Annotated in this window: 226 protein-coding genes, 3 tRNA genes, 2 pseudogenes and 1 riboswitch (2 of these 232 cut by a window edge); of the genes and pseudogenes, 109 read left to right on the top strand and 122 right to left on the bottom strand. The window is 62.8% G+C overall.

Features of this window, described 5'->3' with window-relative positions; all coding sequences use genetic code 11:
• On the bottom strand, positions 1-721 hold the beginning of the coding sequence (locus ACP2YP_RS26180) for a PAS domain S-box protein (RefSeq protein ID WP_426419156.1). It extends 2,084 nt beyond the left edge of the window; only the first 721 of its 2,805 coding nucleotides appear in the window; its start codon is at positions 719-721; its stop codon lies beyond the left edge, outside the window.
• A gap of 263 nt (positions 722-984) precedes the next feature.
• On the opposite strand from ACP2YP_RS26180, the gene ACP2YP_RS26175 reads away from it, so the two are divergent.
• Positions 985-1,371, top strand: a complete 387-nt coding sequence (locus ACP2YP_RS26175) for a response regulator (RefSeq protein ID WP_426419155.1) — start codon at positions 985-987, stop codon at positions 1,369-1,371.
• Positions 1,372-1,446: 75 nt separating this feature from the next.
• Here ACP2YP_RS26175 and ACP2YP_RS26170 read toward each other — a convergent pair whose 3' ends face one another.
• The 5 genes from ACP2YP_RS26170 to ACP2YP_RS26150 all read right to left on the bottom strand — a co-directional run bounded on the left by ACP2YP_RS26170 (position 1,447) and on the right by ACP2YP_RS26150 (position 6,543).
• On the bottom strand, positions 1,447-2,565 hold the full coding sequence (locus ACP2YP_RS26170; protein ID WP_426419154.1) for a branched-chain amino acid ABC transporter substrate-binding protein: 1,119 nt from the start codon (positions 2,563-2,565) through the stop codon (positions 1,447-1,449).
• Between the two features lie 148 nt (positions 2,566-2,713).
• Complete coding sequence (locus ACP2YP_RS26165; RefSeq protein WP_426419153.1) at positions 2,714-3,454, bottom strand: ABC transporter ATP-binding protein; 741 nt, start codon at positions 3,452-3,454, stop codon at positions 2,714-2,716.
• Positions 3,451-4,284 (bottom strand): ABC transporter ATP-binding protein, encoded by an 834-nt coding sequence (locus ACP2YP_RS26160; RefSeq protein WP_200473361.1) that lies wholly within the window; start codon positions 4,282-4,284, stop codon positions 3,451-3,453. The genes ACP2YP_RS26165 and ACP2YP_RS26160 overlap by 4 nt, the downstream gene beginning before the upstream one ends.
• On the bottom strand, positions 4,281-5,606 hold the full coding sequence (gene livM, locus ACP2YP_RS26155) for a high-affinity branched-chain amino acid ABC transporter permease LivM (protein ID WP_426419152.1): 1,326 nt from the start codon (positions 5,604-5,606) through the stop codon (positions 4,281-4,283). Before livM ends, ACP2YP_RS26160 begins: the two co-directional genes overlap by 4 nt.
• Positions 5,607-5,616: 10 nt before the next feature.
• Positions 5,617-6,543, bottom strand: a complete 927-nt coding sequence (locus ACP2YP_RS26150) for an ABC transporter permease subunit (protein WP_426419151.1) — start codon at positions 6,541-6,543, stop codon at positions 5,617-5,619.
• Between the two features lie 287 nt (positions 6,544-6,830).
• On the opposite strand from ACP2YP_RS26150, the gene ACP2YP_RS26145 reads away from it, so the two are divergent.
• Positions 6,831-7,007, top strand: coding sequence for a hypothetical protein (locus ACP2YP_RS26145; RefSeq protein WP_426419150.1), 177 nt, complete (start codon positions 6,831-6,833; stop codon positions 7,005-7,007).
• Between the two features lie 244 nt (positions 7,008-7,251).
• Positions 7,252-7,782, top strand: a complete 531-nt coding sequence (locus tag ACP2YP_RS26140) for a hypothetical protein (protein WP_426419149.1) — start codon at positions 7,252-7,254, stop codon at positions 7,780-7,782.
• Here ACP2YP_RS26140 and ACP2YP_RS26135 read toward each other — a convergent pair.
• The 3 genes from ACP2YP_RS26135 to ACP2YP_RS26125 are packed head-to-tail and all read right to left on the bottom strand — an operon-like array spanning position 7,744 to position 10,310.
• Positions 7,744-8,136: a carboxymuconolactone decarboxylase family protein gene (locus ACP2YP_RS26135; protein WP_426419148.1), complete on the bottom strand. Its 393-nt coding sequence runs from the start codon at positions 8,134-8,136 to the stop codon at positions 7,744-7,746. The genes ACP2YP_RS26140 and ACP2YP_RS26135 overlap by 39 nt on opposite strands.
• A gap of 20 nt (positions 8,137-8,156) precedes the next feature.
• A complete protein-coding gene (gene pcaD, locus ACP2YP_RS26130; protein ID WP_426419147.1) occupies positions 8,157-8,939 on the bottom strand; it encodes a 3-oxoadipate enol-lactonase in 783 nt (260 codons plus the stop codon).
• 15 nt (positions 8,940-8,954) lie between these two features.
• Positions 8,955-10,310: a 3-carboxy-cis,cis-muconate cycloisomerase gene (locus ACP2YP_RS26125; RefSeq protein WP_426419146.1), complete on the bottom strand. Its 1,356-nt coding sequence runs from the start codon at positions 10,308-10,310 to the stop codon at positions 8,955-8,957.
• Positions 10,311-10,483: 173 nt separating this feature from the next.
• Between ACP2YP_RS26125 and ACP2YP_RS26120 the strand changes: the two genes are divergently transcribed.
• The 9 genes from ACP2YP_RS26120 to ACP2YP_RS26080 all read left to right on the top strand — a co-directional run bounded on the left by ACP2YP_RS26120 (position 10,484) and on the right by ACP2YP_RS26080 (position 17,895).
• Positions 10,484-10,930 carry an SRPBCC family protein gene (locus ACP2YP_RS26120; RefSeq protein ID WP_426419145.1) on the top strand — a complete coding sequence of 149 codons (447 nt, stop codon included), beginning with the start codon at positions 10,484-10,486 and terminating at the stop codon, positions 10,928-10,930.
• A gap of 139 nt (positions 10,931-11,069) precedes the next feature.
• Positions 11,070-11,555 carry a (2Fe-2S)-binding protein gene (locus ACP2YP_RS26115; RefSeq protein WP_057748873.1) on the top strand — a complete coding sequence of 162 codons (486 nt, stop codon included), beginning with the start codon at positions 11,070-11,072 and terminating at the stop codon, positions 11,553-11,555.
• Between the two features lie 33 nt (positions 11,556-11,588).
• A complete protein-coding gene (locus ACP2YP_RS26110) occupies positions 11,589-12,395 on the top strand; it encodes an FAD binding domain-containing protein (RefSeq protein WP_426419144.1) in 807 nt (268 codons plus the stop codon).
• A 64-nt stretch (positions 12,396-12,459) separates the two neighbouring features.
• A complete protein-coding gene (locus ACP2YP_RS26105; protein ID WP_426419143.1) occupies positions 12,460-13,368 on the top strand; it encodes an AAA family ATPase in 909 nt (302 codons plus the stop codon).
• Between the two features lie 147 nt (positions 13,369-13,515).
• Positions 13,516-14,718, top strand: coding sequence for a vWA domain-containing protein (locus ACP2YP_RS26100; RefSeq protein ID WP_426419142.1), 1,203 nt, complete (start codon positions 13,516-13,518; stop codon positions 14,716-14,718).
• Between the two features lie 11 nt (positions 14,719-14,729).
• On the top strand, positions 14,730-15,053 hold the full coding sequence (locus tag ACP2YP_RS26095) for an XdhC family protein (protein ID WP_008564652.1): 324 nt from the start codon (positions 14,730-14,732) through the stop codon (positions 15,051-15,053).
• Positions 15,054-15,055: 2 nt separating this feature from the next.
• Positions 15,056-15,757, top strand: a complete 702-nt coding sequence (locus tag ACP2YP_RS26090; RefSeq protein ID WP_426419141.1) for an XdhC family protein — start codon at positions 15,056-15,058, stop codon at positions 15,755-15,757.
• Positions 15,754-17,358: an NTP transferase domain-containing protein gene (locus ACP2YP_RS26085; RefSeq protein ID WP_426419140.1), complete on the top strand. Its 1,605-nt coding sequence runs from the start codon at positions 15,754-15,756 to the stop codon at positions 17,356-17,358. Before ACP2YP_RS26090 ends, ACP2YP_RS26085 begins: the two co-directional genes overlap by 4 nt.
• Positions 17,359-17,505: 147 nt before the next feature.
• On the top strand, positions 17,506-17,895 hold the full coding sequence (locus ACP2YP_RS26080; RefSeq protein WP_426419139.1) for a DUF4189 domain-containing protein: 390 nt from the start codon (positions 17,506-17,508) through the stop codon (positions 17,893-17,895).
• 7 nt (positions 17,896-17,902) lie between these two features.
• Here ACP2YP_RS26080 and ACP2YP_RS26075 read toward each other — a convergent pair whose 3' ends face one another.
• Positions 17,903-19,738, bottom strand: coding sequence for a CHAD domain-containing protein (locus ACP2YP_RS26075; RefSeq protein WP_426419138.1), 1,836 nt, complete (start codon positions 19,736-19,738; stop codon positions 17,903-17,905).
• A 200-nt stretch (positions 19,739-19,938) separates the two neighbouring features.
• Between ACP2YP_RS26075 and ACP2YP_RS26070 the strand changes: the two genes are divergently transcribed.
• Positions 19,939-20,349 carry a DUF2000 family protein gene (locus tag ACP2YP_RS26070; RefSeq protein WP_426419137.1) on the top strand — a complete coding sequence of 137 codons (411 nt, stop codon included), beginning with the start codon at positions 19,939-19,941 and terminating at the stop codon, positions 20,347-20,349.
• Between the two features lie 154 nt (positions 20,350-20,503).
• Here ACP2YP_RS26070 and ACP2YP_RS26065 read toward each other — a convergent pair whose 3' ends face one another.
• Genes ACP2YP_RS26065 through ACP2YP_RS26055 form a run of 3 tightly spaced genes read right to left on the bottom strand, consistent with a single transcriptional unit; the run spans position 20,504 to position 21,738 of the window.
• The gene (locus tag ACP2YP_RS26065) at positions 20,504-20,917 is read right to left on the bottom strand and encodes a GFA family protein (protein WP_426419136.1); all 414 of its coding nucleotides are present in this window, start codon (positions 20,915-20,917) and stop codon (positions 20,504-20,506) included.
• A gap of 12 nt (positions 20,918-20,929) precedes the next feature.
• The gene (locus tag ACP2YP_RS26060) at positions 20,930-21,406 is read right to left on the bottom strand and encodes an SRPBCC family protein (RefSeq protein ID WP_426419135.1); all 477 of its coding nucleotides are present in this window, start codon (positions 21,404-21,406) and stop codon (positions 20,930-20,932) included.
• A complete protein-coding gene (locus ACP2YP_RS26055) occupies positions 21,403-21,738 on the bottom strand; it encodes an ArsR/SmtB family transcription factor (RefSeq protein WP_426419134.1) in 336 nt (111 codons plus the stop codon). The genes ACP2YP_RS26060 and ACP2YP_RS26055 overlap by 4 nt, the downstream gene beginning before the upstream one ends.
• A gap of 89 nt (positions 21,739-21,827) precedes the next feature.
• Here ACP2YP_RS26055 and ACP2YP_RS26050 point away from each other — a divergent pair, with 89 nt between their 5' ends.
• The 10 genes from ACP2YP_RS26050 (at position 21,828) to ACP2YP_RS26005 (ending at position 31,198) form a co-directional block, all read left to right on the top strand.
• The gene (locus tag ACP2YP_RS26050) at positions 21,828-22,511 is read left to right on the top strand and encodes a TetR/AcrR family transcriptional regulator (RefSeq protein WP_426419133.1); all 684 of its coding nucleotides are present in this window, start codon (positions 21,828-21,830) and stop codon (positions 22,509-22,511) included.
• A complete protein-coding gene (locus ACP2YP_RS26045; RefSeq protein ID WP_426419132.1) occupies positions 22,508-23,296 on the top strand; it encodes an HlyD family secretion protein in 789 nt (262 codons plus the stop codon). The genes ACP2YP_RS26050 and ACP2YP_RS26045 overlap by 4 nt, the downstream gene beginning before the upstream one ends.
• Positions 23,293-24,228: an ABC transporter ATP-binding protein gene (locus tag ACP2YP_RS26040; RefSeq protein ID WP_426419131.1), complete on the top strand. Its 936-nt coding sequence runs from the start codon at positions 23,293-23,295 to the stop codon at positions 24,226-24,228. Before ACP2YP_RS26045 ends, ACP2YP_RS26040 begins: the two co-directional genes overlap by 4 nt.
• 6 nt (positions 24,229-24,234) lie before the next feature.
• Positions 24,235-25,398 carry an ABC transporter permease gene (locus tag ACP2YP_RS26035; protein ID WP_426419130.1) on the top strand — a complete coding sequence of 388 codons (1,164 nt, stop codon included), beginning with the start codon at positions 24,235-24,237 and terminating at the stop codon, positions 25,396-25,398.
• A 30-nt stretch (positions 25,399-25,428) separates the two neighbouring features.
• Complete coding sequence (locus tag ACP2YP_RS26030) at positions 25,429-26,736, top strand: adenylate/guanylate cyclase domain-containing protein (protein ID WP_426419129.1); 1,308 nt, start codon at positions 25,429-25,431, stop codon at positions 26,734-26,736.
• A gap of 144 nt (positions 26,737-26,880) precedes the next feature.
• Positions 26,881-27,090: a hypothetical protein gene (locus ACP2YP_RS26025; RefSeq protein ID WP_426419128.1), complete on the top strand. Its 210-nt coding sequence runs from the start codon at positions 26,881-26,883 to the stop codon at positions 27,088-27,090.
• Between the two features lie 132 nt (positions 27,091-27,222).
• Positions 27,223-27,954 carry a GntR family transcriptional regulator gene (locus ACP2YP_RS26020; protein WP_426419127.1) on the top strand — a complete coding sequence of 244 codons (732 nt, stop codon included), beginning with the start codon at positions 27,223-27,225 and terminating at the stop codon, positions 27,952-27,954.
• 49 nt (positions 27,955-28,003) lie between these two features.
• Positions 28,004-29,248 (top strand): MFS transporter, encoded by a 1,245-nt coding sequence (locus ACP2YP_RS26015; RefSeq protein ID WP_426419126.1) that lies wholly within the window; start codon positions 28,004-28,006, stop codon positions 29,246-29,248.
• 21 nt (positions 29,249-29,269) lie between these two features.
• Positions 29,270-30,163: an amidohydrolase family protein gene (locus ACP2YP_RS26010; protein WP_426419125.1), complete on the top strand. Its 894-nt coding sequence runs from the start codon at positions 29,270-29,272 to the stop codon at positions 30,161-30,163.
• Positions 30,164-30,283: 120 nt separating this feature from the next.
• Positions 30,284-31,198 carry a PhzF family phenazine biosynthesis protein gene (locus ACP2YP_RS26005; RefSeq protein ID WP_426419124.1) on the top strand — a complete coding sequence of 305 codons (915 nt, stop codon included), beginning with the start codon at positions 30,284-30,286 and terminating at the stop codon, positions 31,196-31,198.
• Positions 31,199-31,248: 50 nt separating this feature from the next.
• Here the strand turns inward: ACP2YP_RS26005 and ACP2YP_RS26000 are convergent, their stop codons facing one another.
• A complete protein-coding gene (locus ACP2YP_RS26000) occupies positions 31,249-31,710 on the bottom strand; it encodes a DUF488 family protein (RefSeq protein ID WP_426419123.1) in 462 nt (153 codons plus the stop codon).
• Between the two features lie 9 nt (positions 31,711-31,719).
• Positions 31,720-32,541, bottom strand: a complete 822-nt coding sequence (locus ACP2YP_RS25995) for a DUF72 domain-containing protein (RefSeq protein WP_426419122.1) — start codon at positions 32,539-32,541, stop codon at positions 31,720-31,722.
• Positions 32,542-32,659: 118 nt separating this feature from the next.
• Here ACP2YP_RS25995 and ACP2YP_RS25990 point away from each other — a divergent pair, with 118 nt between their 5' ends.
• The 4 genes from ACP2YP_RS25990 (at position 32,660) to ACP2YP_RS25975 (ending at position 36,231) form a co-directional block, all read left to right on the top strand.
• A complete protein-coding gene (locus tag ACP2YP_RS25990; RefSeq protein WP_426419121.1) occupies positions 32,660-33,040 on the top strand; it encodes a hypothetical protein in 381 nt (126 codons plus the stop codon).
• An 89-nt stretch (positions 33,041-33,129) separates the two neighbouring features.
• Positions 33,130-33,327, top strand: coding sequence for a hypothetical protein (locus ACP2YP_RS25985; RefSeq protein ID WP_426419120.1), 198 nt, complete (start codon positions 33,130-33,132; stop codon positions 33,325-33,327).
• 243 nt (positions 33,328-33,570) lie between these two features.
• Complete coding sequence (locus tag ACP2YP_RS25980) at positions 33,571-34,698, top strand: glycosyltransferase (protein WP_426419119.1); 1,128 nt, start codon at positions 33,571-33,573, stop codon at positions 34,696-34,698.
• Positions 34,699-34,725: 27 nt separating this feature from the next.
• Entirely contained in the window at positions 34,726-36,231 is a 1,506-nt protein-coding gene (locus ACP2YP_RS25975; protein ID WP_426419118.1) for a glycosyltransferase family 39 protein, read from the top strand.
• 14 nt (positions 36,232-36,245) lie between these two features.
• Here ACP2YP_RS25975 and ACP2YP_RS25970 read toward each other — a convergent pair whose 3' ends face one another.
• Complete coding sequence (locus ACP2YP_RS25970; RefSeq protein WP_426419117.1) at positions 36,246-37,346, bottom strand: DegT/DnrJ/EryC1/StrS family aminotransferase; 1,101 nt, start codon at positions 37,344-37,346, stop codon at positions 36,246-36,248.
• Between the two features lie 287 nt (positions 37,347-37,633).
• A complete protein-coding gene (locus ACP2YP_RS25965; protein ID WP_426419116.1) occupies positions 37,634-38,668 on the bottom strand; it encodes a dTDP-glucose 4,6-dehydratase in 1,035 nt (344 codons plus the stop codon).
• Positions 38,669-38,904: 236 nt separating this feature from the next.
• Here ACP2YP_RS25965 and ACP2YP_RS25960 point away from each other — a divergent pair, with 236 nt between their 5' ends.
• Positions 38,905-39,702: a glycosyltransferase family 25 protein gene (locus ACP2YP_RS25960; protein ID WP_426419115.1), complete on the top strand. Its 798-nt coding sequence runs from the start codon at positions 38,905-38,907 to the stop codon at positions 39,700-39,702.
• Positions 39,703-39,895: 193 nt separating this feature from the next.
• Entirely contained in the window at positions 39,896-40,636 is a 741-nt protein-coding gene (locus ACP2YP_RS25955; protein WP_426419114.1) for a WbqC family protein, read from the top strand.
• 203 nt (positions 40,637-40,839) lie between these two features.
• Here ACP2YP_RS25955 and ACP2YP_RS25950 read toward each other — a convergent pair whose 3' ends face one another.
• The 7 genes from ACP2YP_RS25950 to ACP2YP_RS25920 are packed head-to-tail and all read right to left on the bottom strand — an operon-like array spanning position 40,840 to position 46,753.
• On the bottom strand, positions 40,840-41,592 hold the full coding sequence (locus tag ACP2YP_RS25950; RefSeq protein ID WP_426419113.1) for a class I SAM-dependent methyltransferase: 753 nt from the start codon (positions 41,590-41,592) through the stop codon (positions 40,840-40,842).
• 33 nt (positions 41,593-41,625) lie between these two features.
• Entirely contained in the window at positions 41,626-42,576 is a 951-nt protein-coding gene (locus tag ACP2YP_RS25945) for a hypothetical protein (RefSeq protein WP_426419112.1), read from the bottom strand.
• Positions 42,573-43,547 (bottom strand): glycosylase, encoded by a 975-nt coding sequence (locus tag ACP2YP_RS25940; protein WP_426419111.1) that lies wholly within the window; start codon positions 43,545-43,547, stop codon positions 42,573-42,575. The genes ACP2YP_RS25945 and ACP2YP_RS25940 overlap by 4 nt, the downstream gene beginning before the upstream one ends.
• Positions 43,548-43,556: 9 nt before the next feature.
• A complete protein-coding gene (locus tag ACP2YP_RS25935; RefSeq protein ID WP_426419110.1) occupies positions 43,557-44,276 on the bottom strand; it encodes a metallophosphoesterase family protein in 720 nt (239 codons plus the stop codon).
• A complete protein-coding gene (locus tag ACP2YP_RS25930; RefSeq protein WP_426419109.1) occupies positions 44,215-45,192 on the bottom strand; it encodes an ATP-grasp domain-containing protein in 978 nt (325 codons plus the stop codon). Before ACP2YP_RS25930 ends, ACP2YP_RS25935 begins: the two co-directional genes overlap by 62 nt.
• Positions 45,189-46,031, bottom strand: coding sequence for an NAD-dependent epimerase/dehydratase family protein (locus tag ACP2YP_RS25925; RefSeq protein WP_426419108.1), 843 nt, complete (start codon positions 46,029-46,031; stop codon positions 45,189-45,191). Before ACP2YP_RS25925 ends, ACP2YP_RS25930 begins: the two co-directional genes overlap by 4 nt.
• Positions 46,028-46,753, bottom strand: a complete 726-nt coding sequence (locus tag ACP2YP_RS25920) for a class I SAM-dependent methyltransferase (protein ID WP_426419107.1) — start codon at positions 46,751-46,753, stop codon at positions 46,028-46,030. The genes ACP2YP_RS25925 and ACP2YP_RS25920 overlap by 4 nt, the downstream gene beginning before the upstream one ends.
• Before the next feature lie 219 nt (positions 46,754-46,972).
• Between ACP2YP_RS25920 and ACP2YP_RS25915 the strand changes: the two genes are divergently transcribed.
• On the top strand, positions 46,973-48,970 hold the full coding sequence (locus ACP2YP_RS25915; RefSeq protein ID WP_426419106.1) for a glycosyltransferase: 1,998 nt from the start codon (positions 46,973-46,975) through the stop codon (positions 48,968-48,970).
• Positions 48,971-49,159: 189 nt separating this feature from the next.
• On the opposite strand, the gene ACP2YP_RS25910 is transcribed toward ACP2YP_RS25915, so the two are convergent.
• Together ACP2YP_RS25910 and ACP2YP_RS25905 are read right to left on the bottom strand one after the other, a co-directional pair.
• Positions 49,160-51,046 (bottom strand): CHASE2 domain-containing protein, encoded by a 1,887-nt coding sequence (locus tag ACP2YP_RS25910; RefSeq protein ID WP_426419105.1) that lies wholly within the window; start codon positions 51,044-51,046, stop codon positions 49,160-49,162.
• A 77-nt stretch (positions 51,047-51,123) separates the two neighbouring features.
• The gene (locus ACP2YP_RS25905; RefSeq protein WP_426419104.1) at positions 51,124-51,651 is read right to left on the bottom strand and encodes a FecR domain-containing protein; all 528 of its coding nucleotides are present in this window, start codon (positions 51,649-51,651) and stop codon (positions 51,124-51,126) included.
• Between the two features lie 657 nt (positions 51,652-52,308).
• On the opposite strand from ACP2YP_RS25905, the gene ACP2YP_RS25900 reads away from it, so the two are divergent.
• The gene (locus ACP2YP_RS25900) at positions 52,309-53,379 is read left to right on the top strand and encodes a DUF2778 domain-containing protein (protein ID WP_426419103.1); all 1,071 of its coding nucleotides are present in this window, start codon (positions 52,309-52,311) and stop codon (positions 53,377-53,379) included.
• Positions 53,380-53,386: 7 nt separating this feature from the next.
• On the opposite strand, the gene ACP2YP_RS25895 is transcribed toward ACP2YP_RS25900, so the two are convergent.
• A complete protein-coding gene (locus ACP2YP_RS25895; protein ID WP_426419102.1) occupies positions 53,387-54,016 on the bottom strand; it encodes a glutathione binding-like protein in 630 nt (209 codons plus the stop codon).
• A gap of 12 nt (positions 54,017-54,028) precedes the next feature.
• Entirely contained in the window at positions 54,029-54,622 is a 594-nt protein-coding gene (locus ACP2YP_RS25890; RefSeq protein WP_426419101.1) for a cysteine hydrolase family protein, read from the bottom strand.
• 127 nt (positions 54,623-54,749) lie between these two features.
• On the opposite strand from ACP2YP_RS25890, the gene ACP2YP_RS25885 reads away from it, so the two are divergent.
• The 6 genes from ACP2YP_RS25885 (at position 54,750) to lepB (ending at position 58,765) form a co-directional block, all read left to right on the top strand.
• Positions 54,750-55,583: a LysR family transcriptional regulator gene (locus tag ACP2YP_RS25885; RefSeq protein ID WP_426419100.1), complete on the top strand. Its 834-nt coding sequence runs from the start codon at positions 54,750-54,752 to the stop codon at positions 55,581-55,583.
• Positions 55,584-55,724: 141 nt separating this feature from the next.
• Positions 55,725-56,012 (top strand): GIY-YIG nuclease family protein, encoded by a 288-nt coding sequence (locus ACP2YP_RS25880; protein WP_426419099.1) that lies wholly within the window; start codon positions 55,725-55,727, stop codon positions 56,010-56,012.
• Positions 56,013-56,216: 204 nt separating this feature from the next.
• Positions 56,217-56,286, top strand: a tRNA-Phe gene (locus ACP2YP_RS25875).
• A gap of 4 nt (positions 56,287-56,290) precedes the next feature.
• Positions 56,291-56,356, top strand: a tRNA-Asn gene (locus ACP2YP_RS25870).
• Between the two features lie 334 nt (positions 56,357-56,690).
• Positions 56,691-57,854, top strand: coding sequence for an SPFH domain-containing protein (locus ACP2YP_RS25865; protein ID WP_426419098.1), 1,164 nt, complete (start codon positions 56,691-56,693; stop codon positions 57,852-57,854).
• Between the two features lie 164 nt (positions 57,855-58,018).
• Positions 58,019-58,765, top strand: coding sequence for a signal peptidase I (lepB, locus tag ACP2YP_RS25860; protein ID WP_426419097.1), 747 nt, complete (start codon positions 58,019-58,021; stop codon positions 58,763-58,765).
• Between the two features lie 126 nt (positions 58,766-58,891).
• On the opposite strand, the gene groL is transcribed toward lepB, so the two are convergent.
• Both groL and ACP2YP_RS25850 read right to left on the bottom strand, forming a co-directional pair.
• Positions 58,892-60,532, bottom strand: coding sequence for a chaperonin GroEL (gene groL, locus ACP2YP_RS25855; protein ID WP_426419096.1), 1,641 nt, complete (start codon positions 60,530-60,532; stop codon positions 58,892-58,894).
• Positions 60,533-60,578: 46 nt separating this feature from the next.
• Positions 60,579-60,893 (bottom strand): co-chaperone GroES, encoded by a 315-nt coding sequence (locus tag ACP2YP_RS25850; RefSeq protein WP_008139213.1) that lies wholly within the window; start codon positions 60,891-60,893, stop codon positions 60,579-60,581.
• Positions 60,894-61,270: 377 nt separating this feature from the next.
• Between ACP2YP_RS25850 and ACP2YP_RS25845 the strand changes: the two genes are divergently transcribed.
• Together ACP2YP_RS25845 and ACP2YP_RS25840 are read left to right on the top strand one after the other, a co-directional pair.
• Positions 61,271-61,558, top strand: coding sequence for an usg protein (locus ACP2YP_RS25845; protein WP_426419095.1), 288 nt, complete (start codon positions 61,271-61,273; stop codon positions 61,556-61,558).
• A gap of 164 nt (positions 61,559-61,722) precedes the next feature.
• Positions 61,723-62,268 carry a cupin domain-containing protein gene (locus tag ACP2YP_RS25840; protein ID WP_426419094.1) on the top strand — a complete coding sequence of 182 codons (546 nt, stop codon included), beginning with the start codon at positions 61,723-61,725 and terminating at the stop codon, positions 62,266-62,268.
• Positions 62,269-62,378: 110 nt separating this feature from the next.
• On the opposite strand, the gene ACP2YP_RS25835 is transcribed toward ACP2YP_RS25840, so the two are convergent.
• Entirely contained in the window at positions 62,379-63,629 is a 1,251-nt protein-coding gene (locus ACP2YP_RS25835; protein WP_426419093.1) for a NupC/NupG family nucleoside CNT transporter, read from the bottom strand.
• 50 nt (positions 63,630-63,679) lie between these two features.
• Positions 63,680-64,576, bottom strand: coding sequence for a LysR family transcriptional regulator (locus ACP2YP_RS25830; RefSeq protein ID WP_426419092.1), 897 nt, complete (start codon positions 64,574-64,576; stop codon positions 63,680-63,682).
• 274 nt (positions 64,577-64,850) lie between these two features.
• Here ACP2YP_RS25830 and ACP2YP_RS25825 point away from each other — a divergent pair, with 274 nt between their 5' ends.
• From ACP2YP_RS25825 to ACP2YP_RS25815, 3 genes are read left to right on the top strand one after another with little or no spacing between them, the layout of a single operon-like run.
• Positions 64,851-65,585 carry an SDR family NAD(P)-dependent oxidoreductase gene (locus ACP2YP_RS25825; RefSeq protein ID WP_426419091.1) on the top strand — a complete coding sequence of 245 codons (735 nt, stop codon included), beginning with the start codon at positions 64,851-64,853 and terminating at the stop codon, positions 65,583-65,585.
• 41 nt (positions 65,586-65,626) lie between these two features.
• A complete protein-coding gene (locus tag ACP2YP_RS25820) occupies positions 65,627-66,226 on the top strand; it encodes an NADPH-dependent F420 reductase (RefSeq protein WP_426419090.1) in 600 nt (199 codons plus the stop codon).
• A 12-nt stretch (positions 66,227-66,238) separates the two neighbouring features.
• Positions 66,239-66,412 carry a hypothetical protein gene (locus ACP2YP_RS25815; RefSeq protein ID WP_426426475.1) on the top strand — a complete coding sequence of 58 codons (174 nt, stop codon included), beginning with the start codon at positions 66,239-66,241 and terminating at the stop codon, positions 66,410-66,412.
• Positions 66,413-66,566: 154 nt separating this feature from the next.
• Here the strand turns inward: ACP2YP_RS25815 and ACP2YP_RS25810 are convergent, their stop codons facing one another.
• The 5 genes from ACP2YP_RS25810 to ACP2YP_RS25790 all read right to left on the bottom strand — a co-directional run bounded on the left by ACP2YP_RS25810 (position 66,567) and on the right by ACP2YP_RS25790 (position 71,539).
• Positions 66,567-67,325, bottom strand: coding sequence for an SDR family oxidoreductase (locus ACP2YP_RS25810; protein WP_200473413.1), 759 nt, complete (start codon positions 67,323-67,325; stop codon positions 66,567-66,569).
• Between the two features lie 25 nt (positions 67,326-67,350).
• Positions 67,351-68,109, bottom strand: a complete 759-nt coding sequence (locus ACP2YP_RS25805; protein WP_426419089.1) for a peptidase — start codon at positions 68,107-68,109, stop codon at positions 67,351-67,353.
• Between the two features lie 105 nt (positions 68,110-68,214).
• Positions 68,215-69,063, bottom strand: coding sequence for a transglutaminase family protein (locus tag ACP2YP_RS25800; RefSeq protein WP_426419088.1), 849 nt, complete (start codon positions 69,061-69,063; stop codon positions 68,215-68,217).
• 108 nt (positions 69,064-69,171) lie between these two features.
• A complete protein-coding gene (locus ACP2YP_RS25795; RefSeq protein WP_027535663.1) occupies positions 69,172-70,116 on the bottom strand; it encodes an alpha-E domain-containing protein in 945 nt (314 codons plus the stop codon).
• Between the two features lie 4 nt (positions 70,117-70,120).
• Positions 70,121-71,539: a circularly permuted type 2 ATP-grasp protein gene (locus ACP2YP_RS25790; RefSeq protein WP_426419087.1), complete on the bottom strand. Its 1,419-nt coding sequence runs from the start codon at positions 71,537-71,539 to the stop codon at positions 70,121-70,123.
• Positions 71,540-71,815: 276 nt separating this feature from the next.
• On the opposite strand from ACP2YP_RS25790, the gene ACP2YP_RS25785 reads away from it, so the two are divergent.
• The 3 genes from ACP2YP_RS25785 to ACP2YP_RS25775 all read left to right on the top strand — a co-directional run bounded on the left by ACP2YP_RS25785 (position 71,816) and on the right by ACP2YP_RS25775 (position 74,194).
• On the top strand, positions 71,816-72,553 hold the full coding sequence (locus tag ACP2YP_RS25785) for a competence/damage-inducible protein A (RefSeq protein ID WP_426419086.1): 738 nt from the start codon (positions 71,816-71,818) through the stop codon (positions 72,551-72,553).
• Between the two features lie 335 nt (positions 72,554-72,888).
• Complete coding sequence (gpt, locus tag ACP2YP_RS25780) at positions 72,889-73,416, top strand: xanthine phosphoribosyltransferase (protein ID WP_426419085.1); 528 nt, start codon at positions 72,889-72,891, stop codon at positions 73,414-73,416.
• 160 nt (positions 73,417-73,576) lie between these two features.
• Positions 73,577-74,194: a hypothetical protein gene (locus tag ACP2YP_RS25775; protein WP_426419084.1), complete on the top strand. Its 618-nt coding sequence runs from the start codon at positions 73,577-73,579 to the stop codon at positions 74,192-74,194.
• On the opposite strand, the gene ACP2YP_RS25770 is transcribed toward ACP2YP_RS25775, so the two are convergent.
• Both ACP2YP_RS25770 and ACP2YP_RS25765 read right to left on the bottom strand, forming a co-directional pair.
• Positions 74,191-74,424, bottom strand: a complete 234-nt coding sequence (locus ACP2YP_RS25770) for a hypothetical protein (protein WP_426426273.1) — start codon at positions 74,422-74,424, stop codon at positions 74,191-74,193. The genes ACP2YP_RS25775 and ACP2YP_RS25770 overlap by 4 nt on opposite strands.
• The gene (locus ACP2YP_RS25765) at positions 74,424-75,446 is read right to left on the bottom strand and encodes a methionine synthase (protein WP_426419083.1); all 1,023 of its coding nucleotides are present in this window, start codon (positions 75,444-75,446) and stop codon (positions 74,424-74,426) included. The genes ACP2YP_RS25770 and ACP2YP_RS25765 overlap by 1 nt, the downstream gene beginning before the upstream one ends.
• A gap of 102 nt (positions 75,447-75,548) precedes the next feature.
• Between ACP2YP_RS25765 and ACP2YP_RS25760 the strand changes: the two genes are divergently transcribed.
• Positions 75,549-76,157, top strand: a complete 609-nt coding sequence (locus tag ACP2YP_RS25760; protein WP_426419082.1) for a 2-hydroxychromene-2-carboxylate isomerase — start codon at positions 75,549-75,551, stop codon at positions 76,155-76,157.
• Positions 76,157-77,134, top strand: a complete 978-nt coding sequence (locus ACP2YP_RS25755) for an NADPH:quinone oxidoreductase family protein (protein ID WP_426419081.1) — start codon at positions 76,157-76,159, stop codon at positions 77,132-77,134. The genes ACP2YP_RS25760 and ACP2YP_RS25755 overlap by 1 nt, the downstream gene beginning before the upstream one ends.
• Positions 77,135-77,247: 113 nt before the next feature.
• Here the strand turns inward: ACP2YP_RS25755 and ACP2YP_RS25750 are convergent, their stop codons facing one another.
• The 9 genes and pseudogenes from ACP2YP_RS25750 to ACP2YP_RS25710 form a co-directional block, all read right to left on the bottom strand.
• Positions 77,248-78,138 (bottom strand): crotonase/enoyl-CoA hydratase family protein, encoded by an 891-nt coding sequence (locus ACP2YP_RS25750; RefSeq protein ID WP_426419080.1) that lies wholly within the window; start codon positions 78,136-78,138, stop codon positions 77,248-77,250.
• A gap of 154 nt (positions 78,139-78,292) precedes the next feature.
• Entirely contained in the window at positions 78,293-79,714 is a 1,422-nt protein-coding gene (locus ACP2YP_RS25745) for an amidase (RefSeq protein WP_426419079.1), read from the bottom strand.
• A gap of 2 nt (positions 79,715-79,716) precedes the next feature.
• The gene (locus tag ACP2YP_RS25740) at positions 79,717-80,880 is read right to left on the bottom strand and encodes a M20 aminoacylase family protein (RefSeq protein ID WP_426419078.1); all 1,164 of its coding nucleotides are present in this window, start codon (positions 80,878-80,880) and stop codon (positions 79,717-79,719) included.
• Positions 80,881-80,893: 13 nt separating this feature from the next.
• Positions 80,894-82,399 (bottom strand): M81 family metallopeptidase, encoded by a 1,506-nt coding sequence (locus tag ACP2YP_RS25735; RefSeq protein WP_426419077.1) that lies wholly within the window; start codon positions 82,397-82,399, stop codon positions 80,894-80,896.
• A gap of 213 nt (positions 82,400-82,612) precedes the next feature.
• Entirely contained in the window at positions 82,613-84,262 is a 1,650-nt protein-coding gene (locus ACP2YP_RS25730; RefSeq protein WP_426426272.1) for an ABC transporter ATP-binding protein, read from the bottom strand.
• Between the two features lie 14 nt (positions 84,263-84,276).
• Positions 84,277-85,164, bottom strand: coding sequence for an ABC transporter permease (locus ACP2YP_RS25725; RefSeq protein WP_426419076.1), 888 nt, complete (start codon positions 85,162-85,164; stop codon positions 84,277-84,279).
• Between the two features lie 19 nt (positions 85,165-85,183).
• Positions 85,184-86,125 carry an ABC transporter permease gene (locus ACP2YP_RS25720; RefSeq protein ID WP_426419075.1) on the bottom strand — a complete coding sequence of 314 codons (942 nt, stop codon included), beginning with the start codon at positions 86,123-86,125 and terminating at the stop codon, positions 85,184-85,186.
• 298 nt (positions 86,126-86,423) lie between these two features.
• A pseudogene (locus ACP2YP_RS25715) lies at positions 86,424-86,603 on the bottom strand (FAD-dependent oxidoreductase); the annotation flags it as partial.
• 58 nt (positions 86,604-86,661) lie between these two features.
• A riboswitch (glycine riboswitch) is annotated at positions 86,662-86,789 on the bottom strand.
• Between the two features lie 94 nt (positions 86,790-86,883).
• Positions 86,884-88,014: a M20/M25/M40 family metallo-hydrolase gene (locus ACP2YP_RS25710; RefSeq protein WP_426419074.1), complete on the bottom strand. Its 1,131-nt coding sequence runs from the start codon at positions 88,012-88,014 to the stop codon at positions 86,884-86,886.
• Positions 88,015-88,282: 268 nt separating this feature from the next.
• Between ACP2YP_RS25710 and ACP2YP_RS25705 the strand changes: the two genes are divergently transcribed.
• The 3 genes from ACP2YP_RS25705 (at position 88,283) to ACP2YP_RS25695 (ending at position 93,444) form a co-directional block, all read left to right on the top strand.
• Entirely contained in the window at positions 88,283-89,893 is a 1,611-nt protein-coding gene (locus ACP2YP_RS25705) for an ABC transporter substrate-binding protein (protein ID WP_426419073.1), read from the top strand.
• A 99-nt stretch (positions 89,894-89,992) separates the two neighbouring features.
• Positions 89,993-91,600 carry an ABC transporter substrate-binding protein gene (locus tag ACP2YP_RS25700; protein WP_426419072.1) on the top strand — a complete coding sequence of 536 codons (1,608 nt, stop codon included), beginning with the start codon at positions 89,993-89,995 and terminating at the stop codon, positions 91,598-91,600.
• A gap of 245 nt (positions 91,601-91,845) precedes the next feature.
• A complete protein-coding gene (locus ACP2YP_RS25695) occupies positions 91,846-93,444 on the top strand; it encodes a glycosyltransferase family 39 protein (RefSeq protein ID WP_426419071.1) in 1,599 nt (532 codons plus the stop codon).
• Positions 93,445-93,450: 6 nt separating this feature from the next.
• On the opposite strand, the gene ACP2YP_RS25690 is transcribed toward ACP2YP_RS25695, so the two are convergent.
• The 3 genes from ACP2YP_RS25690 to ACP2YP_RS25680 form a co-directional block, all read right to left on the bottom strand.
• Positions 93,451-93,591, bottom strand: coding sequence for a hypothetical protein (locus tag ACP2YP_RS25690; RefSeq protein WP_426419070.1), 141 nt, complete (start codon positions 93,589-93,591; stop codon positions 93,451-93,453).
• Between the two features lie 54 nt (positions 93,592-93,645).
• A complete protein-coding gene (locus ACP2YP_RS25685; protein ID WP_426426270.1) occupies positions 93,646-94,896 on the bottom strand; it encodes a multidrug effflux MFS transporter in 1,251 nt (416 codons plus the stop codon).
• 136 nt (positions 94,897-95,032) lie between these two features.
• Positions 95,033-95,614 (bottom strand): TetR/AcrR family transcriptional regulator, encoded by a 582-nt coding sequence (locus ACP2YP_RS25680; RefSeq protein ID WP_426419069.1) that lies wholly within the window; start codon positions 95,612-95,614, stop codon positions 95,033-95,035.
• Between the two features lie 88 nt (positions 95,615-95,702).
• Between ACP2YP_RS25680 and ACP2YP_RS25675 the strand changes: the two genes are divergently transcribed.
• The 3 genes from ACP2YP_RS25675 to ACP2YP_RS25665 all read left to right on the top strand — a co-directional run bounded on the left by ACP2YP_RS25675 (position 95,703) and on the right by ACP2YP_RS25665 (position 99,258).
• Positions 95,703-96,482 carry a crotonase/enoyl-CoA hydratase family protein gene (locus tag ACP2YP_RS25675; protein WP_426419068.1) on the top strand — a complete coding sequence of 260 codons (780 nt, stop codon included), beginning with the start codon at positions 95,703-95,705 and terminating at the stop codon, positions 96,480-96,482.
• 143 nt (positions 96,483-96,625) lie between these two features.
• Positions 96,626-97,933, top strand: a complete 1,308-nt coding sequence (locus ACP2YP_RS25670; protein ID WP_426419067.1) for a hypothetical protein — start codon at positions 96,626-96,628, stop codon at positions 97,931-97,933.
• Positions 97,930-99,258 (top strand): hypothetical protein, encoded by a 1,329-nt coding sequence (locus ACP2YP_RS25665; RefSeq protein WP_426419066.1) that lies wholly within the window; start codon positions 97,930-97,932, stop codon positions 99,256-99,258. Before ACP2YP_RS25670 ends, ACP2YP_RS25665 begins: the two co-directional genes overlap by 4 nt.
• On the opposite strand, the gene ACP2YP_RS25660 is transcribed toward ACP2YP_RS25665, so the two are convergent.
• Both ACP2YP_RS25660 and ACP2YP_RS25655 read right to left on the bottom strand, forming a co-directional pair.
• A complete protein-coding gene (locus ACP2YP_RS25660) occupies positions 99,218-100,327 on the bottom strand; it encodes a phosphatase PAP2 family protein (protein ID WP_426419065.1) in 1,110 nt (369 codons plus the stop codon). The genes ACP2YP_RS25665 and ACP2YP_RS25660 overlap by 41 nt on opposite strands.
• Before the next feature lie 202 nt (positions 100,328-100,529).
• A tRNA-Leu gene (locus ACP2YP_RS25655) sits at positions 100,530-100,618 on the bottom strand.
• 173 nt (positions 100,619-100,791) lie between these two features.
• Here ACP2YP_RS25655 and ACP2YP_RS25650 point away from each other — a divergent pair.
• A complete protein-coding gene (locus tag ACP2YP_RS25650) occupies positions 100,792-101,202 on the top strand; it encodes a twin-arginine translocation pathway signal (RefSeq protein ID WP_426419064.1) in 411 nt (136 codons plus the stop codon).
• A gap of 18 nt (positions 101,203-101,220) precedes the next feature.
• Here the strand turns inward: ACP2YP_RS25650 and ACP2YP_RS25645 are convergent, their stop codons facing one another.
• The gene (locus ACP2YP_RS25645) at positions 101,221-102,423 is read right to left on the bottom strand and encodes an FAD-dependent monooxygenase (protein ID WP_426419063.1); all 1,203 of its coding nucleotides are present in this window, start codon (positions 102,421-102,423) and stop codon (positions 101,221-101,223) included.
• Positions 102,424-102,441: 18 nt separating this feature from the next.
• Positions 102,442-102,687, bottom strand: a complete 246-nt coding sequence (locus ACP2YP_RS25640; RefSeq protein WP_426419062.1) for a zinc-finger domain-containing protein — start codon at positions 102,685-102,687, stop codon at positions 102,442-102,444.
• Between the two features lie 306 nt (positions 102,688-102,993).
• On the opposite strand from ACP2YP_RS25640, the gene ACP2YP_RS25635 reads away from it, so the two are divergent.
• Together ACP2YP_RS25635 and ACP2YP_RS25630 are read left to right on the top strand one after the other, a co-directional pair.
• A complete protein-coding gene (locus tag ACP2YP_RS25635; protein WP_426419061.1) occupies positions 102,994-104,130 on the top strand; it encodes a hypothetical protein in 1,137 nt (378 codons plus the stop codon).
• A 35-nt stretch (positions 104,131-104,165) separates the two neighbouring features.
• A complete protein-coding gene (locus tag ACP2YP_RS25630; protein WP_426419060.1) occupies positions 104,166-104,921 on the top strand; it encodes an alpha/beta fold hydrolase in 756 nt (251 codons plus the stop codon).
• Here ACP2YP_RS25630 and ACP2YP_RS25625 read toward each other — a convergent pair.
• Positions 104,907-106,286, bottom strand: a complete 1,380-nt coding sequence (locus ACP2YP_RS25625) for a hypothetical protein (RefSeq protein WP_426419059.1) — start codon at positions 106,284-106,286, stop codon at positions 104,907-104,909. The genes ACP2YP_RS25630 and ACP2YP_RS25625 overlap by 15 nt on opposite strands.
• 275 nt (positions 106,287-106,561) lie before the next feature.
• Here ACP2YP_RS25625 and cysE point away from each other — a divergent pair, with 275 nt between their 5' ends.
• Positions 106,562-107,386: a serine O-acetyltransferase gene (gene cysE / locus ACP2YP_RS25620; protein WP_426419058.1), complete on the top strand. Its 825-nt coding sequence runs from the start codon at positions 106,562-106,564 to the stop codon at positions 107,384-107,386.
• Between the two features lie 124 nt (positions 107,387-107,510).
• Positions 107,511-107,729: a DUF3126 family protein gene (locus ACP2YP_RS25615; protein WP_007602550.1), complete on the top strand. Its 219-nt coding sequence runs from the start codon at positions 107,511-107,513 to the stop codon at positions 107,727-107,729.
• A gap of 473 nt (positions 107,730-108,202) precedes the next feature.
• Here ACP2YP_RS25615 and ACP2YP_RS25610 read toward each other — a convergent pair whose 3' ends face one another.
• Together ACP2YP_RS25610 and ACP2YP_RS25605 are read right to left on the bottom strand one after the other, a co-directional pair.
• Positions 108,203-108,607 carry a PaaI family thioesterase gene (locus tag ACP2YP_RS25610; protein ID WP_426419057.1) on the bottom strand — a complete coding sequence of 135 codons (405 nt, stop codon included), beginning with the start codon at positions 108,605-108,607 and terminating at the stop codon, positions 108,203-108,205.
• Positions 108,608-108,872: 265 nt separating this feature from the next.
• Positions 108,873-109,580: a hypothetical protein gene (locus ACP2YP_RS25605; RefSeq protein WP_426419056.1), complete on the bottom strand. Its 708-nt coding sequence runs from the start codon at positions 109,578-109,580 to the stop codon at positions 108,873-108,875.
• Between the two features lie 220 nt (positions 109,581-109,800).
• Between ACP2YP_RS25605 and ACP2YP_RS25600 the strand changes: the two genes are divergently transcribed.
• The 5 genes from ACP2YP_RS25600 (at position 109,801) to ACP2YP_RS25580 (ending at position 113,549) form a co-directional block, all read left to right on the top strand.
• Complete coding sequence (locus ACP2YP_RS25600; protein WP_254132361.1) at positions 109,801-110,130, top strand: DUF6949 family protein; 330 nt, start codon at positions 109,801-109,803, stop codon at positions 110,128-110,130.
• An 87-nt stretch (positions 110,131-110,217) separates the two neighbouring features.
• The gene (locus tag ACP2YP_RS25595) at positions 110,218-110,748 is read left to right on the top strand and encodes a gamma carbonic anhydrase family protein (RefSeq protein ID WP_426419055.1); all 531 of its coding nucleotides are present in this window, start codon (positions 110,218-110,220) and stop codon (positions 110,746-110,748) included.
• A gap of 138 nt (positions 110,749-110,886) precedes the next feature.
• On the top strand, positions 110,887-112,581 hold the full coding sequence (locus ACP2YP_RS25590) for a PAS-domain containing protein (RefSeq protein WP_426419054.1): 1,695 nt from the start codon (positions 110,887-110,889) through the stop codon (positions 112,579-112,581).
• A gap of 178 nt (positions 112,582-112,759) precedes the next feature.
• The gene (locus ACP2YP_RS25585) at positions 112,760-113,068 is read left to right on the top strand and encodes a hypothetical protein (RefSeq protein WP_426419053.1); all 309 of its coding nucleotides are present in this window, start codon (positions 112,760-112,762) and stop codon (positions 113,066-113,068) included.
• 103 nt (positions 113,069-113,171) lie between these two features.
• A complete protein-coding gene (locus ACP2YP_RS25580; protein WP_426419052.1) occupies positions 113,172-113,549 on the top strand; it encodes a hypothetical protein in 378 nt (125 codons plus the stop codon).
• 218 nt (positions 113,550-113,767) lie between these two features.
• Here ACP2YP_RS25580 and ACP2YP_RS25575 read toward each other — a convergent pair whose 3' ends face one another.
• The 6 genes from ACP2YP_RS25575 to ACP2YP_RS25550 all read right to left on the bottom strand — a co-directional run bounded on the left by ACP2YP_RS25575 (position 113,768) and on the right by ACP2YP_RS25550 (position 119,756).
• Positions 113,768-114,259 (bottom strand): hypothetical protein, encoded by a 492-nt coding sequence (locus ACP2YP_RS25575; RefSeq protein WP_426419051.1) that lies wholly within the window; start codon positions 114,257-114,259, stop codon positions 113,768-113,770.
• Positions 114,260-114,857: 598 nt separating this feature from the next.
• Complete coding sequence (locus ACP2YP_RS25570) at positions 114,858-115,589, bottom strand: aspartate/glutamate racemase family protein (RefSeq protein WP_426419050.1); 732 nt, start codon at positions 115,587-115,589, stop codon at positions 114,858-114,860.
• A 5-nt stretch (positions 115,590-115,594) separates the two neighbouring features.
• Positions 115,595-116,473: an ABC transporter permease gene (locus ACP2YP_RS25565; protein ID WP_426419049.1), complete on the bottom strand. Its 879-nt coding sequence runs from the start codon at positions 116,471-116,473 to the stop codon at positions 115,595-115,597.
• A 3-nt stretch (positions 116,474-116,476) separates the two neighbouring features.
• Positions 116,477-117,436, bottom strand: coding sequence for an ABC transporter permease (locus tag ACP2YP_RS25560; RefSeq protein ID WP_426426269.1), 960 nt, complete (start codon positions 117,434-117,436; stop codon positions 116,477-116,479).
• A complete protein-coding gene (locus ACP2YP_RS25555) occupies positions 117,436-118,725 on the bottom strand; it encodes an ABC transporter substrate-binding protein (protein ID WP_426419048.1) in 1,290 nt (429 codons plus the stop codon). The genes ACP2YP_RS25560 and ACP2YP_RS25555 overlap by 1 nt, the downstream gene beginning before the upstream one ends.
• A 44-nt stretch (positions 118,726-118,769) precedes the next feature.
• Complete coding sequence (locus ACP2YP_RS25550; RefSeq protein WP_426419047.1) at positions 118,770-119,756, bottom strand: ABC transporter ATP-binding protein; 987 nt, start codon at positions 119,754-119,756, stop codon at positions 118,770-118,772.
• 268 nt (positions 119,757-120,024) lie between these two features.
• Here ACP2YP_RS25550 and ACP2YP_RS25545 point away from each other — a divergent pair, with 268 nt between their 5' ends.
• The 3 genes from ACP2YP_RS25545 (at position 120,025) to ACP2YP_RS25535 (ending at position 122,259) form a co-directional block, all read left to right on the top strand.
• Positions 120,025-120,732, top strand: coding sequence for a GntR family transcriptional regulator (locus tag ACP2YP_RS25545; RefSeq protein ID WP_426419046.1), 708 nt, complete (start codon positions 120,025-120,027; stop codon positions 120,730-120,732).
• A 97-nt stretch (positions 120,733-120,829) separates the two neighbouring features.
• Positions 120,830-121,138, top strand: a complete 309-nt coding sequence (locus ACP2YP_RS25540; protein ID WP_426419045.1) for a hypothetical protein — start codon at positions 120,830-120,832, stop codon at positions 121,136-121,138.
• 32 nt (positions 121,139-121,170) lie between these two features.
• A complete protein-coding gene (locus ACP2YP_RS25535; RefSeq protein ID WP_426419044.1) occupies positions 121,171-122,259 on the top strand; it encodes a hypothetical protein in 1,089 nt (362 codons plus the stop codon).
• 309 nt (positions 122,260-122,568) lie between these two features.
• Here the strand turns inward: ACP2YP_RS25535 and ACP2YP_RS25530 are convergent, their stop codons facing one another.
• The 3 genes from ACP2YP_RS25530 to ACP2YP_RS25520 all read right to left on the bottom strand — a co-directional run bounded on the left by ACP2YP_RS25530 (position 122,569) and on the right by ACP2YP_RS25520 (position 125,372).
• Positions 122,569-123,195 (bottom strand): transglutaminase-like cysteine peptidase, encoded by a 627-nt coding sequence (locus ACP2YP_RS25530; RefSeq protein ID WP_426419043.1) that lies wholly within the window; start codon positions 123,193-123,195, stop codon positions 122,569-122,571.
• Positions 123,196-123,524: 329 nt separating this feature from the next.
• Positions 123,525-124,136 (bottom strand): PilZ domain-containing protein, encoded by a 612-nt coding sequence (locus tag ACP2YP_RS25525; RefSeq protein WP_212331855.1) that lies wholly within the window; start codon positions 124,134-124,136, stop codon positions 123,525-123,527.
• A 69-nt stretch (positions 124,137-124,205) separates the two neighbouring features.
• Positions 124,206-125,372, bottom strand: coding sequence for a CynX/NimT family MFS transporter (locus tag ACP2YP_RS25520; protein WP_426419042.1), 1,167 nt, complete (start codon positions 125,370-125,372; stop codon positions 124,206-124,208).
• 543 nt (positions 125,373-125,915) lie between these two features.
• Here ACP2YP_RS25520 and ACP2YP_RS25515 point away from each other — a divergent pair.
• The gene (locus tag ACP2YP_RS25515) at positions 125,916-127,067 is read left to right on the top strand and encodes a zinc-binding dehydrogenase (protein WP_426419041.1); all 1,152 of its coding nucleotides are present in this window, start codon (positions 125,916-125,918) and stop codon (positions 127,065-127,067) included.
• A 121-nt stretch (positions 127,068-127,188) separates the two neighbouring features.
• Positions 127,189-127,701: a hypothetical protein gene (locus ACP2YP_RS25510; protein WP_426419040.1), complete on the top strand. Its 513-nt coding sequence runs from the start codon at positions 127,189-127,191 to the stop codon at positions 127,699-127,701.
• Between the two features lie 11 nt (positions 127,702-127,712).
• Here ACP2YP_RS25510 and ACP2YP_RS25505 read toward each other — a convergent pair whose 3' ends face one another.
• Complete coding sequence (locus ACP2YP_RS25505) at positions 127,713-128,066, bottom strand: cupin domain-containing protein (protein ID WP_426419039.1); 354 nt, start codon at positions 128,064-128,066, stop codon at positions 127,713-127,715.
• A gap of 93 nt (positions 128,067-128,159) precedes the next feature.
• The gene (locus tag ACP2YP_RS25500) at positions 128,160-128,333 is read right to left on the bottom strand and encodes a hypothetical protein (RefSeq protein WP_426419038.1); all 174 of its coding nucleotides are present in this window, start codon (positions 128,331-128,333) and stop codon (positions 128,160-128,162) included.
• 309 nt (positions 128,334-128,642) lie between these two features.
• Between ACP2YP_RS25500 and ACP2YP_RS25495 the strand changes: the two genes are divergently transcribed.
• Positions 128,643-130,625 (top strand): DEAD/DEAH box helicase, encoded by a 1,983-nt coding sequence (locus ACP2YP_RS25495; RefSeq protein WP_426419037.1) that lies wholly within the window; start codon positions 128,643-128,645, stop codon positions 130,623-130,625.
• An 80-nt stretch (positions 130,626-130,705) separates the two neighbouring features.
• Here ACP2YP_RS25495 and ACP2YP_RS25490 read toward each other — a convergent pair whose 3' ends face one another.
• Both ACP2YP_RS25490 and ACP2YP_RS25485 read right to left on the bottom strand, forming a co-directional pair.
• Positions 130,706-131,002: a hypothetical protein gene (locus ACP2YP_RS25490; protein ID WP_426419036.1), complete on the bottom strand. Its 297-nt coding sequence runs from the start codon at positions 131,000-131,002 to the stop codon at positions 130,706-130,708.
• Between the two features lie 125 nt (positions 131,003-131,127).
• The gene (locus ACP2YP_RS25485) at positions 131,128-131,631 is read right to left on the bottom strand and encodes a GNAT family N-acetyltransferase (RefSeq protein ID WP_426419035.1); all 504 of its coding nucleotides are present in this window, start codon (positions 131,629-131,631) and stop codon (positions 131,128-131,130) included.
• A gap of 403 nt (positions 131,632-132,034) precedes the next feature.
• On the opposite strand from ACP2YP_RS25485, the gene ACP2YP_RS25480 reads away from it, so the two are divergent.
• The gene (locus ACP2YP_RS25480; RefSeq protein ID WP_426419034.1) at positions 132,035-132,451 is read left to right on the top strand and encodes a phasin; all 417 of its coding nucleotides are present in this window, start codon (positions 132,035-132,037) and stop codon (positions 132,449-132,451) included.
• Here the strand turns inward: ACP2YP_RS25480 and ACP2YP_RS25475 are convergent.
• From ACP2YP_RS25475 to ACP2YP_RS25465, 3 genes are all read right to left on the bottom strand, one after another.
• On the bottom strand, positions 132,448-132,594 hold the full coding sequence (locus tag ACP2YP_RS25475; RefSeq protein WP_426419033.1) for a hypothetical protein: 147 nt from the start codon (positions 132,592-132,594) through the stop codon (positions 132,448-132,450). The genes ACP2YP_RS25480 and ACP2YP_RS25475 overlap by 4 nt on opposite strands.
• Positions 132,595-132,794: 200 nt before the next feature.
• Positions 132,795-133,586 carry a Crp/Fnr family transcriptional regulator gene (locus tag ACP2YP_RS25470; RefSeq protein ID WP_426419032.1) on the bottom strand — a complete coding sequence of 264 codons (792 nt, stop codon included), beginning with the start codon at positions 133,584-133,586 and terminating at the stop codon, positions 132,795-132,797.
• 222 nt (positions 133,587-133,808) lie between these two features.
• On the bottom strand, positions 133,809-134,363 hold the full coding sequence (locus ACP2YP_RS25465; RefSeq protein WP_426419031.1) for a PAS domain-containing protein: 555 nt from the start codon (positions 134,361-134,363) through the stop codon (positions 133,809-133,811).
• A gap of 533 nt (positions 134,364-134,896) precedes the next feature.
• Here ACP2YP_RS25465 and ACP2YP_RS25460 point away from each other — a divergent pair.
• Complete coding sequence (locus ACP2YP_RS25460; protein ID WP_426419030.1) at positions 134,897-135,706, top strand: rhomboid family intramembrane serine protease; 810 nt, start codon at positions 134,897-134,899, stop codon at positions 135,704-135,706.
• Between the two features lie 187 nt (positions 135,707-135,893).
• A complete protein-coding gene (locus ACP2YP_RS25455; RefSeq protein WP_426419029.1) occupies positions 135,894-136,322 on the top strand; it encodes a CBS domain-containing protein in 429 nt (142 codons plus the stop codon).
• Positions 136,323-136,341: 19 nt separating this feature from the next.
• On the opposite strand, the gene ACP2YP_RS25450 is transcribed toward ACP2YP_RS25455, so the two are convergent.
• The gene (locus tag ACP2YP_RS25450) at positions 136,342-137,361 is read right to left on the bottom strand and encodes a patatin-like phospholipase family protein (RefSeq protein ID WP_426419028.1); all 1,020 of its coding nucleotides are present in this window, start codon (positions 137,359-137,361) and stop codon (positions 136,342-136,344) included.
• 246 nt (positions 137,362-137,607) lie between these two features.
• On the opposite strand from ACP2YP_RS25450, the gene ACP2YP_RS25445 reads away from it, so the two are divergent.
• From ACP2YP_RS25445 to ACP2YP_RS25435, 3 genes are all read left to right on the top strand, one after another.
• On the top strand, positions 137,608-138,681 hold the full coding sequence (locus tag ACP2YP_RS25445; RefSeq protein WP_426419027.1) for a hypothetical protein: 1,074 nt from the start codon (positions 137,608-137,610) through the stop codon (positions 138,679-138,681).
• A 307-nt stretch (positions 138,682-138,988) separates the two neighbouring features.
• Positions 138,989-139,183, top strand: a complete 195-nt coding sequence (locus ACP2YP_RS25440; RefSeq protein WP_426419026.1) for a hypothetical protein — start codon at positions 138,989-138,991, stop codon at positions 139,181-139,183.
• Positions 139,184-140,150: 967 nt separating this feature from the next.
• Entirely contained in the window at positions 140,151-142,613 is a 2,463-nt protein-coding gene (locus tag ACP2YP_RS25435; protein ID WP_426419025.1) for a putative bifunctional diguanylate cyclase/phosphodiesterase, read from the top strand.
• Here ACP2YP_RS25435 and ACP2YP_RS25430 read toward each other — a convergent pair.
• From ACP2YP_RS25430 to thrS, 3 genes are all read right to left on the bottom strand, one after another.
• Positions 142,599-143,867 carry a serine hydrolase domain-containing protein gene (locus tag ACP2YP_RS25430; protein WP_426419024.1) on the bottom strand — a complete coding sequence of 423 codons (1,269 nt, stop codon included), beginning with the start codon at positions 143,865-143,867 and terminating at the stop codon, positions 142,599-142,601. The two genes, ACP2YP_RS25435 and ACP2YP_RS25430, sit on opposite strands and share 15 nt — an antisense overlap.
• 66 nt (positions 143,868-143,933) lie before the next feature.
• Positions 143,934-144,497, bottom strand: coding sequence for a nitroreductase family protein (locus ACP2YP_RS25425; protein WP_426419023.1), 564 nt, complete (start codon positions 144,495-144,497; stop codon positions 143,934-143,936).
• A gap of 93 nt (positions 144,498-144,590) precedes the next feature.
• A complete protein-coding gene (gene thrS / locus ACP2YP_RS25420) occupies positions 144,591-146,633 on the bottom strand; it encodes a threonine--tRNA ligase (protein ID WP_426419022.1) in 2,043 nt (680 codons plus the stop codon).
• A 186-nt stretch (positions 146,634-146,819) separates the two neighbouring features.
• On the opposite strand from thrS, the gene ACP2YP_RS25415 reads away from it, so the two are divergent.
• Together ACP2YP_RS25415 and ACP2YP_RS25410 are read left to right on the top strand one after the other, a co-directional pair.
• Positions 146,820-147,992 carry an MFS transporter gene (locus ACP2YP_RS25415; RefSeq protein WP_426419021.1) on the top strand — a complete coding sequence of 391 codons (1,173 nt, stop codon included), beginning with the start codon at positions 146,820-146,822 and terminating at the stop codon, positions 147,990-147,992.
• A 91-nt stretch (positions 147,993-148,083) separates the two neighbouring features.
• Positions 148,084-148,473 (top strand): hypothetical protein, encoded by a 390-nt coding sequence (locus ACP2YP_RS25410; RefSeq protein ID WP_426419020.1) that lies wholly within the window; start codon positions 148,084-148,086, stop codon positions 148,471-148,473.
• A gap of 113 nt (positions 148,474-148,586) precedes the next feature.
• Here ACP2YP_RS25410 and ACP2YP_RS25405 read toward each other — a convergent pair whose 3' ends face one another.
• Positions 148,587-149,894 carry an alpha/beta hydrolase gene (locus ACP2YP_RS25405; RefSeq protein ID WP_426419019.1) on the bottom strand — a complete coding sequence of 436 codons (1,308 nt, stop codon included), beginning with the start codon at positions 149,892-149,894 and terminating at the stop codon, positions 148,587-148,589.
• A 362-nt stretch (positions 149,895-150,256) separates the two neighbouring features.
• Here ACP2YP_RS25405 and ACP2YP_RS25400 point away from each other — a divergent pair, with 362 nt between their 5' ends.
• Both ACP2YP_RS25400 and ACP2YP_RS25395 read left to right on the top strand, forming a co-directional pair.
• Positions 150,257-151,621, top strand: coding sequence for an APC family permease (locus ACP2YP_RS25400; protein WP_426419018.1), 1,365 nt, complete (start codon positions 150,257-150,259; stop codon positions 151,619-151,621).
• Positions 151,622-151,623: 2 nt separating this feature from the next.
• A complete protein-coding gene (locus ACP2YP_RS25395) occupies positions 151,624-152,835 on the top strand; it encodes a hypothetical protein (protein WP_426419017.1) in 1,212 nt (403 codons plus the stop codon).
• Here ACP2YP_RS25395 and ACP2YP_RS25390 read toward each other — a convergent pair whose 3' ends face one another.
• Complete coding sequence (locus tag ACP2YP_RS25390; RefSeq protein WP_426419016.1) at positions 152,836-153,048, bottom strand: hypothetical protein; 213 nt, start codon at positions 153,046-153,048, stop codon at positions 152,836-152,838.
• An 84-nt stretch (positions 153,049-153,132) separates the two neighbouring features.
• Complete coding sequence (yidD, locus tag ACP2YP_RS25385) at positions 153,133-153,471, bottom strand: membrane protein insertion efficiency factor YidD (protein ID WP_426419015.1); 339 nt, start codon at positions 153,469-153,471, stop codon at positions 153,133-153,135.
• A 241-nt stretch (positions 153,472-153,712) separates the two neighbouring features.
• On the opposite strand from yidD, the gene ACP2YP_RS25380 reads away from it, so the two are divergent.
• Positions 153,713-154,615 (top strand): hypothetical protein, encoded by a 903-nt coding sequence (locus tag ACP2YP_RS25380; protein ID WP_426419014.1) that lies wholly within the window; start codon positions 153,713-153,715, stop codon positions 154,613-154,615.
• A gap of 16 nt (positions 154,616-154,631) precedes the next feature.
• Here ACP2YP_RS25380 and ACP2YP_RS25375 read toward each other — a convergent pair whose 3' ends face one another.
• A complete protein-coding gene (locus ACP2YP_RS25375; protein WP_426419013.1) occupies positions 154,632-155,087 on the bottom strand; it encodes an iron-sulfur cluster assembly scaffold protein in 456 nt (151 codons plus the stop codon).
• Between the two features lie 243 nt (positions 155,088-155,330).
• On the opposite strand from ACP2YP_RS25375, the gene folE reads away from it, so the two are divergent.
• The 4 genes from folE to ACP2YP_RS25355 all read left to right on the top strand — a co-directional run bounded on the left by folE (position 155,331) and on the right by ACP2YP_RS25355 (position 159,072).
• Positions 155,331-156,023 carry a GTP cyclohydrolase I FolE gene (folE, locus tag ACP2YP_RS25370; protein ID WP_426419012.1) on the top strand — a complete coding sequence of 231 codons (693 nt, stop codon included), beginning with the start codon at positions 155,331-155,333 and terminating at the stop codon, positions 156,021-156,023.
• 27 nt (positions 156,024-156,050) lie between these two features.
• A complete protein-coding gene (gene hisI, locus ACP2YP_RS25365) occupies positions 156,051-156,473 on the top strand; it encodes a phosphoribosyl-AMP cyclohydrolase (RefSeq protein ID WP_426419011.1) in 423 nt (140 codons plus the stop codon).
• A 247-nt stretch (positions 156,474-156,720) separates the two neighbouring features.
• Positions 156,721-157,737, top strand: coding sequence for a transglycosylase SLT domain-containing protein (locus tag ACP2YP_RS25360; protein ID WP_426419010.1), 1,017 nt, complete (start codon positions 156,721-156,723; stop codon positions 157,735-157,737).
• A gap of 159 nt (positions 157,738-157,896) precedes the next feature.
• A complete protein-coding gene (locus tag ACP2YP_RS25355) occupies positions 157,897-159,072 on the top strand; it encodes a DUF2336 domain-containing protein (protein WP_426419009.1) in 1,176 nt (391 codons plus the stop codon).
• A 123-nt stretch (positions 159,073-159,195) separates the two neighbouring features.
• Here the strand turns inward: ACP2YP_RS25355 and ACP2YP_RS25350 are convergent, their stop codons facing one another.
• From ACP2YP_RS25350 to ACP2YP_RS25340, 3 genes are all read right to left on the bottom strand, one after another.
• Positions 159,196-159,774 carry an Hpt domain-containing protein gene (locus ACP2YP_RS25350; protein WP_426419008.1) on the bottom strand — a complete coding sequence of 193 codons (579 nt, stop codon included), beginning with the start codon at positions 159,772-159,774 and terminating at the stop codon, positions 159,196-159,198.
• 30 nt (positions 159,775-159,804) lie between these two features.
• Positions 159,805-160,350 carry a response regulator gene (locus tag ACP2YP_RS25345; RefSeq protein ID WP_148778380.1) on the bottom strand — a complete coding sequence of 182 codons (546 nt, stop codon included), beginning with the start codon at positions 160,348-160,350 and terminating at the stop codon, positions 159,805-159,807.
• A 98-nt stretch (positions 160,351-160,448) separates the two neighbouring features.
• Positions 160,449-161,228 carry an NAD kinase gene (locus tag ACP2YP_RS25340; protein ID WP_426419007.1) on the bottom strand — a complete coding sequence of 260 codons (780 nt, stop codon included), beginning with the start codon at positions 161,226-161,228 and terminating at the stop codon, positions 160,449-160,451.
• A gap of 234 nt (positions 161,229-161,462) precedes the next feature.
• On the opposite strand from ACP2YP_RS25340, the gene ACP2YP_RS25335 reads away from it, so the two are divergent.
• Entirely contained in the window at positions 161,463-163,037 is a 1,575-nt protein-coding gene (locus tag ACP2YP_RS25335; RefSeq protein WP_426419006.1) for a S10 family peptidase, read from the top strand.
• On the opposite strand, the gene ACP2YP_RS25330 is transcribed toward ACP2YP_RS25335, so the two are convergent.
• A complete protein-coding gene (locus ACP2YP_RS25330) occupies positions 163,027-164,412 on the bottom strand; it encodes a serine hydrolase domain-containing protein (protein ID WP_426419005.1) in 1,386 nt (461 codons plus the stop codon). The genes ACP2YP_RS25335 and ACP2YP_RS25330 overlap by 11 nt on opposite strands.
• Positions 164,413-164,519: 107 nt before the next feature.
• On the bottom strand, positions 164,520-165,062 hold the full coding sequence (locus ACP2YP_RS25325; protein WP_426419004.1) for a tetratricopeptide repeat protein: 543 nt from the start codon (positions 165,060-165,062) through the stop codon (positions 164,520-164,522).
• 248 nt (positions 165,063-165,310) lie between these two features.
• On the opposite strand from ACP2YP_RS25325, the gene ACP2YP_RS25320 reads away from it, so the two are divergent.
• From ACP2YP_RS25320 to ACP2YP_RS25305, 4 genes are all read left to right on the top strand, one after another.
• A complete protein-coding gene (locus ACP2YP_RS25320) occupies positions 165,311-165,676 on the top strand; it encodes a His-rich protein BRANT (protein WP_426419003.1) in 366 nt (121 codons plus the stop codon).
• A 199-nt stretch (positions 165,677-165,875) separates the two neighbouring features.
• Entirely contained in the window at positions 165,876-166,298 is a 423-nt protein-coding gene (locus ACP2YP_RS25315; protein WP_426419002.1) for a hypothetical protein, read from the top strand.
• Positions 166,299-166,581: 283 nt separating this feature from the next.
• On the top strand, positions 166,582-167,289 hold the full coding sequence (locus tag ACP2YP_RS25310; RefSeq protein WP_426419001.1) for an outer membrane protein: 708 nt from the start codon (positions 166,582-166,584) through the stop codon (positions 167,287-167,289).
• Between the two features lie 230 nt (positions 167,290-167,519).
• Positions 167,520-167,759 (top strand): hypothetical protein, encoded by a 240-nt coding sequence (locus tag ACP2YP_RS25305; protein ID WP_426419000.1) that lies wholly within the window; start codon positions 167,520-167,522, stop codon positions 167,757-167,759.
• A gap of 27 nt (positions 167,760-167,786) precedes the next feature.
• On the opposite strand, the gene ACP2YP_RS25300 is transcribed toward ACP2YP_RS25305, so the two are convergent.
• Positions 167,787-168,041, bottom strand: a complete 255-nt coding sequence (locus ACP2YP_RS25300; RefSeq protein WP_426418999.1) for a hypothetical protein — start codon at positions 168,039-168,041, stop codon at positions 167,787-167,789.
• A gap of 336 nt (positions 168,042-168,377) precedes the next feature.
• The gene (locus ACP2YP_RS25295) at positions 168,378-168,752 is read right to left on the bottom strand and encodes a hypothetical protein (protein WP_426418998.1); all 375 of its coding nucleotides are present in this window, start codon (positions 168,750-168,752) and stop codon (positions 168,378-168,380) included.
• A 105-nt stretch (positions 168,753-168,857) separates the two neighbouring features.
• Between ACP2YP_RS25295 and ACP2YP_RS25290 the strand changes: the two genes are divergently transcribed.
• Entirely contained in the window at positions 168,858-169,022 is a 165-nt protein-coding gene (locus ACP2YP_RS25290) for a hypothetical protein (RefSeq protein WP_426418997.1), read from the top strand.
• A 7-nt stretch (positions 169,023-169,029) separates the two neighbouring features.
• On the opposite strand, the gene ACP2YP_RS25285 is transcribed toward ACP2YP_RS25290, so the two are convergent.
• The gene (locus ACP2YP_RS25285) at positions 169,030-169,248 is read right to left on the bottom strand and encodes a hypothetical protein (RefSeq protein ID WP_426418996.1); all 219 of its coding nucleotides are present in this window, start codon (positions 169,246-169,248) and stop codon (positions 169,030-169,032) included.
• 228 nt (positions 169,249-169,476) lie between these two features.
• On the opposite strand from ACP2YP_RS25285, the gene ACP2YP_RS25280 reads away from it, so the two are divergent.
• The 4 genes from ACP2YP_RS25280 (at position 169,477) to ACP2YP_RS25265 (ending at position 174,715) form a co-directional block, all read left to right on the top strand.
• A complete protein-coding gene (locus ACP2YP_RS25280; protein WP_426418995.1) occupies positions 169,477-171,174 on the top strand; it encodes a methyl-accepting chemotaxis protein in 1,698 nt (565 codons plus the stop codon).
• 490 nt (positions 171,175-171,664) lie between these two features.
• Positions 171,665-172,372 (top strand): class I SAM-dependent methyltransferase, encoded by a 708-nt coding sequence (locus ACP2YP_RS25275; protein WP_426418994.1) that lies wholly within the window; start codon positions 171,665-171,667, stop codon positions 172,370-172,372.
• A gap of 70 nt (positions 172,373-172,442) precedes the next feature.
• Positions 172,443-172,856: a GFA family protein gene (locus ACP2YP_RS25270; protein ID WP_426418993.1), complete on the top strand. Its 414-nt coding sequence runs from the start codon at positions 172,443-172,445 to the stop codon at positions 172,854-172,856.
• Positions 172,857-173,080: 224 nt separating this feature from the next.
• Positions 173,081-174,715 (top strand): hypothetical protein, encoded by a 1,635-nt coding sequence (locus tag ACP2YP_RS25265; protein ID WP_426418992.1) that lies wholly within the window; start codon positions 173,081-173,083, stop codon positions 174,713-174,715.
• A 514-nt stretch (positions 174,716-175,229) separates the two neighbouring features.
• Here ACP2YP_RS25265 and ACP2YP_RS25260 read toward each other — a convergent pair.
• The 3 genes from ACP2YP_RS25260 to ACP2YP_RS25250 form a co-directional block, all read right to left on the bottom strand.
• On the bottom strand, positions 175,230-175,439 hold the full coding sequence (locus ACP2YP_RS25260; RefSeq protein ID WP_426418991.1) for a hypothetical protein: 210 nt from the start codon (positions 175,437-175,439) through the stop codon (positions 175,230-175,232).
• A gap of 83 nt (positions 175,440-175,522) precedes the next feature.
• Positions 175,523-175,792 (bottom strand): hypothetical protein, encoded by a 270-nt coding sequence (locus tag ACP2YP_RS25255; protein ID WP_426418990.1) that lies wholly within the window; start codon positions 175,790-175,792, stop codon positions 175,523-175,525.
• Positions 175,793-176,290: 498 nt separating this feature from the next.
• On the bottom strand, positions 176,291-180,313 hold the full coding sequence (locus tag ACP2YP_RS25250; protein ID WP_426418989.1) for a helix-turn-helix domain-containing protein: 4,023 nt from the start codon (positions 180,311-180,313) through the stop codon (positions 176,291-176,293).
• A 154-nt stretch (positions 180,314-180,467) separates the two neighbouring features.
• Between ACP2YP_RS25250 and ACP2YP_RS25245 the strand changes: the two genes are divergently transcribed.
• Complete coding sequence (locus ACP2YP_RS25245; RefSeq protein WP_426418988.1) at positions 180,468-181,571, top strand: Fic family protein; 1,104 nt, start codon at positions 180,468-180,470, stop codon at positions 181,569-181,571.
• Positions 181,572-181,662: 91 nt separating this feature from the next.
• Here the strand turns inward: ACP2YP_RS25245 and ACP2YP_RS25240 are convergent, their stop codons facing one another.
• From ACP2YP_RS25240 to ACP2YP_RS25230, 3 genes are read right to left on the bottom strand one after another with little or no spacing between them, the layout of a single operon-like run.
• Positions 181,663-182,373 carry a DUF6602 domain-containing protein gene (locus ACP2YP_RS25240; protein ID WP_426418987.1) on the bottom strand — a complete coding sequence of 237 codons (711 nt, stop codon included), beginning with the start codon at positions 182,371-182,373 and terminating at the stop codon, positions 181,663-181,665.
• A 23-nt stretch (positions 182,374-182,396) separates the two neighbouring features.
• A complete protein-coding gene (locus ACP2YP_RS25235) occupies positions 182,397-183,209 on the bottom strand; it encodes a nucleotidyltransferase (RefSeq protein ID WP_426426268.1) in 813 nt (270 codons plus the stop codon).
• Positions 183,210-183,223: 14 nt separating this feature from the next.
• Positions 183,224-183,487 (bottom strand): DUF1883 domain-containing protein, encoded by a 264-nt coding sequence (locus ACP2YP_RS25230; RefSeq protein ID WP_426418986.1) that lies wholly within the window; start codon positions 183,485-183,487, stop codon positions 183,224-183,226.
• Between the two features lie 219 nt (positions 183,488-183,706).
• On the opposite strand from ACP2YP_RS25230, the gene ACP2YP_RS25225 reads away from it, so the two are divergent.
• Together ACP2YP_RS25225 and ACP2YP_RS25220 are read left to right on the top strand one after the other, a co-directional pair.
• A complete protein-coding gene (locus ACP2YP_RS25225) occupies positions 183,707-184,168 on the top strand; it encodes a helix-turn-helix domain-containing protein (RefSeq protein WP_426418985.1) in 462 nt (153 codons plus the stop codon).
• Positions 184,169-184,174: 6 nt separating this feature from the next.
• Positions 184,175-184,741, top strand: a complete 567-nt coding sequence (locus tag ACP2YP_RS25220; RefSeq protein WP_426418984.1) for an ImmA/IrrE family metallo-endopeptidase — start codon at positions 184,175-184,177, stop codon at positions 184,739-184,741.
• On the opposite strand, the gene ACP2YP_RS25215 is transcribed toward ACP2YP_RS25220, so the two are convergent.
• Together ACP2YP_RS25215 and ACP2YP_RS25210 are read right to left on the bottom strand one after the other, a co-directional pair.
• On the bottom strand, positions 184,738-185,325 hold the full coding sequence (locus ACP2YP_RS25215) for an NYN domain-containing protein (RefSeq protein WP_426418983.1): 588 nt from the start codon (positions 185,323-185,325) through the stop codon (positions 184,738-184,740). The two genes, ACP2YP_RS25220 and ACP2YP_RS25215, sit on opposite strands and share 4 nt — an antisense overlap.
• A gap of 201 nt (positions 185,326-185,526) precedes the next feature.
• On the bottom strand, positions 185,527-186,024 hold the full coding sequence (locus ACP2YP_RS25210; protein ID WP_426418982.1) for a hypothetical protein: 498 nt from the start codon (positions 186,022-186,024) through the stop codon (positions 185,527-185,529).
• A gap of 22 nt (positions 186,025-186,046) precedes the next feature.
• Here ACP2YP_RS25210 and ACP2YP_RS25205 point away from each other — a divergent pair, with 22 nt between their 5' ends.
• Entirely contained in the window at positions 186,047-186,385 is a 339-nt protein-coding gene (locus tag ACP2YP_RS25205) for a hypothetical protein (RefSeq protein WP_426418981.1), read from the top strand.
• A 708-nt stretch (positions 186,386-187,093) separates the two neighbouring features.
• Positions 187,094-188,533, top strand: a complete 1,440-nt coding sequence (locus ACP2YP_RS25200) for a MobA/MobL family protein (protein WP_426418980.1) — start codon at positions 187,094-187,096, stop codon at positions 188,531-188,533.
• A 218-nt stretch (positions 188,534-188,751) separates the two neighbouring features.
• On the opposite strand, the gene ACP2YP_RS25195 is transcribed toward ACP2YP_RS25200, so the two are convergent.
• Both ACP2YP_RS25195 and ACP2YP_RS25190 read right to left on the bottom strand, forming a co-directional pair.
• On the bottom strand, positions 188,752-189,480 hold the full coding sequence (locus ACP2YP_RS25195; protein WP_426426266.1) for an ATP-binding protein: 729 nt from the start codon (positions 189,478-189,480) through the stop codon (positions 188,752-188,754).
• 134 nt (positions 189,481-189,614) lie between these two features.
• Positions 189,615-189,803 carry a hypothetical protein gene (locus tag ACP2YP_RS25190; protein ID WP_426418979.1) on the bottom strand — a complete coding sequence of 63 codons (189 nt, stop codon included), beginning with the start codon at positions 189,801-189,803 and terminating at the stop codon, positions 189,615-189,617.
• A 185-nt stretch (positions 189,804-189,988) separates the two neighbouring features.
• Here ACP2YP_RS25190 and ACP2YP_RS25185 point away from each other — a divergent pair, with 185 nt between their 5' ends.
• From ACP2YP_RS25185 to ACP2YP_RS25165, 5 genes and pseudogenes are all read left to right on the top strand, one after another.
• Positions 189,989-190,279, top strand: coding sequence for a hypothetical protein (locus tag ACP2YP_RS25185; protein WP_426418978.1), 291 nt, complete (start codon positions 189,989-189,991; stop codon positions 190,277-190,279).
• Between the two features lie 642 nt (positions 190,280-190,921).
• A complete protein-coding gene (locus ACP2YP_RS25180) occupies positions 190,922-191,497 on the top strand; it encodes a hypothetical protein (RefSeq protein ID WP_426418977.1) in 576 nt (191 codons plus the stop codon).
• Between the two features lie 161 nt (positions 191,498-191,658).
• Positions 191,659-192,039 (top strand): annotated as a pseudogene (locus ACP2YP_RS25175) (transposase); the annotation flags it as partial.
• Positions 192,040-192,625: 586 nt separating this feature from the next.
• The gene (locus ACP2YP_RS25170) at positions 192,626-195,754 is read left to right on the top strand and encodes an ATP-binding protein (protein WP_426418976.1); all 3,129 of its coding nucleotides are present in this window, start codon (positions 192,626-192,628) and stop codon (positions 195,752-195,754) included.
• A 49-nt stretch (positions 195,755-195,803) separates the two neighbouring features.
• Positions 195,804-197,285, top strand: coding sequence for a hypothetical protein (locus ACP2YP_RS25165; protein ID WP_426418975.1), 1,482 nt, complete (start codon positions 195,804-195,806; stop codon positions 197,283-197,285).
• Between the two features lie 477 nt (positions 197,286-197,762).
• Here ACP2YP_RS25165 and ACP2YP_RS25160 read toward each other — a convergent pair whose 3' ends face one another.
• The 6 genes from ACP2YP_RS25160 to ACP2YP_RS25135 all read right to left on the bottom strand — a co-directional run bounded on the left by ACP2YP_RS25160 (position 197,763) and on the right by ACP2YP_RS25135 (position 203,586).
• The gene (locus tag ACP2YP_RS25160; protein WP_426418974.1) at positions 197,763-198,668 is read right to left on the bottom strand and encodes a hypothetical protein; all 906 of its coding nucleotides are present in this window, start codon (positions 198,666-198,668) and stop codon (positions 197,763-197,765) included.
• Positions 198,669-198,855: 187 nt separating this feature from the next.
• Positions 198,856-199,119 (bottom strand): hypothetical protein, encoded by a 264-nt coding sequence (locus ACP2YP_RS25155; protein ID WP_426418973.1) that lies wholly within the window; start codon positions 199,117-199,119, stop codon positions 198,856-198,858.
• Positions 199,116-201,041, bottom strand: coding sequence for an AAA family ATPase (locus ACP2YP_RS25150; protein WP_426418972.1), 1,926 nt, complete (start codon positions 201,039-201,041; stop codon positions 199,116-199,118). Before ACP2YP_RS25150 ends, ACP2YP_RS25155 begins: the two co-directional genes overlap by 4 nt.
• Before the next feature lie 145 nt (positions 201,042-201,186).
• The gene (locus ACP2YP_RS25145) at positions 201,187-201,777 is read right to left on the bottom strand and encodes a hypothetical protein (protein WP_426418971.1); all 591 of its coding nucleotides are present in this window, start codon (positions 201,775-201,777) and stop codon (positions 201,187-201,189) included.
• A 274-nt stretch (positions 201,778-202,051) separates the two neighbouring features.
• The gene (locus ACP2YP_RS25140; protein ID WP_426418970.1) at positions 202,052-202,285 is read right to left on the bottom strand and encodes a hypothetical protein; all 234 of its coding nucleotides are present in this window, start codon (positions 202,283-202,285) and stop codon (positions 202,052-202,054) included.
• 50 nt (positions 202,286-202,335) lie between these two features.
• Positions 202,336-203,586 carry a DUF2130 domain-containing protein gene (locus ACP2YP_RS25135; protein WP_426418969.1) on the bottom strand — a complete coding sequence of 417 codons (1,251 nt, stop codon included), beginning with the start codon at positions 203,584-203,586 and terminating at the stop codon, positions 202,336-202,338.
• Between ACP2YP_RS25135 and ACP2YP_RS25130 the strand changes: the two genes are divergently transcribed.
• The 5 genes from ACP2YP_RS25130 to ACP2YP_RS25110 all read left to right on the top strand — a co-directional run bounded on the left by ACP2YP_RS25130 (position 203,576) and on the right by ACP2YP_RS25110 (position 207,343).
• A complete protein-coding gene (locus ACP2YP_RS25130) occupies positions 203,576-204,172 on the top strand; it encodes a hypothetical protein (protein ID WP_426418968.1) in 597 nt (198 codons plus the stop codon). The genes ACP2YP_RS25135 and ACP2YP_RS25130 overlap by 11 nt on opposite strands.
• A gap of 467 nt (positions 204,173-204,639) precedes the next feature.
• Entirely contained in the window at positions 204,640-205,011 is a 372-nt protein-coding gene (locus tag ACP2YP_RS25125) for a nuclear transport factor 2 family protein (RefSeq protein WP_426418967.1), read from the top strand.
• Between the two features lie 1,214 nt (positions 205,012-206,225).
• A complete protein-coding gene (locus ACP2YP_RS25120; RefSeq protein ID WP_426418966.1) occupies positions 206,226-206,426 on the top strand; it encodes a hypothetical protein in 201 nt (66 codons plus the stop codon).
• A 12-nt stretch (positions 206,427-206,438) separates the two neighbouring features.
• Positions 206,439-206,840 carry a hypothetical protein gene (locus ACP2YP_RS25115; RefSeq protein ID WP_426418965.1) on the top strand — a complete coding sequence of 134 codons (402 nt, stop codon included), beginning with the start codon at positions 206,439-206,441 and terminating at the stop codon, positions 206,838-206,840.
• A 368-nt stretch (positions 206,841-207,208) separates the two neighbouring features.
• Positions 207,209-207,343, top strand: coding sequence for a hypothetical protein (locus ACP2YP_RS25110; protein ID WP_426418964.1), 135 nt, complete (start codon positions 207,209-207,211; stop codon positions 207,341-207,343).
• Positions 207,344-207,890: 547 nt separating this feature from the next.
• Here ACP2YP_RS25110 and bfr read toward each other — a convergent pair.
• The 16 genes from bfr to cydB form a co-directional block, all read right to left on the bottom strand.
• Positions 207,891-208,388, bottom strand: coding sequence for a bacterioferritin (gene bfr, locus ACP2YP_RS25105; protein WP_426418963.1), 498 nt, complete (start codon positions 208,386-208,388; stop codon positions 207,891-207,893).
• 104 nt (positions 208,389-208,492) lie between these two features.
• Positions 208,493-208,771, bottom strand: coding sequence for a (2Fe-2S)-binding protein (locus tag ACP2YP_RS25100; protein WP_426418962.1), 279 nt, complete (start codon positions 208,769-208,771; stop codon positions 208,493-208,495).
• Between the two features lie 236 nt (positions 208,772-209,007).
• Positions 209,008-210,015, bottom strand: a complete 1,008-nt coding sequence (locus tag ACP2YP_RS25095) for an efflux RND transporter periplasmic adaptor subunit (protein WP_426418961.1) — start codon at positions 210,013-210,015, stop codon at positions 209,008-209,010.
• Between the two features lie 7 nt (positions 210,016-210,022).
• Positions 210,023-210,226 (bottom strand): DUF1656 domain-containing protein, encoded by a 204-nt coding sequence (locus tag ACP2YP_RS25090; RefSeq protein ID WP_426418960.1) that lies wholly within the window; start codon positions 210,224-210,226, stop codon positions 210,023-210,025.
• Positions 210,223-212,292, bottom strand: a complete 2,070-nt coding sequence (locus tag ACP2YP_RS25085; protein ID WP_426418959.1) for an FUSC family protein — start codon at positions 212,290-212,292, stop codon at positions 210,223-210,225. Before ACP2YP_RS25085 ends, ACP2YP_RS25090 begins: the two co-directional genes overlap by 4 nt.
• Positions 212,293-212,514: 222 nt before the next feature.
• On the bottom strand, positions 212,515-213,921 hold the full coding sequence (gene fumC, locus ACP2YP_RS25080) for a class II fumarate hydratase (protein ID WP_426418958.1): 1,407 nt from the start codon (positions 213,919-213,921) through the stop codon (positions 212,515-212,517).
• Positions 213,908-214,729: a YoaK family protein gene (locus ACP2YP_RS25075; RefSeq protein ID WP_426418957.1), complete on the bottom strand. Its 822-nt coding sequence runs from the start codon at positions 214,727-214,729 to the stop codon at positions 213,908-213,910. The genes fumC and ACP2YP_RS25075 overlap by 14 nt, the downstream gene beginning before the upstream one ends.
• 19 nt (positions 214,730-214,748) lie before the next feature.
• Positions 214,749-216,146, bottom strand: a complete 1,398-nt coding sequence (locus ACP2YP_RS25070) for an NAD(P)/FAD-dependent oxidoreductase (RefSeq protein ID WP_426418956.1) — start codon at positions 216,144-216,146, stop codon at positions 214,749-214,751.
• Between the two features lie 5 nt (positions 216,147-216,151).
• Positions 216,152-217,807 (bottom strand): NAD-dependent malic enzyme, encoded by a 1,656-nt coding sequence (locus ACP2YP_RS25065; protein WP_426418955.1) that lies wholly within the window; start codon positions 217,805-217,807, stop codon positions 216,152-216,154.
• A gap of 70 nt (positions 217,808-217,877) precedes the next feature.
• Positions 217,878-218,657 carry a succinate dehydrogenase iron-sulfur subunit gene (locus ACP2YP_RS25060; RefSeq protein ID WP_426418954.1) on the bottom strand — a complete coding sequence of 260 codons (780 nt, stop codon included), beginning with the start codon at positions 218,655-218,657 and terminating at the stop codon, positions 217,878-217,880.
• A gap of 45 nt (positions 218,658-218,702) precedes the next feature.
• Positions 218,703-220,493: a succinate dehydrogenase flavoprotein subunit gene (gene sdhA, locus ACP2YP_RS25055; RefSeq protein ID WP_426418953.1), complete on the bottom strand. Its 1,791-nt coding sequence runs from the start codon at positions 220,491-220,493 to the stop codon at positions 218,703-218,705.
• A 10-nt stretch (positions 220,494-220,503) separates the two neighbouring features.
• Positions 220,504-220,920 carry a succinate dehydrogenase, hydrophobic membrane anchor protein gene (sdhD, locus tag ACP2YP_RS25050; protein WP_426418952.1) on the bottom strand — a complete coding sequence of 139 codons (417 nt, stop codon included), beginning with the start codon at positions 220,918-220,920 and terminating at the stop codon, positions 220,504-220,506.
• An 11-nt stretch (positions 220,921-220,931) separates the two neighbouring features.
• Complete coding sequence (gene sdhC, locus ACP2YP_RS25045) at positions 220,932-221,312, bottom strand: succinate dehydrogenase, cytochrome b556 subunit (RefSeq protein WP_426418951.1); 381 nt, start codon at positions 221,310-221,312, stop codon at positions 220,932-220,934.
• A 6-nt stretch (positions 221,313-221,318) separates the two neighbouring features.
• Positions 221,319-221,660, bottom strand: coding sequence for a succinate dehydrogenase assembly factor 2 (locus ACP2YP_RS25040; protein ID WP_426418950.1), 342 nt, complete (start codon positions 221,658-221,660; stop codon positions 221,319-221,321).
• Between the two features lie 384 nt (positions 221,661-222,044).
• Positions 222,045-222,599, bottom strand: coding sequence for an FUSC family protein (locus ACP2YP_RS25035; RefSeq protein ID WP_426418949.1), 555 nt, complete (start codon positions 222,597-222,599; stop codon positions 222,045-222,047).
• Positions 222,600-222,647: 48 nt separating this feature from the next.
• On the bottom strand, positions 222,648-223,319 hold the 3' portion of the coding sequence (gene cydB, locus ACP2YP_RS25030) for a cytochrome d ubiquinol oxidase subunit II (protein ID WP_426418948.1). 315 nt of this gene lie beyond the right edge of the window; 672 of the gene's 987 nt are visible here — the last part of the coding sequence; the start codon falls outside the window, past its right edge; its stop codon occupies positions 222,648-222,650.

Below are 223,319 nucleotides of genomic sequence, written 5' to 3'. Positions count from 1 at the left end.
ACATCGTGACCATGAGCCAGATGTCGATCACCGTGTGCGGCTTGCGGAACCACAGCGTGATCAGCGCCGCGACACTCAAGGACCAGACGAATGACACCACGCCGATCATGGTGGTGGTGTAGTGGCCGTCCCGGAGCAGGACCGGCAGCCGATCGTGCTGCGCCGTGACGATCCAGGCGATGGCGACCATCGCGACGATCACGCCGAGGACGGCGAGGAGGATGGGACGCCCGGTCGATCCGTCGATCTTGTTGCCGCCGTTGCCATCCTTGAGCCAGCCATAGGCCAGCACGAACAGCGGGAATCCCCCGTGCCAGATCATGTAGAGCCAGACCGTGGTCTGTGTGCTGGCGCCCAACAGTCCGGTCGGTGCGAACAGACCCGGGAAGGTGAGGGCGTGGGTCACCGCCGCTGCTGCGGTGAACAGATACCCGGTTGACAGCAGCAGCAGCGCGCGGCTGTGCAGCACGGCGAATTGCGACAGCAGCAGAACCGCGGTGATGATGTCGCTCACGGCGAGCGCCGATTGGTAGCTGGCCACGAAGGCCGGCACCTGGATCAGCGGCTTGCCTGCGAAGGGGACAGCCAGTGCGAACAGGATCGCGGAAATGCCGACGATCGCCAATGCTGCAGTGCGATCGCTCTGCGCGGCCGGCAAGGTCGAAAGGAATGTGCTTCGGTCGTTCTTTGCGTGCACGTTGACCTCTCGCTGGGTCGGCATGGTTAGTCCACATGACTTCGTTGGCCGGCTGCCTTGGACTTCTGCCTCGGAATTCTGCCGTGGCCTCCATGGTAGCTGGATCCGGGCGCGTGTCCTAAGGGACCAGCCCGCGACTCAACCGAGGGTTACAGCTTACTTAACTTGGACAGGGACTCGGAATAGGGAATTGGTAAGGTTGGCTTTACTGGACCGCCCCATACTGCCTTGGCGCACGCTGTCGTTGAATAGAACCAATTAATGATACGAATCCGGGAGTTGTTCCCATGCCCCGTGTCCTTGTTGTCGACGATCAGAAGGACGTCCGTGCCATGGTCTCGATCGTCCTTCGGGTCAACCGTTATGACGTAGTTGAGGCGGAGAGCGGTGCGGTCGGCCTGAAGGCCTTTGGCGAGAACGTTTTCGACGCAGCAATTGTCGACATTTTCCTGACCGACACCAGCGGTATCGAGGTCATGGCCGCTATTCGCGAGCGGGTCCCCGGATTTCCGATCGTGGCGGTCTCGGGCATGACGGCGCTGGACTTCATCGGCGAGGCCCCCGGCCTCGATGGCGTGGTCTGCCTGCAAAAGCCGTTTCGGCCGAACGACCTGCTGCAAGCGCTCCGGAAGGCGCAAGAGGCTGCGGGCGGCGAATTGTCCGCAGCCGTTTGATCGGACTGCAAAAAGAAACGCCCCGGCGAACCGGGGCGTTGACGTCGGTCTGATGAAAGGGTCAGGCGTCCTGTCTCAGGTGCCCTTGGCGCTGATCTCGGCATAGCCGCCCTTGGCATCCCACTTGTAGACGACATAGTCGATCTGCTTGATGTCGCCCTTGGCATCGTACTCAAGCGGCCCGAGCACGGTGTCCCACTTGCCCGCCTTGATGGTCTCCATGACCTTCTTGGCATCGGTGGTGCCGGCCTTCTTCGCGGCCTGCGACCAGACCTGCAGGGCGGCGTAGGTGTAGAGCGTATAGCCTTCAGGATCGATGTTCTTGGCCTTGAAGGCGTCGACGATCTTCTTCGCGGTGGGCTTGTTGCGCGGATCAGGACCGAAGGTGAACAGCGTGCCTTCGCCGGCGGGGCCGGTGATGGAGGCGTACTCCTTGTCGGCGAGCGCATCGCCCGACATCAGCACCGTCTTCAGGCCTTGGTCGCGCATCTGGCGCAGGATAAGGCCTGCTTCCTGATGGTAACCGCCGACGTAGACGAGGTCGATATTCTCTTTCTTCAGGCGTGAGACGATCGCGTTAAAGTCCTTGTCGCCCTTGTTGTAGGACTCATAGAGTTTCTCGGTGATACCCGCCTTGTTGAGCGCCTTCTTGGTCTCATCGGCCAGACCCTTGCCGTAGGTGGTCTTGTCGTTGAGGATCGCGATGTTCTTGCCCTTGTAGTTCTTGGCGATGAACTGCGCAGCGACAAGGCCCTGCTGATCGTCACGGCCGCAGACACGCGCCACGTTCCACAGCTTGCGCTCGGTGAAGAGCGGGTTGGTCGAAGCCGGCGTGATCTGGAGGACATTACCGTCGGCATAGGCCTCCGAGGCCGGGATCGACGACGAAGAGCAAAAATGGCCGGCGACGAACGGGATCTTGGCGCCGGCGATCTTTTCCGCCACCGAGCGCGCCTGCTTGGGATCGCAGGCATCGTCCTCGGCGTCGAGCGCGAGCTTCTTGCCGTTGACGCCGCCGGCGGCGTTGATATCCGCCACAGCCAGCTCGGCACCGTTTTTCATCTGGCGGCCGAAGGCGGACTCGGTGCCGGTCAACGGGCCCGCGACTGCAATGGTGATGTCTTGCGCGTACGCCGCGCTCGACAGCGCGATCGATGCGCCGAATGCCAGACCGATGAGCTTCAGTGACTTCATGAGATACCTCGTGGGTGGACGCCTGTGGAAATTGCCGGGCATGCCCGGTCCAAACCGGCCGCATTCTTGAATGAATCCGAAGAGAAGTCACCGGCAAAATACGGGCAATTGCAAAGATATCTCGATCCGCCGTGGGCGGTCGCGGGTTTTAGATCTTCCGGCCGCCTTCGAGGTAAGCTGCGCGAATCTCGGGGCGTTGCAGCAACTCGGCGCCGCTGCCGGCCAGTGTAATCAGCCCGTTGACCATGACATAGCCGCGGTGGGCGAGTTTGAGCGCGTGGTTGGCGTTCTGCTCGACGATCAGCACGGTCAGGCCGTCCTGCCGGTTCAGCGTGCGGATGGCGTCGAAAATCTGCCGCGCAATCAGGGGTGCCAGTCCGAGCGAGGGCTCGTCGAGTAACAGCAGGCGCGGGCGGCTCATCAGGGCGCGCCCGATCGCCAGCATCTGCTGTTCGCCGCCGGACAGGGTTCCGCCGCGCTGCGCCATGCGTTCCTTCAGCCGGGGAAACAGCGCGAATATGCGTTCGAGCGTGGTCTCCCGTTCCGCCTCGGTGCAGTCGGTGGCGTCGGCACCCATCTGAAGATTCTCGGCGACGCTCATCCGCGGGAAGATGCGGCGTCCCTCTGGCGATTGCGCGATGCGCAAATGGGCAATCGCGTGGGTGGGGATCGCGCTGATGTCCTTGCCCTCGTACAGGATCTGGCCGGCGCGGGCGCGCGGCTTGCCGAAGATCGTCATCATCAGCGTCGACTTGCCGGCGCCGTTGGCGCCGATCAGCGCGACGATCTCGCCGGAATTGATCTCGATGTCGACGCCCTTCAGGGCTTCGATCTTGCCATAGGCCGCGCGCAGGCCCCTGATCGCGAGGAGAGGGGATACCGCCGTCACGACCCGCCCTCCATGACGGCCATGGCTTCCTCTTCGTCGGCGCCGAGATAGGCGGCGATCACCTTGGGATCGTCGCGGACCTCGCGCGGCGTTCCTTCCGCGATCTTCACGCCGTGGTCCATCACCACGATATGGTCGGAGATTTCCATCACCACCGACATATCGTGCTCGATCAGGAGGATCGAGGTGCCTTGTTCGTTGCGAATCGAGAGCAGCAGTTCGCTCAATGCGGCGCTCTCGCGCGCGTTGAGGCCGGCGGCGGGTTCGTCCAGACACAGCAGGGCGGGCTCGGTACACATCGCGCGCGCGATCTCGAGCCGGCGCTGGTCGCCATAAGCGAGGTTGCCGGCCGCGTCGTCGGCGCGGTCCAAGAGGCCGACCCGTCTCAGCCAGGCGGTGGCGAGATCGATCGCACGCTTCTCGGCGGTGCGGTAGGAGGGTACGCCGATCAGGCCCAGGAAAGTGAGGCCGGAGGCGAGCATCAGCGCGTTGTGCTGCGCCACCATCAGGTTTTCCAGCGCCGTCATGCCGGGGAACAGGCGGATGTTCTGGAAGGTACGCGCGACCTTGGCCTGCTTGGCGATGCGGAAATCGTTCAGCCGTTCGAGCGCGATGGTCTTTCCGTCCTCGTGGCTGAGGCGGATGGTGCCGCCGGTCGGCCTGTAGAAGCCGGTGATGCAGTTGAACACGGTGGTCTTGCCGGCGCCGTTCGGCCCGATCAGCGCGGTGATGTTGCGCCGCGCCGCTGCGAAGGACAGCTCCTGGACGGCGACGATGCCGCCGAAACGCATGGTGAGCTGGTCGACACTCAGGATCCGCTGGCCGCTCATCCGTGGCCTTCCTTGACGAGGTCGGAGGAGATCGCCTGCGCCTTGGTCAGATAGACCGTCGGCGCGCGATGGCCAATCAGGCCGCGCGGCCGCCAGATCATGATCAGCACCATGGCCCAGCCGAACACCAGCATGCGGTAGCCTTCCAGCCCGCGGAACAGCTCGAAGCCGCCGATCATGGCGAGAGCCGCAAGAGCCACGCCAAGTTGCGAGCCCATGCCACCGAGCACGACGATGGCGAGCACCAGCGCCGATTCCTGGAAGGTGAAGGATTCCGGGCTGATGAAGCCCTGGCGGGTAGCGAAGAACGCGCCGGCAAAGCCGCCGAACATCGCGCCGGTCGCAAATGCCGTGAGCTTAGTCGTCGTGGTGTTGATGCCGAGCGCACGGCAGGCGACCTCGTCCTCGCGGAGCGCCTCCCAGGCGCGGCCGATCGGCAGCCGGCGTAGCCGGATCGTCACCCAGTTGGTGAGCAGCGCCAGCGCCAAGATCAGGTAGAACAGGAAGACGATGCGGTGGGTCGGCGAGAACTCGATACCGAGCTTTGCGGCAAGCCCATCATCACTGTTGTCGAGCGGGATGCCGAACAGGGTCGGGCGTGGAATGCCGGAGACTCCGTTCGGCCCGCCGGTCAGGCTCTGCCAGTTGATGATGACGAGTCGGATGATCTCGCCGAAGGCAAGCGTGACGATCGCGAGATAGTCGCCGCGCAGCCGCAGCACGGGGAAGCCGAGCATCACGCCCCAGAGGGCGGCGAGGATGCCGGCGAGCGGCAGGCAGATCCAGAACGACCAGCCGAAATTGGTGGCGAGCAGCGCGTAGGAATAAGCGCCGACCGCGTAGAAAGCGACATAGCCGAGATCGAGCAGGCCCGCGAGCCCGACCACGACGTTCAGGCCCCAGCCCAGCATCACATAGGTGAGGACGAGGATTGCGAGGTCGAGAATGTAGCGCTGGTTGTAGAAGATAACCGGCACCAGCAGTGTGAAGATGAGCAGCGCCGGCGCCACCAAACGGCCTGCGAACGCGAGGCCGCGCTGCACGGCCGGCGGCACCAGCTTCTCGGTCCCCACCGGCCCGAGCCATTGCCGCAGCAATTCGATGACGATGGAGCCGCCGAATACGATGGCGACGAGGGAGGCGAGCTCGCCGAAGCGCCCCCAATAAGTCAGTTGCCCCGTGGGACCGGCCTCGGTGCGGATGCCGACCATCAGCGAGAACAGCACCAGCGCGACGAGAGCGTTGAAGAAAGCCTTTTTCAGGATGACGGGGATGCCGGCGGTGCGATTGGCTTTGGTGGTTTCGTGCGAGAGGACTGTCACGCGCGGCTCGTCAGACTTTTTCGACTTCGGGACGGCCGAGCAGGCCGGTCGGCATGAAAATCAGAACGATGATCAGGATTGAGAACGCGGCGACGTCCTTGTACTCGACCGAGAAATAGGCCGACCACAGCGTCTCGATCAGGCCGATGGCGAGCCCGCCGAGCATCGCGCCGGGCAGTGAGCCGATGCCGCCGAGGACCGCGGCCGTAAAGGCCTTGATGCCGGCGACGAAGCCCATGTTGAAATCGACCTGGCCGTAATAGAGCAGGTACATCAGGCCCGCGACGGCGGCGAGCGCCGCGCCGATCACGAAGGTCATTGAGATGGTACGATCGACGTCGACGCCGAGCAGCGCCGCCATGGTCTGGTCCTGCTCGCAGGCGCGCATGTCGCGCCCGAGCCGCGTGCGCAGGACGAGCCAGTTGAAGATCAGCAGCAGCACAATCGTGGTGATGACGACCACGATCTGGATGTTGGAGAGCTGGATCACGAAGCCGTCTGCGCTCTCATGCAGCGTGTAGCCGCCGGTGATGAGGGGCGGGATCGGCTTGACGCGCGCGCCCTGTGCCACCTGCGAGTAGTTCGTCAGCACGAAGGACATGCCGATTGCCGACAGCATCGGGGCAAGCCGGAAGGAGTGGCGCAGCGGCCGGTAGGCGATGCGCTCGATGCTCCAGCCATAGAGCGCAGTGATCGCCATCGCGACCAGCAGCACGATCAAGAGGATCACGGGCACCGTGGTCAGGCCGATCGAGACCAGGATCAGGAAGGTGATCAGGGCGATGAAGCCGCCGATCATGAAGATGTCGCCATGGGCGAAGTTGATCATGCCGACGATGCCGTAGACCATCGTATAGCCGATGGCGATCAACCCGTAGATCGAGCCGAGCACGAGACCGTTGATGAGCTGCTGGGCGAAATAGTCGAACTGGTCCATGGGCTGCCGTTACCAAACCTGACGCGACTCAAAGGGAGGACTTCGAGAGAGTGCTTAAGTTTCTTCTCGGGCCCCGGCAGCCCTCAAGCGTTCTTACGGTTTTGTAACAGGAGGGAACTAGCGGCTGCAACTGTCCATGCCTCGACATAAAGGCTTGTACAGAGATCATTTTGGCTAGGATGTCATATCCAAGTTCCCGCAGCTGCGAGGAACCCGGTTCCGCACAGCAACCAAATCGGCTGCCGGCTGTTACTTCCGACTGACGTCCAACAAGGGAGTTTCCCCCCATGACGAAGCAGCAGAACCAGAATCCGGGCCAGCAGAACCAGAGCCCCGGCCAGCAGCGCCCAGGGCAGCAGCAGGGCGGCGGGCATAAACCCGGACAGCAGCAGCAGAACGACCCGATGCGCCAGGGCGATAAGCCCGGCCAGCAGCAGGGCGGCAAGCACGATCAGGACAATTAGGGAGCCAGAGAACCAAGGGTAGTGAACCAAGGGTAGTGAACCAAGGGTAGTGAACCAAGGGTAGTGAACCAAGGGTAGTGAAGTGAAGCTGGCCCCGCCGAAAGGCGGGGCTTTTTTCCTTGGATGAACCAGCCGGGCAATTAAGGTAAACAAAGGGTTTAAATTGCCGCCACAGTCCGATGCGAGTTAGCTCCCGGCAAAGCCTTCCGTCCGAAGGCGGGGTGCAGGCGAAGCGGGAAGCGGCATGTTCAGGAATTGGCGGATCGGCTCGGTCAACGGCGCGCTGCTGGCGGCCTATTTCATTCCGGCCTGGACGATGGTCGCCTTCAACATCATGGTGGCGCCGGTGCACGGCCTCTATGAGCGGCCGAGCGTTGCGGTGGCGCTGTTCCTCAGCGATCAGCTTCAGATGTCCGGCATGAGCACGGTGCGTGCTGCCTGGCTGCTGGCGCTCGGACGCCTGACCGTGGTGGCGTTCTTCGCGATCTATCTCGCGCTGCTCGCCGTTCCGCGCACCCGCAAGAGCGGCGCCAGCGACGAGGCGCTCGGCATCGCGCTCGCGATCGGCAGCCTGATCTCGTTTGTGAGCATGGTGATGGCCTCGAAGGTCGGCGAGATGGCCGCGCTTCGGCTGCACGCCACCGAGCTTCTGCTGCTGCTCGGTGCCGCGGTCGTGCTGGTGATCGAGCGGCCCGCGGCTGCGCCGAAGACCGTCGACGTCGCGGACACCGCGCCGCTAGGTCTTGAGCAGGCCGAGCTCCTGCACAATCGCTGAGGCTTCCTTGACGGCGTGGTTCGCCGCCGGAACGCCGCAATAGATCGCCTGCTGCAGCAAAATTTCCTTGATGTCGTCGGGGGTGAAGCCGCCCTCGGCGAGCGCCGCGCGCACATGCAGGCGGAATTCGTCCCATTGCCCAAGCGCGACCATGGTGCCGATCACCAGAACCCGCCGCGTGCGCTCGTCGAAATGCGACCGCGTCCAGATCTCGCCCCAGGCGTAGCGGGTGATCATGTCCTGGAAGTCGGTGTTGAAGGCGTTACGGTTGGCGATCGACTTGTCGACCCAGGCATTGCCGAGCACCTTGCGGCGCACGTTCATGCCGGCATCGCGGCGCTTCTGATCGTCCATGTTTCTTCTCCGGATAGCGACTAGCGCTGCGTCAAGAATCCCACCACCACGTCCGTGAACGCGTGCGGCTGCTCGACATTGGAAATGTGAGCGGCGTCGATGATAGTCATGCTGGCGCCGGGAATGCTCGAGCGGATCAGCTCGCCCGCAGAGATCGGGGTTGCCTGGTCGTGTCGGCCGGCGATCACCAGCGTCGGGCTCTTGATGTCAGGCAGCAGCGCGCGTTGGTCGAGCGTCGACAGCGCCTCGCAGCAGGCCAGATAGCCCTCGACCGGGGTCGCGAGCAGCATCGCCTTCATCCTGGCGGTGATGTCAGGCTCGCGCTCGCGGAAATCCTGGGTGAGCCAGCCGGCGATCACGCCGTCGGCGACCGCGGCGATGCCGCCCTTCTTCACGGCGTCGATGCGCTCCAGCCATTTGGTCGGCTCGGCATAATAGCAGGAGGTGTTGGCGAGGATGAGCTTGCCGAAGCGCTCCGGCGCGTTGGCGCCAAGCCACTGCCCGACCATGCCGCCCATCGACAGGCCGCACCAATGCACCTTCTCGATGTTGAGATCGTCGAGGATCGCGAGCACGTCGCGGCCGAAACGTTCCATCGTATAGGGAGCGGGCGGCACGTTGGACTTGCCGTGGCCGCGGCGGTCGTAGCGGATGACGCGGAACACCTGCGTCAGCGCCCTCATCTGCGGCTCCCACATCTGCAGCGTGCAGCCGAGCGAGTTGGAGAGCATCAAGGTCGGCTCGCCGTCGCGGCCCTCGACGGAGACGTTGATCAGGCAACCGTCGGCATCGATCATGGGCATGCAGCGTCTCCGTATCTATTCGCGGTCGAGGCTGTCGAGCAGCCGGTCAATCAAGGCCTGCGACGCCCCTTGATAGGCCATCGGCTCAAACAAGGTGGCTATTTTCTCGGGCGTCAGATGCGCAGTGACCTGCGAATCGGCGGCGAGAATTTCGCGCAGATGCTTCTTCTCGGCAACCGCGCGCTTGCTCGCGGCCTCGATCAGATGATGTGCGTCGCTCTTGCCGATCTTCTCGGCCAGCGCAAAGGTGATGGCTTCCGCCATGATCAGCCCGTGCGTCGCATCGAGATTGCTGCGCATGCGCGCGGCATCGACATCGAGCCCTTCGGCGATGTCGACGATGGCCGCAAGCGCGCCCGAGGTGACCAGCATCAATTGCGGCAGCGTCGGCCATTCCGCGTGCCAGGGGCCGGCGCTGCGCTCGTGGTCCTGCACCTGGGCTGCAAAGATCGTCGCGGCGAGCTGCGGGGCCATGGTCGCGCAGCCAAGCGCGCTTGCGGCCGCGACCGGGTTGCGCTTGTGCGGCATGGTCGAGGAACCGCCGCGGCCTTCGCCGGCGGGCTCGAAGGCTTCGGCGACATCGGTCTGCATCATCAGCGAGACGTCACGCGCGATCTTGCCGCAGGTGCCGGCGAGAATCGCGAAGCTGGAAGCGGCCTCGGCGATGCGGTCGCGATGGGTATGCCAGGGTGCTTCCGGCAGCGGCAGTTTCAGCTCCTGCGCCAGCCGTTCGGCCACCGCGAGCCCGTTGTCGCCGAGGGCTGCGAGCGTGCCGGCGGCGCCGCCGAATTGTAGCGCAAGGCCTTCGCGGCGGAGCCGCCGCAGGCGGCAGCGGGCGCGGGCGAGGCTCGATGCGTATTCGGCGGCCTTCAGCCCGAACGGCATCGGCAGCGCGTGCTGAAGCCAGGTCCGTGCCACCATCGCGGTGTGGCGATGGACGCGGGCAAGTGTCGCAAAGCCCTTGATGGCGCGGCTGAGATCATCGTCCAGCGCATCGATCGCAGCGCGCAAGCCGAGCATGGTCGCGCTGTCGATGACGTCCTGGCTGGTCGTGCCCCAATGCACGTAGCGCGCAGCCTCGCTGTCGGCCTTGCCGACATTGGCGGTCAGCGCCTTGACCAGGGGGATCGCGAGATTGCCCGACCGTGTCGCGGCCTCGGCCAGCGCCGCCATGTCGAAGGTGTCAGCCTTGCAGGCGGCTTCGATCCAGCCCACTGCGGATGCCGGAATCACACCCGCGGCGGCCTCGGCCCGGGCCAGGGCTGCCTCGAAATCGAGCATGTTTTGCAGGGTGGACCGGTCGTCCCAGACGGCGCGCATGGCGGCGCTCGACAGCATCGGCGCAAGCAGGGGGGAGAGGGCTGTGCTCATGTTGCGCCGGACCTAATCACCATGCCCCGGCGCTGCCAATCCCTGACCGACCGGCACAGGACATTTTGCGGGTGCGAATATGCATTGCACGTGACCGGGGGCTACCCTTTCCTTTGCGGCCTCTCTGCGTTACTTGAGCAACATCATTCTGATGAGATCCCGGGAGACGCCCCATGGCCATGACAATGAACGGCGAGGTCCAGCTTGCGGCGCCGCGCGAGGCCGTCTGGGAGAAGCTCAATGATCCCGCAGTGCTGAAGGCCTGCATCCCCGGCTGCGAGGAGCTGGAGAAGACCGACGACGGCGGTTTTCGGGCAACCGCGAAGATGAAGGTCGGCCCGGTCTCGGCGCGATTCAAGGGCAAGGTGACGCTGAGCGATCTCGACCCGCCGAGCGGTTACAGGATCTCCGGCGAGGGCGAGGGCGGGGTCGCCGGCTTCGCCAAGGGCGGCGCCGTGGTCAAGCTCGCCGAGAAGGATGGCGGCACGCTGCTCTCTTATGAGGTCGAGGCGCAGATCGGCGGCAAGTTGGCGCAGCTCGGGCAGCGCCTGATCAACGGTGCCGCCAAGAAGCTGGCCGACGAGTTTTTCGCGAATTTCGCCAAGGCGGTACAAGGCTGAACGCCCCTCACTATCGTCATGGCACCTTGCGCCCGGGGCAATATTGCCCCCGGCCATAATGGTCCATATGATGGGTTGGAATAATTATAAAAAAGAACCGCTTCGACGGGACCCGTCGGGGCGCTGATAGAGAGTGCTTATGGCAAAAATCTCCCTCATTGTGAACGGCAATCCTGTTACCGGCAATGTCGACCCGCGTACGCTTCTGGTGCAGTTCCTGCGCGAGAATCTGCGGCTGACGGGCACTCATGTCGGCTGCGACACCTCGCAGTGCGGCGCCTGCGTCGTGCATCTCGACGGCAAGGCCGTGAAATCCTGCACCACGTTGGCCGTGATGGCCGACGGCCACGAGGTCAAGACCATCGAGGGGCTGGCCGCCGACGGCGCGCCGCTGCATCCGATGCAGGAGGCCTTCCGTGAGCACCATGGCCTGCAGTGTGGCTTCTGCACGCCCGGCATGATCATGACCGCGATCGACATCGTGCATCGCAAGGGCCACGAGCTCGACGACCACACCATTCGCGAGGAGCTGGAAGGCAATCTCTGCCGCTGCACCGGCTACCAGAACATCGTCGCCTCGATCGCCGCCGGCGCAAAGGCGATGGCGAAATCCGATCTCGCGTAACCCGCGCACGCATCCCGCGATCAGGACATTCAGATGTACGAATTCAAATATCATCGCCCCGGGACCGTGCGGCAGGCTGCCAACCTCCTGGTGAAGAACGAAGACGCCAAGGTGATCGCCGGCGGCCACACGCTGATTCCGGTCATGAAGCAGCGGCTCGCAAGCCCGCCGCATCTGGTCGACCTCTCCCATATCGAGGGGCTGAACACGATCGAGATGAAGGGCCGTTCGCTGGTGATCGGCGCCACCGCCAGGCATGCCGAGGTCGCGACCTCCGCCGTCGTTGGCGAAGCGATCCCGGCACTGGCTGATCTCGCCGGCCAGATCGGCGATCCCGCGGTGCGTCACAAGGGCACGATCGGCGGCTCGCTCGCCAACAACGATCCGACGGCGGATTACCCGGCCGCAGTGCTCGCGCTCGGCGCGACCATCGTCACCAACAAGCGGCGCCTCAAGGCCGAGGAGTATTTCCAGGGCCTGTTCTCGACGGCGCTGGAAACCGACGAGATCATCACCAAGGTGATGTTCCCGCTGCCGAAGAAGGCCGCCTATGTCAAGTTCCGCAACCAGGCCTCACGCTATGCCCTGGTCGGCGTGTTCGTCGCGCGGCGGCCCTCGGACGTGCGCGTCGCCGTCACCGGTGCCGGCTCGGACGGCGTGTTCCGTGTCGAGCCCTTCGAGGAGGCGCTGAAGAAGCGGTTCTCGCCGAAGGTGCTCGATGGCATCGAAGTGCCGGCGGAGGGGCTGAACAGCGACATCCACGGCAGCGCCGAGTACCGCGCCCATCTCATCGGTGTGTTGACGCGGCGCGCCGTCGACGCCGCCAATGCCAAGGAGTGAGTGCCCCCTCATGCTTTGGCCCAATACCTGCCCCTTGTGAGGGCGTAGCGAGACTGGCTCTTTCATGACTTCAGCGACCTTGCCGGCATCGGTCGATGCGATGCTCGAACTTTTGACCTCGCGCGGCTATCTCGCCGAGCGGTCGCTGGCGACGGTGACGTATCTCTCGCTGCGCATGGGGCGGCCGCTGTTTCTCGAAGGCGAGGCCGGTGTCGGCAAGACCGAGATCGCAAAGGTGCTGTCGGCGGCGCTGGGGCGGAAGCTAATCCGCCTACAATGCTACGAAGGCCTCGACGTCTCCTCCGCGGTCTATGAGTGGAACAGCGCCGCGCAGATGATCGCGATCCGGATGGCGGAAGCCGCCGGCGATACCGATCGCGAACAGCTATCGAGCGACATTTTTGCCGACCGCTACATGATCAAGCGGCCGCTGCTTCAGGCGCTGGAGCCTGACGTCGCCGGTCCGCCGGTGCTGCTGATCGACGAGCTCGACCGCGCCGACGAGGCGTTCGAGGCCTATCTCCTGGAAATCCTCAGCGACTTCCAGGTGACGATCCCCGAATTCGGCACCGTGAAAGCGCCGCATCCGCCGATCGTCATCATCACCTCCAACCGCACCCGCGAGATTCACGACGCGCTGAAGCGGCGCTGTCTCTATCACTGGGTCGATTACCCCGCCGCCGATCGCGAGCTCGCGATCGTCAAGTCGCGCGTGCCCGGCATCTCGGCAAAGCTGTCGCAGCAGGTCGTGCGCTTCGTGCAGGCGCTGCGCAACCAGGACTTCTACAAATCGCCGGGTGTCGCCGAGACCATCGACTGGGCCACCGCTCTGTCCGAGCTCGACGCCCGCTCGCTGACCCCGCAAGTGGTCGGTGACACGCTGGGCGCGCTGCTCAAATACCAGGACGACATCACGCGGATGCAGGGCGACACCTTGCAGAAGGTGCTGAAGGAAGCGACGAGCGAGAATTGACGCTCGCGCGTCATAACTAACTCGTCATTCCGGGGCGCGACGAAGTCGCGAGCCCGGAATCCATCGGGCCGCAGAGTTTGTCGATGAATGGATTCCGGGCTCGCCGCTTGCGCGGCGCCCCGGAATGACGAGTGAGAGTGCTGAAGCATGGCCATCAACCACCTCGCGCCTGAGCAGACCGAGCAATTCGCCGACAACATCGTCGGCTTTGCCCGTGCGCTGCGTGCGACCGGCATGCCGGTCGGCCCGGGCGCGGTGATCGATGCCATGAACGCGCTGCAGGTGATCGACATCGGCAGCCGAGCCGACGTCTTCACCACGCTGGAGTCGATCTTCGTCATGCGCCATGAGCATGCACTGATCTTCAAGCAGGCCTTCAACCTGTTCTTCCGTGCCTCGGAAGAGTGGAAGCACATGCTGGATTCGGTGCCGCTGCCGGATGGCGCCAAGAAGAAGCCGCCGGCCGCCTCGCGCCGGGTTCAGGAGGCGATGTCACAGCCGCGGATGACCGAGACGCCACAGCACCAGGAGCAGGATCTGCGCCTGTCGGTCTCCGACAAGGAAATCCTTCAGAAGAAGGATTTTGCGCAGATGAGCGCGGCCGAGATCGCCGAAGCGCTCCGCGCCATCGAGAGGATGCGGCTGCCGCAAGCCGAGCTTCTGACGCGCCGGCACCAGCCCGATCCGCGCGGCCTGCGGCTCGACATGCGCCGCACGCTGCGCGCGTCGTTGCGCACCGGCGGCGACATCATCGACATCCATCGCCTCGGGCGGATCGAGAAGCCGGCCCCGATCGTGGCGCTGCTCGACATCTCCGGCTCGATGAGCGAGTACACCCGCCTGTTCCTGCATTTCTTGCATGCCATCGGCGACGCGCGCAAGCGCGTCTCGGTGTTCCTGTTCGGCACGCGGCTCACCAATGTGACACGCGCGTTACGCCAGCGCGATCCCGACGAGGCACTGGCGAGCTGCTCGGCGGCAGTCGAGGACTGGGCCGGCGGCACGCGGATTGCGACCTCGCTGCACAACTTCAACAAATTGTGGGCGCGGCGGGTGCTGAGCCAGGGCGCCATCGTGCTGCTGATCTCCGACGGGCTGGAGCGGGAGGCCGATTCCAAGCTCGCCTTCGAGATGGACCGGCTGCACCGGTCCTGCCGTCGGCTGATCTGGCTCAACCCGCTGTTGCGGTTCGGTGGCTTCGAAGCCAAGGCCCAGGGCATCAAAATGATGCTCCCGCACGTTGACGAATTTCGCCCCGTGCATAATTTGAGTTCGATCCAGGAGCTGATCGCCACGCTGTCCCGGCCGCTGCCGCCGCATCACCGCAGCCTGATCCGCCCCGCAGCCTGAGAGGCAAAGCCATGCTCGATCGCGACGAGGATATTCTGAAGGCGGCGGAGGACTGGCAGAAGGCCGGCCGTGGCGTCGCGCTGGCAACCGTTGTCGAGACCTGGGGCTCGGCCCCGCGCCCGGCGGGCTCGAGCCTTGTCATCAACGACGAAGGCACGTTTCTCGGCTCGGTCTCCGGCGGCTGCGTCGAGGGCGCCGTGGTCACCGAGGCCATGGACGTGATCGAAAGTGGCAAGCCCAAGATGCTGGAGTTCGGCGTCGCCGACGAGACCGCCTGGAATGTCGGGCTGTCCTGCGGCGGCACCATCCGCGTCTTCGTCGAGAAGGTCGGCTAGCCGTGAAGCTCGCAATCCTGCACGAACTCAATTCCGAGCGCGCCGCACGCCGGCCCGTGATTTTGGTGACCGACACCGAGAGCGGCGAGCAGCGTCTGGTAAAGGCCGCGGATTTCGCCAAAGACCCGCTCCATGCCGAACTGGACAAGCAGCTCCGCATGGGCAAGAGCGCCAATGTCGAGGCCGGCGGCAAGAAGCTGTTCCTCAACGTCTACGCGCCGACGGCAAAGCTCGTCATCATCGGCGCGGTCCATATCAGCCAGGCGCTCGCGCCGCTGGCGCGCTCGCTCGGCTACGACGTCACCGTGGTCGATCCGCGCACGGCCTTTGCGAGCCCCGAGCGCTTCCCCGACATTCCGCTGGTCGCGGAGTGGCCGGATACGGCGCTGCCGCCGCTCAATGTCGATGCCTACACGGCTTTCGTCGCGGTGACGCACGATCCGAAGATCGACGATCCCGCGCTGCTGCACGCCTTCGAGCGCAACTGCTTCTATATCGGTGCGCTCGGTTCGCGGAAGACGCATGCCAAGCGCGGCGACCGGCTGCGGGCGCAGGGCGCGAAGGAAAGCGACATCGCGCGCATCCACGCCCCCATTGGGCTGGCGATCGGCGCGGTCTCGCCGTCCGAGATCGCGGTGTCGATCATGGCCGAGATCACGGCGGTGCTCCGCCTGCCACCAAAAGAAAAAGAAGAAGCGGCATGAAGTTCGGCCCGGCGAGCCCCCAGGATGCGATCGGCGGGGTGACCGTCCACACCCTGCGCCAGGGTCCGCTGGTGCTGAAGAAGGGCACGACGATTGGCCCGGCCGAGGTCGAGGCGCTGACGCGCGCCGGCATCAAGGACGTCGTCGTGGTGCGGATGGAGGCGGGCGACGTCTCCGAGGATGTCGCCGCCGCCAGCATCGCGCTTGCGATCGGTGGCGATGGCATTCATGTCGAGCGCGCCTTCACCGGCCGCGCCAACCTGTTTGCCGCGCGTCCCGGCCTGCTGGTGATCGACCGCGCCGCGGTCGACCGCATCAACAATATCGACGAAGCCATCACCTTCGCCACGCTCGCCGCCTACAAGCCGGTGGTGGAAGGCGAGATGGTCGGCACCGTCAAGATCATCCCGTTCGGCGTTGAAGGAAATCTGCGCGATGCCGCGGTGAAGGCGGCGGGGAAGGACGTGCTCAGAATCGCGCCCTATGTGATCAAGCGCGTCGGCGTGGTGTCGACGCTGCTGCCGGGGCTCTCTTCGAAGGTGGTCGACAAGACGCTGCGCGTCACCGCCGAACGCCTCGCGCCGGCCGGCGCCAGCATCATCGCCGAGCGACGCGTGCAGCATGACGAGCGCGCGCTCTCCGCCGCGATCAAGGAATTGCTCGGGCTCGGTGCCGAGCTCGTGATCGTGTTCGGCGCGTCGGCGATTGCCGACCGCCGCGATGTGATCCCGGCCGCGGTCACCGGGATCGGCGGCGAGATCGAGCATTTCGGCATGCCGGTCGATCCCGGAAATCTGCTTTTGATCGCGCGCGCCGGCAGCGTGCCGGTGCTGGGCGCGCCGGGCTGTGCGCGCTCGCCGGTCGAGAACGGTTTTGACTGGGTGCTGATGCGGCTCCTCGCCGGCATCAAGGTGACGCGCTCCGAACTGATGGGCATGGGCGTCGGCGGCCTCCTGATGGAGATCGTGACGCGGCCGCAGCCGCGGGCCAAGCCGGAGATCGAAGGCAACAGCCATATCGCGGCCATCGTGCTCGCGGCGGGCCGCTCGACCCGCATGGGTGGCCCGAACAAGCTGCTGGCCGAGCTCGACGGCAAGAAGCTGGTGCGGATCGCGACAGAGCAGGCGCTGGCCTCGAAGGCATCCGAGGTGATCGTGGTCACCGGCCATCAGACCGAGCTGGTCGAGCAGGCGCTGCAGGGCCTGAAGGTGCGTTTCGTCAGCAATCCGGATTTCGCCGGCGGCATCGCGAGCTCGGTGAAGGCCGGCATCGCGGCCGTGTCCGACGCCAGCGACGGTGCCGTGGTTTGCTTGGGCGACATGCCGCTGATCGATGCCGGTCTGATCGACCGCCTCATCGACGGCTTTGCGCCGGACCGCGGCAATCTCATCGTCGTGCCCGTCAGCGAAGGCCGCCGCGGCAATCCCGTGCTGTGGTCGCGCCGCTTCTTCAAGGAGTTGATGACGCTCGACGGCGACGTCGGCGCGCGGCACCTGATCGCCAAGCATACGGAGGCGGTCGCCGAAGTGCCTGTCGACGGCGAGGGCGCCTTCCTCGACATCGACACGCCGCAGGCCTTGGAAGCAGCAAGGCGCGGATGACGGTGCCGTAGGGTGGGCAAAGGCACGCTTCGCTTTGCCCACCCTACGGCGCCTCCTAATCCTCCCGTTTTCAACCCCCCGTTCACCATCTGGAAACGACCGCCGCTTAGAGTCCTCTCCACCTGCCTTGGGGGGAGGGGCTTTTTCATGGTTTCGAACCTCGTCGCGCGCCGTTGCGCGATGTTTTTCTTTGCGCTGTCGGTGTGTGTCGCCGGCGCCCGTCATGTGACCGAAGCTCATGCGGCTGGCGCGTTTGCCGTCGGCAAGTGCGGCGCCTATGGCCAGGCCTATGATTATGGTGCCGAGCACGAGGCGCGTGCCGCTGCACAAAAGCAGTGCAAGGGCGACTGCACGACGGTGACGATTAAGCGCGCCTGTGCGGCGATGTCGGTCGATATGGCCAACCCCTGCGGCGCCTATGGCTATGCCGTGAAGCCGAAGATCTCGGCCACGCTCAATGCCGCCACGCGTGAATGCTACAAATATGGCGGCAAGGAATGCGTGATCCGCGCCTGGGCCTGCGACGCCAAGGGCTGAACGAGGGTTAGCGCAGCCATCCCGCGTTGGTTTGCACCAGTTTTGCCGGTTGCTCCGGCGCATCCACCGACCATGGCACCTTGGCCGCAGTGAATTCAGACCAGGCCTTGAGCAGACGCGCTTCGATGCCGACCGTGGCATGGGCCTGCCAGCCGGCGATGGCCGCCGCGGCCATGCCGCTGCCGGCTGAGCCCGCGTCGACGTCCGCAAGCAGTGACGTCGTGGTCGCCATGTCGTTGTAGACCCCGAGCTCCTGCTGGAGGTCGGCGAGCCTGCGCGAGAAGCGCCGCGCGGATTTGCGCTGCCCGCAGAGCGGGAGCAGGAAGTCGGCGACGTAGCGCAGCTTCTTCGCAGCGAGACGGACACGGTGCCGCTCCTCCGTCGGCAGCGATTTGAAGCGACGCCCGCGCTTCAGCACCTTCGCATGCTGCGCCGACAGAATGTTTCGCGCAAAATTGATCGCCGGCTCCGCCAGTTGCGCCAGACCTTCGGGAGCAACCTCGCTGCGCCAGCCGCGCGCTTCGATCCAGGCGCCGAGCCCGATCACGAAATACTGACATCGCCGGTCGGCGAGGGCGAGGCGGGCCTTGTCGTAGCAGGTCGCGCGACGGTCGTCGGCAAACTCGCCCAGCCTGTCGAAGCCGGCGACGGACGGACAGCCATCCGCGACGGTCCGCAAGGTCTCCTGTCGAAATACGTCCCAATCACGTGCGCCGGAGAGACTTCCGGCAAGCCACTTCACTTCGGCGCGCATCAGCTCGAGCTTGTTCAACGACACCACCGACCGCATCAGATCAAGTGCGGATCGCAGGCGCCGCAGTGCGACACGAAGCTGATGCATCCCCTCGGGATCGCGCCCGTCCTCGGCGGCGGGCAACGACTGCAGCAGATGCAAAAGACAGGAGCGCAGGATCTCGGAAAAGGCCTCATCGAGCGATGTCGAAGGATCGAGACGAAGCTTTGGCGGCTTCGGTGCCCGCGGCGGCGTATCGGCCGCGAGGTCAAAGCCGCGCGCCGATTTGGTCCGGATCGATGGTTTCGCCGAACCATGCTCGGCGAGCCGAAGCGCCAACTCCCAGATGGCGGACGGGCTGCCGCTCTTGAGCTCGAGCTCGATCTCGCTGACCGGCATCGAGCGATCGCCGGATGTCAGGTGTCCGTGATCGAAGGCGACCTCGATGGTGCCGGACGGCAAGTCGACAAGGCGCTGATGCCGGTGAATGTCGCTGCTGAAGACGGCTTCGACGGGGTGACGTTCGAGATCGGCTCGCAGCTTGTCTGAAACCAGCGGCGTGGCCAGCGCGATGTCCGGTGTCATCGACGGGACGGCTGCCTCCCACTCGCCGCGGCGCAGCGGATCGTTGCCGAATTCGGCTTTCACCGTCTGCGTGAATCGCGCGCCGCTCTGGCGAACCCTGAGGCTGAACCCGTCGCGCCGGAGCGCGCGCTTGGGTGTGTCGTAATACACGGCCTTGAGGTGCTTGCGCGTACCCTTGTTGCGCGCATTCGCCGCGATGATCGGCGCATCGTTGAAATCCGCCAGGCGATCGGAAGCCACGATCAGCTTGAGTTCGATTTCGGTGGCGCGTGGCGCGACGTCGCGGGACGGTGGGGCTACCGGCGCAGTCGTCTCTGCACCAGCTTCATCAGCGGGAAGGCCAGCCTGAAAAGACTCGCTGAGCGAAGATGCGTTGTCAGGGAACGCGGAACCGGCCACCTCGCCAGCGGCGGGAACGGCGAGGTTCTTGGAGCTCCTCCCGTCCTCCGGGACTGGATGGCCATTGGCCTTCGCAAGCTGTTGGACGGGTTCGAGGGCTCGCTTGATCGCGCCAGTTTCGGACATGCTCAGTTTATGACAGTTCGGTGACAGAGCGCTGACATATACCCGACTTGATCCGCGAGGAGAAGCGCAACCGGTCGCATCTCCATTGAAATTTCCGAGCTGTGATCGATGGGTCAATCCGGGTTACGTTCATGTCCGCCGCCAGCGCACGAGGAATTATCTTTTCTTTCCCGACGCTTGGATATGAGTTGGAAGAATTCATGCAGTTCGACACCAAGATTGCCGTTGTCATTCGCAACGATCTTCAGGCTTGGCAGAAGCTCAACGTCGCATCGTTCCTGACGAGCGGCGTCGCGGCCGCCTTTCCGGAGTGCATCGGCGATGCCTATGAGGACGCCTCGGCGACGAAATATCTTGCGCTGATCGGCCAGCCAATCCTGATCTACAGTGCCGATGGTCCGGCGTTGTCGCGTGCACTCGATCGTGCACTCACGCGCAACGTTACGCCGGCGGTCTATACCGAGGACATGTTCAAGACGACGCATGATGCCGCCAATCGCGACGCTGTGAAGGCGGTGGCGCGTGCCGATCTGAATCTCGTCGGCATCGCGATGCGCGCCGATCGAAAGGTGATCGACAAGATTGTCGATGGGTTGAAGTTTCACAGCTGAGAAAGGTGCCGCTTGTTTTCACCTCTCCCGCGTGCGGGAGAGGTCGGCGCGTAGCGCTGGGTGAGGGATATCTCCTCTAGGGGATTGTCCCGTTGCTGAGACACCCTCTCCCCAACCCTCTCCCGCAAGCGGGAGAGGGGGCACACCAAACATTTTAACTGGGCGGCATCGTCTCGAATTTGGTCAGGCTGGGATCGAGATGATCCCAGTCATACGCGCGCGCCGCGTAGGTGACCACTTGCGGCTTGTAGCGGACGGGCTCGTCGAGGCTCGCGGCGCGGATGGTGAAAATGTCGGGCATCGCCGCGAAGGTCATGTAGACCGGCAAGCCGCACTCGGGGCAGAAGGCGCGCGTCTTCACATTGCCGCTGTCGCCGACCATGTCCCAGGTCTTGGCCTCGCCGGTCACGGTGACACCGGCGCGCGCGAAGGTGGCGTAGGAGCCGTGGCCGCTGCCGCTTTCACGCTGGCAGTCCCGGCACTGGCAATGGTTGGCGAACAAGGGTTCGCCGGCGATCGAATAGCGGATCGCGCCGCAAGCGCAGCCGCCGGTATAGGGCTTGTCCATCCTGATCACTCCTCAACTCTCTTCGCCGCTGATCTCGTCGAGCTGCCGGACGACCTTCTTCCAACCGCCGCTCATGACGGTGTAGGCGCTCTCGTTCCTGGGCATGACGAAGCCCGCATGAACCAGCTGGATCCGCGTGCCGGCTTCGACCGGGGTGAGGGACCACGTCACGACGGTGTCGAGCGGCGCGCCATACCCGGTATTGCGCTCATCGCCGCCCTTCCAGGCGTAGACGAGACGCCGGTTCGCGATGACCTCCAGGACGCGGCAATAGATGACGCCGTCCCAATTGCCACCCGGCGTCGTCTGGAACGTGAACGTCTTGCCTTCGACGGCTTCAAAGCCGGTCGGCTTCATCAGCCAGCGCGCGATCAATTGCGCGCTGGTCAGCACCTTCCAGACCGTCTCCGGCGCATGAGGGAGCACCTCGTCGATGACGATGTCCCGGATGTTGTCTTGGGTCTCGGCTTTCAGCTCGGCTGCACTCACGGATCGATCTCCTTCAAGAGGTCACGCAGGTTCTGGAAGCGCTCGCGCCAGAAGACACCGTAATGATCCATCCAGGTCACCAGCGGTTCGAGGCCTTGCGGGGCGGCGCGGTAGTAGACGTTGCGGCCCTCGGCGCGCTCGGCGACGAGGCCCGCCTGCTTCAACGATTTCAGGTGCTGCGAGATTGCGCCCTGCGTCACGCCGCTGCCGCGCGTCAGCTCGGCGACGCTGATTTCCTTGCTGTCGAACACGCGCTCGAACACCGCGCGGCGGGTCGGATCGGCGAGGGCGCGCATCACAGCGGTGACAGGGTTTGGGGCGGCTTCCATCATACCGATCAATTAGCAAATACTAATTCATTAGTCAATGCTAATTCTTCTACTCGATTGACGATGACTGACTAGTCAGTCATATTTGAAAAATGATAAAGAAGCCCATCAAGGCGACGACCGCCCAGGCAAAGAGTCGGAAGTCCGATGCAAGCGGGGAAGCCGCTCCGGCCTCGAGCCGCGCCCTTCGCGCCGCAGGGCGGCGCGATGCAATCGTTGAGGCGGCGATGGAGGAGTTCATCGCGCGCGGCTTTGCCGCGACGCGACTCGACGACATTGCGAAGCGCGCTGGCGTCGCGAAGGGAACGATCTACCTGCACTTCAAGGACAAGGAATCGATGTTCGAGGAGCTGGTGCGTACGGTGATCGTGCCTGTCGTGGCGAAGCTGACTGCGCTGCCGCCGCCAACGGGCTCGGTGCGCGACCTCGTCGAAGCCTTTGCCGGCAACTTCCTGAAAGAGATCATCGGCACACGGCGCGGCGATCTCGTGCGCTTGATCGTGGCGGAAGGACCGCGCTTTCCAGCCGTCGCCGATTTCTATTACCGCGAGGTGGTCTCGCGCGGGATCGCTGGCATGCGCGCGCTGATCGAGCTCGGCATTGCCCGTGGCGAGATCCGCGAGAGAGACCTTGCGCGCTATCCGCAGATCCTGGTCGCGCCGGCGATGATCGCGGTGATCTGGCAGAGCCTGTTTGAGCGGCACGCGCCGCTCGACGCACAGGACATGCTGCGCGTCCATCTCGATTTGATTTTTGGCGAACGGAGGACGACATGACGTCGTCGCAAAGGATATTTGCAATCGCATTGGCCGCCGTGCTCGCAACCGGGCTTGCCGGCTGCAAGGAGAAGCGCGATCCCGGCTTCCAGGGCTGGATCGAGGCCGACATGATCTATGTCAGCCCGGACGAAGCGGGCCGGGTGACGAAGCTGAATATCCGCGAAGGCGACACGGTGAAGGTCGGCGATCACCTCTATTCGGTGGACGATGATCTCCAGCTTGCCGATCTCAACCAGACCAAGGCGACGCTGGCTAATGCGCAGCAGGTGTTTGATCGCGCGGATTCCCTGCGCAAGACCGGCTCGGGCACGCAAGCCGCGCTCGATTCCGCCGTCTCGGATCTGCGGGTCGCGCAGGCGCGGGTGGTGACGTCGGAGACGCGACTGGCGCGGCGCAAGGGCTTTGCCCCTGTTACCGGCACCATCCAGCAGATTTACTTCCGGGAGGGCGAGATGGTGGCGGCGCAGCGGCCGGTGCTCTCGATCATGCCGCCCGGCAACATGAAGCTGCGCTTCTTCGTGCCGGAAACGGAGCTGCCGAAATTGTCGATCGGTGACGAGGTGCGGGTTGCCTGCGACAATTGCGCCGCCGATCTCACCGCAAAGATCTATTTCATCGCGACCTCGGCCGAATACACCCCGCCGGTGATCTACAGCCTCGAAGAGCGCAACAAGCTCGTCTATCTGATCCAGGCCAGGCCGTCGCGGCCCGACGCGCTTCGCGTGGGGCAACCGATCGACGTCTATCTCAATCCCAAAACTCCGATGGCGGACAAGCGATGAACGCCGGCAATGACATCGCGATCGACGTCAAGGGCCTGACCAAATCGTTCGGCGGCCGCGAGGTCGTGCACGATCTGTCGATGCAGGTGAAGCGCGGCTCGATCTACGGCTTCCTCGGGCCGAACGGTTCGGGCAAGACCACCACCATTCGCATCCTCTGCGGCCTGCTGACTCCCGACAGCGGCGAGGGCACCTGCCTCGGCTACGACATTTTGCGCGACGCTGACAAGATCAAGCGCCAGGTCGGCTACATGACCCAGCGCTTCAGCCTTTATCAGGACCTCTCCGTGCGCGAGAATCTCGAATTCGTCGCGCGACTGTATGGCCTCACCGACGCACGCGGCGCGGCGCGCGACATGATCAAGCGGCTCGGCTTGTCCGGGCGCGAGGAGCAGCTTGCCGGCGAGCTTTCCGGTGGCTGGAAGCAGCGCCTGGCGTTAGGCGCTTGCACGCTGCCCAGTCCGAAGCTGCTTCTGCTCGACGAGCCGACCGCCGGCGTCGATCCCAAGGCGCGGCGCGATTTCTGGAACGAGATCCACGCGCTCGCGGCCGAAGGGCTCACCGTGCTGGTCTCGACCCATTACATGGACGAGGCCGAGCGCTGCCACGAGATCGCTTACATCGCCTATGGCCATCTGCTGACGCATGGCACGGTGGAGGAGGTAATCGCGGGATCTGCGCTCATGACCTACACCGTAACCGGCGAGGATCTGAACGGCCTCGCAGCGGCGCTCGCCGGCAAGCCCGGCGTCGACATGGTGGCGCCGTTCGGCACTTCCTTGCACGTTTCGGGGCGCGACGTCGCCGCGCTCGAGGCCAGCATCGCGCCGTGGCGCGACAAGAGCGGTCTGCACTGGCACAAGTCGGCGCCCTCGCTGGAAGACGTGTTCATCGAGCTGATGGGCCGCTCCAAGGACAATTTTCAAGGATAGTTTGCAATGAGCGCCGTCGATCGTTCCGCGCCAGCGCATGAAATCCGGGAGCGTTTCGGCTTCTGGAAGCGCTCCTATGCGATGCTGGTCAAGGAGTTCATCCAGCTCAAGCGTGATCGCGTCTCGTTTGCGATGATCGTGATGCTGCCGGTGATGCAGCTGCTGCTGTTCGGTTATGCCATCAACACCACGCCGCACAATCTGCCGAGTGCGGTGCTGCTCCAGGAGGATTCGGATGTCGCCCGCTCGGTGTTGAAGGCGATGGAGAACACCGCCTATTTCCGCTTCATCTACGAGGTGCATAACGTCGATGATTTCGACAACCTCCTGAAGTCCGGCAAGGTGCTGTTCGGCGTCGAGATCCCGCGCGGATTCGAGCGCGCGGTGCGCCGCGGGGACAAGCCGGCGCTCTTGGTCGCGGCCGATGCCACCGATCCGGTCGCGGCCAGCGCCGCGCTCGGCTCACTCGGCATGCTCGTGCAGACCGCGCTGGCGCACGATCTCTATATCGGCAATCCCCCGGAAATGCCGTTCGAGATCCGCGCGCATGCCCGCTACAATCCGGCCGCGAACTCCAGCCTCAACATCGTGCCAGGCCTGGTCGGCACCATCCTCACCATGACCATGCTGATCTTCACCGCGCTTTCGGTGACGCGTGAGGTCGAGCGCGGCACCATGGAAGCCTTGTTGTCGATGCCGATCAAGCCTGTCGAGGTGATGTTCGGCAAGATCATCCCCTACGTGCTGGTCGGCTTCGTCCAGGCCTTCCTCATCATCGGCATCGGTGTGCTCTTGTTCAGCGTGCCTCTGCTCGGCAACGTTCTCCTGCTGGCGCTTTTGTCGACGCTGTTCATCGCCACCAATCTGTCGATCGGCTACACGATCTCGACGCTGGTGCAGAACCAGCTCCAGGCCATGCAGATGTCGATGATGTTCTTCCTGCCGAGCATCCTGCTGTCCGGCTTCATGTTCCCGTTCGCGGGCATGCCGGTCTGGGCGCAATATGTCGGCGAGTGCTTGCCGTTGACGCACTATCTGCGCATCGTCCGCGCCATCATGCTGAAGGGCGCGTCCATGCAGAACCTGCGCTACGATACGCTGGCGCTGGCGACGTTAATGCTGATCGCCATGACCGTCGCCGTGACGCGCTTCCGCCGCACGCTGGATTGAGGCAGACTGCCCCGGAATCGAGGGGGTGGAATGGTCAGCTTTGCGAGCAAGAAGGCCCGGCGGCGCGCCGCGATGTCCGAAGGTTTCGAGCGAGAGCTCACGCGCGAGGTGCTGCGCACCGATCTGTTGCGGGTGAAGGCCTTGATCATCACGGGATGCGTCATCGTCGGCTTCTTCACGACTATCGAGCTGATAGATCCCTGGGTGGTCGAGCGGGTTTGGCACGGGACATCCGGCAGGTCGCAGCTCTATGCACTGATGGCCGGCTTCATCCTGTTCGAGATCTGGGTCCACGCTCAGATCCGGCGACAGCTCAGGCTCGGCCGCGACGTGCCCGTCGTCAGGCGCTATCTCAGCGCGCTCATCGAGACATCGGTGCCGACGGTGATCCTGATCCTGCAGATCCACAGCATGGGGGCAAGCCAGGCGTTAAGCTATGTCACGCCGCTGATCTATTTCATCTTCGTCATTCTCTCGACCCTGCGGCTCGATTTCTGGCTCTCGACCTTCACCGGCTTCGTGGCTGCGGCTGAACTCTTCGCCGTCGCGATGTATTTCGATCCCACCAATGCCGCTGGCGAGCCGGAGACCTATTTTCACGCGGTGCGCAGCACCATCGTCCTGATCTGCGGCGTGCTCGCCGGCTCCGTCGGCGCGCAGTTGCGGCGGCAATTTGCCGCAAGCATCGCGGCGGCCACGGCGCGCGACCGGGTGACGAATCTGTTCGGCCAGCACGTCTCGCCGCAGGTGGTCGAGCGGCTGATGACGGAGGACACCAGTGCTGCCGGAGATCTCCGCCGTGTCGCCGTGATGTTCGTCGATTTCCGCGGCTTCACCGCCGGCGCGCAGTCGCGCACCCCGCAGGAGGTGGTCGACCGGCTCGACGGCGCATTCGCGGTGCTGGTCGATATTCTCGATCGTCACGGCGGCATCGTGAACAAGTTTTTGGGCGACGGCTTTCTCGCGCTGTTCGGCGCGCCGCTGGAGGCATCCGATGCCGCGCATCGCGCGGTCGCCGCCGGCCGCGAGATGCTCACCGCGATGGAACACATCAATGCGCAGACGAGCTGGCCGCTCAGAATCGGCATCGGCATCCATTTCGGCGAAGTCGTTGCCGGCAATATCGGCTCGCCCCGGCGCAAGGAATACACCGTGATCGGCGACACCGTGAACTTCGCCTCGCGGCTGGAGGCGCTCAACAAGGAGCTCGGCTCGCAGTTCCTCATCTCCGCGACCGTGCGCGAGGCGCTGGGCGACGACGGCGTGGATGCGGTCGCGCTCGGCGAGGTGACGGTGCGCGGTTACGAGCAGAAGGTCGCAGTGTTTCAACTGGGGTAACGCTTCTTCAAATGCGCGTCGCGCGTCGTTGAAGCGGGTCGCGGTTCCTTGAAGGCGCGTGATGAAATATCCTTGGTACTCTTCAGGTCTTGCACTGCGGAGGCCGAGACGTCTCGGCTTCCGTTTGTGATCTGGAGAAAGCCAATGACCCGATTGACCCTTGTTGCGGCCGCCCTGATCGCTGCCGCCGTCTACCAAACCCAGGCCGCGGCCGCGCGCGACAACGTCCCGCGGCGCGCGCCAACCCAGGCGACGGCGGACTGCGTCAGGGCTCCCGCAGTGGGCGCGTATGCGACTGCGCCCTACAAGAAGCCGCCCTGCCTGCCAAACACGGCGTACTCGAATCCATACTGACGATCGCGATAGACGAAGCCGGGCTGGCGAAACCTGCCAGCCCGCTCTCGCGAACGCCGGCGGCAGCTCATGGAGCTGACGGAGCTTGAGTAGTGCTTGACTCCGCTTTCATATAGTCATCTATATGACTGTATGAATTCGGACCCGCGCGACGACCGGCTGCCACGCTACCAGCGCCTGCGCGACGACCTCGCCGCGCGGATCAACCGCAATGAATGGCGGCCGGGCGAGCCGATCCCGTCCGAGGCCGAGTTAGCTGCGCGTCACGGCGTCGCCATCGGCACCGTGCGCAAGGCGATCGATCAGCTCGTCGCGGATGCCGTGCTGGAGCGCCAGCAGGGCCGCGGCACCTTCGTGCGCCGCGCGCGCTTCAACTCCTCGCTGTTCCGCTTCTTCCGCTTCCAGTCCGAAAGCGGCGAGCGGCGCGTGCCGAAGAGCCGTATCATCCGGCGCAAGAGCGTGCCGGCGACATCCGCCGTGGCGTCGGCGCTGCGCATTCCCATCGGCGAGCCCGTGATCAGCCTGTCGCGTCTGCGCCTGATCGACGACGTGCCGCTGCTCGCCGAAGAGATCTGGCTCCAGCAATCGCGTTTCGCTGAAATCCTTGAGATCGACACGGCCGAGTTCGGCGACCTGCTGTATCCGCTCTACGAGGAGCGCTGCGGCGAGGTCGTGGTCTCCGCCGAGGAAATCTTGACGGTCGAGATGGCGAACGAGATGCAGGCGCGCCTGTTGCGGCTCGAGGCTCACGCGCCGCTGATCGTGATCGAGCGCCTCGCGCTCGATCTGGAGCGGCGGCCGATCGAATGGCGCCGCTCGCGCGGGCCGGCGGATCGCTTCCGCTACCACGCCGAGATCCGGTGACGGCGACTTTCAACGACATCAAGCAATAAAAGATTACGGGGTAGGAAACATGTCGAACTGGTACAGTGAAAGCTCGCCGCTGGAGCGGCGCACGTTCTGGGCAAGCTTTGGCGGCTGGGCGCTGGATGCGCTCGACGTCCAGATGTTCGGCCTTGCCATCCCCGCGTTGATCGCGGCCTTCGGCATCAGCAAGGCCGACGCCGGCCTGCTCGGCTCGGTCACGCTGTTCTTCGGCGCATTCGGAGGCTGGCTCGGCGGCGCGCTCGGCGACCGTTTTGGTCGCGTCAAGGCGCTCCAGATCACGGTCGCAACGTTCGCGCTGGCGACGTTCGCTTCAGCATTTGCGATGAGCTACACCCAGCTCGTGGTGCTCAAGGCAATCCAGGGCCTCGGCTTCGGCGCCGAATGGGCCTGCGGCGCGGTGCTGATGGCCGAGATCATCCGTCCCGAACATCGCGGCAAGGCGCTGGGTTCAGTGCAGAGCGCCTGGGCCGTCGGATGGGGCGCGGCGGTGCTATTGTCGGCGCTGGTCTTCACCTACGCGCCGGCGGACATCGCCTGGCGCATCCTGTTTGCGATCGGTTTATTGCCGGCGCTCCTCATCATCTTCATCCGTCGTGGGCTGAAGGAGCCGCCACGCGCCGTTGCAAGCGACGCGGAAACGCCGTTCCTCGCCACGCTCTCCGGCATCTTTCATCGCAACGTGCTGCGCTCAACCCTGGTCGGCGGCCTGTTCGGCATCGGGGCCCATGGTGGCTATGCCGCGCTGACGACGTTCCTGCCGACTTACCTGCGCGAGGTGCGCCACCTGTCGGTGCTCGGCTCCAGCTTCTATCTCGCCGTCATCATCGTCGCCTTCTTTTGCGGCTGCGTCGCGAGTGGGATCATCAGCGACCGCGTCGGCCGCAGGGCCAATGTCGCGTTCTTCGCCAGCGCCTGCATTGCCACCGTGCTGGTCTATATTTTCGCGCCGCTGACCAACGGAGAGATGCTGGTGCTCGGCTTTCCGCTCGGTTTCTTCTCGGCCGGAATTCCCGCGAGCATGGCGGCGTTGTTCAGTGAGCTCTATCCGGCCGGCGTGCGCGGGACCGGTGTCGGCTTCTGCTACAATTTCGGCCGCGTCGTCTCCGCTGCGTTTCCCTTCCTGGTCGGCTTCCTCAGCGATCACATCGGGCTAGGGCCGGCGATCGGTATCGATGCGGCGTTTGCTTATGCGCTGGTGCTGATCGCGGTGGTGCTGCTGCCCGAAACCCGCGGGAAGGTGTTCGAGCAGACCGCGGCCGCGCGCGTTTGACGGGAATGGAGAGGAACAAGCATGACATTTGCCCAGCGCGGCCTCACGCGCCGTCAATTCAGCGTGGGCCTGGCGTCCCTCGCGACGGCAACCGCAACCAGAGCCATGAGTGAGACGGCCTTGCCTGTTATCGACACTCACGCCCATGTCTTCCATCGCGGATTGAAACTCGCGCCGGGCCGGCGCTACGCGCCGGATTACGATGCGCCACTGTCGCTCTATCTCGAGCAGCTCGACCACAACGGCATGACCAATGGCGTGCTGGTGCAGCCGAGCTTCCTCGGCACCGACAATTCCTATCTGGCCGGTTGCCTGAAGCAGAGCAGCGCTCGCCTACGCGGCATCGCCGTCGTCGATCCCACCGTCTCTGCAGACGAGCTGCGCGAACTCGATCGCGCCGGCGTGGTCGGCATCCGCCTCAATCTCGTCGGCCAGCCCTTGCCCGATCTCGCCGCGGTCGAATGGAAGGGATTGCTCGCGAATGTGAAGGCGATGGGCTGGCAGGTCGAGATCCAGCGTAACGCGTCCGATCTCGCTGTGCTGGCTCCACAGCTGCTCGATCACGGCGTAACCGTCGTGCTCGATCATTACGCGCTGCCGGATCCAAAGCTCGGCGTCGCCGATCCCGGCTTCCAGTCGGTACTGAAGCTCGGCGCGACGAAGAACGTCTGGGTCAAGATCTCCGCGCCGTACCGCAATGGTACTGAGGGCGCGAGCTTTGCGAAAGAGGCTTATCCGCTGCTTCGCCATGCGTACGGCCTTGATCGCCTGTTGTGGGGCAGCGACTGGCCGCACACGCAGTTCGAGGCAACGCAGAGTTATGCGAAGAACCGCGAATTCCTCGACACGCTGATCGTCGACAAGAGCGAGCGCGCGCAAGTTCTGGCATCACCGCATCAGCTTTTTCGTTTCTGATCCGTCATCCGAGATTGCTCCGATTGCTCCGAATTTTGGGGCATGACGGGCGATGTTTTGGGCTTGTAGAGTGCTGCGCGAGGCGGCCGGCCGCGGCCGCCATTTGCGTGAGGAACAGCCATGCAGCGCCGCTACATCACCGTCGACGTGTTCACTGACCGCGCCTTCGGCGGCAACCAGCTCGCCGTGGTGTTGGATGCCGGCGGGCTCTCGACGCGTGAGATGCAGGCGATCGCGACCGAGTTCAACTATTCCGAGACGACCTTCGTGCTGCCGCCGCGCGACAAGGCCAACGACGCCGAGGTCCGCATCTTCACGCCGGTGCTGGAGATTGCCTTTGCCGGCCATCCCAATGTCGGCACCGCCTTCGTGCTGGCCTCGCTGGCGAAAGAGCCGAAGCCGCGCCTGCTGTTCGAGGAGAAGGCCGGGCTCGTGCCGGTCGAAATCGTGAGAGAGCAGGGCCGGGTGGTCAGGACGGAGCTCACCGCGCCGCAGCCGCTGGCGCGGCTTGCGCAGCTGTCGGCTGCCGAAGCCGCGAGCTGCATCTCGCTTGGTGCAGAGGACGTCAAGACCGACAGCCATGCGCCGCAAATCGTCACCGTCGGAAACGCGTTTCTGGTGATGGAGCTGCATTCGCGCGAGGCGCTGAAGCGGGCCCGGCCCGATGCTGCGGCCTACGGCAAGGTCCTGCCGCGCGACGGCGCCCGCTCGGTGTGGTTCTATACGCGCGACGTGCCCGCGACGGAGGCGCCTTGCGAGCGGCAGGCGCGGATGTTCATGCGCGGCGCCAGCGGTCTCACCGAGGATCCCGCCACCGGCAGCGCGACGGTCGCGGCCGCCGCGCTGTTCGCCGATCTCGATCCCACGCGCGACGGCGAGTTGAAGCTCACGGTCGGCCAGGGCTTTGACATGGGCCGGCCCAGCATCCTCCAGACGCGCGTGCGCAAGCAGGACGGCAAGATCGTCTCCGCCCATGTCGGCGGCAGCTGCGTGCAGATGATGGAGGGGACGTTCAGGCTGGCGGGGGAGGGGTAAGTCGTCATTCCGGGCTCGCCCAAGGGGCGCGCCCCGGAACGACAGTGCAGCTACACCTGCCGCCCCGCAAGATTCTTTACCGCCACCCCATCGCGCTCCTCGATGATCTCCGCGATCATCTGGCGGTGGCAGTGGGTGTGGTCGCGCTCGTAGCAGAGCAGGCAGACCGGGCCGGCCTTCTTCACCAGCGCGGAGAGCTCGTCCATCGCTTCCCTGGCCTCAGGTGCCCTCAAGTGCTTTGAGAAGATCTTTTCCAGCACGTCGTATTGGCCACTGCGCGCGGCGAGGCGGCCTTCCTTGGGCGTGCCCAGCGCTGCGAGATGGACATAGGCGATGCCGCGCTCGTCGAGGCCTGCGGCGAGCTGCTTCTTGGAAAAGCCCGGCCGCCGCGACGACGTCACCGCGCGCACATCGACCACGAGCTTGACGCCGGCCTGCTCCAACTCGTCGAGCACGGCCTTGGGCGGCGTCTGCTCATAGCCGATGGTGAACAGCTTTTTCGCCCTGGCCATGAACGATCCTCAGCTTACCCGCGCAATCAGTTCCATGGCGCCGTGCGGTGCGCGCACCTTGCCCTCGTGGATCACGTAAGCGAACACGTCGCGCGGTTCTTTCTTCGGCTTGGCCGTGTCAACCTTCGGCAGGTCGTCAGGTTCACCGCCGTCGGCCCAGGCCTGGAAGCGTTCGGCCCAGGCATCGAGCTGCTTCGGCGGATAGCAGGTCTTGAGCTCGTCATTGCCCTTCTGCAGCCGGGCATAGACGAAGTCGCCGGCAACGTCGGCGATCGCCGGATATTTGCCGTGCTCTGCGAACACCACGGGCGTCTCGAATTCGCGGATCAGCGCGATGAAGTCCGGCGCGCAGAAACTGTCGTGGCGCACCTCCACCACGTGACGCAGCGCGCGGCCCTCGAGCTTGCGCGGCAACAGCTCCAGAAACTTGCCGAAATCGGCGCCGTCGAATTTCTTGGTCGGCGCGAACTGCCACAGCACCGGCCCGAGATGGTCGCCGAGCTCCAGCACGCCGGAATCATAGAACCGCTTGATGGAATCGCCGGCCTCGGCGAGCACGCGGCGATTGGTGGCAAAGCGCGGCCCCTTGACCGAGAACACGAAACCATCAGGCACTTCGGCTGCCCATTTGCGAAAGCTCTCCGGCTTCTGCGAGCCGTAATAGGTGCCGTTGATCTCGATCGAGGTCAGCTTCGAGGCCGCGTAGGACAGCTCCTTCGCCTGCGTCAGCTTCTCCGGATAGAACACGCCGCGCCAGGGCTCGAAGGTCCAGCCGCCGATGCCGATGAAGATGTTGCCGGATTTTTTGGTCGCGGTTTTTGCTTTGGCCACGGGGGATCTCACATCGACCGGAAGGTGAGGTCTGCATTCTAGTCAAACCGGAAGTGATTGGCCAGTTGCGGTGTCCCGTCTAAGCTGATGGAGAAATCTGCGCAAAACGGAGAACAAGATGCGGATGCTGATGCTGGGAGCGGCGCTCGTGATGATGACATCTGCTGCCATGACGTTTGCTGCCAAGGCGGATGACGACGACACCAAGGGCGCACAGAAGCTCGCCATGCAGGGCCGCGACGATTATTGGCATTGCCTGGCGCGGGAGTATTCGCGCGACAGCCATCAGGGAATGTCGGAACAGGATTTTGGCCGGTCAGTGGCCGGCGCCTGTCCGTCGGAGCGGCAATATTACCGGGTGGCGCTGCTCGACTATCTCACCTCGCAATATCCGAACATCGAATCCGGCGCCCATCTCGCGACCGCGAACAGGGCGGTGGAGGCGGCGCAGAAGGATATCGTGACCGCCTTCGTCAAGCACCGGCCGCCGCAGAAGTAGGGCCATGAGCTGTTGCGGTCCGGCGGCCCTTCCGGCCGCGCGCTCATCCGTGATATGACTGGCCGCATCTGGAACGGGGACGGGCTGACATGTCGTCTGAGTCGGTAGGTGGCATTTGTGGCGCGATCGTCGCGGCGATCGTGCTTGCGGTCGCTGTCGTCTTCGGGCCGATCGGGCAGTACGGCAAGCCGCCGAAGCCGGCCAAGGTCGAGCCGGCCCCCGCCATGGCGCCTCCAGCGGCGCCGGCGCCGCGAGGCCCGGTGATCCGGGAAGTCCCGAATCAGTAATGGTCTGAAAAAGGCGGCTTTAGCCCCTTGCGAAGCCGATCTCGCATTCCTATCTAGCTTGTAACGGCGACGTTGAGCCAAAAGCTCCGTTGCTGGAACGACCTTGGAATAGCTTGGGCCTGCGCCGGATGTACGCGCGGTCCGCCGTTCCGGGGTCGTTGGCATTTTGGGACCCCTTTTGGCCCATTCCCCACGGAAACCCCGGCTTGGCATCGCAGGACGCGGCAGATATACGCTGCCGTCATGAATGAAGCGATCAGACCGGGCGTCGACGGCCAGGCTCAAGAGGGGCCGGAACTGTCGGTCATCGTCCCCACCTTCAACGAGCGCGACAACGTCACGGTGCTGTACCGGCGGCTGGAGGCGACGCTCGTCAACGTCGCCTGGGAAGTCGTGTTCGTCGACGACAATTCGCCCGACGGCACCTCGGACGTGGTGCGGGCGCTGGCGCAGCAGGACAGCCGCGTGCGCTGCATCCGCCGCATCGGCCGCCGCGGCCTGTCGGGCGCCTGCATCGAGGGCATCCTGGCCTCCAGCGCGCCCTACGCCGCCGTGATCGACGCCGACCTCCAGCACGACGAGACACAGCTGCCGAAGATGTTGCTGCTGCTCGCAAGCGATCAGGCCGACCTCGTCGTCGGCAGCCGCTACATCGAGGGCTACAAGAGCGAAGGTTTCAACAACAAGCGCGCCGGCGCCAGTGCGTTGGCGACCGAGGTCGCGAAGAAGATGCTCCGGGTCGAGATCGCCGATCCCATGAGCGGCTTCTTCATGGTCCGCCGCGACCGTTTCGAGCAATTGGCGCCAAAGCTATCGGTGCACGGCTTCAAGATCCTGCTCGATCTCGTCGCAAGCGCGCAGGGCAATTTGCGCGCGGTCGAGATTCCCTACACGTTCGGCGCCCGCCAGCATGGCGAAAGCAAGCTCGATTCCATGGTCGCGCTCGACTTCCTCGGCCTCGTGCTGGCGAAGCTGACCAACGACATCGTCTCGCTGCGTTTCATCCTGTTCGCGATGGTGGGCGGCATCGGCCTCGTGGTGCATCTCACCACGTTGTTCATCGCGCTCGAGCTGATCAACGCGCCGTTCGCGGAGGCGCAGGCCGCCGGCGCCATCGTCGCCATGACCACTAACTTCATCCTGAACAACTTCCTCACCTATCGCGACCAGCGGCTGAAGGGCTTTGCGATCCTGCGCGGCCTGATCATGTTCTACATCGTCTGCAGCGTCGGCCTGCTCGCCAATGTCGGCGTCGCCTTCTCGGTCTACGACCAGGAGCCGATCTGGTGGCTGGCTGGCCTCGCCGGGGCGTTGATGGGCGTGGTGTGGAATTACGCGATGTCCGGACTGTTCGTCTGGCGCAAGAAATAGCGCGTCAAGGCTTGCAAGGAAGCTTGTATGGGCGGGGCTGACGCGCGGATCGTCCGCAATACGGCGCTGGTGATCCTTGCGCTGGTCGCATTGCGGCTGGTCGCGGCCGCCTTCACGCCTGTTACCTTCGACGAAGCCTACTACTGGATGTGGTCGAAGAACCTGGCGGGCGGTTACTACGACCATCCGCCGATGGTGGCTTACGTCATCCGCGCCGGCACCATGATAGCCGGCGATACCGAGCTCGGCGTCCGCCTGGTCTCGATCCTGCTCGCGCTTCCGATGAGCTATGCGATCTATCGCTCGGCCGCGATCCTGTTCGGCGGCGCGCGGGTGGCCGCGACCAGCGCCATCCTGCTCAACGCGACGATGATGGCATCGGTCGGCACGCTGATCGTGACGCCGGATGCGCCGTTGCTGGTTGCCTCCAGCTTCGTGCTGTTCTTTCTCGCAAAAGTGCTGGAGACCGGTCGCGGTGCCTGGTGGCTTGCGGTCGGCGCCGCCGTCGGCGCGGCGCTGCTGTCGAAGTACACCGCGATGTTCTTTGGCGCCGCGATCCTGATCTGGCTTGCGGCGGTGCCGAAGCTGCGGCGCTGGTTCCTCTCGCCCTGGCCCTATCTCGGCGGCCTCGTTGCGCTCGCGCTGTTCTCGCCGGTGATCCTCTGGAATGGGGATCATCAATGGGTTTCGTTCGTCAAGCAGCTCGGGCGCGCCAGGATCGAGGATTTTCGCCCGGTCTTCATTGCCGAGCTGATCCCGACCCAGATCGCGTTTGCGACCCCGCTCGTCTTCATCCTCGGCGCGATGGGCCTGCATGCGCTGACTTGGCGGAGGGCCGGTGCACTGGCCTCGCGCGTGCTGATCGAGACGATGTTCTGGACCATCGTCGCCTATTTCGTCTGGCATTCGCTGCACGCCCGCGTCGAGGCCAATTGGTTCGCGCCGGTCTATCCGCCCTTCGTCGTCGCCGCCGCGGCCGCAGCCAACCTCGTGCAGTGGAAGCCGCGCGCGCGACGCCTGGTGGATTTTTGCCTGCGCTGGGCCGCGCCGACCGGCATCGTGATGTTTGCCGCGCTGATCCTGCAGGCCAATACGGGCTGGCTATCCGGCTATCGCCGCGATGCGACCGTGCGCAGCGTCGGCGTCGGCTGGCGCGAACTTGCAGCTGATATCGAAGCGGCACGCGTCCGCAACGGTGCAACCTGCGTGCTCACGCCGGATTACGGCACCACGGGCTGGCTCGCTTTCTATCTGCCGCGCGGCACCTGTGTGGTGCAGCAGAACCAGCGCATCCGCTGGGTCAATATGCCCGAACCCGATCCCAAGCTGCTCGCGGGCAAGCTGATCTACGTCGACGAGCTGCGTCCCAACGGCCATCCGTTCCTGAACGACCTCTTCACGCAGGTGACGCGTGTCGCCGAGCTGCAGCGCAAGCGCCGCCCGCTGGTGGTCGAGACCTACGGCGTTGATCTGCTCGAAGGCGCCAAGGGCGACGTGCTGGATCGCTCGCCGCCGCCCGAACTCGTGCCTTGAGAGACCGCGAGATCTTACCGTATTTCTCTTTGTGCTTGAGGCGTGCTCGCGCCGAGCGCCAATTGGTGCACATAGTGTAGGGCGGCGACGATCAGATCGCACTCTTCATCGGTCATGTCGTTATAAACGGGCAGCGCAATCACGTTGTAGGCAGTTCGTTCCGTTACGTCCAACTTCACTTCGTTCTGAGTCCTGTAAGCCGTCATGTGGTGGCATGGCGGGCTGTAATACTTCCGGACGAAGATGTTGCATCTCTCGAGCGCAGATGCCAGCGCTTCGCGGTCGAGGCCAAATTGCTGGGCATCGACAACGACGGGTAGGTATAGCCAGTTCGCCTCTACACCTGCGGGCTCTCGCCCCACGAGCAGGCCGGGAATTTGGGAAAGCCCGCTTCGCATGCGCTCGACGGCCCGACGGCGTGTCGCAACGGCGAGCTCGAACGTCTTGAGTTGCTCGATGCCGATGAGGGCCGATATTTCCAACATCTTGCCGTTCAGGCCTGGCTCATCACAATCGAAACTGTCGACTTGCCCAAAGTTGCGTAGTGTTTTGACGCGGGCGAGCAATTCCGGATCGTGGCTGGAGACACATCCGCCCTCCATCGTTGAGAAGGTCTTGGTGGCGTGGAAGCTGAACATCTGAGCGTCCGCGAATTTCCCGACCGGCTGGCCATTGACGCGGGTGCCGAACGAGGGCGCGCTATCGACAAGGAATTTGAGCTTGTGGCGCTTGGCGATGTCAGCGAGCGATGCGTAGTCGCTGGCTACTCCGTAGGCGTCGACGGCGAGGATGGCGACGGTGCGCTCCGTAATCCTGCTCTCCACATCGCGCGGGTCGAGGCGCATGGTCAGATCGTCCAGGATATCCGCGAAGACCGGTTCGGCACCCACCCATTCAACGGCATGAGGTGTGGCGCAGAACGTGAACGATGGCACGATCACTTCGCCAGAGGTGACTCCGGCGGCCCGTAGCATGGTCATCAACCCGATCTGGCCATTGCAGAAGACGAGGGACGGGACACCAAGATACTCGCTTAAACGTCGCTCGAATTCGACAACCCAACGGGAATTGTTCGCGACTTGGCCGGTCTCCAGCGCCGCCTCGAAGGCGGTCAAGAACTGCTCTGTTCTTGGAAATCTTGGACGCACTATATTGAGAGCACTTTCGGCTCGAGGTATCGGAAATTCAGGCACGACCGTGTCAGTCCTCTCGAGTCCGCGACGAATGCCGATATAGTTATGCAATTTTTGCTCCATGGTGATGTGGCATGCCCACGCCACGGGTACTCGCGATTGACATCAGCTCGCGGCAACCCTGGACGTTTCGAGCTGCTGCAGGCCTGATGCACAAGCAGTCGACGCAGGTTACCTTGCAAACGAAGTCAAACGGGGAGGTAGATCGACTAGTGATACTCTTTCTTTCCTATCGCCGAAGTGATCGGGATTCTTCGCAGCCAGAGCTGTCGCGACCAGCGCTCCGTATTCTCGCGATACCAACCGATCGTTCGCCTGAGGCCATCGTGCCACGTAAAGCTTGGTTTCCAGCCGAGCACGCGATTTATCTTCGACCAATCTCCGGTATGTCTCACGACCTGTCCGGGGCGGTCGCCGATGAATTCGATCTTGGCAGGTGAATAATTCATCTCGGATATGATGTCGTGGGCGATCTCGTTGATCGTGCGGTGTTCGCCGGTCGCGACATTGAAGACCTCGCCATGGACGAGCTCGCCGGGGGCCTGAAGGACAAGATCGATCGCGCGGCATGTGTCCTCGACGTAGACGAAGTCGCGCGCGGCTACGCCGCCGCCGTGAACCGTCAGCGGTTCGTCGAGCATCGCACTGGTGATAAAGCGAGGAACAAGTTTTTCGAGATGCTGCATCGGGCCGAAATTGTTGAAAGGCCGAACGATCACAACGGGGATCTTGTAGGTAGCCCAATAAGAATAGATCAGCCGGTCGGCACCACATTTGGCGCTTGCATAAGGGCTCATCGGATTCAGCGGATGGTTTTCGTCCATCTTGTCCGCAACCGCATTTCCATACACCTCGGATGTCGAGACGTGAACAATGCGTTTGATATTGCGTCCGAACCTGGCAACCGCATTCGCAATCGTCTGAGTCCCCAGCACGTCGGTTTGGAAAAACTGGAGGCTATCGTGAATCGAGCGCGTGACGTGAGTCTCTGCCGCAAGATGGATCACCACGTCGGCTTCTGCCACCAGCGTGTCGACCAGCGCGGCATTGCAAACATCGCCGTACCAGAGCAACCCGCGAGAATCGTGCGAGCGCACCATATCGGGCGGAAGATTTTCGACGGCGCCCGCGTAGGTCAGCGCATCGAGGACCACGACCCTATCGAGAGGATACTTCTCCATAAGGTAGTGAACCAGATTTGCACCGATAAACCCCGCGCCCCCGGTAACCAGAATAGATCGCATTCGGAATCCCATTTGCAAAGCGTTGCAAGGCCATGGAGACCCGAATTTTCAGGCTGACATCCGCGGCGCCCAACTTCATGCGTGGCGGCCGCGTCAGCCATCTCGAGTCCACGATGTTAGTTGGTCACCGATATCGTCTCTAGCTTGCGCGGAGCATGCCGTACCGCGGGGAGTCTCCTCAAATCCGCACATTTTGGAATCGTGCGATATGGCGAATCAGGATCGATTATTGGCTAATGGATCGCATCGGCATCCGCCCTAACGCCACGGTTGGAAAAATGAAGAACTTCGTCGTTAACCTCGATCGCCAGCCGGACAAATACGAAAGATTCCTGAAACGGAATGAAGGCTGCGGAATCGCCTTCGAACGCTTCCCTGCGGTTGACGGATTGAAATTGACCAATGAGGAAGTCATGGCGATGGGGATTGTCGCTCCTGGTTCGCGGTTCTCCCCGGGTTCGGTCGGTGGCACCGCCTCGATGTCGCGGATATGGAAGATGGTCGCCGAGCAGGATGAACCCGCCCTCGTGTTCGAGGACGATTGCACGATCCGTCACGACATCAACGCACACTTGGCGAGGCTTCTTCCGTCCCTTGGTGACTGGGATATGCTGGTACTTGGCTGCAATACGGATTCGGTTCTCGACCTCGAACTGGCGCCGGGCATGAAGTCGATGATGATCTTTCGACCCACACGCCCGGATGATGTGAGCGATGCCGCTTTCCAGAGATCGACATCCCAGGTCGCGGCTTTCCGGCTGAACTGCTGTTTTGGTCCAGGCGGGTACGTGCTTTCCCCTGCAGGGGCGCGGAGAATGTATCCGTATTGGCTTCCGATGGACAATCGGCTGGTTACGATCGAGGCTCTTGGCAACCGCGCGCTGCCGACGATGGGAGCCGATATGATGGCGAACAGCATCTATCCCTTCGTTAAGGCGTATGTTTGTTTCGCACCGCTTGTGGTGCCCCGCAACGATAGTTCGACCTCAACGACTCAAAGTCATATCGCGAGTGCGGCGCGGACTTGGGGCTAGGGCTTGAGGTTAGATGCACGCCATCTTTACCGAGGTGCAGAGTTGATGAACCCAGATCGAGAACCGGCCTTCATCGCCTGAGTGCGCTTCCACGGCGGGGCGGGTGGCCCACCGATTTAGCTCGATATGGATTCGGCCACGGTGGGCGAAGTTTGCGAATGAGCTTCTTCACAGGAGCGGAGCGTTGCACAAAATGAAACTCGCGATCATGCAGCCGTATTTTCTTCCCTACATCGGCTACTATCAGCTCATCTGTGCGGTCGATGTTTTTGTCGTCTACGACAACATCAAATATACAAAAAAGGGATGGATCAACCGCAACCGGATGCTCGTCAACGGAAAGGACGTCCTGTTTTCACTTCCGTTGAAGAAGGATTCGGATGCCCTGGATATTCGCGACAGGGAATTGGCAGCCGATTTCGACCGTGCAAAGCTGCTCAATCAATGGCGGGGGGCCTATCGCACCGCGCCTTTCTTTAAGGAAACGTTTCCGCTTCTCGAAGAGATTGTCGGCTTTCAAGACCCCAATCTATTTCGCTATATCTTCAATTCGCTGCGGATGACCTGCGAGCATCTGGGCCTAAAAACCGTCTTCAAAATCTCGTCTGAGATCCCCATCGACCATTCGCTCAAGTTTCAGGACAAGGTGCTCGCATTATGCGAAGCGGTGGGGGCGCGAGAATATGTCAATGCGATTGGCGGCCTGGAGCTCTACGATGCGGATGCTTTTAGAGCCCGCGGAATCGAATTCAAGGCTCTGCGAACAAGACCGTTTCCCTATGAACAATTCGGCCAGGCTCAGGTACCGTATCTTTCGATTGTGGACCTGCTGATGTTTAATCCAGTTGCCAAGCTCCAAGACGTTATAGCCGACAACTATGACTTGGTTGGAGGGGCTTGCTCGGAATCGCCGAGTTTGCTCTTCCAGGACTAGAAGGTCGTTTGGCTGAGCCCGCGCTTGCGGCATGGATCGGCCGTCTTCGCACGGAGCTCGCGCTCCGATCAAAAAATCCGGCCATTGGGGCAATGGCGGGAGGCGGCCCTCGCATTAAAACAGAGTGGCCCTAAAATGCTCACATCGGAAAGACAGGCAGATCAAGACCAAACCGCCGAAGCCCCGAAGAGAAATCGCCGGGTTCAGGCTTTCCGTTGTCCAGGTTCGCAAACCAGGAAAATGCTCGAACAGAGATCCGGGTACTGCTGGCCCAATTTGTAGGCCCCCTCGAGATAGGCCTCCGAAATGATGTCCGTCTGCAGCAGGCGATCCCATTGGAAGTTGGCGAGAGCTTTAAAAAAGACCCCGGAACGATGGATGACGTTGAGGCCCGCAGCGACCGCATCACGCTCCAGCGTATCCAGCGAATAGGTGATGCGATGGCCGTGCTCTGCTTCCGCAGGTGTAATGGCGGAGTTGTGCGAGATCAGTCCCATCTTGACCGCGATCTGCCTCGACGGGGCATGTGCATTCGGGACTGCCAAAAACAATCGCCCGTTATCCGAAAGCCACCTTTCGTTGATCAAGCGCAAGACGAGCTGGGGGTCGTCGAGATGTTCGAGAACGTGGGTCATCACGATATTGTCGTATCGCTTCGGCAATTGCACGGCCTCAAATGTAGAGTTTATAAACTGAATTCGAGAACCGAAACGGCTCTTGGCTTCCGCAATCGCGACATCCGATGCCTCGACACAGGTTACGTCGTTGAAAAATGGCAGAAACCTCTTGGTGAATTCGCCTTTGTGGCTTCCCAGCTCAAGAAGAGTTTCGCCTCTGAAGAAGGGCGAAAAGGACCGGATCATGAATGGCTGCATCACATCGTAGTCGAACTGGTAAGCGTATTTCTGGTTCTCCACGTTACCAGTGTCGTTCAGTTCGCGATTGTAGTCTCTCATTTGCGACATTAGGGCCTCTCGAGGATTCTGTGGTTATGCCAACTCGGCCAATCCAAAGCCGAATTTGCCAAACTCGTTGCCGTTGTAGAGCATGTAGACCCTGTCATCGCAGGTGAAAACATGCGGATAGCACTGCATCTGTGAATCCCAGCCGTCCTGCGAAAGGTCTATTCCGCCTTTCGAGTCATCTCGCGTCCAGCTGATCAGGTCCTGCGAATAGGCGTATCCGAGGCGATAGCTGTTCCGGCCTTTTTCACGGAAGCCGTGGCAGGGACGGAAGCAAAAATACATATGGTAGATATCGTTCCGGCGAATGACTGTGGGCAACGCCTGGCATTCATCGTCGCCAATGCAATCAGTGATGATTTGCTTTCCATCCCTTTGCCAATTGATTGCATCCGTGGATGTGGCGCAGGCAATCTTGTAGACCCTGTCGGGTGGCTCGGTTTCGGAAAACGATTTCCATCTCGTTCCGAAAATGTACCACATGTAGTAAATTCCAGCGACCGACATCACGAATGAATCGGCGATCAAAAAGGGTTCGTGCAGAGAAGCGGTCATGATTGGACCCGTTCCGTGCTTTTGAAACGTCCGTCCGCCGTCCTTGCTTATGGCAAGGCCAATCGATGAATCCGCACTTACCGAGGCCTTTCGATTCCATCCCGTGGTGAATCCAAGCACTCTGTCGCCGTCGTCAAAAACATGCATGGGAAAAATACCATGCTCGTCGAAGGCACCAAGCTCCCCCAGTTCTATGACCGTGTGCTCGGAGATATCGAGAATCCCGCGCATGTTCCTGTCGAAATCCACGTAGGCGACGTGGCTTAGATATTTCCCGACCTCGTCTCGTCTACGAGTTGAGAAATAAACCCGCACACGATCCGTCAGAACCAGCGCCTGTGGCGACTGGGCAAACTCCAAACAATCATTTGGCAGTTTGTGTTCAGCGGGGTCAAAAATCTTCCCGAGCTTCCTCCACTTCATGGCTTGAACCAATCCGGCGAGTTTTGCAGGCGAGCCAAACCGATGCCTGCGCGGCCCATCTCATTTCCCTGATAGATCATGTACGTCTCGCCATCCAAACTGAACACGTGACCGTAGTTTACCATTTCGGAATCCCAGCCCTCGGCGGAAACTTCCATCCCCGCGAGTTCGTCGTTCCTTTTCCAATTCACGAGATCGTCAGACACAGCGTACCCTATGCGATATCCGCCTTCCCTGCCTTTGTAGTTCTGGCTTTGCCGATAAGAATAGAACATGTGAAAACGGCCGGCCCGTTCTATGACGTCGGCGCCCGCCTGGCATTCGTCTTCACCCAATTTATCTTCGATCAAGTCGACACCGGCTTTTTGCCAAATCAATCCGTCGGAGGATGTGGCCATGCGAATTTTGTAAACCGGCTCGGGCCTACTCGAAGTCCTTATCCACCGCTTGCCCGCGACGTACCAAAGGCACCATTTGCCGTTGAATCGTCGAATCCGCGGGCTTCCCAGGAGAAACGGTTCATCCGGGGTGTATGAAAGGACCGGTCCTTCGCCAATTCTCTCAAAGGAGTCGCCATTGTTGTTGCTGATGGCGATGCCGATCGCGGCGTTGAAAGGGACCGACTCGCATCGAGTCCATCCCGCATAGTACGCACGGATCTGATCATCGTGCCGGATCACCGAGACCGGATTCGTCCCGAATTCGTCAAAGGTCCCGCACCCGCCAAGCCCCATCACCGGTTCGTCGCAAATCCGAACCACGCGCGTGGGCTTTTTTCGGTCCAGGTCGATGAACGCAATGTAACTCTTGTATTGGCCGCTTTCGTCCGGCGCAGGCCTTGAGCAAAAATAGACCCTGATAACGTCATCGAAAATCAGGACGCTCGGAGATTGCGCGAATTCGCGCATCCAAGGATGATTCCTGTGGTCGCGGGGGTCAAAGAGCTTTCCAAGCTTTTCCCATTGCAGCATGGTCTAATCTCAATCCTCAAGCCGTCGAAGCCGGCTCGCACCGGTCTTCAGTCCGCCATAGTAGTAATCGTGGAAACCCGCGGCCTCCATCAGGTCGAATACCCTTTGCATGTTGTACGCGACACGATGCAACGCAAAGCTCTGGCCGTCGAAAGTCGCAAACGCAGCCCGTGGATCGCCGTCGCGCGGCTGCCCGACCGACCCCGGATTGCAATAGGTCTTGTCGCCGAAGCGGTGGATGCTTTGCACGTGAGTATGGCCGCTGACGAAATTGGCGCCGGAGAGGCGCGCGAAATATTCGTCGTTGGGGTTGGTGAGGTACTCGTCGATCGGATCGCCCCAGCCGGCGTGAACGACTTGAATATTCCCGATTTGCATTTGCAGGTTAAAGGCCCTCAGCCAGTTCACGTTTTCGGACGTGATGACCTTCCTCTGATAGACCAAACACTCGTTCACGCTCTTGGATCTGGTGCAGAAACCGCCGAAGCCCAGGTACCAGTCATGATTGCCAATGACGCTTGGGATGCCGCGCCGTTTCAATTCGTCGCAGCATTCGTTCACCTGGGAATAATAGCCGACCACGTCGCCCACGCAGAAGATATCGGTGACGCGCATGCGATCCAGCTCGGCGAGAACCGCCTTCAGCGCCTCGAAATTTCCGTGGATGTCAGAGATGAACGCTATTTTCATGGAAGATGAAATCCTCGGTATAGCGGACGGCTCTGCCACGCTTGATGTCCGGTTGGACAGGCATCCGTTTCTCGACGGCCATTTCAACCGCCATCTTGGCCTCGTTGTATCCAAAGGCGGCGCGGATCGATGTGGACGAAGAAATCCGCGGGTTGATCTCGAGCAGCTTCAGGCCGCGATCGGTCTTGCGAAACTGAAAATTGGTTGGCCCAATCGGAGCAAATGCTCTGCACAGATCCTGGACGGCCTCGGAAAAGTCGGCCTCATTGACCACCTCGGCCTTTTCCGTGAATCCCTCCCTGGAGAGTCTTCGCCGAAGCGCCATGGAGGCCGAATAGCCCCCATGGCCATCGCAAAATGCGGACACCGTAAACTCCTCGTCATCTCGCCCGACGATAGGTTGCGCCATCAACGTCGACTTTGTCGCGGGAGCAATCTTCGCAAACTGCTCCGCAGTCTCGACCACCACGATACCTTTGGATCCAAACCCCCGACGAGGCTTCAGCAGGAACGGCAGGCCGCATTTCTCTTTGAGAAAAGCGAAGTCCATGTCCAGATAGCTCGGGATCGCATAGGGCAGCATCAGTTCCTGCTGCCGTTCATAGAATGCCCATTTGTCGGAGCATCTGGAAATCAGCTCACGCGAATTGAGAACGACGTTGGTTCCGGTTGCTTCCATGTCGGCGACGTGATCCGCCCATTTGTACATGTCGGCGTCGATGCCGGGGAACGCTACGTCGACGTGATGCTTGCGCAGTAGCGCGAGAAGCCGATCGAGATAGTCCGGCGCATCCGTCCTCGGGACGACTTCAAAAACGTCGCAAAACCCTAGTGCGACTGAGTCGGTATAGATTGAGGTGCCGATGAGCGTCATCGGTCGGTTCGACATCTTGAGGGAGCGCAGGATTCCGTAACCGACGATGCCGCCGGCGCCGGAAACCAATACTGTCGTCATGACGCCAACCTTCGGTGAGCCGCTTCCATTTGCATTCCTTCCGCAGTGGATATGCGGGGAAAATAGTCGACAAGCCGGAACAGTGTCTCGTCACAAGCAAAGCCGTTGTTCGGAATGTCGGGCCTGTCCCGCAAGAACCTGACCTTGCTTTTGCTTTCAAAGGCGGAAATGGCCGCCGCCGCGACTTGAGAATAGGTGACGTTGTCGGGGTTCACGCAGCGATAGACGCCGTCGAGTTTCATCGAAATGACGGCCGAGATGATGTTCGTCATGTCCTGGGCATGAATGAAATTTCTCAAGGCGTCATTCGAACCGAAGAAGTCTATGTCCTCATTCCGCTGGGCCTTGTCCATGATGGCATACAGGAATGGCTGATGCTTTCGAAAGCTCTCCCCCACACCATAGATCCGGGAAGGCTTCAGCACCGCGATCGGCAGCCGAAACTCCCTGCCGCAGAATTGCGCAACGTCTTCGGAATGCCTCTTCGAAAGTGAGTAGGCTCCGAAGAAGGGCGAGTCGCCGTTGAGATCCGCAAAGATGCTGGAGATGTGCACGACATGTTTTGCGTTGGCCTTTGCGCTGGCATGACAGAGCCTCATCAGGCCAAGCACGTTGACATCCATCGCGAGCAGGGTGTCGGGGAATTCCTTGCCTCCGAAAGCTGCGGCCATGTTCACGACGCAGTCGATGTCGCCGGGAATCTGAATGTGATGCGAACGGAGGTCCAGCTCGACATCGCAGCCGCTGCGCCCAGCCGTCAACACTTCGCAATGGTCACGAAGGAGCGGAATCAGCGCCTGTGCTAGCGAAGAGGTTCCCCCGACGATCAACACTCTCATGAGCGCGCCTGGTCGTCCGGCGTGAGCTGAGCGAGAAGCCCGCAGGAGAGTTCCGGATAGTCAACGCCCATCTCGCACAAGGCCTGGATGATCTTGGTGTCGAGATCTAACGACAGGAGCTGACTTGTCGAGAAGGGCTTGAGATAGATGCCCTCCATCTTCTCGATCTTGTAGCCGGCGTCGCTCACCAACCTAGTGAGTGAATTGACCGTAAAATACCGCTGATGCCCCAGGATCAGGTCGTTCTCTGAAAGGGCCTGCATATCGGGCAGCATTCCGGCAAGATTCCCGAGCCTTCGGTTCATGACCTCGGCATTCGGGACCGCCACGAAAAGTTTGCCCGCAGGTGCGAGAAACTTCCTGAATCGCTTCAGGATCAGAGGGGGGGCATCGACGTGCTCGAGGACGAACCCCATGACGATAAGGTCGAATCTTTCGTCCGTATCGAACTCCTCGAAGTAGGTTTCGACGAGCTCGCTTTTGTTGTCCGGAAATCTCAGCTTGAAATTTTCGATGACCGCGGGAGATCCTTCAAGAACCACGTGGCGGCCAGGTCCGCCCGAAAAGATCTCGGTTGCAAACCCGTGCCCCAGTCCCAGATCCAGCACGGCGCGGGGATTCTTGACGACGCGCGCGATGCGTTTCGGATACCAGGTCAGCGAAATTTCGTTGTCGAAATCATAGATGTTCTTGCCTTCATAGGCGGCGACGTGGACATCCAATCGACTGTTCATGGGTTCGCTCTAAATTCGATGCGCCATCGGACGCACGGTCCGCAGGCATATCAATCACCCCCTTGATTCGCCACGCGCGAACGCCGTGACGCGAAGGCGGTGTCAAGCTTCAAGCAAGCTACAAACGGGATAGTGAGAAGTGGCAACCGTCCCGAAACCTTGGGAATCGGGTTGCTGCGCGCGCTCCCATGATCCGGAAGGTTCCCGATGAATTACCACGACGGCACTCTCGCAAGAGCGGACGATATCTCGGGACAGCCGTCGTCGCTGACGCGGGAGGAGTATTACCAGATCTGCCTTCGACACCTGAAATCGGGCGAGCTTGACCAAGCCGTTGCTCGTTGCCGGGAAGGGCTGGCCGCAGACGAGAACCATGCCGGCTTGCTTCACCTGATGGCCGGTGTGTCGCTGCTCAACGGGAATTACGATGCCGCCATCCACTGGGCCGGACGTGCTCTCACGAACGAGATGAAGGCGACCTATCTCGCGACGTTCGGGACGGCCCTGCAAGGCAAGGGGCTCCAGGAGCCGGCGCTCGAGGCGTTTCAGCGCGCGATCGAGCTCGATCCCGTGGATCCGTCGATATGGGAGAACTACGGCCACGCCCTGAACAGGGCGGGGCATGTCAACCAGGCCAGCCTTTGCTCCTTGATCGCGCGGGCGTATCAACAATTGCCGTTCCTTGCGGAGTGCCGTTCTGTTCCGCGCAATGGCTGGAACGCCCTGACGGAGCAGTTCAACGCTCATCTTCAGAGCCGCTCGGCGCCGGGCGAGGCCCGCGATCCCATCCATTGCTTCTGGTCGATGGCTCCGCTGGGCGAGATGTCGCGTCTCTCGCTTCAGTCGATGGTCCGCCAGGGCCATCCGGTGAAGCTGTACACTTACGACAATGTCGATGCCATGCAGGCACGTGTGCCGCCCGGGGTCATGGTGGTCGATGCCGGAAACGTCGTGCCGGGCTCGATCTACCAGCATGCCGTCCTGGACAGCGATATCCGCTACTTCAGCGACATCTTCCGCTATGCCGTCCTTCATGAATTCGGCGGCTGGTGGCTCGATACGGACATCGTGCTCGTGAAACCCCTGGATTTCGGCAGAGAGCACGTGTTTTCGGCGCAATGGTCGGGAGTCGAGAACGGGCATGTTTGCGTCGGCGACGTGATGCGCGCGCCCAAGGGCTCGCTTCACATGGCCAATCTGTATGCCCTGTCCCTGCAGCGGCTGTTCAGCGAAAAGCGCGTCGAATACGGTGCGGTGGGGCCGTTGCTGCTGAGCGAATATTTGCTCGTGGCAGGCGACGAGGAGCTCCAATCCTCGATTCTGCCGCCGACAACCTTCAACGCGATCGACTGGCGTGAAGTGGATTTGTTTGCCGCCGAAGGCCGGGCCGGCTTCGATCTGTTGAACGATCCCCGTGTGACGGGCGTCCATCTCTGGGGAAAAATGTGGGCCGAGAGGGGGCTGCGCTTCGATGCGGTCCCCGAGCAGAGCGTGGCGGGCTATCTCAAGAAGCTGGTGCTCGAGCCGAACTGGTTGACGCAGCTTGCAGCGAAATATGACTCCGACAAGGGCGCGGTCTACAAGGGCCACCTTGCCCATCACTACACGCGAATCTATCACGAGCTGTTCCGATCGAAGGCCCTCGAACCCATTCGCATCCTGGAAATCGGTCCGTGCAGGGGGCGGCTCGAAGGCTGGACCCAGGATCAAGTGCCGTCGCTGCAGATGTGGCTGGACTACTTCCCGAATGCCGAAGTCATCGGCGCTGACATCGAGGATTTCAGCTGGTTCTCCCATCCGCGGGTCAGGATCCATCGCGTCGATCAGGGCGATCGCGGCATGCTGGAGCAGCTTGCAGCCAAGGAAAAGCCGCTGGACATCATCATCGATGACGGTTCTCACGCCTCGGTGCACCAGCACCTGACGCTCGGCGTGCTGTTTCCCTCGCTGAAGCCGGGCGGCTTGTTCGTGATCGAGGATCTCGATTGGCAGCCGCCGGAGATCCCGTCCAACGGCGCGCCGCTGGTCAAGGATGTGCTCAACGCCATGAAGGTGGGCGGCTCGTTCACGTCCAACGTCATGACCGAGGCCGAAGCGAAGCTGATCTCGGACGAGGTCGACGAGATCCTCCTCAACGACAGTTACCGCGAGTTGATGTCGCGCGGCAAGCTGGGCGGCCTGGGCGTGCTGAGGCGCAAGGCTTAGTCGCAGTCAATTGTGCTGTCGTCCCGGCGGAGGCCGGGACCCATACCGCGTGATTTATCCATGAGCGCTGGTGCTAGTACCGGCTGAAGACTGTTTACTGCCAGTCTTCGCCAAAGCTCTCCCTGTGGTTATGGGTCCCGGCCTTCGCCGGGACGACGGCGGAGTTTTGGGCGACTAGCGGCGGTTTATTCAGTCGATCATCTCGACCTTGGCCGCGGCCTGGCTCGGCCTGTCCTGGTCGCGCCAGAACCAGACGGTCACGACGCCGGAGCGGCCACGGATCTGCGTGAGCAGGGGGCCCGACAGGACGCCGTCGGGCGCCCCGTGAAAGTCGGCCGCATCGAGCAGTGCGTCCGTCAATGCGAGCCGCGCACCGTTGTGCGCGGCGACTTCCATCAGCCGGCTCGCGAGATTGACGGTGTCGCCGTTTGCCGTGATGTGCTGGTGGCTCTTGCCGAGACGGGATGCGACGATCGGGCCGAAATGCGCCCCGATCTTGAACCCGAGCCGGCCGCCGATCGCGGATGGCAGTGATGCGATCCAGCGCTCGACGCCGCGATGCAGGTCGATCGCACATTTCAGCGCACGCGCTGCGTCATCCGGCATCGCGCTCGGCAGGCCGAACAGGATCATGGCGCCGTCGCCGAGAAGGCTCGTGATCATGCCGCCGCAATCGACCGCGGCCCGGTCGATCAGCGCGTGGAACGCTTGCAGGATGTCCTGGAGTTCGTCCGGATCGATCCGCTGGCTCAATGCGGTGAAATTGGAGAGATCGATGAAGACGATGGCCGCATCCTGCCGGACGGGCTTCGCCAGGAAATTGGGATCGCGTGCCAGCCACTCCTGAACGGCCGGCGCCTGGAATTGCGCCAGCGATCGGCTCTTGGCGGCGAGATATTGTGTGCGGCGGCCTCCGGCCCACAATTGCACGCCGACGAACACCGCGACCGGCGGCACCGCGGCCGCGAGCGTGGTCGCGGCATCGAGCCAGACGCCGTGCGTGAACGCGAACAGATTGAGCCCGGCCCAGGCGACCAACGCCGCGGCTGCCACGACGAAGCCGAGCGCGCTCCGGCGCCAGGCCAGCAGACCCACCAGCAGCATCGGCAGCAGGACCGCGATGAGCGCATCGGCGATGTGAACCTTGCGGTCGCGCACGATGTTGTCGCCGGCGACGAGATGTGTGATCGCGGTCGAGACCACCTCGACGCCGGGCATCAGGGAATCGAACGGCGTCGGGAAGAAGTCGCCGCCGCCGGCAACAGCGGCGCCGATCACGACGATCCGGTTCTCGATCGCCTTGCGGTCGAGCGTGCCGTCGAAAATGCTCTGCGCGCTCACGGTGCGGATGGTGCGGCGCGGGCCGTAATAGGTGATCGGCAGCGCAAAGTCGGTGTCGGTCGGCACGGCGCGATCGCCGAGCATGAGATGATCGGGCGCGATCGTCAGTGGCTTGTCGAGTGCGCGGCTTGCGACCCGCAGCGGAAACGACAGTTCGACCTTGTCGTCTGTCCGGAACAACATCGGCACCGAGAGCGGCGAGCCGGATTGCCCGGTCGCGACGTTGACGATTCCGACATCGGCGTGTTCGGCGAACCCCGGCAATGGCAGCAGGAAGCGCTCGGCCGGGGGCAGGGCGGCGAGCGGCCCGGTGCTGCCGGGTGCGACGGTCTCGCTCGCGCTCGGGAAGATCGCGGCGGCCGCGAGCACCACGGGACCGGTGGCGAGCGTATGGGCCAGCGTGGCGTCGCCGATCGCGGCGCTGCGGTCGACCAGCAGCAGGTCGATCGCGACGACCTTCGGCTTGAACTGCACGATGGTGTCGACCACGCGGGCGAGATCGGCGCGCGGCAGCGGGTAGCTGCCGCCGCGTTTCACCACGGTGTCGTCGATGGCGACGATGGTGACGAGGTCGGGCGGAGCTTGCACGCCGCGGACCTGCGTTCGCCAATCCGTCAGCGTCGCCTCGAGCCTGTCGAGAAAGCGCAATTGACCGTTGGCGTGGCCGGCATAGATGCCCGCGCCCCACAGCGCGGTGAGGACAAGTGCCACCAGAATTTGAACGCGTCTCTTCATTCCGTCGTGCTGCAATCTTCTTTTTGTTGTCGGGCCTGCCTGAGCAGGTCGCGTTGACCGAGCTTATTGACCCAGCCTTATTGACCGAGCCTTGCCATCAGCGCGTCGACGCGCGGCTGACCCCATGTCTTGACGGTCAATGGACCGGTCGCTTCCACGTCGACACCTTCGCCGGCTCCCAGCACGACGCCGCGTCCACGCGCCGCTCTGCGGGTCACGCCGACACGGCCGTTGGCGACAAACACGGAGGTTTTGGCCTCGGCGACATCGACCGCCCATTTGGTGCCGCGCACGGCGGCGATTGCTTGCGGCGTCAGCACCTTGAAGGGATGGCCGCCGGGCTTCTTGGGCACTTCGACCAGCAGCGCTTTGCTGCTCAACTCCACGGAGTCAATATGTCCGTCGCGGTTGGCGTCGTTTAGTTCAAATCGGGCGCCGCTTTCGGCAACGATCGTGATGCCGTTGTCGCAGCGCCAGGTCTGTGTCCCTGCGGCCGACGGCGACGCCGTGCAGCCCGCATTGGCGGCAGGCTGTGCAGTTGCAGATCCGATCGACACAAATGACCACGCCAGGGCGCAAAACCCGGCGCGCGAAAACCCTCTCATGCCAGCCTCCGTTTGCGTGCTCGGCACAGTTCGAGGCGATGTTGATACGATACCGTATCACGCACAGAGGCTGCCGAAAACTGCCGCGGTCGTAGCTATTTTCTCAGCACGGCCATTTCCAGACCGGCGCGATCAACTTTCGGTCAAGGCGGGCCGTGTCGCCTGAGCGATCGTCGCGCGATGTGTGATGTGTGTGTGCTGCCGCTCTGCTGACATCGGCAGCTGACCGCACCAGCCTCGCGCAACGTTTCCCCGCTATCTTCCGGATATTGATGACCACGAAAACGACTTGGTTGGTGCGTCTAGAGAGGCGGCCGGAGACGTCCGCCGACCGTGCCGAACCGGCCGAGAATTATGGTTAACAGATTCGCCTAAGTCCGTAGTTCTGCGGACTTTTTTCTCGAAATGGCACAGCGTTAACGACTTGCCGTACATCTGCCCGAACTTAATCCGCATTTAACTAAAAGTCGCCTTAATGACGCTCCGACCCTCTGCGAGATGCTGGTTCCGGATCGTGACCAGCGGCACTTCGAAGGGGGACTGAGTGACACCGTCCTGGACGCAAGGCGAATGAGTACGAGTATCGCTGCGCAAAGTTACGCGGCACGGAAGCCCAAAAATCCGAATAAGCATTCTCATCGGAAGTCTTCCCGGAAAATGACCACCCAAAACGTGCTTGGCGCCGCCGTGATCGGCTGCGTCGTGCTTGCTGGCTGGACCGTCTACAACAACATCTTCGCCGCCAGCGTCTATCCGACCGTCGGCAGCTCCGGCTACGACGAGCCCGTGGTCAAGCCCAAGGTCGCGCTGCGCAAGGCAGGCGAGGCCATCCGGGAAACCTTTGCGCTGCTGCCCGACCGGCTGCAGGTGGCGGCACCGATTTCACGCGAGATGTTCAACGAGCGCTTTGCCGCGGCAGCGACGCAGGGCGTCGAGTCGAATGCGGCGAGCGCGGCGCCCGCGACGACGGTCGCCGAAGCCAAAGAACCCGTGAAGCCGACCGTGGTCGCCAGGGTCGCGGAAGTGCTGAAGAGCCCGGCCAAGGTCGTCGAGAAGATCGCAGACGCCGCGAAGACCAAGCGCGCTGATGTCCCGGTGCAGCTCGCTTCGGCCGATCCGGCCCAGATCGTGCCGGCGCTTGAAGCGAAGCCAAAGTCCTTTGCCGATCGCGCCAAGGCCGCGGTGCTGTCGATCACCGGTCCGCGCCAGTCGATGGTGGAGAAGCTCTGGGGCAAGCGCGAGCCGTCCGGCGGCTTGCTCGCCTATGCTTCGGCGGATGCCAGCGTGACCTCGGCGATCGCGCCGAAGGAGCAGAATCCGATGTTCGGCGGTGCGCCGCCCTATGAGCGCGACACTGCGGTCTACGACATCACCGCCAAGACAGTTTATCTGCCCGATGGCACCAAGCTCGAGGCGCATTCCGGCCTCGGCTCCAACCTCGACGATCCGCGCTCGCAGCGCACCCGCATGCGCGGCGTGACGCCGCCGCACATCTACAATCTGAAGCCGCGCGAAGCGCTGTTCCACGGCGTGCCGGCGTTGCGTCTGACCCCGATCGGCGGCGAGAATGCGATCTACGGCCGCGACGGCCTGCTCGCCCACACCTTCATGCTCGGGCCGAACGGCGATTCCAACGGCTGCGTGTCGTTCAAGGACTATAACGCGTTCCTCGACGCCTATCGCAACAAGGGCATCCGCAAGCTCGCGGTGCTGGCGCGGGTGGAGTGAGGCGCGCTCAAGCCGTCACGGTCTTGCGCAACGCCATCTCGATCGCGATCGCGTCCCGGACGACGGGCCGCGCCTGCATACGTTCGAGATAGGCCGACAAAGACGGCCATTGCGCGACGTCGACACCTGCGGGACGAAGCAGCAGCAAGGCCCAGGTGAGATGCGCATCCGCAACCGTGAAGCGTTGACCAACGAGGAATTCGTGGCCCGCGAGATGGGCTGACGGCACCGACAATGTCTGTGCGATCCGTGCTCGCGGCTTGGCGAGCGAGCCGTCGTCCTTGTACCAGAAGGTCGGAAACAGGAACGCCTTGTGAATCTCGGTGCCGATGAAGCTCAGCCATTCCTGCAGCCGGTACCGATCTGTATCGCCAGGCGGCGGTGCAAGGCCGCGCTCAGGGTTCAGGTCGGCGATGTATTGCAGCACCGCGGCGCTTTCCGTCAGCCGCTCGCCGTTCTCCAGCACCAGGACCGGCACCGCGCCCTTCGGCGAGATGCCGCGAAAATCGCCGTCGTCGTCCGCGATCGTCTTGGTCGAGAGATGCACCTGATGATAGCGCGCATCGAGGCCGGCTTCCATCAGCGCGATGCGGCTCGCGAGCGAGCAGGCCATTGGCGAGAAATAGAGTTGCAGCATCGCGTTGCTCCGTTATTTCAGCGCATCGCCGCGCGCGATGATCGCGAAGCGATCCGACAATTCGGCGAGCGCAACCTCGTGGATGGTTCGGGCGTCCAGCGTGCCGCCGCGCCCGTCGGGCAGGTCGCGCGTGGCGCAGGCATCGGCGTCGATCGTGGTGCGAAAGCCGAGGTCGAGCGCGGCGCGGGCGGTGGAGGAGACGCACATATGCGTCATGAAGCCGGCCAGCACGATGTTCTTCCTGTCGGTTGCGGCAAGGCGCGCCTGCAGATCGGTGCCGGCAAACGCATTGGGCAGCTCCTTCTCGATCACCAGCTCGCCGGCGCGCGGTGTGAGTTCGGCGACGATGGCGCCGCGGTCGGCGCCGCGATCGAACAGGCTGCCGGCCTTGCCGCGATGGGCGATATGGATGATCGCGGCTCCGCTCTCGCGTGCGCGTGCCAGGAGCGCAGCCGCCTGCGCGATTGCGGGCCGGGCGTCGGGCAAAGCGAGGGGGCCTGCGAGATATTCGTTCTGGATATCGATCAGCACCAGCGCGGCGTCGCCAAGACGCGGCGGGTTGAGATCGGCACCGGCGAGCTGCAGCAGGGTCTTTGCGGTCGTCATGGTCTGGAAGTCTCCGGAGCAAAAGGCTCGACAAACATAGTCCCGGGAGCGCCTGCCGATATGCAGGAATATTGCAGCCGATGGCTGCGATATTGCAGGCTGCTCCCGGCCGGTATAACCTCGCGCAATGAACTGGGACGATCTGCGCATCATCGCTGCCGTCAGGGACGAGGGCACCTATGCCGGGGCCAGCGTGCGGCTGCGCATCGACGAGACCACGGTCGGACGCAGGCTGTCGCGCATCGAGCGTGCACTCGGTTTGCGTCTGTTCGAGGCCGCCGACGGCGTCCGCAAGCCGACGCGGAGTTGCGAGGCGGTGCTGGCGCATGTCGAGGCCATGGCCGCACATGCCACCGAGATCGGTCGCGTCGGTGAGAGCCTGGCAGGTCCGGTGGGACGCCTGCGCATCGCCTCCACCAACACGGTCGCCGAGGAGGTGCTGTCGCCGCGCGCGAGCGACTTCCTGCGCGCCAATCCCGGTCTGACGCTGCAATTCCTCACCTCGAGCGAGAACGTGAAGTTCTCGCGGTGGGAGGCCGATCTAGCCATCCGCCTGCGCAAGCCCGACAAGGGTGACTTTGCGATCTCGAAGCTCGGCGACATCAAGCTCTATTATTTCGAGCCTGTTACGACCGAGGGCGAGCCGATGCTGTCCGCCTATCCTGACGAACTCGGTGCCATTCCCGAGATGCAATTCCTGCGCACGAAGAAGGCCCGCGCGCGCTGCGTCACCGACAACGTTCGCGTCATCCGTAACCTGATCCGCGCGCATCAGGCCGCCGGCGTGTTGCCGGAGTATAGTTGCGCGGATCTGCTCGGCGATCGCCGCCTGCGCGCCACACTGCTGCCGAAACGGCGCGACGCCTGGCTGCTCGTGCAAAACCACCTCAAACGCGACGCCGCAACCCGCGTGACGATCGACTGGGTGAGGGCGTGTTTCCAGGAGATGTCGCGCGAGTGACGCGATGTCGCGGTGTGACGAGTGTAAGATTGCGATTGCAGCTTTTGGTTGATCTGTTCTCCGCTTGATCCTAACATTCGGTTGTCATTCCGGGGCGGCGCGAAGCGACGAGCCCGGAATCCATAACCACAGGCCGATGGAATGGCGTACTACGTCTACATCCTGGCAAGTAAGAAATACGGCACCCTGTACATTGGTGTAACGAGCGACCTCGTTCGACGCGTCCACGAACACAAGACTAAGGTCGTCCCGGGATTCACCAAGCGATACGGAGTCGACAAGCTGGTCTTGTTTGAGACTTTCGATGACCCCACAAGCGCGATCGTTCGAGAGAAAGAGCTCAAGAAATGGCGGCGCGATTGGAAGACGCGATTGATCGATGAACAGAATCCAAATTGGGATGATCTCTACAACGGTATTTCCAACTAAAGCCTGTGGTTATGGATTCCGGGCTCGCGGCTTTGCCGCGCCCCGGAATGACAAACGAAAAATCTTTCGATACCCCTCTTGCAACCCGAACGTGCTTCGTCTATTAGCCCGCTCCTTCGCTTCGGCCATGGGTTCGGGCTCGTTGAGATCCCGACTGGCGCGGGCCGGTCTCCGGTTTCGTGTTCCGCCGAATGAAGGGCAAACGCAGGATGTAGCTCATGGAGAGCGTCGGGCTGAACACCCGAAGGCATCGGTTCGATTCCGGTCTCTTGCACAAAGGATAGCTCAGTTTGGTAGAGCAGATGACTGTTAATCATCGTGACGCGGGTTCGAATCCCGCTCCAGCGCTCCGTTTCAGCCTGAAAAGCTGATACCTCTGAAGGGGACCGGACGCGCGCTTCAGTCGCCGTCCGGCCGCATTGCCCAAAAGGCTTTCGTCCGAACAACGACACTGTGAGACCGGCTTCGCGCCGCGGTGGATACCGCTTGCGCTGATGCCGGGTGGCTCCGCTCGGCCGCGCGACTTTTGTCGCGCGATCGCGCGCGTGCGCCCGTCATCGCGCAAGCTCAAGCCACGGCCCGCCGATTTTTCAGGAAGCGTCGTCCGCGTCCTCACGTCCTTTGCCAACGAAACCTGTTGTCCGGCATCCGGCCGGACACAAACGATGGAGACGTGCCATGACTTCGCATAAGACCTGGCATTGGCTGACGACCACAATCACCGTGAAGGACGGTGAGCGCGCGCTACTGACGCGAAACGGCCAGCTCGAGCGCGTGCTCGCGCCCGGGCGGCATCGCCTGTTCGATCTGCGCAACGAGCTGACGGCCGTCGTGTACAACGTGGTGGGTACCGAATTCCCCGCGGATCGCTACGCAGTGCTGAAGGCGGCGCGGCCCGATCTTGCCGCCGAGCTGTTTGAGGCGGTCGAGACCAAGGCCGACGAGGTCGCCATCGTCAGCCTCGACGGCCGGCCCGTGCATCTGATGACGCCCTGGCAGGTGCGCGTCTACTGGAAGGTCGCGGCCCGCATCGATGTCGAGCGCATCGATGTGTCGAGCGATCCTCGGATCGGCGCACGGCACCTGACCATGATCGAGCGCAACCGTTCGACCGTCTCGACGGAAGTGGTGGTCGAGAACCACGAGGCGGGCCTGCTCTATGTCGAGGGCCGGCTCGTGGAGCGGCTCGCGCCCGGCCGGCACGCGTTCTGGACCGTCGGCCGCAAGATCGAGGTGAAGCGCCTCGACCTGCGGCCCCAGGCGGTCGAGATCACCGCGCAGGAGATGCTGACCAAGGATCGCATCGCGCTGCGGGTGACGCTGACGGCGTTCCGCCGGGTGGTCGATCCCGAGCGCACGGTTGCCACCGTGCCCGATGTGGATGCGTGGCTGTACCGACTGGTGCAGTTCGCGATCCGCGAAGCGGTCGCGGGCCGGACGCTGGACGAGGTGCTGTCTGCGAAGGCGGCGCTGGATGCGGAGCTGCGTGACTATGTGCGTGCACGTCTCGCGGAGTCCGGTGTCGAGGTGACCGAGCTCGGCGTCAAGGACGTGATCCTGCCCGGCGAGATCCGGGAGCTGGTGAACAAGGTGGTGGAGGCGGAGCGGGTCGCGAAGGCGAACCTGATCCGCCGGCAGGAGGAGACGGCGGCGACGCGGTCGCTCCTGAACACCGCCCGCCTGATGGAGGAGAACCCCCTGCTGCTTCGGCTCAAGGAGCTGGAGTCGCTGGAGCGGCTGGTCGAAAAGGTCGGCCGCATCGATCTCCACGCCGGCAACGGCGAGGGCCTCGATGCCCTCCTGACCCGGCTCGTGCGCCTGAAGGCGCCCGAGAGCGCGTGAAACCGGAGGGCCGCCCACGGGCGGCCCTTCATCTATTCTTCGCATCGTCGCTTGTGTCGAACGTGTGACCGCGCCCGCGCGACCAAACCACAGAGCACACCGGGATTGCGCGCATCACCGCTTGCGCTAGTCTCTGGGCGCAACCTTGTTGGGCAAGACAGGCGATGACCGCTCTTGAGAACACCATCCCGCCGAAGGCCAGATCGAGCGAATGGAAGGCGATCGTCATCCTGATCCTGCTCGTGCCTGTGCTGTGGTCGCCACCCTTTCTGTTTCGCATCTTCCTGTATCAGCCGTTCAACATCCCGTCCGGCTCGATGATGCCGACGCTGGCGGTTGGCGACTACGTCTTCGCCGCAAAATATGCCTACGGCTACGGCCGCTATTCGTTTCCCTTCGCGCCGTCATTCATCTCGGGGCGTTTCCAGGCCGCTGATCCCGCCTATGGCGACGTCGTCGTATTCCGGTCGCCGAAGGACACTTCTCTCGACTATGTGAAGCGGGTGGTCGGACTGCCCGGCGATCGCATCCAGATGCGACAGGGGCAGCTCTTCCTCAACGACAAGCCGGTGACGCGCGCCGCCCTGAAGGAAGTGTCCGCCGGCTCCGCCTGCGGCGGCGAGGTCGGCGCAAAGGTCAAGCGCTGGCGCGAGACGATGCCGAGCGGCGCGAGCTACATCACCTACGACTGCGTCGACAACGGTTTTGTCGACAACACCGACGTCTACATCGTGCCCCCAGGCCATTTCTTCGCGCTCGGCGACAACCGCGACAATTCGACCGACAGCCGCTTCAAGTCGGTGATGGGCTTCGTCCCGATGGACAATCTCGTCGGCAAGGTGACGCGGATCTTCTGGTCGCTCGATTCCAGAGGCGAGCTGCGCCCGGAGCGGATGGGGAAGGTGGGGTAGCCGTCATTCCGGGGCGGCGAGTAGCGCGCCAGTGAACGACGGGTGGAGAGAGCGCTGCCACCCAAACAAAAACCCCGGCATTGCTGCCGGGGTTTCGCATTTCGTCGTTTGCTTGAAGGCCGGACCTTAGAAGTCCATGCCGCCCATGCCGCCGCCCGGGGGCATCGCGGGACCGGCGCCGCCCTTCTTGGGCAGCTCGGCGACCATGGCTTCCGTGGTGATCAGCAGGGCCGCAACCGAGGCTGCGTTCTGGATCGCGGTACGGACCACCTTGGTCGGGTCGATGATGCCCTTGGTGACGAGGTTGCCGTACTCGCCGGTCTGGGAGTCGAAGCCGTAAGCGTAGGTCTTGTTCTCCAGGATCTTGCCGACGATCACCGAGCCGTCTTCACCGGCGTTGATCGCGATCTGGCGAGCGGGCGCGGAGAGCGCCTTGCGCACGATCTCGACGCCGGTCTTCTGGTCGTCGTTCTTGGTGCGCAGGCCCTTGAGCTGCTCGGAGGCACGGAGCAGGGCGACGCCGCCGCCCGGGACGATGCCTTCCTCGACCGCTGCGCGGGTCGCATGCATCGCGTCATCAACGCGATCCTTGCGCTCCTTCACCTCGACCTCGGTCGCGCCGCCGACGCGGATCACCGCGACGCCGCCAGCGAGCTTGGCGAGACGCTCCTGGAGCTTCTCACGGTCGTAGTCCGAGGTGGTTTCCTCGATCTGCGCCTTGATCTGGGCCACGCGCGCCTCGATGTCGGCCTTCTTGCCGGCGCCGTTGACGATCGTGGTGTTCTCCTTGTCGATCATCACCTTCTTGGCGCGACCGAGCATGTTGAGCGTGACGTTCTCGAGCTTGATGCCGAGATCTTCCGAGATCGCCTGGCCGCCGGTCAGGATCGCGATGTCCTGCAGCATGGCCTTGCGGCGATCGCCGAAGCCCGGAGCCTTGACGGCCGCGACCTTCAGACCACCGCGCAGACGGTTCACAACGAGCGTGGCCAAAGCCTCGCCTTCGACGTCCTCGGCGACGATGACCAGCGGCTTGCCGGTCTGCACCACGGCCTCGAGCAGCGGGAGCAGCTCGTTCAGCGAGGAGAGCTTCTTCTCGTTGATCAGGATGTAGGCGTCGTCCATCTCAACGCGCATCTTGTCGGCGTTGGTGACGAAGTAGGGCGAGATGTAGCCGCGGTCGAACTGCATGCCCTCGACGACGTCGAGCTCGGTCTCGAGCGACTTGGCTTCCTCGACGGTGATGACACCCTCGTTGCCGACCTTCTTCATGGCGTCGGAGAGGAACTTGCCGATTTCGGCATCGCCGTTGGCCGAGATGGTGCCGACCTGGGCGATCTCGTCGTTCGAGGTGACCTTCTTGGAGTTCTTCTGGAGGTCCGCAACGACGGCTTCGACCGCGAGGTCGATACCGCGCTTGAGGTCCATCGGGTTCATGCCGGCGGCGACCGACTTGGCGCCTTCCTTCACGATCGCGGCCGCGAGCACGGTGGCGGTGGTGGTGCCGTCGCCGGCCGCGTCAGCGGACTTGGAGGCGACTTCGCGCACCATCTGTGCGCCCATGTTCTCGAACTTGTCCTCGAGCTCGATCTCCTTGGCGACGGTGACGCCGTCCTTGGTGATGCGGGGAGCGCCGAACGACTTGTCGAGCACGACGTTGCGGCCCTTCGGACCGAGCGTGACCTTCACCGCGTTGGCGAGGATGTCGACGCCGCGCAGCATCTTGTCGCGCGCCTCAACCGAGAATTTGACTTCTTTGGCTGCCATCTGGATTTTTTCCTTGAGGTGTTTGACTGGAGGGAAAGAGGGGCTGTTAGGCCGCCTTCTTCTTGGAAGCGGGGACGTCGAGGACGCCCATGATGTCGCTTTCCTTCATGATCAGCAGATCGACGTTGTCGATCTTGACTTCAGTGCCGGACCACTTGCCGAACAGCACGCGGTCGCCGACCTTGAGGTCGATCGGGATCAGCTTGCCGGCCTCGTCGCGGCCACCCGGGCCGACGGCGACGACTTCACCCTGGGAGGGCTTTTCCTTGGCAGTGTCGGGGATGATGATGCCGCCGGCGGTCTTCTCTTCTGCGTCGATGCGCTTGACCACGACGCGGTCGTGAAGCGGACGGAATTTCATGCAGCTCTCCTAAGCATTTGCACGAGTTGATGATTTTTTGGTCTTTAGCAATCTGTGCCAGCGAGTGCTAGCACAGGCGGAGCTGAAATAGGACAGGAATTTTGCGGGGGCAAGGGCTTCTAGCAGAAAAATCAGCACTCTGAAGGACCGCCTGCCAAAATCTCCTTACCATCGTTAACCGGATGGCCGAGCCGTATTAGCAGGGAGCCGTCTCTGCTGCTAAAGCATTGAATTTCAACAGCTTGTTAAACTTTTGGGCTTGAGATGGGTTGTCAGTTTGCGTCACATTTCTCTCATGTGAGCGCATCTCTACCGGGTGGCTCCCGGGGCACGGATCAAGCCACCCCCTGAATGCGCTCCTGCAAAGGAGGTTTGGCATGGGACTTCGCGTTGGGGGCGTTTCCGAGGATTTCCGGAAACAAATGCTGGGCTACGGGCTGACGACGGCACAAATTCTCTACCGGATGCCGGATCATCCCTCGCTGCTTCAGACCTACGTCTGGCAGAACTACGACATGTTTCCGAAATTCCCGGCCCTGACCGACTTCCTGGCATTCTGGGAGGAGAAGCTGGACGGTCCGCTGCATTCGGTGACGGTGACGCATTCCAAACTGATCAAGCCGGCCGAGTTGCGCGCCGTGGACGGCGTGTTCCGGCTGCATTGACGAGAACACCGGTCTCGTAGGGTGGGCAAAGGCGCGCTCGCGCGCGCCGTGCCCACCATCCTTCCGCGATCGCATCGACCATGGTGGGCACGCTTCGCTTTGCCCACCCTACGATTCCTCGTTTCTGTGCTAGCCTCCGCCCATAACAACAGGGGAGGCGGCCCATGGCCAAGAAAACAGGCAAGACAACAAAATCGCGTAGCGCAACCCAGACCGCGGCGAAGAAGCGGAGCGGCGCCAAGTCCGCCGCGCGCTCCTCTGCACGCAAGGCGGTGAAGGCGCGCGCGACGCCAGCCAAATCATCGGTCAAGAAACCCGCGCGCCCAAAACAGCGCATCGCCATCAGCCATCACCGCGAGGAAGATTTCAAAGCCGACGGCCTGCGCGCCTACGCAAAATACCGCGACCTCGGCATCGCCGCTGCCAGCCACGGTCTCGCGCAAGCCCACGTTATTCGCCTGCAAGGCCCCTGCGATCCCGCCGAGGTCTCAAAGCTGCATTTCCACGACGTCGACTTCCAGATGGTCTACGTGCTCAAGGGCTGGGTGAAGACCTACATGGACGGGCAGGGCGAGACCTTGATGAAAGAAGGCAGCGCCTGGACCCAGCCGCCGAAGATCAAGCACATGATTTTGGATTATTCAGATGACGTCGAACTGCTGGAAGTGATCCTGCCGGCGGAGTTCAAGACGGTGGAGTTGAAGGCGTAGGTCTCGCGGCATCGTCATTGCGAGGAGCGAAGCGACGAAGCAATCCAGACTATCTCCGCAGACGCATTTCTGGATTGCTTCGCTTCGCTCGCAATGACGGGTAGAGAGAGCTAGCTCAACACTCCCACCACCGCCCCCATCAGACACGTCGTCAGCGTCCCCGACACGATCGACTTCAGCCCCAGCGCGTTGATTTCGTCGCGCCGCTCCGGCGCCATGACGCCGAGGCCGCCGATCATGATGCCGAGACTGGCGAAATTGGCGAAGCCGCACATCGCGTAGAGCATGATCAGGCGCGAGCGCGGATCGAGCGTGTCGGGCGGCAGCTTTGACAAATCGACATAGGCGATCAGCTCGTTGAGCACGGTCTTCGTGCCCATCAGGCTGCCGGCGGTCACCGCCTTGTCCCATGGCAATCCCATCAGCCAGCACACGGGCGCCATCACCAGCCCCAGCAGCCGTTGCAGCGAGATCGCTGCGCCGCCGATGCTCGGCAACAGGCCGAGGGTGGCGTTGACGAGGTAGACCAGCGCCACCAGCACCAGCAGCATCGCGACGATGTTGATCAGCAGCTCGATCCCCGCGCCCGTGCCTTTCACGATCGCGTCCATCGTGCCGGAGACTTTCATCTCCGGATCCTCAAGCGAGCCGCCGGTGCGCTTGTCGGATGTCTCGGGGACCATGATCAGGCTGACGAGGATCGCAGCCGGCGCGCCCAGCACCGACGCAATGACGAAATGCGCGGCCGCGTCGGGGATGAGGGGCGCCAACAGCGTCGCATAGAGCACCAGCACGGTGCCGGCGATGCCGGCCATGCCGCCGGTCATCACCAGAAACAATTCGCTGCGGCTCATCTGCGCCAGATACGGCCGCACGAACAGCGGCGCCTCGACCATGCCGAGGAAGATGTTGGCCGCGGTCGAGAGCCCGACCGCGCCGCCGACGCCGAGCGTGCGTTCGAGCAGCCAGGCCATGCCGCGCACGATCGGCGGCAGCACGCGCCAATAAAACAGCAGCGTCGTCAGCACGCTCATCACCAGCACGATTGGCAACGCCTGGAACGCCAGGACGAAATCGGCGCCCGGCGCCTTCAGGTCGAAGGGCAGGGGACCGCCGCCGACATAGCCGAACACGAAGGAGGAGCCGGCGCGCGAGGCCGCGGAGATCGCGCCGACCGCGTCATTGATGGCGCCGAAGGCATGCGCGACGACGGGCACCTTCAAGAGCACGATCGCGGTGACGAAGGTCACGACAAGGCCGATCGACGCCTGGCGCACGGAGACCGCGCGGCGATTCTCCGCGAGCGCGAAGGCGATCAGCAGCAATGCGAAAACGCCGAGTGTCGATTGCAGCCGCAGCATGATGTCCCCAAACCCCACTCGATTGTTCTGAAGCATGATAACGCATTGCGTCAGTCGCGCGATATGGACAGCCCCGCGAGAAGCGGAGCGTACGCGGCGAGCCTGCGGGATACGAACTCAGTGAAGAGCCGCACGCGCTTCGTCTTGCGGGACTCCCCCTGTGTGAGTAGCCAGAGCGTTCCGTACATGTGCAGGTCGGTGCCCGGCACCCTCACCAGCAGGGGGTCGGCATCTCCGACGAAGCACGGCAGCGTCGTGATCCCGAGCCCTTGCCGTACAGCAACAATCTGCGCCCCGGCGTCCGAGGTTCTGAATGGAACCCCCGTGGTGCGAACCTCACCCTCGCTGGCCCAATCCGGAATTCCATGAATGCTTATGACGATCCACCGGATGGGATCAGGCGCGCCCGCACGCCACGCGGCCAGTCGATCGCGGGACATGTAGACGCCGCCGAACAGCTCCGGTCCCTTCAGGCCGTGAAGATTGAGCGGCAGGGTTTTGCGGTCGTAGACGACGCGGATCGCGACGTCGGCCTGTCGGTTGGTCAGATTTGCCAGCTCGCCGGACGACAAGATGTCCATCTCGATGTCCGGATGCAGACGCGCGAAATCGGCGAAGTCCGGCATCAGCAAGTGTGTCGCGAGGGGCGGTGCCAGCGTCACCCGCAGAAGCCCGCGCACGCTCTGGTCGCGCCCGAAGACGCGCGTCTCCAGCAGGTGCGACGACGCTTCCATCTGGTCCGCGAACTCGAGGACCTCCTCGCCCGCAGCCGTCAGGCGGTAGCCCGAAGGCAGCTTTTCGAACATGTGCACACCGAGGCGTTCCTCGAGCTGGGCGATGCGTCGCAGCACGGTCGAGTGGTTCACGCCGAGGCGCTCGGCGGCAGCCCGCACCGAGCCTCCGCGCGCGACGGCAAGAAAGTAGCGAACGTCATCCCAGTCGATCATGGTGCAATCCGGCACCGCGCGGTGCGCCTTCCAAAGCCCGTATCGAGCACATCGAACAGTAATATGGCGGTCATTGTGGCCTATGTCGACGACTGTGGCCCCGTTCCGGACGGCGGACACCGATCGTCGCGGCTGAGATCAGTCGTCCAGCCGGATCGATTTCGCACCACCGATGTGCGCGCTTCCGCACTCAACGCCTGACGCCGGCGGACCCATCTCCAGGTTCTCGGGGGCCTCCCCGAGCGACCAAAGGCGGAGCCTGAAAGGAGAAGTTATGGGAAAGTTGGACGGTAAGGTTGCAGTCGTCACGGGTGGATCGAGCGGCATGGCGCTGGCGAGCGCCAAGCGGTTCGTTGAAGAAGGCGCTTATGTCTTCATCACGGGCCGGAAGCAGGAGGCGCTCGACGCCGCCGTCAAGCTGATTGGCCGGAACGTGACCGGCGTGCGCGGCGACGCGGCCAATCTCGACGACCTCGACCGTCTGTTCGACACGGTCAAGCGGGAAAAGGGAGGGATCGACGTGCTGTACGCGAGCGCCGGCACGGGCGAAGCCGTCCCACTGGGCGAGATTACCGAGCAGCATTTTGATGCGACCTTCGGCCTGAATGCGCGCGGCACGCTGTTCACGGTGCAAAAGGCGTTGCCGCTGTTTAGCGATGGCGGATCGATCTTCATGACCGGGTCAGTTGCTTCGGTGAAAGGTTTTCCTGGTTACAGCGTGTATGCGGCGAGCAAGGCGGCGTTGCACGCATTCGCACGCGGGTGGCTCAACGAACTGAAGGGCAGGAATATCCGGGTGAACGTGCTGCACCCGGGGCCGATCGCCACACCGATGCAGGACCAGGTTCTCACCGAGGAGGCGAAGCGGATGTTCGAATCCCTGATCCCGCGCGGAAAGATGGGTCGTCCTGAGGAAATTGCGGCAGTCGCGCTGTTTCTTGCTTCAGACGATTCGAGCTTCGTGAATGGGGTGGAGTTGTCTGTCGACGGCGGCTTCTCGGCCATCTGAAAGGCCGGGGAATCAATATCAACGCGGATCGGAGAAATGTTATGAGCTATGCAATTGTAGGATTCGGTAAGATAGGCCAGGCCCTCGCCCGCGCCTTCGCCCGTAAGAGCATCGACGTGACCGTCGCGAGCCGAAGGCCACCCGAGGCATTGGCGCCGCAGGCTCGGTCGATTGGACCCACGGTCGTCGCCAAGTCGCTGCAAGATGCGCTCGAGGCCGACACAATCATCCTGGCGGTCCCGTTCGGGGAGCATCGCGAGGTTGCGAAGGCCCTGTCGAGCTGGAAAGGCAAGACGGTCATCGACGCGATGAACGCGTTAGTTCCCCTTGAAGAGCTGGACGGTCTCCCGTCCTCCGCCTTCGCCGCGAAGGCGTTCACCGGCGCCAAGTTCGTGAAAGGTTTCAATCACCTGATTGCAGCGACCCTGGCTGCCGATCCGATCGTCGAAGGCGGCCACCGGGTCGTCTTTCTGTCTGGTGACGACGAGGACGCGACCGCTCCTGTGGCGGCCTTGGCCAAACAACTCGGGTTCGCACCCGTCAAGCTGGGAAAGCTCAACGAGGGTGGCGCGCTGGTGCACGCACGCGGCCGCGTTTGGGGCCAGCTCATCTTCCAGGATTTGTTCAAGAAAGAGCAGTAATCGATGCCGGGAATGTTGCTGGCAGTCTCGCTGTTGACAAGCAGGCCGAAGCGGCGATGCCAGACGAGCCAGGCATTGTTCGGCGCCATGCCCGCCGCGGTGCTCGGCGGCGTCTGCACGGTTGCTGTCGCGCTGTTGTGGATGAAGCTCTTCCCGAGCCTGCGGCAGGTGGAGAGCCTGGAATAGGGGAAGGTCTCGTGTCCCGGACGCGGTGCGGCACGAAGTGACGCGCCGCAGAGCCGGGACCCAGAAGGCCACGAACGAAATCGCGAAGGCATGGGCCCCGGCTCAGCAGCGCGTCATTGCATGCCGCACTGCGTCCGGGGCACGAGAGCGGCGACTAGCCGCGACCCACGAACGGCATCTTGGTGGCCATCACCGTCATGGTCAGCACGTTGGCGTCGAGCGGCAGCCCGGCCATGTAGGCGACGGCATCGCCGACCGCCTTCGCATCCATGCGCGGCTCGTGCTTGGTGGTGCCGTCTGGCTGCAGCACGCCGGGACCGTTGACCATGCGGTCGGTCATGGGCGTCGCGGCATTGCCGATGTCGACCTGGCCGACCGCGATGTCGTACATGCGGCCGTCGAGATTGGAGGCCTTGGTGAGGCCGGTGATGGCGTGCTTGGTCGAGGTGTAGGCTGCCGAGAACGGCCGCGGCGCATGCGCGGAGATCGAGCCGTTGTTGATGATGCGGCCGCCGCGCGGGCTCTGGTCCTTCATGATGCGGAAGGCGTGCTGGGTGCACAGGAACGGGCCGGTGAGGTTGGTGTTCACCACCGCCTGCCACTGCTCGAGGCTGAGGTCCTCGAAGTTGACGGCGGGCGCGCCCATGCCGGCGTTGTTGAACAGCACGTCGAGCCGGCCGTAGGTTGCCTTCACCTTGTCGAACAGCGCGGCGATCTGCTCCGGTTTGGTCATGTCGGCGGTGACGCACAGGCTCTTGCCTGCGGGGCCGAGCTTCGCGGTCTCCTCGAGCATGTCGAGCCGGCGCCCGACCAGCACCACGGTGAAGCCGGTGTTCATCAGCGCCAGCGACGCGGCGCGCCCGACACCGGTGCCCGCACCCGTCACCACTGCGATCTTTTTTGCTTCACTCATCGTTTCCTGCCTTTTTCTTCAGTTGTCAGGTTTTGGGTTCTTTTTCGTTCTTGTAGGGCGGACGCGGAATATTCTGATGCGCCGCGCGCAGCGCCGCCGACCAGCGCGAGCGCAGATCGTGGAAATAGGGCTCGCCTGCCTCGATGCGATGGTTGAGATCGGCGTCGCAGGCATCCGCGCGCACCACCAGCACGTCGATGGGAAGACCAACGCCGAGGTTCGAGCGCATCGTCGAATCCATCGAGATCAGCCCGGTCTTCAGCGCCTCGTAGAGCTCGACGTCGTAATGCATGGCGCGGTCGAGCACTGGCTTGCCGTATTTGTGCTCGCCGATCTGCAGGTACGGCGTGTCGGTGGTGCACTCGATGAAATTGCCGGCGGTGTAGACCATGAACAGGCGCATGCGCGCGCCCTTGATCTGGCCGCCGAACAGGAAGGAGACGTCGAAGGACACGTCCTCGGATTTCAGCGCCGGCCCTTCGGTCGCGTGCACGGCCCGGATCGCCCGGCCGATGCGCTGGGCGGCCTGGAACATGGTCGGCGCGTTCATCAGCGTCTCGATCTCGCCCGTGTCGGGGTCTTCGAGGCCCTCGGTCAGAGTGGAGAGCACCGATTGGCTGATGGCGAGATTGCCGGCGCTGGCGATCGCCATGATGCGGTCGCCGGGGTTTGCGAAGATGTGCAGCTTGCGGAAGGTCGAGACGTTGTCGAGGCCGGCATTGGTGCGGGTGTCGGCGATCATGACGAGCCCGTCCCGAACCAGGATTCCGCAGCAATAGGTCATTTCCAGTCCCCGAACGCGTTTGCGCGGAATTACTAGCCAATTTCAAGGGGCTGGTCCAACCCCAATTCCCGGGGCGACGACGTCATTCCAGGGCAGGTCAAGAAACTAGCTCTGCCGCTGTGATTGCGATTGGGACTGCCCGCCGCGGCCGGCCTGCTCGACCTTGACCGCGACCGTCAGCGTCTCCGCGCCGCCGCCATAGCGGGTGCCGCGCACCGGTGCGGCGCCGAGATAGTCGAGCCCGATCGCGACGCGGACATGGGCATCGGTGGTGCAGATGCTGTTGGCGGGATCGAAGCCGACCCAGCCGAGGCCATCGACGTAAGCTTCCGCCCAGGCGTGGCCGGCGTCCTGATGCACGGTTCCGTCGGAGCGCAGGAAGTGTCCGGACACGAAGCGCGCCGGCACGCCGCCAGTGCGGGCGCAGGCGATGAAGATATGCGCATAGTCCTGACAGACGCCGCGCTTGAGCGTGAACGCCTCGGCCGCCGACGTGCCGCTGTTGGTCGGATCTTCGTCGAACGTCATGTGGTCGCTGATTTGCGACATCAGCGTGTGCAGGAAGCCGAGCGTGTCGGTCTCGGCCTCGCTGCGCAACTGGCGCGCGACCGCTGCCATCGCTGGATTGACAGTCGTGAGATCGGTGGTGCGCAGAAACATGTCGGCGGGAAAGCGCTCGTCGGCGCCGCGCAGCACACCGCCGGTATCGTGGGTCTCGATCAGCCCTTCGGCAGTGATCTTGATGTCGCCGACGGGCCCACAGGACAGCACATGGGTGACATTGCCGAAGGCGTCCTCATGGATGTCGAGCTTGGTGTCGGTCGAGACGTCGATCTGCCATTCCGCAACATATTGCCCGTCATGGCTGCACGGCGTCATGCGCAGGATCTGGATCACGCTCGTCGCCGCCGGCTCGTAGCGATAGGTCGTGGTGTGCTGGATTCGCAGGCGCATGGTGGACCGCTATTTTTAGGTGGTCATTCCGGGGCGATGCGTCAGCATCGAACCCGGAATCTCGAGATTCCGGGTCTGGTCCTTCGGACCATCCCGGAATGACGGAAGTCAGATCAAATACTGCTTCGTGATGATTTCGCCCAGCCTGGAATTGTCCGCGATGAATTCCTGAATGAATTCATGCACGCCATGCTGGAAAATGTCGTTCATGTTGCTGTGTTCCAGCCGGTTGCGGATGCCGCGAGCGTGGCGCTGCGCCGGGCCCTGGCGGCCATAGGCGACGCCGATCTGGTCGAGGTTGCGCACGAGATTGTCGTAGCAGCTCGCAAGCGAGCGGGGCAGCGTGCCGTTGAGGATGAGCAGATCCGCGACCAGCCAAGGCTTCAGCGTCTCGCGGTAGACCCAGTGATAGGCCGTCAGCGCGGAGACCGATCGCAGGATCGAGCTCCACTGATAGAAATCGAGCGGACCGCCGACGTGCTCCTCTTCGGGCAGCAGCACGTGATACTTGACGTCGAGAATGCGTGCGGTGTTATCGGCGCGCTCCAGATGCAGGCCGAGGCGCGAGAACCAGTAGGCGTCGTTGCGCAGCATGGTCCGGTAGGCCGAGCCGTCGAAGCGCAGCGAGGTCTCCTGCACGAAGCGCAGGAATTTCGCGAGGTCCTCGCGTGTGGAGGTGCCCTTGCTCCAGACCGCCTGAAGCTCGATCCAGGCCGAGTTGATGGTGTCCCACATCTCGCTGGTCAGCGCGGTGCGCACCGAGCGCGAGTTCAGCCGCGCCGCCTCGATGCAGTTCCTGATCGAGGACGGGTTATCGGCCGAGAACGAGAGGTAGTCGACGACGTTGTGCTCGTTGGCTTCTTCGTGGGTCTGATAGAAGCTTTCCGCGACGCCGGCGGTGAGCAACGCGGAGTCCCACTCGTTGGTCTTGCCGATATAGGCGGCGGGAAGCGCGGTGACGCGCAGGGTCGCATCGATGGTGCGGGCGAGATATTCGGCCCGTTCGACGTAGCGGGCGAGCCAATAGAGGTTTTCGGCGGTACGCGACAGCATCTCTCTACTCGTCCAAAATCCAGGTGTCTTTGGTGCCGCCGCCCTGGCTCGAATTCACCACGAGCGAGCCTTCCTTCAGCGCAACGCGCGTCAGCCCGCCCGGCACGATGGTCGTGCTCTTGCTGCCGGTGAGCACGAAGGGCCGCAGGTCGACGTGGCGCGGGGCGAGGCCGGAGGTCGTGCAGGTCGGGCAGGTCGAGAGCGCCAGCGTCGGCTGGGCGATAAAGCCTTCCGGCTCGCGCTTCAGCTTCTCGCGGAAGGCTTCGATCGTTGCTTTCGTCGCGGCAGGGCCGATCAGCATGCCGTAGCCGCCGGAGCCGTGCACTTCCTTCACGACGAGATCGCCGAGGTGGTCGAGCACGTAAGCGAGATCCTTCGGCTCGCGGCAGCGCCAGGTCTGAACGTTCTTCAGGATCGGCTCCTCGCCGAGGTAGAATTTCACGATCTCCGGCATGTAGGAATAGATCGCCTTGTCGTCGGCGATGCCGGTGCCGACGGCGTTGGCGAGGGTGATGTTGCCGGCGGCATAAGCCGACATCAGCCCGGGCACGCCGAGCGCCGAGTCGGGCCGGAAGGTGAGGGGATCCAGGAAGTCGTCGTCGACGCGGCGGTAGATCACGTCGACCCGTTTCACCCCTTCCGTCGTCCGCATGAAGACTTCGTTGTTCTTGACGATGAGGTCGCGGCCTTCAACGAGCTCAATGCCGAGCTTGTCGGCGAGGAAGGAGTGCTCGTAATAGGCCGAATTGTAGACGCCCGGCGTGAGCAAGGCGACCGTCGGCTCGCCGGACGCGCTATGCGGCGCGACCGAGCGTAGCGCCGAGAGCAGCTCGTCCGGATAGCGCTCGACCGGCGCCACCCTGTGGCGGGCGAACAGGTCTGGAAACAGCCGCATCATGATCTCGCGGTTTTCCAGCATGTAGGACACGCCTGAGGGCGTGCGGGCGTTGTCCTCCAGCACGATGAAGTCCTCGGCATCGACCCTGATGATGTCGATGCCGGCGATGTGCACGTAGACGTCGTGCGGCACCTGCTGGCCGTTCATCTCGGGGCGGAAGACCGGGTTCTGGAAGATCAGGTCGTCGGGCACGATCTCGGCGCGGAGGATGTCGCGGCCGTGATAGATGTCGCGCAGGAACATGTTGAGCGCGCGCACGCGCTGCTTCAGGCCCTTCTCCAGCAGCGCCCATTCCTTGCCGGACATGATCCGCGGGATCACGTCGAACGGGATCAGGCGCTCGGTGGACTCGGAGTCCCCATAGACCGCGAAGGTGATGCCGATGCGGCGGAACAGGAGTTCGGCCTCCTGGCGGCGATATTCGAGCGCCTCGGGAGGCGTCTCCTTGAGCCAGCGCGCCAGCTCCTGATAGGCGGGGCGAAGGTCCCCACCCGGAATATTCATTTCATCAAACGCGACTGCCATAGATCCCGACTTGTCTCCGCAAGGCGTTGCGCCATTTGACAGGTCGCGAGGCCTTGGTGAGACCGCAACGTCCTGGCCATGCGGCAAGAGTGCATGACTTTGAGGAGGTAGCAAGGGCCGGGCCAGCGCGATAAGCATGGAGAGAGGGCATTTGCCTGATATGGCCGGCGGCGTGCCTGAAAAAATGGCTGAGCACTGCTTATTTCGGCAGCAAAACCGCGTGACTTCAACGCGTTACCTCGGCAAAGTCGGGACCAGAGGTGAGGGACTTAAGGCATGAGCGAGATCGTCACGGCAGGCATTCTGGTCATCGGGGATGAAATCCTGTCCGGCCGGACCAAGGACAAGAATATTGGCTTCATCGCCGAATATTTGACCAATATCGGTATCGACCTGAAGGAAGTCCGGGTCGTTTCCGACGATGAGGACGACATCATCGCCGCGTTGAATGCACTGCGGAATCGCTACGCCTACGTCTTCACCACCGGCGGCATCGGGCCGACCCATGACGACATCACCGCCGACAGCGTCGCCAAGGCGTTTGGCGTCGGCATCGACCACCACCCCGAGGTCGTCGCGCGTTTCCGCGAGCGCTGGAGCGAGCAGGACCTCAACGAGGCCCGCCTGCGCATGGCCCGCATCCCCGACGGTGCCGAGCTGATCCAGAGCGCGACCATCCTCGCCCCCGGCTTCAAGATCGGCAACGTCATCGTGATGGCCGGCGTGCCCTCGATCATGCAGGCGATGATGGACATCGTCTCGCCCAAGCTGAAATCCGGCGTGCGCATGCTCTCCGAATCGGTCCGCGCCAATGCGCGGGAAGGCGACATCGGCGGCCCGCTGCGGGTGATCGCCGCCGAGCACCCCGACACCATCATCGGCAGCTATCCCTTCATGGACGAGGAGCAAAGGCCGAACACCAATCTGGTGGTGCGTTCGCGCGATGCGGATAAGCTCGCATCCGCGATGGCGGCGGTGAAGGAAATGCTGGCGGGATTGAACATCACCCGGTAGTTCGCGTCCAGCATTCGCTGAGTCCTCATGACGCTGAGCAGGCAAACAAATGATCTGGCTACGAAGAATACTCTTCCTGATAGCGATCGCCCCCTCATTGATCGTGGCTGGACTAGTCTGGGAGGCCTACGCGGGCGGCTGTTCGGCGTTTGATCTTGAGACGGGATGTCGCTCGGAGGTTCTCGTTGCTTTCTGGAGCCTCGCGCTCCACGTCTTGACCATTCCCATTCTGATAACTTGGCTAATCGTGTGGATATACCTCCGCATTGTTGAATACTACTCTGGCCGGCGAAACGATAAGATAGCTGCGGGACGATGATTGGCAGGAGAAAACGATGGGCGGTGAAGCACCGGAACTGAGCGCGCAGGAGCGGGCGGGCAGGCCCTTTCCGGTGTCGTGGGACCAGTTCCACCGGGACTGCCGCGCGCTGACCTGGCGGCTCAACGAGGTCGGTCCGTTCCACGCGGTGATCGCGATCACCCGCGGCGGCCTGGTGCCGGCTGCGATCGTGGCGCGCGAGCTGGGCGTGCGCGTGATCGATACGGTCTGCATCGCCAGCTACGACCACGACAAGCAGGGCGAGCTGCAGGTCCTGAAAGGTATTTCAGAATCGGCGATGAAGCTCGGCGGCGGCACCGGCAAGGGGCTGTTGATCGTCGACGACCTCGTCGACACCGGCAAGACCGGCAAGCTGGTGCGCGCGATGCTGCCCGACGCGCATTTCGCCACCGTCTACGCCAAGCCGAAGGGGCGCCCGCTGGTCGACACTTTCATCACGGAAGTCTCGCAGGACACCTGGATATTCTTCCCCTGGGACACCGCGCTCTCCTACTATCCGCCGCTCCGCGACGGCGCGGCGTGACCTTTCTTCACCTCGCCCCGCTTGCGGGGAGAGGTCGGATTGCGAAGCAATCCGGGTGAGGGGGACTCTCTGCGAGTCCAATTCTCACCGTGATCGTGGAAGCAGCCCCTCACCCCAACCCTCTCCCCGTAAGAACGGGGAGAGGGAGTGAACTCGCACCATGCCCCTGCAAAATCGCGTCACGCCGACCGGCGACATCATCGCCACCCCGCATCGCGGGATGTTCACCGGCAATCGCGGCATCATCCATGATCCCGCGACGAAGACGCTTCTGAAGAAGCGCTGGTCGTCGCCGGCCTGGCTCACCTGCACCTGCGAATTCCGCGGCCGCCGCCGCGAGGTGATGGCGCAGCGAAGCTGGACCGAGCTGTTCTTCCTCGACGAGGCCACTGCGCTCGCCGCCGGGCATCGCCCCTGCTTCTACTGCCGCCGTGACGATGCCAATCGCTTCCGCGCCGCATGGGAGAAAGGCAACCGCGTGCACGACGTCCGCATGCACGACATCGACACGGTGCTGCACCATGAGCGGCTCGACAACGGCAGGAAGCGGCTGCACGCGCTGGTGATGCCGCTCGATCAGTTGCCTGAGGGCGCGATGGTGCAGCGGGGCGAGGACAGCTTTCTGGTGACGCAGGGCAGGGCGTTGTTGTGGTCGCCGGCCGGTTATGTCGCGGTGGAGCATCCGCCGGACGAAGCGGCGTTGCTGACGCCACCGTCGACGCTACGCGCGATGAACGCTGGTTATCAGCCGGTGCTGCATCCGACCGCGTCGCCCTAGCGCAGCGGCTTGCCCTCTTCATCCACGGTCGTCCGCGCATCGCGCAAAGCCCATTCGCGGATCACTTGTCGGCAGCGGGTCAGCTCTGCTTCGCTCACAGCGTTCGCATCCTTCGACGCGCGCTCCACCATCGTCTTGCAGTTCAGTAGCACCGAGCGGTCCTCCGCCTGCGCCGGCAGCATGAGCGCTGCCAGCGCGACGACCGCGAGTGCCGGCCGAATCACCACCATCACCCCAGCTTCTCGCGAGCCAGCGCGGCGCCGGCGCCGAGTGCCATCAGCTTGGCTTCGGCGATCTCGCGCCGCATCGGGGCCATGCCGCAATTGGTGGTGGCGATGATGTTGCTCTTGGGCACGAATTTTGACACCGCGTCGATCACCTTGACGACGTCCTCGGCGGTCTCGACCGTATCGCTGGCGACGTCGATTGCGCCGGCCTGCACGATCTTGGTCTTGAGCAGCGCGAGCAGATCGAGCGGCACCTTGGAATTGCGGCACTCGATCGCGACCTGCTGGATCTGGCTCGCGTCGATCGCCGGGAAGATCTGTTCATACTGCCGCCATTGCGCGCCGAGCGTCTCCTTCCAGTCAGTGTTCGCCTTGATGCCGTAGCCGTAGCAGATGTGCACGGCGGTGGCGCAGGTGAGCCCTTGCGCGGCGCGCTCCAGCGCCTTGATGCCCCAGTCGTTGACCTCGTCCATGTAGACGTTGAAGGCGGGCTCGTCGAACTGCACGAGATCGACGCCGTCGGCCTGCAGCGCCTTGGCTTCCTCGTTCAAGAGCTCGGCGAAGGCGAACGCCATCTTGACGCGGTCGCCATAGTAGCGGTCGGCGATGGTGTCGATGATGGTCATCGGGCCGGGCAGGGTGAATTTCAGCTTCTTCCTGGTGTGCGTGCGCGCGATGCGTGCCTCGTCGGCATGGACGCGGCCCTTGAGCCGCAGCGGCGCGACCACTTGCGGCACCATCGCCTTGTAGCGATCTTTCCGGATGCCCATCTCGACCTTGTGGGCGAAGTCGATGCCTTCGATCTTCTCGAGAAAACCGTGCACGAAATGCTGCCGGGCCTGTTCGCCCTCGGTGACGATGTCGATCCCGGCGTCTTCCTGGACCTTCACCGCAAGCATCGTGGCGTCGCGCTTGGCGCGGAGGAGCTCGTCTCCTTGCGACTTCCAGGGCGCCCAGAGCATGTTGGGCTCGGCGAGCCATTCCGGCTTGGGCAAGGAGCCGGCGATCGTCGTTGGAAACAGCATGGCGGCCCTCCCGGCAGGTTCTGTTGCGCCCCCTTCTGCCATGTCCTAACGTCAGGGTACAGAACAACAAAAGCGGCGCTCTGGAGCGACAAAGGAAACGCCATGATCGAATTCTTCTTCGACTGTTCCAGTCCGTGGACCTATCTCGCCTTCCACAACATCCAGCCTCTGGCGAAGGAGCTCGGCGCCGAGATCATCTGGCGGCCGATCCTGGTCGGCGGCATCTTCAACACGGTCAATCCCAGCGTCTACGCGCAGCGGGAGAAGCCGGTGCCGCTGAAGGCGCGCTACATGAAGAAGGACCTGCAGGACTGGGCAAGCTCGGCGGGGCTCGCGATCAAGATGCCGCCGACGGTGTTTCCGGTGAACAGCGTCAAGGCGATGCGCGGCTGCATCTGGCTGGGCAAGGACATGGTGCCGTTCGCGACCGCACTGTTCGAAACCTATTGGGGCGGCGACAAGGACATCTCGCAGGACGCGGTGCTCGCCGAGATCTGCAAGAAGGTCGGCGTCGACGAGCAGAAGTTCTTCGCCGGTATCACCGAGCAGGGGATCAAGGACCAGCTCAAGACCAACACGGAAGAGGTCGTCGCCCGCGGCGGGTTCGGCTCGCCAACGATCTTCGTCAACAAGACCGACATGTACTTTGGCAATGACCGCCTGCCGCTGATCCGCGAGGCGTTGACGCGCAACAAGGCGAGCGCAGCCTGATGGTCCGGGCCGTCGTCTGCCGCGCGCTCGGCGCGCCCGAAACGCTGCTGTTGGAAGAGTTTCCGTCGCGCGCCCTGAAGCCGGGCGAGGTGCGCGTCGCGATCCACGCCGCCGGGCTGAATTTTCCGGACGTGCTGATGGCGGCCGGCGAATATCAGCTCAAGCCCGAGTTGCCGTTCACGCCCGGCATGGAAGCCGCAGGCGACGTGACCGAAGTCGGCGCAGAGGCGAAGGGCGTCGCCGTCGGCGACAAGGTCATCGTCAAGATGCGCCACGGTGCCTTCACCGACGAAGCCGTGGTGACGCCGTCGCAGCTCACGCCGATGCCCTCGGCCTTCGACTATGGGGAAGCGGCGACCTATCTCGCGGGCCACGGCACCGCCTATCACGCGCTGATCGATCGTGGCCGGGTCGAGCCGGGCGAGGTGCTGCTGGTGCATGGCGCCGGCGGCGGCGTCGGCCTCGCGGCGGTGCAGATCGGCAAGATGCTGGGGGCCACCGTGATCGCGACGGCCTCCAGCGACGAAAAGCTGGCGATTGCGAAATCGCGCGGCGCCGACCATCTCGTGCGCTACGATCGCGAGCCGTTTCGCGATGCCGTCAAGCGCATCACCGATGGGCGTGGCGCCGACGTGGTGTTCGATCCGGTCGGCGGCGAGGTCTTTGAGAATTCCATGCGCTGCATCGCCTGGGGCGCGCGGCTGCTCGTGATCGGTTTTACGGGTGGCATCGGTTCGGCCAAGACCAATCTGCTGCTGATCAAGGGCGCCAGCGTGCTCGGCGTGCGCGCCGGCGAAGCGGTGCGGAAAAATCCCGCGCTCGGTGAAGTGCGCCTGAAGGCGCTGCTGCAATGGGCGGAAGAGGGCAAGCTGCGTCCGAACATCTCGCACCGACTGCCGCTGGAGGATTACGCCAAGGCGATGCGATTGTTGCTCGACCGCAAGGCGATCGGGCGCGTGGCGCTGGTGATGGAGTGACGGTGCCGTAGGGTGGGCAAAGGCGCAAAGCGCCGTGCCCACCATCGATCAGCAACAGAAACAAGAACGGTGGGCACGCTGCGCTTTGCCCACCCTACGAGAGCTACGATGCCTCACTTATACTCCCGCTCGCTCCACCACGGGAAATAGTCCGGCATATCGCTGGACACCTTGTTCTTGAACTGCGCCGGCCGCTTTTCCAGGAACGATACCACGCCCTCCTTGACGTCGTCCGAGCGGCCGCGGGCGTAGATGCCGCGGCTGTCGACCTTGTGGGCTTCCATCGGATCGTCGGCGCCCATCATGCGCCACATCATCTGGCGGATCAGCGCCACCGACACCGGCGCGGTCTTGGCGGCGAATTCCTTGGCGAGCGCGCGCGCGGTCGGCACCAAATCATCCGGCGCCACAACCTTGCTGACGAGACGGCCCGCGAGCGCTTCCTGCGCCGGGAAGACGCGGCCCGAATAGCACCATTCCAGCGCCTGCGAGATGCCGACGATGCGGGGCAGGAACCAGCTCGAGGCCGCCTCCGGCACGATGCCGCGCTGGGAGAACACGAAGCCGAAGCGCGCAGCGTCCGAGGCAATGCGGATGTCCATCGCAAGCTGCATGGTGACGCCGATGCCGACGGCAGGACCGTTCACCGCGGCGATGACAGGCTTCAGACACTTGAAGATGCGCAAGGTCACCTGGCCACCGCCATCGCGGACCTGTGGATCGCTGTAATCGACCTTGCCGTCAGCGAAACGCTTGACGGGTCCGCGCCGCGCGTCGCGATCAAAGGTGTCGGCGCCTGACGACAGATCTGCGCCCGCGCAAAAGCCGCGGCCGGCGCCGGTGACGATGATGGCGCGGACGTTGTCGTCCTTGTCGGCGGCGTCGAATGCGTCGATCAGCTCAGCCTGCATCTGCGCGTTGAAGGCGTTGAGCTTGTCAGGCCGGTTCAGCGTGATGGTGAGGATCTGCTCGGCGACCTCGTATTTGAGCGTCTCATACGCCATGGGTGGTTTCCTTCCTTTGTTTTCTTGCTCTTGATTTGTAGCACGTCATTCCGGGGCGCGCCCGCTTGGGCGCGAGCCCGGAATCCATACTCACGATAGTGGTTATGGATTCCGGGCTCGTCGCTTCGCGACGCCCCGGAATGACGGAAAGTATTTAATGCGCCGGCGGCTTGGGCCAGGGCTTCTGCGGGCCGCGCAGGCCTTCGAAAGCCTTGGCCATGCCGAGCACGCCGATATCGTCGAAGCGGCGCCCGACGATCTGCACGCCGATGGGAAAACCCTTGGCATCGAAGCCGCCGTTGAGGGAGACGGCAGGGTTCTCCGACATATTCCATGGCACGGTATAGCAGATGTGCTCGAACGGCCTCATCGGATCGTTGGTCGGCGAGGCCCATTCCGCTGAATAATTCACATTCGGTGCCGTCGGCGAAATCACATAGTCGAGCTCGCAGAACAGCTTTGCCGCCGCCGCACGGATCGCCATGGTCTGGTTGAAGCCACGGATGACGTCGACACCCGACAGCTTCGCGCCGGACTCGCCCCATTTGAAGATATACGGCAGCACCTTTGCCTGTTCGGCCGGCGTGAGCTTCGACAGGTCATCCCACATCCGGGCGCGCCAAAAGTTGTCGAGGCCGTCGAGCATGTCGCGAGTCAGAATGCCGTCGACCTCGGTGACGACGCTACCTGCGGATTCGAACGCCTTTGCGGCTTTCACCGCGACGTCACGGACCGGCCTTTCCGCGGGCAAGCCGACGCCGGCATCGAGCATCAGGCCGATGCGGAGTTTGCGCGGCGATTTTTCCAATCCCTTCCAGTTCAAGGGCTCGGCGGGCAGGCTCATGCCGTCGCGCCGGTCGGGCTTTGCGATCACGCTCATCATCAGCGCGCAATCATCGACCGTGCGGGTCATCGGGCCGGCGACGCGGCCGACATAGGTGGGGTCGATCGGCACGCGGCCGAAGCTCGGCTTCAAGCCGACGAGGCCGCACCAGCCCGCCGGCAGGCGCACCGAGCCGCCGATATCGGTGCCGAGATGCAGCGGGCCATAGCCGGCCGCGGCGGCGGCCCCCGCGCCGGCGCTCGAGCCGCCGGGGTTCTTGGAGAGGTCCCAGGGATTGCGCGTAAGCGCATGGAACGAGGAAAGCCCCGAGGACAGCATGCCGTAATCGGGCATGGTGGTTTTTGCGAAGATGATTGCGCCGGCCTCGCGCAGCCGCGCGGCAGGCGGGGCGTCCTTCTCGGCCGGCACGAGCTTGACGCTCGCAGCCCCCAGCGGCACCGGTACGCCCTTGGTCGCGATGTTGTCCTTGACCGTGACAGGCACGCCGTCGAGCGGGCCGGATGGCTCGCCGCCGGACCAGCGCGCGGTCGAGGCCGCTGCCACCTTGCGCGCGCTGTCGGGATCGAACGCATAGAGCGCCTTCAGATGCGGCTCCCACGCAGCGACATGCGCGAGCACGTCCTCCAGCACCTCGCTCGGCGAGAACTGTTTGGCGCGATAGCCTGCGATCAGATCGACCGCGGACAGATCGTGCAGCGAGGTGACCGCCTCCTCGACGCTCTTCTTGTGCATTGCTAGCTCACCGGCATGCGCGTTTCGATGATGCGGGCGAACATGCTGGCACCGATCGGCAGGATCTTGTCGTCGAGCACGAAGCCGGGATTGTGCACGGGCACGGAGCCGTCGTGGCCGACCCAGAAATAGGCGCCGGGAATGGTTTGCAGCATGTCGGCAAAATCCTCGCTGCCCATCTTCGGCTGGCTGCGGGTGATCACCTTGGCGGGATCGACGATGGTGCGCGCGACCTCCTCGACCACCTTGGACTGCTCGACCTGGTTGACCAGCACACCAAAGGTGTCGCGGATGTCCGCCTCGATCTCGCACTGATACGCGGCCGCGATGCCGGCGCAGATCGTACGGATGCGTTCGGCGATCATGGCGCGGACTTCATCCGAGAAGGTGCGGATGGTGCCGCAGAGATGCGCTTCACCGGGAATGACGTTGTAGGCGGAGCCGGCGTGAATCTGCGTGATCGAGATGACGGCGGCCTGCAGCGGATCGACGTTGCGGCTGACGATGGTCTGGATCGCCTGTGCCAGCGTGGTCGCGATGATCACCGCGTCCTTGGAGCGCTCCGGCATCGCGCCATGCGCGCCATAGCCGGTGATGCGGAGATCGAAGAAGTCGGCGCCGGCCATCGCCGGCCCGGGCAGGATCGCGATCTCGCCGAGATTGAGGTCGGGCGCGTTGTGCAGGCCGTAGAGCTCGTCGCATGGAAACTTCTCGAATAAGCCGTCCTTGATCATCGCGCGGGCGCCGCCGAGGCCTTCCTCGGCCGGCTGGAAGATCAGGTGCACGGTGCCGTCGAAGTTCCTGGTCTCGGCGAGATAGCGCGCGGTGCCGAGCAGCATGGTGGTGTGGCCGTCATGGCCGCAGCCGTGGAAGCGGCCGGGGATTTTCGAGCTCCATTTCAGATTGGTGTTCTCCTCCATCGGCAGCGCGTCCATGTCGGCGCGCAGGCCGATGCGCTTGTTGCCCGAACCCTTGCCCTTGATGACGCCGATCACGCCGGTGCCGCCGAGACCGCGATGCACCTCGATGCCCCAGCCCTTCAGCTTGTCGGCGACGATGCCGGAGGTGCGGACCTCCTCGAAGCCGATCTCGGGATGGGCGTGGATGTCGCGGCGGATGGCGGTGAGTTCGTCGGCGTAGCCGTCGATGCGGTCGATGGTGGGCATATGTCCTGTCCGGTTAGGGTGAAGGGGGCGTGAAAACGGGGCCGTTCGGCTTGATGCGGATGCCCGGACGCAGGCGCGTCCAGGGCAGCGCGGCGGTGTCGGCCGGCATCGCGCCGGGTGCGGCGCAGATCATCAGCTTTTCCGCGATCGGCTCGAAGTCGGCGCGGAAGTGTACCGAGCTTTTGTTGACCAGAATCTTCTCGGTGGTCGGCTCGATGCCGACATAGCGATACATCGCCTGATCGGCGAGCTGCGCCTTGTGCGAGGAGACGACGACGCGGACATCGCCGATGCGCAAGGCTGCGGACGGGCCCATCTCCATCTCGCGGCCGCCATAATACGGGCCGGGCGCGATGAAGCGGCCGTCGGAGAGCTTTTCGACGACGAAAGTCTCGGTATAGGGCTCGTCGCCGGGAATGCCGGACTTGCCGCCGAGTGAGAGCGTCACGGTGGCGCCGACGCCGGCCGTATGCGCGGCCTTGGCCGAGGCCGGATCGTTGATGACGCCGGTCGCGGCGCTCGCCTTGTTGCGCACCAGCGCGCGCAGCATGCCGGTGGTATCGGAATCGCCGCCGGCGCCGGGATTGTCCTGGGTGTCGGCAATGATGATCGGCTTGCTCGCGCTCTTCGAAAGTTCCATGGCGTGGCGCACGCCGTCATCGGGCGACCAGATCTTGCCGTCGAAATCGTCCTCGTGGCTTTCGATCAATTTGACGATCGCATCCGCAGCGCGGTCGGCATCGGCTTGCGTCCTGCCATAGGCAAATACGCTCGGCCCGCAATCGCGGAAGTCGGCGGCGGGGAAACCCGGCGCGAAAGAGAGTGTCGGAACCGCATCGCTCTCGAGCGCGGCGAGTTTTTCGTAGATGCCCTTGGTGGGAAAGTCATTGGTGCATTGCCAGCTGATCGCGATCAGGAACGGCAATTGGCGAAACGACTTTGCGAAGCGCTGCTTCGTCTGCAGAAGCAGGGCGAGATGCTTTGCGGAGGCGCGGCCAGTCTCGGCCATGTCGACATGGGGATAGGTGCGGTAGGCGATCAGCGCATCCGCATGTTCCATCATTTCGGGCGTGACATTGGCGTGCAGGTCAAGGCTCGCGACCAGCGGAACGTCCTTGCCGATGACGCGGCGCACGCGCGCTAAAATCTCGCCTTCGCCGTCATCGAGATGCTCGGTGACCATCGCGCCGTGCAAATCGAGATAGACCGCGTCGATGGGGCCGGCGGACGCAATACCGTCGACCATGACTTTCACGATGCGCTCGAAAGCGTCCTTGGTGACATGCGCCGAGGGGCTTGCACCGCAGGCAATGGTTGGAACGAGTTCCCAACCGTTCGCTTCGGCGCTGTCGACGAAGCCGGCAAGGCCGACATTGATGCTTCGCATCACCCTCAGCACGTCGGCGCCTTCAGTCATCGCCGGCCAGCCGCCGCCATGCTGGAAGTCCGCGAATGTCGCCTTCGTCGGAGCGAAGGTGTTGGTCTCGTGCAGGAAGCCGCCGACGGCGATACGTGTCATCAATGCAAGTCCAGCCAATCAAAGGTGCGGGACGTTAGCCTTGGCTTTGCGAGGAGAGCAAGGAGGGAAGCAATCGCGCCATGCATGGCCTCAAGCTGTTTGGGAATACTTGCCGCGATCACCGTCGTTGCGAGCGAAGCGAAGCAATCCAGACTGTCTCCGCGGTGGGCCTCTGGATTGCTTCGCTTCGCTCGCAATGACGCGTGGATAAACCTACGCGATTGCCGCCACACCCTCCGACACCGGCCGGAAATTCGCAAAGTCCCAGCCCCGGCCCGGTGCCGCATCCAGCAGGGCCCTGGTGTAGGCCTCCTGCGGATGCGTCAGCACCTCGGCGGCCGGGCCCTGTTCGACGACGCGGCCGTGCTGCATCACCACGACCTCGTCGCAGATTTGGGCTGCAACGCGCAGGTCGTGGGTGATGAACAGGATGGCGATGCCGAGCCGCTTCTGGATCTCGTCGAGCAGTTCCAGCACCTGCGCCTGCACGGAGACGTCGAGCGCCGAGACGGCTTCGTCCGCCACCAGCACATCGGGATCGAGTGCGAGCGCGCGCGCAATGGCAATGCGCTGGCGCTGGCCGCCGGAGAACTGGTGCGGGTAGCGCGACACCGCGTCGGCCGGCAGGCCGACCAGCTCGAGCAACTCGCGCGCGCGCTTCGTCGCATTGGCGTGCGAGGTGCCGTAATTGATCGGGCCTTCCGCGATGCTCTCGCCGACGGTGACGCGCGGGTTGAGCGAGCGGTAGGGATCCTGGAACACGATCTGGATTTTTTGCCGGTGCGGCTGGAGCAGGCGGCGCGAAATATCGGAGATCTCGCGGCCGGCGAGGCGGACGCCGCCGGAGGTCGGATCGATCAGGCGCACGATGCAGCGCGCCACCGTCGACTTGCCCGAGCCGCTCTCGCCGACGATGCCGAGCGTGCGGCCCTTGCGCAGCGTCAACGTCACCTTGTCGGCGGCGACGACCTCGCGGCCTTTGCCGAAGAATGCGCGCTCCTTGTAGACCTTGCTGAGGTCGTTGGCTTCCAGCACCACCGGTTCTTTCGTTTCAGGCCGCGCCGCACGCGGCACAAGGCTCGGCACCGAGGCGAGCAGGTTGCGGGTGTACTCCATGGTTGGATTGCGCAGGATGGAATCGAGTGTGCCGGTCTCGACCAGGCGGCCCTGCCGCATCACCGCGACGCGGTCGGCGATCTCGGCGACCACGCCCATGTCATGGGTGATGAACAGCACGGCGGTGCCGTGATCGCGCTGGAGGTCACGGATCAGGGTCAGGATCTGCTTCTGCGTGGTGACGTCGAGCGCGGTGGTCGGCTCGTCGGCAATCAGCAGCTTGGGTTCAAGCACCAGTGCCATCGCGATCATGATGCGCTGACGTTGGCCGCCGGAGAGGCGATGGGGGTAGGATGCGAAAATGCGCTCGACCTGGGGCAGGCGCACCTGCTCCATCATGTCGAGGATGCGCTTCTTGCGCGCCTTGGCATCGAGATCGGTGTGGGCGCGCAGCACCTCGTCGATCTGGCGGCCGACGTGCACGACCGGATTGAGCGCGGTCATCGGTTCCTGGAAGATCATCGCCATCTGCGTCGCGCGCAGCTGGCGCAAGCGGCGGTCGGTCGCGGTGAGGATCTCCTCGCCGACGAGTTTGACGCTGCCGCCCGTCGGAACCAGCGTGCCCTTCGGCAGCAGGCCCATGGTGGTGAGCGAGGTCACCGACTTGCCCGAGCCGCTTTCGCCGACAAGGCACAGCGTTTCGCGCTCGTGCACCTGGATCGAGATGCCGTCGATGATCTTCGGTCCGCCCGGCTTCTTGCCGACGGAGACGACGAGGTTGTTGATGTCGAGAACTGGGTTGGTCATCACTTGATCGGTCATTACTTGCCCTCCCGCTGCTTCATGCGGGGATCGAGGGCGTCGCGGGCGGCGTCGCCGATCAGATTGATGCTGAGGATGGCGATCGAGAGCAACAGGCCCGGCCAGAAGATCAGCGTCGGCTTGAGCTGAAAATACTGGCGGCCCTCGGCCATGATGTTGCCCCAGGTCGGCGTCTCCGGCGAGATGCCGGCGCCGAGGAAGGAGAGGATGGCCTCGGTGAGGATCGCGGAGGCGCAGACATAGGTGCCCTGGACGATCAGCGGCGCGATCGTGTTCGGCATCAGATGCCGCCACATGATCTTCGGCAGCGACGAACCGACCGAGATCGCGGCCTCCACATAGGGTTCTTCGCGCGCCGACAGCACCACCGAGCGCACCAGGCGCGCGACGCGCGGGATTTCGGGGATGGTGATCGCGATCAGCACGGTCCAGATGCTGGCGCCGGACAGCGACACCACGGCGATCGCGAGCAAAATGCTCGGCATCGCCATCAGGCCGTCCATGACGCGCATCAGCACGGCGTCGACCAGCTTGAAGAAGCCGGAGACAAGACCGATCGCAAGGCCGATGACGATCGACAGGATCGCCGAGCCGATGCCGATCAGGAGCGAGATGCGCCCGCCATAGATGACGCGCGACAACAGGTCACGGCCATAGGCGTCAGTGCCGAGCAGGAATTGCGCCGAGGAAGGCTTGAGCCGCTGCGAGGGTGCGAGCTGGATCGGGTCATGCGGCGCGATCAGCGGCGCCAGGATTGAGATCAGCACGATCAGCGCGAGCAACACGGTCGCCGTGGCGATGATCGGTGTCGAGGTGAGGAAGCCGAAACGCGGCCGCAACGGCGACGTGATCGGAATCGAGGACTGGGGAAGGGTATCAACCGTCATTGTTGTTCTTGTCCTTGCCTCAATACCGGATCCGGGGATCGAGCAGCGTGTAGGCGACGTCGATCAGCAGATTGACGACGACGTAGATCAGTGAGGTCAGCAGGATCATCGCCTGAATCACCGGATAGTCGCGCGCCAGCACCGCATCCACGGTGAGGCGGCCGATGCCGGGAATGTTGAACACGCTCTCGGTGACGACGACGCCGGAGATCAGCAGCGCAAAGCCGGTCCCGATCACGGTGATCACGGGCACGGCGGCGTTGCGCAGCGCGTGCCGCATCATCACCGCGACCTCGTTGATGCCCTTGGCACGGGCCGTTCGCACGTAGTCTTCGCCCAACACATCGAGCATCGCCGCGCGCGTCATGCGCGCGATCAGTGCGACATAGATGAAGGAAAGCGCGCAGGTCGGCAGGATGATGCGCTCGAAGAATGGGCCGAAGCCGGTCGAGATGCTTCTGAAGCCCTGTACCGGCACCCAGCGCAGGTCGATCGCAAACACCTCGATCAGGACATAGCCGATCACGAACACCGGCACCGAGAAGCCGAGCACGGACAGCCCCATTACGAAGCGGTCGATCCATGTGCCGTGCTTCCAGGCCGCGATGACGCCGAGCGGCACGGCGACGATGACGGCGAGGATGATGGTCGACAGCGCGATCGAGATCGACGGCTCGACGCGCTGACCAATCATCTTCATGACCGGCAGGTTCGAGATCAGCGAGGTGCCGAGGTCGCCGTGCAGCAGCTTGCCGACCCAGGTGATGAACTGCACGATCAGCGGCTCGTTGAGGCCGAGCGAGGTGCGGATGCGCTCCAGCCGTTCCGGCGTCGCATTGTCGCCGGCCAGGATCGCGGCCGGGTCGCCCGGCGTCAGCCGCAGCAGCAGGAACACGAACAGCGCGACGACACCCATCACGGGCACCGCAGCGAGAACGCGGCGGATGAGATAACCCAGCATGCACCTATCTCCGGCTGCGGAATGTATGGGGCCGAGAGGCGCCCGTGGATTCGGTCGTGTCTATCATGCGCGCCTGTCACTCGGGCTGGAAGAGCCGGCCGGAGAGCCGTCCTCTTGGGGCAAATTGTGTGCCAAGGGTAGGGCGGTCGCAAGGGGCCGCCCCACATCGATTTTCGACCACTCAAGATGCACGGCGCATCTCGCGCTCAACCGCAAGTTCTTCCTGAAGTGAGGGGACGATTGACGGTGCGTTGAGCCCGCGCCAGCCGTCGATGGTTCCGGCAATCATCTGCGCGGTCGTGGCCGACAACGTCCAGTCGAGATGGCTGGCGGAGAGCTGTCCGCCGTTCGCAAACGAGGTCTCCATCGCGGCATAGCGATGCTTGTCGAGCACCGTCACCTTGTAGCCGCGTTCGAGCACGGCATAGGCGGTCGTTACGCCGGTGATGCCGGCGCCGATGATGGCGATATGGGTCATGTTGAGCAGGGCTCCCGTGAGTTAGGATAGGCTAACCGCCGGCCCGAAGGCCGTTGGCGGCGCCCCATCTGTCACGGTTACCTGAGAGCTTGATCCGTCGCGGACCTCGAAAGGTCTGCGCGGACTATCCCCTTCGGTGGACGTCACGACGTTGAGATCGTGCCGTCTCTCTCCAGATCGTCGCGTGGACCATCGAGCAGTACGATGCGCCTCATTTTTAGACAAGGCTAAATTTGAACCGTGACTGCCAACGCATTGTGCAGTGCGAAGTTGATTCAATTTACGCCAGCGTTGCCAGCAGTCCCGCCATCAGGCGCCCGCGCTCGACCAGGCTGTCGACCTCGATAAACTCCTCGAGCGTGTGGCCGTTGCCACCGCGCACGCCGAGGCCATCGAGCGTAGGGATGCCCATCGCGCCGGTGAAGTTGCCGTCGGATCCTCCGCCGGAGCTCGCATGCGGTAATTCCGCGCCGAGAGATTTGGCGATGCCGCGCGCCTTTTCATACAGCGCCATGGTGCCGGCATCCGGCTCCCACACCGGCCGCGTCACGCCGCGGGTCACCTTGAAGGTCACGTCGTTCGCGGTGCCCGACAGCGCCAGCATCCGCTCGACGCCGCGGTCGAGATCGGCCTGGCGCTTGGCCATGGAGAGAGCTTCGCCGGTGGCGGTCGTTGCAACGCAATTGACCCACTGTCCGCCATGCACGACGCCGACCGAGAAGGTGCAATCCTCTGTCGTCATCGCGTCGATCGCAAGGATCTGCCGTGCCATCTCGCGGATGGCCGAGCGTCCCGCCGACAATGTTGCGCCGGCATGGCTCGGCCGCCCCGTCGCTTCCAAATTGAATCGCGCGATGGCGTAACGTCCGGTGGTGACGCCGTTGTCGGCGCGGCCGGGCTCGGGCACCAGCACATATTTGTTGCGCGCGGCTTCCGCCTCGATGATGTCGCGCGTCGAGGGCGTGCCGACTTCCTCGTCCGGCGTGAACAGAATGGTGATCGGCAAGGGCGTGGCGAAGGACGCGCGCGCCAGCTGCCGGATCGCTTCCAGCGAAAGATAGTTGCCGCCCTTCATGTCGTAGATGCCGGGGCCGTAGCACTTGTTGCCCTCGCGGCGCCATTTCAGCTTCTCGATGGTGCCGACCGGGTGGACGGTATCCATGTGCCCGGCGATCAGGATACCCGGCTCGCCTTGCTTCGGATGCGGAAAGCGCGCGCGGATGACGCCGCCAAAGCCCTGACGGCCGGCGATGCGCTCGATGGTCGCCCCCATGATCGCCATATCACGCGCTGCGATATCGAGCATGCGATTGACCGCGCCTGCGTCCCAGGTCGGGCTCTCGCATTCCACCCAGGTGCGCAGGCCCTCGAGCATCGCCTCGGAATCGAAGGGAAGATTGGCTGGATTCATCTCAATATCTCTCAAGCTTCGAAAGATGGAACGCGCATTGCATCAGCGCGGGCAGGGCAAGCGGGGAGAGTTGTAGAGCCAAACCGGTCTTTGTGGAGCCCGTACGTGCGATACCATGGGCTGCACCGAAACCGGATTGACGCGCTCAAGACTGTCTGCAAGTCTCGAAAAGATAAAGGCATTGCATGACGTTAGTTCGCCTAAAGAACGAACCGAATGCTCAACCAATAACCTGCCTTTGAACAGTTTCACGTCAGGAGAAACTTTTATGTTGAGCTTGATGCGCCGGGGGCGTCGCGCGTTCGCCTCCACACTTGCGCTGTCGGTCGTCGCGCTTTCCACGGCGATGGCCTCGCCGGTGTTTGCGGCCGGCAAGACCATCACCGCGGTGATGCATTCGGATCTGCGCATCATCGATCCGATCTTCACCACCGCCTACATCACGCGTGACCATGGCTACATGGTCTACGACACGCTGATCACGACGGATGCGAACTTCAAGATCCAGCCGCAGATGGCGGACTGGAAGATCTCCGACGACAAGCTCACCTACACCTTCACGCTGCGCGACGGCCTGAAGTGGCATGACGGCACGCCGGTGACGGCGGAAGACTGTGTCGCCTCGCTGAAGCGATGGGCCGCCGTCGATGGCATGGGCCAGCAGATGATGACCTTCACGGCCAGCATCGAGGCGACCGACGCCAAGACCATCACGCTGAAGCTGAAGGAGCCCTACGGCCTGGTGCTCGACTCGATCGGCAAGCCGTCCTCGCGCGTGCCCTTCATGATGCCGAAGCGTCTCGCCGAAACGCCGCCGGACAAGCAGATTCCGGAGCAGATCGGCTCGGGTCCGTTCAAGTTCGTGCCGGGCGAATTCCAGCCCGGCGTGAAGGCGGTCTATGTCAAGAACACGGACTACGTGCCGCGCAAGGAGCCGTCGAGCTGGACTGCCGGCGGCAAGGTGGTGAAGGTCGACCGCGTCGAGTGGATCACCATGCCGGACTCGCAGACCGCGGTGAACGCGCTGCAGTCGGGCGACATCGACTTCATGGAAGTGCCGCCGTGGGACCTGCTGCCCGTGCTTGAAGGCAATCCCGACCTCAAGGTCGAGACGCTGAACAAGTTCGGCTACCAGACGCTCGGTCGCATGAACTTCCTCTATCCGCCCTTCGACAATCCGAAGATTCGCCGCGCCGCGCTTCTGGCCATGAACCAGAAGGACGTGCTCGACGCGCTCGTCGGCAATCCCAAATACTACAAGATCTGCGGTGCCTTCTTCATCTGCGACACGCCGTTCGCGACCGACGTCGGCTCCGAGACGCTGGTCAAGGGCAACGGCATGGCGGAAGCCAAGAAGCTGCTCGCCGAGTCCGGCTATGACGGCACGCCCGTCGTGGTCATGGTGCCCGGCGATGTCGTGACGCTGAAGGCGCAGCCGACGGTCGCGGTGCAGCTGCTCCGCGAGGCCGGCTTCAAGGTCGATGCGCAGGCGACCGACTGGCAGACGGTGGTGAGCCGTCGCGCCAGCCAGAAGCCCCCGAAGGAGGGCGGCTGGAACATGTTCTTCACCAACTGGGTCAGTGCCGACGTGTCCAACCCGATCTCGAATCTTTCGATCGGCGGTCAGGGCAAGAAGGGCGGCTGGTTCGGCTGGGCGGAAGACGCCAAGATCGAGAAGCTCAAGGACGACTTCGTCCGCGCTGCCTCGCTCGATGATCAGAAGAAGATCGCGACCGAGATCCAGAAGGAAGCCTATGACCAGGTGATCTACGTGCCGCTCGGCCAGTATCTGGCGCCGAGCGCATGGCGGAAGTCGCTCTCCGGCGTGCTCGACGGCCCGGCGACCCCGGTGTTCTGGAACATCGACAAGTCCGAGTAAGGCCGAGTCCGAGTAAGGGGAGGCGCGTTAGCGCGCCTTCTGTCCCGACTATCACGCGGCGCCGCTGTCATCAGCGGCGCCGCAGCCAGGAGAACTTCAATGTTCCAACTCATGCGCCGGGGGCGTCGGGCGTTCGCCTCCACACTTGCGATTTCAGTCGTGGCGCTTTCGGCACTGGCGTCGCCGGTTCTTGCCGCAGGTAAGACCATTACCGCCGTGATGCATTCGGATCTTCGCATTCTCGATCCGATCTTCACTAGCGCCTATATCGCGCGCGATCATGGTTACATGGTCTACGACACGCTGATCGCGACGGATTCGAACTTCAAGATCCAGCCGCAGATGGCGGACTGGAAGATCTCCGACGACAAGCTGACCTACACATTCACGCTGCGCGACGGCCTGAAGTGGCATGACGGCACGCCGGTCACCGCGGAAGATTGTGTTGCCTCCCTGAAGCGCTGGGCCGCTGTCGATGGCATGGGGCAGCAGATGATGCTGTTCACCGCGAGCATCGAAGCGACCGACCCCAAGACGATCACGCTGAAGCTGAAAGAGCCGTACGCGCTCGTGCTGGAATCGATCGGCAAGCCGTCCTCGCGGGTCGCTTTCATGATGCCGAAACGTCTCGCCGAGACGCCGCCGGAAAAGCAGATTCCCGAGCAGATCGGCTCCGGCCCTTTCAAGTTCGTGCAGAATGAATTCCAGCCCGGGGTGAAGTCGGTCTACGTCAGGAACACCGACTACGTGCCGCGCAAGGAGCCGGCGAGCTGGACGGCCGGCGGCAAGGTCGTGAAAGTTGACCGCGTCGAATGGATTACGATGCCAGACGCGCAGACGGCGTTGAACGCGCTGCAGTCGGGCGACATCGATTTCATGGAAAATCCTGCCATCGAAATGTTGCCCACCATTGAAGCCGACAAGGAGCTCAAACTCGAGATCCTGAACAAGTTCGGATTCCAGACGGGCGCGCGGATGAACTTCCTCCATCCACCGTTCGATAACGTCAAGGTCCGCCGCGCAGCACTCCTGGCGGTCAACCAGAAGGACGTGCTCGATGCGCTGATCGGCAATCCCAAGTACTACAAGACTTGCGCAGCGATCTTCATCTGCGACACGCCGTTCGCGACAGAGATTGGCGGTGAGACCCTCGCGAAGGGCGGCGATATTGCTGCGGCCAAAAAGGCGCTCGCCGAGTCCGGTTACGACGGGACGCCGGTCGTGCTTATGGCGCCGGGTGACGTGCTGACGCTGAAGGCTCAGCCGATCGTGGTGGCTCAGCAATTGCGCGAAGCCGGCTTCAAGGTCGACCTGCAGGCGACCGACTGGCAGACGGTGGTGAGCCGGCGCGCCAGCCAGAAGCAGCCGAAGGAGGGCGGCTGGAACATGTTCATCACAAACTGGGTCAGCGCTGACGTGGTCAACCCGATCTCCAACGTGGCTGTCGGCGGGCAGGGCAAGAAGGGCGGCTGGTTCGGCTGGGCGGAGGACGCCAAAGTCGAGAAGCTCAAGGACGATTTCGTCCGCGCGGCCTCGCTCGACGATCAGAGGAAGATCGCGACCGAGATCCAGAAGGAGGCCTATGATCAGGTGCTCTACGTCCCGCTCGGCCAGTATCAGGCGCCAAGCGCGTGGCGGAAGTCGATCTCCGGCGTGATCGACGGCCCGGCGACCCCGGTGTTCTGGAACATCGACAAGTCCGAGTAAGGCAAGTCGGAACGGGGGAAAGGCGCATCCTGTACCTTTCGCCCTGATATCACGCGGCGCCGCTGTCATCAGCGGCGCCGTTGTCTTGCGGCGGTCCTGTGGCAGCGAAAGCCAGGGAGCTTTCAAGTCTTCCAGACTCCAATCATTGCTATTTGTTTCCAAACTGAAATAGATGGTTCGTCCTCGGACATCACTTTCCCTCCATCGATTTGAATCGCGTGCCGATCGATTTTGCATTCCAGGCAATGGCCGAACGGTCGGATCGCGCACCGGCGCGCTGGCGGCGACCGCTGCTGCGCTGGCTCGATGGCGTGGAGGCAGGCTGGGCGGTGCCGCTTCTCATTGCGTGCTTCGTTGCGATCTGGACGCTGTATCTTGCCATCGCCTATGCCGGCGGCGGCCTGCATCCCGATACGCTCGAGGCCTGGACGCTGGGACGCAATTTCGCCTGGGGTTATCACAAGCATCCGCCGCTGATGGGCTGGATCGCAGCCAGCTGGACCGCCGTGTTCCCGCTCAGCGACTGGTCGCTGCAGCTGATGGCGATGGTGAACGCGGGCCTCGCGCTGGTCTTCGTCGATTGCGTCGCGCGGCAATTCGCGACCGGGCACAAGCGCATCCTGGTGCTGCTGCTCCTGATGCTGACGCCGGCCTATCAATTCCACGCCCAGCGCTTCAACGCCAATGCCGTGCTGCTCGCGACCTGGCCGCTCGCCACATGGTGTTTTCTGCGCGCATTCGAGACCAGGTCTCCTGTCTGGGCGGTTGCGCTTGGATACACCACGGCGCTCGCCATGGTCGGAAAATACTACTCGATCTTCCTGGTCACGAGCGTTGCATTCGCCGCGCTGGCGCATCCGGCGCGGCGCGCCTATTTCACCTCCGCGTCGCCCTGGATTTCGGTCGTCACCGGGCTCGCGGTGCTGTCGCCGCACATCTATTGGCTCGCGACCACGGGCGCATCGACCTTCACCTACGCGCTGAACCACGCCAACGGCAATGCAGTCAGCTCGCTCGGTGAAGTGAGGAATTTTCTGCTGGGACTCGTGGCGGCCATCAGCGTCGCTGCCGTGATCTGGTTGCTCATCGCCGGCACGCGCCTGAAACAATTTCCGGCCGACTTCGCCGCGATGAGCCCAGACCTTCGGCTTCTCTTCTATGTCGCTATCGGCACCATCGCTCTGCCGGTCCTGACGTCCCTCGCTATGGGCACGGATCTGCCGTCGTTATGGGCCTTGCAGGGATTGTTCCTGTTCGTTGTGCTGATCGTCTGCGGCGCCCGTTATCCCGTCGAACGCTTCTACACCGTCAATGTCACCGTCATTGTGTCAGGCGTTGCGCTTTTCGCCGTCCTGGTCGCCGCACCAATCCACGCGGTCTATCGCAATAGCGACGGTTATGAAGAGGGACGGAATCTTTATGCGCAAGCGGCAGGCGAGCTCACCCGGCAATGGCGCGAGCTGACCGGCGAGCCGCTCAGCGCCGTCAGTGGCGACGATTCGCTCGCCTTCGCCGCGGCTTTCTATAGTCCGGATCATCCGCATTACGCGCGGCCGTTCGAGCACCAGTACGATTGGGGGCTGCCGCGCAAGACGAGGCTCGATCGCGGCTGGGCCGCGCTCTGTTTCCGTGGCCAGGATTATTGTGACCGTTGGATGGAATCGGTCTCCGCGCACGCCGGGAATTTTGTCAGGCGGGAATTCACCGTACAGGCGTCGCTGTGGGGCCGGCCGGGCCTGAGCCGGGACGTCGTCGTGCTGATGGTGCCGCCGCGTGTGAGCGGCGGCGCATCGCCCGAAAGCGCCGCGCAGGATTTCAGCGCCAGTAAACGAAGTCCGGAGTAGGGGTCCTCAGCAGTGGCTGTCGCGGACCTTCTCGAGCCCTTCACTGGCAAAGGGTGGGTTGACGACGGCTTGTTCGGCAGGCGAGACCGACTTTTCAGTCTGCCGCCGGTCCTGATCGTGACGTTCGTCGTGCTGTTCCAGTTCCATTGAAGCCGCCTCTCGAATTGCTGCAGGACAACATCGAGGCGCCTGCGAAGTTCCTCACACGATGGGGCGATGATGCGGCTTGAACAGCCGTCCCTTCTCCACCACCAGAACGATCGCAAGCGCTGCAAGCGTCGACAGGAAGAATCCGACCGAGAACGGCAGCAGCGTGCCGTCAAAACTCTGGCCGATCGCGGTGCCGACCATGATGCCGATCAGTGTCGTGATCGAGCCGTAGAGCGAGGAGGCGGTGCCGGCGATGTGGCCCTGCGGCTCCATCGCGAGCGCGGTGAAATTGGCGACCATCATGCCGAACGAGAACATCATCAGCGCCGACAACACCATGAATAGCGGAAGCGGCAGCACACCGAGGATCTCGGTCAGCAGCATCACGCCCGCCACCGCGGTGTAGAGCGTCAGCGCGCCGTGCGAGATCACGCGCATGCCGAGCCGCCCGACCAGCTTTGCGTTGAGGAAGCCGGCAATCGCGGTGCCGGCCGCGATCGCCGCAAAGGCGAGCGGGAAGTAGTGGCCGAGGTGATAGATGCCGGTGAAAACCTGCTGTGCCGAGAACACATAGGCGAACAGCGCGCCCATGACACTGCCAGCGGCCGTCGCATAACCGAGGGTCTGGCGGTTGGTGACGGTCTGGCGGAAGGCCGCGAACACGTCAGCGGGCGCGAGCGACCTGCGCTCCGTCTCCGGCAGCGTCTCCGGAAGCCGCAGCACGGACCATACGAGCGCGAGCACGCCGTAGAGCATCAGCACGACGAAGATCCCGCGCCATTGCGTGACCAGCAGCACCGCCTGTCCGAACGAGGGCGCGATCACGGGCACGGCGATGAAAATCATCATGGCAAGCGACATTACGCTCGCCATGCGGCGGCCGGCATAGCAGTCACGCACGATCGAGGTCGCGATCACGCGCGTCGCCGAGGTGCCGAGGCCTTGCAGTGCGCGGGCGAGCAGCAGCGTCTCGAACGAGGGCGCCGCAACCGCCAGCACGCTCGCGACCGCATAGACCGCCATGCCGCCGAGCAGCACCGGCCGGCGCCCGAACCGATCCGACAACGGGCCCATGACGAACTGGCCGGCGCCGAAGCCGATCAGGAAGGTCGACAGCACGAGCTGGAGATGGTTGGCGTTGGGAATGCCGAAGGCCGTCCCGATATTGGGCAGCGCCGGCAGCATCATGTCCATCGCGAGCGGATTCAGCGCCATGATGGACGCGATCACGACTACAAATTCGGGAAAACCCATCGGACGGTGTCCGGAGGACACCCAGTCGTCAGCATTGACGTCGGACAAAAAACTCACCCTGATTTCAGAGGCCATATCTAACGTTCATGCTGCGTCGCACAACCCATGTTTTGGGATGGCTGTCAGGCGGGGCAGGGGACGGACAACAAATGGTGAAGACGCTGCCCACGCTGGCGGCCAGAGATCAGCTCGCGCCACGCGCCTGCTCGACCAGATCGAGCGCCAATCGGCCGGCGGTCTCGACATAGTCGAGATCGCGGTGGATCAGCATCACGGTCGTGGCGCCGTCGAGCAGGATCACGATCCGCCGCGCAAGCGCCGCCGCGTTGTGAATGCCGTGGCCACGTAACTCTGCCTCTAACCACGCTTCAAAACGCTTCTTGTGGGCCGCGCCGGCCTTGACTGCAGGGTGCGCCGGCGTGTTGGCGAGCTCGGCGATTGTGCGCAGGAAGCCGCAGCCGCGCCACCTCGGCGTATCCACTGATTTGCCGAGCTTTGTGAAGAGACCGCGGACCTTGTCCGCCACCGTGCCGTCGGTCTCGGCGAACCAGCGCATGTAGAGCTCCAGCGTCGGCTGGTCCCGGGCTGCGATGGTTTCGGCGACCAGCTCATCCTTGCTGGTGAAGTGATAATAGAGCGTCTTCTTGGTGACGCCTGCCTTCTCGGCGACGGCGTCCATGCTGACCGCCCTGATGCCCTCGCCATAGAACAAGCGCGTCGCCGCGACGACGATCTGCTCGCGTGTGCTGTCACCCCTTCCTGCCATCGGCGCAATGTATACCGTCTAGTGAGTATACACAACAGAACCGCTGTGGCTGACTTATGCGTCTGTTCGACCTGAAAGGAGCCTGCACTTGTCTGATCTCGTCCTCTCGGAAACACGCGGCGCCGTCGCATTGCTGACGTTCAATCGCCCGAACAAGCTGAACGCGCTGAGCTACGGGCTCATCGATCAACTGATGACAACGCTCGATCGCATCGAGGACGACGAAGACGTTCGCGCAGTCGTGCTGACTGGCGCCGGAGATCGCGCCTTCTCCGCAGGCGCCGACATCGCCGAATTCTCCGAGAGCGTGAAGGCCGGTCCCGACGCCGCGGCGAAGGCCTTCGTGCGGCGCGGGCAAGCGATGACGGCGCGCATGGAAGCGTTTCCGAAGCCGATCATCGCCGCCGTCAACGGCATCGCCTTCGGCGGCGGTTGCGAGATCACGGAAGCCGTGCATCTCGCAATTGCCAGCGAGCGCGCCACATTTGCAAAGCCCGAGATCGCGATCGGCATCACGCCGACCTTCGGCGGCACGCAGCGCCTGCCGCGGCTCGCGGGCCGGAAGCGGGCGCTGGAATATCTTCTGACCGGTGATTCCTTTTCGCCGCAACGTGCTTGCGAGATCGGCTTGATCAACCGCATCGTGCCGCACGAGCAGCTCCTGGACGCGGCTTTCGCGCTGGCCGATCGCATCACGCGGCATTCGCCTCTCGCGGTGGCCCGAATCATCACGGCCGCCACGCGCGGCCTCAACGTGTCGATCGCGGAAGGCCTCGCCATCGAGCACGAGCAGTTCGCCCGCATGGCGGCGACACGGGACACACGAGAGGCGCTCGATGCCTGGCTCGCCGCCCGCGCGTCGCGTTAGCGTGGCTTGGAAACCAGGGATTCACCATAACGGCGGGGACGGCCCGTCGGGGAGATGAATCCGCAACGCATCCTGTCCAATGTGGCCTGACCGGACGGCGGATCAGGCGCCGAGGGAACTCAGGGAACAGGCGAGCATCAGACGTGTCCGACATCACCGGAACAGCACGATGGCCGGGACCGTCGGCCGAGATGGCCGGCAAGCGCAACGTGTGGCTTGCCTGCCTGATCGCGCTGGTGGCCGTGCTGGTGTTCGGCAATCTCGCCAACTATGCCGCGCCCGATACGAATTACGGCTGGGACCTTCGCGTCAACTGCGCCGCGGTCGATGCGCATGTCGATGGGCTCGATCCGTACTACGTGAAAAATCTGAAGGGCACCAAGTTCTCTTATACCTATCTGCCGGCGACGCTGGACGCCTTTCGTCCGCTGTGCGCGGGCGGCTTTCTTGTCGGCCATCACCGCGGCGTCTTTCTCGCCATCGCCGTGCTCTCTAGCCTGTTGCTGCCCGGGATCGGCCGGACACGCAGCTTGCGTGACGTGGCGCTGCGGGGACTTTACGTGCTCGGCGCGTTCGTCGGTTTCGAATGGGTGCTGGCCTCGGGCAATTTCGCGATCCTGGGCGGCGGACTGACCACCGCAGCGCTTGCCCTTCTGCTTCGCCCCGTGAAGCCCGACGATCGAGATGACGTCCTTCGTATGGCAGGGGCGGCACTGCTCGGTCTCGTCACGTCGTTCAAGCTGGTATTCTGCCCGCTGCTGGCCGCACTCTATTTCCTGCCGCTGTCGCGACGGCGGAAATTTGTCCTGATGACGGTGGCGGGCCTCGGCTTCGCGCTGCCGATCCTGGTTTCGGTCGTCATCTATCCAGGCTTGTTCTCGAGCTGGTTGCTCGCGATCACGGGCAGGATCCCCGGTCAACTTTCGGTCCAGATCGAGGAGCCCAATCCATCGCTGCTGCTGTTGGCGCAGGCCATCGTGGACCGCGTGGGGCTTGCCGACAGCAAGCCGCTCGTGTTCGCCACTTACGCACTGGCGGCGACCGCGTTCGTGCTCGCACCGCTCGGCTGGTCGCTGCTGCGCGCGATCCGCAACAACGAGGGGACGTTACTGGGACGCCTCGACCGCTGGCTGATCGATCATCCGCAGGCCGCGATGCGGATCACGGTGCTGGCGATGTACGGCCTCTATCTCAGCTCTCCGCGCCTGAAGGAATATGCGTTCTTCGAACTCGCGGTCTACGGCGCCGTCCTGATCGTCGATCTTCCGGCCGCAGCCCTTGCCGCCGTGCTGACCATCGGCGTTGCGGTTCCGACGCTGGTCTCGATCACGGGGACTACGATCGAAGGTGGCTTTGTCCAGCTCGCGGTCGCACTCGCCTGCTTCTGGATCCTGTTGCTCGATTTTCGAAGCGAGCCGGAACGCCTCGAGCGGAGGGCCGTGCGTCCATGACGAGTGTCGCCCCGTCCGGAACAGCACGATGGTCGGGACCGTCGGCCGACATGGCCGGCAAGCGCAACGTCTGGCTTGCCTGCCTGATCGCACTGGTGGCGTTCCTGGTGTTTGCCAATCTCGTCAACGATGCCGCGCTCGATGTGCGATACGGCTGGGACGTCCGCGTCAACTGCGCGGCCGTCGATGCGCATGTCGACGGGCTCGATCCTTACTTCGTGAAAAATCTGAAGGGCACCAAGCTCTCTTATCCCTATCTGCCGGCGACGCTGGATGCCTTCCGTCCGCTGTGCGCGGGCGGCTTTCTCGTCGGCCATTACCGCGGCGTCTATCTCGTCATCGCCTTGCTCTGTGGCCTGTTGCTGCCTGGGATCGGCAGAGCACGCAGCTTGCGCGACGTGGCGCTGCGGGGACTCTCCGTGTTCGGCGCGTTCGTTGGTTTCGAATGGGTGCTGGCCTCGGGCAATTTCGCGATCCTGGGCGGCGGACTGACGGCCGCAGCACTTGCCCTTCTGCTTCGCCCCGTGAAGCCCGACGATCGAGATGACGTCCTTCGTATGGCAGGGGCGGCACTGCTCGGTCTCGTCACGTCGTTCAAGCTGGTATTCTGCCCGCTGCTGGCCGCACTCTATTTCCTGCCGCTGTCGCGGCGGCGGAAACTTGTCCTGATGACGGTGGCGGGCCTCGGCTTCGCGCTGCCGATCCTGGTTTCGGTTGCCGTCTATCCAGGCTTGTTCTCGAGCTGGTTGCTCGCGATCACGGGCGGGATCTCCGGTCAGCATTCGGTCCAGATCGAGGAGACCAATCCGTCGCTGCTGCTGTTGGCGCAGACCATCGTGGATCGCGTTGGACTTGCCGACAGCAAGCCGCTCGTGTTCGCCATTTACGCGCTTGCGGCGACCGCGTTCGTGCTCGCGCCACTCGGCTGGTCGCTGCTGCGCGCGATCCGCAACAATGAGGGATCGTTGCCGGCGCGCCTCGATCGCTGGCTGATCGATCATCCGCGGGCCGCGATGCGGATCACGGTGCTTGCGATGTACGGCCTCTATCTCTGCTCGCCGCGCCTGAAGGAATATGCGTTCTTCGAGCTCGCGGTCTACGCCGCCGTCCTGATCGTCGATCTTCCGGCCGCGGCCCTTGCCGCCGTGCTGACCATCGGTGTTGCCGTTCCGACGCTGGTCTCGATCACGGGGATTACGATCGAAGGCGGCTTTGTCCAGGTCGCGGTCGCGCTGATATGCTTCTGGATCCTGTTGCTGGATTTTCGAGCCGAGCCGAAACGCCTCAAGCAGGAGGTGCAATCGGTAGCCGAGTGGCGCTCATGAGTTCGAGGCGGCCCGACGAGCAGGCTGTGCTGATGGCTCTCGTCGCCATGATAGCCGCGGTCGCCACCGAGATGCCGGCGAGGATGTCGACCAGATAGTGACCACCGCCCAGCGGGGTCGCGACGATCATCAGAATGTTCCAGGGAACGGAGAGCAGCCTGAGCCAACGGAACGGCCAGAACGACCACATGTAAAGGATAGCTGCCGCGGCGTGGAAGCTCGGAAAGGTGACGATACCCACGAGTTGCGTCAGGCGGAGTTCCAGAAGCGCGCCAGCCCTTACCAATGGGGCGTCGCGCAAGGTGTCGTAGTATCCCATGGGTTCGAAATAGGGCAGGTCAGCGGGCCCCAAACCCAGGACGTCGTAGACCCCAATGGCCGGCACAAATACTGAGATGCACGTCGTCGCGAATAGAGCGAAGCCGTATGCGCATATCGCTTCTGCACTGCGTCGATAGCATCCGGCCAAAGGAAGAAGGAGCACGAGGAGCGTCATCTGGAGGGAGATCGAGTTGTAGGATCGTGCCAGGACGGGGATCAGCTCCGGATGATTATTTATGAAATCGAGAAAGCGCCTGAAGTCGAACCCGAGTGCACGGTCCCAGGCCAGCAGTTGGGCATCCTGTAGTGGAAAGCTGATGGATGTGGCCACATAGGTCAGCGTGAGCATGACCGGCACTGCCAGCGTCATCTGCGCTAGAGCAGTGAGAGTGAAAAATACTCTCGGGTTTGGGGGCGTGGCCGATCGGGCATTTCGCAGCGCGGACCAGGAGCAAAGCGCAGCGAACGCGAAAGCCGCGAGATAACCCGATGGTTCGACATAGAACCGCGTCGCGACAAGCCACGCGAGCACGATGCCCGCGATGCAGGCCAGAAATTTCCAGTTGAACGCGAGCAGTCTCCAGGCCGAGACGACTTCGCTGTCGGCATGCGCAAGCGGCGAGTTCGCTTCCAAAGCGCTGATCGTCAACGGTTCTCGGATGAGTGCCTGGTTGCTGTTGCCGGCTTGTTGATCGACTTGACTGACGAAAAAGGCTCGTGACGCAAAAGGCACGCTGACGGGGCGCATTGCTGTATTCCCATTTACGCCCGTAGAATTACGGCTAGACAATTTAAGATTGCATGAATCTTTGCGGGAATGTTTCATTCATGCACGCATGGGTCGTGGATGTCGAGCGACGAAAGCGTCGCACGATCTCGTGCAGCGACCGCGATTGCGATCGTCTGCTTCTGGATCACGCTGTAGGAGCAGTCGGCGTCGTCAGCTCAAATGGTGCGGGCAGCCGGGGTCGAACCGGCACAGCGCTTGCGCACCGAGGGATTTTAAGTCCCTTGCGTCTACCAATTCCGCCATGCCCGCTTGATCCAACGAGATCAAACACTTAAGTCCCGTCCAGCGGTCTGGAATTGGCGCTTATCGTGCCGGACAGGCGGTTCTTCCTTAAGCGAGCCGGCGGCACAAGGCAAAGCCTCAATCCGGACATCTGGCCCTGCTTTAGGCATTCTCAATTCAGGGGGACTAATTTTCCGACCATGCCTGCTTCGCTTTCCTCTTCCCTGCGCCTTGGTTGCGCGGTTGCCGCGCTGGTCGCGGCCGGCTTCGCGCTGTCCGGCTGCGCCGGCGTGAGCGAGACGATCGCTCCGGCCTTTGCCGATCCCGCCAAATACGAATTGTATGACTGCAAGCAGCTCGAAGGGGAGCGCAAGGCGCTCGCCGCCCGCACCGCCGAATTGCAGAAGCTGATGGACAAGGCGGAGACCGGGGCCGGCGGCGCCGTCGTGTCCGAGCTTGCCTATCGCAACGATTACGTCGCGGTCCGTGGCTCGGCGCAGTTGGCCGAAGACGCCTGGCGCCGCGACAGATGCCGGGAAACGCCAGCCAATGCGCCGCCCGCAGCTGCTGCGCCACAGCGGCCGGACATCAAGCCTGCTCCGAAACGCTAAGGTGCTGCAGCTCCAGCGTCAGGGACGCCAGCCGTAGATCCAGTCCTGCCGCGCCAGCATGCGGTCCGGTCCGAGTGCGCGGATCGCGAGATCGCGCGCGATCGCGAACGGGCCGCCGAGATGATAGATCCGGCCTTGCTGCCGTGCGGTGCGCTGTACTTTCCTGACACGTGCCTGACGTATCAGGCCATATTGCTTCAACGCCGCCGCGACGCTGCTTGCGTCCTCCGCGGCCTCGACGCTCAGATGCCGGGCGAGCACGGCTGCATCCTCGATCGCCATGCCGGCGCCTTGGGCTGCGAACGGCAGCATCGCGTGCACGGCGTCGCCGAGCAACGCGACCGGGCCCTTGCTCCAGGGGCATCCGTCCGGCACGCCGAACAGCGCCCATTTGCGCCAGCTGTCGACGGCGGCGAGCATCATCCGCGCCGTCGGCGGCCAGCGTGGTGCGGCGAAGGCGTCCATCACCTCGAAGGGATCGCCGGGCGTGCTCCAGCCCGGCCTGTTCCAGGTGCCCGGCAGCACCGCCACCACGTTGAGCTGGCGGCCGCCCGCGATCGGGTAGGCGACCAGATGGGCGTTTGAGCCCATCCAGAGCTGCACCCGCCGCGCGGTGTACTCCTTCGGCAGCTGCGTGGCATCCAGCGTGCCGCGCCAGGCGATCAGCCCGGAGAAGCGCGGCTGCACCTCGGGGAACAGATGCTGGCGGACTGTCGACCAGATGCCGTCGGCGCCGATCAGGGCGCTGGCGAGATCGCTACGGCGGATGGTCCCGCTGCGATGGACGACCGTCAGTCCCTTGGCATGTGGTGCGACATCCTCGAATGTCGCACCCAGCTTCAAGTCGATATCGGGATGATCCGCGACCGCGCCGGCGAGCGCGGATTGCAGGTCGGCGCGGTGCACCACCCAATAGGGCGCGCCGGCGCGATTGGCGGCGGCCTCGCCGAGCGGCATCCGCAAAAGTTCGCCGCCGGCCCGCGCGCTCATGATCGAGACTGCGTCAGGGACGACGGCGCGCAGCTTCAGCCGTTCCGTCAGACCGAGCTCGACCAGCACGCGGCTGGCATTGGGGGAGAGTTGCAGGCCGGCGCCGATGTCCTCGAGCCGCTCGGCCTTTTCCAGCACGACGACGCGGAAACCGCGGGCGGCCAGCGCAAGCGCAGCCGTCAGCCCTCCGATTCCGGCACCGGCAATGACGATCGTTCGCGGGAGGGCCACCCCTGACCGAGGTGAGCGTCAGGCCGCCTTGTCCTTCAGCACGCACTCCGGCGGACGGGCTTCGCCAGCCTTCAGGTCGGCGGCGAAGCGGTACAGCGTCGAGCAGTACGGGCAGATGATCTCGTTGTCGTTGCCGAGGTCCAGGAACACGTGCGGATGATCGAACGGAGGGTTGGCGCCGACGCACATGAACTCTTTCGAGCCGATCTCGATGACGGGGACACCGGCATCGTTATGGAAGTGCGGAACGACATGGTCGGACATCGTAGTTCATCCTGGAGTGGCAATGGCGGCAGACACAATCAGCAGTGACGCAGCATAATTTCGACGCCGCGAACCATACTGATGGGTTCAGGTGATTGCTAGCCCGGCGGAACCGAAAGGTTCGCAATTGCCCCATGCTCGTTTGCTCATGCAAATTCGACACAATCTTGCGGCCTGAGAGAAGCCCTTCTTTCGTCGGGGACGTTGTGTCGCAATTTTGGCATACTATGTCAGTGGACGCGTACAATTGCGGCGAAAGACGAACCATCAGGCGCAATTGATCTTAGGACCGTCCAGGCTTTCAACATGAAATGGCTGCGAATCAGCTCAGCGTTGATCGGGATCGCTGCATGCGGCATTGTGCTCGCGCAGGTGGCGCCGCATGCCCGCGAGGCAGGCGCAATTCTGGCTGCCCAAAACGATCCGGCGGCCCTGTCCGAGCTCAAGCTCGATGCGGCTCTCGCGCACAACGACCGCCTGGTTCAGGACAATATCGAGGCAGCGCTTAGCGCCGGCGACGCCGATCTCGCCGACAGTTTTGTCGCGCTCGCGCGTGATCGCAACATCGCGCTGCCCGACGATCTCTTGAGCCGGGTCAGCGACGCCGTCAAAATCGAAAATTCCACCTCGCATTTCGCCAAGCGCTTTGCCACCGGGCTCGTCACCGGCAATGCCGACGATGTCGCGAGTCTCTCGGGAACGGTGGCCGGCGATCTCTTCGTGATCGGCGATATCAGGGACGTCGTGCGCGAAAGCAAGCATTTCGCCATGGGTGAGGACACCGACCGCCTTGTGCTCGGCCTTGCGACCGCGGGCCTCGCGGTGACGGCCGTGACCTATGTGTCGGCCGGCGGCGCGGCGCCGGTGCGCGCCGGGCTGACACTGGTGAAGGATGCCCGCAAGGTCGGGCGGCTCGGCGAAGGTCTCGCCGCATGGGCAGGCCGGTCCGCGCGCGAAGTGGTCGACACGCCGATGCTTCAGAACGCGGTCGCCAAGGGGTCGGTGTTTCGTCCAGGTGAGACCGTGAGCGCGATCAAGGCCGCGTTCCGCGTCGAGAAGGCCGGTGCGCTGGTCCGGCTCGGCAAGGACGTCACGCGCGTGGCCGAGAAGACCGGCACGCGCGGTGCCATGGACACGCTGCGCATCGCCGAGGGTCCGAAGGATGTTGCGCGCGCGGCGCGGCTTGCGGAAGCGCAAGGCGGCAAGACGCGCGCGATCATGAAGCTGCTTGGCCGCGGCGCGCTGCTGCTCGTCGGCGGCGCATTCGATCTCACGCTCTGGCTGTTCGGCGCGGCGTTGACGCTGTTCGGCCTGTTATCCTCGATCAAGGCGACCACCGAGCGCCTGACACAAGCCTGGTGCGATCGCAGACGGGCGCGGCGGCTCCGCCGGGCGCAGGCCGCCGCTGAGGCCGCTCTGGCAAACACGGCCGTCACGGCCTAAGATCAATCTTCCCCCAAAACACTGCGGAACTGATGATGCCGAGCTTTCACAACGGCGCCGTTGAAATTGCCTATCTCGACGAAGGCGAGGGCGATCCGATCATCCTGGTGCACGGCTTTGCCTCGAACAAGAACGTGAACTGGGTCTATCCGACCTGGGTCTCGGAGCTGCGCAAGAACGGCCGCCGCGTCATTGCGCTGGACAATCGCGGCCATGGCGAGAGCGCAAAGCTCTACGAGCCGGCGCAGTACTCGATCCCGACCATGGCCGGCGACGTGCTCGCGCTGATGGATCATCTCGCGATCCCGCAGGCCGACATCATGGGCTATTCCATGGGCGGGCGGATGACGGCCTGGCTCGGCCTCAACGAGCCGCAGCGCCTGCGCTCGGCGATCCTCGGCGGCATCGGCATCGGCGGCCTGATCGAGGGCACCGGACCAGGCGAGAACGTGGCGAAGGCGCTGGAAGCGGCCTCGCTCGACGACGTCACCGATCCCGTCGGTCGCACGTTTCGCGCGTTCGCCGATCAGACCCGCTCCGACCGCCGTGCCCTTGCGGCCTGCCTGCGCGGCACGCGCGATCTCATGACGAAGGACGAGGCCGCGCGGATCGATGTGCCCGTGCTGATTGCGGTCGGCTCGACCGATGATGTCGCGGGATCTGCCAGTGCGCTCGGCGCGATCATTCCCGGCTCGGAAGTGCTCGATATTCCGGGCCGCGATCACATGCGCGCGGTCGGCGACAAGGTCTACAAGACCGGCGTGCTGGATTTCCTGTCACGCCGCGGCTGAGGTCTCTTCTGCCGTCTCGTCGTCGTCGCCGATCGATCGAAACAGCGCCATCAGCACCACGAAGGTCGCAACCCACACCATGCGCGCGCCGTAGCGGTCATGCGGGCCCGAGATCACGCCGCAGATGAAGGCGTTGCCGAGCAAGGCAAGCGTCACCGTCGCGGCCAGCAGCGTCAGATCGTCGAGCCTTCGATGGGCGAGCGCGTGTCCGAGCAGTGCGAGCAGCCCCAGCATCGAGACCAGCGCGACCGGCACGTGCAGCCAGTTGACGTAGTCGAAATCGAGGCCCCAATTCTGCTGGCGCGCCGCGCGCATCGGCGCGACCTGCGCCGGGATATAACGCTCGATGATGCCGTAGGTATGCGGGATCCAGACACTGGCGCCTTCGCCGGTCGCCACATGGAGCAATTGCTGGCCCATCGCCTGCAACGCCGCCTCGGCCTGCCAGGCCGGATAGGCCGCGAGCGATTGCACGACGATGGTGCCCATCTCGTCGTTGAGCCCATCGAAGCGGCCGAGCGTGTTGAACATGCTGTGGCCCCACAGGAACTCGTCGGCGGTCGCCGGCAGCTCGTTGCGATAGGGACAGAGCTTGAACTTTTCGTGCGGGCAATGGTCGTTCAGGAATCGCGCGACAATGCCGTCCTGCATCATGCGGCCGAAGGCGACGCCGGTGCCGCCGGGCGTCCAGGCCCATTTGCCCGATAGCGCGTGGTTCGCCGAGATCAGCATCAGGCCGCCCGCGACGATCGTGAGGCTGGCCTGCGCCAGTCCCGCGATCGGGAGACGGCGCCCGAGGAACGGCCGCATCATCCAGCCGGCGACGCAGAGCCCGAACAGCACGCCGAGCGTGGCGCTGTGGGTCGCGGCGGCAAAGGCGGTGAAGACGAACAGCGAGATTTTTTCGAGCACCGAAGTCCGGCTTGCACCAACGATCAGCAGGAACAGCGACAGCAGCGCCAGCCCCGCAAAGATGTCGGTGAGCAGCATGCTGGCGAGCCAGGGCAGCGCCGTCGACAGGATCAGCAGCAGGCTGATCGCGACGAAGCGGAATGTCTGCATCAGGGCGAGCACGCGCAGCGTCAGCTGCAACAGCCACAGTGTCGCCAGCGACTGGACCGCAAGGTTGATCCAGAAGCCGAAATTCTCGCCGTAATGCAGATAGAGGCCGAACACGGTGGACCGGCTCGGCACGAGATAGCCCTCGTACCAGCGCGCCAGATAGCCGCCGGTATCCCATTGCAACAGCGGATAGCCGTTCCAGAACGCCGGCGCGATCATGAGGAGGGGCAGAGCCACCGCCGCCAGCCGCAGCCAAAAGGTATCAGCGGCGCGCGCGCGCAATTGATCGGTGGTGATGCTCAAATCCGCTCCGTCCTCTTCCGGACCATGCCCGCAATAACGGTTGAGGCGAAATTCACCAATAGTTTGACGCCGCCCGGCTTGAATTTGGCGAGACTCTGACCATTTTGAGCCGACCTTGCCGCTTGGGGGCGCCGGAAGAATCTGTTGTGTTTCAACGCGTTGGTATGCTTTCGCGGGGCAAGGCACGGTTCACTCTCAGGCAAGCCCGTCAGGACTTTGTCGCCTAAGCTGTGTTATAAAGCCAACAAACGAGCCAATTCGAAAGAGCAGATCTTATGGCAGTGCATCAGGTCAATCCGGGAGGAAAGCTCGCATCGCTCGATCCGATCTGGGACCGGATTCGCGGCGAGGCCGAGGACATCGTCCATCGCGAGCCCGAGCTTGCGACCTTCATCTATTCGACGGTGCTGCATCACAGCCGCCTCGAGGATTCCGTGATCCACCGTGTCGCCGACCGGCTCGACCATGCCGCGCTCTCGGGCGATCTGGTGCGCCAGACCTTTGACGAGGCGCTGCGCGACGATCCCGATCTCGGCAATGCCTTCCGCGCCGACCTGGTCGCCGTCTACGACCGCGATCCCGCGACTTCGCGCTTCATCGATCCCTTGCTTTACTTCAAGGGCTTTCACGCGCTTCAGACCCATCGCCTCGCGCACTGGCTCTACCTGAAGGGCCGCAAGGATTTTGCCTATTACCTCCAGAGCCGCGCCTCTGCGGTGTTCCAGACCGACATCAATCCGGCCGCGCGCATCGGCCGCGGCGTCTTCCTCGACCATGCCACCGGCTTCGTCTGCGGTGAGACCGCGGTGATCGAGGATGACGTCTCGATCCTGCACGGCGTTACGCTCGGCGGCACCGGCAAGGAGAACGAGGACCGTCATCCGAAGATCCGTCACGGCGTCCTGATCGGCGCCGGCGCGAAGATCCTCGGCAACATCGAGATCGGCCATTGCGCCCGCATCGCCGCTGGCTCTGTCGTGGTCAAGCCGGTGCCCCACAACGTCACGGTTGCCGGCGTGCCGGCCAAGATCGTCGGCGAGGCCGGCTGTGCCGAGCCGTCGCGCACCATGGACCAGATGATCAACGCAATGGGGCTTTGAGACTCGCGCGTTAAGGGCCGGATTGTCCGGCGCTTTTCGTCCCCAAATTCTTTGGCAATTCATGCTGGCGGTTCGCGGCGTCTCGTCCTAAAACCCGCCGACCAATTTTGATCGGAGACTTGCCGTGGACGTCAAAGAAGTCAGAAAGCTAGATGCGTATCTGAAGCGCGTATTCGGCAATCCCAAGATCCGCGTCGTGCCGCGGCCGAAGAAGGATGACTCCGCCGAGGTTTATATCGGCGAAGAGTTCATCGGCGTGCTTTTCGTCGACGACGAGGACGATGATCGCTCGTTCCAGTTCCAGATGGCGATCCTCGAGGACGATCTGGTCGATCAGGAATAGTGTTTCCCTTCACCTCTCGCCGCTTGCGGCAGGGCCATCGCATATGACTCTTGGCGGTCGCCTGAGCGCGCGCCTCGTCCTTCGAGACGACCGCTCCGCGGTCTCCTCAGGATGAGGCTAATCGGCATTGGTCTCCGTTGAAACTGGCGCCGCATACTCCGCCCTCATCCTGAGGAGCCCGCCCAAAGCGGGCGTCTCGAAGGATGGCCGCAGCAAAAGCGCTCAAATGCGATAGCCCTGCCGCTTGCGGGGAGAGGTCGACATTCAAGCACAGCTTGTATTTCGGGTGAGGGGGACTCTCCGCGAGTCCAGTTATCACCGTCCCCGGGGAGAGTCCCCCTCACCCCACCCTCTCAGCGCGAGCGAAGCTCGTCGTGGCCCCGCGGCGAGGGAGCGCAGCGTCTCCGCGAATGCAATCTGGATTGCTTCGCTTCGCTCGCAATGACGGATGCTACCACCGCGGCCCCATGGCTCTATTTCTTTGCCAGAATGCGCAGCCGTGCAGTGGCCTCAGCAACCGTCACGCCCTCCGCATCGATCAGCTCGGCTTGCACGACCATGTCGCGCTTCGTCTGCTCTATCACCCGCGCCCGCGCCGTGATGACTCCCACCGCCGCAGGTTTCACGAAGCGCGTGTCGAGGCTCCTGGTGACCACGGTCAGCTCGGGCGAGAGGTTTGCGAGCGCGCAAACGCCCGTGGCGGAATCGAGCATCGCTGCGAGAAATCCGCCCTGGACAGTCCCGTGCCTGTTGGTGAACGCGACCTGAGCCTGGAAGCGGATCACGGCATGCCCGCTCTCGTCAGTGCCAATCCATTCGCGTCCCAAGAGCTGGGCGCCTGGCGGCAGATTTGCTGCTGCATCATCCAAGTCGATCACCTCATAATGGGATAATGCCCCTGTTTTGCCCGACGGGTCAAGCTAGAATTCGAAAAATGCGAAATCTCGCGAGGTGGGTCGAATTTTCGCAGGGCCGCGAGACGGGTGGTCGCATAACGCAAATCGATCACGGCATGACGAATAGGCCAAGATTCTAAAAATGCGAAGTCATGCCAAGTGCTTGGCTACTGTGCATGGGGTTGTTTTCGAGTTTTGGGCTGTAGGCGTCAGTCCAGGCGGGTCTCGCGGCGGGGCGAGAGGCCGCTCAGCCCCTCGGCCCGCGCAGCTGCACCGTCAGCTTCTCCATCGCGTCCGCGACGTCACGCCATTGCGACAGCCAGCTGCGCGGAAAGCGAAAGGTGAGGTCGGCGGCGCCGACGCGGCGCTCGGACAGGCACATGCCTGGCGTCGCTGCATCGCGCGTGCAGCGCGCCGTGAGCGCGGGGCTCGTCGCGGAATAGAAATCCTCGCTGCCATAGGGCGTGTCGCTGCGGAACATCCGCATCGTCAACCCGTCGTCCGGTGTCGCCGCAGCCTGGTCGAAATAGCGCGGATAGATCGTCGCGGTTCGCTGCTCGGGCGACAGCGCATCGTGATGCGCTGATATCGACAGGAAGATGCGGTCGATCGGCTGCATGGCCGTGTCCACGGTATCAGCAGTCACGTGCCGCGGCCCGTTCGGCGCTTCCAGCGAGGGATAGAGGAAGTCGAGATCGATGCGCTCCTGCGGTCCGGAGTGCCGCTGGATCTTCATCCGGATCGCCGATATCGGCAGGTTGAACAGCGTTCCGCCGACGCTGACCGGCAGCTTGTCCGGCGCGTCAGCACCGCCCGTGCTCCAGGTCGGCCACAGCAGATAGGCAACCAGCGCGATCGCGCTCGCCGCGAATACGCCGGTGAGCGCAAACGGGACGAGATGCGCCCGGGCGCGCGTCCTGGAAGAGCGTGGGGAGGTTGCCGAAAACACTGTCATGACGTCGCGCAAATGGCCCGGGTCGGCCGGTGGCCGACGAATCACCGGCGAATATGCCATGCGGCGGCGATTTCGCGGAAGGTTCCCGGCTGCCGGGAACGGGGAGGGCTCTGCGTGGCCCGGGCGGCAGCGTTAACCTTCGCTTAAGGATAATGTAGCGTTAACCGGCACGATTTGTCACAGGAAGGTACCTCGCGTTGCGTATGGGCGGACTGTTCCGATGACACCTGAAGCTTTCAACACTCTCTTCTCGATCTGCATCGGCTTCGCGCTCGCGGGCGCCCTCGCAAATGGATACCAGGCGATGTCGCAACGGCCCGCCGGTTTCGGGCTGTTGCAGGAGGGCGTGGCTCCCAAGACGTTCGCAGCGGTGCCGTTCCTGGTGTTCGCGGCGCCCTTCATCATCATGCGCAACACGCTGCGCGGCATGCGGCTGGAGAGCCGCCGCTTCGAGTTCGTGATGATGGCGACCGTCATCGCCGGCTTCTGGAGCATGATGAGCGGCACCTTCTTCCTGATGACGCTGCGCGCGACCGGCGTGCTGGGCTGACGCCTTGCCGGGCTGCCTGCTGCGGCGGCCCTTTGCCTCCGCGCCGTCGTTTCGCTATGGCTGAGGTTGAAGCGACAGGAGACCTCCATGGCGATCTACGAGCTCGACGGGCAGGCGCCCGACCTTCCCTCTGACGGCAATTATTTCATCGCGGAGACCGCGACCGTGATCGGCCGCGTGCGCCTGAAGCCGGGCGCGAGCGTCTGGTTCGGTGCGGTGCTGCGCGGCGACAATGAGTGGATCGAGATCGGCGAGGGCGCCAACGTGCAGGACGGCTCGACCTGCCACACCGATCTCGGCTTTCCCATGGTCATCGGCAAGGACTGCACCGTCGGCCACAACGTAATCCTGCACGGCTGCACGGTCGAAGAGGGCGCGCTGATCGGCATGGGCTCGATCGTGATGAATGGCGCCAGGATCGGCCGCAACAGCATCGTCGGCGCCGGCTCCGTCATCACCGAGGGCAAGGAGTTTCCCGAGCGCTCGCTGATCATCGGCTCGCCCGCGCGCGTGATCCGCACGCTCGACGACGCCCAGGTGCAGAAGATGGGAAGCGCGGCGCGGTTCTATGTCGCCAACGGTCCGCGCTTCAAGAACGGCCTGAAGCGGATCGGATAAAGATGGACGCGGACCCGCCGATCGGCGCGGCTCCATACCGTAACAATACCTGCCCGTAACAATACCTGCCGGAAATTTAATCCTCCGCTAGCGCAATCAGGCTACCTTGGCGCGCTTACAACCAGGAGGAGCGTCGCCATGGGCGCTGCGGCACTGGGATCCAGGCTCGACGCCGGAACCAAGTTATTTAAGAAATTCGCTCGCTTCGCGGGCGGTACCGACACGCTCAGCGTCGCGGAGAAGGTGTACAGCATCGCGGGCTTTCTCGCGATCGTCACCATCTTCCTGCTCGTGATGTCGGTCCAGACGGTCCGGTTGCAGACCACTTATCGCCACATGCATGCGACCTCCGCGGAGGCGGCGATCAACGTCGGACGCATCAACGCGTTGATCTACGCCATCGTGATGGAATCGCGCGGCATCTACATGTCCAGTGACCGCGGTGCGGCGAAGCCGTTTGCCGACGAGCTGGTGCGGCGCAATCGCGAGCTCGCTGGCGCGGTGAAGAGCATGGAGCGGACCGCCGGCGACGACGACGCCGAGCAATTGGCGCGCTTCCGTCAGCGCATCGCGCAATTCATCGACTTCCGCCAGGAGCTGGTGCGACGCGGGCTCGAGATCAGCCCGGCGGCAGCGCGCGAGTGGGGCGACAATGATGCCAACCGGACGCTGCGCAGCAAGCTCAACGTCGACCTCGAGACGCTCGAACGCATCTACCGGCAGCGGACCAGCGAGGCCGACGATCTCGCGGACGAGAACCACCACGCCGCAGCCTATCTGTTCATGCTCGGACTCGTCGCGCTTGTTCTCGCCGGCCTCAATGTCGTCGTGATGCGGAGCTCGGTGGTCGGCGCGCTGGCCGAGATCACGCAGGCGACCGACCGGATTGCGGACGGGGACGTCGAGAGCGAGGTGCCGCATCTGGGCCGTCACGACGAGATCGGACGTCTTGCGCGCGCCGTGCAGCACTTCCGCGACGCGGTGGCGCGCATTTTCGAGCTGGAGGAGCTCGAGCTCGGTACCGCGCAAGCGCGCGACGCGGCAAGGACCGAGCGCGACACGTTCAACGACAAGTACCAGGCCAAGAAGTGGCAGCTCTCGGCCGCGATCAACAGCATGCCGCAGGGCCTGATCATGCTCGACGGCAAGGCAGCCGTGGTCGCCATGAACACCAATTACCGGCGGATCTACAATCTGCCCGAAACCATCCAAGCGGGATCGACGCTCGAGGAAATCCTCCAGCACCGGGTCAAGAGCGGGTTGTTCAGTGGCGACGTCGCAAAATATGTCGCGGCCGTTCGCGAGCGCATCGCCAAGCGCGAACCGGCGGCCAATGAGATCGCCCTGAACGACGGCCGCACCATCAAGATCTATGAGCGTCCGATGGATGGCGGGGGCTGGGTGTCGGTGCAGGAGGACGTCACAGAACAGCGCCAGCGCGAGCGCATTCTCGAACGCATGGAGCGCTTTCTCGCCACCATCATCGAGAACGTGACCGAAGGCATCATCGCCAAGGATGCACGCAACCAGCGCTACGTCTTCGTCAACAAGGCAGCCGAGAAGATGATCGGCATGTCGCGGGGCGAGATCATCGGCAAGACCGCACGGGAATTGTTCTCCGCCGAGGCGGCCGAGCTGATCGAGCGGCGCGACCAGCAACTTCTCGCGCAGAAGCAGCAGCTCGAACCGATCATCGACACCATCGACAATCCGGCGCGCGGGCGCCGCGTGATCTCGGCCCGCCGGGTCCAGATCGGCGGGGCCGGCGAAGAATCCCACATGTTCGTGACCCTGGTCGAGGACCGAACAGAGAAGATGGTGGCAGCTGCGTAGCGCTCTGTCATCGTCTCGTCGTCTTCCTGACCTTGCGGCGCGGCGCTGTTCGCTGAATCGTCGAGCCTCGCGCTCTTGCGCATGATCGTGGCTGCATCCCCGTTTCAAGCTGATGTGACGGGATTGGTTCCGGAACCTGTCTTTGCCGCAGCCGTTGGTGAGGCAGGGAGAATCTCCGATGACCAGATCGTCCGCAAGCGCTTCCATCAAGACGTTGATCGTGATCTTCGCTCTCGCCGCGATGCCGGCGATCTCGTTCGCGCAAACCACCGGCGGGTCGACCGGATCGACTGGCGGCGTTGCCAATGCACCAGCGCCGCCGCCCGGCACCAACAGCTCGGGCACGGCGCAATCTTCCGGCGCGAACACGGCGCCCGGCATCACCACTGGCGCCGCTTCCCGAACGAACTCCGACGCTGATGCAACGGTGAGCGCCGAAAACCGGCAGCTCGACAAGAAGATGAAGAGCATCTGCCGTGGCTGCTGATGCTCGCGTGGAAGTGAGCCTGTTCGCCTATCATCCCTGATCGAGTGACATTAGCTTGGCCTCTCTTTGGAGTGTGGACGGTTTCCACGCGGAGGATGAGTTGATGTTACGCAAGATGATCATGGCCGCACTGGCTGTCGCAGCAGTCGGTCTTGCAGCGCCCCAGGCGGCGCAGGCGCGGGGCGGTTTCGGCGGAGGTGGCCATATGGGCGGCGGCCATTGGGGCGGCGGCGGTGGCTGGGGACACGGCGGCTGGGGCCACGGCTGGCACGGCGGCGGCTTCTGGCCTGGTGTCGCAATTGGCGCCGGCATAGCGGGCGCCGGCTATTATGGTGCCTATGGCTACGGCTACCCGTACTATGGCAATCCCTATTATTATGGCGTCGGCTACGAGGACTATGGCGCGCAGTGCTACCTCGTGCGGAAGCGGATCATGACGCAATGGGGCTGGCGCGTCCGCCGCGCCCAGGTCTGTGAATAGGGGCTGCGATTAGCGCCGGTGCCTGGCCGAGGCACCAGAGTACCGAGGCAGTAAAAAACAAGGCCGTTGACGCAGTATACCGTCAACGACCTTGCCAGCCCCGGATATTGAAATCGGCTCACGCCATCCGGTATGGGCGAGCATCGCGCGGAATCATACGGACGAATGTGATCCATTTCACAAGTGGCGAAAATAAAAGGCGGCGGCGCGGGATCTAATCAGTCGCCTGAGCGTTTGCGGGCGCTGGCATGGCGGTGACGCGCAGGTTTCCTCGGGGTAACCGAGGGCGTATCCGCCTCGGTGGAGCGGACACTGGCAAAGGATTGCCGCAGACCGTCGATCGATTCGTTCAAACTGGCGACCTGGTCCGACAGGCGCTTGGTGTCGGCCTGCTGCGAAGCGAGCAGCCGCTTCATGGTCAAAAGCTGGTCCTGCACGACTTGGAGCTGGTCGATCGATTCCTGCTGGGTCGCCTCCAGCCCCTTGGTCTTCTCGACGAGCTGCTCGGAGGCCTGCGCCGTGCGCGCCTGAAGCTGCCGCGATGCGATCACCCGGTCGGTCTCGGGCGCAGCGCCGGTATAGGCGCGCCAGATCGCGATCGAGGTGACGCCGGCGATCAGCAGCAGCAGCGCTGCGGCCGTCAACGCGATCGGCTGGGCACCGAGACGGAGGAGCGGATTGGACGGTGTGTTCTCTGCGAGATCGATCATCGCTGACAAAACCCAAATTGAAACTTGGCGAGTGGCGAACAGCGGCAGCACAAGAACGCAGAACAAGGCGGGCGGGACGTCCCGAAAGCGTTACAGTTCAGCAACAAATGGGACGAAACGGTGGCCGCCGGTGGAAAAAGCGCAATTGACCCAGGGCGACGACTCTGGCGGGCGAGCCGGCACGCCCAAAAGAAATCCCGCCCAGGCCGAATTCGGGTTGAGCGGGCAATATCAGAGTACGCTCAGCAGCCCACCGTGCCGCTAAGGCGCGGCGGGGCGAGCAACGATGCCGTTACGGGCGCACGGCCTTCAACGAAGGCTGGATCGTCATGCGATAGGCAATGAAGGCGCTCCCGTCGAACGTCTCCAAAACTTCGTCACAGGCCGGACAGCGATACTCGCCTGTGTTGGCCGGCGGCGTAGCGAGCTCAAGTCGCCGAAAACCCGCCCCGCACGCTGAGCACGTGACATCGTTCTTTTTCATACAAACCCCGTAAAAATACTGGTGCGACCTCTTAGCACAGGTTCGGGCGAAACCGGGGACGCTTATGACAAATACATAAAAATTGATCGCGCTATCAGCGCGTGGACCGCAGACTTACGGCTGAAACGGCGCGAATGGACCGGCATAGGTCTTTGAACGCGGCGACGCGTAAGGGCCGAGCCGGGAGGTCATCAGTCCAAGCCGCACCAGTCCCTCGGCCAGGGTGACCGCAGCCGCGACGCCGTCGACCACCGGCAGACCGTGCGCAACGGAAAGCTCGGCGGTCAGATCGGCCATGCCGGCGCACCCGAGCACGATGGCCTCGGCGCGGTCGTCGCGGATCGCGGCCGTGATTTCCGTGGAGATTTTGCCAAGGGCGTCTGCGTTGCGGTCCTCGAGCGCGAGCACAGGGACCTCGGCGGCCCGCACGCGGGCGCAGCGCTCGGCGAGGCCGTACTTCCGCAAATTATGCTCGATCGGCACGATGGAGACACCGAGCGTGGTCACCACGGCAAAGCGCGCTGCGATCAGGCTTGCGACGTGAAAGCCGGCTTCGCCGATACCGATCACCGGCGTCTTCGCCACAGCGCGTGCGGCGTCGAGGCCGGTGTCGTCGAAGCAGGCGATGATATGCGCGTCTGCGCCGTCGCGGTCTGCTTCGCGGATGCAACCGAGCATGCCGGGGACGGCGAAGGCCTCGTCGTAAAATCCCTCGATCGAGACGGGGCCCATCGCGGGTTGGCGGGCATCGATCACGGTGTCGGGCAGCGCGATCGCGCGCGCCGCCGCGGCGATCTTCGCCGTCATCGTGGCAGTGGTGTTGGGATTGACGACGTGCAGTCGCATCGCGATCAGACGAGCCCTTTGCCGGCGTCCGAGCCCTTGGCCGCCTGGCGCTTGTTGAGCATGTGGATGGTGCCGAGCGCAAGCGTGATCACCGCAAAGGACACTGCGGAGATGATGGTACCGAGCGCATAGATGTCCGGGTTCGTCACGGTCGTGGTGAGGCCCTGGAGATCGAGCGGCAATGTATTCACGGCGCCGATCGCCTGGCTGGAGCGCGCGAGCTCGTCCCACGATAGCGTGAAGCCGAACAGGCCAATGCCGATCACCGACGGCAGGATGATCGGCAGCACGACATGACGGAAGGCCTGCCACGGCGTCGCGCCGAGATCGCGCGCGGCTTCCTCGAGCCTGGGATCAAAGCGGTTGAAGATCGCGAACATGATCAGGAGGCCGAACGGCAGCGTCCAGGTCAGGTGCGCGCCGAGCCCGGAGGTAAGCAGGCCCATCGAGGTCTCGAAATTCTCGTTCCAATGTGCCTTGATCAGATCGTCGATGATGCGGAATTCGAGCGAGATCCCGAGCGAGGTGATGATCGAGGGCACGATGAGGCTCGCGATCGCCGAGTAGAACAGAATGCTCTGCGCTTTGAACTTCCTGCGGAAGGCCATGCCGGCAGCGACCGATAGCACGACCGTGACCGCCATCACGATGATTCCGAGCAGCAGCGAGCGGCGGAAAGCCGCGCCGAGGTCGACGATGCCGGTGCCCTGGAACAGCTTTGCCAGCCAGTAGGTCGACACGCCGTTCATCGGGAAGGTGAGGCCGCCCTGCGGCCCCTGGAACGACAGCACGTAGATCGCGATCATCGGGCCATAGAGAAACAGCACATAGGCCGTGAAGAAGATCGCGAGAACGTAGAATGAGCGCGGGCGTCCTTCCTTCATCGCCTACAGCTCCTTCTTGATGTCGACGATGCGCGACATCATGGTGATGATCAGGAAGGTGATGACGAGCAGGATCACGGCATTGGCGGCCGCGGCCGGGAATTGCAGCGCGTTCACCCGGGTCTCGATGATCTTGCCGGCCGCGGCGATCTGCTGGCCACCCATCACGCCGATGGTGATGAAGTCGCCCATCACGATAGTGATGACGAAGATCGAGCCGATCACGATGCCGGGTTTGGCGAGTGGAATGATGACGTTGACCAGCGTCTGGAAGCCGGTGGCGCCGGCGTCATAGGCGGCCTCGATCAGCGACTTGTCGATGCGGATCATCGAATTGAAGATCGGCACCACCATGAAGAAGGTGAAGAGGTGAACCAGCGCCAGCACCACGGAGAATTCGGAGAACAGCAGCCATTCCACCGGCTGATTGATCAGGCCTGTCTTCATCAGGCCGGAGTTCACCAGGCCGTTGCGCCCGAGCAGCGGGATCCACGCGATCATGCGGATGACGTTGGAGGTCCAGAACGGGATCGTGCAGAGCAGCGACAGTCCCATCTGCCAGGTCTTGGACTTGACGTGGAAGGCGAGGAAATAGGCGACCCAGAAGCCGATGAAGAGGGTGATGGCCCAGACCAGGAAGCACAGCTTCAGCGTCTTCAGATAGGTCTTGGCGATGGTGCAGAGATCGGGGAGCTGCGCGATGCAACCTTCGAACGTGTCGGTGTAGCCGCGGCCCGAGAAGACCGGCAGCAATTGATATTCGTTGTAGTCCCAGAACGAGACGATGACGACGAAGACGAGCGGGATCAGGAAGAAGGCGAGAAACACCAGCATCATCGGCCCGGCCTGAAGCCAGGAGATGAGGGAGGGCGACAGGCGCGTCGGCTTTGCGGCGCGCGCTGTGCCCGACCCCGGGATCAATCCCGGGGATGCCTGTTGCAGGATGTCTTCCGACGTATCCATCACGCGGCGATGAACTCGTTCCACTTGCGGACCATGTAGTCGTTCTCGTCCATCACGGCGTTCCAGCAGGCGACGCCGCCCATGCGGTCCTCGTAGGAGCCGCCGTCGCGCACGGCGCCGGCCTTCTCCAGCAGCGAGCCGTCGGGCGCCTTGATGTCCTTCTCGGCCGGCTTGCCTTCCATCCAGTAAGCCCACTCGTAGGGCTCCATGTTGGCTTTCGCGGTCGAGAGCACGGCCGAGTAATAGCCCTGGCGGTTGAGATAGGCGCCGGCATAGCCGGACAGGAACCAGTTCACGAACTCATAGGCCCAGTCGAGCTTGGGACCCGAGACGCCCTTGGAGACGCAGAAGCCGGACGCCCAGGAGCGATAGCCTTCCTTCAGCGGCTGGAAGGTGCAGGCGATGCCCATCGAGCGCACCTTCGTCACCGCCGGCGACCACATCGACTGGATGACGGTCTCACCCGAAGCCATCAGGTTGACGCTCTCGTTGAAGTCCTTCCAGAACGCGCGGAACTGGCCGGCCTTCTTCGCCTCGGTCATCACCTTCATGGTGAGATCGATCTCTTCCTTGGTCATGTTGCCCTTGTCGGCATATTTGTACTTGCCGGTGGCTTCCACGACCATCGCGGCATCCATGATGCCGATCGAGGGGATGTTGAGGATCGAGGCCTTGCCCTTGAATTCGGGATTGAGCAACTCCGACCACGAGCTGATCGGGCGCTTGATCAAATCGGGGCGGATGCCGAGCGTGTCGGCGTTGTAGACGGTCGGGATCAGCGTGACGAACTCGGTCGCCGTCTTGGAGAAGGTCTTGGAGTCCTTGCCTTCGAGATAGAGCACCTTCCAAGGCGCGGTGCCCTGATTGCCGATTTTCTTGCCGCCGGGCGTTTCACCCTTGGTGAAGACCGGCGTGATGTTGTCGAATTCCTTGATCTTCTTGGCGTCGAGGGCAAGGATGTTGCCCGACGGCACCAGCTTCTTCAGCGAGAAATATTCGGTGTCCAGCACGTCGAAGGAGTTCGGCTGGGTCATCACGCGCTTGGTGACGTCGTCGGTGGTCGCGGTGATGTATTCGATCTTGATGCCGGTGTCTTTCAGGCACTGCTTGGAGATGTCGTCGCCCTCGTTCACGGCGGTGCCGAGATAGCGCAGCACCTTCGGTTCGGCCGACATCACGTAGGGGAAGCCGGTGATGGCGCCGGAGCCGGCGGCAAGGCCTGCCAGACCCGCGGTGCTCTTGAGTAGCGTGCGGCGGCTGACGCCGGTCTTTTTGGTGGTCTCGGTCATTCCAGTCACTCCTCTGTGTTGCGCATTTTCTAGAGACGACGGCGCTATTGCAGACGTTGCGCCTTGGTGGGATCCCAGGTGACCAGCACGCGATCGCCCGGACGGAACGGGTGGACGTCGAAGGTGGCTTCGGGAACGTGGGAGAACAGGGTGGTGCCGTCGTCGAGCGTGAGCGAGACGGCGACGTAGGAGCCCTGGTACTCGGTCTGGGTCAGCAGCGCCGGCGCGCCGAACGCGCCGTCAGTGACCGGCTTGATGCCGAGCTGATCGGCGCGCACGGCGATGAGGCTGCCGGCGTCGCTGAGGACGTTGTGGCCGCCGATGAAGCGGGCCACGAATTCGGTGCGGGGATGGTGGAAGATGTCGCGGGCGGTGCCCTGCTGCTCGATCTTGCCGTGGTTCATCACCACGATGTGGTCGGCGAGCGCCATCGCCTCTTCCTGGCCGTGGGTGATCTGGATGAAGCTGATCCCGAGCTCACGCTGCAGCCGTTTCAATTCGCCGCGCATCCTCACCCGCAGGAATGGATCGAGCGCGGACAGCGGCTCGTCGAGCAGGAGGATCTGCGGCTCGGTGATCAGCGCACGGGCGAGCGCGACGCGCTGCTGCTGGCCGCCGGAGAGCTGTGCCGGCAGGCGGCCGGCGTAAGGGCTCATCGCGACCAGCTCAAGCAGCTCACCGGCGCGCTTGTGCCGTGTCGCCCGGTCGACGCCGCGCATTTTCAGGGCAAACGCAACATTGTCGAGCACGCTCAGGTGGGGAAACAGCGCGTAGGACTGGAACATCATCGCCGTGCCGCGCTTCGCGGGTTCGAGATCGGTGACATTCTGCGGCCCCAGGATGATGTCGCCCTCGCTGACCGCCTCGTGGCCCGCGATCATGCGCAGGGTCGAGGTTTTGCCGCAGCCGGAGGGGCCGAGCAGGCAGCAATAGGTGCCGGCGGGAATCTTCAAATTGACGGTGTCGACCGCCAGCGTCGTGTCGTAGCGCTTGGTGACGGCGACCAGTTCGAGAGCGGCGGGAGTGGCCATGGTGTGTCCGAAGGAGGGGCGGTGCTCCGCGTCTCTCCGCAAGGTCCGTGCCAACCGCCCTTGGCCGGCCGAATCTTAGAACTGTGCAGTGGAGTCAAATCGTTAGATCGAATCCAGCGCAGCTGCGCGGCCCGCCGCGTGGGCAGTAGTATGCACACAAAATGGGCGAAGATTGTATAAAGTTTCGCCTGTGATTGGATACAGCTCGTCGACTACCATTCGAGATCGAACGTCGTCGACCGAGCCCTCAAACCCGCCCTTCGAACTAATGGCCGCCAAATCCCGCCCGAAATCCGATGCGCCCGACGTGAGCGATCGCGTCAGCCGGATCAGAGAGGGCGTGACTGCGGCGATCCTCGAGCATCGCCTGTTGCCGGGCACAAAACTCGGCGAAGACGAGATCGGCGAGATCTATGGCGCGAGCCGCACGCTGGTTCGCACCGCGCTGCAGCAGCTCGCGCATGAGGGCATCGTCAACATCGAGAAGAACCGCGGCGCCTTCGTTGCGCGTCCGACGCCAGCGGACGCGCGCGAAGTTTTCGAGGCGCGCCGCCTGATCGAGCCCACCATCGTCGATCACGCTGTCGACGCCGTCTCGCCCGCGTGGATCAATCGCCTTCAGCAGCATCTCACTGAAGAGCGCGAGGCCGAATTGCGTGCCGACGCGCGCGCCTTGGTCCGGCTCTCCGGCGACTTTCATCGGCTCATCGCCGAGATGAGCGGCCACAGCATCTATCTCGGCTTCCTGAAAGAGCTGATCGCGCGCTCTTCGCTGATCATCCTGCTCTATCGCCGTCACGATACGCCGGCCTGCGGCACTGATCATCACGCCGAGATCGTCACCGCGATCCGCCAACGCGACAAGCAGGCTGCGCGATCGCAGATGCTGTCGCATCTGAACGAGATCGAGGCCGAGCTGTTCCTGAAGGATCCCGCCGCCGACGAGCTGCGGCTCGCGGACGTGCTGGGCGCGTAAGCGAGCCGCACGGGCTTGGAAGATCATTGCGGCTGTCGACCGGGGTAACAACTTATGATAGTTTAAGTCATTTCATCACGTAGGACTGGAGGTAGCTATGAATTGGAAGCCGCCAAGGAAGTCCATCAGCGATCTGAACTCTATCCATGTGCCGAATGAGTCCGGCGACGCAGGTGCTCATTTTGAATGGCCAGATGAAATCGCCTTTGAATGGGAAGATCTGGTGATGTCCCTGGCGAAGACACTGGCCATGGCTCTCCCGGAAAAGGATTTGACTCAGGAAGAGCGATTGGAGCTTGCTCACTCAGTTGCAATGCCGACTGCGCAGCGTATCAACGTTTTTCTCGAGAGAGAGAGGAGTCAGAGTTCAGCTTCAGCGACAAGGTCAAAATTCTTGCCGACATAAGGCCCGCGATCTCCGGTGAGGTTGGCGCGGCCGTGGCAGATCTCGTCATGGAGCATTTTGGCTGCCATTGGCGGTCGAACGGGAACGACGCTGGTTTCGTCATCGCGGAGGGCGTCGACATAACCGATGAGCGAATACCGGATTTCGTTTATGAACCAGGAGGGAAGGCCGGCTTCGAGCCGGGGCAACTGATCGCCGTCGAGGCGAAAGGAAGTCTCTCCAAGACGGGCGGCGCACGCCCCGCCATCAAGCGGCTCGCCAAGAAGGCCTTCGGCGGACAGGTGAAGAAGTATCTGGGCTCCAAGGCCGATGGATGCTTGATCGCTGCGGGCTATGGCGTGGCCTATGGATCGGTACCCGGCAGCAAGGAGTCGACCCTCGCTATCGCCAGCTCGCACGAATTCCAAACTGCCGTGCAGCCGCACAAGGTCCCGGTCTCGCTATCGGCCGCGGCGGCAGGCCAAGTCCAGCCGGCGCCTGCCAAGGCGGAAGCCGAACTCCACCACGATGAGCAGCAGCAGGACGACCGGTCAAAGATGAATTTGCGAACGGCGCCTGAAATTGAGTATCGGCGGGAGGAAGAGCACCGCGAGCGCGAAGCGGACGATACAGGTGGGTCGGGTGACGGCGGCGATGATGGCGGCCGCGAACGCGGCGGAGGACGGCCGCGTGCGACTCCGGCGCGTCGCGTGGCATTGGCCAATTACGAGACGGTGTTTCAACTGTGCGGAGCGCTGGCCGCAGCCAAGTCAATTCGAGACATTCTGTCGGACGAGAGAACGCGCGCCTCTGAAACTGCGGATCGGTTTCAGGAATTTTACGAGATCGGGGATGACGAGCCGATTCTGGTCGGGAGTCCCCATCGTTACGGCTGGTGGTACCCATATCCCGGTTTTGGAATTTCAGCAAAGTCGGCTGAGGAGATCCTCAAGATCGTTGCCCAACCGGGAGAACTTCCACCGTCACTCGATCTGAGCATCGTGCCTGTCGAGCGACGTCGTATTCGAGGCAAAGGGATGCAGGCTAATTTGCAAGGTGATGGCTTCGCGTTCGTGACGAGCTGGCCGGGCTTCTGGAGATATCGTACTTGGGACCTTCGCGAGGGCACTTGGGCGGACTAGCGCGTTTTCGAGCGAAGTGGATACCGGTTCGCGTTAAGAAAACGCGTCAAAACAGGAATCTAGAGCCCCGTTCCGATTCCATAGGAACGGAAATGGCTCTAAGGCGCGTATGTGCGATGGAGTGACTTCGCGAGCTTGTTTTTGACTGCCCATAACTGGGACCAACCGCGCTTGCCCTCAAAAAGTTGCGGCCAGCCATTGGGGGATGGCTGGCCGCGCGCGAACCGGTCTGGGACGGGGAGGGGTGGGGATGTGACCGGGTCGCGTAACTCGTTGTCTCCGTTCCTACTGATCGGCTTACTGATCGGCTTACTGGTCTCTTGCGCTGGCGGTGGAGACCGCCGGCTTGGTATCGCCGAGCGAAACCCAGACGTTGGGATCGGCCTGCGACTGGCGCTTGACGAAGCGGTAGCCGGTCTCCGTCCAGGCAACGACGCTCTCGTTCTGATTGTCGAGAATGAATTCGCCCTTGTCAGTCTTCACCGTCAGCACTGCGTGTCCTTCACCCTTCTTGTCGCGCACGACGGTGATGAGCAGGGCCTCGCGCGGCCAACCGGCATCAATCAGCATCTTGCGCTTCAACAGCACGTAGTCTTCACAGTCGCCGTAACCGTCGGTCGGCAGCGACCATTTCTCGATCACGCCCCAGTGCTCCTGGTCGGTCAAAGGCTTGATCGTCTCGTTGACCCAGCGATTGACCTTGGTCAGGTCGCGCCACGCGGTCTGCGACATCACGATGTCGCGCGGCTGCGTCGGTCCGCCCTGACACTGAGCGGCATTCTCTGCACAAAACTCGACCCAGCCGATCGGCGCACGCGTGGTGTCGCCGAGGCTCGCGTAGAGCGGACGGCTTTCACCGGCCTGCGCTGCCGCGCTGATCCCGAAGAGCATGGCAGCAAGTGCCAGTGCCTTCCCCTGTCCCCTGAAGTCCAACATTGCGGCCCCTGTTTCTTGTTGGGACCACATTTCGCACGGAGCTTTTGAGTTGCCGCTAAGTCAGCCAAGTCAAGTCGAGACGAATACAAGTAAAAGGCGCCGCGAATTCGATCTATACTTGAATATAATTCGAGTAAAATTTGAGAATACTGCAATTGATTCAAATTGTAGGGATTAACGCGGAAACGCTGGCGGAACCGCTGTTTGGGCGCACGAACAGGCCGTCGTTAACCGGCGTGAGACTGCAGCCGGACGCGAAAAAGGCGGCGTCCGCATCGCGGAGGCCGTCTTTGAGGCCGAGAAAACAGCGGTTTTGGCGCGCTTTCGCTTTACCGCGCGGTAACGCTCTCTTCGAGAGTCTCGATCGGCTGCGAGTGCAAGAACTCCAGCGCGAAGCCGTCTTCGAGGTTTCGGACCACACGGCCCTGGACCCGGCCGAGCATAACCGTTGATTTCAGCGGCGGGCGGTTCTCAGCCGCGATGGCGGCGCCCGACAGAGAAAGGTCGATGATACGGCAGGTCATCTTGGTGCCGTCCTCGAGCGTCAGCACCGCGATCGGGTTGCGCGGCACGATACGGTCGTGGCGGCGGTCTTCCGGCAGGTTGAGAATGTCGCGGTTGGCGAGCCAGGTCAGCTGGGCCGCGAGCTTGTCGCGCTTGCGCGGCGTCGCGCCCACCGTCATGGCAAAACCGTTGTCGATGATCCGGGTGATCTTGCCCTCGACCCGGCCGATATGGTCGAGATAGGCGACCACGCGGTCGCCGACATTGCCGATGCCGGGCGCCAGCAGCGCCAGCCCGCCGGGCGACATGTTGATCACCTGGCAGGGGAATTCACGGCGATCCGGCAGCATGTAACGGCCGAGCAGGTGGACCTTCACCCGCTGGAAACGCCGACGTTCCTCGGCGGCCGGAAGAAATTTTTTGTTCGCCAACGCCATTTTCACTACCCGACCCCCCGCCCGGGCGGAGTCCAGCACGACCCTAAGGTGCATAGGGTTAATGCCGCGTTATGATTTGGCGCGGCGAACACGAACCGACACAATGCGTTCAAACAGCCACATCAGCGGCGGGCAGGCCAAAACCGTCACCGCGCCGAGGTCGAGCGCGACCGCGGCCGTTCCGGCTGATTTGGCCAGCCACCCCGCCACCGCCGGCCCCAGCATCATGGCGCCATAGAAGAGGGTGTAGAACACGCCCATGCCGATTGCCCTGGTCTCCGGGACGAGCACGCGGGCGGCGAGACTCATGATCGGGCCGGCCGGATGGCCGCCAATCAGCCCGATCAGGACCAGGATCGTGATCACGGCATCCGACCGGGACAACCAGGCCAGCAGGGCGGCCACCACGAGGCTGGCCGCGATCGCCAATATAAAGGGCCGCTTGAAGCGATCGGCGAGATAGCCGCCTGCCGGCACCGAGATCACCGACAGCCACATCACGACGCTGATCGCCGAGCCTGCCGCCGCAATGCTCCAGCCGCGCTCGGCGAGCAAGGAGGGGCCGAACGAGAAGATCATGGCGAAGCCGACATTATAGAGGCCCCAGATCAGCCCGGCGACAACCACCGCCAGCAACGCGAGCGGATCGAGCCGAGCTGAGCCGGCTTTGCTGACTGTTGCGCCCGGCGGCGGCTGATAGAACATGATCAGCGCAACGCCGATCGCGCTCAGCGCGCCCGTTGCTGCGAATACGGCGCCGGCGCCATGGGCGGTGCCGATCGCCGGCAGCACCAGCAGCGAGATCGCAACGCCGGCAGGCCACGAGTTAACGAAGATCGCCATCGCGGTTGCGATCTCCTTGCCGGCAAACCAGTCGGTGCCCATCTTGGTGAGCTGCACCGTCAGCAGCACACCGCCGGCGCCGGAGACGAGCCGGCCCGCCATCTGCAGGCCCCAGATGTCGGTGGTGGCCATCACCAGGCTGCCCGCCGTCATCAGCAGCAGCGCCGCGATCGTGGTCGGCTTGTCGCCAAGGGTTCGCCCGATCGCGCCGCCCGGCAGCGCCAGCAGGACGCCCGGTGTGAAATAAAGCCCGATCAGGATGCCGATATCGGCGAGCCCAATGCCGAATGTCTTTTCAAGCAACGGTGCGACCGCCGCCACGCTCTGAAACTGGAACGCGATGGTGAGGCGAACGACGAACAGGATCGCAAGAATAGCCCAGCGATTGCGCAATGCCTCAACTCCCCGGCCGTTGCGAAGAGCGTGCGGTGGGGAGAGACGAGAGTCAACCTGCAGCCTTGCCCGTCGCGCGCTGATGGAGATAGAGAAGACACAGCAGCGCCAGCAGCACTCGGCCACCCAACAGCTGATCACGTGCTCGATATTGTCGGCCATCATCGCCAGCACGGAGGCGATGAACTGCAGCCGGTAGGGCACGGACGTCATCGCCGGACGCGGCCACAAGATTTTGCGGAAGGGGGTTCAAGCGATCACCAGCACAGAACTGCTGCGGCCTTACACGTTCGTTGGCGAGTGCTCAAGACAATTGGGTGTGCGTCGGGCAGCCGCGCTGCCACCGCAAGCTCCGCCGTCATCCTGAGGTGCGCGCGCTTGCGCGGGGATGACGACGGTGAACGCGGCAATCGCCATTCCGCATTCTGCTTTGCTATACGCAGGCTACGAGACTGCTCGCTTGGCACGACTGCGCATCTCACATACGCTTCGTGTCACGCCCGCACCCAACAATCAATACAGACGGGCCGCGAGGAAACAGCCATGGAACAGATCCGCGTCTGCACCCACGCAGGGCCGGGCTCCGAGCCCTTGATCAAGACCGTGCCGTGGCCAAAGGTCGGCCGCAAGGGTGCGCTGATCAAGATCGGTGCGTGCGGCGTCTGCGGCACCGATCTGCATATCCTGAAAGGCCATTGGCCGAAGCCGCTGCCCTGGCCGTTCACGCTTGGCCATGAGATCGGCGGTGTCATCGTCGAATGCGGCGATGAATTCACCGAGGATTTCATGAGCAAGCCGCTCAAGGTAGGATCAAAGGTGATGATCCCGCCGCTGATGCCGTGCGGCCGCTGCTATTACTGCATTCATTATCCGCAGACCGCCAACAAATGCCTGACGCCGGTCTATTACGGCCGCTACCTCGGCTTCGACAAGGCGCCGCACATGTGGGGCGGCTGGGCCGAATCTGTCTATGTCGATCTCGACATGTTGCCGGGCACCAAGATCTACAAGCTGCCCGACGACATGTCGCTGCGCCTTGGCGCGCTGTCGGAGCCGCTGACCTCCTGCATCCGCGCGTTCAACCGTGCGACCCGCGCCGGCGGCTTCAGCTGGGCCGACACGGTGGTGATCCAGGGCTCGGGCCCGATCGGCATTCTGGCGGTCGCGGCCGCAAAGGAGATGGGGGCAGGGCGTGTGATCTGCGTCGGCGCGCCCGAGGAGCCGCGTCTCAAGCTCGCGCGAGAGTTCGGCGCGGAAGCGACCGTGAACATCGAGGAGATCACATCGCCGCAAGATCGTATCGCGCGCGTCCGCGAGATCGTAGGCCACTTTGGCGCCGATCTGGTGATGGATTGCTCGGGCCATCCGACCGCGGGCCCCGAAGGCATCGAGATGCTCCGCGACGGCGGTGCCTATGTCGAGATGGGCCAGTTCACCGACGCGGGCTCGATCGAGACCTCCTGGCACCGCATCTGCACCAAGGACCTCAATGTGCTGGGCTCCTGGGGCTTTACCGGCAACGATCTGCCGCTCGGCGTCGACATGCTCTACCGCACCCGCGACAAATATCCCTGGCTGAAGATGCAGACGATCTATCCGTTCACGGAAGCGGGCGTGGCACAGGCGGTGAAGGACGCGATGGCGATGAAGACGGTGAAGTCGACCATCGTGCCGTGGCCGGAGCTGGTCGAGTGAGGGACGAACAGACAAAGCCCGGGGCGAACGCCCAAAAAGTTCCCCAGGGAATCCTCGACTTATTCACGTCGTGGTGAAACTTAAGCCCCAGTTCCGGCTTTCAGTTCACTGGAGAGTTATTGTGAAGCGAATCCTGAAACCCATCACCTACGTCCTGGCCGCCATCTACTTCCTGGTGGATGCGGTGTTCATGGCCGTGGCGATGCCAATCTCGCGCTGGCTTACGCGGAATTTCGACTTCAAGCGGCTGCGCGCCTGGATCAAATCGCTGCCGCCTTATCCCTCGCTCGCGCTGTTTTCCGTGCCGGTGATCATCCTGGAGCCGATCAAGCCATTGGCGGCCTACCTCGTCGCAACCGGTCAGTTCCTGAGCGGTGTGGCGGCGTTTGTCGGTTGCGAGTTGCTCAAGCTCGTGCTTGTCGAGCGCCTGTTCCACCTCACGCGGGACAAGCTGATGCGGATTCCGGCGTTCGCGTGGGGCTACGGGAAGTTCAGCGAGATGAAGGCATGGCTGCAGGCCACCGAAGCCTGGCGCGCCATCCGCGCCTTGAGCCACGCGGCGAAAGACTGTGTCTTGCGGCTCAGAGCAAGGCTGGCTGGCAGCTTCAGCAGGCTCGTGACGTCAAGGGATTAGAATCGCACCCTCTATGCGAGTTTGCGCGCTGCGGCGGTGGCCTTGTCGCCTGTGTTCGGCGTGCCCGTCGGCTCAATGAGCAGCAGATGAACCTCCTCGCGCGCCACCGGGCGATGCTCGACACCTTTCGGCACGACATAGAGCTCGCCCGGCCCGAGCGTCACCGTGCGGTCCCGCAATTCGATGTCCAGCTGGCCCTTCAGGACCAGAAAGAAATCGTCAGTGTCGTCGTGCTTGTGCCAGGTGAATTCGCCCTTCACCTTCACCACCATCACGTCGCAATCGTTGAAGGTCGTGACCGTGCGCGGCGACCAGTGGTCGTGGAAGGTCGATAGCTTGTCGGCCAGCGATATGCTGTCGGTCATGTGTCGTCCCTGTCGCGTTGATCCCGTCGAGAAGCGATTTGGGATCGAGCGCCGGGCCTGACAAGGTTTGAATGCGTCAGATCCCGCTCTCCTTCACCACCGTCGCGCCACCACTTTCGCGGCAGGCCGATTGGCGTAGATCGCGCAACCGCGGCCGGGCTTGCAATGCGTGCACCAGGTGCCCGCCGGCTTGGCGAGCGCCTCGATCGCCATCACCTTGCAGCAAAGCGTGCAGTCGCCGCAATGACGTTGGCCTGACGAGGTCATGCATGCATCCCTGGCACACCCAATCGCGCACAATTTAGGCGAGATGACCGCAAAAGTCCGCCGTTCCGGGCCCAAAAGCGTGCTGGAGGCGTCAAAGCACGCAGAAAAGCGCCGGTCTGAGCATCCCGGGCCTGTTCACCCTGTCGCCAATGCCATGCATCAAAGCCATGGTGATTTGGCTGCTTCTGGCGTAAAGAGCGTCCAAATCAAAATCATCATGGGTGTGACCGGGCCTTCTGCAGTGACTGCAGCGTCGGGCCCCTCGGCTTTCCGTTCCGCGCCCCCGGACCAACCAAGGTTTTTCATCCCGTGTCCTTTCCGGCCCTGACCCCGCCGCTCGCCCGTGCCTTGGCTGAGCGCAATTACGATTCGCCGACCCCGGTTCAACTTGCCGTCCTCGGCGAGGATGCCGTCGACCGCGACCTGCTGGTGTCGGCCCAGACCGGCTCGGGCAAGACCGTCGCTTACGGATTGGCCATGGCCAAGGATCTGCTCGATGGTGCCGAGCAGTTCGAACGGGCCGCAGCACCTCTGGCCCTGATCGTCGCGCCGACCCGCGAGCTTGCCTTGCAGGTCCAGCGCGAGCTCACCTGGCTCTATGAGCATGCGCAAGCGCGCGTCGTCTCCTGCGTCGGCGGCATGGACCCGCGCCGCGAGCAGCGCGAGCTGGCAGCCGGAGCCCACATCGTCGTCGGCACGCCCGGCCGCTTGTGCGACCATCTGCGGCGCAACCGCCTCGACATCTCGGAATTGAAGGTCGTCGTGCTCGACGAGGCCGACGAGATGCTCAATCTCGGCTTTCGCGAGGACATGGAGTTCATCCTCAAGACCACCCCGGACACGCGGCGCACCTTGTTGTTCTCGGCGACGTTTCCGCGCGGCATCGTGGCGCTGGCGAAGCAGTATCAGCAGCAGGCGTTTCGGATCGAGGTCGCGGGCGACGAAGGCGGTCACGCCGACATCGAGTACCGCGCTATCCGGGTCGCCCCCGGCGATGTCGAGCACGCCGTCGTCAACGTCCTGCGCTACTTCGAAGCGCCAAGCGCACTGGTGTTCTGCAACACGCGAGATGCCGTCAGGCATTTGCAGGCGGCGTTGCTGGAGCGTGGTTTTTCCGTGGTCGCTCTGTCAGGCGAATTGACCCAGAACGAGCGCACCACGGCGCTTCAGTCGTTGCGGGACGGACGGTCCCGTGTCTGCGTGGCGACCGACGTCGCCGCGCGCGGCATCGACCTGCCGAGCCTCGACCTCGTCATTCATGCGGACTTGCCGAACGACCCGGAGGTCATGCAGCACCGCTCCGGGCGCACCGGACGTGCGGGCCGAAAGGGCACAAGCGTCCTGCTGGTGCCGCCGGTACGACGGCGGCGTGCGGAGGTGCTGCTGAATTTGTCCGGCATCGAGGCGAACTGGGGCACGGCGCCGCAGGCGGATGAAATCCGCAAGCTCGATCATGAGCGCATGAAGGACGTGTTGTTTACCGAGGAGACGACCGCCGACGATCTGGTGCTGGCGCAGGCCTTGTTGGCCGAGCGCTCGGCCGAGGATATCGCCGCGGCGCTGGCGCGGCTCTATCGCGCGCGGCTGCCGTCGCCGGAAGACATCATCGATCCCGGCGAGCGAAGCAGCCGGCCGCGTGACGATCGTCACCGCGACGATCGCGCACCGCGTGGCGACGACCGCTCTGAGCGACCTCGTGCCAAATCGGGCAAATCATCGCCGAAGCACGTCATGGCGGAGCCCACCGTCTGGTTCCGGGCCGCCATCGGCCGCCGCAAGAATGCGGAGGCGCGCTGGCTCTTGCCGATGATCTGCCGCCGCGGCGGCATCGACAAGCGCGACATCGGCGCGATCAAGGTCATGGACACCACCACCGAGTTCGAGATTTCCGAGCGGGTGGCGGAGTCTTTCGCCGCCAAGGTCAAGCGTCCGGACAAGGAAGACAGCATCCGCATCGAGCCGATGACGGGCGCGCCGCAAGAGCAGGCGCCGGCGGAGAAGCGCGCACGCGCTCCGCAGCGCGATGAAGCTGACGACGATCATGTTGTCCGCCGCCGCGACAATCCCTGGAACGCGACCGGACCGAAGCAGCACGACACGCCGCGGGGAAAGCAAGAAGCCAAACACCAGGGCAAGCCGCACGCCAAACCTCACGACGACGGGAAATTCGGCAAGCCGGCGTTCGGGAAGAAGAAATTCGGAGACAAATCCGGTGACGCCAAATATGCGCCGTCGGTCACCGAATGGCCGGGCGCTTCCGCGAAGAAGGGCAAGAAGAAGCGCCGCAGCTGAACTGCCGCGACCGTCAGCGCAGACCGCGAAGATGCCGCCGGATTGCACCGGCGGCATCATCTGAAAAGTCAGCTGTGAGCTCAGCGGCCGCCGCCACCTCCGCCTCCGCCGCCACCTCCTCCGCCACCACTACCGCCGGCATATCCCATGGCGGAGTTGTAGCGAGAGTCGGACTGCTTCATGTAGGTTGGCGACGTGTCCCGATTGACGACGCGACGCACTGCGGTTTGCGGCTGTTCGATGCGGATGTCGCAGCCTCCGAAAAAGGCGACATCGCAAGTATAGGTACGGAATTGCAGAGCGTTGGCGCTGGTGGCGGTGAACGCGGTCGTGGCAACAAATGCAATCAAAGCCGCTTTGGGCAATGTCAGTTTCATGCGAGCTCTCCAGCCTCAGTTCGGCGAGACCGGAACGGCTCGCGCAATTCTTCGACGGAGGCTGGTCGAAACCGGTTCGAGGATAGGCTTCACGCCTGCGTGAGGCTGCGCGCAGGGAAGGCCGGCTATTTGCCGAGCCCGCGCAGCATGTAGGTCGCGCTCGCGCCATAGCACGAGAGCTTGTCGCGCAGCGCCGCATCCGATGCGACGCCTTGGAAGCCGAGACGCTCCCACAGCGGTCGCGTGCCGTAGACCGAGACCAGCGCAAGCGTTGTGATGTCTGATGATCGCGCGAGCTCTTCGACCTCTGCGACATAAGCGCGCGCCATGCCGCCGCGGAACTCGGGCAGCACGGCGACATCGTGCACGTAGAGACAATCGGCAGCATCGGGCAATCGGTCGAGAAACCCGTCAAGCGGCGGAATCTGTTGCTGCATCCAGGGATGCGCGAGGCCGTAGCCTGCGATCTCGTTGGCTGCAGCGAGCACGCAGCAGCCGTCCGGATAGAGCCGCAGCTTCTCCGAAAGCACTTCGGGGCGCTCGGGGAGATCGGGATGAATTCGCGCCCCGATCGCGCTGATCGCCTCAAGGTCGGTTGCGTGCGCGCGACGCCAATGCGGCTTGCTCATCTCGAATGTTCCGTTTCAACAACGCAATTTATTCCGCCGCGCTGATGTACGCAGCCAAAAATATCTTTGCGGCAGATCGCCGGTGCAGGCGATGTCCGGCGCCAACGCCGGCACTGATCTCAAGTTGGCGCATACGATTGCAGCAACTTTAAAGAGGCGGGATGCGGTCTGCGCCGCGTCATCGCATGATTCGAATTAAATCAAGTCAAGAGTCCGAAAGCGAACCGAAGCTTCGATTGTCGTTGGCCATAGTTGGCTCCGGCAGGGGGCGAGAGCGGTACAGCCGCAGCGGCATCCCACCAACGTGAAAGTAGGGGCACTGGTGTCCCGGTGCAGCAAGCACCAGGACGCGTCGGGGAGTCTTCAATCCATTATCTAGTTTCGCTTGAAAGGATGAAAGCCCGTGAGTGATGCCAATGTGAAAGCCGAAACGAATGCCGCTCCGCTGAATGGAATGGCCAACGGAAGCGCAAGGCTCCAATTCGACGTACCCTTTTTCAACATCCAGACGATCTTCGGCAATCTCGCCGAGCCGGCCGCCGCGCGGGCCAAGGTAAATTTCGAGCAGATGAAGGCGACTTCCGAGGAAGTCACCGGCGCTCTCTACGACGCCTGTTCGACCAATGCCAAGCATGCCGCCGATTACGGCACCAAGGTCATCGAAATATCCAACACTAGGACCACCTCAGCGCTAGACTTCCTCTCCGAGCTTGCGGATGCGAGATCGTTTGCGGATCTCGTGAACCTCTCCACCGCCCACGGCCGCAAGACCTTTGAAGCGGCTTCCGCCCAAAACCGGGAGCTTTGGGACCTGGCCTAAAAGGCCGCGATCGAGACGACCGAGCCGATCAAAAAGAGCTTCAACCGGGTTTTGCACAGGACTGCTTGAAAGCAACGGACCGCCTCGATCGGCTGGATGAGCGTCTTCGCCAGAAGAGACGCCATCCAGCCGATGGCGGCCATCCCTCGCCGTGAGGTGATGCCAAGCTGGAGGAAATCAAGATGGGTATGGTGATGATCAAGTGCCCGGAAACGGGAAGCGTCATTCCGACGGGCATCGAGATGGATCGCGATAGGTTTCGATGCAGTGCAGTGTTCTTTTCGCGGACATATTGCAGGAAGTGCGCGGCGACGCACGAGTGGTTCGCCAAAGAGGCCTGGGTCTACGAGTCGGCCTTGGCGAACGGGAAGCACGGGGGTAGGGAGTCGTTCGGCGCTGGCGCGGCGTGAAGGAGCCTCAAGGCATCCTGCGAAACGATCCGATCGATCCTGCGGCTCATCACCTTGTAGCACTCGCATGCGACGACCTCGAGTCGCCGCCTGTCGATCTCGAGTTGACCGCGCCCACTGGATTTCAGGGCCCTTGACGTTCGAAGTGCGCCCACGACGTGCGTGACCGTGGTACGCCGGACGCCGAGCAATTCCGATAGCGTCTCTTGCGTCAAGGGCAGAACGTCACCGCCGCCCGTCCGATCGTGAATGTGAAGCAGCCAGCGGGCCAAGCGGGCTTCGACGGAGTGCAGCGCATTGCAGGCCGCGACGTGCTGGATTTGTGTCATTAGCGCCCTGGCGAGAACCTGAACCAGACTTCTGAGAGCGGGACTGCGCTTGAGCGCAGTTTGAAATCGCGCGGGCGAGATTTGCAACGCGGTGCCGGCGACGCGGACGACCGCCGTCATGGGTGAGCGGAGGGGGCCGAGCGCCGTCATGAGTCCGACGGCGCCGTCGTTGCCGATCACGGCGGTTGCGGCCGTCTGTCCGTTCGGCAGCTCCATGATGAGGGCGATTGCGGCGCTGCAGGGGAAGTAGAGGTGATCGATCCGGTCTCCCGATCGAACCAGGACTGCGTCGTGCTGGAGCGGTACCTTCCGCAAATGCGGTGCAAGCAAAGCGAAGTCGGCCGACGGTAACGCAGCTAACAGGCGATTACCAACTCTGGTCACGTGCTCCATCACGGGTAATCGTCCCTCGACGGAAGCGGCTAGGAACGCATCGTCTGCGGCCGAGCCGCGTTGCCGTGCAGATACTCGCCCGGCAAACGAGCAAACGTATCGAAGTGGGTAAGGTTCCGTTGATGGATCGCAAGACTGCAGGCCGGCGTGTCTGATCGCCATCTGATTCAGAGATGATGGTCGGGGCCGTTTTGCACGCGCTGCGCGCACGGCACGAACGTTGCTCTACCTCAGCCCCTCATACACCATCAACCCGCGTGCGATCTGCAGCTTGCGGATCGCCCGCGGCAGCAGCTTCTCCGGCTGATGCAGATAGCGCCAGGAGGTGACGGTGAAGGCGGAAAGCGCGCCGCATTCGTCGTCGAACGGCGCAAGCACGCCGGTCACGCTCACCGGCGTGTGCGGGCGAGCGTTGAAGGGCAGCAGCAGCAGCTCGAGATGTGCCTTGGTGCCATTCGCGCGCGTGGCGGTGACACCGGCGATGGCGCCGAGCGTTTCGTCGGCGACGATGGTCGCGATCTCTTCGATCTCGCCGCGGCTACCTTCCGTGAACAGCGCAGCGAAGCTCGCGTCCTTGAGATCGAGGCCTGCGAGCGCACAGACGCGGGTGCCGGCGACGCGGAAGGGAAAGCCGAGCTTCGGCTCGCAGGACAGGACGAAGATGTCGCCGAGCAGCTCGCGCACGGCGGCCGGGTCGATATCGGCCCGATCAGGCGCTCGCGCGCTGCCGCGCTTCTTGTCCCAATACGCGAAGAATGCGCGGCTCGACGGATGTTTCATGACTGACGCTTACCCCGGGGCCGCACCATGTGGGACAAAGCTGTCCCGCTTCAGTGCACCTGAGATCCCTGTGTTGTTGTGCAGGAGGGGAATTGCAGCGTCCATGCCGCGTGGGCGTTTTTGGCCTCGCGCGGGCTGCCTTTGCGTCGTTAACGTTAAATTAACTATGCGCTTTGCCGCGGCGGGGCGGCTGCTATGGTGATTGCGGTCGCAAGCCTCGCCGCTTTCTTCCAGGTTCTCGGCGAGGCCTGTACACGGGCGTCAAACAGTTTGGTCACTGGCCGCGGGGAGGGGTGGGGATACTCCTTGTTCCTCTGCGGCATGATCCGGAAAAGTGCGTAGCGGTTTTCCGGCAAGATCATGCTCAAATAACAACCTGAAGCGCGGTCACGCGCTTTAGGGGCCGGCAAGATCGACACGGACAGGCAGGGCTTTCCCAGGGCCCTGCCTTTTCCTTTTGTGCACTTGCGCAAGGCCGGTAAAGGCGACTATCTCCAAGCTGTTGCTTCGATCGCGCCTGAAAGCGAACCCCCTTGGATTCCCCGCCACAACCACCGCCAGACCAACCGGTCGTCCTCGAAGAGGCCCCGCGCGAGCCGATCCTGACGCTGCCGTTGCCGCTGACGGCCTATGTCGTCCTGCTGGCGGTGATCCATCTGCGGGTGCTGCTGCCGCCCGAGCTGGAGAACTGGACCATCGACGTCTTCGGCTTCATCCCGAAGCGCTACGATTCCTCACTGGTCAATTTGCAATTCGAGGGCGGTGCCGGTGCCAAGGTCTGGACCTTCGTCACCTATTCGCTGCTGCATGCCAACCTCACCCATCTCGCCTTCAACGTGCTGTGGCTGCTGCCGTTCGGCAGCGCGCTGGCGCGGCGGTTTGGCGCGGTGCGCTTCCTCGTGTTCCTGGCGGTGACGGCCGCCGCTGGCGCGCTCGCCCATCTCGTCACCCACGAGCACGCGGTGGTGCCGATGATCGGCGCCTCGGCCTCGGTATCGGGCGCGATGGCGGCGGCGATCCGGTTCGCCTTCGTGCGCGGCAGCTTCCTGTCGTTCAGCCGTTCGGACGCCGATACCGCCGCAAAGGTTCCGGCTTTGCCGCTGTTGCAGGCCCTGCGCGACCGGCGCATCGTCGGCTTCCTGGGCGTGTGGTTCGCCCTCAACGTCATCTTCGGCGTCGGCGCCATCGGCGTCGAAAGCGACAGCGCGGGCGTGGCCTGGGAGGCGCATATCGGCGGCTTCTTCGCGGGGCTGTTGCTGTTCGCGCTGTTCGATCCCGTGCCGCGTGTGCGAAGCGATGATGCTGCGGATGCGTCATCACAGGACATTTCAAACGGTATTTGAAGCGGCGCTTGCGGCGTAGCCCGAATTCATCCATCATTCCCGAGAAGAATGTTCCGAAGCAGCAAGCTCATAGAAGCTGCGCTTCGCAAAGCGCCTGAAGGTGAAACCGGCGCCGAAACTGTTAGTTGAAGACTCGCGAACAAGTCCGGGCCGCGCAAAGCGAACGGATCCGATTCAGGAGGCGACAATGACGGTACGTTCCATTCTCAATACCAAGGGCCACCAGATCATGAGCGTCGAGCCCGACGCGAAGCTGGCTGCCGCAGTCAAGTTGCTCGGCGAGAAGAAGATCGGCGCGGTGCTGGTGATGAACGAGAGCCGGCTCGAGGGCATCCTGTCGGAGCGCGACATCGTCCGCGTGCTCGGTGAGCGCGGTGCGGGCGTGCTCGAAGAGCCAGTGGCTCAGGTCATGACCCGCAAGGTCGTCACCTGCAAGGAGACCGACACGGTTGCCGAGCTCATGGAAATGATGACCACCGGTAAGTTCCGCCACCTCCCTGTGCTGGATAACAACAAGGTGGTCGGGCTGATCTCGATCGGCGACATCGTCAAGCGCCGGGTCCAGGAATACGAGTCCGAGCAGGAAGCGCTGCGCGACTACATCAAGACGGCCTGAGCCGCCTTACGCGCCGAGCTTACTCCACCGCTTTGGGCGCGGCGCCTTCAGGCGCCGGCGCCAGCACGTCGATCGTTTCCTGGATCGACTCCAGCGCGCGTTCGGCGGCGCGGGTGCCGTGCGCGATCAGCTCCTCGGCGCGATGGAAGTCGAACCAGCCGTACTGGCCGACCCGCGGCGTGATCAGAAGGTCGGGCGGATCGCCGGCGAGCCGCGCGCGGGTGATGCGGTCCTGCATGATGTTGAAGGCATCCACCATCACCGAGGAGATGCCGGGACGACCAGCGGTGCCGAAGAACTCGCGCTTGACGGTGTTCTCCGGCGAGAAGAAGCGCGGAAAGCGCCGCTTGGCCGGAGTCGTCTCAGTGACTGGGGCAACCGGCGCGGGTCTCGTACCGTGCTGATAGATCGTCGTCGAATGCGTGAAGACGTCGGTGGACAGATTGACGGCGATGACGATTTCGGCCCCGAGCGCCCGCGCAGCCGAAACCGGCACCGGATTCACCAGCGCGCCGTCGACCAGCCAGCGGTCACCGATCATCACGGGCGAGAAGATGCCGGGCAGCGCATAGGAGGCACGTATCGCCTCGATCAGGCGGCCGCGCGTGAGCCAGATCTCATGGCCGGTGCGGACCTCGGTCGCGACCGAGGCATACTTCATCGGGAGGTCCTCAATCATGGTCTGGCCGATCGCCTTCTCGAGCCGGCTAGCGAGTTTCTCGCCACCGATCAGGCCCGAGCCGTCGAGACGGATGTCGAGATAGCCGAGGATGTTGCGCACGCCTTGCAGGCTGCGCGCCCAGTCTTCCAGCGTGTCGAGCCGGTCGGCCGCATAGGCGCCGCCGACGGCCGCGCCGATCGAGGTGCCGACCACGACATCGGGCACGATCCCGTTGGCCAGCAGCGTCCTCATGATACCGATATGGGCAAAACCGCGCGCCGCACCGCCGCCTAGCGCCAGGCCAAGGACCGGTTTGCGAATGCTGCCGAGCCCGACTTTCTCGCCATTGGAGGCATTCACGCTCCGACCTCTCAACATCTCCGAAACTCTCCTAACTCCGGGCCGTCCTCACTCCAGAGTAGGCGCCGCGCTTCCGCTTCGCCAGACAGAGGGCAAAGCTTGGTTTATAGCGTTCTGGACGCAGGGGGCAGGAGTATGGCGAGCGCCGGTTGCCTCTGATGTAATCACGCAGGCGTCATTCGGGTTCCATAGAACTGCTCGGGCCGTAATTCCCGGGGTTTCAGAGGCTTGAATTTGCCGCGTTTTCGGTGAAAAGCAAAGGGCATGACTCTCGGGGGTGACGGCATCATCGGATGGCGGCGCGGCGGCAAGCTGCTGCCGGTGCTCGTCCTTGCCGCATGCCTCGTTGTTTCAGGCCGGAATGCTGCGCAGGCCCAGCTTTTCTTGGATCGGCCGCCGCCGGTGCCCCCGGCTTCGGTACCGGATCCCGGCGGCGCCGTCAGCCTGGCGCCGCCCTCCGGTCCGGGCGCCGGCCCGCCGAGCCTGCCGCCGACCCTGACGCAGCCGAACACGCCCACCATGCCGCCGCCCGCGGTGACGAGCGTTCCGCCGGCGGCCCCCCTCAATGCGGCCGCGCTCGGACAGGCCGTGCTGTCCCTGAGCGCCAAATACGGCAAGGACACGCCTGCGATCAGCAGCGGCCTAGTGTGGCGGGTGTTTGCCGATCGTCCCGACGAGAACGGCACCTTCAAGCTGATCCGCGAGGATCGCAGCGCGACGCCCAACATCGTGCTGCCGCCGGGCAATTACGTCGTGCACGTCGCCTTCGGCCTCGTCAGCGCGGTGCGCACCGTCAGCCTGAAGGCCGAGACCGACCGCGAATCCTTCCTGCTGCCGGCCGGGGGCCTGCGCATCGAGGGCCGGGTCGGCACCAGCCGCATTCCGCTGAACCAGATCTCGTTCGCGATCTACAAGGGCAGCCAGTTCGAATCCGGCGAGCGCGCCTCGCTGGTGCCGAACGTCGCCGCCGGCGACGTCGTGCTGCTGCCGGAGGGCACCTACTACATCATCTCCAACTATGGCGACGCCAACTCGGTGGTGCGCTCGGACATCCGCGTCCAGGCCGGCAAGCTCACCGACGTCACCATCACCCACCGCGCCGCCGTGATCACGCTCAAGCTCGTCAGCGACAAGGGCGGCGAGGCGCTCGCCAACACCGCCTGGTCGGTGCTGACGCCCGGCGGCGACGTGATCAAGGAATCGATCGGCGCCTTCCCCCGCGTTGTGCTCTCCGAGGGCGAATACCGCGCCATCGCCAAGAACGAGGGCAAGGTCTACGAGCGCGGCTTCAACGTCGTGAACGGCGTCGACGGCGAAGTCGAAGTCGTCGCGCGCTAAGGCGCGACGTCGGGCCCGACGTGGTCGCGGCGACTTCTCATCTCGCGCACGGTGAATCTATCTCGGGATACCGTTTTGCTCGCGCGCACGGTGCGCCGCGGAACCGGTAAACACCGGCGACATCGGCTTATTCCAGGCTCGATGCGACGTCGTCATAACCGGTGCAAGATACGTATTTCCGATAATCAATTTCATTCGCTTTCCATCCTGCTGGGCTATATGTCGGGCATCCGTCCAATGGGGGAGGCCGGCGCAGGGCCTGGTGGCTTTGCGAGACCGGCAAGGAGCAGGGGCAAAGCTCGTCGGTATGTTCGAAGTGATCCTCACGAGGCGCAAACGGTTCGGTTGGCGGTGGCAGGTCTGCGACCAGTCCGGCAAGATATTTGCCGACGGCTTCGAGCGCACGCGGCCGTCCGCCAAATATCACGGCGAGCGCGCGCTGTTCTTCCTGTTGTCGCAGGCCCACTTGCGCAACCGTTCCGCGGCTGCGAGCGAGGACTAGATTCGATCGGTACGGGTCCGCAGCCTGGGTGAACGAAGCGACACCCGGGACCGCTCGTGGTTAGAATCCCAGATGTCGCTTTGCCCATCGAGCTACAAGACCTTGTGTTGCCCGACCGGCAAAACACGCCATCCCTTGGTCGATGCCGCTCACCAAAAATATTCCACTTTACCGAAATTCGGAAATGGCGTATGTGTCACTCACTCCGGCCCAAGGAAGAGGGGCGTATCCCGATCGTCACGAACGCGGGCCGGGCGGCGGTGGACGTGGGTCACATCGGCGCGAAAGGCTTCGCAGGGCGGGCAACCGTGAGCGGAGACCTCGCGCACACGACCGGTGTGATCTGCGTACGGCGAAATCGTGTGGTCCTGGCGCCCGGGGTCTGTGCGCCAAGACTCGTGGTGATGCGTGTGGCTCAACCGGGCCTCGTATCAGTCATCTGCGAGACGACGGGGGCAATAGTGCATCGCTCCCCGGGGAGAGCGCGACATAAGCCGTCAAACCACTGCGCAGGGAAGGCCGGATGTCCTGGCTTCACCTGTATGCCGCTGTGCAGAGTCTTGTAGCGCAACCATCGCACAGTGGACCGCGGGTGCCAGCCGGCACCCGGCCTTCCCTGCGCCCTCTTTCAATTGAGGGTGAGGCAACGAAGCAAGACTCGGGTGAAATGCGCCGCGAGGATGCGAACTCATGTCAGTCATTCAACGACGGTCTCGTGCCCCGGACGCAGCGCAGCGCGCAGCGGTGCGCTGCAGAGCCGGGGCCCATGCACCAGCGGGCGCGACTGGTGCTCCCCACACTCCGACGCATCGCATTTTACGCAACCGTCATAGTCTCTAACGCCCACTAACCATCGCTCGACTTAAAACTGTCATAATCACTAAAATGGAACCCGCGCTGTGACCTTTTTACGCGCCCTTAAGGGGGGCCCCATTGGATGAGGAGGGAAAGTGCGTTGGGGACTACGATGAGTGCCGCGAAAAGAGCGTCGGGAACGCCGGCCGCCGAAATGTTTGAAGACATTCCTGTGCTTCAGCGCAAATGGCGTGCTGCGTTGAAGCCGGGTGAACGGCTGCCGCGCTATGAGGACGTGATGCTCGGCAGCCTCGGACGGCTTGCCGACCATATCGCGCTGCTCAAGAGTGACGGCGCGCTCGAACTCTCGCGCAGTGGACGTTACGTGCAAAAATGGCTCGGCGAGGAACGCTGGGACATTCCCGTCGCGGAACTGTCGCCGGATTGCGCGACCGCGTTGTCCGAAGCGGTGGCGAACGCGCTCAAAAACGGCAAACCGCACCAGGCGAGCGCGCATTGCGTGCGCGACGGCATGGTCAGGACCTACGATCTGCTGGCGCTGCCGACCTCCTCGCGCTGGGGCGCGACGCTGGTCGGTACATACGTCAACGAGCGCGGCGCGCAATACAATCTGCTCGATGCGATCTTCTCCGCGACCGACGATGCGGTCGTCTCGCTGGCGGCCCTGCGCGATGCCAACGGCGTGCCGTTCGATCTCCAGGTCGTGCACCACAACAAGAGCGCCGGGCTGCTGCTGAACATTACGACCGGAGGTCTGCTGTGGCGGCGGATCGGTGAGGGCGGCACCTTGCTGGCTTCGCCCGAGATCATGACGTTTCTGCTCAAGGCCGTCTCCGGCGGCCGCGGCGAGCAGCTCGAGATTGAGCACGATGGCCGTTATCTCCGCTTGAGCGCCACCGCCTTCGCCGACGTCGTCTCGCTGGCGATCTCGGATGTCACCGCGCTGAAGCGCCGCGACGCCTCGTTCCGCCTGCTGTTCGACAACAATCCAATGCCGATGTGGGTGTTCGACGCCGACACCAAGCAATTCCTTGGCGTCAACGATGCCGCGGTCCAGCATTACGGCTATAGCCGCGCCGCGTTCCTGCGCATGAAGCTGCACGAGATCTGGCCCGAGGACGAATGGGACAGCCATGCCGAGGCGCTCGAGCGCATCGGCGATACCTATCATTCCTCTCGCAACTGGCGGCATCTGCGCGCCGACGGCAGCGAGATCGAAGTGCTGACCTTTGGCCGCCGCGTCGTCTTCGACGATCGCGATGGCTATCTGGTCGCGGTGGTCGACATCACCGAGCGGCGCAAGGCGGAGGCGCGGATCGCGCACATGGCCCACCATGACGGGCTCACCGATCTGCCGAACCGCGAATATTTCCAGGAGCGCTTGAAGCAGGCGCTCGACCAGGCCGGCGGCAAGCGTGTCGGTGTGCTCTATATCGACCTCGACCTGTTCAAGAACATCAACGACTCGTTCGGGCATCCCTCGGGTGACCACCTGCTCAAGGAGGTGGCCGAACGTCTGACCACCGCCGTGCGCGGCGCCAATCTCGCAGCAAGGCTCGGCGGCGACGAGTTCGCCGTGATTCTGGCGGCAGACGTCTCGCCGAACGAGGCCAGCGCTTGCGCGACCCTGCTGATCGACATGCTGAAAGCGCCCTATGACATCGACGGCCAGGAGATGGTGATCGGCGCCAGCATCGGCATCGCGCTGTCGCCGGGCGACGGCGAGACGTCGGAGGAGTTGATGCGCAACGCCGACATGGCGCTATACCGGGCGAAGTCCAACGGCGGCGGCGTGCATCATTTCTTCGAGCGCGAGATGGACCTCCAGGCGCAGAAGCGCCGCGACATGGAAGTCGACCTCCGCCGCGCCTTTGCCAATGGCGAGTTCGAGCTGCACTACCAGCCCCTGGTGTCGATCGCATCGGACCGCATCTCAGGATTCGAGTCTCTGCTGCGCTGGCACCACCCCGACAAGGGCATGATCTCGCCAGCCGAGTTCATTCCGGTTGCCGAAGACATCGGTCTCATCACCCAGCTCGGCGAGTGGGTGCTGCGTGAGGCCTGCGCCGAAGCGGTGAAGTGGCCCTCCGACATCAAGGTCGCGGTCAATCTGTCGCCGGCACAATTCCGCAGCCGCAATCTGGTTCAGGTCGTGATCTCGGCTCTGGCGCAATCCGGCCTTTCGCCGAAGCGGCTCGAGCTCGAAATCACCGAGTCGATCTTCCTGGCCGAGACCGACGCCAATCTCGCGATCCTGCATCAATTGCGCGAGCTCGGCGTCAGCATTTCCATGGATGATTTCGGGACCGGCTATTCCAGCCTGAGCTATCTCCGTAGCTTCCCGTTCGACAAGATCAAGATCGACCGCTCGTTCGTCAAGGATCTGGCAAACCGGCCCGATTGCGGCGCGATCGTGCGTGCGATCTCCGGGCTTGGGCGCAGCCTCAACATCACCACGACCGCGGAAGGCGTCGAGACCGAGGATCAGCTCGACTGGCTGCGCGCCGAAGGCTGCAACGAGGTGCAGGGTTTTCTGTTCAGCGCGGCGCGGCCTGCCGCCGAGATCGCAAAGCTGCTCGCCGATTTCGGCCGACGCGCCTCACGGGCGGCGTAGCTCTTCGGGGAAGCAGTCGTAGACCAGCGCCTTGAACGCCGGCGTGATGCGGCTGCGCTCGTTCTGGGTCTGCTGCATCAGGAGGTAGACCATGTCGAGCTTGGGATCGACGCCGAAATAGGTGCCGCTGCCACTGTCCCATTTCAATTCGCCGAGCGAGCCCGGCGGCGGTGGTTTCGCATTGCCGGGGTCGGTGCGCACAGCGAGGCCATAGCCATAGCCGAAGCCGTCGCCGGGGAAATAGAAATAGTCGCGCTCGACGCCAGAACCCGGACCGATATGATCGGTCGTCATGTCCTTGAACGCGGCCGGGCTGAGATAGCGCTTGCCGTCGAGCTCGCCGCCGCTGAGCAGCATTTGCGAGAAGCGGTAATAGTCGGTGATGGTCGAGAGCAGGCCGCCACCGCCGGATTGCCATTCCGGATGGTCGAGACGCTCGCGCTCGGCATCGAGCAGGATCTGATCGGTCGGCAGCGGCCGTGCCATGCGCTCGCGCTCGTCCGATGTCGTCAGCACGAATTTGGTATTGATCATGCCGAGCGGATCGAAGATGCGCTGCTTCAAGGCGTCGTACAGCGTCTGCCTGGTGATGATTTCGATGACGCTGCCGAGCACGTCGGTGGAATGACCGTAGCGCCACAGCGTGCCCGGCTGGCGCGCCAGCGGCAGCTTGGCGATACGGTCGGCGAATTCCCTGTTGTTGAAGGGCCCCTCGAAGATGTGGGCCGCCTTGTAGGCAAGCTCGACCCATTTGCCGCCGATATAGTCGTAGGTGATGCCCGAGGTGTGCCGCATCAGATCCCGGATCGTCACTGGATGGATCGGCGGCACCAGCTCGAGCGCCATCGAGCCGTCGGGCTTGGTGATCTCCATTCCCACCTTGGTGCCGGCGAAGAGGGGGATGTATTTCGACACGGGATCAGTGAGCGCGAGCTTCCCCTCGTCGATCAGCATCATCGCAGCCAGGCTGGTGATCGGCTTGGTCATGGAATGGATGGCGAAGATCGTGTCCGGCGTCATCGACAGCCGCGTCCTGACATCGCGCACGCCGAGCATCTTGAAATAGACCGGCTTGCCGTGCTGCTGGATCAGGACGATGGCCCCTGGCAAACGGCCGGCAGTGATCTCGTTTTCGAAGAACGAAGTGATGCGTCGCAGCCCGTCGGCGGAGGGGGCGGGGATGTCGGCGGCGCGACTCCGCGCCATCGAGCCCGCCAGCAGCGCGGCCCCGACCAAGAATTCACGACGCTTCATCCGGGCTTCCTCCCTCGCGCGAGGGATCAAAGCCGCAAGACGTTCGAGGCGTCAACAAGACGTCGGCTAAAAACGTGTCACGATTTCAGAAAGGACCGGTCGCGGACGATCCTCGCTTGGCCTGGTCGGCGTGCCGATGTGGACGAGGCCGGCGAGCTTTTCGTCCGCCTTGAGGCCAAGCCCGTCCAGCACGTCGCGATCGAACGAGAACCAGCCGGTGAGCCAACAGGCGCCATAGCCGAGCGCGGTCGCGGCCGTGACGATGTTCATGACGCTCGCGCCTGCCGACAATTCCTGCTCCCACGCCGGCACCTTGGGATGCGGCTTGGTGAAGCTGACGACACCGATCACCAGCGGCGCATCGGTGAGGCGCTTGCGCTCGGTCTCGATATCGGCCGCGGGGGCGCCGGGATTCTTGCGGGCAAAGACTTTGGCGATCACCTCGCCGGCGCGCTGGCGTGCATCGCCATCGAAAATGATGAAGCGCCAGGGCGCGAGCTTGCCATGATCGGGCACCCGTGCGCCGATGGTCAAAATGGTCTCGAGCTCGGCCAGCGAGGGACCGGGGCCGGTCATCTCGCGCGGCTTGATCGAGCGACGGGTCTTCAGGAGTTCGATGGCGTCGGGCACTGCGGTTACCTCTTCGGCTGGTCGTCGGGCGTGCCATGCCCAGATAAGCATGCACGCCCGCAACCGAAAGCGACTTTAGATCGATTTCAGGGATCAGACCGCCTCACGCATCCGCCGGACATCCGGCGGGGTCGCCTCGTCGACCAGGGCGGCGATCGCCTCTGCGGTCGTCATCACCTTCTGACCGTCGCTGCCGAGCCGGCGGATGGAGACCGAATGCGTTTCGGCCTCTTTCTTGCCGACCACGAGCAGCGCCGGGATTTTGGCCAGCGAATGCTCGCGGACCTTGTAGTTGATCTTTTCGTTGCGCAGGTCGATCTCGACCCGAAGCCCTGCGCGCCGCGCCTGCTCCAGCACCTGCTTGGCGTATTCGTCGCCTTCGGAGGTGATGGTGGTGACCACCGCCTGCACCGGCGAGAGCCAGAGCGGGAAGTTGCCGGCATAGTGCTCGATCAAGATGCCGATATAGCGCTCCATCGAGCCGCAGATCGCGCGATGCACCATCACCGGCGGTTTCTTGCCGCCGTCATGGTCGATGTAGAACGCACCGAACCGCTCCGGCAGGTTGAAGTCAACCTGGGTGGTGCCGCACTGCCAGTCGCGGCCGATGGCGTCGCGCAGCACGTATTCGAACTTCGGCCCGTAGAAGGCGCCTTCGCCCGGATTGATCTCGGTCTTGATGTGATTGTTCTGCGACTGGATCTCGCGCAGCACGGTCGCCATCACGCGCTCGGCGTGATCCCACATCGCGTCCGTACCGACGCGCTTGTCCGGCCGGGTCGAGAGCTTCACGGTGAGATCGCCGGTGAAGCCGAAATCGGCGTAGGTCGACAGGATGAGATCGTTGATCTTCAGGCACTCGTCAGCAAGCTGATCCTCGGTGCAGAAGACATGCGCGTCGTCCTGGGTGAAGCCGCGCACGCGCATCAGGCCGTGCATGGCCCCGGACGGCTCGTAGCGATGCACCACGCCGAATTCGGCGAGACGCAGCGGCAGGTCGCGGTAGCTCTTCAGGCCATGCTTGAAGATCTGGACGTGGCCGGGACAGTTCATCGGCTTGAGCGCAAACCAGCGCTTGTCCTCGGCCTCATCGCCGGCCGACTGTGCCGCGAACATGTTCTCGCGATACCAGCCCCAATGGCCCGAGGTCTCCCACAGAGACTTGTCGAGGATCTGCGGCGCGTTGACCTCGTTGTAGTCTCCGGTCAGGCGGCGGCGCATATAGGCGATCAGCTGCTGGAAGATGGTCCAGCCCTTCGGGTGCCAGAAGACGACGCCTGGACCTTCCTCCTGGAAGTGGAAGAGGTCGAGCTCGCGTCCGAGCTTGCGATGGTCGCGCTTCTCGGCTTCCTCGATCTGCTTGAGGTAAGCGTCGAGGTCCTCCTGTTTGGCGAAGGCCGTGCCGTAGATGCGTGTCAGCATCGGGTTGTTGGAATCGCCACGCCAATAGGCCCCGGCCACCTTCATCAGTTTGAAGGCGTTGCCGACCTTGCCGGTCGAGGTCATGTGCGGGCCGCGGCAGAGATCGAACCAGTCGCCCTGATAGTAGATCTTGATCGGCTCGTTGCCGGGAATGGCGTCGACCAGCTCGACCTTGAAGGCTTCGCCCTTGTCGCGGAACACCTGTTTGGTCTTTTCGCGGTCCCAAACCTCTTTCGTGAAGGGTTTGTCGCGCGCGATGATCTCGCGCATCTTTTTCTCAATCGCGGCGAAGTCTTCCGGCGTGAACGGCTCGTTGCGGAAGAAGTCGTAGTAGAAGCCGTTCTCGATCACCGGGCCGATGGTGACCTGGGTGCCCGGCCACAGCGATTGCACGGCTTCGGCCAGAACATGCGCGCAGTCGTGGCGGATCAGTTCGAGCGCGCGCGGATCGTCGCGGTTGACGAGCTCGATCTTTGCATCGGCCTCGATGGGATCGTTGAGATCGGTGAGCACGCCGTCGAGCGCCATCGCAACGGTGCGCTTGGCGAGCGAGGGCGATATGCCCTTGGCGATATCGAGACCCGTGATGTTTTGGTCATATTGGCGCTGGGCGCCGTCGGGGAAGGTGAGGGTGACTTTGGCGGCGGGGGTCACGGGCTTCAGATTGCTGAGGGAGTATTGAAAGCCGGATTCGGACTTGCGGTCATCGGTCATTGCTTTTCTCCTGAGGCTCACTCCTGCGAACGAGCGCAGGTAAGCGGGAACGAGCGATATATCAGGCGATTCGGCCTGTGCAATCCGGCAATTCCAAGAAAGTGGCGCGCAAAAGCCGGGGCGGTGCTCCAACTATTGCGGCCAATGCCCTTTCACTGGTCGCGGGTCTGGTCTACATGCATTTGCATGGAAAATCCTCGCGCCGGCCGTTTCACGCCAACCGCCCTGATGCTCGGCAATCTCGTCACCGGTTGCTCGGTGCTGGCGCCGGCGGGGATGCTGCCGGAATTGTCCGCGGGGCTTGGGATCAGCATCCATGCGGCCGGGCTGCTCATCACCTTTGGTGCGATTACGTTGTGCATCGGCTCACCGCTGACGGCGTGGCTGACCAGCCGCATCGAACGGCGGATATTGCTTACCACCACACTCGCGGTGCTCGCTTTTGGCAATGTCGCCTCGGCCTTTGCACCCGATTATATGAGCCTCCTTGTCATCCGCCTCGTGATGCTCGCCGTCGGCGCGCTCTATACGCCGCAGGCTGCCGGTACGGCGGCGCTGATCGTGCCGGCGGAGCGGCGTGGCAGCACGATTGCCTACATCTTCCTCGGCTGGTCGTTGGCTGCCGCCGTCGGCCTTCCTCTGATCACGTTCATCGCCAGCCGCTATGGCTGGCGCGCCGCCTATGGCGAGATCGGCGCGCTCGGCTGCATCAGCTTCGTGTTGCTGCTGGTGCGCCTGCCGGCCGGCTTGAAGGGTACGCCGGTCGACCTGAAAACCTGGAGCGAGGTCGGACGCAACAAGACGATCCTGCTGCTGCTCGCGATCACGATGCTGCAGATGTCCGGACAATTCGCAGTGTTTACTTTCATGGGCCCGCTGCTCAAGAAGCTGACCGAGGCGAGCCCGGACGCGATCGGCCTGGTGTTCGGCATCTATGGGGTGTGCGGTTTTCTCGGCGTTGCGGTGGCGACCCGCATCGTCGACACATGGGGGCCATATCGGACCTCGTTGCTGTTCACGTGCCTGTTACTCGCGGGCACCACCGGGTGGGCGCTGAGCGCGGGCACCCTCGTGCTGATGGCGATCGCGGTGGCGATCTGGGGACTCGGCTTTGCCTCGACCAACTCGATGCAGCAGGTGCGGCTGGTCGCGGCGGCGCCGCCGCTTGCGCCCGCAACCGTCGCGCTCAATACGTCAGTCCTCTATATCGGCCAGGCCATTGGCTCGGCCGTCGGGGGGCTGCTGTTTGCCCGCGAACTGCTGCACAGCACAGGTTTCGTGGCGGTCGGCTTTGTCGTGCTGGCGCTGGTGCTGGTGCTTGTGAGCCGGCCACGGCCCGCTGCTGCCGCCCCAGGCTGAAGCCGACCTTTCCTGTGTGCAAAGGCGCTTGGCAAACCGCGCGGGAGAGCGCTAGAACGCCCGTCGTGGGGACCAAAGAGAGTTGACTGAAATGAGGATGATTCTGGCGGTTGCCGCGGTGCTCTATTCAGCCTCCGCGTTTGCGCAGACCGACAAGCCACCGATGGTGGGGGACAAGCCGCTGGTGCAGGTGAAGCCCAAGGGGACTAAGGCCGGCGCCAAAGAGGCCGCCGCCAAGCCGGCTGCAGCGCCCAAGGGCAAGCCGCAATCGATCGCGGCTCGGCTTCAGGCCTGTCTCGATACCGACGACGGCACCAAGGACCGGCTCAACTGCTACGACGCCATTATCCCGCCGACGCCCAAGCCGAAGCCGGCGAAGGCCAAGGGCTACGCCGATTGCCGGTTTTTCAAAGAAGAGGACGAGCGGCTGGCCTGCTTCAACGGCTTTGCCGAGAGCATTCCGAAGCTGCCCAAAAGCTGAAGCTCAAGAGCTGAGGTTCGAGGGCCGGATGGCTAGTCGCTGATCCGGCTCAATATGGCCCTGAAGGCAACGCCCCGCAGCGCGTCGAAATGCCGGCGCGCGCTATATCCGGATTAACGACTTGATGCGGATGAGCTGGTGGCTGCGACGCGCGTCAGCGCCAGTGCCGGGGTTGCGGACATTTTCACCAGCACGTCCTTGAGCGGGTATTGCGTCCACGCGCGGTTGACGTAGTCGCGGTGGGTGATGCCGTCGCCGGTTTCGACGAACACGACACTGCCGGGACGTAAGGGTCCATCCATGTCTTCGGAAACACCGATGCCCTTCTGTCGCAACATGCTCATCAACTCGCGGTCGCGCCGCGCGGTGTAGTGAGTATAGGAGCTGACGAAGAAGCCCGAGCGATGGCTCTCGATCCAGGACGCGAACTTGTCCATTTCGCCATAGACCGCATCGAGCAGCACGACGCCACGGACGCGGTCGCTGATGCCGCCGACCTCGAGGCTCCAGGCGGTCGGCAGGAAGCCGCCGCTATAGCCGACGATCACGATCGGCATGTTGGCAAAGGCACGTGCGCTGTTGGGATCGCCGGTCAGCTGCGCGAGGTGGCTGGCTGACTCTTCCATGAAGCGCTTGAGGCCACCGGGCTGCCAGAATTTTCCAGCGCTGGAGTCTGCGGCATCGACGGCCATCTGCGGCGCGAGCAGCACGGCATTGGCGCCGGAATCAGTGATCTGCTGCGGCACCAGCTGGCGGTCGCGCACGTCGCGCTCGAGCGTTGCGCCGTTGCCGTGGAAGAACACCACGATCACGCCAGGCTTGCGCACGTCGAAATGCTCGGGGACATGCACCAGCACGCGGCTGTCGTTGTAGGTCTCGTCCTGCCAGAACACGCGCCCCGAATAGCTGCGGTGGCCGCGGCGGTCGCCCTTGGAGATGTTGAGGAAGGGCGCGTCGGACGCCGGATTGTTGCCGAAATAGGGGAAGGCCGAGGATTTCATGCTGACGAGCGTCGTCAGGTCTTCGCGCGCCGGACGCTGGTAGGGGATCTGCGGCGCGAGCGAAGCGACCTTGTAGGGCGCCTGCTCCGGTGGCTGTTGCTGCACCGCGCGCTTGGGCGAGAAATCCGACATCTGCCGTTGCAGAAAACTCTCGTCCGCCGACGGGAAGCGCTCCCTAAACTGCGGGGCAGGGAAGCGATCCTCAAACGTGTCGCCGCTTGCGACTTGTTGACTGGAGCCGTGCGGATTTGTCTTCGCGACGATCTGGACATTGGCCTGCGAGTTCGCGGCGAGCGCCGCCGGATTGGGAGCTTGGCCGCATTGAACCAACGTCAGCGACAACGGCACCAAGCCTGAGATCAGGGCGAGCCGAAGCGCATGACGACGCGCGCCGGGCATCTCAGCCAGGTCAGCACGCATGTCTGCTCTCAATTTCGGAACGGCCCCGACCATCCACCCATGACCCCAAGTCACGACCCAAGTCACGTCCATCGGCGATCTTGAATTGAGCCGACTGGCGTTTAGGCGACGTTAAGCGTCCGGAGAAACTTCCCCACCTCCGGAACGATCAAAAAAGACCACGCAATCGTGTCGCGAATGTGGGAGCGGAGTACGTATTTCCGCGGCCGGCTCCGGGTTTATTGTCCAATGGCGGGGTAGAAAAGGTGGCCAATTACCTATTCTGACCGCCTCATTTAACCCTTGTTAACCCTGCTTGAATTGACTGAACCAATCTGCACGATGCCTCCCGTGAGGCGCGACGCCTGAGGCTCAGGACCCAGATGACGGCATCAGATGCGGGAACCGCGCCCTGGACCGGGCGGTTGACCGGCGGCTCCGGGGTTTCCGTTCTGGTCGCGACCGCGATCGTCGTTGCCGACATGATCGGGGTCGGCGTCTTCACCAGCCTCGGCTTCCAGGTCAAGGACATCCCCTCGGGCTTCTCGATCCTCGCGCTGTGGACCGTCGGCGGCATCGTCGCGTTGTGCGGCGTGTTCTCCTACAGCGAGTTGGGCGCGATGTTTCCCCGCTCGAGCGGGGAGTACAATTTCCTCGGTCGCGCCTATCATCCGGCTTTCGGCTTTCTCGCCGGCTGGGTTTCGGCGACGGTCGGCTTCGCCGCGCCGGTGGCGCTCGCGGCCATGGCCTTCGGCGAATACGCCAAGTCCGTCATGCCTGAGGTGCCCCCGATCCCGCTCGCCATCGGCGTGGTGTGGCTGGTCTCGATCGTGCAACTGACCGGCGTCAGGCACTCTTCCACCTTCCAGTTGATCTCGACCATCCTCAAGGTCGTGCTGATCGTCGCTTTCCTCGTTGCTGGCTTCGTCGCCGGCACGCCGCAGCCGATCTTCTTTGCGCCGCACGCCGGTGATCTCGCCCATATCGTGAGCGCGCCATTCGCGATCGGGCTTGTCTTCGTGATGTACTCGTTCTCGGGCTGGAACGCAGCGACCTACATCATCGGCGAGATGAACACGCCGCAGCAGAGCCTGCCGCGCGCACTGCTTGCGGGCACGCTGATCGTGCTGGTGCTGTATGTCGCGCTCAACGCGGTGTTCCTTTACTCGACACCAATCAGCGCGCTGGCCGGCCAGCTCGACGTCGCAAGCGTGGCCGGCACCGCCATGTTCGGAGGCCTCGGCGGGCGGATCGTCGGTGCGATGATCTGTGTCGGCCTGATCTCCTCGATCAGTGCGATGATGTGGATCGGCCCGCGCGTGATGATGACGATGGGAGAGGACATCCCGGCGCTGCGCGTGTTCTCGCGCAAGTCGACGCGCGGCGCTCCTGCCTATGCCATCCTGTTTCAGCTCGCGGTCGCCAACCTGCTGCTGTTCACGCGCAGTTTTGAAGCGGTGCTCGACTTCATCCAGTTCTCGCTGCTGTTCTGCTCGTTCTTCACGGTGGCCGGCGTCATCAAGCTGCGCATCACCGATCCTGATTTGCCGCGGCCCTATCGCACCTGGGGATACCCGTTCACGCCTCTGATTTTCCTGCTCGTGACCGCGTCCATGATGTACTACCTCTTGACCGAGCGGCCGGTGCAGTCGCTGTCGGGGATGCTGGTCATGCTCTCGGGTCTGTTGATTTATGCCGTTTTCCGCAGGCGGCCGGTTGCCGCTGCCACGTCACACGATCGCGAATAGACATGTTTCGTCCCATGAGAATTGCGGCCGTCGCTCTTGCCCTTGTGGCTGCGGCCATCTCGTCCGTGCGCGCCGCCGAGGTCACCTTCGACGACACTGCGCGCTTCCTCGCGGGCTTGCAGCCTTCAGCGGACTCGCCGCTGGTGGCGCTCACCAGGGACCCGTCCTGGCAGCATCACGCAAAATTCTTCGACGGCGCCTTCGCCCAGCTCGAGCAGCGGCAATTGTCGAAGATCCGGAGCTGGTCGGACGTCAATCTCGCCGCGCCGCGGCCCACCATGTTCTATTTCTTCAGCGGCCCGGATTTCCTCTACGCCAACGCCTTCTATTCCAAGGCCAGCACCTACGTGCTGGGCGCGCTGGAGCCGGCCGGTGCGGTGCCCGATCTGACCAGGCTGCCGCGCGGCTCAGTCAATGCCGCGCTCTACAATGTCGAGCGCTCGCTCGGCTCGATCTTGAGCTTCTCTTTCTTCATCACGAAGCAGATGAAAGTCGACCTGCACGCCAACCAGGTCAACGGCACCTTGCCGATCCTCTACGTCTTCCTGGCGCGCTCCGGCAAAACCATCCGCAACGTCGAGACGGTCGCGCTCGACGACAAGGGCGGGGTGCACACGGGCAATGACAATCCGGGGCCGAATGCCACACGCGGGGTCCGCATTACCTTTGCAGGCGCCGACGGCGAGGCGCGCACGCTGTATTATTTCTCGACCGACCTCTCCAATTCCGGCGCGCGTGCAGCCGGCTTCCTGAAATTCTGCGAGACGCTCGGGCCCGGCAACAGCCTGCTCAAGAGCGCGTCGTATCTCTTGCACGCGGGCAACTTCACCGTCGCCCGCGACTGGCTGCTCGCCAACAGCGCGATCATCATCCAGGATGATTCCGGCATTCCGCTCGCCAACTACAATTCGCGGCAATGGCGCTTCTTCCCGTTCGGCCGCTATCTCGGGCCGATCAGCAAATTCCCCGGCCGCTATCAGGAGCGTTACGCCGAGCTGTTCACGCGCGCCCAGCCGATCGATTTCGGCGTCGGCTATCGCTGGCGGATGCACGAGTCGAACTTGCTGCTGTCGGTGAAGATCCCCGGGAGCGAGGCCGCGCCGGCCGCGGAGACGACCTCGTTCGCCGAACCGCCGCCGAAGCCGCGGCCAAAACGGCCGCGTCCGCCCGAGCCGGTCGCGCCGCCGCCCGGACGTTTCTTCTGGTTCCGCTAGCTACCAGTGCACGCTCTGGCTTGGCACGATGAACGCCGTCGTGCTGGACGGCGTGGCGAGACTCGTCGCCAGATACCAGCCGGAGCCGAGGACCAGTGTAAGCAGCGCGATGATGGCGAGCATGTTAATGGTTCTGGGATCGTGATCCCTCGGATTGAATCTGGGATGTGAACCAAGCCTGAAGTGAAAATGAGGGCTGATTTTCCAGCGCATTGTTGTTTCCTCCCGTGGGAGCATCACAATAACGCGAGGGCGGAGTTCCGGTTCCAGTGTGATGCACAAAGCACCGCAGCATGCTTATGAGGCGTTGACGCCGCGCCAGCGGCCATAGCGCCAGGGCAGGTACCAGCGCGCACCCCTTGGCGCAGCGAGAGGTACGTTGTCGATGCCAGAGGTGCCGAAGGGGTTGCAGCGCAACAAGCGCGCGAGCGTCATCCAGCCGCCGGCCCAGAGTCCGAACCGCTCGATTGCCTCGTCACCGTACGTGGAGCAGGTCGGCAGATGGCGGCAGTTGTAGCCGACCAGCGGCGACAGCGTGTGTCGATAGAGCCAGATCAGCGCGCGACCGAATCTGCGCGGCAGCTGCAGCGCTTTAGTGACGGGAGTGGAACAATGCTCGCAGACTGAATGCTTCATGTGCGCTCTGCTACAAATCTCTGCCCCCGAATGCGCGGTTCCTGCGCAGGGAACCTCAAACCCGTTGCGGGCGCGCCATATTTTGCATGTTTTTAGGGAGCAGTGCAGCAAGTCGTATGGACGAGCTGTAGTCCTCCGGATACCATTTTTGTGACACGCGTGGAAACATACGTCTGTATGATCGACTCATCGAGCGCGAAGCGGGGATAATCGCCCATTGGGGCTTGGGGAAGGGATCAGTTTGAAAGTTCTGAAGTCGCTCAACCTTCGCGGCTGGTTGCTGGTGGGAACCGCCGCTTGTGGTGTCGTATTGGCGGGCGCCGTCGCGACCTTCGGCTCGTCGGCCCGGGCCGGCGTCTCGCTCGAAGAACGTAAGCTGCCAATGAAATTCGGCTGGGTCGCCTGCGAACCCAACTGCCGCGGCTGGGTCAGCGCGGTCGGCATCATCACTGCTGATACACCGAAAGATTTCGACGACTTCGCCCGCGGACGCCAGCTCGGCGGCGCGACAGTCGTGCTCGATTCCAGCGGCGGTTCCGTCAACGATGCCATCACGCTCGGCCGGCGCTTCCGCAATCTCGGCCTTCTGACCACTGTGGGCATCACGCATCAGGGCGGCGGCGGGCAGGGCGCCCGTCCGGCGGTCACCTCGGAAGCCTATTGCGAATCCATGTGCGTATTCCTGCTGCTGGCCGGCAAGAAGCGCTACGTGCCGGAAGCGGCCCATGTCCGCGTCCATCAGATCTGGATGGGCGACCGCGCCGATGACGCCAAGGCGGCGAGCTACAGCGCGCAAGATTTGATGATCGTGGAACGCGACATCGGCCGGCTCGCAAAATACACCTTTGACATGGGCGGGGCAGGCGATCTCCTGTCGCTCGCACTCAACGTGCCGCCTTGGGAAGATCTGCACGAGCTCGACGCAGCCGAGCTGAAGTTCACCAATCTCGTGACGACCGATCTGGTGGCTGACGTGCTGCCGCACGTGGACGTCACAGCGCCTGCCGTGGCGGAGCTTGCGCCGAAGACGCAGGCAAGGTTCGGCAGGGAGTCGGAACCGCAACCTGCCAAGTCGACCAAGACGGCGGAAGCCGCCGTCCCGACCGGCGGCGTGGCAGCACCGGCCGCGGCACCACAGAAGTAAGAGCTTCCGTCCAGTCTCAACCTTGCGCGGTGGCCGGCTGTTTCGCCTTGGTCTCGATCTGGCCGATCGCATCGACCACGGCATCGAAGGTCAGCAGCGTCGAGGCGTGGCGCGCCTTGTAGTCGCGGACCGGCTCGAGGAATTTGATTTCCTCCCACTTGCCTTCGGGAGGCGAACCATTCTCTTTCAGCATCTTGCGAACGGTTTCGCGTAACTCACGGAGTTCGCTCGCAGTCGAGCCGACCACGTGACTTGCCATGATGGATGAAGAGGCCTGGCCCAGCGCACAGGCCTTCACGTCATGGGCGAAGTCGGTGACGGTGTCGCCCTCCATCTTGAGGTCGATCTTCACGGTCGAGCCGCACAGCTTGGAATGGGCGGTGGCGGTGGCATCGGGGGCCGACAACCGCCCGAGGCGCGGAATATTCCCAGCCAGCTCGATGATCCGCTTGTTATAGATGTCGTTCAGCATGTGATGGAGTCCAACACTTACCTGCCGGATCGGCCTTGGCGGGCGCGGTCCACGGTCCTATATAGGGCTGGAACTGGCGGAAAAACAGTCCGGCGGTGCGTCGGCGATGATCCAGATCTGCATGGCCGGCGTTATTGCCACGAGACCTCTTTCGCCAAATACTGTTTTCTTCAGGCGTCCGGCGGCTTGTCCGCCCCGTCTGCCGGTGACACTCCGGCCGCAAGGCCGTCGAACGGAGAAGATATGGACGCTGCAATCAAATCCATCCGCCCGAGCAAGCCCTCTGACAAGCAATTCGAGAGCCGCCCGGCCGAGCTTGATCCTTCCGAATTTCTCGCGGCTGCCGTTCGCGCCGATCAGCCGCGCCCGGCTCGTGCCGAGGCGGAAGCTGCGGTGAAGACCCTGCTCGCCTATATCGGCGAGAACACCGGGCGCGAGGGCCTGCTCGACACGCCGCGCCGCGTGGTCGAGGCCTTCGACGAGCTTTATCAGGGCTATCACCAGTGCCCAGCCGAGGTGCTCGACCGCACCTTCGGCGAGACCGCCGGCTATGACGACTTCGTGCTGGTGCGCGACATCGAGTTTACGTCGCAATGCGAGCATCACATGATGCCGTTCTACGGCAAGGCACACATCGCCTATACGCCGGTGGAACGCGTCGTTGGCCTGTCGAAGCTCGCGCGCCTGACCGACATCTTCGCCCGCCGGCTCCAGACCCAGGAGCATCTGACGGCGCAGATCGCGGCCGCGATCGACGAGATCCTGAAGCCGCGTGGCGTTGCCGTCCTGATCGAGGCCGAGCATACCTGCATGTCGGTGCGTGGCGTCGCCAAGCATGGCGCCTCCACCTTTACCAGCCGATTCACCGGCATGTTCCGCGACAATCCGGCGGAGCAGGCCCGTTTCCTGTCCCTGGTGCGAGGCCTGCAGCGCTGACCTCGCGAATGATTGGCGAGGTTTGTCGTGTCCGCTCACTCCCATGAGATCGAGGAAGGCCTTTCCTTTCTCCCCAAGTTCGATGCTGCCGGCCTCGTGACCTGCGTGGCGACCGACGTCGCCACCGGCGACTTGCTGATGGTCGCCCACATGAACGACGAGGCACTACGGAAGACCATTGCCACCGGCGAAGCCTGGTACTTCAGCCGCTCGCGCAATGCCTTGTGGCGAAAAGGTGAGACCTCAGGTCAGACCCAGCGCGTGATCGAGATCCGCACCGATTGCGACCAGGACGCGGTCTGGCTTCGCGTCGAGCAGATCGGCGCCGCCTGCCACACCGGCCGCCGGTCCTGCTTCTACCGCAAGGTGGAAGCCGAGGACGGCGGGGCAAAGCTCGCCTTCGTCGATGCTGACAGGCTGTTCGATCCGGACGCAGTTTATAAGAAGTAGCTCTCGTCATTCCGGGCGCGCGCAGCGCGAGCTATGGTGCGCAATTGCGCACCTGAGAATCCATCACGCGGCATAACGCGCGGTGGAATGGATTCCGGGCTCATCGCTGCGCGATGCCCCGGAATGACTCGGGGCATGGAGCTGTCGCCAATTAACCCCGCGTTAACCATAATTGTCCCACGGTGAGACGATCAGGCGTCCGAATTGCCGGCGCCGCTCAAACGCCGCACGGGCCGGTCACGCCATCATGTCGGTCGACAATTCCAGTGCCTCGCAGACGGCCGCAACCGACTCATCGCGACGTATTGCGGGCGCGATCAAGCAGGCTTCGAACCAGACCGGCGTCAGCTTCGAATACTTGCTGACCACCGCCAAGATGGAATCGGATTTCGATCCGTCGGCCGGCGCCACCACCTCGTCCGCCCACGGCCTCTATCAGTTCATCGACCAGACCTGGCTTGGCACGGTGAAGGAGGCGGGTACCCAGCTCGGCTATGGCAACTATTCCGATGCCATCACCCGGACGTCGTCCGGCACTTACACCGTCGACGATCCCTTCATGAAGCGCTCGATCATGAAGCTGCGCGACGATCCCGAGGCCGCTTCCAGCATGGCGGCGGCGCTGACGCAGTCCAACAGCTTCAAGCTCACCGGTCTGCTCGGCCGCAGGCCGTCCGACAGCGAGCTCTATATGGCGCATTTCATGGGCGTCGGCGGCGCGGCGAAACTGATCGCCAATGCCGAGGACAACCCGCAAGCGGTCGGCGCCCGGCTGTTTCCCAATGCGGCCTCCGCCAACCGTTCGATCTTCTACGCCAAGGACGGTCGTGCGCGCAGCGTCTCCGAAGTCTATTCGGTGCTGAATGCGCGCTATGCCAGCGCTTCGAATGCAAAATCGACGCGCAGCGCCATGGCGATGTATGGCGACACGCCGTCAACCACGCAGGTCGCGAGCGCTAATGGCGTGCAGCCCACCGTGCCGATGGTCAATGGCGCGGCCTATCTCCAGACCTTCCCGGATGCGCGTGGCGTGACGCCAGTGAGCGCGACGTCGTCGACGACCGTCGCAGACAGCACGCCGATCACGCCGGCATTCCGTTCGATCTACCAGCCCGGCGATGCGACTCAGCCGGTCTCGACGACGGTGCAGAAATTGTGGGGCAACAACGCCTCGCTCACCTCGGCTGCATCAGCGACGCCCGAAATGCGTCCGCCGCAACCGCTCGATCTCTTCAGCGATCGCAGCGGCACGTTCTCGAGCTAACGCGCGATCGCGGCCGTTGAGCGGCTTCCGGCCCTTAACAAATCATCAATAAAACCAGCCAGTTATGGTGAACGCTTTGTTAAGCGTCGTGGTTTATTTTGTGTTGCAGGTGACACGCCGTCACCATTTCATTTTTTCGTTGCGTAAGCCGGAAGCACCATGATTGTTCGGCAGTTCATCAATTGGATCAGGACCGCGCCCGCCGGAGAGCGGGCGGAGGCAACGCGGGCATTGGCCCGGGCCTGGCTGATCTCGGACCTTTCTCACGACGATCGTGTCGCCGCCGAAGGCGCGCTGCTGATGCTGCTCGACGACCCGTCGCCGCTGGTGCGGCAGGCGATGGCCGAGGCTTTTGCGCGCAGCACGGATGCGCCGGCGTCGATCGTGCGGGCGCTGTCGGCGGACCAGCCGACCGTGGCGCTGCCCGTGCTTGAACATTCGCCACTGCTGATCGATGCCGATCTCGTCGACATCGTCGCGACCGGCAATGACGAGGTGCAGTGTGCGGTCGCCCGCCGTATCGCGCTGCCGGTATCGGTCTGCGCCGCCATCGCCGAGGTCGGCTGCGCGGCCGCTGCGCTGGAGCTGATCGAAAATCCCCACGCTGAGCTCGCACCATTCTCGTGGAATCGCATCGTCGAGCGTCACGGCCATCTCGCCGCGATCCGCGAGGCGATGCTGGTGCTGGACGACATTCCGGCGGCGACGCGCGCCGCGCTGGTGGCAAAGCTCTCCGAGACATTGGCGCAGTTCGTCGTGGCGCGGAATTGGCTGAGCGCCGACCGTGCCGAGCGCATGACGACCGAGGCGCGCGATCGCTCCACCATGAATATCGCGGCGCGCTCGCGCGGCGACGACATGCAGGGCTTGGTGAGGCATCTGCGGATCACCGGCCAGCTCACCGCGGGCCTGATCCTGCGCGCGCTGCTGTCGAGCAATCTCGAATTGTTCGATGCCGCGCTCGCTGAACTCGCCGATCTGCCGCTCGCGCGCGTCTCCGCTCTGCTGCACGACCGTGGCGGCAACAGCCTGCACGCGCTGCTTCGTTGCGCCGGGTTACCCGAGGCGACGTTCGCGGCGTTCCAGGTCGCGCTCGATGCCTGCCACGAACAGGGCTTTGTCGATACCGACGACACCGCGGCCCGGCTGCGCCGGCGCATGGTCGAGCGCGTGCTGACCCATTGCGAGACCGACCGCGGTGCCACCGAGCCTCTCATGGTCCTGCTGCGCCGCTTCGCCACCGAATCCGCGCGCGAAGAGGCGAGGTTGTTCTGCGACGAGCTCGTCGCGGGTGACACAATCGATCCGGTTTATGATGATCTGATCGCGGCGTAACGAGATGCCGTAGGGTGGGTTAGCCGCAGGCGTAACCCACCTCTGTACTTTCCGCGCAGACAGAGAAGTGGTGGGTTACGCTGCGCTAACCCACCCTACAATCTTCGCATTGACGAGAGAGCCTTACTCCGCCGGCACGATGCTCGGCGCCAGGATCACTTCGAGATGCTCGGGACGGTCGCGGTTGACGTCGGCGAGATAATCGTCGGCGACCTTGCGCAGACGGCGGCTGAGCTCGGCGGAGACGCTGATACTGTCGAGCTTGGTGTTCTCGTGCACGATGGCGAGGATCGCGTTGATGTGGTGCGTGAACAGCTCGGCCGGCACCTTCTCGAGATCCGGCGCATGCTCGATGACGCGGCACAGGCTCTCGGCAACTCCCGCCGCGGCCGGAAAGCCGAACGTGGCGGCGTCGCCCTTGATGTCGTGCGCGGCGTGGAACATCTCGTCGCGCCGCTCCTTGGTGAAGCCGTCGTTGCGGATGGCGACATAGGCGGCCGAGAGACGGCTGACCTCGGTCGCCATCCAGTCCTTGAACTCGCTGGCCAGACCGGCCAGCGCCTGCTCGGCGCGTGCGATTGGATCGTCCATGTCCTTTTGCTCGACCCGGCGCAGCACCTTGCGCAGCGGATTAGGCTGCGTGATCACATGATGCGTGGCGAAGGCCTTGACCTCGATGTCCTTTGTGCTGTTCTTCGCCATGATGCCTGCCTCGTCGGGTGAGACGTTGCGCTAGATGGAGGAGCGGGCCTTGTCGAGCAGCGAGGGCTGCTGGAGCACCTCGTGCTTTTCGCCGACGCGGCGCTCCGGGCCCATATAGGCGGAGTTGGTGTTGCGGCGCCGGTCCGGGCCGAAATAGGTCTTGGTCTTGATGAAGGGCCGGGGACTGGCGACGACATTGAGGATACGCTGGTAGAGGCCCTTGGCCGAGATCGGCTTGGCCAGGAATTCGGTGACGCCCGCATCGCGCGCGACCGTGACGCGGCGCTTTTCGGAATGGCCGGTCAGCATGATGATCGGCGCGTAGGGGTTGCCTTTGGAATCCGGCTGCCGGATCATCTGCGCGAGCTCGAGCCCGTCGAAGATCGGCATCGCCCAATCGGTGATGACGATGTCGGGCACGTAATGGCTGTACATTTCCAGCGCGGTGGCGCCGTCCTCGGCCTCATAGACCTCGCGCGCACCGAACGAATGCAGCAGCGTCCGCAGGATGCGGCGCATGTGCGGATTGTCGTCGCAGACGAGGAAGCGCAGCTTGTTGAAATCGATGCGGAACATGACGCCTGGGCCAGAGCGGTCAACCTTCGTTAACCATATCGCGCCGAGGGTTAACGAAGCGTTGCGAAAGGGCCAGTAGTGGGGGCGGGGCAGGCAGGTCAGTAGCCGAATTGCTCGCGCAGGATCCGTTCCTCCAGGCTGTGGCCGGGATCGAACAGCATCCGCATCGAGATGGATCTGTCTGACAGGATCTCGACGCGCCGGACCCTGCGTACCTCCTCATGGTCGGCGACGGCCGCGACGGGCCGCTTGTCGTCTTCCAGCACCTCGATCACGACATAGGCCGTGTTGGGCAGCAGTGCGCCGCGCCAGCGCCGCGGCCGGAAAGCGCTGATCGGTGTCAGCGCCAGCAGCGCGGCGTTGATCGGCAGGATCGGCCCCTGGGCGGAGAGATTATAGGCGGTTGAGCCTGCCGGCGTCGCCACGATGACGCCGTCGGCGATCAGCTCGGGCATGCGCTCGCGCTCGTCGATCAGGATGCGCAGGCGCGCCGCCTGGGAGGTCTGGCGGAACAGATAGACCTCGTTGATGGCGTGATGCAGGTGGACGCGGTCATTGGTATCGGTCGCGCGCATCAGCAGCGGGTTGATCTCGGATTCATGCGCCGCCTCGAGCCGGGCGCGCAGATCGTGCGCCGAGTATTCGTTCATCAGGAAGCCGACCGTGCCGCGGTGCATGCCGTAGATCGGCTTTCCCGAGCGCATGTGCTGGTGCAGTGTCTGGAGCATCAGCCCGTCGCCGCCGAGCGCGACCACGACGTCGGCCTCGCTCGGATCGCAATTGCCATATTGCGTGGTGAGCTGGTGGAGGGCGGCCTCCGCCTCGCTACTCGGGCTGGCGACGAAGGCGATCCGGTCGTATCGCGATGGCTTGGTCATGGCTTCCAGGCAGGTGTCGCTGGCTCGAGAAAGTTCCGCCGAGGTCGTCTATACGACCTGGGCCTCTATTGTCGAGGATGACCGCCCGGCAAGGCAAACGGGTCGGTCGGGGACGGCAAAAGCCAGGCGGATCGGGCCCGGAAAGCCCTTCCGGGGCCTCCGATCCCCCAAACCGTCGCAATTACCGGCTACAGTTGCGGCCAGCGACCGACGGGCAGGTCAGGGAGAACAATCATGGTCATAGGCTTGCCGATGCTGCGCCGTGCGGGGCTGGTGCTGGCGGTGTCTGCCTTCGCGCTCGCAGACGTTACTCTTGCAGATCTGGCGCGCGCGGACGATCCGCCGCAGCCGCGCAACGAGGTGGCGGCGCCCGCGGGCCAGAAGGGCGGGCGCGGCGGCAATGCAGCGCAGGCCTCGCCATCGGCTGCCGATCAGCATCGTCTGCCGGGCGACCAGACCACCAAGCAGACCCTCGATCTGCCGGGCCGAATGCTCAACTTTGCCGCGACCGCCGGCTCCATCCGCATCTTCGACGAGAAGGGGGAGCCGCTCGCCGACATCGCCACCGTGTCTTACGAGCTCGACGGTGCCGATCGCGCCGCGCGCCCGGTGACGTTCCTGTTCAACGGCGGGCCCGGCGCCTCGTCGGCGTGGCTTCAGTTCGGCGCGGCCGGGCCGTGGCGGCTGCCGCTCGACGGCGAGGGGTTGTCGCCGTCGGCCTCGCCCGAAGTGAAGCCGAATGCGGAAACCTGGCTCGACTTCACCGATCTTGTCTTCATCGATCCCGTCGGCACCGGCTATAGCCGTGTCATCGCGAGCGGCGAGGATGCACGCAAACGGTTCTATTCGGTCGACGGCGACGTCAACTCGATTGCGCTCGTGATCCGCCGCTGGCTCGAGAAGCACAACCGCCTGACCTCGCCGAAATATGTCGCGGGCGAGAGCTATGGCGGCATTCGCGGGCCGAAGGTCGTGCGCCAGTTGCAGATTCAGCATGGCGTCGGCGTCAGGGGCTTGATCCTGGTGTCGCCGCTCTTGGATTTCCGCGAGTTCACCGGCACGAGCCTTCTGCAATATGTCGCGACCTTGCCGAGCTATGTGGCGGTCGCGCGCGAAGCCAAGGGGCCGGTCAAGCGCGCCGATCTCGCTGATGTCGAGGCCTACGCCCGAGGCGAATTTTTAGCCGATCTCGTCAAGGGTGAGGCGGACAAGGAAGCCACCAATCGCCTGGCCGACAAAGTCGCCGAGCTGACAGGCCTCGATCAAGCGGTGAGCCGCAAGCTCGCCGGGCGCTTCGACGTCGGCGAATTCCGCCGCGAGCTCGACCGCGAGAACGGCATGGTGATCGGGCGTTACGACGCCTCCGTGCGCGGCTTCGATCCCTATCCGGATTCGAGCAGCTCGCGCTTCGGCGACCCCTCAGGCGATGCGCTCCAGGCGCCGCTGACGAGTGCCGCGGTCGATGTTCTCACGCGAAAACTCAACTGGCGGCCGGATGGCTCCTATGAAGTCCTCAACGGTGCCGTCGAGCGCAACTGGGACTTTGGCGGCGGCATCAACCCGCCGCAATCCCTGTCGGAGCTGCGCCAGATCCTCGCCACCGATGCCAAGCTCAACGTGCTGGTCGCGCACGGCCTGTTTGATCTCGCCACGCCCTATTTCGGAACGAAGCGGGCGCTGGACCAGCTGCCGGCCTTTGCGACGTCGCGGGTGAAGTTCGTCGTCTATCCCGGCGGCCACATGTTCTATTCGCGCGATGGCTCGCGACAGGCGCTTCGGAGCGAGGTCGAGGCGCTGATCAGGGAGTAGGTCGGCTTTTTCGCGGCGGATATTTCCGCGCGATCTCGCGCGCCACCACGGCTGCCGGCTTGACATTGGCGCCGGCGATCCAGATGTCGCTGACCTGGCCGCGCTTGTTACGGACGCGGCGCACCGGCTCTCCATGGCTGGAAACTCCGGCCGCCCAGGCGAGCTTGCCGGTATCGCGACCGGTGACCTCGATCTCGCCGGCATCCATGAACGGGTTGTTGAACTGCGGATTGGCGACGAGCACGCGGTTGCCCGCCGGCACCAGATCGGTCGCGCCCCAGATCGTCCACCAGCGGCCGGTCCAGTCGCGCACCCGCCGGTCGGGTGCACCGCGGCTCCTGAAGACGCGCAGGATCTGCATCGCGCCGTCCATCCAGATCGGTGCGGCGCCGTCGATGGAGTTGCTGAGGATGCTGATCGCGAGCTCGCATCCGGGGATGGAGCAGGTCCGGGAGATGTAGCCCTGGAAACCGCCGCCATGGCCGAACCAGTCCCAGCCCTCGGTCTTGCCGGCGTTGACGCCGAGGCCGTAATAGCCCTCGAAGGTCTGCGGCACGCGCCAATGGTTGCGCGTCATCTCGCGGCGGCTCGCGACTGACAGCACGCTCTTTCTGGCGTTGGGGGCGACCTGGGCAAAGAAACGCGCGGTGTCGGCGGCGGTGGCGACGAAGCCTGCGGCCGATGCCATCGCGTGCGCTGGATTATCGCCGGGGATGACGCAGCGCTCGCCGAGCGGCAGCTTACGCGTATGGCCACGCGCAAACAGCGCGCCCCTGGGAAGCGGCGCATTCGGCTCGGTCTCGCGCAGGCCTGCAGGCTCGATGATCTCGCGCTTGATCCAGGCGGAGTAGGGCTCCTTGGTCACCGCTTCGATGACGAGCCCTATCAGGGCAAAGCCGTGGTTGGAATATTTGAAGCGCGTGCCGGGCTCGATCGCGGGAGGCAGCTGCAACTCGGCGAGAAGCTCTTTCGCGTCGAGATAGGGGCGGCTGTCGATGAACTGGCCGGAATCGGCGCCGTCGCGCGTCAGCCCGGCGCTGTGCGAGAGCACCTGGGCAATCGTGGTCTCGGCCACGCGCGGATGCAGGTCGCTGACATGCTGGCCGACGGGATCGTCGAGCCTGAGCTTGCGCTGCTCGCGCAGCTTCATGATGCCGGCCGCGGTAAAGCTCTTCGAGTGCGAGGCGATGCGGAAGCGGTGACGCGGAGTGAGCTTCTCGCCGGTGTCGAGATTGGCAAGGCCGAACGCACGCTCGGCGACGACCTCGCCGCGATGGACGAATGCGACGATCACGCCCGGCTGTTGGAAGGTCGTCTGCTGGAATTCGATCCAGGAGCCGATGTAGTCGATCGCGGATCGCAGCCACGTGTCCATTGCGCACCAATTGCGAGGAGAGATCGGTGCGAGAAGCTAGCCGAGAAAGCAGAACGGGCACAACCGTAAGGTTGTGCCCGTTCGCTCAGTTCAGATATGCGGTGCTTTTAGTAGACGAGCGTCGCGCCGGTCGGCTTGTCGAGCGCGGCAGCCAGTGAGCGATATTCGGAGCTGTCGGTGCCGGCGAGCGAGGCGATCTTGTTCAGGTGATACTGAGCCTGTTCGCGGTTGCCCTGCTCGAGCTGCCAGAGGCCATAATACTGCCAGGTGCGGACGTGGTTCGGATCGTCCTTCAGCGCGATCTCGTAATAGACCTTCGACGACTGGTAGTCGCCGAGCTTGCGGTAGGAGTAGCCGATCAGGTTGGCGACGTCGGCGACGTCATCGCGCTTGAGCTGCTTCAGCTGACCGATCGCGCTCGTGTAGTCATGGTTGTCGTAGATCGTGGTGTAGGCGGTGCGATAGGCCGCGAGGAATTTGGGATCGCTGACGGAGGAGCTCTTCTTCTTGCCCTTCTTGGTCGAGGTATCCGACTTCGGCGGCGATGAAGGTTCGTCGCCTCCCGCGGCATAGGCGCTGGTCAGCACCGGCGCGGCCGCCAGCGACATGGCGACGAGTCCCGGCACTACAAGCATTGAGAGTTTGCGCATTGAAGTTCTCCCGTATGGAACGTGGCGATCCTACACGATTGCCCGAATACCGGAACACCGGGTACGCAAATACATTCCCGGCACCCCGGTCTGTTCGCCTTTCCTCAGATGACAAACTTGTCATCAAGATGAACGGAAGCTGGCTGCGTGCTTCAGACAGGGTTCAGTGCGCTCCCCCTAGGCTCTGACCCATGATCGAAGGGTGGGCGAGAGGGCGCCGCCCAAGATCCTACCAAGAGGAGACCACCATGTTGAAGACCATTTCCGCAGCCTTGCTCGCAGCTTCCGTGATCGCAGCCCCGGCCTTCGCCGCCGAGGCCGGCAAGACCACCACGACCACCGCGCCGGTCATCAAGGCGGACCAGACCCAGAGCAAGGTCTCGACCACCGCCGCCAAACCCGCCGCCAAGACGGATGCCAAGACCGCCGACATCAAGTCGGGGGCCAAGGTGGATACCAAGTCGAAGGCGATGAACGCCAACGCCGCGATCACGCCCGACGAGCACAAGACCGTGCGGACGCATCGCCATCACCACAAGCATCTGTCGGCCAAGAAGTCGCTGAAGGCGCAGCCGGACCTCGGCAAGCCGGTGACCACCGAGAAGCGCAGCTAACGACTGATCCCGCGCGGCGGCATCCCTGGATTGCCCTGCTGCCGCGTGCGGAGTTCAGGCCCGGCTCGTTCGTCACGCCTCGCGCGCAAACGCGAGGTGATGGCGGCGGGCCGGTGCGCCGTTTGCGGAAGCGAATTCCCTTTGCGCAACCTTGGAGCTAGAACATTTCCTGATGTGAACGGCTGGAGAATTTGATTCCTTGGGGCAATTGGCGAAACGCGCGGCGATCCTGGTGCTGCCTCTGGCGCTCGCGGGTTGTTTCGGCAGTGATGGTGACCGCCCATCCCTGATGGAGGGAGGCCAGGCCGGAGCGCCGCAGCCGTTCCCCGATAATTTTCGTAGCGACGCGCTGGCCCTGATGCGCGCCTATCTCAACAACCCGGTCGGCGTGCACGACGCCGCCATGGCCGATCCGGCGCTGCGGGAGGTCGGCGGGCGGCAGTTCTATATCAGTTGCCTGCACTTCACACCGCGCGAGACCGACGGCAGCTATAAGGCGATGCGCGAGCGCGCCGTCGTCTATGTCAACGGCCGGGCCGACCGCGTCGTCGATCGCGCCAACGAGGTCTGTGCGGGCGCGGTTTACGCACCCTTTCCAGAACTAGAAAAGATGACGCGGTAGCGCAAAGCCCGCCGTCATCGGGCGGTGCTAGACAACAGCCGCCGGAGCCCTGAATCACATTTCGGCGAGCTTTGAACGGATCGGTTTTGCCTTGCGACAAATTGTTACGGCTGGACTTGTGCGGACGACGAAATCTGTCGGCGCGGGCCGACGAGATGGAACAAAGCGCGTGTTGCCGCTCCGTCACAGTCACGAACAATCAACGTTCCGGCATCGCCGCGAAGCAACCCAATTCAGGCCACGTTGTTTCCTGAGTGTCGTAGATGAAAGAACGGGGATGATCATGAAGACGATTTTGCTCGGGGCAGCGGCTCTGCTCGCTCTGGCCGCACCGGCGGCCGCAGCGGACATGCAGCCGCGCACCTACACCAAGGCACCGGCCTATACGCCGCCGCAGGTGATCTACAACTGGACCGGCTTCTACATCGGCGGCCATGTCGGCGGCGCCTTCGCCGGTAACAGCACCTTCCAGTCGAGCAACGCCCGCTTCCTGGGCGGCGTGCAGGGCGGCTTCGACTACCAGTTCGCGCCCAATTGGGTGGTGGGTATCGAGGCCCAGTATTCCTGGCTGCCGACCAACAATAACGGCGTCACGTTCCCGCTGGGGACGCAGGTGACATCCAACACCGACCAGATCGGGTCGGTGACCGGTCGCATCGGCTACACCTGGGGCCCGACGCTGCTCTATGCCAAGGGCGGTTACGCCTGGCGCAATGGCGGTCTTGGCGTGAACGTCGCCGGCGTGCCGCAGGCCTTCACCACCACCGGCAACAGCAAGGACGGCTATACCGTCGGTGCCGGCCTCGAATACATGTTCGCGCCGAACTGGTCGGCCAAGGCCGAGTACCAGTATTACAACTTCGGCAGCACGACGATCACCTCCGGTCCGGCCGACGTCGTCGGCGTCCGAGGCCGGGACGACGAGCATACCGTCAAGGTCGGTGTGAACTACCGCTTCGGCTGGGGCGGTCCGGCGGCCTCGCGCTACTGAGCCGCCGCGCAGTACGAGCACGATCTGGCAAAGGCCGGCTTCCCGCCGGCCTTTCGCTTGTTTGCCTTGCGTGAACCATCTGGCGCGTCATTTGCAAGCAAACAGTCTGGCGCGCGCCTTCTCACGCGTGTCACGGGGATCGGGTAAAGCAAAAATAATTTTTGCGACTTACGGAACTCGCACTCCGGCGCGCGTTAATACTCAATTGCCGGGCTGGTGGGACAACGAACATGCGTATCTTGGCGTCGGTGGTGGTCTCGTGCTTCGTCGCCTTGCCGTGCTCTGCCCAAACAATCCTCAAATCCGAGCCTCTGATGTTGGCACCTTACGAGGTCGCCTTTGTGAAGGACGCCTCCTGTCCGTCGGGCAAGGTGCTCAAGGTCACCGGGGCGATCCGCGGCCTGCACCGCCGCAAGGCCTGCGTGGCGCTTGCCGGTGAGCAGGCCTCGCTGGCGACCGCGACGCCCTGAGGCACTCGGCCAGCCTTCGGTCAAATCTCACGAGTTGAGCTGAAGCTCCATCCTGGATTCCCGCTCTGCGTCCGCCTTGTTCTTGGCGGGGTCCTCGCCTTGGGCGGCCCGGCACGATTTGATCTCATAGTCATTGTCGAGCACCCGGCGCGGACCCTGCCGCTCCTCGTCGGTGCCGACATCGACGACCAGACCGCTCCGTTGCGCGAGCTTCCAGACATCGGCTTCGCTCGGATAGGCTTTGCTGATCTGGCCGTCGTTGCAGAACAGGGCGTAGGGCATGCTTCCCGCTCCCGGAAAACGCGTTAACGACTTGATGGGGCGAGCGGTTCCGGGTCGATCACGGGACCGTGATCAGAGGGGCAAGCAGCCGGGCCCTGAGTCCTTAACGAGTCCTGAATCCTCAAAAAAAGAAACTTTGGGACTCGTTTGGCGGAATCAGCGGATGTTTCCGGCCATGTCGACCGACCTGAAAACCTGCTGTGGGCACATGCTTCTGCCACTGACGCTGGCACTGTTTGGCGCCTGCGCAGCCAATCTCTGGCTGGTGTGGTCGTGGCTGTAAGGTCTTGGGTGTAAGGCCTTGGCTGTAAGGTCTTGGGCTCAGGCGGGCCGGCCCTACTTCTGGGCCGGCGGCGGGGCGGCATCGCGGATGGCGGCGCGCAGCTTGGTCAGGGTCGCCGCGCAATATTCCTCGCGCTCGCGCTCGAAGCGCTCCTGATGTTTTCTGAAACGGGCAATGCGGGCCTGCATCTCGCTGCGGAAATCGGCTCCCGCTTGAGGTGGGTGGGCCGGCAGCGGCTGGGGCGGCGGAGCCGCTTGCGGTGGCTCGAACGCGACGGTCACGGCCTGGACGGAGACAATCTCTGCGGCCAAGACCGGCGCAGCCGCAGCGGTATCCGGCTGACGAACGTCGTCCTTCCTGCCGGAGACCGATTGAACGAAGGCCAGTGTCTGCGCGATCAGTGCGTCGCGCTCCCTGATCCACTTCATGATCCACCACCCTGTTAGGGCTATTCCACCAAAGCCGGGGCGCCGAATCAAGAAGGCTGTCTGCAAGGGATTGCATATTTTTCCCGAAAGCCCGACATTGGATCGATGGATTCCGAAGCCGACCCGTCGGACGAAGTGCAGGGCCTGCGGCTCGTGCGCGCCTTTCTGTCATTGCCGCCTGACAAGCGGGCGGAGGTGATCGCGTTCGTCGAGGATCTGGTGCGCGCCCATGCCCGGCCCGAGGACGGCAAGGAGGCGTCTCCGACCTGATCGCCAGCTAGCGCTGGCGCGGATTGACATTGGGCACGAAGGGCGCGCCGACGACCCGGACCGATGCCTGGGCCGAGCTATCGATCGGCCTGTGGTCGGCGACCTGCTTCTCGGGAGGCTCGCCAAACACCGGCTCCAGCACCGCGAGCGCGCCGGCGACGACGGCGCAGCACAGCGTGACCGTCGTCAGCAGGAACATGTTTCGATTGTCTTCTCTGATCCGCATGGGGCGAGAACCAGCAAGCCTCGCGATTGGTTCCGGCTCGGCAATCGTAGATCGGGCGGCCCTATAGCCGATCGAAGCTTACGTCGGGCTTGCGTAGCGCCTCCGAATGGGTACTTTCCCGTAAGGTTACGCGCGTCAATTAGTATCAAATCTTAACGTTAGCGGGTTCCAATGCCGCCGTTGGGACTGCTTCGGTCAATGGAGACCGAAAATGATTAGGCGGCTGCGATGAGCTTTTTGAACAATTTGAAGATCGTGTTGAAGGTTGCGCTGATCGTGACCGTGATGGGCTGTGCCCTGGTCGCCGTCGCCACCTTCGGCATCCGCGAGCTCTCCGCGACCGTCGACGGTTTTGGCGAGCTCTCGGCCGCGCAATCGGCAGCCCTCAACCTCACGCGGGCTCAGCGCCGCCTCGAGACCTATCATGCGGCGCTCTACGCGGTCTTCACAGAGACGACGGAAGCGGGCAATGCCGGCCGCCTGAAGACCGCCAACCAGAACCGCAATGAAATTCGTCAATTCCTGGACGCGGCAGAGCAGGACGATCCGTCGCGCACGACCGAGATCAAGAGCCTCAGCGACCAGCTGAAGGCCGTGTTCGCGGGCTGTGATGCGGTGCTCCAGGCCGGCGCCGCCGCGAGCAGCCCGGAGGAAAATGCCAAGGTTGCCGACCGTGCGCACAAGGAGTGCGACCCGCTGATCGATGCATCGCTTACGCGTGTTGCGGCATTTACATCCGATGTCAGCAAGGCGGTCGCCGCGCGCAAGGATGCCATCAACCGCGACGCCAAATCCGCGACGTGGACTGTGATGAGCGTCAGCGCTGGCGGGCTCCTGCTCGGCATCGCGATCGCGCTATTCATCGGCCTCAAGGCGATGTCGCAGCCGATTGCGCGGCTCAAGCTCGCGATGGAGGGCCTCGCCCGCAACGATCTCAAGATCGAGGTGCCCGAGAAGGATCGCCGCGACGAGATCGGCGACATGGCCAGGACCGTCGAAATCTTCAAGACCAATGGGCTCGAGGTCGAGCGCCTCAAGGCTGCGCAGGTGGAAACCGAGAAGCAGGCCGCCGAGCAGCGCCGCCGCGACATGGTCAACCTGGCCGACGGTTTTGAGCGCGCGGTCGGCGAGATCATCGACACCGTCGGATCCGCCTCCACCGAGCTCGAAGCGTCGTCCTCGACGCTGGCCACCACGGCGCAGCGTGCGCAGGAGCTGACCTCGGTGGTCGCGGTTGCCTCGGGCGAGGCCACGGGCAACGTTCAGTCGGTCGCAACCGCCACCGAGGAGCTGTCTTCGTCGGTCAACGAGATCAGCCGCCAGGTGCAGGAATCCGCGCGGATGGCGAGCGAAGCCGTCAACCAGGCCCGCACCACCACCGAGCGGGTCAGCGAGCTCTCGGTCGCGGCCACGCGCATCGGCGACGTCGTCGAGCTGATTAACACCATCGCGGGCCAGACCAACCTGCTGGCGCTGAACGCCACCATCGAGGCGGCGCGGGCAGGCGAGGCCGGCCGCGGCTTTGCTGTTGTCGCCTCCGAGGTGAAGACGCTGGCCGAGCAGACCGCGAAGGCGACCGGCGAGATCAGCCAGCAGATCTCCGGCATCCAGAACGCCACCCAAGAATCGGTGACGGCGATCCGTGACATCTCCGCGACCATCGAGCGGCTGTCGGAAGTGTCCTCGACCATTGCCGCCGCCGTCGAGGAGCAGGGCGCCGCGACCCAGGAGATTTCGCGCAACGTGCAGCAGGCCGCGCACGGCACCCAACAGGTCTCGACCAACATCAGCGACGTGCAGCGCGGCGCCGCCGAGACCGGTTCGGCGTCCTCGCAGGTACTCTCGACCGCGAAGATGCTGGCGACCGACAGCACCCGGCTGAAGGACGAAGTCGGAAAATTCCTGCGGACGGTCCGCGCGGCCTGAGCTGCGCGACGCAAAAGGTCCGGCGGCCTCGCGCCACCGGAAAGCTGCCGATCCTATTGCGGCAGCAAGAACGCCATCGCGATCACGAAAAGGAAAGCCGTCGCGACGACGGCCGCGACCGCTCCAGCGATAATCTTGGCGTTTTCTCGGCTGGTGGTGGGCTGCATGCCGCCTGCACTCTACCTCATGTTGAACTCTGATCCAAACTGTGGTCAGTAGCCATCCCCGCGACGTAAGCGGTCAACATCGGCCTCCAGTTGCGCATGTTCGTCGAGCCGGAGCCCACCGGCGGCGATCCCGACAGAATTGCGCGTCATCGCCGCGTGCCGTTCTTCCACATCATGGAGTGGCAGAAGCCGGACTAAGCTCGAGCACTCAGACAGCGCATCTGGTCCGCCAATTGTCGACTGGCTGCTAGAGAGACGTTTCAGACGCGCTCTGTCGCATCTATATTTCGCTTGCGACGGAATCTTGACGCGAGTCCCACCCGATGACCTCCCATCGTCCCGATGTGCTCGCCCATGAGCGTTTCGTTGCCAACCGCGAGAATTTTGCCGGCCTCGACCTCGCCGCGCGCTTCGAGCGGATCCAGCGGACCAACCTGTGGGGGGCTACGACCTCGGTCTCAGGGCTTGGGTCGGAAGATCGGGCCACCGCGGCGATCCGCGAGGCGCTGCCCGGCTTGTTGCAGCGCCTTGGCGCGCGCTCGCTGCTCGATGCGCCCTGTGGCGATGCCGGCTGGATCGCCAGCATCAAGCTCGAGGTCGATTATACCGGCATCGACATCGTGCCGTCGCTGATCGCAGCCAACAGCGCGCGGGCCGCGCGAGGCGAATTGCGAGGCCGCTTTCTCGTCGCCGACATCACGCGCGATTCCCTGCCGCGTTGCGATTTGATCCTGTGCCGCGACTGTCTCGTGCATCTGAGCTTTCGGAACATCGCCCGCGCCATTTCACGCTTTCGCGCGAGCGGCGCGCAATTCCTGCTGGTCACGACGTTTCCGGAGTGGGAGGACAATCGCGATTGCGAGGACGGCGACTGGCGCGCGCTCAACATGACCAAGCCGCCGTTCGACTGGCCAGCCCCGCGCGAGTTGATCGATGAGCGCTGCGACGAGGGCGGTGGCAGCTGGCGCGACAAGAGCCTCGGGCTTTGGAGGCTGGATGAGTTGCCCGACGGCGGTGCCGAGCCCGTTTGACAGGCCGCTTGGCCATCATCGCCGCGACTTGGCGCAGACATCGAAGCAATAGATGCAAGGAGGGTGGTCAATGATCGATGCCAGATGCAGTTGTGGCGCCGTTGCGCTGTCGCTTCCGGGACCGACCAACCGGGTCGCGGCCTGTCACTGTATCGAGTGCCAGCGACGCACCGGGGCGCCGTTCGGCGTCGCCGCCTTCTATCCGGTTGAGGCCGTCACCATCTCGGGAACATCAAAGGAGTATGTTCGTGCAGCCGACAGCGGCGGCAAGGTCCGTTTCCATTTCTGCCCAGAGTGCGGCTCGACGGTCTACTGGAAGCCCGACAATCTGCCGGCAATGATCGGCGTCGCCATCGGCGCGATCGCGGATTCGAATTTCCCGGCCCCGATCAAATCGGTTTTCGAGCAGTCGAAACATGCCTGGGTCGAGATTAGCGGCGCTGATATCGAGCATCTTCAACAGGGCAGCGCGCGGAAGACTTGAAGTTGAGCGCGCATCGAACGCTGGTGCCGGCTGAGGGGATTGAACCCCCGACCTTCGGTTTACAAAACCACTTGCCTGTAAACAGAATATCGCCTGGAGGGTGTCAAAAGCAAACTTTGTTGACAGTATAATAGGTTATGGGAAGATCGAAAATCGACCGCTTGCAGGGCGGGCCTTGCGTCTCCATATCGATGTATCCCCATGTATCCCCAAAAGGCCACGAAATGGCAAACAAGCGATACGCGCTGACGAAGGATTTGCTTGGCGAGGCCGGCGCGCTGCGCGACGCGGACGCTGAATGCCAGTTCGCTATCGATAATCCCAGAGGCCTGAGCATCCGCGTCAGGGGCGGGGAGGTCGCCTACTATGTGCAGGCCCGCACGCGCATCCGAGGCCAGAAATCCACGGTTGTCAAACGGCGGCTTGGCGCGGCGGGAGACTTCACTTTCGCCCAGGTGAAGAAGATCGCCACCGAGGCAATATTCGCGATCAAAAACGGGCGCGATCCGGACGCCGTCATCGAAACCAGGCTGATGGGTGGCGACGAAAAGTCCGTCGCTATCGCGGTTGACCGCGCTGAAGCCTTGAAGGGAGAACTGTGGACTTTCGAGACGCTGATTAATCAATACGCGCAACGAACGAAAAGCTCGAAAGATGGCGGTCGAAATGAAGCAGCCAAATTGCGCCTTGCGCCTTCGTCGATTACCGAGCTTGAGACCCGATTGCGAGATCGGCCGGAAAACGCCCAACTCAAGAAGCGCTTCGTAAAGGAGCTCCGCCTCGAAGATCTTGAAGAAGTTCGGGACCGCATTGATGCCAGCGGTTCAGGTCCCTCCGCTGGAGCAAAATACGTCGATCTCGCAAAGCGGGTCTTGCGCTGGGGACTCAAGCAAAAGCGGCGCTTCACTGGCCTCGACCCGACTGCTACCTGGTGGGAGGCGTTATCCCACGAGTATGAGATGGAGGACCGCTCGAAGCGTTATCTGACCCCGGCGCAGATCGGGATGCTCATTGCGCTTCTGGAGGCCGTCAGACCTTTGGGGGGCAATAACAACGATGCGGTCCTGGGTGCCCTGCAGGTTTCATGGATGATCCCACAGCGAAGCTCCGCTCTGGTGAACATGCTCGCTTTAGGCTCCGATCGCTGGATCCCTGATCCCGCACCGGAGCGTGCCGGCTGGCGCGTCTATACCTGGAAACCAGATGAGGTGAAAAACAAGCGCGAAATCAAGCTGAGCGTTCCGCCTATTGCGATCGAGATCCTGGAAAGAGTGGCGCGGTACTCGAAGCAGCAATTGGGCGCGGTCTCGAACTGGGCGTTTCCGCAGGATCGCAACAAGTATCTTGTGCGCGCTCTCGCTGCTAAGCAACGTAACGACAATCGCATACCGGCCCATCTGGATAAAGCGATTACCCCTTCCTCTCTCAATCACGCGCTCGATGCCTTGACCGGACGAAAGCCGGGATGGCCGGATCTGCTCACTGTCGTCGGGCTGCCGAACCGGATTGCCCCTCATGACGAGCGTCGGTCCGTCACCAGCTTCTTCGAGAATTTTGGCGAAGGTGCATATGCATCCGCGCTCTTGGATCATCGCGTGAGCGGCTCAGACAAGATGTCGCGTGAGGTCGCTGCCATCACCCAGAGCGTTTACAGCGCCGCCGACCGCGTGGTGTTCAAGGCTGAAGGCATGCTGATGTGGATGGAGGCGGTGTTGCCGGCCTACGAAGCTGCAAAGAAAGATCCGCGCTTGGCCAAGGCAGTTGAAATGCGAAAAGCTGCTTTGGCGAATGGGTTGCCGGATGAGAAGACGAGAGGAAGATCCAAGGCACGGTCCGCAGGGACGGTTGCCTCGGCTTAGGCTTCGAAGATAGGTCATAATGTCGGGCGGCGAGCGGGCATGGTGCGCACCGTGGGAAACAACCCAAAAGCTACGTATTTCCAATAACTTCTCTTCACGGCGGAGCGCGTCGGCCGGTATACTGCAAACCCAATGAGCGAGCGATACTTGATGCCGAACAAGCCGCCGATCTGAAGTCGGCGCTCGCTGCGCTTCCTAAAGACCACGCAGTTTGGCCGCGCGCATCCGGGTTCTAACCAATGCGATCGTCTGTCCGTCCACGGGCGTGACGCTACGGTTCCATTTTCCCTCTTTCCGCCAGAGCAAACCGAGCGTTCACGGAGCTTGTTGACGCGATTGCGACTTATCTCGTTCATTTTGCGTTGCCGAGATCGGAAGTTGAAGCGCTTATCTGGTCTCGGGTTTTTCCGAAAGCGAGTCAAAAGCTCTCAACGCGAATTCTATGAGCCCACTCTCCGCGCCAGCGTGCCTGATAATCGCTGCTCCGTGGGTGGAATCGCACTGACGGCTTTCGCTATTTGAAGAGATCGAGCTGCGGCGGATCGACGATGCCGTTGTCCTCTTTGAACTTGGCCGTCGTCATGTCCTCGCTCGCCCAGAGGAATTGCAGCAGCTCGCACGTAGGGCAGGGCGAGTTCTGAGGCTCGGGCGTTTCTCTGGTCCACTGTACGAGCTGGTGATCCCAGTCGCAGCGGTACCAATGGCGATGCACGTTAGTCGCCATCGATGTCGTCAATCGCGGTGGCGAGCGCCACGTCACCTGGGGATTCGACCTGGTTCTGCGTGACAGCGGATAGGACTGCTCGGCTAGTCTTCCTTCGTCCCGCTCTCGTGAGCCTTGATCGCCGACAACACCACGGCGCCGGCCTCACCGAATTTCTCAGGTTCGGTAGAGTAGCGGAAGCCCCACCCCAGCCACGACACCGAGAGTTCTCTCGAGAGGGCGTGCCCCACGTCAGTGAGCGCTACGATCTGCGCGAGGACGAGCGCGGCGGCTGCCTGACCAGCGAGCGCGCAGCGCAGCAATGCCGTCATCGCGATGTCGGTGTGAAAATCGATGCTGTTGATCGGCATCATCGACAGGGCCGTCGCTATGGCGCCATCGGTGTCACCATTCAGGGCAGCCCGGAATTCGGCGTCAGAATGAAGCACGTTGACGTAACGCAGCGGGGGTCAAAGTTCGGCGCTTATTCACAATCTGGATGTAGTCAGCAGACAATCGGCCATCACCCTCGGTCTTCTCAACGAAGATTTAGACTGCACCGGAGAACAGGTCTACTGCCAAGTGTAAATTCTCAAAGCGGTGAGACCGATTGCTGCGAGCACGATGACGAGAAATACTGTGATAGCGAAGGCCCCCTCGGCCTCTCCCTCGATCACTTTGAATAATCTGACCGCTAGGCGGTCTCGCTTGGTTGGCATGGTGGGCCTCAAAGTATCATGTCGATTGCGCCGATCTCACGGAGACCCGGCCGAAGCGGACCGGCAAATTGGCTCATGTTATTCCATTCGCCTCCCGCGATAGGATATCGAAAACTTTTCCGGCATCCTGACGAGCTGTCGTGAGACGGCGAATTAGTCCTCAAAAGACTCCTTGACGTGCCGAGACTCCGCGAGGCCTTCCTCGGCATGTTTCCGAATTCCGTCGTAAAGCTTATGGGCGGGTGAAAACCGCGGGAGTGATTGGAGTATCTGCTCGCTCTGCTCCTTCATGGAGACATCTCGCGGCATCGGTTCTCCAGCAGTGCCTGAACGGACACCGCTGATGGCCGAACTGAAGAGGGCGCCGATTGCGTGCTTCAGCGCTTCCGGGCCGACCTGCTTGGCTTTCGCCAAATAGCGCTCCACGAACGGACGATGGGTAAAGACAAAGGAATGGTGCGCCTCGTTGAGTATGCCGGCAATCAGGTCCAAGTCCTGCTCGTCGGATGTCGCAATCCACTCTTCAAGGAACTTGACGGTCTCGCCATCGAAGGGCCTGAAACAGGTTTCGAACAGCTCGCGGGCACGGTAGGTGAACAGGAAGGGTTTGCCCTTGCCCGCTCTCATCCACTCGGCCACCATCCTGAGCAGCTCCGGATAGATCCCGGAATCGCGAAAGCGCAGAGGGACGTGACCGTAGGGCCCGTGGTTGATCGGGCGGTATTTCCATTCCTCCTTCTCGCCGGCACGGTCGACCCGGCGCGTGAAGAAGTTCATGGTCTCTCTGGGAAATGCCTGCGACGCCTGGGCCAGAAATTCTTCGATCCAATGACCATCAAGCTCGGCAACCGCCATCAGCTTGTCCAGGAGGCATTCAACATCCTCCTTCGCCAGATGCTTGAATAGTCCGTTGAACGAGAAGACCGTCAGCAGTTCGTTGGCGAGCTGTTCAGATTCGCTAATATTTGCGACACGGGTCAATTCGATGACCAGGCTGACGTTCTCTTCAGGGAGGCTCGTAAGGGCATTGATCGCATTCCGGACGACCGAGGTGTTCGGGTTGGATAGCAACGACCGCAGGACTGCGATATCGGCATCGTTATAGAGCCCGCTGGCCAAGATCCGGTAATAGGCCTGAGCAACCGAGGCGAGGAATTGTTCGCGGCCCGTCGCAAGCGGCTTCCCGATTGCCGCGCGCGCTTCGTCCGGGCTGTGATCCCATAAGGCGATCAGGGCCCCGGGCAGAAAGCGGGCGGTTTCCGATTCAGAATGGGCCAAAGCGTTGGCCAGGGTGGCCCGACCGAACTCGATTGATGACCGTGTCAGAGCTTCATACAGGGTATAAGGTACCGCAGACGACCGTTTGTAGTTCTTGGAGATGCTCGCTAGAAGGTTGCCGATGAACGCGCGACGCGCCTCTGCGTCGGGATAAGTGGTCTCCAGGTCCGAAACCAGGGCAGCGATGTGGGTGGCCCACTTCTCCCGATGTTTGATCGGGTCGATGCGCCGAAATTCGATGCCGTGGCCATCGACGAGCACCGTCAGCGTCCGAAAGCCAAGAGAATTGGGTAAGCCTGCCTGAAGGCGGCGTGCCGCGTCAGAGGCGTCGCCTTTCCCGTACTGAATGTGCCACGAGATCGCTTTCCACACCGATAACTGGACGAGGTCGTCTACAGGGCGAGCCCGGAGCGCGGCCTCGATCGCATTCAAGCCTTCGACGAAGACACCAGTCCACTCGTCCCGGGTCTTCGGCGAAACGGCGCTATTGAACATACCCATCGGGTACCTAAAAGCTTTCGCCAGCGCGTCAGCCGCGAGAACGCCGAGACGAACGTCCGGATCGAAAAGCAGGTCGATGATTTTGGTCAACACCTTGGTGCGAAGCGACTTGATTGCCTCAACCCTCACGAAGTGAGGTTTAAAGGTTAGCGAGAAATTGTGAGATTCGGTGATGTGCCCTTCGGTATCGAAGATAGGTGTAAGGATATCCAGCGGCGTGTAGGCGTATTGCCATGTATCCGGTCGCTCAAGGAGTGACAGCCCGAAATCGACGATCGCTTCGTTGTAGACCAGTGGCTTGTTAGGTTGGACCTCGCACAGTTCCGCCAGAATGCGGATCGGGTGCTCGGGATGCTGCGCAAGCGGGCGGCTGTCGTGCTTACCCAGCTCCCATAGGGCTTCGCAGGCTGGGCGCACGTGGGCAAAATTGAACGCCGCGTTGCGAAGGATTTCAGGAAGCTGCTTGAGAAACTTGCCTTCGTAGATCAGCCGCTCCGCAAACTCGATTGCTTTGGAGGGCTGATAGTACGCAACGGCCGCAACTGCCTTAATGTGTGGATCGCCGTAATCGCGCTCCGGCTTGAGCTTACTCCAGACTCCATCGACCAGTTTGCTGTTACTGGGATCGCCATTCGACCGCCGCCAATCGAGTCGGCTGAGGTTGATCAGGAGATGTTCGGCTTGTTTTTCGGTAGCATGTGCGAAGACGGTCTCGGCGTAGCCTGATGAGGCACCCAATGCGCCGACGCAATGCTCCTCAATGATGTAATCGGCCAGGACGTCGGGCGAGAGCCTAAATTGCGCACCGCGCTTGAACAGGACACCGGCTTCGATCAACAAGCGCATGATGCGGGTAGCATCGTGCGGTTTGACGTTCTCAACTTGCTCGATGACGTGAAGGAGAGCCGTATCTTCGGGATGAATGGGCTGTAAAAGCGCAAGCATCCGTAGGACGTTTTTGATTGTTCCCGCTTCGCTCTTATTTCCTATCTGTCCTGCGATGATGGTCTGGAAGCGCGAGAAAAGCAGCGTCCTGAAGGTGTCCTCGTGCTGAGCAAGGTCAAACTGCCGCTTCTCCTTGGCGACGACTTGAGCACCTACGACGGTGGCCAACGGGCAGTCGCGCGTGAGGCGGGCGATGTCCTTTGCGGCGGAAATCGGTCCGCCGTGCTTCTTCAGGACCTGGTTCGCGAGTTGTTCGCTTTCGGCGAGGGTCAACCGCTCCAGTACAATTTCCCTGAGGGACGGGCCGACCAAGGAGAATATGCTGGCCTGCGCCTTGATGTGGTCGAGCCCATAGGGACGGAAGGAGAGGAAAAGCTTGGCTTTGTTGGAAGGATCGGCAGCGTACTGGAAGAGCATCTGCAAATCGCTCTGGTCGTGCGCGTCATCGACGACGAGCAACTTTTCCTTATCGCCCAAATCCTCAAGGCTTTTCTTGGTTAGCTCGGCGTTGCGCGACAAGTAGCGGACGACGATGCCTTTGTTGTCGGCTTCGAATGCCTCAACGGCCTGTTTGAGAACGCGTGACTTGCCGGACCCGCCGGTGCCGATCAGCAGGACTGCTGAAACGCTCGGTTCACTTAGAGCCTGCTTCAGGGCGTCGAGGTCGCCCCGGCGGCCGACGAGGTTCCAGACGTGGTTGAACACGCCCTCAGCGTTGTTGAAGGCGGCAAAGAATTCGTCGCTGGTCTCCCAGGGGCCCGCTTCGTTGACACCGAGGAGTGCGAAGCGCTGGCCCCGAAAGAAGATGTCGACGAGCCTCACCTGATCGGCGATGGGGAATTGGCGGATCTTGTAGGAGATGTCTTCGCGGTCCCAGATTTCCCAATCCGGATGGTCCTTGATGACCGCGCGGTCTTGCGGGCTCGCGATCTTGGTCAGCAACAGGACTTTTTTCGTGGCCGCCGCCGTGTGCTTGGCGACTGCGTCGCGCACTTTTTGAGGGCCGAATTGATCGACGCGCTTGCATTGAAAGCTGAACGTCGTGCCGTCGGGGAAGTTGGCGGTGACGTCGAGGCCATCTTGGGTGTGTCCCTGTCCGCCGGCATGTTCGACGCGGGCTTCGGGGTACATGGCCTGTAAGAAGTGCCGACAGAAGCGTTCAAAGCTGTCCGGGGTAAGTCCGTCAATCGGGAATGGCTGGTCAAAACTCACCACTACCGTCTTCCGGGTGAAGCCAGCGGCGGCGAGGAGGTCGGCCAAGTCAGCCTTCAGCACGGCGGCGATCAGGGGCATCTGCCGGTCACGCGGGCGCGATTGTCCCGCTTCCCACCTGCTCACTGTTTGCTGGCTGCTTTTGACGAGGGTCGCCAACTCGGCCTGGCTGTCGATTCCCGCCTTTTGGCGGAGTTCTGCCAGTAGCTTTCCGAGCGCATCATATGGAGGGGGTGTCATTTCATTACTCATTTTTCAGGTAATACACATAAAATGAGTGAAAATCTACGCTGGAGTGCTTAAAAGGCGCACTGATCCCTGATGAGTTATAGAATTGCTTTCTATAGCTCAATACGCGCCCTATAGTGAGTTATAGAAAGGAGTTCTATAACTCATGCTTTGGAACTGGGAAGAGCCGACTTGGCCCCATTTTACCTATGACGCTGCCGCCCTTGACCCGTTGGAGGCTGAATTCCTCCTCCGCTCAGGGGAATTCATCGGCGCGTTCAAGCATGTCCGCCCGGACGACCAGGAGAACCTGCGGATTGAACTCATCGGCGATGAGGCCCTGAAGACCTCGGAGATCGAGGGCGAAATTCTCAACCGCGACAGCGTCCAGTCGTCGCTACGGCACCAGTTCGGACTTGGAGGGCAGGAAGCCGGCGTGCCTCCCGCTGAACGGGGCATCGCCCAGATGATGGTCGACCTATATCTCAACTTCGCGAGGTCCTTGACCGACGAAACTATGTTCGGGTGGCACGGCATGTTGATGAGCGGGGATCGGACCAGCGCTTATCGGACTCATCCCGACCCCATGCAGGTGGTCTCCGGGGCTATCGGCCGGCGCAGAATTCATTTTGAGGCGCCGCCCTCTGATCGCATGGCGGCGGAAATGAGCGCATTTATAAAGTGGTTCAACGGCTCCGGGCAGGATGGTAGACATCCGTTGCCAGCGATCACGCGCTCCGCCCTCGCGCACCTCTACTTCGTCAGCATCCATCCATTCGAAGATGGGAATGGCCGTATCGCGCGCGCACTGGCGGAAAAATCACTCGCGCAAAATCTAGGGCAGCCGACCCTCATTGCGTTGGCCTACACGATCGAACGCAAAAGGAAGGCCTATTACGAGGCCCTCGAACGCAACAACAAGAGCACGGAGATAACGAACTGGCTGCTTTACTTCGGCAGCACAATCCTCGAAGCGCAGGAAAATACCAACAAGCGAGTGGATTTCTACATCGCGAAGACGAAGTTCTATGAGCGTCTGCGCGGGCAATTCAACGCCCGCCAGGAGAAGGTCATCGCCCGAATGTTCAAAGAGGGAATTGATGGTTTCAACGGCGGCTTGAGCGCGGAGAACTACATTACGCTCACAAAGGCGCCACGCGCGACTACAACGCGTGACCTTCAGGACCTCGTCGCCAAAGGCGCGTTGACCAGAACGGGCGAACTTCGGCATACGCGCTACCATCTGAACCTTAGCGAAGCTGCCGAATAGGCTCCTTCCTTAGCTGTTTTAGGAGGAGGCAAGTCAGGGACGTGAAATCGTGGAATCGCATTCACGATAGATCCCGAACTGATCTGGAGCATTATCCCAGAGAACCTACCCAACCCTTCAGATATTTAGCGTACGCTCGCACATCGATCATAGGGACCGTTGCCGCCGTCTGCAGTCTCGCGATCAATTCCAATAGAAAGGCCGTCGCGGCGCGTTTGTCGGCCTCGATTTCGTAGCTCTCGTCCTGCCTCATAAAAATGCCATGGGCCGCCACGCACCCCAAGTCCAGCGGTGCGATCATTTCCGCTGCCTTCAAGGCCTTGAGCAGTGTGGCGCCCATGGGCGGGCTCCATTCGCTCTCAAACGTCAGCAGGCCGCCGAGGATGTGCCCTGGCGTCTTGGCCGGCTGCGGCCCACCGGCGGACGGGATAGGCAAGCTGGTGCGGTGCAAGGCCCGCACGCTGGCAATCTTCCTCGTCGCGTATTCGACCTGATCCGCATCGATCGATTGCTTGGCCTCGAATACCGCGTAGACACCCTCGGCGGGGATCACCAATGTGCCGTCCTGCTTAAAGATCAGGGGCGTGTACTGGCGGTCATAGATGACAATGTCGATCTGCTGGCTGGCGGTGTCGGTGCTATCGATGACAAACGCCCGGTCGACCCGATAGCGTTCCGGCAGATAGTTCTTGAGCAACTCGATCCAGATGCCTTCGGTCGCGTCGCCCTTGGCCACCGGGTGGCCGATGGCGCCACGGCTGCGCTCAAGCCGGAGCGAGATCTCGCCGTGCAGCCCGGCCAAGAGCCTTTCGAGCGACCAGCCTCTCATACAACGATATCCCGCCAATAAGGCGCAGCAAGCGCGGCTATGGCGGCTTTTTTGATGGCCTGCTTCTCTGCGATGGTGAGATCTTCCGAGATGATGTTGTTGGTGTTGGACGGGTCGACGAACCTCGCCGTTGCGATGTTGTCGCGCAGATAGGCGAACACCGTTCGCATGTTGTCAGCCAGCGGCGACAGCCACGCGTATTCAAGCGCCTTGATGACCGCGAGTTCGAGGTAGAACGACGGAAATTCCAAGCCCTTTTGGGTGCGCCAGAGCTTGATGAGCCGGATTTCCGCCTGACGTCCCGAGCCTTTCACTTTCGCGATGTGCTGCGAGATGTCGGTTTTAGTCCAGGTGTCTCCGCGCCGTTTGTAAAGGCTGTGATCATTGAACAGCCAGTTCTGCCGTTTGCCGGGCACGAGGTCCACGGCGTAGCCATTGACCTTGATGCCGATCGAGACGTTCTGCGGGCGCGGCTGATGACCGGCCGCCTTCAGCGTCGCGGCCAGCGTCTTGTGGATGTCGGACAAGGTTTCCACCGTGTCCGGCGAAAGCGAGATGAACAGATCGAGATCTGTGCCACTCCGGTTGGCCGTGCCTTTCGCGTAGGAGCCGCTCGGCGTCATGTCGAGCAGGTATCGGCCGGCCCATTGATCAACAATTGGCTTGATCACGCCAGGCACGAACAGCGCAGGCGACGCCAGGCCGGTGCTGACCTGCTCGCGCGCCAGAATAGCGTTCAGGTAATCCTGCTCGGACATCATTCGCCAACCTTGCGGGTTCAGGACGCCGAACTGTTCGAGCGCGTTCATCAACAGGCGTCCTTCTATGAGAAAACCCTGACGCCGGCCTGGATCGTGCCCGAGCGTCCGCCAAGGTCGATGGCCACGTGCCAATGCCCCGACTGAGGTACACGCAGCCTGATGGGCGACTGCCGTGCCTCGCCGCCGAAGTAGCGGTGCTGCCCGCCTTGGCGGTAGCTCTGGAAATTGCTGGCATCCATTAACCGCACGTTGGCGGCGTGGTCGAGGCTGACCTCGACCACCGCCCCGCTGTTAAGAAAGCCCAGGTCGTTGTGGACGAAGTTCATGGCTACTTGTCCTTCACCGTAGTGTTGGGATGGGACACGCCGTGCTTGGTGGTGACGTAACGGCCGGAGACCGCGCTGCGGTAGTGCGGCCCGCTGGAGCCGTGGCTGCCCGCCGACTCATGGACGGTTGTATTAGGGTGCCCGCGCCCATACTTGGGAGTGACATACTGCCCAGAGACCGCGCTGCGGTAAGGACCGCTGCCTTTAGAAGATTTCGACATGGTTGGTATCTCCAAATCAGCAATTGCCAGAACGGCATCGATTGCTATCTTGCAATTGTGGCCCGATTCGGGTCCAAGATCAAGGCAGGCGGATCACGGGATAATGGCGTCAGGAAAATTCGATGGGGAGGCGTTCTTTGCTGCAATCGACGGCGTGCGAATCGCGCGAGATCTCACTTGGAAGAAAGTCGCAGAGCAATCGGGGGTGCCGGCATCTAGCCTGACCCGCATGTCCCAAGGGCGGCGGCCCGATGTGGATAGCTTGGCGGCGCTGTGTGCTTGGTCGGGCCTGAAGGCCGAGCAGTTCACCCGCGGTATCTCGAAGCCACGAGAAGGGCGAGAGCCACTTGCGGAGCTAACGGCGCACCTTCGGGCTGATCCTAACCTATCGAAAGAGGGCGCCAAGGCGCTGGAGGCGTTGATCAAGGCCGCGTACCAGCAGTTTAGGAAAAGGCAGTAGCTGGGAATGGCCTACCGTCGGGGGTTCAAAGCTGAAGCGAATTGGTATGCGACCAGCCTCCGCGAGGAGTTGGATATCGCTCCTCATCTTCCGCTTTGCCCCTGGCGACTGGCGAGGCATCTCGAATTTCCTGTCTTTCCGTTGAGTGATTACGCAAAGCTGGCGCCCGAAGCGGTTGCCTACCTACGAACGGTCAACGGTCAGAAGGATTTTTCGGCTGTTACTCTGGCGGTCGAGCAGGAGCGCTTCATCGTTCATAACGACGCCCACGATGAGAAGCGGCAGGCCGCAGATATCAGCCACGAGCTGGCGCACGGCCTGCTCTTGCACCCGCCGATGAGGATTTTCGACCCTTCGGGCACGCGCAACTACGATAAGGCAATGGAAGAGGAGGCCAACTGGCTAGGGCCCGCGCTTCTGGTCTCGGAGGAAGCCGCCATGCACATCGCTGCACTAGATCTATCAATCTCTAAGGCTTCAGACATGTACGGGGTTAGCGAGCCATTGGTTCGCATGCGGCTCAATGTGACCGCGGCCTATCAGCGGGTGGCAAACCGTCGCCGTTACGCCTAGGCCCGCAATTTGGCCGGGGCAGCCATCGAGGCTCGCACTGGGCCCACATTTGAAGCGGTTCGAGTAAACTCTTCCAGCTTGTCGTCCAACTCGAAGAAATTGGCGGCTACTTCGCGAAGCTCCCGTGCCGCCTGGCCCCAAAATGCCACCTCGACTTTGAAGCCGCGCTCGATCAGCTTGGCGACGACCGGCACAAAGTCGGAATCCCCGGCAACCAGCAGCATATCGTCATTTTCCTTGTCGATGACGTTAAACGCGTCATCCATCATGGCGGTTGCGATCGCCACGTCGACCTTCTTTTCCTTGTTGCCGGCATTCTTGTTGAAAACCTGCGTCTTGAACCCGGCCTTGTCGACCATCTTCCAGAACGAGTCGCCAGGAGGCGGAGATCCCCAAAGCTTGGCTACGGTGTTCTCTCCACTCACGTACTTGTAGAGCTTTCCGTAATCCAACACCCAGCCATGATCGACGACCCCGTTGTTCATGGCTTCCACCATATTCTTGGCCATCCCCTTCTTCACAGCCGATACCCGGGAGCCCTCAATGTAGAGGTTTGAATTATCGACGTAGGTGTAGGTGGTCATGCGGGTGCCTCTCCAATGAGGATGGTGACAAAATAATCAAAATAATGATTTAGGAATATAATAAGCCCGACGAGCGGGGTTGCTCGATATGGGCACGCGGAGTCGCTGCCGCAAGGGCACGGCGGGTCTCCCAAGCATTGGCCTCAGATCCGATCGTCGCAATATCGCAATTGCGATTCTACGACGATCTGACCGAAGCGCCTAAGCCGCCGCCGGGGAATTGGAGCCTCTGCCGTCATCAAGCATCTGGAGCACCCGAAGCGAAGCGGTCAACCCACCGACCATCCGCATTGCCGCTTCCGGTTCGTGAGGATCGCCGCTGGTGCGGAGGCCACCGAATAACTGAAATACCCAAATCGACATCTCGGGAAAATCCATGCCCTGCGCGCCCTCATACACGAGGGCACCGGCGCCGATATTCTCCTTGATACGAGTGCGAGCATTGCTGGACAGCAGTTTTCGGTGAACCTCTTCTCCCGCCCGGTTGAGGAAGCCCGCCCAAACGCCGTGCTTCTGCCGGTCGAGGACCACCCCGAAATGGTGATAAAGCAGCCCCTGTGTGATGAACTTGAACAGCTCGCCGACGCGGTCACCGTGAAGGGGCAGCGTCATCGCCGGCAGCAGGATGCCATTTTGTAGCGTCAGTGTGAATCGGCGTGGGGTCTCTTCGCCAATCGGCACGATAAGATTTTGATTCAATTGGCGCTGTGGGGGTCATGCTTTGGCGCCGATTCACACCCTAGTCGCGCGCTTCAGGTCGGCCATTTATGACCAGCATCGGAGCGCGTTCTTCGAGTTGTTTCTCTACCATCTGCTACTGGCGCGGGGTTTGAAGGTACTGGAGATCGAACCCAAGCTCGAACATACGGACAAGTCGCCTGACTTCCTCGTCGAAAACGTCGAGGCGGTGCAGGCGAGCGGCCTGTCTGCTCAACAAGTTGCCGCGCAGGCTCGTCTCAACACGGCGCTTTCCGCGATCGACAGTACGCCTTCTCCCTTGCACTTCCTTGATCTCCTTGTCACCGGCAGCCCGACGGCCCCCTATCCACTAAGAAGCTGAAGACGGCACTCAATCTTGGATCGCGGGGTTGCCCGCGGACGAGTCTTCGCGGCAGGCCGCTCCTTTTGAGAACGCAAGAAAGGCGAGCCGATGCACGAGCTGGTTGGGCTTCCTGCCAATTGGCCAGATGAGTAGAAGGCGGCGCCGCTTTCAGCTCTCCGGGCCGGGTTCGCGCCGCCGTAGCCGCCTGGTTAGCGAAGCTCTCCTCGGAAGTGCTGACCGGTGCAAACTCTCAAAAGGTCAATTTAAAATGCGCCGTCGAGGAATTTCGTGGCAACCGTCAGGGTAGCCTGATCCAAATGCTCCTTATTTAAGGGCATCGATAGGGAGAATTTCTAAATGGCACCCGATCTTGAAGATATCTGTCCTGGGGGAATTGGCTGAGCCGACCGGTTGCTCCGCCGGGTGCCCATCGACGCTTCAGGTATTAGCCGAGCCCGGCCGCGAAACGATGCCTTCTGTCGAGCCGATCCAAGAGTTGCGGAAGGCCGCAGGCATGTTTTCGAGCTGTCGCGTGTAGTGGTGGCGATCGGTATCCAAACACCGTAAACGAACTCATCCGTGGCAAAGCGCTGGACATTCTTCCAAAGCCGCTGGTGCCTTGCCGAGAACCCGCGTTGAATCGTACCTCGGGAGAGGTCGCTTATGTGTCGGGCGCGGAGGGCTACACCTTTGAATAGTTGTTTGTGTCATATTAGATTTGGGGTTGTGCAAAAAAGCAAAGGCTATACTTCGCTTGCGCGCTTCGCCTATCAAACAAACGGCTATGTCAACGACGGGGGTCGGCGCGCCGATTACGGGAAATATCGCGGCGATCACGACGGAGGTTTGATACTGTTACCCCACGGCGCCTCCGCGGAATTCGCCGACATGGGCAATTTCCTCATGGCGGCGTCGGCGAGAGACTTACGCGTCGACGCACAGTGCGGCAGGACGATAGATTTCGCGCTGCCCAGAGAATTACCCCGAGAGCTTTTGCAGCCGGTCGCAGCATTTGTGATCGCCGACTTTACCGCCCAGGGAATGGCCGCTCGGCTGGACATTGAGTACCCAATCGCTTCGGACGAGCACTACAATCCCCATTGCCACGCCTGGGTATCTCAGCGAGGCCTCGAATTTGATGGCTTCGGCAACAAGCGTCCGGAATGGGACCGACAGTTCCTGCGGGATAAGGCGCGATATGCGCGGGCACTTATAGCAGGGCGCCTGACGCTGGCCTGCGCACTGCTCGGTGTCGCGGCGTACGTTGATCCCCGCCGGAATGAGGAGAGGGGGCGTCCTCAGCCTGAGGAGCGGATTCCCACCCAATTCTGGCGCATGTACGACCGCGGAGTCTATGTCCCAGGGATCGAGAAATTGAAGGATACCCGCCGGGCAAACAAGGCGGCTGAGGTTGTCCGGCCCTCGGACGCCGAGGCCAGCGAAAAGGTCCACTCGGTCACTGTCAGGAATGCCGTCAGCCAACGCAATCCGCCGAGCGATGAAGTGCGGCAGTCCTGCATCAATTTCGTCGTGCCGTTGGCGGAGGAGGACGGCGCTGAGGTACGCGGGACGAAAGAGGACAAACCCGAGATCGTGCTGACGACCCGCGCCGGCTCAGTCGTTTTCGACGGTGAGATATTGAGTTGCGAGGGAGTAGCGGGGACGGCGCGAGCACGGCTGATTGCCAAATTGGCGCGAGCTTTGGATTGGCCGGCAGTTATTGTGGAAGGAGACGCCCAATCGACCGACCAAATTATTACTGCGGGCGTGATTTTGGGCGTGACCGCTATCAATACCTGCGCAAGTGAAGATGCTCTGGGGCTTATCAAGAAAAAATTTGGCCACATGCTTGCTGATACAGTCCGTCCATTGGATCCGTTGGCGGTCGTCGACCAGCTCCTCGCGGCGTACGTTCCGCCCGCAAGGGTCGAGCCTGTTGGTACGTCTTTGGTGGGGGCGCCGAGTTCCGAGCCCGCATCTGACCTTGAATTGCGTGAAACACTAGAGCCTCTTTTCGAAGAGGAGAGCAGATGGCAGGACGACGTACCCTGGCAAGACGATCCTGACGACGCTGCTCATGCTGAGTTTGACGACCAGGCCGAGCCGGAGTCTGATCCCAATTTCGATGAGGACGAGAAACCCGAGCCGGATCCCGGTGATGCCTAGAAAAGAGGAGAGGCTGCTGAACTCGGTTCGGGCAAATGAGCTGTGCAGCTGTATTTACCGAATTCGTCGACCGAGTTCTAAATTCAAGCGGTCGCGATTACGAAACGTCGTCGGGCAAGTGCGACGAGGATCCTTGTCAAACACCATCCGGAACTGCCCCATTTGCGTCATGAAGAATTGCCCCGCCCTCGGGGTTCATGATGTCGGTTGAGGGTTGGCTACGCTGCTGACGGGACGGAGGGGAGGCGGGGCGCGACCGGAGGACCGTGAGCGGCGGACGGCTTGATGAGGCCGCTCTTTCGCGTGATCAGTATGACGCCGGTTAGCGGCAGCTGATTAACTGGAAGAACAGATGCGCCGCATCGGCAGCGACGCCGTGGTGGACTGCACACCGTAACCGGCCAGGATCGCCTCTCAGCCGAGTGCCGTCGACCGACGCCCGGCGGATCGAGCAGCAGCACATTCTCGCCGTTGGCGATCCAACGTGGCGCAGCCCGGACGCGGATCTGCTTCGGATCAATTGACGGCTGCGCCTCGACCTCGAAGCCGCAAGCTCCTTTACAGTCGGGGAGTGTGCGAGTTTCAGTGCCATCTCGATGCGGCGATGATCGTTGCTCGCGATCTCGCGCTCGTGCACCAGGAGCAACGTCTCGCGTGCCGGCAAGTTTGCGCGCCGCGTCATCGAGTAGGTTGTCGGGCCGATCGAGAGCTGCAACCGCGTCAACATGGCCTCGAGCCGATCGATTCGTGCTTCGGGCAGCCTTTTCTTTGTGTGCACCATCAGAAACTCCCTCCGACCGCGGCTTCGTATTCGGCAAGAGGGCGTTACAACGAGGGCGGCGGAGGAGCGCCGGAACTGTAGTTGACGCGGGCCAGTTCGCGCAATGATCCCAACGACGACTGCCCGCAAGCGGCTTAAACGGTGTGGCCGCCCTCAGGCGCAACATCTCCGCCACGTCATGCCGCGTCTTCTCACGTGCCCCGGTGGATCAATCCACGACATGCCTCACGTGATTCATTCCTCGTTTATTCGCTCTCTGCTCGGCAATCGAACGAGGAGGCAATTCCTCGTGCTGAGGGATCAGTTTTCCATGGCACGCGACAGCGCTTGAGTGACGGCGGAAATTTCTGGCTTTAGTTTCGAGAGAAGCCGACGTGAGCCAAACGTTGCAGCCGATCCAGCGTCGATAGCGAATTTCCTATTTGAGGAGACCGCCGCACTTGTGTCGGCGGCAGTTTCCACTTCGAAATTCTCTTTTATCCAGAACATGGCTAAAGGGCCGATGTCCCATATCATGCAATAAGAAGGAAGCGACGGTTCGCCGGAGCGTCGGACATTGACAGCGAACCCGCTGTTCTCTTGTCTGCGCTATACTGCAACCGTTACTGCGGGTCCCTGTGCTTCGAGGGGCGTCCGACGCGGGGCTGCTGCTGCCGGGCCTGATCCGCCGCGGCATGCAATCGATCAACGAAAGCGCGATCCTCAAACATGTTGGTGATAGTGCTAACAAGTGCGATGACGTCGTGCTCATCGCGCAAGACGGGGGTCCAGCCTGCGTTGCTAATGGCCTTGGCAAAATCCCGCGCCAGCGCGCCGCGGGCCGCTTCGAGCTGCTGTTCGGCTTCCTGCAACGATCGCTGATAGCTGTGAGACATCCTTACCTTACCCTCCATTTCAATTTGCGGACCAAATCCCGCAACCCAGATATTTTAAGTGGAGGACCGGCTGTCAAGTCGCGCATTTGAGATTCTGTTGGCGTGTCCTTAGGCGTTGCTTCAAGGACCGATATCTCCTCGGTATCGACTATGGGAACGACGGCACCTTATCTCTCAGTCTGGTTCAGCGCCGCATCTCGTTCGATACGTATCGTCACTAGGATTTCTGAAACGACCCTTGGGAGACCTAACCTCATCGTTCGGCAAGAGGCAGCGGTTAACGCGATTTAACGATGTTCTGTCGTCGAAGTTGTTTCTGGGTGGGCGTCGCTTATCTTTGACGTGTCCGCCACGCCGGAGCGTGGTTGTGCAGCTTGGAGAGGCTGCCGGACCTCCGGACCCGGGGCCACTTTGTGGCGAAGGCATGAAGGCTTCTCCATCGACTACCCAGCCTTCTCTCGGGACTGCGCTTGCGCACCTATGAAAATCCTCTGAAACGATGCCCCTGAGGCGTCGATCGACGCGCAGCGTTGTGATTGCGCGATGCGATTGGCGTCGCGGCGGCCAAGCATAGGGAGACTAGTCTTCGGACTAGTCCTGCGAATGACTGTCCATGCCGGCGCTGAGGAAGTCTCTGACCGTGGTCCCGATACCTTTGATCAAGGGGCGGGATCTGACGCCGGTGACGAATCTCAATTGGACGAAAAAGCCGCAGAATTAGGTCTTGAACCCATGAAGGCCTACGTCCGCATCGCCCGCGGGAAGAAGAAGATGTCCGAGGCGGCTAAGGCCAAGCGGGAGTACCGAGCCCGACGGAAAGCGGCGGGGTTCGAGCAATACGTTGTCGAGGTGCCCAACGACGCGAAGGACGCCGTCTACGAGGTTGCACAGGCGTTCGTCGCCGACAAGGATAACAGCAAGAATCTCCGCTCGACCATCCTGTCGGTCGTTTCAAGCGAGACCCTGCTCGAGCTGGTCCAATTCCTCATCGAATCCGGGGTGGACGCCTCGTCGATCATCGAACTGATTAGGCGCGGGGATTTGGCCAAGATAGCGGCGATCCGCGCGGCGCGTCCTGCGCTGTTCGACGACATCGCCGGCCTTGCGAAGACCCATAACTACTTCTTCTCTGTTCTGGATTGCCTTGTCCGCCATGCGGGGGCTATCTCGGAGGATTCTGCCAAGGGCTTGCTGGAGGCGGCCGTCGCGGCGTCCGGCTGCCCTCAGGCTTTGAGGTGCATCGAGATTCGCGAGCGAGGCGGCCTCCGTGCTCGACTCCTGGGTTGGGTACTCGGAGGCATGCACTAGCCGGTAAAATGCCTTATCGGCCAGGTCGGCTCCGAGCAGGTCGGCCTATGATCGCAAGTCCAGCCTTTATGATGAGTCGTAGGACTAGTCCTACGACTAGCACTACTTTGGCAGATTGTGGCTTTTGGCGTGTTTTTTAGGATTCCCGAATCAATTTTTCAATGATTCGTGGGTGGTCGGCTCTCGGAGGGCTGACCATGGCGGAGTGGGAAGACGAACTCGAACGCTGGCTGAAGCCGTTCCTGGACCGACTGGGTCATAAGACCCGGCAGCGGATGTGCCCCTTGTACGTTGCGGGATTGATCGGCCCTGGTGATCGCAAAAGCGTTCGGCCGATGGCAGAACGCCTTGCAACCGGCAACTACGATCAGCTGCACCATTTCATCGCCGATGGTGTCTGGGACGCGACACCGTTGGAATCCGAACTGCTCAACCAGGCCGACCGGCTTGTCGGCGGCAAGGATGCGGTGCTCGTTATTGACGACACGGCAATGCCGAAGAAGGGCGAACGCTCGGTTGGCGTCGCGCCTCAATATGCGTCCAATGCCGATTGACAGCCCACGGCCGAGCGCGAGACGGCGAACGATCGGCGCTGGCCCGAAGTGCGGCGGTCAGAGCGCCGGCGGGCGGTCCTGGCGCGGCCGCGCCGCCGGCTGACGTCCTGCAGGCGCCCGCGTGATGGGCTGGCGAGCAGGCCAGCGAGTGAACAAGCGAGCAATCCGTCAAGCTGACGAGCTAGACTAGTCCCGCGGCAGCTGTAGATGGGGTGCCCTCACCGGCCAGGGAAGCCGTAAGGACCGATCTCAAGGGCTTGGCTGGGTTCGTGGTCACAGTCCGTCCGGACTGCTCCAGATCGGCCTGCGCCTGTCCGCCTGCCTGGCGGCATCGCCGCCGCCACGCCCTATGGTTGCCTAACCTCACCTATGGGTGTTAACTTTCGCAGCCGGCCGAAGGCCGCAGTTCATAGAGAGTGTTTGGCGTTTGTATTATCGAACGTCAATTGGCCGTCGGTCGGAAGAGAGCTTTTAGAGGGCTGGATGCATTACCCACCCCGAAGACTCTGGCCTGCAACGGGTATCGGCCGTGCGATGCGCTGCCAGGAGCGTTGCCGTCGACGGGGCCCTATCCGTGTCCCGTCGTAGCCCCGAAAGCCCTCATGGCAGCACACAGCCGACTGGCGGTCGCGACTTCGCGACCCCGGCAAAGACGCGCGGTCGCGCGGCCAAAACGCCAGCGCAAAATCTGATCACCGAGCGTAAATACGTCTCAATTTTGAGGGCGGATCTCCACCGCTCGACCCACCTGGTTGCCGACCTGGAAGTGGAGGAATCAATCGCCAGGCTGGCGCCGGCGCTGGCGCAGATGAGAGCTGCTGTCCATGAGCACGACGGCATCATCCACCGCGAGATGGGCGATGGGCTGTTCGCTGTATTTGGCGCACCCAAAGCCGAGGACTTGCACGCGGTCAAGGCGTGCCTCGCTGCACTCGACCTGCTGTCGCGGATCGAGGCGCTTGGCGATCCAGAGATCCGGGTGCGGATCGGGGTGCACTCGGGCTTGGTGGTCGCTGGGCCGCGCCAACTCGATTACACGCGAAGCTACGATTTCGATGGGCCGCCGCTTATAGTGGCCGAGCGGCTGCAAGCACTGGCGGCGCCGAACCAGGCGCTTGCGTCAGAGGCTTGCCAGATGCTGGCCGCGGGCTACGTCCAATTCGAGACCGGTGAGACACGCGTACTGAAAGGCTTTCCGCAGCCGGTGAGGGTGCATCCCGTCAAGGGTATCGGTGAACTCTCCAAATGGCGGGTTAACTTAGCGCGTGGTGGCAGCACCGCTTTCGTCGGCCGCGGCGGTGAACTCGCGCGCTTGCTGTCGCTCGCCAATGGCGCGCTGGCGGACAGAGTAGGTTCCTTTGTCGTTATTTGTGGTGAGGCGGGAGTCGGCAAGTCGCGTCTGGCACACGAGACCGCCGACGCGTTGCGTGTGAGCGGCTGGCAGTCGATCCAGGCCGAGTGCAGCCCTGTCATTGGGCACTCGCCGTTTTCGCTGCTCAGGAATCTTCTGAGCGATGTAGCGGCGGGATTGGCCGAATCCGAGATGATAGCGCTCAAGAGTGAGCTTTCACCAGCTCAGTCGGCCGCTCTCGAGGTGGTGCTTCACGGGACGGCTTCGGAATCCCGATTGGTTTGGGCTGGGTTGACACCTCGGGCCAGGGGGCGGGCGATCGTCGAAGCAGCGAGCGCGTTGACCCTGCGCCGGATTGGCGAACGACCCACCTTGTTGCTGATAGAGGATATGCAATGGGCAGATGAGGCGAGCGCCCCATCGATTGAGGCGGTCACGGCTCTGGCCAAGCGACTTCCACTTTTGGTTTTGGCGACGGCACGAACGGACGGCATACCGGCTTGGCTGGGGCGCCAGACATTCGTGAGGCTACCGCTTGCGCCGCTCGAACGCGCCGCTGGGCTGGCCATGCTCGACCGGATACTCGGCCTGTCGCCGCGTCTGACCCAACTGAAGACGCGCATCCTGCACCACACAGGAGCGATGCCACTGTTCATCGAGGAAGTCTGTCGCGGGCTCAGTCAGGCCGGCGAATTAACGGGAACTTGGGGCGCGTTCGAGCTTGTCTCGGCCCAGGCGGAGTTAAGTGTTCCACTCACTGTGCAAGGAGTCATTGCGAGCCGCATCGATCGCCTCGGTGCGCGAGAAAAGCGGCTGTTACAGGTGGCCGCCGCCCTTGGCCCTCGCGTGGAAAGCCGCCTTCTGCTGGCCATCAGCGGCATTGAGATGGATGCTTTCCGTAATTCTATCGCGAAGCTTCTGAGCGCTTTTGTGCTTGTCCCGCAATCGGGCGACGAGGTTGTGAGCGAACAGGCCGACTACGCCTTCCCTCACGAACTGGTGCGTCAGGTCACCTATGACGCTTTACTGGGGCCTGACAAGCTGGCATTGCACGCTCGCATCCTGTCCGTATTGGAAGCGGGTGTGGCGGCCGGGGGCGAAGGCTCGGCGCTATCCTTGTCGCTTGTGCATCACGCAGTCCAGGCTCACGACTGGCTACGGGCTGTTGACTACGCTGTTGGCATCGCGCGGCAATGCGTCACGAAGTCGGCTTTGCCAGACGCGGCCAGGTACTTTGAAACCGCACTCGACGCATTGGACAAATGCAAACCCTCGGATGAACGAGAGTGTCGCGCGGTTGATTTGAGGATCGAGGCCCGGTCGGCTTATGCCAACTTCGGTAGGGTCGCCCGCTGGCTCAGCATGGCGAGGGAGGCGGAAGCGCGAGCCGAGGCACTTGGTGACGGAAGGCGACACACCGCGGCCTTGGCAGTACAGGCCGCCGCTCTGAATTTCTGTGGTACACCGATGGAAGCGCTCGAAGCCGGCCAGAAGGCGGTCCGGGAAGCTGTCCGGATCGCTGATGAAGGATGGCTCGCCTACGCGCAATACGGATTTGGCCAGGCGCTTTACGTGGCTGGCCGCTACCGTGACGCGGTGACCACTCTGGGCCAAGCTTACAATCGCTTCGCCTCGGGTGCGACGCCGCCAGTTGGAGGTAGTGCCGCTTTCTCCGGTCTGCTCTGTTCGGTCATGGCCTGTATCTCGCGCGCTGCGATGGGAGAGTATGCAGAGGCGGAGCAAGCCCAGCGGCAAGCCGATACGGTGGCCAGCAAGGATGGAGGCGCCTTGGCAGCCGTCGCTTCCGGTTTCAGCCGCGGCACCTTGCTATTACATCGCGACGACATTCTCGCAGCCGAGGCTGCTTTGGCGACGGCCCTGGCCCAAGCTCATCAGCACGAGATCAACTTGTTCGTGCCGGTCATCGCGTGCCAGCATGGTCTGGCCCTGCTGCTGCTTCATCGGGTGGACGAGGCGCGTCGAATTCTGGCCACGGCACGGAAGGAAGCTGAAGACCAGGCGCATCGGTCCGCAGGGTTGCGCGCTGAAATCTACTCGGCGCTTTGCGTCGTAGACGACGTACATTCCTACCCTGGAGCAATCGAAGCCATACGGGCCTGTTGCTCCGTCGCATTGCAACAGGGGTACGATCCGATCAGGATCGAGGCGATGCTCGCGGAGAGCATGTTGCGAAGCAACCACGTTGCGGGCGAGCCAGCCGAGGCCGACAGATGTGAAACGGAAGCGCAGGTGATCGCTGCCCGGCTCGGAGCGCTAGGAACGCTAAGTCACTTGAGGCGCAGCTTTGCTCGGATTTTTGGAATGGCGGCGCTCGCGGAGCGTTCGATTTGATTTGTTGAGATGATCCTGGTCGAAAACCGAAATCGCAGGAGAAATGGCAATGAAAGACGAGAAAGTCGCCAGAGGTGAAGAAAAAACCGCCGGGATTGAGCGTCGCAGTCTTCTTGGCGCGGCGGCGGCAGTGGCCGTGGGAGCTGCGACGGAGTCCCAGGCGAAGGAGAAAGAGACAGCTCCTGACTCTGCCTCAATCACTGCCGCAGGTTATAGTTACGTTTACCAAGACTACGCCGGCAGTTACACCGACACATGGTTCGTGCAGAAGATCCTTTCCTCAGCGGACCAGCTCAGAAAGAAATTTCAACGAAATAAGTTGGAGTGGGGGAACTACCAAAAAACGATTCCTGGCACGGACAAGCCTGCCGGTTGGGGAAAAGACCCAACGAAGGCGAAGTTCCTTTTCCGGAATTGGGAGTCGGCAGTAGATGACGCTCGCAAAGATCTGGCGAAGCGTCCCGCGCCTTTAATCGGCCCGGATCCCGACAACCCGAACAACCGAGCGAAAAGCCTTCTGGACCACCTGGATGAGTCGATCAGGTTCGCCATTTACGACAAGAAGATGCCCGGGCAGACCCAGCCGGGGATTGAGTTCGACGTGCAAGTGACCGTTCAGGCTGCGAACAACCGACGCCACACCTTGACCGTCGCATGGCAACCCTCCGGAATGCCCAGCCCGTACAACGTTAAATCGCTGGTAATCAGGATGGTGTGCCCCTTGGGCGGTTGGCTTGGCTACGCCACGCTTGAGGCGCCGGCCACCGCCGGCAGAATCACGAAGTTCATATCGAAGTGGAAGGTGCCGATGGCTCCGAGTGATGTGGGTCAAGTCGTGTTCGTCTTCAATGGTCTGGAAAGTGTGCCTGGCCAAGGCTACATGCCCGGCATCCTCCAACCGGTTTTGCAGTGGACCGCGGCGGGCGGCTGGACCGTGCGTAGCTGGTACGTTCCTGAAACCTATCATCCGACGCCAGAGCAACTTCCGGACGCGGGGTGCGAGAAGCTTCCGGGGCAGCAGCCCAACGCAATGTGCGCGAACGTTGGCTTCCCCGCGGACAACCCAAATGACAACTCTGCCAATCCATACGTCACGAAGGCTGATCCTGTGGCGAAGGATGATCTGCTCGAGAGCCATGTGGAATGGGACACCGGCAGCCAGACCTACAAGTGCTGGTTTGTACACACGCCGGCGTCCGGCGGCGCGCCAGTCCAGCGCGGGCTTCTGACCGTGCCAGGACTGCCCGCAATGACCTATGCGGCGGCCGTCATCGAGGGCTACATCCTGTATAACAGCAAAGCGAACAACTACATTCCGCCCGCCGGTTTACCCAGCCCGGTGGAGATGGATGACGTTTATGTTGAATTTGAAATCACGCCCGGCACGCCGCCGGCCTGGGATTTCGGACGCGACGATCCATCGACGACCTCACCAGTTCAATATGGGACGAACCGGCTCAGGAGCTACAAAGTGAAGTCGCCGCCCGGTTCCAACAAATTTGTGTTCACTGCCAAAAAACCAGACAGCTAGTCATGGAGAGGGCCGGTTGGTTCCCTCGACAGCCAGCGCAGGATCGAGCCGCCTCGCCTTGGCCGGTGACGCGTTGGACAGGGCTCTTTGAGGCAGGCTTTTGGTCATTCAACTCAGGGGACCTGGTCTTTCGTGATATATTTCGCCGCTGCACAAACTTGGTCGCTATAGGAGCAAAGCGGACGTAGTCCCAGTAACATGGCGCCGCTGCTGTGTTCGCCGAGTCTGTTCTCCGGCGGCCGCCGCATTCGCTAAAAGTGCCAGCTGTTCGATCTTGCTGTGAATAAGCTCCGAAGCGGGACCCTTGCCGGAATCGCGCCAACCAATTGAATCAGCTAAGGAAGCGAGCAGCGTGGTGGGGTCCCGATCGGCGCCGATTGGGACCCCACCTCAAATGAATTCGTGGCGAAGTATCAATGCGTTGAGGTTGATCTGGGTGGGGTCCCACTTCGGTGCTGATCGACATCGTGCGCTCGATCAGGGCGCCAGCACCACGGGAGGAGACCCGGACAACGGAGCCCATCGCCCGGGGGTGTGCGCGCCGCAGATCACTTTTGCGGCGATCGACGTCGAAGGAAACGAAAGGGCCACGACCAGGCGGCGGCGATCGAAAACGCCCGGGATCTCGGCCAGCACGCCCGCGTTGCCGAGCTCCTCGCGCCGCAGACGGGTCATCACGTCGACGCTGTCGTTGGTCTGGTGGCGGACTTCCGAACCTGCGGCCACGATGAAGCGGTTGCCCGACCAGTATCCGCGGGCCCAGACCCCAAGATATCGCAGTTCGAATTCCTCGGCGCCCAGCGGGGTGGTGCTGACGCCGATCGACATGCCTTCGCCGTCGATGACGTCGTCTTCCGCATCGGCGTCTCCGGCGCTCTCGGGGCGAGCCCGCTGGAACAGCCGGCAGCCGGCATCGACCAGAAGACGTAGGCCGTCGGTGTAGATTCTGTCGTGGGTCGATCGGTCCGGCTCGGTCAGTTCCGGCGGTGTCGGGTTGCTCCCCTTGGCGACGGAAGCCACGCCGGCTGCGATCGCCCGGCCGGTCAGCCTGTATTCGAAGTCGAGCACGAGCGACTTGTCGAAGGGAGATCCGGGACAGCCGGCGACGACGTACACCTCTTTCGCGTAGGGCTTCGTCGGGTCCGTCGCGTGTCTCGTCAGACGGTTCAGAGGGCGGTAGCTCTCGCCGAAGTAGACGACATACCCGTCCGTGAGCACGTAGGCGCCCGGTCCTTTGATGAGGCCGGCGTCCGAGACCGCGTTCAGTTCGGTCATCGGGAACGCGTGCACCTCCGTCCGGCTCGCGCGGTCGGCGATGCGACGATAGTCCATGGCGTCCCCGAAGGGACGATGGATGATGGTCGTCGTGGCGATCATGGGCATGTTCTCGCTCGCATATCGAAATCGATGATCCGTGACGTCGGCGGATGTCCGATGGGCGGTCGGCCTCCGACGCTCTCCGCCGCCTTCTAAAGCGCGATGAGATTTGGATGAATCGTCATCGCGCTTTAGGTTGTTGTTTGCGCATGATCTTTCCGGAAAACCGCTTCGCACTTTTCCGGATCATGCTTTAGTCCTTGTCGAACGAAGCCAGGCTCGCTTCGATCGCCTTTTCCACCAGGCGCAGGACGCTCCGTCGGCGATCGTGTCCGCGTACGATGACGGTGGTCTCGCGTCCGTCGACACCGGCGAGCGGATTCCTGCCCTCGAAGGTCTCGACGCGGTAGTCGCTGGTCGGCGCGAGGTCGGAGACGTTCGCGATCTCAATAGTCGCGAGCGTCCGGCGCCGCGTCGACGAGCCGCCCGGCAACAATTCGATCGTGACGAGGATCATGCGTCGCCATCCCCGGCAATCGGGTGATGCTTGAGGATCTCGGTGATCGCCGCCTTGTCGAGATAGCCCGCCGCCTCGAGCTCCACGGCCAAAGCCCGGATGGTCTCGGCGTTCGCGGTCACGATCGTCTTGGCGCGATCGAAGCACCGGTCCAGGCGGTCCCGCACGAGCCGCGCGATCTTGGGGTCGTGCATCATCGCCGTGGCGGAGCGCTCGGAGAACCGCATCAGCCCCATCTCCCCCATGCCGTACGCCAGCTCGATATTGAGCGCGGCGTCCGTGGCCACCGACAGGTCGCTTCGCCGGCGTTCGTCGTCGACACCGGCGCCTGCGGTCGCCATGTCCTCGCCGAGCAGCACGACCTCGGCCGCCCTGCCACCGAGGGCGGTGACGATCGAGTTCTCGATCTGCGCCAGGGTCTGCGGCGCGTAGTCGGCCTCCACGGTCGCCATGCCGCCCTCGTCGGTGATCGAGAGGCTCCGAGGCTCGAACGTCCGGAGCGCCAGACCGACCACGAGATGGCCGCTCTCGTGGACGGCGCAGATGCGCCGCAGCCACTGCGGCAGCGCCGGCCGGACGGTCCTGATCTCGTCGACGACGTCGGCGAGGCAGACTTGGCGGCCGGCGCGCCTGGCGGTCGCGCGCGCGCTCTTGACCCAGGCCTGCACGTCGGCGCCGGTCCGTCCGACCGCGAGCGAGGCCGCCGAGGTGAGTTCGGCATGCGTCAGCGTTCCGGTGCCGAGATAGGATTCGAATATCCGGACGAGGTCGCGGAAATCGGGCAGGGCGAGCTCGATGGCGGTGTCGAGACGTCCCGCGCGCCGTATCGCCGGATCGAGGTGGTCGGGGTGGTTGCACGCGAAGATCACCGCAACGGGATGCGCCCGCAGTTCCGTCAAGGATTCGAGCACCAGAGCGATGATCTGCGTGTAGTAGGGACCCCAGTCGACGTTCTGCAATCGGGACCTATCGCCGAGACCCGAAGCCTCGTCGACGAATAGCAGGCTGGGCGCGCTGCGCTTGGCGCGAGCGACACAATCTTTGATTGCATTCAAAGTTCCGCTCAAATAGGGGTGACTGAACCATTCCGCGACCGACGTCTGAACCAGCGCGATGCCGGTGCTGTAGGCGACGGCGCGGCAGAACGTCGTTTTGCCCGTGCCTGGCGGTCCCGACAGGAGCAGCGACGTGCTTCCCATCTGATCCCAACCAGTAATTCGGTTTTTCCGAAGTGCGCGGAGATCGGTGGCGAAGTTGCTTGCCCAGGTCATCGCGCCGCCGAACCCGTGCAGCGTCTCCAAGCGCGGAACGTCTTGCGCGAGTGCGTTCTTGTCGGCGACCAGCGTCCGCAACCGCTCGACGCTCGCTTCGGCGGTCGTACCGGGGCGGATCGCGAGCGGCAGATCCCCCAGCGCGATTTGCGCCGCGGTCGCCTCGTCTATTTCGGCGGCTTGTCCGGTGACGGCCTCGATGACGAGCGCGAGCGCCGAGGCGTCGATCGGCGGCAGCACCAGGTTGAAGTCGGCGATGCGGATAAGATCCCGGGGCAGATGGGTCTTCGGATCGGGTGCGATCCCGAGAACAATCGCGCCGCCCTGGACGGCCTCGGCCACCTTGTCGTTGCCGCTGTCCGGCCCGTGACCCTTGTTCCGGCCGTTCCGTCCGAAGAGCACTACGCCGCTCGAAATGTTCTCCAGGAAATTGTCCTCGCTCCTGACTTTCGTGCGGGCCTCGAAGACGCAGGTTTCGAGGACCTCCAACGTTGGCGCGACCATTTGCGGATCGTTTGCCGCGACGACGATCACCGATCGGCCGCGGCGCAACGCGTCCGCAAGCCCGTTGGTACCCTCTACCGCTCGCGCGAGCAGAACCGCGGCGAGAGCAACGTCCGCCCGCAGGGCCGCGCGGGGCAGGTCCGCCACTTCGGCACGGATCTCGGATACGAGGTCGAGCGAGAGATCGTCGTCCCGCGCGGCAGACTTGCGGTCTCTCGGCGACAACCTCTCGAGATAGCTCCGAGCCAGCGGATCGGACGGCCTGATTGTCGTGATCATGAAGGTGCTCCTGCTACCGGCGGATCCGGACCATCGTCGACGGCCCGAGCGGAGCCGCGTCGAGATCTGTCTCGAGGAGATCGTCGCAGATCAACCGGAACGCGGATGCCGCGACCTCGGTCGGCAACGGGATGTCGCTCTCTAGTTCGGCGATCGTGAGGGGACCAAGCTCGTCGAGCGCGTCCAGGATCCGGGAACGGATGCGGTGGGATACGGGGAAGTCGCGCCGGCTCCAGATGGCGCGGGCATTGCCGCGTCGCGGTTCGCGTGACGCGGCATCGGCCGCGAGCTCGATGCGGCGAATCCCGCGCTCTTCGAGGCCGGCGTCGAGGGTCTCGGTGTCGGCGGCGCCGCGCGAACGGTGCGCGCACGCCGGATCGAGGAGAAAGCGGCCGTCGGGCCTGTCGACGACGAGGGAGCCGGCGTCGACGACGCGACCGCCGTGGACGACGCGGTGGCAGTACTCCACGGCGCGGATGCCGGGATCGAGGACGGCCTGAATGGCAAGATCCCGCGCGAAGGGCTCGCGGGCTGGGAGGGCGCCGTTAGCCTTGGGAGAAACGACGACGTTGGGCCGCGGGTGGCGGCGGTGGATCATGAACATGGAGCGGAAATGGCTTTCGAACGAGGAACGCGAGGGTTGTTGTGCCGGCGCCGTCGTTTCCGGCGGTCTCGTCGTCGTTCATACGTACTTCCTCGAACTAGGCTGGCGCTCGGGCCGCGACGATCTTCGCGACGCGGACGGTCGTCGGGGGCTGTCGGCGGATCCCGTCGGGTGGACGGGTGTCGCCGAATGTGAGGTCTCGCTCACCCGGCCCGTAGGCGGACATGGACTCCCACCTACGGAGAAGGGTCTCGCCGAGAAGCGTGGTCAGTGATCAGTAGTCCCGCCGCGGTGCGTGGAAGCTACGCGTCAGCGTGACGCGCTGGCGCAGACGGTGGTCACCGAGCGTGGTCCCGAACCACCCGAAGCACTTGAGCCCGTGCGGTCGGGGGCCGCGGAAGGTCGGCTGCGCGCCGATCCTGGTGTTGACGCCGCTCTGGAGCTGGTCGCGATCGAACTTGCCGGCCATGTGCCTTGCATCCTTCTGATTGTCCCGTCCGCAGCTCATCTAGCAGTCCTAGCGACGTGTGTCAAATCTAAATATCTAGACATCTAGATTTATTTTCTGGGCGCTCGGTCCTCTGCGGCATCGAGGAGTGGGGCGACCGGGTCTTCGCCATCGAGAAGCAACGGCGCGACGCTCGTTCCGGCGATCGCCTCCAGATCGCCGACCATTCCGACGGTCAGTTCGATGCATGCTGCGATCTGCGTCTCGCGCTTGGCGAATTGGCGGGTCATGAACTTGCGTTCGCGATCGAGATCGGCACGCATGTCGTCGAACGCCTCGACCAGCGCCTCCACCGTCCGCCGGAACGCGGCGCCGGTCAGATGACGATAGAGCTGCTCCGCTTTCGTCGCTTCGCCGGCGCGGACGACCCGCGCGCGGTTTACCTCCACGAGGGCCTGGCGCAGCGCGACCCCGACGGGAATGGCGCAGCGGGGCGAAACGACCCAGATTCCGTCGATCTGATCGAAGTGCTCGATGCGGTCGGGCAGCGCCTGCGAGACGATGACGGCGGCGTCCGCGCCGCATCGGCGCTGGTCGTCACGCAACTTTCCGAGCCAGGCCGCGTTCCAGGTCTTGGTCCTTTTGAGCTCCCAGACCACGCGTCCTACGGCTTCGCCGACGGCGCCGTTGACCTGCTGGACGATATCGGCCCCCGGCTGTCCGTTGCAGATCGGCTCGACGATGTCGGCGGGGAATCTTGCCTTGAGATCCCGCTCGAGCTCGATCTCCAGCGCTTGGCCTTGGCGGCGCTGCGAGCCCTGTTCGGCTTGCTGCTTCAGCTCCTCGATCGTCCGTTTCATCGTGGCGATGGCGCCGTCACGCTCGGCGATGCGCAGGCGCGCGGTCTCCTCGGCGTCCCGGCGGGCGTCGAAACGAATGGCGTCGAGCGAGGCCCGGACTTTTTCCTCGACGGTCAGCTCGAGCTCGGCCCGGGCGGCGTCCAGCTCGCGCTCCTTCCTGAGGGTTTCCGCTTGCGATCGGTGGGCCTCCGCGAGGCGAGCATCGCTCTTTCGCACGTGATCGCGGAGATCCTGGAGCTCCCGTTCGCGCTGCGCGAGTTCGCTCGCCACCGTTTCCTTCGCCCTGTCCGCCTCCTCGGCGGCGATCCTTGCGCGCTCCGCGGTTAGCCGCCGGGCCAGCTCGGTTTCGACGCTCCGGAGCGCTTCTGCCGCCTTCGCGGCTTCCCCGCGAGCTTTGTCGCGCTCGCGCGTCAGCTGACCGTCCAACTCGTCGAGCCGGACTTTGAAGCCCGCCTTGAGCCGATCGAAGACGGGCGCCGCGAGCGAGTCGGTGAGCTTCATCTCGTGGCTGCATTTCGGACAGCGGATCACCGGTTCGGTGGATGCGGCGGGCGGAAGCGACTTGAAACTCATGAGTGCGTCGGTCTCCCTTCTCGTGAGACTACGCGGCAGGCTTTGCGACCCGACGCGGGGGCGGGGCGTCTATCAGGGGAGACAACGGATGTCAATCAAAACGTCGAGACATCTGAACATCAAGAACTATTTGGATTTCGCTACCGACGGCTGTCGCGTCCTGCCCGGCGCTGGTATCCAGGGCGAAAGGAGTCCGATCATGAGCCCAAAGAAATCCGAGCCGGAAGCCGACGCCTCGCAGGGCGATGCCGAAGAGAAGCGCAAAGCGACGACAATCTATTTGTTTCCCGAGATCCTGTCCGCATTCAAGAAACGCGTGATCGACGAGCCCGAACCCGGTTATGTGATCGTCGAAGAAGCCGTCAAGTTCTACCTCCAGCTCCGTCCGGACGTCGTCAAGGCGCTGTGGAAGGTCGGAAAGGACGAGAGGCAGGCTGAGAAACGCAAGAAGGCGCTGTACAAGGCAGCCGAGGATGCGCTCGCCAGTCAGCTGGAGAAGCTTGGGCTGCTTTGACGCAAAGAAGGATGAAGTATGGACGCAGTTTTACGCACGGCTAGATCATTGATCTTTAGCCCGGTGTAAGCTGATGTTCTGGCAAAGACAGCGTGTAAAAGGTCGATTCCGCGACGCGACGACCGGGATCATGGTTGGCCGGCATCGCCTCTACTTCTTTCATACAGCATCGGTGTTGGTAAACTTTGCATCCGAACTGCCGGAGCAACAGAACCTGGTACGAAACGCATCCGAATTCATTTGCCCGTTTCGGTGGTACACTTTCCGAGGTCGGGGTTCGCGGATGGCCCTACCCCGTCAGATCCTGATTTGAGGCGCTCGTCCGTCTTGGAGTGTTCCAGTCGGACCGCATTGCCTGACGCGTTTTAGATCAACCCTAAACGGAAGATAACTGCCGGTTCATGCATCGTTCAACTCGCTTGGCCTAAACGAGCCCTGCCACCGGGGACAAGAGTGTGAGGTGGACCATGTCGAGTTCTATTGGAAGTTTTGATGCCGTCGGTATCGTGATCGATTGGTTGGACGCGTGTCGTCAGGGACGTCTGGCAGACCTGCTGGAGCTCTATTCCGATCAGGCGTCGCTCGATTGCTGCGACGGTGGCCACTTTGTCGGGCCCACCGGTTTGCTTCGCTATTGGTCGGCCAAGTTGGGCACTGCGACGGAGTCCGCCTTCGAACTGGAGGAACTGATGCCCGAGGGCGACTGCGTTCGCCTCGATTATCGGGATTACGACGGCAGCGCGGTTCGCACGAAGTTCTGGTTTGACGATTTGGGCAATATAACACGAACGCGTTGCGTGCCTCTCGAACGAGCGAGCCCGCATGCCAGGGTAGTCTAGCGTTTACTCGCCGGTTGATCTACGAAATCGTTTCTGGATGGTTAAGCCGCAGTTCTGGCCAAGAATACGTTCAGAACGTGCTGTTTGAGAGCGGCTGAGTCACGTTGTCCTTGCGAGGCAAGCCAAAGAATTCGCTCGGCCACTTCAACCGCGGACCGATGCTGCTGCCGTATGAAAGTCGGACTGGCGAGCACTTCGTCAAGAACGTTGCGTAGCATCTGCACCGTAGCTGCATCATGCGTCATGTGCCGAGTATCCGTTTACCAAAGCAAGCATCAAAGTGAAACTGCTGGCCAACTACGGGACTATCCAAAGATTGATCCGAGTTTTTTGGGGAACGAGATAATTACACCGCCTTTGTTGCCGACCTATGACAACGGATGACCGTGGAGAGCTAGGGAGCTTGCGCCGGGACAGGGGTCCGCAGGAGCGCGGTAGGAACCACAAGATGCGACGCCGCTTATTATCTCGCCGGCTCGTGCGAGTTCATCGTCGATGGCGAAGGAGGCGGTACAGGCGGTAAAGAATCTGGCGCGGATAGACCGACGCACGGTACGAGCGCCGGTCGAGGAGCGCTTCACTTAGGACAGAACGGCGAGAGCCTACGTGCGGCACTATCAGCAACTCGCGACCACCGTATCGAGACCCGCCGCTGCCGTCTCGCATGCCGTTGCCGCCGCCGTACTATGATCGGACATGCCATCGAAATCGTTCGGGGGATCGCGTTCGTCGCATTGCCTTTCGTGACGGAACGTCTGGTGCCGGCGCTTTGAAGCTCTGCGCGTGCCGCACGGCTTCCGGATACGCACTACGGCCTCCGGTCGATACCGCCCGTTTCAGCCGACGCGAGCACGCCGGGCGAGTCCAAGCCGTCGCGACCTGCCGGGGTACGCCGACGCCTCACTTACCGGGGGCAGCGGGTTAGCAGGCAATCGCCGTCGCGGAATGTACGCTGCGCAGGGAAGCCGGACGACGTTCGCCCGGCTGAGCGTCGGGACATCTCGCCAGCCGATGCGCCCTCGGCGTTATCTGATAGCAGCCCGGTTGCGCTTCAGCCCACCCGGGTGCCACTCGAACTTCATTTCGAGACTTCGGTGACGCCGCAAATCGACGGGTTCCGGAGATTTTCGTCCTGAAAGGCCTATCTTAACATTGTTGAATCGCTTCTCCGACCCATTGCGCTACTCTTCCGTTTTTAGGTAGGGGCTATTGCCATGTTTGACACGGTCACAACCGCGCTATTGCGCGCGGTGCACGATGAAGTCTGCGAGAGGGTCTCCCGCCACGAAACCGGTGCTCGCACGCACGTGGCGTCGAAGATCCTGGAGGCTGCGACCCGCGGCAATACCTCCCCAGATGCTCTCCGGCAGGTGGGTCGCGAGGCGTTGTCCGACGCGCCGACGATGTGGCGCTAGGCGAGGCGCGGGGTGAATTTCCAGGTGACGGTCCTGAAGATCCTGGTGAGTTACCCCGACGGTTTCGCGTTGATGGCCGATCTGAAACGGGACATGGCCTTCCTCGCGACCAGTGGTCGAGACTGGGCCGACCGGACCATGCGCGTGGCAGCGCGTGTTCCGGGTCTCGACATCTTTTCCCAACGGTTTGTCGAGCGCCTGAACGGCGGCTGGCGCATAACCGCTGATGGGCGGGACGTGCTCGAATTCATGGAAAGCCGACTGAAGCACGATCAGCCGCTCAAGGCGGCTCGGGCGGAGCCGGTTGTGGAGGCGGTCCCCCTGCCGCGCCAGCCCGCCGACCGGGCATTTTGGCGACGCCGACGTCGCGAACGGCGTCGCGCGGCTCGCGAGCGGGTCCGGGCGGCTTCTTGATACCGTCGCATCCATGGAGACCCCAACAGGAAGGCCGCCGTTCGCCCGGTGCTCGAAAATCTGGACCGTCGAGTGCCTCTGAGTCCAGGTGCTTGTGACCATGCGCATCCACGTTTGTCATTCGGCGTACTGTTTGACCCCCCCTTTCGGCGCCCAAGCGTGACCCCCGCCAGCCGCTGGTTTCCTTCACGGCGGCAACAACTTTAAGCGGGGTGGGTGGGTCAGCGTTGGAAGCCGATTGAGGGTGAACTAGCGCGCCGATTCACAGCCAGGATTTCTCTTAGCGAAGCTTCTTAGCGCGATAGTATCTCGAGCCCGGCACACTGGCTTTCGAGATACTCGTGCCGCATGAAGACGCGGATACGGTCATGCTGTACGAAGTTTACGCATCTAGCGGAGCATTCGATGCTCACTTGACCGGGCCCTCGATCCAACAGATGGAGCGCAACTCCGCTGGCCCGCAAGTAAGCCTCAGCGGCGTGCTTTGTGGTTCAGCCGATTGACTGACTGTAAATCGGTTCCTCGCCGCGGGAAGGCGAGGCGCGGGCTTTAATCGTGCCGGGTCGATGCCAAGTTTATCGCGCAAGAGGTCCACAGGCGGATAAATCGCTGTCCTCGTTTCCCGCTAATCAACTGCGAGGCGAGAATCCACAGAAACTCACGCAAAAGCGAAATTGTCTTATGGCGAGCTTCGCCAGAGCTGTGGCCAATCTGCGCAAACACTTGAGGCGTCGGTAGCGATGGCTACACGATCTTTCAATTTGGCCCGTTGACCTTCTTTAAGCCTGTCGATTGCTGGCGAGCTCGATTAGTAACTGGCGAAGAAGGAGAGGGGGATGGCGGCGCGCGGCTCTGGCCCAAACGCTGTCGACGATCTGCGAACGGTTACAAAGCGTTCGAAAGAAACAACGCTATCTGCGCCTTCGCGGCGCGCTGATCGTCAGCAGCATTTCGGACCCGCATCATATGGTTCTTCGTATGTTCGCTCTCGAAGAGTGTCGCAGACGTGACCCGCGGGGAAAAGCACACGATGAACGTCGTCGCGGCGGCTCATCCTTCCTTAGACAATTCGCTCTCGAGCCCGCCGACGTGCTTCTGCGTGTAAAGCTCGAGGCCGATGCGCGCAATCAGGTCGAGTTGCACCTCAAGAAAATCAATATGGTGTTCCTCGTCCTTCATCAGATCTTCAAACAGGTCGCGCGAGACATAGTCCTTGACACCGTGGCAATAGGTCGCCGCCTCCTCGTAGAGGCCTCGGGCGCTAACCTCTGTGGCAAGATCGCACTCGATGATTTCCTTGACGTTCTGACCGATTCGCAAGGGATCGAGCACCTGCATATTAGGAAAGCCTTCGAGAAAGAGGATGCGGTCGGTAAAGCGATCGGCATGCTGCATCTCTTCAATGGATTCCTTGCGCCACTGCTTGGCCAATTCCAGCAAACCCCAGTTGTTCAGCACTCGAAAGTGCAGCCAGTACTGGTTGATTGCAGTAAGCTCGTGGCGCAGGCCCTTGTTGAGATAATCGATGACGGCTGGGTCGCCCTGCATGGTGGACCTCTGAGCTTCGCGCTAAATTGCCTTAGACCGCTTCTAAATGACAATTAGCCGGGGAGCAACCCTCCGAGGCCGGGACTGCGGACCCCGAAGTCTAATCAAATACCTGGAAACTGTGTTGGCGCCGTCCGCAGGGCCGTTGCAGAGGGTTTGTCCGATCTGGTTCGCCTGTGGGAGCATCCCACGCAATGAGCATCCCAGCAGGCGCCAATCGTCTCGTCAATGATGCTGTTAATGGTGCGCGCACACCGGCCGCATTCTGCTCTACAGCCGAGGCAATCGTATATCTGCTTGGCACTACAGGGATGTTGGTCTGCAGCATTTATCACCCTACGAACATCATGGTCACTGAGGAAGTTACAGGAGCAAACGATCATGAGAATGGATAGGTCCTTCGATTGATGCGCAGGTGTCCTGACATTTAGATATGGACGACCGCACCAGACACGAAAGAAAAACCCGGATTTTCAAGCGATTCAAAACTGACGCCGAACCAAAGAGAGAATGATCTGAAATCTTCTGGTGACACAGGCACAAGCTGCCAACGCGGAGGCATCGTGCACTCCCATGTTGGGGTACAAGCGCTTGACCAGCTGCACTGATCATCGCGGCCTTATTGAGCGCACGTCGTCTGTTTCGGATCTATCGGTGAGCCCGCTACGAGGGGCGCGCTAGGCGCATCGAGCTGGACCGTTGCCGTCATGCCGGCGACCAGGCGTACACCGGCGGGTAGCTGATCAATCCGGATGTGCACAGGCACGCGTTGCGCAAGGCGCACCCAGGTGAATATAGGGTTGACCGTGGCAAGTCCTTGTGGATCGGATTGTGCGTTCGAGACGTTGATGCCGCGCGCGACGCTACTAACCTCACCTCGAACGATCCTGCTGTAGCCCATGAATTTGATGCTGGCGGGATCGCCTTCATGCACGGAGGCAAGTTGCGTTTCCTCAAAATACGCGTCCACCCAGAAGGAATCAGCGTCGACGATAGAGATCGTGTTCCGCCCAACGGTAGCATAGTCGCCCAGCCGCGCCAGAAGGTTGGTCGCCCACCCATTCACAGGTGAGCGGATCTCGGTACGCTCCAGATTGACCTTGGCCTGATCGCGGCTGGCGACCGCCTGCTGATATTGCGCCCGGATCGCGGCTGCGTTGGCCTCGTAGGTCTGTCTGTCTTCGACGGTCTCTGCCAGATCGGTCATCACGCGACGCCGCTCTGCTTGTCGCTGCGCATTATCTGCCGTCGCCTGAGCCTGCGCGACCGCTTCATCGGCCAACCGGTGAGCGATCCTGTAGTTGGTCGGGTCGATCACCAGCAGCAGATCGCCTTTATGAACGAACTGATTGTCGGCGATCGGTAGTTCAACAATGCGGCCTGCGACCTCGGGCGCCATGGTGACAACATAGGTCCGCACCGTGGCGTCGCGCGTCCACGGCGCTGTCATATAGTCGTCCCACATCGCCCAGCCTAGCAACGCGGCTAGTCCCGTCGCGGCGAGAGTGATCGATAGCGACATAAGTCGGACCAGCAACTCGTGCATCTTGCGCACAGCCGGCTCGACAGCGTGGACAACACGAGAATCCGCACTCTTGCCATCCGGTTCGGTTTCGGTATCGGACATTGCGTTCTCAGCGTGAAATGACGAGTACGGTTGACGACAGCACGATGACGTATACCGCAAACACAAACAGAGCCGGATGCCAGACGTGGACCAGCAAACCAAAACGGACTGCGATCCTGCGCAGTGCGACCGTAGCGAACCATGCTGCTACCATCAGCACAGAGATCGGCGCGACATAGACACCGAGCAGGTTGATCTCGACGAACCTCAATGGGATGCTCCCGTGTCGAAATAATCGCGGTGCTGAACGAGAGCGTCGCAGAGCCCGAGGATCCGGCCGCGCTCTCGCATGACCAAGTAAGATTGCTTGTCGCACTCGCTGAACGAGGCAAGATGCTCGTCAAGGCGGGTCAGCTGCGCCGTAGCGGCGGCACTGTCTCCTCGCGCCAGGGCCCCGAGCGCCTCGTCGAGCTCCGAAAGCGGGCCGAGTTGAGGCGCGATCTGACGAAGTTGGATGATGTCGACCCCCACCGACAGCGCAGTGACGAGCTGCGCCCGTTGCAGCGGCTCGGCCTGGTCCGGCAAGGCTGCTAGGCGGGTGCAAATGCGGCCTTCCCAATCGCCTCGTTGGAGGGCGCCCGCCGCTAGGTTGCGCAGGTCACGCCGAGTCAGTGCCAGCAGTCGCCGGCTCCGCGCTGCTGGGGACAGGGGCGGGAGCAGACGAAATGATAGCGCCGCGACGCCGCATCCTGCAACGATCGCTAACGCCGCGTTGTAGAATTGCACCATGTCGTAGCTCATCTGATTCGCGGGCGCGAGCACCGGCAAGAGGTTGCCGGCCATGGCGGCAAACATCGGTGCCTGCCATGATTGAGCCATCAGAGCCCCCATAGGTATCAGACAGAGGCCCATCAAAATGCTGAAGCCGGCGAAGGTCTCCACGTTCGGCAATTCTGCGAACGTAAGGATCGCGGCAAAGACAGCGGCAAGGCCGACGCCCACCATGAAGCTCATAGCAATCGCGTAGGCCGCGTCGGCTTTCGGAGCGAAGACGATGACCGAAATGGCTGTAAACGTGATGGCGGTGGCGCCGTTGGGCCATGCGGTCAGTATCCAGAAGACTTCGACGGCGCCGATGGTCAGAAATGTGCGGGCCGCGTTGACAAGGGCCGGCAACCAATCGGGCACGTGGAGGGTTACGCGCGGGCGACGGCGGGGGCGAACTGGCTCTGCAGCCAGCAATGCCAACCCATCGAGCACATCAGATAGGCCCGCAAGCACTTTGGCGGTCTCGTCGGCCAGCAGCCGCGGCGACGGTGCGCTCGCTGGCATGGCAATAAGCTTCCGTATCGCCGCGTCACATAGCCGACGCATTCCAATTGGGTCCGCGATCCAATCTGTCGGTTGGGTCCGATTAAGCGAGGATCGCAACAATTGTGGAACACAATCCAGCACGGGCTCGGCTTCCTTTCGGGCCGCGTCGTTGGGCAGCTGCGCAAGCCGCGCCGCGACGCCGCGCCAGGCGGCGAGAACGGCAAACAGGCCATCGACCGCGGCCTGCAGCACCGGCGAATGATACCGAAGAGTCGAGGACTCTCCGATGGCCTCGTCTATCACGGGGTCAAGCGCAATGACCTGTCGGATGAACTCGCGGCGAACCGGCTGCATCGACAAAGTCGGCGCTGTAAGCGTCAGGGTAGAGGCAAACCTGTTTGCAATGTCAGCTGAGAGAGCTCCGAGCAGTGCTGCGAGCTTCCGCCGGGAACCACCGAAATCAGTTCCGGCGAGCACGATACCGGCGCAAACGATGCCGATCCAGATCTCGCTGACGCGGGTGATGGCAATTGTGAAGGCAAGGCCATTGGTACCACCAGTCGCCCCGAGCTCATCGGCAGCGATGATAGCGGCCGTGTAGCCGGCCAGGGCTGCCGCGTAGGTCGCGAAATTGCGCAGCAGCGTTGCAACCAGCGTGCAGACTGCGCCCCACAGCGCGAGACCGATGAGAAAGCCTGCGCGGTTTTGCGGAAACCACGCCGTCAGCACCACGATCGCGGCTGCTCCCACTAACGTGCCGATCATGCGGAACCAACCCTTTCGCAGAGACGCGCCGAGATGCGGCTGGCAAACCAGCGCTGCGGTGGTCCCCGCCCAAGAAGGGCTATCAAGCTGAAGCCAGAACGCGACGTAGAGGGCGAAACAGACGGAGACCCACAGCCGAACGCCGAAGAGCAGTGGCGGGCCGGCGGCCCGCGCAGCATTGACAGAAGTTGCCCTCCAACTGCTCATCCCGGCCCGGTGCGGCGCTAATCCGCGCAGATCGTGCAAGGTCGGCTCCATCAGCTCTCCTTATGTTGCCGAAGCCCGCCGGCGCGGATCAAAGCCCCCGACCTTCACGCCTCGTCAGGACCAGGCGATGAAAGCCTGGCGGTCGGGGAAATTGCCAAATCGGTCGCAAACCAGCTTAAGGCCGCGGATTCCCACGACGCCCAGGCCGCACTGTCACTGACAAACTCGGTAGTTACCTCCGCCGACCGCTGCGGAGCAGCAAACATGCTCCACTCATTTAGCCGCCGCGACGTAAGGCTTGACCATCTTGGCCGGGTCTACCACGCGGTCGAACGTGTGCTCGTCTACAAAACCGAGCTTCAAGGCTGCCTCTTTAAGTGTGAGATCGTGCTCCATCGCGTGGTGCGCAATCTTTGAGGCCCTGTCGTAGCCGATCACTGGCGTAAGCGCCGTGACCAGCATGAGTGAGCGGTCCACGTTTTCTTTGATCTTCTTCCGGTTGGGCTGCGTTCCCTCGATGAGGAACTTGCGGAAGTTGGTGCATCCGTCGGTCAGAATTGCAAGCGATTGGGCGATGTTGGCGATCATCAGCGGCTTGTAGACGTTCATCTCCAGGTAGCCGCCCGCGCCCCCGAAGCCCACCGCGACATCGTTGGCCATAACCTGCACGGCGATCATCGTCAGCGCTTCAGCCTGGGTTGGATTGACCTTGCCGGGCATGATTGACGAGCCGGGCTCATTCTCCGGGATCAGCAGCTCCGCGAAACCGGCACGGGGTCCACATGACATCAATCGGATATCGTTGCCGATCTTGTAGAGCGATACCGCAAGCGTTCGCAGCGTTCCGGACAACTGGACCAGCGCGTCGTGAGCACCCTGGACCGCAAACTTATTCGGCGCCGTCACGAACGGCAGCCCAGTGTACCGGGCGATCTCGCCAGCCACCGCTTCGGCAAAGCCTGGCGCAGCATTTATTCCTGTCCCGACTGCGGTGCCGCCTAATGCCAGTTGATAGACGCCTCTGAGCGCATGCTCGACCCGAGTCAGGTTATCGGATAGCATCCCCGCATAGCCCGACCACTCCTGGCCCAGCGTTAGCGGCGTCGCATCCTGCATGTGAGTCCGGCCGATCTTGACGATGTCGTTCCAATGCGCCGCCTTAGTTGTAATGGCGTCGCGCAGCGCGGCAACCGCCGGAATCAAACGGCGCTTGGTATTGACGGCGGCCGCTATATGCATGGCTGATGGAAAGCTGTCGTTCGAAGATTGCGACATGTTGACATGATCGTTCGGATGCACTGGACTCTTGCTGCCAAGCGGAGTTCCGTCGAGCTGACAGCAGAGATTCGATACGACCTCGTTGACGTTCATGTTGAACTGAGTGCCGCTTCCGGTCATCCAGACGTGCAGCGGAAACATGTCGAGATGTTCGCCAGCAAGAATCTCGTCGCACGCTCGCGTAATCAGGTCATGAGCTTGATCGGGTAGGCGCCCCCCCGCTTGGTTCGCGGCGGCCGCGCTGCGCTTAAGGATCGCGTATGCCGCGATCATTTCTCGGGGTATCAGATCCTGCCCGATGCTGAAATGCTCCAACGAGCGCTGGGTCTGCGCTCCCCACAACTTATCAGCAGGAATTTCAACTTGACCCATACTATCAGTTTCAATCCTAACGCTCGTCATATCGTTCTCCCTTCGGTAGATTGGTAGCCTCTGCGTCGTGCAGCGCAGCGAATAGGCCCAAGGCTATCGCGAAAAGCGCAAGGGCAGCCGGCAGCTTGAGGGACTGCAGGCCGAAAGCGGCCTCGGATGCTGCACCTACGGTGCAGCCGAACAGGAAGCCGGCGATCGCCGGCCAAGTGTTGCCGGCGCGTTCGCGCGCCGAGGCAATGTCGCGCGCATCGCGACTGAGCAGCATCCCTACGACATCCATGGTGAAGATGGTTATGTTGGTCGTCATCGCCGCCGTGGATGACGCTCCCCTCAGCGAGATCCGCACGAGCGCGTTCTGAACGGCCATTGCGCAGACGCCCAGCATTCCGGCAAAGATCATGCGTGCCGAGGCGGGATCAACACCCCGATCAGCATCGACGCAAACATTGAAGAGGGCCAAAAGTAGAAGGAACTGCAGGAACAACAAAGGCAGGAGGGAACGGATTCGGATCCGCGCCAGTCCAGCGGCCAATAGTGTGGTCAATGCAAGCGCGATGATGAATACTGGCACGGCGATCAAATATGCCAACGGGGCCTGCTCGCCTGCGACCAGCCTGGCAGCGAGAAACACAAGATTGCCCGTGATATGGGCCGTGAATAGACCGCCCAGCCCGAGAAAACCGATAACATCCACACTCCCCGCGATAACACCCAGCAAAAAAAGGAGCAGCTTCGCCGCAAGTGAGCCGACGGATGGTACCGGCACGTCTCTTTTCGCGGAATCATTATGGAGGTCGGGATGAGCGCCGTCGTTCATTAATGAGGACCGGTTGACCATTGCCTCAAACCCCTACGCATCAATGCAGCTTCACCGGCGGATTGGTCCGACGGGCTAGTGCCCGGGCCAGCAGACTGAGCACGGCAAACAAGGTGCCGCCCACGGCGCGGTCGTGCATCAGGCGCAGGGTACGGTACATGAACCGGGCGAACAGGCCCTCGACGAAGATGTTGCGCACCAACGGGAAGCCCATCAAATTCCCAACCGTGCTCCATCTGCCGAGCGAAACCAGCGAGCCAAAGTCCCGGTATTTGTAGAGTTGCAGTTCCTTACTACGCAGCCGCCGTTCAATCTGGCGCGCCATATGCGCCGCCTCCTGATGCGCCGCCTGCGCCCGCGGAGGCACCGGGGCCGGGCTGCCCGCGTGCCGCGGACAATCTGAGCAGTCGCCAATCGCGAAGATGGCCGGATCGCGCGTCGTCTGTAATGTTCGCTCGACGACAAGCTGATTGATACGATTGGTTTCAAGTCCATCCAGCCGCCGCAAAACGTCAGGCGCTTTGACGCCAGCCGCCCATACCACGAGTTCCGATGCAATGAAGGAGCCGTCTGCGAGCATGAGCCCCTTAGCCGTCACCTCCGTAACCTTGGCGCTGATGCAAACCCCGACGCCCATGCGCTCAAGTAGTCGGTGCGTCGCTTCGGAGATGCGCTCCGGCAAGCCAGGCAGGATGCGCTTCGCGGCCTCGATCAGGACGATACGAATGTCCCGCTCCGGATCGATGCGATCGAGCCCATAGGCGACCACCTCTCGGGTCGTGCTGTAAAGCTCCGCGGCAAGTTCGCTCCCGGTCGCTCCGGCCCCGACGATCGCCACGTGAAGCTGGCCCGGCCGTACCGGGCCCGGCTGCGTCTGAGCCCGCAAGAAGGCGTTGACGAGGCGCCGGTTGAAACGCTCGGCTTGGACCGGGTTTTCCAGCGGCACTGCATAATCGGCAACGCCGCGGGTCCCGAAATCATTGGTTACGCTGCCGATCGCGATCACCAATGTGTCGTATCCGAGCGAGCGCTGTGGAGTGATCTGGCGCCCTTCGTCGTCGAAAGTGGCGGCAAGGTGCACTTCCTGCCTGGCGCGATCAAGCCCGATCATCTCGCCGAAGCAATAGTGGAAGCCGTGCCAATGCGCCTGTGCGAGGTAGTTCACTTCGTATTCGCCGGGGTCTATGCTCCCCGCTGCCACCGAGTGAAGGAGCGGCTTCCATAGATGGGTCCGCGTGCATTCGACCAACGTGACCGACGCCCGCGAGCGCCTGCCTAGGCGATCGCCGAGCCGGGTGACGAGTTCGAGCCCTGCCGCCCCGCCTCCGACGACCACGACGCGGTGGAGTGTTGTCTTGCCAGCGCGCGTCGACGTCCTGGTGCTCGTCTCTGGGCGCACCAAATTCTGATCGGTCTGACGATCCAGGATTTCGGTCATCTATTCTACCCAAGATAGCCGGGACGGTAGACGTGGCTACGGATCAGCGCGCCGATGTCATCCGGTCGTGGCACTCCCGCCAGTCCCTGGTCGAAAATGGTCGTGGCGATCCGTTCTGCGACATGAAGCGACGCTTCGAGGATACGGCTCTGCGGTGGGTAGATCAGCCCGATTGAGAGGTTGTCCTCCGTAACCTGTTCGGCGACCGCTTGCGCGGCAACCAGGAACATCTCATCGGTCACGCGCGTCGCTTCCGTGGCAAGCACCGCCATTCCCATAGCCGGAAAGATGTACACATTGTTGCCTTGCCCCGGCACGAAGCGCCGGCCGGCGATCTCGACCGGCGGGAACGGACTGCCGCTCGCGAAGACGGCCCGCCCGTCTGACCAGCGATAGGCCTCTTCGGCCGTACATTCGGAGCGCGATGTCGGATTCGAGTACGGGAAGATGATCGGGCGCTCGTTGATGCGAGCCATCGCCTCGATCACCTCGCGGTTGAACAGTTTTGGCACGGTGCTGACGCCGATGATGCCGGTCGGTCGCAGCGCCTCAACCGCCTCCACAAAGGTCGAGATCGGCGCCCGCTCCTGCACGAAGGCCCTTTGGAATTCGGCTAGATCGGTGCGCGACGTCACCAACAAGCCGTTGATGTCAAACAGTGCATTGCGGCGCCGCGCATCGGCGAGATCCATTCCCTCCCGCGCCATCGCAAGGCTGATTAGCTCGGCGATGCCGGTCGCCGCGGATCCTGCGCCAAGGAACAGAAAGCGCTGGTCGGTGAGCTTCTGCCCGGTGAGGCGCAAAGCGGCCAAGATACCAGCTACCGCCGTGCCGGCAGTGCCCTGGATGTCGTCGTTGAAGGTGCAGGCCTTGTCGCGGTAGCGCGCGAGTATAGGGACGGCGTTAATGTTAGCGAAGTCCTCCCACTGAATACAGCACTTCGGATAGAGCTGCTGCACTGCAGCCACGAACTCGTCGACGAAGGCCAGATAGGCTTCGCCGCGCTCTCGGTGCTGGCGCAGCCCAAGATAAAGCGGATCGTCGAGCAAAGCCTGATTGTTGGTTCCGACATCGAGGACGATCGGCAGGCATCCTTGCGGCGGCACGCCGGCGCAAGCGGTATAAAGCGCAAGTTTGCCGATCGGAATGCCCATTCCGCCGGCGCCGAGATCGCCGAGGCCGAGGATACGCTCGCCATCGGTGACCACGATGAATCGTACGTCCTTTTCCAGCCAGTTGGAGAGCAATTCCTTGACCCGACCGCGCGCTGTGATCGGCAGATACATGCCGCGCGGTTGGCGGAAAATATGGCCGAATTTCTGGCAGGCTTCCCCGACAGTTGGCGTATAGACTAGCGGCATGTAAGTCGCGGGGTCGGACATCAGAAGCGCGTAATAGAGGGTCTCGTTGCGCGCCTGCAGATCTGATAGCACGAGATATTTCAATAGATCATTGTCGAGCGCAGCGATCTCGGCGTGCCGGCGCGCCACCTGCAGTTCGATATTGGTAATTGCGGGCGGCAGCAGGCCCTCCAGCGCCCAAGCGCGACGCTCCGTCTCGGTGAAGGCGGTGCCCTTGTTGAGGCGCGGATCATGCAGCAACTGGTAGCCGGTTGGATGGCTCAGCGCTGGTGCGGTTTTCTTGTTGAAAGGTGCGGTCATCGTGTTGTTGCTCCGTTTTCCATCTCATCTCGGATGCGCTCGTCGCCACGAACGCGGTCAATCCTGTATTTCACCCACGCTCAGCCATCATTTCCTTAGTCTTGCCAATCGCGCGCGCCGGGTTAAGTCCCTTTGGGCACGTGTTGGTGCAATTCATGATGGTATGACAGCGGTAGAGCCGGAACGGATCGTCAAGCCGATCGAGGCGCTCGCCAGTGCTCTGATCGCGGCTATCGGCAAGCCAGCGATACGATTGCAGCAGGATCGACGGACCGAGATATTTGTCCTGATTCCACCAATAACTCGGGCAAGACGTCGAACAGCAAAAGCAAAGAATGCATTCCCACAAACCGTCGAGCTTCGCTCGATCTTCCGGCGATTGCCGTCGCTCGCGGTCCGCCGGCGGCTGATCGGATTGCAGCCACGGCTCGATCAACTCGTACTGCGCGAACAGTCCCGTTAAATCGGCGACGAGGTCCTTCAGGACCGGCAAGTGCGGCAGTGGCGTGATCCGGCTAGTTCCTGGCTTCAGGCTGTCCATCGGCGTCAGGCATGCCAACGTGTTCTTACCGTCGATATTCATAGCACACGAGCCGCACACACCTTCGCGGCAGGACCTTCGGAACGACAGGGTAGGATCGATCTGGTCATTGATCTTGACCAGGGCATCGAGGACCATCGGCCCACATTGGTCGCGATCGATCTCAAACTCGTCCAGTGTGGGATTCGCTTTTTTGTTTGGATCCCAGCGATAGATCCGAAAACTTTTGACGTGTTCGGCCTTATTTGGGTGCGCCCAGTGCTTGCCTTCCCCGACCTTCGAGTTTGCCGGTAGCGTGAACTCAGACATTTCGCATATCCTTGTTTGATGGTCGTGGTAGTTGCGCCGGAATTTCTAGTGGGTGCGCTCGGCGGGCGGAAAGCTTTGCACCTCGTTCGAAAGTGTGTTGAGGCGCACTGGACGATGAGCGAAGGTCACCTTCCAGTCTTCGTCCTTCCACGCAATGGTGTGCTTTAACCAGTTCACGTCATCGCGCTTATGGTAATCCTCACGCGCATGAGCACCGCGGGATTCCGTACGCGCACGCGCCGAATGGGCGATCACGACGGCTTGCTCTGAGAGATTGGAGAGTTCCAGCGCCGAAAGCAGCGTGGAATTCCAGAGCAGGGAACTGTCATCAACGGTAACGCGCTCCAACGGATCGCGCAGCTTCGCCAGCTTTTTTACGCCTTCCTCCAAGATATCTCCCTGGCGGAATACGGCGAAGTGAGCTTGCATCGTTTCCTGCATCAGCGGACGAACCTCGCCCGGCTTGTTGCCGCCCCTGCTATTGCGAATCCGGTCGAAGCGTTGCAGAACTCGCTCCTCGGAGCCGTTCGTCTCGCGGACGGGCGAGCCCGGTTTGATGAGCTCGGCCGCGCGCTGCGATGCGGCCCGTCCGAAGACAATGAGATCAAGGAGGCTGTTGGTGCCGAGGCGGTTGGCACCGTGTACCGAGACGCACGCAGCCTCACCGATGGCCATCAAGCCTGGCACCACTGCCTCGGGATTGTCCTTGGTCGGGCGTACAACCTCGGCCCTGATATTTGTCGGGATGCCGCCCATGACGTAATGCACTGTCGGAATGACCGGGATCGGCTCCTTGTGGGCATCGACACCCGCGAAGGTGCGCGCCGAGTGGACGATGCCGGGGAGGCGCTCATCGAGGACCTCCGGTGGCAGGTGCTCCAAATGCAGGTGGATGTGATCCTTTTTTGGGCCGACGCCGCGACCCTCGCGAATCTCAATCGCCTCGGCACGGCTAACTACATCGCGCGAGGACAAATCTTTCTCCCGCGGCGCATATTTGGGCATGAACCGCTCGCCCTCGCTGTTCGTCAGGAAGCCGCCTTCTCCGCGCGCGCCCTCCGTGATCAAAACACCTGCGCCATAGACCCCCGTGGGGTGGAACTGGATGAACTCCATATCCTGCAATGGCAGCCCAGCACGCAGTGCCATGGCGTTGCCGTCGCCTGTACAAATGTGCGCTGAGGTGCAGGACTGGTAGACTCGGCCGCATCCGCCCGTCGCGATGACGACCATGTTTGCGCGGAAACGATGGAGCGATCCATCTTCGAGGCACCAGGCAAGCAGACCACGGCACGTGCCGTCCTCATCCATTAAGAGGTCGATCGCAAAGTACTCGATAAAGAAGCGTGCCTGATGCTTGAGACATTGCTGATACAATGTGTGCAGGATGGCGTGCCCGGTGCGGTCGGCGGCCGCGCAGGCCCGGTAGGCCATGTCGCCCTTGGTATACTCGGTTGTATGGCCTCCAAAGCGGCGCTGGTAAATCGTACCCGCGTCGGTGCGACTGAAAGGAACACCGAGATGCTCAAGCTCGACGACGGCCGGAATAGCTTCTTCACACATATACGCGATCGCATCCTGGTCGCCGAGCCAGTCGGAGCCGCGGACGGTATCGAACATGTGCCAGCGCCAATCGTCTTTTTCGATATTTCCAAGCGCGGCGCTGATGCCCCCTTGCGCCGCGACCGTGTGACTGCGCGTCGGATAGACCTTGGTCACGCAGGCGGTGTTGAGCCCCGCTGCGACCATGCCCAAGGTCGCTCGTAATCCAGCACCGCCGGCGCCCAGGACGATCACGTCGAAGGAATGGTCGATGATATCGTAACTATTCGGCATATTTGATCTCCTAGTGTCCGAGGAAGAGCTTGAGCACGGCGAGCACGCTGGCGCCTGCGAGGATCGCCACTGCAGCGCGGACGAGGAGGTTGGCCACGAGAAGCCGGGCGCGCGTATGCACGTAGTCGAGGAAAACAGAACGTATGCCGATCAGCGCATGGGCAAGTCCTGCGATCACAAAGAGGATGACCAGCAACGCCCCCGCCGGTGAGGAAAGCCATGAGGCCGCCGTCATCTGGTCGGAGGTGGCGAGCCAGAGCATTGATGCAGCGAAATAGAGACCGAGCGGGATCAGTGCGATCGCCGTCAAGCGCTGCAACTGCCATTCCCGCAGCCCATCGCGGGCGCTCCCGAGCTGGCGCACGCGCCGGACCACGGTCTCATCGCGCAACGCGGTGGAATTCGATAAAGAACGAGCTTTTGCCATCACATTCTCCCTTAGGCCAAGGCCACGTAAAGCCAGGCGAGCACGGTCAGCAGTGCGGTCGCCGCGAGTACGATGTAAGAGCTGCGATTGGCTTGCCGGATATCGAAGCCGTAACCGGCGTCCCAGAGAAGGTGTCGGATGCCATTGCACAGATGATAGAAGAACGCGACCGACCACAGGAACAACAACACGATCCCGACCGGGGAAGCGATCAAAGCATGTGTCGCTGCAAACATTTCGCCGCCTGCCGACACAGCGACGAGCCACACTGCGAGTAGGATCGAGCCTACCGCCAAACCAATGCCGGTGACTCGGTGAAGAATCGACGAGACCGAGTTCAGCTGGAAGCGATACCAAATCGGGAACATAAAGGGTGAGAGCGGTCGCTCCATGGCCGATTACTCCTGAGTTGTCGTAGCATTTGAGAATTGTCGATACTGGTAGTGCCTGCTATGGGGTCGGACGCGAAAATCAAGGAGCAGGTGCATCACGTCGTGATCGTGTTCCGGCGGCGCGCTGCCGCCGAAAATCCAGTCGAACAGATCGGCGTCGGTGCAGTCGAGCAGAGCTTCGAACTGATCGAGCTGGGCACCATCGAAGCTGGTCAGGAATGTCTCCGCGAACGAGCCAAGAATGAGGTCGCTCTCCTGTGTGCCGCGATGCCGGCTCCGGAACAGCAACCGTCTGCGTTGGATGTCGGACTGATTGCCCTGCAGCTGTTCCGCCATCGTTCTGGTCATCCATTGTCTCCAAAGCTGTCGCGCGAGCATATGAACTGAGGCGGAGCTTTCTGTCGGGGCGGTGCTGCCCGACATCGCCGCGCTACAACGCAAACTTAGGCTGTTGCTTCAGCTCGCTCTATTGCACGTGCGGATTGTTACAGAGCCTCAAAGGATTAGAGCGGCTTAGATTCCTAAGCTGCGCCCCAAAGGAGTTCCGAGTAGCCGCTCTCGAGATCCACTGGAGGTGCGCTTGCGCGCGTTGAGCCAATACCGACGCAAGCACCGGTGTATGTCGGCCTGTCACGGCTCCCGCTAATCTGTCGAAAAGCCAAGGATGTTCCCATGGATTGGACTTGCACCATGGTCAGAGCGCAGCGATAGCTGCCGTGGACCCTCACGTCTTCAACGTCGTGTCGGAATTGCCAATGCTTGTGCTCTTCGATGGGCGTAGCGCCGCCGCAAACGTCGCACCACCGGCGCGAGCAGCCGTTCCTCGGAAAGATGAACGAGGGCGCCGACCGCGGCGCCTATCATTACGTCGCAGCCGCGAAAAAATGCCGCTACCTCAGCCGACTCGGAATTGGTCGGCGTGACTAACACGAGCGGGACAGTCCAAAGGCAAACCCGGATCGAGGGGCGCTCCTTCGCAAATATTGCACATATTGCGACGGCGATGGCAATTTGCGGTGTTAACGGAATTTCGCCTAGTTTTCCGAGTCTGTGTACAAGCAGAGCGACCAGCACACCGATGAGTGTTCCGACGAAGCGCCCGAACACGGAGGAATGGGTCGCGCTCAGGCTCTCCTGCGAGACGATCAGAGCGGAAATCGGCGCCCAAACCGGGTGTAGCAAACCGGCCCAGCAGGCGAAAACATAAGCCAGGGATGCGGCGAAGGCGCAGCGAAGCACGAAACGGCCATGTTCGATCGCAATCCCAAGTCGGAGCCGCGAGGCCATCTCCCGCAACCGATTGGTGGCTCTGCGTAGACAGCTCATTTGCAAATTCTAGTAGGGGTCCGCCGAGGACGAGGTTTTACCTCTGAAGACGGTAAGGCTGACCGCGGTGTAGATCAGCATCAGCGGGAACACGAAGAGACCCTCTCCCCAGAACATGAACGCAAGGCTCGAATGTGGGGCGGCCGCCTGTTCGATCGTGATCGAGAACGGGATCATGTACGGCCAAAACGATATCGCCAGTGTGCAGAAAGCCGCCACGAAAATGACAGCAACCATGGGGAATGGCAGTGCGTCTTCACGGCCATAAATGCTGGCTGCTAGAGCCATTGCAGCCAACGCGCCGACCACTGGGAAGACAAACAACAACGGTCGGTCCAGCCATCGCGTCATGACCGCAAAATCTTTAGCCAGAGCATAGGCGAACACCGCGATAAGGAAAACGAGGAGCGCTGCCGCCAAATAGGGGATGAGGCGATAGGCACGGTCGCGCACCTCGTTCTCGCTCTTCCGCACCAGCCAGCAGGCGCCCAGCAGCGCGTAGCCGACGCAGAGGCCGACGCCGCAAAGTATTGCAAATGGACTGAACCACCCGAGCACGCCGCCGAGGTATCGACCGCCGGACACCGGCACCCCTTCCACAAGAGCACCTACCATCACGCCCTGCATGAAGGAGGCGAGAAGCGAACCGCCCGCAAAGCTCAAGTTCCAGATCCAGCGCAT

Origin of the sequence: Bradyrhizobium genosp. A, from assembly GCF_049949275.1 — a bacterium.
GTDB lineage: Bacteria > Pseudomonadota > Alphaproteobacteria > Rhizobiales > Xanthobacteraceae > Bradyrhizobium.
The sequence above is the reverse complement of the archived record's forward strand: the minus strand, read 5'-3'. Positions and strand labels throughout refer to the sequence as shown.

Coding starts and splice junctions, on each gene's coding strand:
- ACP2YP_RS26175 (WP_426419155.1), top strand. CDS start 985: ATGCCCCGTGTCCTTGTTGTCGACGATCAGAAGGACGTCCGTGCCATG.
- ACP2YP_RS26170 (WP_426419154.1), bottom strand. CDS start 2,565: ATGAAGTCACTGAAGCTCATCGGTCTGGCATTCGGCGCATCGATCGCG.
- ACP2YP_RS26160 (WP_200473361.1), bottom strand. CDS start 4,284: ATGAGCGGCCAGCGGATCCTGAGTGTCGACCAGCTCACCATGCGTTTC.
- ACP2YP_RS26150 (WP_426419151.1), bottom strand. CDS start 6,543: ATGGACCAGTTCGACTATTTCGCCCAGCAGCTCATCAACGGTCTCGTG.
- ACP2YP_RS26145 (WP_426419150.1), top strand. CDS start 6,831: ATGACGAAGCAGCAGAACCAGAATCCGGGCCAGCAGAACCAGAGCCCC.
- ACP2YP_RS26140 (WP_426419149.1), top strand. CDS start 7,252: ATGTTCAGGAATTGGCGGATCGGCTCGGTCAACGGCGCGCTGCTGGCG.
- ACP2YP_RS26135 (WP_426419148.1), bottom strand. CDS start 8,136: ATGGACGATCAGAAGCGCCGCGATGCCGGCATGAACGTGCGCCGCAAG.
- pcaD (WP_426419147.1), bottom strand. CDS start 8,939: ATGCCCATGATCGATGCCGACGGTTGCCTGATCAACGTCTCCGTCGAG.
- ACP2YP_RS26125 (WP_426419146.1), bottom strand. CDS start 10,310: ATGAGCACAGCCCTCTCCCCCCTGCTTGCGCCGATGCTGTCGAGCGCC.
- ACP2YP_RS26120 (WP_426419145.1), top strand. CDS start 10,484: ATGGCCATGACAATGAACGGCGAGGTCCAGCTTGCGGCGCCGCGCGAG.
- ACP2YP_RS26115 (WP_057748873.1), top strand. CDS start 11,070: ATGGCAAAAATCTCCCTCATTGTGAACGGCAATCCTGTTACCGGCAAT.
- ACP2YP_RS26110 (WP_426419144.1), top strand. CDS start 11,589: ATGTACGAATTCAAATATCATCGCCCCGGGACCGTGCGGCAGGCTGCC.
- ACP2YP_RS26105 (WP_426419143.1), top strand. CDS start 12,460: ATGACTTCAGCGACCTTGCCGGCATCGGTCGATGCGATGCTCGAACTT.
- ACP2YP_RS26100 (WP_426419142.1), top strand. CDS start 13,516: ATGGCCATCAACCACCTCGCGCCTGAGCAGACCGAGCAATTCGCCGAC.
- ACP2YP_RS26095 (WP_008564652.1), top strand. CDS start 14,730: ATGCTCGATCGCGACGAGGATATTCTGAAGGCGGCGGAGGACTGGCAG.
- ACP2YP_RS26085 (WP_426419140.1), top strand. CDS start 15,754: ATGAAGTTCGGCCCGGCGAGCCCCCAGGATGCGATCGGCGGGGTGACC.
- ACP2YP_RS26080 (WP_426419139.1), top strand. CDS start 17,506: ATGGTTTCGAACCTCGTCGCGCGCCGTTGCGCGATGTTTTTCTTTGCG.
- ACP2YP_RS26075 (WP_426419138.1), bottom strand. CDS start 19,738: ATGTCCGAAACTGGCGCGATCAAGCGAGCCCTCGAACCCGTCCAACAG.
- ACP2YP_RS26070 (WP_426419137.1), top strand. CDS start 19,939: ATGCAGTTCGACACCAAGATTGCCGTTGTCATTCGCAACGATCTTCAG.
- ACP2YP_RS26065 (WP_426419136.1), bottom strand. CDS start 20,917: ATGGACAAGCCCTATACCGGCGGCTGCGCTTGCGGCGCGATCCGCTAT.
- ACP2YP_RS26055 (WP_426419134.1), bottom strand. CDS start 21,738: ATGATGGAAGCCGCCCCAAACCCTGTCACCGCTGTGATGCGCGCCCTC.
- ACP2YP_RS26050 (WP_426419133.1), top strand. CDS start 21,828: ATGATAAAGAAGCCCATCAAGGCGACGACCGCCCAGGCAAAGAGTCGG.
- ACP2YP_RS26045 (WP_426419132.1), top strand. CDS start 22,508: ATGACGTCGTCGCAAAGGATATTTGCAATCGCATTGGCCGCCGTGCTC.
- ACP2YP_RS26040 (WP_426419131.1), top strand. CDS start 23,293: ATGAACGCCGGCAATGACATCGCGATCGACGTCAAGGGCCTGACCAAA.
- ACP2YP_RS26035 (WP_426419130.1), top strand. CDS start 24,235: ATGAGCGCCGTCGATCGTTCCGCGCCAGCGCATGAAATCCGGGAGCGT.
- ACP2YP_RS26030 (WP_426419129.1), top strand. CDS start 25,429: ATGGTCAGCTTTGCGAGCAAGAAGGCCCGGCGGCGCGCCGCGATGTCC.
- ACP2YP_RS26025 (WP_426419128.1), top strand. CDS start 26,881: ATGACCCGATTGACCCTTGTTGCGGCCGCCCTGATCGCTGCCGCCGTC.
- ACP2YP_RS26020 (WP_426419127.1), top strand. CDS start 27,223: ATGAATTCGGACCCGCGCGACGACCGGCTGCCACGCTACCAGCGCCTG.
- ACP2YP_RS26015 (WP_426419126.1), top strand. CDS start 28,004: ATGTCGAACTGGTACAGTGAAAGCTCGCCGCTGGAGCGGCGCACGTTC.
- ACP2YP_RS26010 (WP_426419125.1), top strand. CDS start 29,270: ATGACATTTGCCCAGCGCGGCCTCACGCGCCGTCAATTCAGCGTGGGC.
- ACP2YP_RS26005 (WP_426419124.1), top strand. CDS start 30,284: ATGCAGCGCCGCTACATCACCGTCGACGTGTTCACTGACCGCGCCTTC.
- ACP2YP_RS26000 (WP_426419123.1), bottom strand. CDS start 31,710: ATGGCCAGGGCGAAAAAGCTGTTCACCATCGGCTATGAGCAGACGCCG.
- ACP2YP_RS25990 (WP_426419121.1), top strand. CDS start 32,660: ATGCGGATGCTGATGCTGGGAGCGGCGCTCGTGATGATGACATCTGCT.
- ACP2YP_RS25985 (WP_426419120.1), top strand. CDS start 33,130: ATGTCGTCTGAGTCGGTAGGTGGCATTTGTGGCGCGATCGTCGCGGCG.
- ACP2YP_RS25980 (WP_426419119.1), top strand. CDS start 33,571: ATGAATGAAGCGATCAGACCGGGCGTCGACGGCCAGGCTCAAGAGGGG.
- ACP2YP_RS25975 (WP_426419118.1), top strand. CDS start 34,726: ATGGGCGGGGCTGACGCGCGGATCGTCCGCAATACGGCGCTGGTGATC.
- ACP2YP_RS25965 (WP_426419116.1), bottom strand. CDS start 38,668: ATGCGATCTATTCTGGTTACCGGGGGCGCGGGGTTTATCGGTGCAAAT.
- ACP2YP_RS25960 (WP_426419115.1), top strand. CDS start 38,905: ATGGATCGCATCGGCATCCGCCCTAACGCCACGGTTGGAAAAATGAAG.
- ACP2YP_RS25955 (WP_426419114.1), top strand. CDS start 39,896: ATGAAACTCGCGATCATGCAGCCGTATTTTCTTCCCTACATCGGCTAC.
- ACP2YP_RS25950 (WP_426419113.1), bottom strand. CDS start 41,592: ATGAGAGACTACAATCGCGAACTGAACGACACTGGTAACGTGGAGAAC.
- ACP2YP_RS25945 (WP_426419112.1), bottom strand. CDS start 42,576: ATGAAGTGGAGGAAGCTCGGGAAGATTTTTGACCCCGCTGAACACAAA.
- ACP2YP_RS25940 (WP_426419111.1), bottom strand. CDS start 43,547: ATGCTGCAATGGGAAAAGCTTGGAAAGCTCTTTGACCCCCGCGACCAC.
- ACP2YP_RS25930 (WP_426419109.1), bottom strand. CDS start 45,192: ATGACGACAGTATTGGTTTCCGGCGCCGGCGGCATCGTCGGTTACGGA.
- ACP2YP_RS25925 (WP_426419108.1), bottom strand. CDS start 46,031: ATGAGAGTGTTGATCGTCGGGGGAACCTCTTCGCTAGCACAGGCGCTG.
- ACP2YP_RS25915 (WP_426419106.1), top strand. CDS start 46,973: ATGAATTACCACGACGGCACTCTCGCAAGAGCGGACGATATCTCGGGA.
- ACP2YP_RS25910 (WP_426419105.1), bottom strand. CDS start 51,046: ATGAAGAGACGCGTTCAAATTCTGGTGGCACTTGTCCTCACCGCGCTG.
- ACP2YP_RS25905 (WP_426419104.1), bottom strand. CDS start 51,651: ATGAGAGGGTTTTCGCGCGCCGGGTTTTGCGCCCTGGCGTGGTCATTT.
- ACP2YP_RS25900 (WP_426419103.1), top strand. CDS start 52,309: ATGACCACCCAAAACGTGCTTGGCGCCGCCGTGATCGGCTGCGTCGTG.
- ACP2YP_RS25895 (WP_426419102.1), bottom strand. CDS start 54,016: ATGCTGCAACTCTATTTCTCGCCAATGGCCTGCTCGCTCGCGAGCCGC.
- ACP2YP_RS25890 (WP_426419101.1), bottom strand. CDS start 54,622: ATGACGACCGCAAAGACCCTGCTGCAGCTCGCCGGTGCCGATCTCAAC.
- ACP2YP_RS25885 (WP_426419100.1), top strand. CDS start 54,750: ATGAACTGGGACGATCTGCGCATCATCGCTGCCGTCAGGGACGAGGGC.
- ACP2YP_RS25880 (WP_426419099.1), top strand. CDS start 55,725: ATGGCGTACTACGTCTACATCCTGGCAAGTAAGAAATACGGCACCCTG.
- ACP2YP_RS25865 (WP_426419098.1), top strand. CDS start 56,691: ATGACTTCGCATAAGACCTGGCATTGGCTGACGACCACAATCACCGTG.
- lepB (WP_426419097.1), top strand. CDS start 58,019: ATGACCGCTCTTGAGAACACCATCCCGCCGAAGGCCAGATCGAGCGAA.
- groL (WP_426419096.1), bottom strand. CDS start 60,532: ATGGCAGCCAAAGAAGTCAAATTCTCGGTTGAGGCGCGCGACAAGATG.
- ACP2YP_RS25850 (WP_008139213.1), bottom strand. CDS start 60,893: ATGAAATTCCGTCCGCTTCACGACCGCGTCGTGGTCAAGCGCATCGAC.
- ACP2YP_RS25845 (WP_426419095.1), top strand. CDS start 61,271: ATGGGACTTCGCGTTGGGGGCGTTTCCGAGGATTTCCGGAAACAAATG.
- ACP2YP_RS25840 (WP_426419094.1), top strand. CDS start 61,723: ATGGCCAAGAAAACAGGCAAGACAACAAAATCGCGTAGCGCAACCCAG.
- ACP2YP_RS25835 (WP_426419093.1), bottom strand. CDS start 63,629: ATGCTGCGGCTGCAATCGACACTCGGCGTTTTCGCATTGCTGCTGATC.
- ACP2YP_RS25830 (WP_426419092.1), bottom strand. CDS start 64,576: ATGATCGACTGGGATGACGTTCGCTACTTTCTTGCCGTCGCGCGCGGA.
- ACP2YP_RS25825 (WP_426419091.1), top strand. CDS start 64,851: ATGGGAAAGTTGGACGGTAAGGTTGCAGTCGTCACGGGTGGATCGAGC.
- ACP2YP_RS25820 (WP_426419090.1), top strand. CDS start 65,627: ATGAGCTATGCAATTGTAGGATTCGGTAAGATAGGCCAGGCCCTCGCC.
- ACP2YP_RS25815 (WP_426426475.1), top strand. CDS start 66,239: ATGTTGCTGGCAGTCTCGCTGTTGACAAGCAGGCCGAAGCGGCGATGC.
- ACP2YP_RS25810 (WP_200473413.1), bottom strand. CDS start 67,325: ATGAGTGAAGCAAAAAAGATCGCAGTGGTGACGGGTGCGGGCACCGGT.
- ACP2YP_RS25805 (WP_426419089.1), bottom strand. CDS start 68,109: ATGACCTATTGCTGCGGAATCCTGGTTCGGGACGGGCTCGTCATGATC.
- ACP2YP_RS25800 (WP_426419088.1), bottom strand. CDS start 69,063: ATGCGCCTGCGAATCCAGCACACCACGACCTATCGCTACGAGCCGGCG.
- ACP2YP_RS25795 (WP_027535663.1), bottom strand. CDS start 70,116: ATGCTGTCGCGTACCGCCGAAAACCTCTATTGGCTCGCCCGCTACGTC.
- ACP2YP_RS25790 (WP_426419087.1), bottom strand. CDS start 71,539: ATGGCAGTCGCGTTTGATGAAATGAATATTCCGGGTGGGGACCTTCGC.
- ACP2YP_RS25785 (WP_426419086.1), top strand. CDS start 71,816: ATGAGCGAGATCGTCACGGCAGGCATTCTGGTCATCGGGGATGAAATC.
- gpt (WP_426419085.1), top strand. CDS start 72,889: ATGGGCGGTGAAGCACCGGAACTGAGCGCGCAGGAGCGGGCGGGCAGG.
- ACP2YP_RS25775 (WP_426419084.1), top strand. CDS start 73,577: ATGCCCCTGCAAAATCGCGTCACGCCGACCGGCGACATCATCGCCACC.
- ACP2YP_RS25770 (WP_426426273.1), bottom strand. CDS start 74,424: ATGGTGGTGATTCGGCCGGCACTCGCGGTCGTCGCGCTGGCAGCGCTC.
- ACP2YP_RS25765 (WP_426419083.1), bottom strand. CDS start 75,446: ATGCTGTTTCCAACGACGATCGCCGGCTCCTTGCCCAAGCCGGAATGG.
- ACP2YP_RS25760 (WP_426419082.1), top strand. CDS start 75,549: ATGATCGAATTCTTCTTCGACTGTTCCAGTCCGTGGACCTATCTCGCC.
- ACP2YP_RS25755 (WP_426419081.1), top strand. CDS start 76,157: ATGGTCCGGGCCGTCGTCTGCCGCGCGCTCGGCGCGCCCGAAACGCTG.
- ACP2YP_RS25750 (WP_426419080.1), bottom strand. CDS start 78,138: ATGGCGTATGAGACGCTCAAATACGAGGTCGCCGAGCAGATCCTCACC.
- ACP2YP_RS25745 (WP_426419079.1), bottom strand. CDS start 79,714: ATGCACAAGAAGAGCGTCGAGGAGGCGGTCACCTCGCTGCACGATCTG.
- ACP2YP_RS25740 (WP_426419078.1), bottom strand. CDS start 80,880: ATGCCCACCATCGACCGCATCGACGGCTACGCCGACGAACTCACCGCC.
- ACP2YP_RS25735 (WP_426419077.1), bottom strand. CDS start 82,399: ATGACACGTATCGCCGTCGGCGGCTTCCTGCACGAGACCAACACCTTC.
- ACP2YP_RS25730 (WP_426426272.1), bottom strand. CDS start 84,262: ATGACCAACCCAGTTCTCGACATCAACAACCTCGTCGTCTCCGTCGGC.
- ACP2YP_RS25725 (WP_426419076.1), bottom strand. CDS start 85,164: ATGACGGTTGATACCCTTCCCCAGTCCTCGATTCCGATCACGTCGCCG.
- ACP2YP_RS25720 (WP_426419075.1), bottom strand. CDS start 86,125: ATGCTGGGTTATCTCATCCGCCGCGTTCTCGCTGCGGTGCCCGTGATG.
- ACP2YP_RS25710 (WP_426419074.1), bottom strand. CDS start 88,014: ATGAATCCAGCCAATCTTCCCTTCGATTCCGAGGCGATGCTCGAGGGC.
- ACP2YP_RS25705 (WP_426419073.1), top strand. CDS start 88,283: ATGTTGAGCTTGATGCGCCGGGGGCGTCGCGCGTTCGCCTCCACACTT.
- ACP2YP_RS25700 (WP_426419072.1), top strand. CDS start 89,993: ATGTTCCAACTCATGCGCCGGGGGCGTCGGGCGTTCGCCTCCACACTT.
- ACP2YP_RS25695 (WP_426419071.1), top strand. CDS start 91,846: ATGGCCGAACGGTCGGATCGCGCACCGGCGCGCTGGCGGCGACCGCTG.
- ACP2YP_RS25690 (WP_426419070.1), bottom strand. CDS start 93,591: ATGGAACTGGAACAGCACGACGAACGTCACGATCAGGACCGGCGGCAG.
- ACP2YP_RS25680 (WP_426419069.1), bottom strand. CDS start 95,614: ATGGCAGGAAGGGGTGACAGCACACGCGAGCAGATCGTCGTCGCGGCG.
- ACP2YP_RS25665 (WP_426419066.1), top strand. CDS start 97,930: ATGACGAGTGTCGCCCCGTCCGGAACAGCACGATGGTCGGGACCGTCG.
- ACP2YP_RS25660 (WP_426419065.1), bottom strand. CDS start 100,327: ATGCGCCCCGTCAGCGTGCCTTTTGCGTCACGAGCCTTTTTCGTCAGT.
- ACP2YP_RS25650 (WP_426419064.1), top strand. CDS start 100,792: ATGCCTGCTTCGCTTTCCTCTTCCCTGCGCCTTGGTTGCGCGGTTGCC.
- ACP2YP_RS25640 (WP_426419062.1), bottom strand. CDS start 102,687: ATGTCCGACCATGTCGTTCCGCACTTCCATAACGATGCCGGTGTCCCC.
- ACP2YP_RS25635 (WP_426419061.1), top strand. CDS start 102,994: ATGAAATGGCTGCGAATCAGCTCAGCGTTGATCGGGATCGCTGCATGC.
- ACP2YP_RS25630 (WP_426419060.1), top strand. CDS start 104,166: ATGCCGAGCTTTCACAACGGCGCCGTTGAAATTGCCTATCTCGACGAA.
- cysE (WP_426419058.1), top strand. CDS start 106,562: ATGGCAGTGCATCAGGTCAATCCGGGAGGAAAGCTCGCATCGCTCGAT.
- ACP2YP_RS25605 (WP_426419056.1), bottom strand. CDS start 109,580: ATGACAGTGTTTTCGGCAACCTCCCCACGCTCTTCCAGGACGCGCGCC.
- ACP2YP_RS25600 (WP_254132361.1), top strand. CDS start 109,801: ATGACACCTGAAGCTTTCAACACTCTCTTCTCGATCTGCATCGGCTTC.
- ACP2YP_RS25595 (WP_426419055.1), top strand. CDS start 110,218: ATGGCGATCTACGAGCTCGACGGGCAGGCGCCCGACCTTCCCTCTGAC.
- ACP2YP_RS25590 (WP_426419054.1), top strand. CDS start 110,887: ATGGGCGCTGCGGCACTGGGATCCAGGCTCGACGCCGGAACCAAGTTA.
- ACP2YP_RS25585 (WP_426419053.1), top strand. CDS start 112,760: ATGACCAGATCGTCCGCAAGCGCTTCCATCAAGACGTTGATCGTGATC.
- ACP2YP_RS25580 (WP_426419052.1), top strand. CDS start 113,172: ATGTTACGCAAGATGATCATGGCCGCACTGGCTGTCGCAGCAGTCGGT.
- ACP2YP_RS25575 (WP_426419051.1), bottom strand. CDS start 114,259: ATGATCGATCTCGCAGAGAACACACCGTCCAATCCGCTCCTCCGTCTC.
- ACP2YP_RS25570 (WP_426419050.1), bottom strand. CDS start 115,589: ATGCGACTGCACGTCGTCAATCCCAACACCACTGCCACGATGACGGCG.
- ACP2YP_RS25565 (WP_426419049.1), bottom strand. CDS start 116,473: ATGAAGGAAGGACGCCCGCGCTCATTCTACGTTCTCGCGATCTTCTTC.
- ACP2YP_RS25560 (WP_426426269.1), bottom strand. CDS start 117,436: ATGGATACGTCGGAAGACATCCTGCAACAGGCATCCCCGGGATTGATC.
- ACP2YP_RS25555 (WP_426419048.1), bottom strand. CDS start 118,725: ATGACCGAGACCACCAAAAAGACCGGCGTCAGCCGCCGCACGCTACTC.
- ACP2YP_RS25550 (WP_426419047.1), bottom strand. CDS start 119,756: ATGGCCACTCCCGCCGCTCTCGAACTGGTCGCCGTCACCAAGCGCTAC.
- ACP2YP_RS25545 (WP_426419046.1), top strand. CDS start 120,025: ATGGCCGCCAAATCCCGCCCGAAATCCGATGCGCCCGACGTGAGCGAT.
- ACP2YP_RS25540 (WP_426419045.1), top strand. CDS start 120,830: ATGAATTGGAAGCCGCCAAGGAAGTCCATCAGCGATCTGAACTCTATC.
- ACP2YP_RS25530 (WP_426419043.1), bottom strand. CDS start 123,195: ATGTTGGACTTCAGGGGACAGGGGAAGGCACTGGCACTTGCTGCCATG.
- ACP2YP_RS25525 (WP_212331855.1), bottom strand. CDS start 124,136: ATGGCGTTGGCGAACAAAAAATTTCTTCCGGCCGCCGAGGAACGTCGG.
- ACP2YP_RS25515 (WP_426419041.1), top strand. CDS start 125,916: ATGGAACAGATCCGCGTCTGCACCCACGCAGGGCCGGGCTCCGAGCCC.
- ACP2YP_RS25505 (WP_426419039.1), bottom strand. CDS start 128,066: ATGACCGACAGCATATCGCTGGCCGACAAGCTATCGACCTTCCACGAC.
- ACP2YP_RS25500 (WP_426419038.1), bottom strand. CDS start 128,333: ATGACCTCGTCAGGCCAACGTCATTGCGGCGACTGCACGCTTTGCTGC.
- ACP2YP_RS25490 (WP_426419036.1), bottom strand. CDS start 131,002: ATGAAACTGACATTGCCCAAAGCGGCTTTGATTGCATTTGTTGCCACG.
- ACP2YP_RS25485 (WP_426419035.1), bottom strand. CDS start 131,631: ATGAGCAAGCCGCATTGGCGTCGCGCGCACGCAACCGACCTTGAGGCG.
- ACP2YP_RS25475 (WP_426419033.1), bottom strand. CDS start 132,594: ATGGCCGCCATCGGCTGGATGGCGTCTCTTCTGGCGAAGACGCTCATC.
- ACP2YP_RS25465 (WP_426419031.1), bottom strand. CDS start 134,363: ATGAAACATCCGTCGAGCCGCGCATTCTTCGCGTATTGGGACAAGAAG.
- ACP2YP_RS25455 (WP_426419029.1), top strand. CDS start 135,894: ATGACGGTACGTTCCATTCTCAATACCAAGGGCCACCAGATCATGAGC.
- ACP2YP_RS25450 (WP_426419028.1), bottom strand. CDS start 137,361: ATGTTGAGAGGTCGGAGCGTGAATGCCTCCAATGGCGAGAAAGTCGGG.
- ACP2YP_RS25445 (WP_426419027.1), top strand. CDS start 137,608: ATGACTCTCGGGGGTGACGGCATCATCGGATGGCGGCGCGGCGGCAAG.
- ACP2YP_RS25440 (WP_426419026.1), top strand. CDS start 138,989: ATGTTCGAAGTGATCCTCACGAGGCGCAAACGGTTCGGTTGGCGGTGG.
- ACP2YP_RS25435 (WP_426419025.1), top strand. CDS start 140,151: ATGAGTGCCGCGAAAAGAGCGTCGGGAACGCCGGCCGCCGAAATGTTT.
- ACP2YP_RS25430 (WP_426419024.1), bottom strand. CDS start 143,867: ATGAAGCGTCGTGAATTCTTGGTCGGGGCCGCGCTGCTGGCGGGCTCG.
- thrS (WP_426419022.1), bottom strand. CDS start 146,633: ATGACCGATGACCGCAAGTCCGAATCCGGCTTTCAATACTCCCTCAGC.
- ACP2YP_RS25415 (WP_426419021.1), top strand. CDS start 146,820: ATGGAAAATCCTCGCGCCGGCCGTTTCACGCCAACCGCCCTGATGCTC.
- ACP2YP_RS25410 (WP_426419020.1), top strand. CDS start 148,084: ATGAGGATGATTCTGGCGGTTGCCGCGGTGCTCTATTCAGCCTCCGCG.
- ACP2YP_RS25405 (WP_426419019.1), bottom strand. CDS start 149,894: ATGCGTGCTGACCTGGCTGAGATGCCCGGCGCGCGTCGTCATGCGCTT.
- ACP2YP_RS25400 (WP_426419018.1), top strand. CDS start 150,257: ATGACGGCATCAGATGCGGGAACCGCGCCCTGGACCGGGCGGTTGACC.
- ACP2YP_RS25395 (WP_426419017.1), top strand. CDS start 151,624: ATGTTTCGTCCCATGAGAATTGCGGCCGTCGCTCTTGCCCTTGTGGCT.
- ACP2YP_RS25390 (WP_426419016.1), bottom strand. CDS start 153,048: ATGCGCTGGAAAATCAGCCCTCATTTTCACTTCAGGCTTGGTTCACAT.
- yidD (WP_426419015.1), bottom strand. CDS start 153,471: ATGAAGCATTCAGTCTGCGAGCATTGTTCCACTCCCGTCACTAAAGCG.
- ACP2YP_RS25375 (WP_426419013.1), bottom strand. CDS start 155,087: ATGCTGAACGACATCTATAACAAGCGGATCATCGAGCTGGCTGGGAAT.
- folE (WP_426419012.1), top strand. CDS start 155,331: ATGGACGCTGCAATCAAATCCATCCGCCCGAGCAAGCCCTCTGACAAG.
- ACP2YP_RS25360 (WP_426419010.1), top strand. CDS start 156,721: ATGTCGGTCGACAATTCCAGTGCCTCGCAGACGGCCGCAACCGACTCA.
- ACP2YP_RS25355 (WP_426419009.1), top strand. CDS start 157,897: ATGATTGTTCGGCAGTTCATCAATTGGATCAGGACCGCGCCCGCCGGA.
- ACP2YP_RS25350 (WP_426419008.1), bottom strand. CDS start 159,774: ATGGCGAAGAACAGCACAAAGGACATCGAGGTCAAGGCCTTCGCCACG.
- ACP2YP_RS25345 (WP_148778380.1), bottom strand. CDS start 160,350: ATGTTCCGCATCGATTTCAACAAGCTGCGCTTCCTCGTCTGCGACGAC.
- ACP2YP_RS25340 (WP_426419007.1), bottom strand. CDS start 161,228: ATGACCAAGCCATCGCGATACGACCGGATCGCCTTCGTCGCCAGCCCG.
- ACP2YP_RS25335 (WP_426419006.1), top strand. CDS start 161,463: ATGGTCATAGGCTTGCCGATGCTGCGCCGTGCGGGGCTGGTGCTGGCG.
- ACP2YP_RS25330 (WP_426419005.1), bottom strand. CDS start 164,412: ATGGACACGTGGCTGCGATCCGCGATCGACTACATCGGCTCCTGGATC.
- ACP2YP_RS25325 (WP_426419004.1), bottom strand. CDS start 165,062: ATGCGCAAACTCTCAATGCTTGTAGTGCCGGGACTCGTCGCCATGTCG.
- ACP2YP_RS25320 (WP_426419003.1), top strand. CDS start 165,311: ATGTTGAAGACCATTTCCGCAGCCTTGCTCGCAGCTTCCGTGATCGCA.
- ACP2YP_RS25310 (WP_426419001.1), top strand. CDS start 166,582: ATGAAGACGATTTTGCTCGGGGCAGCGGCTCTGCTCGCTCTGGCCGCA.
- ACP2YP_RS25305 (WP_426419000.1), top strand. CDS start 167,520: ATGCGTATCTTGGCGTCGGTGGTGGTCTCGTGCTTCGTCGCCTTGCCG.
- ACP2YP_RS25300 (WP_426418999.1), bottom strand. CDS start 168,041: ATGCCCTACGCCCTGTTCTGCAACGACGGCCAGATCAGCAAAGCCTAT.
- ACP2YP_RS25295 (WP_426418998.1), bottom strand. CDS start 168,752: ATGAAGTGGATCAGGGAGCGCGACGCACTGATCGCGCAGACACTGGCC.
- ACP2YP_RS25290 (WP_426418997.1), top strand. CDS start 168,858: ATGGATTCCGAAGCCGACCCGTCGGACGAAGTGCAGGGCCTGCGGCTC.
- ACP2YP_RS25285 (WP_426418996.1), bottom strand. CDS start 169,248: ATGCGGATCAGAGAAGACAATCGAAACATGTTCCTGCTGACGACGGTC.
- ACP2YP_RS25280 (WP_426418995.1), top strand. CDS start 169,477: ATGAGCTTTTTGAACAATTTGAAGATCGTGTTGAAGGTTGCGCTGATC.
- ACP2YP_RS25275 (WP_426418994.1), top strand. CDS start 171,665: ATGACCTCCCATCGTCCCGATGTGCTCGCCCATGAGCGTTTCGTTGCC.
- ACP2YP_RS25270 (WP_426418993.1), top strand. CDS start 172,443: ATGATCGATGCCAGATGCAGTTGTGGCGCCGTTGCGCTGTCGCTTCCG.
- ACP2YP_RS25265 (WP_426418992.1), top strand. CDS start 173,081: ATGGCAAACAAGCGATACGCGCTGACGAAGGATTTGCTTGGCGAGGCC.
- ACP2YP_RS25260 (WP_426418991.1), bottom strand. CDS start 175,439: ATGGCGACTAACGTGCATCGCCATTGGTACCGCTGCGACTGGGATCAC.
- ACP2YP_RS25255 (WP_426418990.1), bottom strand. CDS start 175,792: ATGATGCCGATCAACAGCATCGATTTTCACACCGACATCGCGATGACG.
- ACP2YP_RS25250 (WP_426418989.1), bottom strand. CDS start 180,313: ATGACACCCCCTCCATATGATGCGCTCGGAAAGCTACTGGCAGAACTC.
- ACP2YP_RS25245 (WP_426418988.1), top strand. CDS start 180,468: ATGCTTTGGAACTGGGAAGAGCCGACTTGGCCCCATTTTACCTATGAC.
- ACP2YP_RS25235 (WP_426426268.1), bottom strand. CDS start 183,209: ATGAACGCGCTCGAACAGTTCGGCGTCCTGAACCCGCAAGGTTGGCGA.
- ACP2YP_RS25230 (WP_426418986.1), bottom strand. CDS start 183,487: ATGAACTTCGTCCACAACGACCTGGGCTTTCTTAACAGCGGGGCGGTG.
- ACP2YP_RS25225 (WP_426418985.1), top strand. CDS start 183,707: ATGGTTGGTATCTCCAAATCAGCAATTGCCAGAACGGCATCGATTGCT.
- ACP2YP_RS25220 (WP_426418984.1), top strand. CDS start 184,175: ATGGCCTACCGTCGGGGGTTCAAAGCTGAAGCGAATTGGTATGCGACC.
- ACP2YP_RS25215 (WP_426418983.1), bottom strand. CDS start 185,325: ATGACCACCTACACCTACGTCGATAATTCAAACCTCTACATTGAGGGC.
- ACP2YP_RS25195 (WP_426426266.1), bottom strand. CDS start 189,480: ATGTTGCGCCTGAGGGCGGCCACACCGTTTAAGCCGCTTGCGGGCAGT.
- ACP2YP_RS25190 (WP_426418979.1), bottom strand. CDS start 189,803: ATGTTCTGGATAAAAGAGAATTTCGAAGTGGAAACTGCCGCCGACACA.
- ACP2YP_RS25185 (WP_426418978.1), top strand. CDS start 189,989: ATGCAATCGATCAACGAAAGCGCGATCCTCAAACATGTTGGTGATAGT.
- ACP2YP_RS25180 (WP_426418977.1), top strand. CDS start 190,922: ATGAAGGCCTACGTCCGCATCGCCCGCGGGAAGAAGAAGATGTCCGAG.
- ACP2YP_RS25165 (WP_426418975.1), top strand. CDS start 195,804: ATGAAAGACGAGAAAGTCGCCAGAGGTGAAGAAAAAACCGCCGGGATT.
- ACP2YP_RS25160 (WP_426418974.1), bottom strand. CDS start 198,668: ATGCCCATGATCGCCACGACGACCATCATCCATCGTCCCTTCGGGGAC.
- ACP2YP_RS25155 (WP_426418973.1), bottom strand. CDS start 199,119: ATGATCCTCGTCACGATCGAATTGTTGCCGGGCGGCTCGTCGACGCGG.
- ACP2YP_RS25145 (WP_426418971.1), bottom strand. CDS start 201,777: ATGTTCATGATCCACCGCCGCCACCCGCGGCCCAACGTCGTCGTTTCT.
- ACP2YP_RS25140 (WP_426418970.1), bottom strand. CDS start 202,285: ATGAGCTGCGGACGGGACAATCAGAAGGATGCAAGGCACATGGCCGGC.
- ACP2YP_RS25135 (WP_426418969.1), bottom strand. CDS start 203,586: ATGAAGCTCACCGACTCGCTCGCGGCGCCCGTCTTCGATCGGCTCAAG.
- ACP2YP_RS25125 (WP_426418967.1), top strand. CDS start 204,640: ATGTCGAGTTCTATTGGAAGTTTTGATGCCGTCGGTATCGTGATCGAT.
- ACP2YP_RS25120 (WP_426418966.1), top strand. CDS start 206,226: ATGTTTGACACGGTCACAACCGCGCTATTGCGCGCGGTGCACGATGAA.
- ACP2YP_RS25110 (WP_426418964.1), top strand. CDS start 207,209: ATGCTGTACGAAGTTTACGCATCTAGCGGAGCATTCGATGCTCACTTG.
- bfr (WP_426418963.1), bottom strand. CDS start 208,388: ATGCAGGGCGACCCAGCCGTCATCGATTATCTCAACAAGGGCCTGCGC.
- ACP2YP_RS25100 (WP_426418962.1), bottom strand. CDS start 208,771: ATGATCGTTTGCTCCTGTAACTTCCTCAGTGACCATGATGTTCGTAGG.
- ACP2YP_RS25095 (WP_426418961.1), bottom strand. CDS start 210,015: ATGTCCGATACCGAAACCGAACCGGATGGCAAGAGTGCGGATTCTCGT.
- ACP2YP_RS25085 (WP_426418959.1), bottom strand. CDS start 212,292: ATGGAGCCGACCTTGCACGATCTGCGCGGATTAGCGCCGCACCGGGCC.
- fumC (WP_426418958.1), bottom strand. CDS start 213,921: ATGACGAGCGTTAGGATTGAAACTGATAGTATGGGTCAAGTTGAAATT.
- ACP2YP_RS25075 (WP_426418957.1), bottom strand. CDS start 214,729: ATGGTCAACCGGTCCTCATTAATGAACGACGGCGCTCATCCCGACCTC.
- ACP2YP_RS25070 (WP_426418956.1), bottom strand. CDS start 216,146: ATGACCGAAATCCTGGATCGTCAGACCGATCAGAATTTGGTGCGCCCA.
- ACP2YP_RS25065 (WP_426418955.1), bottom strand. CDS start 217,807: ATGACCGCACCTTTCAACAAGAAAACCGCACCAGCGCTGAGCCATCCA.
- ACP2YP_RS25060 (WP_426418954.1), bottom strand. CDS start 218,657: ATGTCTGAGTTCACGCTACCGGCAAACTCGAAGGTCGGGGAAGGCAAG.
- sdhA (WP_426418953.1), bottom strand. CDS start 220,493: ATGCCGAATAGTTACGATATCATCGACCATTCCTTCGACGTGATCGTC.
- sdhD (WP_426418952.1), bottom strand. CDS start 220,920: ATGGCAAAAGCTCGTTCTTTATCGAATTCCACCGCGTTGCGCGATGAG.
- sdhC (WP_426418951.1), bottom strand. CDS start 221,312: ATGGAGCGACCGCTCTCACCCTTTATGTTCCCGATTTGGTATCGCTTC.
- ACP2YP_RS25040 (WP_426418950.1), bottom strand. CDS start 221,660: ATGACCAGAACGATGGCGGAACAGCTGCAGGGCAATCAGTCCGACATC.
- ACP2YP_RS25035 (WP_426418949.1), bottom strand. CDS start 222,599: ATGGCCTCGCGGCTCCGACTTGGGATTGCGATCGAACATGGCCGTTTC.